The sequence below is a fragment of the Chryseobacterium sp. CP-77 genome (genome assembly GCF_036362765.1).
Classification (GTDB): domain Bacteria; phylum Bacteroidota; class Bacteroidia; order Flavobacteriales; family Weeksellaceae; genus Chryseobacterium; species Chryseobacterium cupriresistens.
In genome coordinates, this window is the sequence record NZ_CP143637.1 from 807,402 (window position 1) to 1,038,087 (window position 230,686).

A 230,686-nucleotide genomic window follows, 5' to 3' on the forward strand; every position below is an offset into this window, starting at 1 on the left:
TGTGAAGTGATATTGAATGGTCCGGCAGTTCCGTTAACAGTGATAACAGCATCATCGGAATTATTTCCTGAGCCTCCTGCTTTGTTATCACGAACAGTAAATCTGAAGTTTAATGTTCTGGCAACTGAAGAAAGTGCTTCTACAGTGATTTCAGAACCTGCGGTAGTGGTAGCACCTGCTAAAACAGAAGCCATTCTTGGGAAATATCTTACCGGTGCAGTAGTAGGAGTCCATGATCTGAAGTTAGGTCCTGAAGCTTTTGTAGCACTTGCAGCGGAACTTGCTCCTGTCTGGGAAGAAGAAGCGTTGTCCATTTGTTCCCAGATATAGGTTAAAGAATCTCCGTCAGCATCTGTCCCTGTTCCTGTCAGTACAAATGGAGTTCCTTTTGGAATCGTATAATCTGATCCTGCATTAGCTGTAGGAATTGCATTTCCTGTATTGGTATTGACAGAGCAGGTTTTAGCCTTAATATTATTAGTGATCTGCTGGATGCTTATTGCATGGAAAAATGCATCAGAATGTGGTTGAATATCCTGGCTGGTAATTCCTGCATAACCCATGATTGTTGATCCTGATCCAGGTTCCATATTGGCACCTGTTCCTTCATTACTCATAGAGAAGGTGTGGTTTCCACCGAACTGGTGTCCCATTTCATGAGCCACATAGTCGATATCAAAATTGTCTCCCGAAGGAATAGCATCTGCCGGAGAGGTATATCCGCTTCCTTTTGATCCGTTTGTACAGATACAGCCGATACAGCCTGCATTTCCTCCGCCTCCTGAAGCTCCGAACAAGTGACCGATGTCATAATTAGCCTCTCCAATTACAGACGTTAAAGTACTTTGTAGCTGGGAATTCCAGTTGCTCATTCCTGAAGCTGCGGAATATGGGTCTGTAGAAGCATTGGTATAGATGACAGCATCATTATTGGCAATCAGAACCATTCTGGCTGCGAAATCTTTTTCAAAAACACCGTTTACACGGGTCATTGTAGTATTCATTGCCGCTAAAGCCTGAGCTTTTGTTCCCCCAAAATAAGTGGTGTATTCACCTGTGCATGACAGTGCCAGTCTGAATGTTCTCAGTTTGGCATCATCGGCGTTAGGTCTTGCAGCAAGAGAAGAATTGGAAACTCCTTTCTGTGCGGCATCTACCACTGTACATTCAAACTTGTTAAGATCATCTTTTTTGTCAGATTTTCTGTATACTACATACGAAGAAAGATCTTTGGTGTAAGGCTCGATGAAAACAGCCGATTTATCACCATAAATTTCCATGGAAGACAGTCCTAGTGGGGAAACACTGAAATAGACTGTGGAATTAGGATCATCCAGACCTTGTCCTACATAGGATTTGATGTCCGGGTATTTTGCTGCCAGCTCAGGGGCAAAATTGGAATTCTCCCTCACTTTAAAATTTTCCATTCTGCCTTCAGAATTTGGAAAAGAGATAATGAGTTCTGATTTTTCGCCTGCAGCCAGTCTTTTGGGAGCTTTTGCCAGAATGTTTTTCAATCCGTTGATATCCAGGTTGTACACCTTTGGATTGCTGATACCGGTTTTGTTTTCAAAAATCTCTGAGGAAGTTTTTTTTGAACCTTCAGACCAAAGACGGTCAGTCTGTGCGAAAGAAATACCTGAAATAAGAAGCATTCCAATCAGCGTTAATTGTTTTTTCATATTAAATATTAAATTTGATTGTGGAATGTCAAATCTAATAAAAAATATATTACGGAAAACAAAATTTTTTAAGGAATATTTGGACTTTGTGTATAATATATTATGCAATACATTGTATATAATTGAAAAAGCTTATTAATAAAAGAAAAGTAAAAGTTGTAAAATGAATTTTAATTTTAAAAAAATAATATATCGGCTTTTTGTTTGTTAATTTATTAAATTGAGACAATATATTTTATTAATAATTCAATGGTTAGTAAATAAATATTAATAAATCACATTTAGTAAATATGACTGTGCCGCTCTGTATTCTCCCTACAAAAAAAAGCTGTCTCAAAATGAAACAGCTTCTATTATATTAATGCAATGTTTAACTACATTTTATCATCAGCAGTAGGTCCGTAAAGTCCAGGGACTTTGTTTCCGGTTGCTCTTAAATAAACAACCAGCTCGCCTCTGTGATGGTACAAATGATTATAAAGAAAAGCTCTTATCACCTGAACCTTTGGCATAGGAGGGAAAAGCACATTTCCGTCCATTTCCATTTTCCACTCGTTGAAATAGGTATTTTCATCAGAGTTTTCAAGAGCTTTCTGTGCGTTGGCAACATTTTCCTCAAATTTTGCAAGGATATTTTCTGTTTTGGAAATGTCTCCTTTGTCATACCTGTACGTTCCCATATCAAAAACGTCCTGATTGAAAGTGGATTCATACCAGTTGTATACTTCAGCAATGTGAGACGCAAGCTGTCCGGTTGTCCAGTTTTTTTCGGACGGTTTCCAATCCAGTGCGCTGTCGGGGATTGCCTGTAAAATTTTTCTGGTGTTTTCTGCTTCATGCAGAAATTCACCTAAAAGTGCCTGTTTAATCATTTGTATTGGTGTTATTTTTAAAATTATTTTGTAATATCTCTTCCAATGACAAGTCTCTGGATTTCAGACGTTCCTTCTCCAATAGTACAAAGTTTGGAATCTCTATAGAACTTTTCAGCAGGGAAATCTTTTGTATAACCATATCCTCCGAAGATCTGAACTGCATTATTTGAGATTCTTACACAAGCTTCAGAAGCATATAGTTTAGCCATAGCTCCTTCTTTTGTCATTTTTTGTTTTGCATTCTTAAGAGTAGATGCTCTCTGGATAAGAAGTTCAGCAGCATCAATTTCTGTTGCCATATCTGCCAGCATAAAGTTGATTGCCTGGAAATCTGCAATAGGTTTTCCGAACTGATGTCTTTCTTTTGCATATTTCAAAGCAGCTTTATAAGCTCCTCTTGCAGTACCCAGGCTTAATGCAGCAATAGAAATTCTACCGCCATCCAACACTTTCATAGCCTGCTTGAAACCTTCTCCAACTTCGCCTAAACGGTGAGAATCCGGTACACGTACGTTATCAAAAATTAATTCTGCTGTTTCAGAAGCACGCATCCCTAATTTATTTTCTTTTTTTCCGGAAGTAAAACCAGGCATTCCTTTTTCCAAAACAAAGGCTGTAGAATTATTTTTGGCTCCTTTTTCGCCTGTTCTCGTCATTACTACGGCAATATCACCTGAAATAGCGTGGGTGATAAAGTTTTTAGCTCCGTTGATGATCCACTCATCACCATCTTTTACAGCAGTCGTAGACATCCCTCCTGAATCTGAACCTGTGTTGTGCTCAGTCAGTCCCCAAGCTCCGATTACTTTTCCGGAAGCCAGCTGAGGAAGCCATTTGTGTCTTTGTTCTTCATTTCCAAATTCATAAATATGGTTGGTGCAAAGTGAGTTGTGTGCTGCTACAGAAAGACCAATAGAAGGGTCAACCTGAGAAATTTCGTCCAGAATAGTAACATACTCATGATAACCTAATCCGGAACCTCCATATTGTTCAGGAACTACAATTCCCATAAACCCCATCTCACCCAATTGGTGGAATAAGTCTTTTGGAAATGTTTGGCTTTCATCCCATTCCATAATATTCGGTCTGATGTTTTTTTCTGCAAATTCTCTAGCCGTCTCCGCTATCATTTTGATGTTGTCAATAGTCTCAGTATTCATATAATAATAGTTAGTTCCCAAAGATAACCAAATTGATGGAATGCTAAAGAAAAATTATTTTCCCGGTATTATTAACGGTCAATGCGTCTAGTTTTCAATTTTTTATATTTTGAGAATTAATACTTTCTTAATAAAATATTCAGGCTTATTCGTTTTTTATTTCACTATTTTAGTTTCCCAATTTTTAAGGCATGAAAAAAATTCTACTTCCGATCCTTTTAATTTCTTCTTATAGTGCTGCGCAGGCACCTGCCGGGTATTATGATGGAACAGCCGGACTGACGGGATATGCCCTGAAATCAAAGATCCACGATATTATTTCGGAAAAAATGATCAACTGGCATTATAACGATCTTAAAGTATTATATGCCCAGACTGACCTGGATAAATATTATGATCATGATGCTTCCAATACTCAATACCTGCTGGATATCTATTCTGAAATTCCGTCTGGGCCGGATTCTTATGAATATACTACAGATCAATTGGTAGCAGGTGTTGGTGCGGAAGGTTTGGGGTACAACCGGGAACATATGATGCCGCAAAGTACATTCAGTACAAGCTCATCTATCAGTGATTATCCTATGTATTCGGATCTGAATTTTATAATTCCTGTTGATGGATGGATCAACCAGCGAAGAAGCAATTATCCGTATGGAACAGGAAATAGTACCAACCACTATATTTTTTCCAACACGTCAAGGATATCCAATGCAGCGATTCCGAATTATCCCTATACCGGAAGGGTTTATGAGCCTGTTAATGAATTTAAAGGGGATATTGCAAGATCATTGTTGTACTTTGCAGTACGCTATGAAGGAAAGTTAGGTTCGTTCAATACAGCTTATACGACATCTGCCAATCTTACTCCTGCTACAGACCAATGTCCGTTGGACGGAACGGAAGAAAGAGCAGTTGATCTGGCCTATATTGCCATGCTGAAACAGTGGAATACGGCAGATCCTGTTTCACAAAGAGAAATTGACCGAAATAATGCCGTTTATGCCATACAAAAAAACAGAAATCCATTTATTGATCATCCTGAGTGGATTGATATGATCTGGTCCGAAACACCTGATACCATTGCTCCTGCGGCTCCCGGATCACTGGTTTCAACCCAGCAGAATGCTTATTTTGTGAATCTGAGCTGGACGGCTTCTCCTGATACGGATATTTTAGGATACAGGATTTATATGAATGGATCCGCAACGCCTGTTGCCACTACAAAAGGGACTTCCATCAGCATCGATCATCTGAGCCCGTCAACAACCTATACTTTTACGGTGAAAGCTTTTGATAAAGCATACCTGGAATCTCCATTCAGTAATACGGTAACAGCCTCAACAATTGCTTCGGATTCCTATGCCTCGGATCTTATCATTACCAAATATATATCCGGAACAAATACGGAATCTGTGAAAAATAATGCACTGGAAATCGTCAATAAAACAGGACATGAGGTTAATTTAAATAATTACAGAATTAATATTCAGTTTAAAAATAATATATCAGGAGATTTCTATAATGGTGACACATACGAATTGGAAGGCAAGGTAGGAAACAATGAAACTTTTGTTATCCTGAATCCGAAAGGCACCTTATCATGTTATACTCCCGGCGAGGCAAGATTTGCTACGGCTTCTGATCCTCTGATGTTTGCGGGAGGAAATTATGTGGAACTTGCATATAATAAAACAGTTACAGTGGATGCTATCGGGGTAAAATACACGACCAATAATAACGGGAACGTATCTTTATACAGAAAGAACACCATTAATCAGCCCAATAATACTTTTACTATCAGTGAATGGGATTCTTATCCGTCCAATTACTGTCAGAACCTGGGTGGCACATTGTCTACAGCGGAATTGATTACTGTTAATAATGAATTTACCATCTATCCAAACCCGGTTGATGATCATCTTTATGTGAAGGAAGAAATGGAAAGGGTAAAAACAGCTCAGATTATAGATCTTTCCGGGAAAGTGATTTATACGGAGAAAGATCCGTTTAGAAATAAGAAAAGTATTCCGATGATGGGAATTCCTACAGGAATATATTTCTTAAAGCTTGATGAGAAAGCGCATCAGTTTATTAAAAAGTAAATAACATCAGATTTAAATACTATCAGCTAAACCTAACAGGTTTTAAAAACCTGTTAGGTTTATTTTTATATGGTGTAGAAATAATTCAGGAGATTGCTTCGTTTTACTCGCAAGACTGTCCTAGCCCTGATAGCAGCGGTTACCCCGCAGTAGAAGTGGGAGAGTTGTAGGGTTAAGGAGTTGGAATACGAAGGCGCGAGGAGTATGAGCGGATAGCAGGAACAGCTTCTTATTATAAAAAAAGTATAAAAAAAGTAGAGTTAAAGTCGACACCATAATAAAAGATTGAACATTTTTTTGCTGTTTTGCTATTCAGTAGTTTTATATAACACCTTAAAAACCTTATGTTTACTATATCATTGATATAAGTTGATTCACTAATAATCAATATCTATAAGTGTTTCTGCTTATATTTTTTATATATAAGTAATTATGCTTATATTTGCAGTATGATAGCGGTCATTACCGGTGATATTATAAATTCACAGCATGCGGACACTGAAGTTTGGATTACCAGGCTTAAACATCTTCTCGAAAAATGGGGAAGCGCTCCTCACACATGGGAAATCTACAGAGGAGATGAGTTCCAGTTCAAATGCAGAATTGATGACGTTTTCTGGCGTTTTCTAGCCATAAAATCTCTTATTAAAAGTGTTGAAAATTTAGATGTAAGGATGGCCATAGGTATTGGTGAGGAAAGTTTTTCTTCTGAGAAAATCACTGAATCCAACGGTACTGCCTATGTCAATTCCGGGAGACTGCTTAATGACCTTAAAAGTGACGGGCATACTGTTGCCATCAAAACCTCCAGCGACCCCGTAGACAGAGATCTTAATATTCTGTTGAAATGGTCGTCCAAGGATTTTGATAACTGGACAATGGCTACGGCAGAGATCATTCATGAGATGATTATGAATCAGGATATTACTCAGGAAGATCTTGCTAAGAGATTTGCTATTTCACAGTCTTCGGTAAGCCAGAGACTGAAACGAGCCAACTATGAGCTTATCGTAGAAACCAATCAGTATTTCAGAAAGAAAATCTCAGAATTATAGGCATGATCTTCATCAAACTCATATTGGCACATTTACTCGGAGATTTTATACTTCAGCCAAATTCATGGGTTGCAGATAAGGAGAACCATAAACTGAAAAGTAAGTTTTTATACCTTCATATTCTGATTCACACTATTTTAAGCCTTGTTTTCCTGTGGGATCTTCAGCTTTGGTGGGTCGCTGTATTGGTGGGTATTACTCACTTTATCATTGATGCTTCCAAACTTATATTTCAAAATGTAAAAACTAAGAAAAGATGGTTTTTCATTGATCAGCTGCTGCATGTTTCAGTGATTGCCGGAGTTTCTTTTTATTTCGGGGAATTCAGTTTGGGCTTCGTACAAAATCAGGAATTTTTGAAGGTAATTATGGCGGCGCTGTTCCTGACAACACCTGCTTCTATTTTTATCAAAATCTTATTGTCATCCTGGACACCTGCTCCGGATGGCCCCAACACTATTCAAACCGAATCTTTATCAAGTGCCGGAAAATATATCGGAATTTTAGAACGTCTGCTGGTTTTCACTTTTATCATGGTGAATCATTGGGAAGGCGTAGGTTTCATGGTAGCTGCCAAATCTGTTTTCAGGTTCAGCGACCTTGCACAGGCAAAACAGAGAAAGCTCACAGAGTATGTATTGATAGGTACACTGCTGAGTTTTGGGCTGGCTGTCTTAACAGGAATAATAATAAAATAAATCAATAAATCTAACTACAATTTAGAAAGTAAAATTATGAGTCAAAAGAAAGAAATGTTGTACGAGGGGAAAGCAAAACAGGTATTTGCAACCGATAATCCTGATGAAGTAGTAGTACGTTTCAAAGACGATGCTACAGCATTTAACGCTCAAAAAAGAGGTCAGGTAGACCTTAAAGGGGAAATGAACAACGCAATCACAACCCTTATTTTTGAATACTTAAATGAGAAAGGGATTAAAACTCATTTCATCAAAAAATTAGACGAAAGAGAGCAGCTGGTAAGAAAGGTTTCTATCATTCCTTTGGAAATGGTAGTAAGAAACTACTCTGCAGGAAGTATGGCACAAAGATTAGGAGTAGAAGAAGGAATTAAATCTCCGGTAACGATCTTCGATATCTGCTATAAAAAAGATGAGTTGGGAGATCCGCTTATCAATGATCACCATGCCGTTTTCTTAGGAGCAGCTACTTATGAAGAGCTTGACGAAATGTATGAGTTATCTTCAGATATCAATGATATCCTTATCGATTTGTTTGACAAAATCAATATCATTCTGGTAGATTTCAAAATCGAACTAGGGAAAACTTCAGACGGCGAAATCATTTTGGCAGACGAAATTTCTCCGGATACCTGCAGACTTTGGGATAAAGATACCATGAAGAAATTAGACAAAGACAGATTCAGAAGAGACCTGGGAGAAGTTACTGAGGCTTATGTTGAAATCTACAACCGTCTTAAAAATCTTTTACAGAAATAAGATTTAATTTATTTAAAGATTAAACCATTTAAAAATTAAACAGGCTGTAATCTTTTTAATCATTAAATTTTTTAATCTTTTAATTTAGAAAAAATAGAAATGAAAAGTTTAGACATTCATAAAAGTGAATATTTAAAACAATTTAAAACCCAGACCTACGGAAGAAATCTTTTCAGAACTCAGGAAGAGGAAAGACTGGATGCTCCTAATGAAGAGTGTGGGATCTTCGGATTGTATTCGGATAATGATCTGGATACTTTCTCTCTTTCTCAGTTCGGGCTTTTTGCTTTGCAGCACAGAGGCCAGGAAGCTTGTGGTATTTCCGTTTTAAAGGAAGGAAGAATCACCAACATGAAAGACGAAGGACTGGTTTTAGATGTTTATAAAGACATTCAGGAACCTGAAACTTTTATGGGAAATTCTGCAATTGGTCATACCCGTTATACCACTGCAGGAGATAAGAAGAAATATAACTTCCAGCCATTTTTCGCCAAAAACGAATATGACCAGATTATACTTTCTATAGCACACAATGGTAACCTTACCAATGCGAAAGAATTAAAGGCTGAATTAGAGGCTGAAGGCGTTGTTTTCAGAGCAACTTCCGATTCTGAAGTGATCCTGAGACTGATCCAGAAAAACCTTGATTTAGGTCTTCGTGGAGCGATTAAAGCAACCATGGAAAAGATTGAAGGAGCTTATTCTGTCGTAGGGATGACAAGAAATAAATTCTTTGCCTTCAGAGACTTCAACGGTATCCGCCCGCTGGTGTTGGGAGCTATCGACGAAAAGTCTTATGTGGTGGCGTCAGAATCTGTTGCATTGGATGCTGTGGGCGCTCAGTATGTACGTAATATTCTTCCTGGTGAGATCATTTATACCAATGAAAACGAACCTGGAAAACTTCATTCTTATATGATGGATGAGGCGAAAGGAAAGCAGAGAATCTGCTCTTTTGAATATATTTATTTTGCAAGACCCGACTCTACGCTTGAAGACATCAACGTTTATGAAATCAGAGAAAAATCCGGAGAGAAAATCTGGGAACAGGCTCCTGTAGAAGCTGATCTGGTAATTGGAGTTCCCGATTCCGGTGTTCCTGCTGCTATCGGTTTCTCAAAAGCTTCAGGAATCCCTTTCCGTCCGGTTTTGATCAAAAACAGATATATCGGAAGAAGTTTCATCGTTCCTACACAGGAAATGAGAGAAAGGGTAGTGAACCTTAAACTAAACCCGATCATCTCTGAGATGAAAGGTAAGAGAGTAGTTATTATTGACGATTCTATTGTTCGTGGAACAACATCTAAAAGACTGGTTAAAATTTTAAAAGATGCAGGAGTAAAGGAAATCCACTTCAGAAGTGTTTCCCCGCCAATTATCGCTCCTTGCTACCTTGGAATTGATACTCCGTCCAAAGATGATCTGATTTCTGCCAATATGACTACAGAAGAACTTAAAAATTATCTGGGAGTAGATTCTTTAGAGTTTTTAAGTATTGATAACCTGAAAGATATTTTAGGATCAGCCAACCACTGCTTCGGATGCTTTACAGAAGAATATCCTGTAGGAAAAGGAGAAGAAGTAGATTTATTCAATTAATCTCTTTATTGAAATAATAAAAAAGAACCGGGTGTACAACCTGGTTCTTTTTGTTTTAGAAATGTAGCAAAAGCTTAATATTCCTGGATTATTCAATATACAATGGAGTTTTAATTTTGTAAGATTAAAACTTCAGGATATGAAAAATGCGCTATTCACGGGTATTTTTATTGTATTTACCCAATTTTACAGTTCACAATCTTTTGACAGGCAGGCACACCGAGGAGGAAAATCCCTGTACCCGGAAAATACGATCCCGGCAATGAAGAATGCCCTTAAAATGAATGTGACAACTCTGGAAATGGATCTGGCCATTACAAAAGATAAAAAAGTAATTCTTTCCCATGATGCTTTTCTTTCTCCTGAATTGGTAACAAAACCAGATGGAACCTATATTCCCAAGGATTCGGGGTTTTATTATAAAATTTATGAAATGCCTTATGCAAAGATCAAAACCTTTGATGTAGGATTAAAAAAACTGGAAAACTATCCTGATCAAAAGAAAATGAAGGCTCAGAAACCTCTTTTTTCAGACGTTATTGATGCTTGTGAGGCCTACGCACGCGAATTGAAAAGGCCGTTACCTTATTATAATATAGAAACCAAAACACGTCCTTTCTCAGACAATATCTTCCATCCCGAACCCAAAGAGTTTGTGGATCTGATGATGAAGATCATTATTGAAAAAAAGATTCAGGACAGAGTGATCATTCAGTCTTTTGATCCAAGAACACTGGAAATTCTTCATAAAGAATATCCTGGAATCATGACTGCTTTACTTGTAGAAAGGGTAGATGATAAAAAGCTGGCCCAGCAGCAGGCTTATTTTAAAAATATTCCGGCAGAAAAATTCAGAATGTATCCTGATCATATGAATGGAGTTGCCGGAGATATGAAGTTCCTGAGTTTCACTCCTACGATTTACAGTCCGGAACACAATCTTGTAACGCCTCAATTAGTACAGGAATGCCACTCATTAGGCATGAAAGTAATCCCATGGACTGTGAATACTAAAGAAAGATTAAAGGAATTAAAAGAAATGGGAATAGATGGGGTGATCAGTGATGATCCGAGAATATTTGACTAGAATTTTTTGATATAAATAGCCGGAAGAAAATCTTCCGGCTATTTTATGCGTGCAAGGTTAATGCACTTCGGTTAAAAAATTGGTTCCTAATTAGAATTTGTAGTTAAGACCTAACTGAAATACTCTGTTGTTGTTTTCAGCAGCAGGTCTGCTTTTATCAATTTTTGTCAAGCTATTTACATATCTTGCGCTGATACCGATGTTGGATGTAATATCATATCCTAAACCAAGACCCAATCCGAAATTGAATTTATTGATCTGATCTTTGTCGATATCTTCAGTATTAGAACTTGTAGTGGTTGTAGTAACACCTCCTGTAGTACTTGCTACACTTGTTTCTCCTTTAGTTTTTCCGTTGATGAAATAACTGAATTCAGGTCCGGCTTCAACGTAAAATTTCTCTGTAGGTCTCATCTGAAGCATTAATGGAACTGAAATATAGTTCATTTTTACTCTACCTTCTTCTTTAGTTTTTACATTCGTAACTCCATTATCAGTTTCTGTAGATGAAATTACATCTTTCGCTCCCATTTGGTTGTATAATACCTCTGGCTGTAAGCTGAAATGTTTTGAAAGTGGAATATTAACGAATGCTCCTGCGTGGAAACCTAATTGTTGTGTGTTGATTCCAAACTTTTGCTCACTGAAATAAGCTGAGTTTCCTCCGGCCTTGATTCCGAATCTAATAGGTTGTACATCTTTTTTTAGTGGTGATGCATTGACTGTTTTCGTTTCCGTCTTTGTTTCTGTCTCCTGAGCGAAAGCTAGTGTACCAGCAGTTAATGCTAATCCTAAAAATAACTTCTTCATAATTTTATTTTTTAATTTTACTATTTGTGTGTCGGATATCTCTCAATCAGACTCCAAGTATTTTGCAAATTGCTTGCCAAAGTCGAAAAACGCCTGTTTAAAGGGCTTTTGAGATGGTTTTTGGAAAGATTATTTTAAACCATTTATCCCTTTTTGATGAATAAATATTTTGTATAATGAATGTTTTGTGAAAATAGTTGAAGGCTCATTACACTTTATTATTGATAATTGAAATAATGAAAAAAATTGAACTGGAATTGGCTTTTCCACGAATTAACAGGACTTCCGGGTACTTTTTAAGAATAAAAATAAAAATACCGGACTTTTTAAAGCCCGGCACCAGTTTTGAAAATAATAAATATCTCTATTTAAAACGGTACGCAACTCCTACCTGAAGTGCATTATTTCTTACTTTATCACCGTCGTTGTATTTGTAAACTTCAGTAAGCCCAGCCGTAAATCTTGCGGTTACGCCAAAGTTTTCAGTGAAATAATATCCGGCACCAATACCTAATCCTACATTGAAAAGATTAAAAAGACTTTTTGAAATGTTCTGTGAAATATGTTCCGTACGCTGTACTGTAACTGAATTTCCGGTAGTCTCAATAGTGGTTAAATCTCCTTTTGTTTTTCCTCCCAGCAGATATCCGAATTCAGGTCCCGCTTCTACATAAAGCTGAGGAAGAATATTGTATTGAACCATTACAGGAAGAGAAAGGTAATTTAGTGTTGTCCTGTAATCATAGTGTTGTGTCTTTCTGTAGTTTCCTGAGCTCGTTCTGTAGTTATAGTCTGATTTTGATCCCAGCTGACTGAAAAGAAGTTCCGGCTGGATGCTGAATTTCTCAGCAACAGGAATATTGGCAAATACTCCTGCGTGAAAACCTGCCTTGATCTTTTCATTGTTATCATATTCATAACCATCTCCTCTGGTAAGTGTAGAACCGTTAAAACCTGCTTTAACACCAAAAGTAACAGGAGAAGATTTTGACTGATGTTTTTCCTGTGCTTTCGCGGAAAGGAAACCTGCAATTGCAATTACTGCAAAGAGTTTTTTCATGATTTAAAGTTTAATTTCTTCTTTGCATCAAAATATCTGCCATAAAATGGTAAAGTGATAAAAGTCATAATAAGCGAAAAAGTCAGGCGTAAACTAATAAACCTGACTTTTTCTATTGAAATCAAAATGTATCTTATTGAACAGAAAATATTTTCCGTATTCTGTTGTGTACTCATATTGTCAGCCTGGCTGAAACAGTTCCCGTTAAAGTTTAATGGTAATAGTTAGATTGTAATTCTGACATTCAATTGAATATCAAATGAATCAAAGCATACTCATTGTGAAACATGAACCGTAAGTTGGAAAAATTCCGGATAGAGTACAATCAGTTATTCTACAGGCAAATTTCTTGCCAAAAATATCAGGATAAATAAAAAAGCCGGATTATTGAATCCGGCTGTGTATTGAATAGAAAGTTTGTTGTTAGAATTTATAAGCTAAACCTACCTGGAATACTCCGTTTTTAGCTTTGTCTTCAGATAGATCCGGTCTGTTTTTGGCAACATCCGTTAAACCAGCTACATATCTTGCCGTAATTCCGATATTGTCTGTGAAATAATATCCTGCTCCAAGACCAATTCCGAAGTCAAAACCTTTGAACAGATCTTTAGCATCTGCTGAATTGGAATCAGCTTTCAGTTTTGAGTTAATCAAAAAGCTGAACTGAGGTCCTGCTTCCAGATATAGGTTAGGCAAGGCATTATACTGAAGCATTAAGGGTACAGAAATATAATCCAGATTTACTTTAAGATCATTAGCTCCTTTAATCTTTGCTCCCATTCCGCTGTATAACACTTCCGGCTGGAAAGAAAAGTCCTGAGCCACGGGAATATTAGCAAATAACCCTCCGTAGAATCCCGCTTTTGAATTGAAATCATTCTCGGTAAGAGTTGAAATATTAAGACCTGCTTTCACACCAAATCTAACTGGAGAAGAAGAAGCAGTAGAAGTTGAAGTCTTCTGAGAGAAAGCAAAAGTACCTGCAACAAGCGCAAGGCCTAAAAAAATCTTTTTCATAAGTTTATTTTTTAATAGTTATTAAGTTTTATTTAACATTTCTTTAAGAAACAAACTACGTGCCAAAATCAATTTATATTCTTAATTTTCTACTTAGTATACATTTTTTAAGAATATTTTTTTATCTGCAGTAAAAAAGCCGGATTAAAATTAATCCGGCCTCGTTGTCATTATAAGAACTTAGTAAACTTTAGAATTTGTAGTTTAATCCTATCTGGAATACGCCATTTTTTACAGATCCCTCTCTGTCATAGCCGTAATGATATTTTGTTTTTACAATATCAGATAAGCCTGCGGTATATCTCACATTCACCCCAATATTTTTGGTAAAATAATAACCTGCTCCCAATCCGATTCCAAAATCGAAAGATTGAGTTCCATTTTTAAGAAGACTTGTAGAAGCACTTTTCTTTAATCTGGCATCAATTAAAAAGTTAAATTGCGGGCCTGCCTCTACATACAGATTAGGAAGTGCCTTATATTGGAACATGACAGGAACAGAAAGATATTCTAAATTAAGCTGGGTATTATCATCTCCTTTTCCTTTTGCTCCCGTAGCGCTATATAAAACTTCCGGCTGCACTGAAAAATCCTTAGCTACAGGAATATTGAAAAATACACCACCATAGAATCCTGCTTTTGACTTCATATCCATATTGGAAAGGGTAGAAATGTTCAGACCTGCTTTCAAACCGAATTTGATTTTAGAAGATGTGGATGGAGTAGTAGCTTCAGTAGATGCAGAAGTGCTCTGAGCAAAAGTGAAAGTACCTGCGGTAATGGCCAGGCCTAGAAAAATCTTTTTCATAGATTAGTTTAATTTTTATGTTGTTTAACGTTCGGAAAGCAACAAACAACATACCGTCAACCTTCATGAATAAAGACTTTATGTGTTTTTAACGAATGAAAAAATCAACTATGTGGGATGTATTTATGGTGAATTATTAACTCCCTATTATTTTAACATAAAAAAAGACCAGATTAAAAAATTAATCTGATCTTTTCTATTGAATATAAAATTTGTTAGTGAATGTAAGCTTATTTGAATCTATAAGCTAAACCTACCTGGAATACATTGTTTTTTACAGCATCACCAGAATTATTCTTGTAAATGTCAGTAAGACCTGCAGTATATCTTGCTGTAATTCCTAAATTAGGAATGAAGTAATACCCTGCACCAATACCGATACCAAAGTTAAAAGTCTGGAAGTCATCTTTGTCAAGAGTGGCAACTTGTGTATTGTTACTGTTGTTTGTTGAACTTTTTAACTTATCTTTAGCGCTTACAAGAAATCCAAATTCAGGACCTGCTTCAAGGAAGAACTCAGGTGTTGCATTATACTGGAACATTACCGGTACAGCAACGTATCCTAAATTTCTTGAATATTCGCTCTTATAATTATTACCAAGTACTGAATATTCTCTTGTTACTTTTGAACCTAAGTCATTATAAAGAACTTCCGGCTGCACACTAAAAGAACTTGCTAATGGGATATTGGCGAAAACTCCTGCATTAAAACCAATTTTTGATTTAGAATCACTTAAATCTGCACCGTTAGAAAGTGAAGAAACGTTCATTCCTCCTTTTACCCCAAATGTTACCGGATTAGAAGATGTGTTTCCTGTCTGTTGAGCGAATGCGAATGTTCCTGCAGTTAACGCTAATCCTAAAATTAACTTTTTCATAACTTTAATTTTTTAATTTTACTCTTTCTTAATTTTAAATTTTACTACTGTTCAGCATTTTCAGTTGAACGCAGAGTATCTTTCAAATTGCTTGCCAAAAATATTTTTTATGATTAAAATCAATAAAAAAACCACTTAGCGTTGAAGTGGCTTTAATTTTATGTATTTGATTATTAATAATTTATATCTTTAAATAAACATTTGTTTAGATATGGTCTAAATTGACAATTTTGTCAAAAGTTATATACCTGAAATGAATTATTTGATAAAAATCACTAGGCATCATTCAGTTTTCTATAAAAAGATAGGGATGCAAGGATATTTTCCTGGCTGCACTGATGATCATAATTGCAGGAACCTATCCCTGAAAGCAGAGAAAAGTTGATTTTACTGTCTGTATTCTTTTTATCATTCAGTAATAATGCAGTAATATCTTCATCTTTAAAATCGCTGATGTCGAGGTAAGGATAGTATCTCTGGACGTTTTCAATGATAATTTTTGAATCTTCTTCAGAGATAAGATTTTCAAGATATGCCAGATGAGCTTCGGCAATCATTCCCATCGCAACGGCTTCCCCGTGAAGGATAGGATTTTCCTGCTGTAAACATAAACTTTCCACAGCATGTCCGATGGTGTGCCCGAAATTAAGCGTTTTTCTGATATTCTGTTCGTGGAAATCCTGATCTACCACATTCTGTTTAATATTCATAGAAGCCTGGATATGAGGAACGACAGTCTCCACTTCCAGTTTACGGATCTGAATCAGCTGATCCCAATGATTTTTATCAGCAATTAATCCATGTTTCAGCATTTCTGCAAATCCGCTTCTCAATTCCTTAAAAGGCAGTGTCTCTAAGAATTTTGGATAAATAAAGATTTGTTCAGGAAAAGCAAAAGTTCCCACCATATTTTTATAGTGCATCAGATCAATCCCGGTTTTTCCTCCTATGGAAGCATCACACATCGATAAAAGGGTAGTAGGGATATTAATGAATTGGATACCTCTTTTATAAGTAGAAGCAACAAATCCTCCCATATCGGTAATTACACCACCACCAAGGTTGATAACCAGAGCTTTTCTGTCTGCCTGCATTTCCGTAAGAATTTCCCACAACTGGTTGGCTGTCTGGATATTTTTCATTTCTTCTCCGGCTTCGATCTCTAAAATTTCAAAGCCAAGATCGGTTTCCATATTTCCCAGAAGAACCGGAAGACAGTATTCATGAGTATTTTCATCTACAAGAATAAAAATTTTACTGAAAGATTTCTGGTGAAGAAACTCGTTGAGCTGTGAAAAATTATCGTTTAATATTGTTATCATCTTTGATTGTATGTAAAGTTAAAAATGTAAACTATAGTGCAAAGTTATGATTCTTAATTTTTAACTCGTAACTAAATTACTATCTTTGCAGAAATTTTTAGAATGAGCAGAGATAATAATAATTCAGACAGACCAAAGAGACCAAGAATTTCAACCAAGAAAAGTTCTGATGATTCTCGTGCTTCCAGATCTGGAAATTCTTCAGGATCAAAACCTTTTAAAAAGCCTTTCTCTAAAGACGGAGGAAAAAAAGGGCCGGAACATAAAGGATCCAACTCAAGATTTGAAAAGAAACCTTTTAAAAGAAATACGGACAGTTTCGAAACTTCCAATGACGATTTTGGTTCAAAATCTGAAAGAAAACCTTATATCACCAACAAAAGTGAGAGCTATGAGAAAAAATCTTTCGGAAAACCTAAGAGAGGCGGAAAAAATTTAGATACAAGAGATAAGTATGAAAGAGGCAGTCTGAAATACGGAAGAAGACCTTCCAGCGGTGATGACAGAAATGATGACAAAACGAGATCTTTTGTTCAGAAAAGGAGATTGAATAAAATTGAAAAAGATGTTAACAAAGACAGCATCCGTCTTAATAAGTATATCGCTAATTCCGGAATCTGCAGCAGAAGAGAAGCTGATGAGCTGATTACTCAGGGATTGGTAGAAGTCAACGGAAAGGTGGTAACTGAAATGGGATACCAGGTACAGAAAACAGACAGAGTTGTTTTTGACGGACAAAGCATTACTCCTGAAAAGCCTGTATATGTACTTTTGAACAAGCCAAAAGGGTATATTTCTACTACCAAAGATGATAAAGCCAGAAAAACTGTAATGGATCTTGTTGCGAATGCTTCTCCATACAGACTTTTCCCGGTTGGAAGACTGGATCGTTCCACAACAGGAGTTATCTTGTTAACCAATGACGGACACATGACGAAAAAATTAACGCATCCGTCTTTTGATGCCAAAAAGATTTATCATGTAACATTGGATAAAAAACTTACCGGTGAAGATTTACGTCTTATTGCAGAAGGTATCCGTCTAGATGAAGGAGTAGCTGTTGTTGATCAGATTTCATATATTGAGGGGAAACCTAAAAATGAAGTCGGAATTGAAATCCACATTGGATGGAACCGTGTTATCAGAAGAATTTTCCAAAGATTAGGATACGAAGTGGAAGCTTTAGACAGAGTAATGTTTGCCGGATTAACGAAGAAGAATATTAAAAGAGGACACTGGAGAATCCTTACAGAACTGGAAGTAAACAACCTTAAAATGCTTTAAACAGCATATTAAATGTAAAGAATAAAAAAGCGCAGAATTATTTTCTGCGCTTTTTTTGTTTGTATATTCCGCCCTGAAATAAGCTGACAATTAATCAATTATAAAAGATCAAGAGTTAAAAGTTGTATTTGATATATTGTAACTGATGATATACTTACTATTCTTTTAAAAACTGAGGAGCTTTTCTTTGTGGGTTGTTCTGTTCAAATGTATAGGCCATATTGATCAGTTTACCTTCTTCCCATTTTCCGGCAAAAAAAGAAATACCAATCGGTAAATTATTTATATAGCCCATTGGTAAGGTAATGCTTGGGTATCCGGCAATTGCTGCAGCACTGGAACTTGAATAGAAATTTTCAAAATTATCACCATTTTTCAAATCCGTTTTCCATGCTTCCGCAGTAGTAGGTGCTATTATCGCATCTAAATTATATTTTTTTATTGTAGAGTCTATTCCTTGCTGGCTGCCTTTTTGGGCAATTGTAACCGCCTTTTTATAATTCTTATCTTTCTTTCCATTACTTTTTGCTGAAATCTCTAAATATTCCTGTCCGAAGTATTGAAGTTCTTCTTTGTTGTTTTTGTTAAAAGCAATTAACTCATCCATATTTTTTATTACTGCATTTTTCCCTAAAGATTTTAAATAATCATTTAAATCATCCTTAAATTCACTGACCATCAATTCAAAGGAGCTTTTTGAAATTTCGGGGGAAATCCAATCTTTTTCTATTTCAACAATTATGGCTCCCTGAGCTTCAAGTATTTTTAATGTTTGTAAAAATAAATCGTCCACTTTTTTATTTGCTCCTTTGGTAATTCCTTTTACATATCCGAGCCTTTTTCCTTTCAATCCTGTTAGAGTAAGGAATTGGGTATAATCTTTATGTAGAAATGGTGTATTACCGATGGTCTTCTTATCATTTTCATCTTCACCTACCATAGTTCCAAGGCTTATGGCAATATCTTTCACCGTTCTTGCCATTGGTCCCGGGGTATCCTGTGAACTGGAAATGGGAATAATTCCTTGTCTGGAAATTAAGCCGACAGTAGGTTTTAAACCAACAATTCCATTGAAGCTGGAAGGGCAAACGATAGATCCATTAGTTTCTGTACCGATTGCTATTATGCCGAGATTGGAGGAAATAGCAACCCCTGAACCAGCACTGGATCCGCAGGTATTTCTATTAAGGATATAAGGGTTTTTGGTAAGTCCACCCAGCCCACTCCAGCCACTTGTGGATTTCTGGCCTCTGAAATTTGCCCATTCACTAAGATTGGTTTTTCCAATGATTACAGCACCTGCATCTCTAAGTTTTTTAACGAGATAACTATCCTGTAGTGGAAAAGAGTTTTTTAAAGCCAGGGAACCTGCCGTATTGGGCATTTTATCATGAGTATCGATATTATCCTTCAATAATACAGGAATTCCAAATAAAGGTTTATTTTTAAATTTTGAATTCAAATGATCCAAAGAGTCAGCAATCTTAATAGCATCCGGATTGGTGGAGATCACAGAATTTAATTGTATTCCATTTTTATCAATATCGTTGATGCGTTTAAAATAAGCTTCAACAACTTCTTTGACCGTCACTTTATTGCTTCTATACAAATTTTGGATCTTTTCAATATCATATTCCAGATATTTGAATTGCGAATCTGTTATATCCTGAGCCTTGGTAAGAACACCAAAAAAGACTACAGCAGATAGAATTATTTTTTTCATCATAAATGTTTTTTCAAATATAAAGAAATATCCCGAATTCGTGCAATCATTGTATCTGAAGCTGTTGAAAGCCAGAGTGCTGATTATAGAAAAAGCGCAGAATTATTTTCTGCGCTTTTTTTGTTTTTTATCGTTGTAAGTTCTATTTATTATCCCAGAACAGTTACTCCTTTCTCAATCATTTCATAGATGGCATCTCTGGCATTGTCTGGTTTTACATTCACGGCACGTGTTCCATTGAAATGTAGACAAGTTACATATCCATTAGCTACCGCATCCTGTGCAGTAAACTTAACACAATAATCTAACGCCAGGCCTACAATTTCTACCAATTGGATGTCGTGATATTTTAAGAAATCATCCAGACCGGTTTTCATAAAGTGATTGTTATCCTGGAAACCGCTGTAGCTGTCAATTTCAATATTTTTACCTTTTTGTACAATATGGGTTACTTTATCTCTGTTCAGATCTTTATGGAATTCTGCTCCGAAAGTCCCCTGAATACAATGATCCGGCCACATAAATTGCGGAACTCCATTGAGAATAATGCTTTCTCCTACCTTTCTTCCATTGCTGCTTGCAAAGCTTTTATGACCTGCAGGATGCCAGTCTTGTGTAAGAACCACCTGATCATATTCATTTTCCTCCATCAAGAGATTGATGTATGGAATAATTTCACTGGCTCCAGGGACAGCAAGTGCTCCGCCTTCACAAAAGTCATTCTGTACATCGACTATTATTAACGCTTTTTTCATATATTGATTTCTCGAATTTTTGATAAATTTACAAAACTAATCTTCAAAAATTTGTCCAAACCCTAATTATCGGACAAATCGGCAATATAAATTTTTCAATGCTTATCAACGAAGAACTTAACACATAAAATAATTGAGTTTTGTCTGCAACGTATGCTGTTTTGAGGGCTGAACCAAATATCAATAGCGTATCTTTGCGGGAAATAAGTATTTTATGTCATTTGAATCGTTAGGATTATCACACAATATTATTCGTTCTGTCAAAAAATTAGGGTATTTAAAACCGTTTCCAATCCAGGAGCAGGCTGTTCCTGTCATTTTGCAGGGAAAAGATCTGATGGGAATTGCGCAGACGGGTTCCGGGAAAACGGCGTGTTTTGTGATGCCGATTTTAGAAAAATTACAGAATGCGGAAGTAAAAAAAGATCGTAATGTTCAGGTTCTGATATTGGTTCCTACCCGTGAACTGGCTATTCAGATCGATGAAGTTTTCAGAGCATTCACTGATAATCTAAAGAGAGAAGTCCGTACAATGGCTGTGTACGGAGGTGTTTCTATCAATCCACAGATGAAGGGAATGTTTGGTGTGGAAGTTTTGATTGCCACACCGGGACGTCTGTTAGACTTGATTGATCATAATGCATTGAGTATTTCAGGAATTAAGCATTTGGTGATTGACGAAGCTGATAAAATGTTTCAGCTCGGCTTTGGCGAAGAAATGAATAAACTTTTTGCCATGATGCCCGTGGCGAAACAGACTACTTTATTTTCAGCAACCCTGAATGATAAAGTTTCAGAAATGAAAGAACGTCTTTCCATCAATCCTGTGATTATCGAAATTAAAAAAGAAGAGGTTGAAATTGACAATATCGAACAGCTGGCTTACCATGTTGCTCCGGAAAATAAAGGACCCTTTTTACGATATTTAATTAAAGAAAAGAAAGTTGAAAAAGCACTTGTTTTTGTTTCATCTACAAGGTCTGCTGATAATCTGGTAGAGAAACTTAAAAAGAATAAAATAAAAGCAGTGGCCATTCACAGCCAGAAGTCTCAGGGAGCGAGAAGAAACAACCTGGAAGAATTTAAGGTAAACGGAGCCCAGATTTTGGTGGCTACAGACTTAATTGGACGAGGAATTCATATTGAATCTCTGCCATGTGTTATCAATTATGAATTGCCGCGTTCGCCGCTGGATTATATTCACCGTATCGGAAGAACGGGACGTGCCAACGAAAAGGGAACCGCAATCAGTATTCTGACGGATGATGAATTGCAGCATTTCCGGGTGATTCAAAAGAAAATGGGTAGAAAAGTAACCCTGCAAAGAACAGAAGGTATTGATTTACACGGATATTAATCATTGATCATCAATAAAAAGGGCTTCAGTTGATACAATTGAAGCCCTTTTTATTGAAAAACAGGTACCACAAAGACCATTATCAGTATAATTAATGCTTTATTCACTTTATATTCTTGAATTTTTGATAAATTCGCACAAGCTGATATTCGTAAATTATCCTGATAAATAATGATAGTGCAAATCGGCAATCATAAAAATTAAAACCTGAGTAATGAGTGATTTAGAGAAAAAAAAGTTCCCCATAGGACCGTTTGAAGTGCCAGAAAACATCTGTGATATTACATTGGATACTTATATAAAAGTCATTAAAGACTTTCCCGGCCGGCTAAAGAATCTCATCGAACATTTTACAGACGATCAACTGGATACACCTTACAGAGAAGGAGGCTGGACGGTAAGACAGCTTGTAAACCACCTTTCAGACAGCCATATAAACAGTTTTATCCGTTTTAAACTGGCCCTTACAGAAGATAATCCTACCATAAAACCGTATGATGAAGCCAAATGGGCAGAGCTGCAGGACAGTTTTCATATGCCCGTAAAACCGGCAATGAGAATGCTGAAAGGAACACATCAAAGATGGGTTATTCTTCTTAAAAGCCTTACCAATAAACAGTTTGAAAGGACTTTCCATCATCCCGAGCATAATAAGAATTATAATTTAAGAGAGAGCCTTGCTTTGTACGTGTGGCATTGTAATCACCATTTTGCTCATATTGAAAACCTGAAGAAAGAAAAAGGTTGGTAAGGAAATGCCTGGATAATCCTGTATATTACGAAGAAATTGTAAATAGAATTTCCTTGTTATCTGAAAACTCTATCGGAAGATGGGGTAAAATGAACGTGTGTCAAATGCTAAAGCACTGTGATCTGGTTCTTCAGGTTGCTTTAAAAAATGTTGAACTTCCCCGCATCAATGTCTTTTTTGGGGCAATAGGGATTTTTACTAAAATAGAAATGTACGTTTTCAATAATGGAATTCCGAGAAACATGCCTACTTTTCAAAAACTAATCGTTAATTTTGAATGTGATTTTGATGAATCAAAAGCCAATCTGCTGAAAACGCTGAAAGAATTCCGGGAAGCCTGTGAAAAGAGCAATTTGCCGGATCACCACAGACTATTCGGAAACATGACTGAAAAAGACTGGACATTTTTAGAATTCAAACATCTTGATCACCATCTAAAACAATTTAATGTATGAGTTTTTTTGATAAAATATTCGGTGGGAAAAGTGAAAACCCTGAGCAAAAAACATTCTGGAAAAAGATAGAATCTGAAGAAGATCTTACAAAAGCTATAGAAGACTCCTTTCAGAATAAAATAGCGATATTCAAACATTCTACAAGCTGTTTTATCAGCAGAACTGTTCTGAAAAATTTTGAAAAAGAAGTGGAGAATTCAGAGCAACCGGTACATGTATATTATCTGGATTTATTGGCTCACAGACCTGTTTCCAACAAAATAGCAGCAGATTTTGAGATCAGGCATGAAAGCCCGCAACTGATTGTCATAGAAAACGGAAAACCTGTTAACAGTGCTTCACACCAGGATATTTCTTTAAGCCAGATTGTATCATGAAGAATATAAATAATTATTTAGCCAAAGTTTTAAATGTTCCGCTTCAGAATGTGAATACATGCAGCCTGCACTATGAAGTAAAGAAAATTCCTAAAAACCAGTTCCTTCTGCAGTATGGCGAAATATGCCGTCATATATTCTTCGTAGAAAAAGGACTTTTAAAAATGTATTCCATTGATAAAAACGGTAAAGAACATATTATCCAGTTTGCTCCGGAGAGCTGGCTGATTTCTGACCGAAGCAGTCTTTATTTCAATGAAAAGTCTATTTATTATATAGAAGCCGTGGAGGATTCTGAAGTTTTGTTTCTCCATCCTGACTTCTTCAACAAACTGGTAGAACAATTTCCGAACAGCATCGAAAGAAGTGATTTTCTCCTTCAGAAACACATCAGAAGTCTTCAGAACAGGATCAACTCTTTACTGGGAGAGACTGCAGAAGAAAGGTATATGAAATTCATCAAAATGTATCCGGATTTACTGTTGAGAGTTCCGCAATGGATGATTGCATCTTATCTGGGAATTACTCCTGAGAGTCTGAGCCGCGTTAGAAAAGAACTGGCAAGAAAAAATTTCATCCCGGATAATAAATAAAAAAAGCTGGAAGATGGGAGAGGGAAGCTTGAAGGTTCTGGTCAACACAAAAGAACTTTAAACACCCTTATTACTAAGAATTGAGATAAGCTATTCTTAAGACTATAATGCCTTCCATCTTCCAGCCTCTATCTTCCTTACCTCAAATCAATCTTTTTGGCAAGCTGTCCAACCTGTCTGAGTTTGGTCTGTGTATTTTCCGACCATGGAAGTCCTATGCAGAGTCTCATACAATTTTCAAACTGCTGCTGAAAAGTAAACATTCTTCCGGGAGCGATACTTATGTTCTGTTTGATGGCCAGATCATATAATTCTGTTGTACGGATATTTTTATCAAATTCTATCCATAAAGACAAGCCTCCCTGTGGACGGCTGGTTTTCGTACCTTCCGGAAAAGATTCTGCAATGGTCTGAACATAATTCTGATAATTGATCTGTAATGTTCTGCGCAGCTGCTGAAGATGCTTTTCATATTTTCCGGATTTCAGGAAATTAGCCACCGCTTCATTCACAATGGAAATAGAAGAGGTAGAGTGCAGAAGCTTCAGCTTCATGATTTTGTCTTTATATTTCCCGGGAGCAATCCAACCTACACGGTAACCGGGAGCCAGAGTTTTTGAAATAGAGCTACAATACAGGACATTTCCGTCTTTATCAAAAGATTTACAGCATTTCGGACGGCTGGAACCAAAATAAAGGTCTCCATACACATCATCTTCTATCAACGGAATATTATTTTCAGAAAGTATTTTTACAATTTCTTTTTTATTTTCATCAGGCATACAGCTTCCCAACGGTGAATTAAAATTGGGAATCAACAAGCACAGATCTATTTTGGGAATTAATTTTTTTAAAGCCTCAATTTCTATTCCGGTAGTAGGATGGGTAGGAAGCTCCAGTACCTTTAATCCCAATCCGTTGGCCAGCTGAAGAATTCCGGGATAGCAGGGACTTTCGATCGCAACGGTATCTCCTGGTTTTCCTAAGGCCATCAAGCAGAAAGAAAGGGCATTCATTCCGCCATTGGTGGTAATGAGATCATTTTCGCTAAGATTGCCTCCCCATTGTAAGGAACGTACTGCAATCATTCTTCTTAATTTCAGATTTCCCTGAAGTTCCTCGTATTCGGTACCACCGTCTTTTAATTCTCTGATGGCATTCACAATTTCTTTTTTTAGTTTAGCCTGAGGCAAAAGATCTCCGGAGGGAATTCCGATAGAGAAGAAGGTAAGATCCTTTTTGCCCATATTTTCATATACTTTACTGATCAGCTCATCCGGTTCATCATTATTGGCGATTAATGACGGACGGCTTACTTCCGGCAAAGGGAGCTTTGCGGAGAGCAGCTGGCTTACAAAATAACCGGACTGCGGTTTGGATTCTACCAAAGACTGGGATTCCAGTTCCAGAAACACACGCTTGGCTGTATTCATGCTTACCTGATGCTCCTGGCATAGCATTCTCACCGAAGGAAGCTTGTCTCCGGCCTTTAGAATACCATTTCTGATCTGTCCTGCAATGCCGTCTGCAATTTCTGTATATAAAAATTCTTTACTCATATTGTTAAACTGTGCTCATGCAAATATACAAAACTGATACTGTGTTTATCGAATTATCCTTTCTAATTTTGAACATCAATTAAAAAGCTTGAATACAATGTTGACAAAACAACTATCAAAAGATGAAAATATAAATGGCTGGATCAATGGCTTTATAGGAGTTGTATTATTTAGTGGAGGATTGCCGGCCACTAAGTTAGCCGTAATGGAAATGAGCCCCATTTTTGTAACAATTGTTCGTGCAGCTGTTGCAGGAATTCTTGCGCTTATCGTATTATGGCTGGGTAAAGAAAAACGGCCTGTTAAAAAAGATTTAATTCCATTATTGTTGGTTTCCCTGGGCTGTGTGGTAGGTTTTCCGCTTCTTTCTGCATTGGCACTTCAATATCTTACTTCAGCCCATTCTATTGTTTTTCTGGGAATGCTGCCTTTGGCAACGGCTGTATTTGGAGTGATGCGTGGTGGCGAAAAGCCCCATCCTGTATTTTGGTTTTTCTCTATTACAGGAAGTCTTTTGGTGATTGGCTATGCTGTCTCGCAAGGAATATCAGCATCACCCGTTGGCGATATTCTGATGCTGCTTGCCGTTATTTTATGCGGAATGGGGTATGCTGAAGGCGCGAAGCTATCTAAAACATTAGGCGGATGGCAGGTAATTTCCTGGGCTTTGGTATTGGCACTGCCTGTTATGATTCCTTTATTTTTTATTTATTTTCCTGATGATATTGAAAATGTTAGTTTTCAAGGGTGGTTTGGAATGGCTTATATTTCGCTTTTCAGCATGTTTATTGGATTTATATTCTGGTATAAAGGATTGGCACAAGGCGGAATTGCTACTGTTGGACAGCTGCAGCTGCTTCAGCCTTTCTTTGGCTTGGCACTCGCTGCCTGGCTTCTTCATGAGCAGGTGAGTTTGGGAATGCTGGGGGTGACCGTGGGCGTCATCTTATGTGTTGCAGGAACTAAAAAATTTGCGAAATAATTAAATATAAAGCATTATGACTTAAGTCATAAGAAGACAACTTCATAATAGTCTACCTTTGATTCATCACCACAAAATAGAGCATTATGAAGTTTATTATGTCAAGCCTACTTATAGGACTTATGGTCCTGAGCTGTAAAAAAGAATCCAAAACAGAAACCAATGTTACAACAGATACTGTCATAGCTGATACCATCAGGACGGATTCTGTTTCCTCTGTAAACCCAATCCCTTCCGATACAATACAAAGTGATACGGTTTCCTCAAAAAAACTTACAGATACGACAGGAACCTATAAAAATAAAAATCCAAAGAAATAGCATTTTTTTCTGTTATTACTTTGAAAAACCCGTTTTCATTAAGTGAAAATGGGTTTTATTGTTTTTGTATTTCTACAATTTTATGAATTTAAGTTCTAAATATGTGGTATCAAAAAATCAATTTAATTGTATTTTTAGTGATAATACTTAACTAATAAATAAAATAATTAATTAAAATTATCAATATTTTTAACTTTTTTTAACTTTCAAAACAATCATTAAGGTGCGCTTTTTGCACTCATTAACTATCGATTACCAATATATTTTTACTAAGATTAAGAAGAGGAGAAGAAGAAAACAACACCAAAAAACAACTATTATGGTTATCGACGAAAACATTTTGATTTCAGCGGGAGCAGAAACGAGACACTATAGCCCTTCAGAAGTGATATTCTGCGAGGGGGATATACCCAATTATTATTATCAGATTATTAACGGAGAAGTAAAACTCAATAATTATAATGAAGAAGGAAAAGAATTTATTCAGAATATTTTATCCGACGGAGAGAGCTGTGGAGAATCTATTCTTTTTATAGAGAAACCTTATCCTATGAATGCCGAAGCGATTACAGAATGTACGATTTTAAGACTTCATAAAACCATTTTTTTCAATCTGCTGAACCAAAACCCCGCATTATACATGGAGGTCAGCAGTTTTCTCTCCGAACGTCTTTACTATAAATTCATCATGATGCAGAATCTTTCATCGCAAAATCCTTCGATACGACTCAGAGGGCTGATGGATTATCTGAAAAGTTTCCAGAAAGATGCACGTCCTTATTCATTTCTGATTCCCTTAACGAGACAACAGATGGCAAGTCTTACAGGTTTGTGTGTAGAAACCGCAATAAGGACCATCAAACATATGGAAAGGGATAAGATCCTAAGAATTGAAAATCGTAAAATTTTATATTAACATTCATTTGACATAGAAATTTTGTGATTTTTTTCATTTAAATCTTTATAAAGATATGAAAATGATAAACTGCATGAATATTGATGAAAGTCTGTTGTACTGTCTAAAAATGGTTCCACATTGGAATTGGCAGGACAACAGATTATCAATCTTACGGACATGCATATTCCGGACTCCGGAAAAGATGAAAAAATCTGGCAAAATTATCATAAAAGACTGAAAAAATTTGTATTAATCCACATTAACATGATCCAGGTCATAAAAAAGTGAATTATTCTGACGTACATTTGAAATATAAATTTTCAATCCAATTCCTAAACCTTAGTAAAAAAGGAACGTAAAAAGCATTTGCTTTTATTATCATTTTAAAATTACCGACATCCAACTGTTGCCGTCTAATACTAGTCACGGGCTGCAATACACATCACTAAATATTAATAAAAAAATTCAGTTATGAACACTAGAAATTCAAGAAACCGCAGTTCAAGAGGACAGTCACATTCATCAGAAAACCTTGAAGAAGTATACCAGTTAGGATATGATCATGGTTTCAACGATGCAACCAGAGATGAAGATTATGACGATGATTTTTCAGAATATGAAAATTATTTTGATGATGAAAATGACGATTACGATGATGATTACGATGAAGATGATTATGATGAATACGACGATGATTATGATGATGAAGACGATGATTATGATGACGAAGAGGACGATGACGATGATGATCAGAGAGGCCGTAGAGGAGGAAGAGGTGGTTCCAGAGGTGGAAACGGTAACCAGCAGAGAGACAGCCAGGGAAGATTTACTTCCGGTAGAGGCGGTTCTCGTGGAGGAAACTCCGGTGGTGGTTCCCGCGGACGTTCAAGTTCTGGTTCCGGCTCCAGATCAGGAGGCAGAGGCAGGTCATCATCAGGAGATGGTACTTCAAGAAGAGGTTTTGCTTCCATGAGTAAAGCTGAGCGTACAAGAATAGCCAGAATGGGAGGCCAGGCTTCTCATGGAGGAGGCAGATCTTCAGGCTCAGGTTCCAATTCAGGAAGAGGAGGTTCATCCAGATCAGGAAACAACAGTAACAGCTCAGGAAGAGGAGGCTCGAACTCCAACTCAAATTCAGGAAGTTCAAGAAGAGGATTTGCTGCAATGAGTAAATCTGAGCGTACAAGAATAGCCAGAATGGGAGGCCAGGCTTCCCACGGAGGCGGAAGATCTTCAGGTCGTTCCGGATTCGGAGGCAGACGTAATTCATAATTCTTTTTCCAGGATTGCCTCTTTAGCCATATATAAAGAGGTAATCCTTTAATAACAAACACCATTCACACCATGCCCAATAAGATATTAGAAACCAATACGGCAGTTTCTGCCACCAAAAAAGGTACGGCAGACAAGGCAACTGTCAACGAGGATGAAATGAAAAATTCACCCCTTCACAAGTTCTTTGTAAGTGCCCTGAAGGACATTTATTTTGCTGAAAATGCTATTCTGGATGCATTGGAAAAAATGCAGGAAGCAGCTACTGCTGAAGAATTGAAAGATGCTTTTGAAGACCATCACCTTCAGACCCAAAAACATGTTAAGCGTTTGGAAAAAGTTTTCAAACTCATTGATGAAAAGCCTGAAAAGAAAGAATGTAAGGCGATTAAAGGAATTATTGAAGAAGGCGAAGAAGTTATCAAAGCTACAGAAGACGGCACCGCAACAAGAGATGTAGCCCTTATTATTGCAGCACAGAAAGTAGAACATTATGAAATTGCCACTTATGGCGGACTGGCCCAGCTTGCCATAACTATGGGACATGATAAGGCTGCTGATCTGCTTGAAAGAACACTTCAGGAAGAAGAAGACACCGATTCTTATCTTACAGATATTGCAGAAACATCCATCAACTTTGATGCAGAACAGGAAGACTAAACTATGTAATAAGCCATGTAGCTTGTTCTATATGGCTTATTTTAATCATGAAATCAAAATATATGGACTGTCAGAAAATAATAAAAACACTGAAACACAAAGATTTTATAAAAATATCACATACAGGAAAGTGTTTTGAAGATGGAGCAGCCATCTATGCAAAAGAGATCAAAGAAAATATTTTCCTTTTATTTATTATTCTGAAAGATATTGATATAGAAAATATCCAGGCACTAATTGCTCACTTCGACTGCTTCGGCAGTATCGGATTAAAAGAACCCGAACAGATCATGTTTCATTTATCCATAAAAGATAAAAATGACCTTCATTATTTTGAAAAATACCTGGAAGCTTCTAATAACTAATACCATTCTTACCTATGACATTTGAAAACGACACTTTACAACATTCCGGCCTGAATGACAAAAATAATGCAATAGAGAATGAGTCTTTATTTCCGTCTATTATGAATTCTTACGGAGTTACGGCTTTTCTGATTAAGTCTTTAGAAAAGATTAAAAATAATGCTACCTGTGAAGTTCTGAAAGGAGTGATAGACAATTATATGGAAGAATATATCCTCAATATCCGTGAGTTTCATTCTAATAACACAACGAAAACCACAGATCTGGATGCTGAAATACGATATGAGTCTCCTGCCTTCACTTTATATGCCAAAACAGCTTATTATAAAGTTCTGAAGGAGGAAGAATATATCAACAGGCTTCTTGAAATTCTGGGAAATAAGACAGATTAATTGCAGCGCCCCATTATTGAACTGCTTTTGAAAGAAAATACACCAACTACAAAAAGATTATGAATATGAACACCAACGAACACAACAAAAAAGCAGAACAGCTGGATGTACACAGTACTTCCAATGAAAATGAAAAACTGACCACCAATCAGGGTTTAAAGATCAATAACAATCAGGATTCTTTAAAAGCCGGAGAACGTGGCCCCTCATTGCTGGAAGACTTTATTCTGCGTGAAAAAATCACCCATTTTGATCATGAGAGAATTCCTGAAAGGGTAGTTCACGCCAGAGGCTCCGGTGCACACGGCGTTTTTAAGCTTACTAAAAGCCTTGCAGAATACACTAAAGCGAAGTTTTTAACAGAACTGGGAAAAGAAACACCTGTTTTTGTACGGTTTTCAACTGTCGCAGGGAGTAAAGGAAGTACCGATCTTGCGAGAGATGTCCGTGGTTTTGCCGTAAAATTTTATACGGAAGAAGGAAATTATGACCTGGTTGCCAATAATATGCCGGTATTCTTTATCCAGGATGCTATCAAGTTTCCTGATCTTGTACACGCTGTAAAACCGGAGCCGGATAATGAAATTCCACAGGCTGCATCCGCCCATGATACATTCTGGGATTTTATTTCACTGATGCCCGAAAGTATGCACATGATCATGTGGCTGATGAGCGACAGAGCGATTCCGCGAAGCCTGAGAATGATGGAAGGCTTTGGTGTACACTCTTTTAAATTTATCAACGAGGCAGGAAAAGTACATTTTGTAAAATTCCATTTTAAACCCAGATTAGGCGTTCATTCCGTAGCCTGGAACGAAGCTCAGATGATTTCCGGAGTAGATTCTGATTTCCATAAGCGGGATCTTTGGGAAGCCATAGAAAACGGGGATTATCCTGAATGGGATTTCGGGGTGCAACTTATTCCTGAAGAGGATGAGCACAAATTTGATTTCGATCTGCTAGACCCTACGAAAATAGTTCCTGAAGAAGAAGTTCCTGTACAGCTCTTCGGAACGTTAACACTTAACAGAAATCCTGATAATTTCTTTGCAGAAACCGAGCAGATTGCATTCCATCCGGGACATATCATTCCAGGAATAGATTTCACCAATGATCCGCTGCTGCAGGGAAGATTATTTTCATATACCGATACTCAGCTTTCAAGACTGGGATCTCCCAATTTCCATGAAATACCGATCAACAGATCTATCAACACGGTTCATAACAACCAAAGAGATGGTCATATGAGGCAGCAGATCGTTAAAGGAAAAAGCAGCTATGAACCGAATTCTATAGGCGGCGGATGTCCTTTCCAGGCGATGATGTCTGAAGGCGGCTTTACCTCCCAGCAGGAAAGGGTTTCCGGAGTGAAGATCAGAGAAAGAAGTAAAAGTTTTGTGGATCATTATTCACAGGCAAAATTATTCTATAACAGCCAGTCTGCACCGGAGAAAACACACCTTCAGAATGCATTGATCTTTGAATTATCAAAAGTAACCCATCCTGAGATCAGGGAAAGACTGGTAGGACAGCTTGCCTATATTGATACAGATCTTGCCTGGAAGGTAGCAGAAAAATTAGGAGTGGAAGTTAAAAAACTGGAATGGCCCAATCAAAGTCTGCCGGCGGACAGTAATATGATAGAACTTCAAAGCGAAGAAAGAGAACCTCATACAAAGATATCCGATGCTTTAAGTATGAAGAATACGGTAAAAAATACAATTAAGAGCCGTAAAATTGGCTTTATTCTGGCTAACGGTGCTGATGGTGGAGCTGTTAATGATCTTAAAGCAAAGCTTGAAGCAGAAGGTGCCAGAGTTGAACTGATTGCAACAAGTGTTGCTCCCGTGAAACTGAATGACGGTTCAGAACTGACTCCCAAACATTCTCTTAGCAGTACGGCAAGTGTCTGTTTTGATGCCCTTGCGATCTGCCCGGGAGAAGATTCCGTAAAAGAGCTGATGATTGCTGAAAACAAACATCTGGTTCTGCATTTCATCAATGAAGCTTATAAACACTGTAAAGCAATTTACTTTGGAAAAGATACGGAGGTGCTTTACCACAATTCCAATGTAGCCGCTAAACAACATGAGGATCCCGGAATCATTACATGGGAAGACGGAGATCCGGCAGATAAATTCATCCAGGCAATTGCCCAACACAGAGTCTGGGATCTTGAAAAGGAGAGAAACGCGTAATCATAAAACACCCTTCACACCAACACCAATCACTTTAAATATTTACATTATGAAAGCAGCCGTTTTTCATTCACCAGGTAACATTACCTGTGATACCGTAGAAGATCCCAGAATTCTGGATGAAAATGATATTATACTGAGAGTAACCTCCACAGCGATTTGTGGCAGTGATCTCCATATGTATTCAGGAGGAATTCCGCAGGCCAGGCCTATGGTAATGGGACACGAATTTATGGGTATAGTAGAAGAGACCGGGAAAAACATCAGTCACCTGAAAGCAGGCGACAGGGTAGTAGTTCCTTTTCCCATTGCTTGTGGAAGCTGTTTCTTCTGTCAGCATGATCTTCCCACTGCATGTGAACATAGTAATCCCGATTATTACGGTCCGGAAGGAGGTATTTTCAAAGAAAAAGGCGGTGCCCTTTTCGGATATACCGACCTGTATGGAGGATATGACGGTGGCCAGGCCCAATATGTAAGAGTTCCCTATGCGAATTTTGGGCCCAGAAAAGTTCCGGAAAGCCTTAGTGATGAACAGGTTTTATTTCTTACTGATATTTTCCCAACAGGCTACACAGGAGTGATGTGGGGAGAGCTTAAAGGAGGAGAAACTGTTGCTGTTTTTGGAGCAGGCCCCGTAGGGACAATGGCCACAAAAAGTGCTGTTCTTCATAACGCCAGGAAAGTTATTGTAATTGATACCCTTCAATACAGATTAGACAGAATCAAAATGCTTACAGGATGCGAAACCATTTTGTGGGAAGATGCTGAAAGCACTATTGAACAGATCAGGGATATGACAGACGGGCGGGGTGCAGATCTTTGTATTGAGGCCGTAGGATTTGAACCGGAAAGAAGCTTTATCGACCGGGCCAAAGCTGTTTTAAACTTTGAAAAAGGTTCTATCAAAGTGCTGGAAGCATGCATGAGCGCGGTACGCAGAGGTGGCATTGTTTCTGTTCTGGGAGTTTATCCCGTTAATTATGACAATTTCAGACTTGGACAAATTTTTGACAAGGGAATTACACTTAAAGCAGGACAGTGCAATGTTCATCCTATTATAGACAAGCTCATGGATTATGTGGTGACCGGAAAAATCACCCTTGATGATGTTATTACCCATCGTTTATCTCTTGATGAAGTAAGCAAAGGATACGAAATTTTTGATAAAAAAGAAGACGGATGTGTAAAGGTCGTTCTTGACCCCTGGAAGCTCGCAGGCTTTTAATTAAAATAAACGATAAACCAATTACTCAAAATTTAATAGTATGGATTTTCAAAAAAATCTTCTCGAATATATAAGTCAGTCACTGATGACCACGGATGAAACCATTTCAATTGCAGAAAGTGTTACTTCAGGGTGTTTGCAGCTGGCTTTTTCACAGATGCCAAATGCTACCATGTTCTACAAAGGAGGAATGACAGCCTATTCTTTGTCAGAAAAAGTAAAATTACTGAAAGTTAACAGGCAGGAGGCCGAAGAATGTGATTGCGTTTCAGAAAATATTGCAGAGACGATGGCTTTAAATGTAGCAAGGCTTTACGAGTCCGACTGGTCTATTGCCACCACCGGTTACTGTACACCAATCCGTAATTCCGGGTATAAAATTTTTGCCTATTTCTCATTTTCTTACAAAGGTGAGATCATCCTGACTAAAAAACTGGAATTACATCCTAAAACTCAAGCCCTGAATGCCCAGCTATATTACACCGAATTTATTTTGGGATGTTTTAAAAGTGAACTCAACAGGCTTTTAATCTTAAAATAAATCTATGGAACGCAAAAATCAATATGCACTCATTACAGGTGCCACCAGCGGTATAGGCTACGAACTGGCAAAACTGTTTGCAAAAGAAGGTTATGACCTTGTTATTGTGGCCAGAGATCATGAAGAGCTGAAAAGAAAAGCCGATGAATTCAAAAATTACGGAGTGAATGTGATCAGCATCTCCAAAAATTTATTCTTGCAGGAAGAAGTTTATTCTCTTTATTCCGAATTAAAAATGAATGGAATAAGCCCTGAAATACTGGTGAATGATGCCGGGCAGGGAGTGTACGGGAAATTTCAGGATACGGATATCCACAGGGAAGTAGACATTGTTCAGTTAAATATCATTTCAGTCATCATATTGACCAAACTGTTTTTAAAGGACCGGCTGCCCGAGGGGTCAGGAAAGATTTTAAATCTGGCATCTGTAGCCAGCAAAGCTCCCGGCCCGTGGCATTCGGTATATCACGGTACTAAAGCATTTGTATTATCATGGTCTGAGGCCATCCGTGAAGAGCTGAAAGATTCCGGAATTACAGTGACGGCTCTTTTACCGGGACCTACCGATACCGATTTCTTTAATAAAGCGGATATGAACAGAAGCAAAATACTTGAAGACCCAGATAACCTGGCATCTCCGGAAGAAGTGGCTGCTGATGGTTATCATGCTCTGATGAATGGTGATGATAAAATAATATCCGGTCTAAAAAATAAACTTTCTGTAGCAATGGCGAATATAGCCAGTGACAGTATGGCGGCTCATAGAATGGCAGAAATGCAGAAACCTTCAACAGAAGAATAAAAAGACTTATGATAGGAAAATTAGACAATAAAACAGTTTTGATTACCGGTGCAGACAGCGGAATAGGAAAGGCTGTAGCCCTTCTTTTTGCTCTGGAAGGTGCAGATATTGCCATTATTTATCATTCCAGTGACAACGATGCAGGAAGAACAAAAGCGGAAATTGAGAATCTGAATAGAAAATGTATCATTTTCAAAGGAGATATCAATGATTATGATTTTTGTGAAGAAACGGTAAAAGAAGTGATCTCGGTATTCGGAAAAATTGATATTCTCATTAATAATGCCGGAATTCAGTTTCCTGCGGAAAGTATTGAGCAGCTTGAAGAGAAAAACATCAGGCAAACCTTTGATTCCAATATTGTCGGAATGATTTTGTTAACAAAAGTAGTATTTCCCTATTTAAAAGAGGGAAGCTGCGTTATCAATACCACTTCCGTTTCCGCGTATCAGGGACATCCTGAACTTCTTGATTATTCTGCAACAAAAGGCGCTATTGTTTCCTTCACCCGTTCTCTTGCACTGCAGGCAAAACCCAAAGGAATCAGGATTAATGCCGTTGCCCCGGGACCTGTGGCTACACCGCTTACCGAAGAAACTTTTGATGAAAAGAAAGAAAATCCCAATAAACCTCCTTTGGAGAGAAATGCGACTCCTGAAGAAATCGCTTTCAGTTTCCTGTTTCTGGCAGGTGATGACGCGTCACAGATTACGGGCCAGGTACTGCACCCCAATGGAGGACTGATAGTAAACGGATAAAGTATATAAAAGTATAAACATCAAAATATTTAAATATGAAAACTACAGCACTTATTTTAGGCGTTATCAGCCTTTTTGCTTTTACTTCCTGCCGATGTAATATTGATGAAGACGAAAACAAGAAAAGGGATCAGAAAAGCAGTTCATCCAATACCGATAAATCCGGTCTACCCGAAAGTGATACCCTGAGTATCAGATAAATTAACAATAAAAAATTCTGATGATGTACAGAGACGGTGCAAGAAAAAGTATTTGGCAGGAAGAGATCAGAAAATTTTCTACAGAAACGGATCTCAGCTCATTATTTGATGTTGCCATTGTAGGAGGTGGAATTACAGGAGTTTCAACAGCGCTGAAACTTCAGGAATCCGGAAAGAAATGTGTTATCCTCGAAGCAGCCAATATAGGATTTGGAACTACCGGCGGTACAACGGCCCATTTAAACGATTTTTTTGATACAACCTTTAATCAGGCCATCCGTGATTTTGGACTGGATAATGCCCAATTGTATGCACAATCCGGAACTGATGCCATCGGTATTATTGAAGGTAATATTGAGAAATATCAGATCAGCTGTGATTTCACAAGAAAGTCCGCATACCTTTTTGCCCTGGATGAAAAACAGGAAGAACAGTTAAAAGATATTGTAGAAGGAGCAGCCAAGGTAGGTCATGAAATGAGTTATGTGAATGAAATTCCTTTTCCCATCCCATTCAGAGAAGCGGTGCTTATTCCAGGGCAGGGGCATTTTCATCCTGTAAAATATAGTAAAGCGCTCTGCGAAGCTTTTATAAAACTGGGCGGCTCTATCGTAGAAAACTGCCATTGTGAAGAACATGATGAACAAAATGATTTTGTTGTTTTGAAAACTTCAAAAGGGGAAATAAAGGCCGCAAATGTAGTCTATGCTACCCATATTCCGCCTGGAGTTAATCTTCTTCATTTTACAAATGCTCCCTACAGAAGCTATGCCATGGCTTTTACCATGAAAAATGACAAATATCCGTGGGAGCTGGGTTATGATCTTTGTGAGCCCTATCACTATTACCGTATTCAGAATATTGAAGGCGAAAATCTATTGATTGCAGGAGGAGAAGATCACAAAACAGGGCATGCTGATGATACCGGAGAATGTTTTTCAAGACTTGAAAATTATGTCAGAAAATATTTTGAGGTAGAAACAGTCTATTACAGCTGGTCCAGCCAATATTACGAGCCAGTGGACGGATTTCCCTATATAGGAAAACTTCCCGGAAGCAAAGAAAGAATTTTTGTGGCTACAGGCTTCAGAGGAAACGGAATGATTTTCGGAACACTTTCGTCACAGATCCTGCATGACCTTATCCTCACAGGAAAAAGTAAATATGGCGACCTGTTTAATCCTTCCAGAATCAAACCTGTTGCAGGATTTTCGGATTTTGTGAAAGAAACGGCAACGGTAGCTTTTGATTTTGTAAAAGATAAAATTTTAACCGAGAAAATTGAGTCTTTTTCAGAAGTCGGTGAAGGGGAAGCAAAAGTGATCAGATATGAATCAGAATCTTATGCCCTTTACAAAGAAAATGACGGCACTTTACATCTGCTCAGAAGTACCTGTCCACACGCAGGATGTGAAGTCCGGTGGAACAGTGCGGAGCTGAGCTGGGATTGCCCATGTCACGGTTCACGGTTTAATGTCAACGGAAAAATCCTTACCGGACCCACCACAAAGAACCTCCAGAAGGTATTCCCTTATCAAAAACGTGATTCATAAACTCCAAACTTTAAACCTTAAACTTTAAATATTGAATTCTAACCTTTAAACTCAGAACTATGTCACGCACCAGTTTCCTGTATCGCAACAGCTTAAGTATTGTTCTGATTACTCTGATGATTATTTTTCTTGCAGGACAATTTTTTATGGGCTGGAAAACAGAAAATAAAGAACTCATTGAAAACGGCCAGCCTGTTTTAAAGATCGGTGAATACATCCATAGCGGTCACTTTATACAGGCTACTTTTGAAAACTGGGAAAGCGAATTTCTCCAGATGATGCTGTATGTTTTATTAACGATTTCTCTGAGGCAAAAAGGCTCCAGTGAATCAAAATCTATGACAGAAGAGGAAGATGTTGACAAAGAACCTGTACCACACCCCAAAGCGCCGTGGCCTGTGAAAAAAGGCGGAATATGGCTGAAACTCTATAAACATTCATTATCAATTGCCTTTGCTCTCCTTTTTCTGGCGAGTTTCATTTTGCATTTCTATGGTAGTCTTAAGGATTTTAATGATGAACAAATGATGAAAGATAAACCTGCAGTAACGACCATTCAATACATTTCAGAATCGCGGTTCTGGTTTGAGTCTTTTCAAAACTGGCAGAGTGAATTCCTGGCGGTTGCTTCCCTGGTTCTTCTTTCTATATGGCTTCGTGAGAAAGGCTCTCCGGAATCAAAACCCGTTGATATGCCTCATGATGAAACGCCTTGATTTTTATTCACTTTCGGCTTTGTCTGCATAATGGCAAAATATGACGATGTAAAAGCTGACAAACTCTGATAGCCCACTTTATAGGCTACTTCACTCAACGTGTACTGTCTGGTATCTATCAGTTCAATACTTTTTAAAATCCTTGTCAGCTGAAGGTATTTCTGTATCGTAATTCCCGTTTCATTTTTAAAAATTCTCTGGAGACTCCTCACAGACATTTGTGCTTTTTCTGCAAGAGCATCCATGTCCGGATTATATTTAAAATTGGAATTAATTTCATTGCATACAGGAATCAGTCTTGAATCCGTAGGAACAGGAATCTGCAGACTGCTGCTTTCTTTGCAGAAATTGGGAAGACTTTTTAAAATAGCTTTGAAAAACAGATCCTGTTCTTCATTTTCATCCAATAACTGGTTCCATTTTGAGGCATATAAAAGCATTTCCTTTAAAACAGCAGGAACAGCAAATACCTGAACATGCCGGTAAAATTCATCTTCAAAAACAGATCTGAACAGGAATACCATCAGATTTACTGTTTGTGCCTCAGAAGTAATTTTATGGGCTTTTTCCGAAGGAATCCAGATGACATGATGCTGGGGGACAAGATAAATTTTCTGGTCGATATGGAAGTACTGGTAGCCTTCTTCCACAAAAGTGAGCTGAGCCCGGCTGTGCTTGTGCTCATAATCATCATGTTTCCAGTTTTTTTCACACCATACATAAGCTTCCTTGTTGATAGAATCTACAAAGTGGCTTTCCGTTTTTTCAATCAGTCCGCATTTCATTTTGTCGTTTTGAATGTATATTTTGGCAAATTTAATAAAAACGACAATAGTAATTTTGTACTGTCACTGTCATGGTTACAGGATTTAACAAATAAAAAACCTATATCTTATTCAGAATGAAAAAACTATGTCTTTTTTTTATCTTAATTTTATTATCAAATACCACCCACATCATGGCACAAAATAAAGCTAACATACTGGTTCTTATTCATTCGGACAATGGCGGAACCTACGAACTGGCTAAAGAACTCGCCAAAGGAATTGAAAGTGAAAATAACGCAGTTTCCCATATAAAGCTTGTCAAAGCATCACAAAATCCACACCTGAAAAATCTTCCGGTTGCAACACCAGATGAGCTGACCCATTATGATGGAATCGCTTTTGGTTCACCGGTTTATTTCGGAAATATCAGCACAGGAATGAGTGAATTTTTATCCGGAACTGTTCAGCTCTGGACCAATCATGCTCTGGAAGGAATTCCGGCCACTGTTTTTATGTCAGCAGGAAGCGGAGCAGGAAAGGAGCTTGCTCTTCAGGCTTTCTGGAACAGCCTTGCCGTCCACGGAATGGTTCTTGTGTCTAATGGAATACGTGGAACAGAAGAACTGAACAAAGCCATTCCGCAAGGAAATACTGTTTTGGGAATTACCAGCATGGCTTCTTTAAAAGATGTGGAAAGACCTACGAAAGGAGAGCGGAATATGGCTGAAATTCAGGGAAGAAATTTTGCAAAAATAGCATTGGCATTAAAAGATACGCACTCTAAAAAAACGCTGGCTGTTACGGAAAGTCATCAGAATTTCAGTGAAATATTAAAACAGAAAAACATTATTCTTCCACAGGTTCCAAAGCCGGCGGGAAATTATCAGCCGTTCGTCCGTTCCGGAAATCTTGTATTTATCAATCAGGTTGCTTTAAAAGACGGTAAAATTTTCAATCCGGGTAAATTAGGTGTTGAAGTAAATGAGCAGCAGGTAAAAGATGCTGTAAAAGTAACCATGCTGAATGTGATTTCAGTGTTAAATGAAGCTGTGGGAGGAGATTTGAGCAGAGTAAAACAATGCGTGCAGCTTACGGGAATTTTCAATACAAAAGATGATTATACAAAACATGCTGATCTGATGAATGTGGCTTCTGATCTGGCTGTTGAAATCTTCGGGGAAAAAGGAAAACATGCCAGAGCTACCTTGGGAGCTTCTTCCATTCCTGTGGGCTCTTCCGTAGAGATTCAGGCGGTTTTTGAAGTGGAATAGTTTTCCAGTCTAAACAACAAAGTCACGCATCTTTGTAAATCTGTGGGAGAAATATTTATTTTACCACAAAGTTTAAAACACTTAGGTTGACTTAAGTAACAGATAAGCTGCTGAGAAGTTCACATAAGTCAAAAAAATCTTTGCTTTTGTGATTGCACAACAACCGTGTAAATCCGTGAAATTAAAAACCGGAGATAACCTCTGCGATAACAGGGATACTTTGCTCCAGCTGCTCTTCAGAAAGTGCTCCGTAACTTAACCGGAATCCGTTTACCTGGCTTTTACTGTATTGTTTAGGATGAATAATCTTAATATTTTTTTCCAGTAAAAGCTTTGTTACAGCATCCCAATCCAGTCTTGTTTTGGGAACAATCCAAAAGGCAAGGCCTCCTTCAGGCAAAGTAAAATCGGCAATATTTTTCATGTATTTTGTCAACAGTTCAAAGACAAAATCTCTTTTGTTTTTATAATGAACAGTGGCCTTTCTGATGTGCTTTTTTATGGCTCCTTCTTTAATCAGCTGGAGAACTGCCTGTTCCATGATAACATCTCCATGTACATCAATAATTTTTCTCAGATCACCAATTCTTTTTAATAGTTCCTGATTTTTAGTGGCCAGATAACCGATCCTTAGAGCCGGAGCTACCACCTTGCTTAAAGTTCCGATGTACACATAATTGTGCAGTTCGGGAAAGCTTGAAATCGGGAGAATTGGGCGGTATCCGAAGTGAAACTCATTATCATAATCATCTTCAATAATGGTTATATTGTATTGGTTGGACAGCTCAATTAATTGTAATCGTCTTGCCAGACTCAAAGTAACTGTAGTAGGGTATTGTCTGTGAGGAGTAATATACAGGGCTTTAATATTCTGATGTTGCTTTAAAAGCTTTTCAACAGTCTCCATATGGATTCCTTCCTGATCTACAGGGACCGACAAAAGCTTTGCTCCTGCATACTCAAATGCCTGCCATGCAGGCTGATACCCCGGATCTTCCACAATAACAATGTCTCCGGGATTTAAAAGTGTCTGAGCGGTCAGGAACATTCCCATCTGGCTGCCCCTTGTAATGGAAATTTCATTTTCATCAATATGCATTCCACGCTGATGGTTGAGCATCTGGGAGATCATTTTTCTGAATTCTGTGTCACCGTGTTCATTTCCATATCCCATCATCTGCCACTTGGCTTTGATGCCGAAAATTTGTCTGTAGGCTCTGGCCAGTTCTGTCACAGGAGCAATTTTACTGTCGGGATGTCCATCATCGAAATTGATTACAATTCCACTAGACATTACCTGCTGATGATGTGGGTAATGTAATGCCTCTGCATTCTTTTCATGCAAAGCTGGAAGTCTTTCCGATACGAAAATCCCTTTCCTTTCTCTGGAAATTACCCACTCTTCATTGATCAGTACCTGATAGGCTTCTACAACAGTATTCCTGTTAATTTTCAAGGTCTGGGCAAGATTCCTGCTTCCCGGAAGTGCATCTCCGGTTTTTAACCTTCCTGAACGTATATCAGAGATGATCGTATCCGCAATCTGTAGATAAACTGCTTTTTCAAGCTTTTTATCAATTTCTAATTCTAATTTCCAAGGGCGCAACATCTGGACTATCTATTTATATAAAAACTGAATCATTTAAACAGTCCAAAGATAGAATAATTTTGTCATGCAATAAAGCACAAAACCCTAATAATTTAAAATCATGGACAAGAAACAATTCAGTTCTAAAGACTTCCACGAAACCTTTGCAAGACCAAAGTATGTAAAACCGAGTCATTTGATTCATAAAAATGTAGAAAATGCAGGAGAACACAATCAGTTTTCAACAGAAAGAAAACACCCGGTTTTTTTTGTGGATCTTCCGAGTAAAAATGTAAGCATGACGATTGGCGGGCTTATCCCCGGACAACAAACCAACAGACACCGCCACACTTATGAAACCGTTTTATTTGTCATTGAAGGGAAAGGATGGACAGAAGTAGAAGATGAAAGAGTATATTGGGAAGCAGGAGATGCGGTATATATTCCTTCATGGGCATGGCATAAACACCAGAATCTCAGCGATACGGAACCTGCCAAATATATTGCCTGCGAAAATGCGCCTCAGCTGCAGAACTTAGGGGTTGCCTTAAGAGAGGAAGAAGGCAGAGATCTTTAGTACCAGAGCTTTAAGCCATTAAGAATTTTGTATGTTAATTATTGATACCGGATATGATTTTTCCTTTCAAAGCAAATTAAGCTTAATACTTTCTTAATGGTTTAAAATTATTTTCAAATTTTAAATCAGTAAACATGACAAATGTTCCATTCAAAGGGATAATTGCTTATCCCATAACACCTTTTGACCAAAATGAAAAAGTAGATATTCCTCTTTTTAAACACCTGGTAGAAAGACTGATCACTTCTGGAAGCCACGGCATTGCTCCATTGGGAAGCACAGGGGTAATGCCTTATTTATCTGACGAAGAAAAAGAAGAAGTTACGGAAGCTACTTTACAGCAGGTAAAAGGCAGAGTTCCAACGCTTGTAGGTGTATCCAACCTTACCACGGAGAAAACCATTCATCATGCTCAGTTCGCAGAAAAAGCAGGAGCCGATGCGGTGATGATCATTCCTATGAGCTACTGGAAACTTACCGATGACGAAATTGTAACGCATTATGATGCGGTAGCACGCAAAATATCGATTCCGATTATGGCATACAATAATCCGGCAACAAGTGGAGTAGATATGTCTCCGGCTTTGCTGAAAAGGCTGCTTGAAATTCCCAACGTAACGATGATTAAAGAAAGTACAGGAGATGTTCAGAGAATGCATTACCTGAGAAGAGAACTGGGAGAAGACGTTGCATTCTACAACGGATCCAATCCTTTGGCTCTGGCGGCATTTTCCGCGGGAGCAAGGGGTTGGTGTACGGCAGCTCCTAATCTTATTCCTGAACTGAATATCAGCCTTTATAATGCGGTGGAAGAAGGTGATCTTGAAAAAGCAAAAATGATTTTCTATCAGCAGTTTGACCTTTTAAAATTTATTGTAAACAAAGGATTGCCGAGAGCAGTGAAATCAGGGCTGAATATTCTGGGTGAAAATGGCGGAAATCTGAGAAGCCCTCTGAAACCGCTTCACGAAAAAGAAACCGAAGAATTAAAAAATATTATGAAAACCCTTATCAATCCAGTATAAACGTATGAAAAAATCCATTTTTTACCACGCAGGATGCCCTGTATGCATCAGTGCTGAGCATGATATCGTTAACCTTATAGGTTTGGAAAATGTAGAAATTGTCCATTTGGGTAATGACAAAAGCAAAATTGAAGAGGCTGAAAAAGCGGGTGTAAAATCTGTACCAGCTTTAGTAACTCCCAACGGGAATGTGCTTCACATTAATTTTGGAACGTCTATAGAGGCTGTGAAAAATTAGAATATCATTAATATTGTATAAACGGCTCAAACTTTTGAGCCGTTTTTAGTATTGAAAAACGCAAGGGCGCAGAGCAAATATATGCGTCGTGTTATAAGGCGCGAGGATTTTATCTCCGATAAAATTGAATGCTGCTGATTTTATCTCTCGCAGATTATACAGATTACGCAGATAATTACACAGAAATATGCTTAATTTGCAGCATCTGCGAGAGAATTATTTTTATTCAGAACTTTTTAAATCGTTGCATTTCCTTCTACACCATCCGAATTATCAGTTTTATTTCCTGTGATTGCGGCCGCAACAAAACTAAACAGGCTTACCAGTTTTCCTGCTTTGGTATCCCAGTAATAGGTTTCTTTAGGTTCCACACGGATAATCGTAACATTGGGATCATCTTTACCATCAAACCAGGCTTTAGCCATTGGAGACCATTTATCTTCTATGGTTGCTTTGTCCTTATAAACAGAAGCTTCTCCATACACCGAAAGATACTGGGAGTCGCTGTTGTTCATAAAAAACAACTGTACTCTGCGGTCTTCTTTGATTTCAAAATTCTTATTGCTGGTTCCACTGCTGATAAACCACAAATTTCCGCTGTCGTCTGTTTCCTGCAGGGTCATGGGTCTTGAATTGATGGGAGTGGTTTCCAGTTCTGTACAGAACATACATATTCTCGCACTTTCCGAGAGTTCTTTGATCTTTTTGATCGCTTCAAGGTGGGTAAGGTTTTCTGTTGACATATTCTTATATTTTAGTGATTGGTAAGTGGTATGAGATTCAAATACCTGACCAAAAGAGGATAAAGTGTGGTATCTTACATAAATTTCTTTTCGTTTTTGGAATCACAACGAAGCAGGATAAGTGTAAATTCCACATAAAGTTCAAGAATATTATCAATTTTTATCTCTCGCAGATCACTCAGATTTTGCAGATGATTCTGTAGATTTCTGGGTAATTGACAAAATACGCGAGAGAATTATATATTTGATTTTACATATCCTAAATTCCGATATTGTCTTTTTCTGCCCATAAGTTTTACGTAAATTTGATGGATGCAGATTTCGCCCCCCAAACACTTAGCTCCTTATATCAGACATTATATCTTTTTGGAAAATTCCAAAGAGGATATAAAAAGTTTAAGGCTCTTTACGGATGGAAGTTCCGGATTGATACTATCCGGAGACATGAATCTGTATTCCGGTATTTCTGAGGACCGAATGCCATATTCCTTTTTCTATGGTATATTAAACGGTTACAGGGATTTCTTTTCAAAAGGTAAATTTTCTCTTATGGCCATAGTATTTCAACCTTATTTTTTGAATATTCTTTTGAAAACTTCTGCCAAAGAAATTCGCAATCAGATAATTTCCGTGGAAGATGTTTTGAAAAATAAGCTGGAAGTGTTTCAGGAGAAATTGTTTAATAAAGAGAATCCTTTAGCCATAATCAATGATCTGAATATCTTTTTTACCCGTTTTCTATCTGAACGAATGAGTACAGATTATCATTTAATAACAGCTACACAACAATATCTTCTTCACAATAAAGGTTTTGTATCCTCCAAAGATTTGCAGCATTTCACCGGATATTCTGAGCGTCATTTAGAACGGAAATTTAAATATCATATGGGAATTTCTCCAAAAAACTACGGAAATATCATCCGTCTTCATTACTTTTTAAGCCTTCTGAATAATGGGATTGATGATAACAATATGACCACACTTTCGTACCAAGCTGGATATTCAGATCAGTCTCATCTTATCAGGGAATTTAAAAATAATATCGGGCTTACTCCTAAACAATATTTACATACAGAAAATAAAATGGCGGTTAATTTTATTGAACTGTAAACCGGTATGTCGGTTTTGTACAATTTTTAAGAAGCGACACAGCCTAGTTTTGCTTAAAAAAAGTATGAATATCAAAATTTCGACGGCACAATTTGAAAACAAAAGCGGTGATAAAGTTTATAACCTATCCGTTATAGAAAAACTAGCTGGTGAGGCAGCATCCAAAGGTTCTCATGTAATTGCCTTCCATGAATGCTCCATTACAGGCTATACTTTTGCCCGAAAGCTTTCCAGAGAACAGCTTCTTGATATTGCAGAGCTTATTCCGGATGGTGAGAGTCTTAAAAGACTACAGGAGATTGCTAATCAATATAATATCACCATACTGGCCGGATTGTTTGAGAAAGATGAACATGATAACCTCTTCAAGGCTTATGTTTGTGTTGATAAAAATGGACTGAAGGCGAAATACCGAAAACTGCATCCTTTTATCAATCCGCATCTCACACCAGGCAATGGGTATTGTGTTTTTGATATTATGGGCTGGAAATGTGGAATTCTTATTTGTTATGATAACAATATTACTGAAAATGTGAGAGCTACAAGACTTTTGGGTGCAGAAATTATTTTTATGCCCCATGTTACGATGTGTACGCCTTCCACAAGGCCGGGAGCAGGTTTTGTAGATCCTCAGCTTTGGGAAAACAGGGTAGCAGATCCAACCTCTTTACGTCTGGAATTTAATGGAATGAAGGGCCGGGACTGGCTGATGAAGTGGCTTCCGTCCAGAGCGTATGACAACGGAGCGTATATTGTTTTTTCAAACCCAGTTGGTATGGATGATGATCAGCTTAAAAACGGGTGTTCCATGATTATAGATCCTTTTGGAGATGTGATTGCAGAATGTCACTCATGGGAAGACAGTTTTGAATCAGCAGTTATTACTCCTGAAAAACTTACTCAGGCAGGAGGATATCGCTATATTAAAGCCAGAAGACCTGAATTATACAGGGATATCATTGGGCAGGAACATTCATCAGAACAAAAAGTAGTTTGGCTTACTGATAAAACTCTTTAAAAAATTGAATCTCTTCTGTCAATTATGTGCGGAAGAGATTCATTGCTTATGGATGAATCGTTTTCTGGAGATCGGTCCAGGCACCTCCATTGTAGATATGTTTAAAGCCTCTTTCTTTCAGGATATTCTCTGCTTTTACACTTCTGAGTCCGTGAGAACACACTGTGATGTATGTTTTTTTCGGGTCCAATTCTACATATCGTTCTCTGATGGTTCCTAAAGAAATATTCACAGAACCTTGTATATGCCCTGTTTCATATTCCTTTTCCGTTCTTACATCCAAAATTACAGCTCCTTTTTTGAGGAGTTCCGTCAAGCCATTATCTAAAGTCTGGAATCGGTAAATTCTGTAGACTATATACAAAATAAGAGCTATTCCACAGAATATAAAAAGACTTTTCATAGCTTACTCAGAATTTTTTTGTCAATATAAAAAGTACCAAACGGAATAAAGCAGGCCAAAATAACTTTCCATGTTATTTCTTTAAATTTCCAGTTCTGCTCTACGCCCACGCTCAGTGTATTGAACAGGAAGAGTAGGAATAACGTCCCGTGAACAGGACCAATAAGTCTTACCCATAAAGGATTGTCCATCCAGTATTTTATAGGGACTGCAATAAATACAAGTGTCAGCAAGGAAATTCCTTCCAAAATAGCCAGAATCCTAAGCCTGCCAATCTTTGTTTTAAATAAATCTATCATAATTATCTGAAATAAGGTCTGTTTGCAAAAGGAGAAAATGGCCAGGGGATGGCAATGAAAATAATAGCCAATGCTATAGAAAACCAGATCCCCATCGTTTTAAATTTTTCTTTATCCGAAAGTTTTCTTTTAGCCAGCGCTGAGCCAATTGTGATAATGACAATCGCTGTAATCATCAGTACGATATGGATTAACCCGAAAAACAGATGTTCAAATGAATCTTTAGCTTCATTAAAATGTTTCCAGAAGTATTGGATCACAGGGCTTTTGAGATAAAAGATTATGCCTATAATCAGCTGGATATGAGCAATTGTAGCCGTCCAGTGTCTCACAGAATTGTCGGATGCTGTAAACTTCCGGTCTGAGAAATATCCTTTAAAAGCCCGGAAAATTGCGTAGACTAAACTTATTAAAACCAGCCAACGGGTTTGGGAATGTAAAAAAGTCAGGGTTTGATACATGGGTTATTTTTTGAACAGAGCAAAGGTAAAACAAAAACATACTAAGTAGTATGTTTTTTAATAAAAAAATTACTGAAGGCTTTTAAAATAAGACTTAAGCCCCTTTAAATAAGTGAGATATACTTCTTTTGAGTTGTCAAGTTTGCCCAGATTTCTTACTCCCCAATACCCTGAAATCACAAAAACACTCACTTCTTTTGCACTTACTTCTTTTTTGATTAATCCGGCATTTTTACCTCTTTCAATACTTTCAGCAAGCGCCACTTCCCATTCTTTTGACAGTTCGTGAAGAGCCTGAGTAAAGGCGTTATGCCATGGAGCCATTTGCTGCACAAAATTGGAAGTAGGGCAGCCGTATTCCACTTTTAAAAAATCATTTTCCATCAAAAGATGGTGCATGATATCATAAATGCTTTTTAAAGGATCCGGATTGTTGTGAAGAGTGTTAATGAAAGTTTTTCTGAAGTTGGGTTTCATCAGATCGGTGATAATTGCCAGCCCCATTTCATCTTTGGTTTTAAAATGATAATAGAACGCACCTTTCGTCACCTGAGTCGTTGCAATAATTTCATCAATGCTTGTAGTCTGAAAACCTTTCACATAGATCAATTCGAACGCTTTCTGGAGAATAGTAAGACGGGTTGCTTCTGATTTCTTCATTAAAACTGCTGATTATTGTTGCAAAGAAACAAATTTTACAGGGAAAATAAAACTATCATTATTCTGATACTTTGATAGAATTTAAATAATTTTTATAATACAAATATTCATCGGAAATTTGCCTTGTCAATATCTACAAAATTATAAGACAATGAATTTTCAAAAAGAAATACAGATCAATACTGAAGCACAGACAGCCAAAAGAGGTCTTCCTGCTGCTTTATGGGCATTAACAATAAGTGCATTCGCAATAGGAACAACGGAATTTGTTATTGTAGGACTTCTTCCCACAGTAGCTTCAGACCTTGGAATTACCATTCCTTCAGCAGGGCTTCTGGTAAGTCTTTATGCGATAGGAGTAGCTATCGGAGCACCGATCTTAACAGCACTTACAGGGAAAATGCCGCGTAAGATGCTGCTGGTATCGATCATGCTGCTATTCGTTATTGGAAACGGGCTGGCTTCAATTGCGCCCAGCTTTATAACATTAGTGCTGGCCAGAATACTTACAGGATTGGCCCATGGGGTTTATTTTTCTATAGGTTCTACCATTGCAGCTTCACTGGTTCCTGAAGAGAAAAGAGCTACCGCAATTTCCATTATGTTTGCCGGACTTACACTCGCTATAGTAACGGGAGTTCCGCTGGGAACATTCATAGGACAGCATTTCGGCTGGAGAGCAACTTTCATCGGGGTTTCAATCCTTGGAATTATCGGATTGGTTGCCAGCTTGTTACTGGTGCCTAAAAATCTTAAAAATGGAAAAACAGCTTCTTTAAAAAGCCAGTTTAAGGTACTGGGCAACAAGCGTTTGATATTTGCTTTTTTAATGACCGCAATGGGATATGGAGGTACGTTTGTGGTATTTACGTATCTGTCACCTATTTTACAGAAAATTACAGGATTTCAGGAATCTACAGTCACTTTTATTCTTTTGATTTATGGAATTGCCATTGCCCTGGGAAACCTGATTGGAGGAAAAGTAGCCAATAAAAATCCTCTGAATGCCCTTTTATGGATGTTTGCTGCACAGGGATTGGTATTGCTGGCGTTTTATTTCACGGTAAGCAGTCCTGTTTTAAGCATCATAACCCTTTTTCTGTTAGGAGCTTTATCGTTTGCTTCGGTTCCCGGACTTCAGCTGTTGGTAGTCCAGATTGCAGAAAAAGAACTGCCCGGAACTGAAGACGTTGCTTCGGGGATTAATATTGCTGCTTTTAATATTGGTATTGCCATCGGATCTTATGCAGGAGGAATGATTGTGACATCCTCTTTAGGACTGGCAAGTACACCATGGATAGGAGCTTTGTTCCTGTTGGTTACGGTTTTAATAACCATCTACAGTATCCGTTTAAGCAAGAAAAATATATAGTTTTTTACCCATGTCAAGGTTTGAAACCTTGACATGGGTAACTTTTGTAAGTAGAAATATCATCAAATCTCATAAATATCTGCATCCGTAAACACAAAAAATGTACTTTTCTTAGGCAGATTTTTAGTGTCCAGTCCTGTAAATTCACTGAATGCAGGCAGTAATAACTGATTGCTGCTTAAAGCAAAACAGGGAAGCCTGATATTCTTTACCGCAGAATTCAGTACAATTCCCGGATGGATATGTCCGGTGATCTGAAATCCGGATCTGGATGCATCAAAATCATGAATGAACGTAAAATCATTTATTTCCAGCCATTCAGCTTTATGATTAAAACATAACTTTTTTTCCAGTGTTTTTGAAATCCGGTCATGATTTCCTTCAATAAGATAAAACTCAATATCAGGATATTGATTTTTCCATATACAGAATTCATCCACATCAGAATTGTCTCCGGCATGAAGTAAATCTCCAACCACTACAAACTTTTCCGGCTGAAAATATTCAATCAAAGCGGATAATCTTTCCAGATCACTTTTCATAATATGATTGGCCAGTGCAATGCCGTTTTTTCGGAAATGAGCGGTTTTCCCGATGTGAAGATCAGAAAGTATCAATGCCTTTTCTTTTTGCCAGAATGCAGCCCGCTGATTGGTCAGAATGAAAGTTTCATTTTGAATGGAAATATTTTTAGTTGCTATAAACACTTGATAGATTGAAAAATTGAAGGTTTAAAGGTAAGCTATTTAAACCGGATCAGCTAACTTTCCGGCTGACGTGAAATTTTTCATCAAAAATATAAGTCAGAGGAAAACCCGTAGCAATCTCTCTTTCTAAAATCTCTTCGGGAGAAAGATGCTCCAGATACATAATTAAGGCACGAAGGCTATTTCCGTGGGCCACAATTAATACATTTTTGCCTTGTTTCAATAACGGCTGTATCTCTCGTTCAAAATAAGGGATCACTCTGTTATAAGTGTCTTTAAGACTTTCTCCGCCGGGAGGAACTACATCGTAAGACCTGCGCCAGATGTGAACCTGTTCGGCTCCATATTTCAGCGCGGTGTCTGCTTTATTTAATCCTTCAAGGTTTCCATAACAGCGTTCGTTGAGTGCTTTATCTTGAATGACAGGAATATCAGGATTTCCAATGACATCCAAAATGATAGAGAGGGTATGCTGTGCTCTGATGAGTGCAGAAGTAAAAGCAACATCAATTCTTTCTCCTTTCAAGGCAATACCTGCTTTTTTTGCTTCTTCAATACCCGCTTCTGTTATATCGATATCTTTCCAGCCTGTAAATCTGTTTTCAAGATTCCAGAGTGACTGTCCGTGACGGACCAGGAACAATTTTTCCATTTTAAATTTTATTAAACTACTAATAAGGTATATTCTAAGTTACGATGATTATTTAAGCTTATCAAGAAAATTAACATAGAATATTAGGCTAAGAATAGGATTAAAATTGAAGGAAACTTAGTGAGTTCATTTATGAAATATCACTTATATCAGACAGTTTCAACATTCTTTTAATTCTCGCATCCAGACCTTCGCTGGAAAGCGTTTGTCTTAAGCTGTCTACTTTAATCGGAAAACTCAGCGGTGTAAAGGAACGGGAATGTTTTAAAATAATTTCCGATTTTTCAATTCTTTTAAAAGCCTCTACAAGCCTTTGTTCCTGAAGCTGCATATTAAAAACTTCTGTATACGCCTGTTTTATTAAAAAATGATTGGAATCATGGTCTTCCAATACTTTAAAAATTAATCCTGCAGAACTTTGCAGCGATTTGTTGGAGCGTTGCTGCCCTGCATAATTTTGAATGACCATTCCTGAAATAACGGCTATATCACGGAACTTCCTTCGGGCCATTTCCGCAGAATTGATGCTTGCAATGACATCATTCATCAGGTTTTCTCTGGTTAAAATCTGCTGTAGATTATCCTCATTTAAAGGGATTTCCTTATCGCTGAACAGCTCAAATCCATAATCATTCATGGCCATGGAAAAAGAAATAGGAGCGAGCTTTGAGATTCGATAGGCAATCAGAGCGGCCATGACTTCATGCACAAGACGCCCTTCAAAAGGATACATGAACAAATGGTAACCTTCGCGGTTCTTGATCATTTCCACCAGAAATTCATCTTCTTTGGGAATATGGGAACGGGTTTCCTGATTGATCAGTAAAGGATGCAGAAACTTCAGTTCTTTTTCAGAAGCTTTCGGACTTAATGCATGGGAGAGTTTTTCTCTTAAAAAATGACCCAGATTGGAACTTAGCGGCAGCCTTCCGCCAAGATAACTTGGGACTAAAGCTTTTCCTTTAGCGGCTCTTACGTAGACTGTCATATCTTTAATCATGGCGACCTCGAGCGTTCTTCCGGCCAGAATAAATTTTTCTTCTTTTTTAAGTTTTGAAATAAAATATTCCTCAATCATTCCAATATAGCCTCCGGATATGAATTTCACTTTCAGCATGGCATCACTTACAATCACGCCCATATTCATCCGGTGAAGCATTGCAATTTTCCTTGAAGTGACTTTATACAGACCGTCTTCCATAATGACGATCTTGTGGAATTCTTCATAGTTTTTTAATACAGTGCCGCCAATGGTCAGGAATTCGAGAATGCTTTTCCATTCTTCATCCAGCATTTCCTGAAAAGCATACACTTTTTTGATTCTTCCATAGAGTTCATCAGGATAAAAGCCATCTCCAACAGCAAGTGTCATAAGAAACTGAACCAAAACATCGAAACACAGGACCTGGGGTTCCCGTGGCTCAACAACTTTCTGTTTTACGGCTTCTTTTAACGCTGAAACTTCGATCAGTTCTAAAGAATGGGTCGGAACGCAATAGATTTTTGAGGTTTCAAAAGGGGAGTGGCCGCTGCGTCCTGCTCTTTGAAGGAAACGGGCAACTCCTTTGGCAGATCCAACCTGAATAACGGTGTCTACAGGCTTAAAATCAATACCCAGATCGAGGGATGATGTGGAGACAACAGCTTTTAACTTTCCTGAACTTAAGTTTTCCTCAATCCAAATTCTTAAATGAGCATCAATAGAGCTGTGATGAATGGCAATCTGTCCCGCAAAATCCGGATGTGCATCCAACAATAACTGATACCACATTTCACTCTGGCTTCTGGTATTCGTAAAAACAATGGTAGATTTTGAATCCAGAATAATGGGAACCACTTTATCGGCGAGCTTATTGCCAAGGTGTCCTGCCCATGGCAATATTTCAATTTCATTGGGGAAAACCGGGATAATATCTATCTTTTTATGCTCTCTGGCGGTTATTTTTGTTTTTTTAATATCATAGGGAATAAGCACATTCATGGCTTCATCCAGATTTCCGATCGTTGCCGTAATTCCCCAGATCTTCATTTTTGGGGTATATTTTCTAAGCTGTGAAATACCGAGTTCTACCATCACACCACGTTTTGAACCTAATAGCTCATGCCATTCATCCACAGCTACACATTTCATATCGGTGAAAAAACGCTCATTATTTTTCTGAGCGAGAAGCAAATGAAGACTTTCAGGGGTTACCACAAGAATTTCCGGCATTTTCTTCACCTGCTGCTGTCTTACTTTGGGATCGGTATCTCCGTTTCTTACACCTACCGTCCAATCGAGTCCGATTTCATCAATAGCTTCCTGCATCGCTTTTGCAATATCTTTGGAAAGAGAACGAAGAGGTGTTATCCAGATCATTTTCAATCCTTTTTTATATTGTTCAGGTTGATTGAGAAAATCTGAAACCAAGGCTAAAAACACGGAAAAAGTCTTCCCAAAGCCTGTGGGAGCTACCACCATTCCGCTGTATCCGTTTCCAAATTTTTTCCAGGTTTCAAGCTGAAATTTAAAAGGGGCAATACCTTTATCGGTCATCCATTGCTGGATAATCTTTAATCCGTTGCTATGTTCAAAAGCTGCCAATTCTATTTTTATTTAAATTTTTAACGCAAAAGGGCGCCAAGTTTTTATTTGATATTGTTTAATTTTCGATCGCAAGGGCGTTTCACTCAGCAAAACAATATCTTACTATAGCTGAACGGAGTGACTTTGCGAAAAAGAATATTAGAAATAATTTTAAAAACTTTTGCGTTCATTGCATTAAAATATTACTGTATTAATTTTTTAATCTCTTGCAAATCATCAATCTCGTCTACCGTTTTGTCTTTCCGCCATCTTACAATTCTGGGAAATCGGAGGGCGACACCGCTTTTATGACGGTTGCTGAATCCTATACCTTCAAAAGCAATTTCAAAGACCAGCTCTGCTTTTACGGTTCTTACAGGACCAAATTTTTCAATGGCATTTTTAGTTACAAACCGGCTCACTTCCATGATTTCCTTGTCTGTTAATCCGGAATAGGCTTTAGCAATAGTTACCAATGTATCACCGTTTTTCACGGCAAAAGTATAATCGGTGTAGTAAGCACTCCGCCTGCCGCTTCCTTTCTGAGCATAAATCAGGACCGCATCAATGGTTAGCGGATTGATTTTCCACTTCCACCAGTCGCCTTTTTTCCGCCCGGAATGATAGGGAGAATTTTTTTGTTTCAGCATCAGTCCTTCACTGTTTATTTCCCTTGAATTTTCACGAAGAGCATCCAGTTCTTCCCATTTCTCAAAATCCAGACTTTTTGAAATACTGATATTTTCGGGATTTTCATTCAATAATAATTCTTCAAGAAGAGCTCTTCTTGCGGAGATCGGTTTTTCTCTCAGGTCATTATTTTCAAGTTCCAATAAATCATAGACAAAAACTTCAATCGGAATTTCTGAGAGCATTTTCTTTGTTAAAGTTTTTCTGTTTAATCTTTTCTGTAATTCATTAAAATTTAAAACCTTACCCTCTTTAACCGCAAGTATTTCTCCATCCAGTACAAAGTTACCTTTCATGGATTTTACCACTTCTGTGATTTCAGGAAATTGATCTGTAACAAGTTCTTCACCTCTGGACCAGATGAACACTTCGTCATTTCTCCTGATGATTTGTCCGCGGATTCCGTCCCATTTATATTCTACCAGCCATTCGTCGGGACTTCCCAATTCTTCAGCCGGTTTTTCCAGAGGATAGGCAAGGCAGAAAGGATAGGGCTTTGAATTGTCAGGATTCACATTTTCCGCATCAATAAGTTCTCTGAAGGAAACTTCATCCGGCAGCCATTTTCCCATTAAGCTGTGCATCAGGGCACTCGGTTCCTGGCCGGAAAATCTTGTCAGCGCATTGATCAATGTTTTATCTGAGACTCCAATCCTGAAACTTCCGCCAATTAATTTATTGAAAATCAGACGTTCGGTATAATCCAGGCCATTCCAAGACTGCAGTACAAAGTCTTTTTTTTCTTCATCTGTCTTCCCTTTTAAACTTACGATATCATCCATCCATTCTGATAAAGTACGTTCTATTTTTTCCTGCGGAGGCGGAAGTAGTAAGGATAATGTTTCTCCCAGATCGCCAACAGAAGAGTAAGATTCCTGAAACAGCCAGTAAGGAAGCCGGGTAATTTCCAGTGCCCAATCTTTCATATAATTGGTATTGACATTTCTTTTGGGCCTTTTCCCGGTAAATAAGGCGATAAACCATACTTTGTCTTCATCAGGAGCACGTTCCAGATAATCGATGATGGCATCAATTTTAGCATTGGTCTTATTGGTGGTTTCCAAAGCGTTGATAAGTTCTGCAAAATGTCTCATGATTCCGGGGTTTCAAGGGTTTCTTTTTCAGATTCTTCTTCGTCTTCACCAAATAATGTTTCCACCACATCAGACTTGATTCCGATTTCGTTCAGATATTTTGAAAAAACTTCGGTTTGTCCGTGCGTTACGTGTACAAGCTCTGCTTCTGTTTCTCTCACAGTCTGTAACAATCCTTTCCAGTCTGCATGATCACTCATCGCAAATCCTGCGTCTGCACTGCGCCATCTTCTGGCACCGCGAACCTGCATCCAGCCGGAGCATATTGCAGTAGCCGGATCCGGAATCTTTTTAATTACGTTGCTGTCTAGTAAAGCAGGGGGAACAATCACAATTTCGTGTTCCACTTCTTTCGGACGTTCCCTGAAATCTGCAATGGTATATTCAGGAAGATCAATTCCCACTGCTTCAAAGGCTTCATTGAGTTTTCCGATGGAATAGTGAACGTAGATCTTTCCCAGTTCTTCCACGGCTTTCATAATACGCTGGGCTTTCCCAAGAGAATATCCAATGAAAACAGAGGTTTTGCTATTTTCTTTATTCTTCAGTACCCAATTCTGAAGTTTGTTATTTAAATCCGGAACTTCCAGCCAGTTGTAGATGGGAAGCCCAAAAGTACTTTCTGTAACAAATTCATTACATTTTACCAGCTCAAAAGGAGTGCTCAATCCATCATTCTGAACTTTATAATCTCCTGAAATTACGGTTACATATCCTTTATATTCAAGCCTTATCTGCGCAGAACCAATGATATGCCCTGCAGGATGAAGCGAAAGTTTTACTCCGTTAATGGTAATAACTTCTCCATATTCCACGCCCTGGCATTCGATATCAGGCCCTATTCTTTGGTACAAAATAGGTTTTGTAAAATGATGACAAAGGTATTTTTTCATTCCCCAGCGGGCATGATCGGCGTGGCCATGGGTAATAACCGCCATATCCACGGGCCTCCAGGGATCAATATAAAATTTCCCCTGCGGGCAGTAGATTCCTTTTTTGGTAAATGTGATTAATTTCAATGGTGTGACTGGTTTTACAAGAATACGCTTCAAAAACTTAACCAATTTTAATAATGTGGTATTTTTTATTAATTAAAAACTGATTGTTTTACGGAAGACATCAAAAAAAGCTGTCTCCATTTGAAACAGCTCATTATTTTATTTTTCATTCAGGATATTGTTTACATAATCAATCCATTGATAATCGGGGATGGTCTGATCAATGAAATAGTCAGGCTGAATGCCTTTTCCATCAATGGCCATATCGGGAATACGGAAACTTTTGGAGAGCGAATATCCCAGTTTAAATTCGTTACAGGGTGAATTTACAAAATACATATTGGAGATATCCAGCACTCCGGCTGTAGTCGTTCCAAAGAGTTTTACCTTTTTACTTTGTCTGGCAGCGAGTAAAAATTCTTCTGCAGTACTGCCGTTTCCATTATTGATGATAATTCCTACATTTTTAGGATAAGGATAAATTTTATCCATCTTATTGATTCCTACAGTACTTCCATCGTCCTGTAAACTTACATACTTACCCAGGTTCTGACTGAGTTTATCATAAGCTTTTTTCATATATTCTCGTTCGTCTTCCGGTATTCCGTATTTCTGGTAATTTTCATAAAGATCCAACATTCTCTGATTATTCAGTTTTGTAGAATAAAACTGCGTTCTGACACTTCTTACAGGATTGGTATAGAGATAGGGAATAATTTTAGCAAAACTGTTATCACTGCCGCCTCCGTTATATCTGATATCAATAATAAGATTTTCCGTACTTTCAATTTTAGATTTGTTGGCTGTAATTACGCTGTCTATATCTTTTTTCAAAGCGCCGTTGAAGGAAGGAATCCTCAAAAACAATGTCGTTTTGTTAAGTGGTTTCAGAAAAGGTTTCTGAGCCTTTATTGCTTCATAATATGTGATTTTTCCGAGCCTCATAAAATTGATCTTGCAGAGTTTATGAACAAAAACTATATGTTCAATGTTTCCGTAGATGCTTTTGCAAGGCTTACGGGACGCAGTCTTTCCGGATTTAAAAGAGATTTCAGTAAAATATTTAAAATGGCACCCAAACAGTGGCTGAAAGAAAAAAGACTGAAGGAAGCCTATTATTTGATTAAAACTCAAGATAAAAAGCCTTCAGATATTTATCTTGATCTGGGCTTCGAGAATTTATCCCATTTTTATTCTTCTTTTAAAAAGAAATTCGGAATAACAACTACGGAGGTTTAAGCATTGCTGGTTTGCCGCAAATGCAAAGACACAGGAAATAATCTCCTATGTTTGTATAAGTTATAATTTTCCTTATCTCAATTATTATCTTAGCAATAAAGTGAATAAGGATGAGAGTTGAATAAAAATCCAATAGTTCAAAGAAACATATTCGGCGCAAGAAATCACCTCATCCTTTTTTATCTTTTAGAGTCAGAACAGAATGTAAGGAATTAAAAACAACTTTTAATATCCAGAATATCCAATTAGGAGAAAAGACGAAGGAAGATTCCTCACTTAAACAGAATAAAATATGAGAGTATTAAAACAAGTGGCAGGTATAGATGTAGCTCAACAAGAATTAGTAGTTACTTTAGGTTTTCTATATGAAGATCAGACTATAAAATTTATAGCTTATAAGGTATTTACAAATACAGATACAGGAATCCAATTATTGATTAATTGGGTTGAAAAACAAATTGTTGAAGGGCTGGAAATTCACTATATTATGGAAGCCACAGGGATTTATCATCAAAAATTTGCTTATTATCTGGCTGACAATAACAAAAATGTCTATATCGTTTTGCCTAATAAAATAAGCAGTTATATAAGAACTCTTGATATTAAAACGATAACTGATAAGAGTTGTTCTCAGGCTATTACTCAGTTCGGTCTTGAAAGAAAATTAAGTGTCTGGAAAAAGCCTGATCAGACTTATAATGAGCTGCAACAGCTGACCAGAGAGCGAGATCAAATTGTTCAGGAGCGGAGTGTAATAAAAAATCAACTCCATGCGGAAACTGTTCAAGCTCGTCCTCATTTAAAAAGTATAGAAAGAATGCAAGCTCGCCTGAATTTACTCAACGCTCAAGAAAAAGAAATAAAGAAAGATATCGATACTATTATCAATACTAATGCTGTAGTAAAACAATCGATAGAACGACTTACAACGATACCTGGAGTTGGTGTTTTAACTGCCGCTACTGTTTTGGGAGAGACCAATGGTTTTGAACTGATTAGAAATAAGTCTCAATTATCAAGTTATGCGGGTTTAGACGTTAGGGAAAAGCAATCTGGAACATCAGTAAAAGGTAAATCACGAATATCCAAAAAAGGAAATAGAAGCTTAAGAAAATGTTTGTTTTTACCTGCTCTAACAATTGTGAAGTGGGATGATAATTTTAAAGAAATTTACATAAGGCTGACCTCAAAACATGGAATAAAAATGAAGGCTCTAGTAGCGATCCAAAGAAAAATATTAGAATTGATCTATATTCTTTTTAAAAATGAAACGGTCTATGACAGTAAGTATAAATCAAAAAATAGCGTGAAAACTGAGATAGTATAGCACGCTACAGAGTCTAGCTCTGGGCCGACTTAAGAAACAAATTTACAAAAAAATAAATTTTATTTGCAGGTTAACACAGAATCTTGTGTCTTTGTATTTTCCTTTATGTAACGAATAAAACATTCAATAAATATTTGATTACAAATACTACATGGGAACCGGATTATTTTTCAAAATCATAAAAATTGATTCCTGTTTCTTCATTTTTAATTTTTACAACTCTCGTTTCCAAAGGGTAAAAAATAAATTCTCCGGCACCCTGAATTTTTGCCTCCAGAAGGTGTCCGGCCAAAGCTGTGTAATCTTCTCTTCCCAGCGTAATGTGAAGGTGCAAGGTTTGTTTTCCTTCTATTTCAGAAACATTTCCGGAAATATTGGTAACTTCCATCTGTTCTTTGAAGGTCCTGTCCACATATTTTTTGGTGGCCGGATTAAAGAACCGGAGAGTAGCTTCACTCACAGCTCCTATTCCTGTTACTTCTCCCGCCCGGATATTCTGATTCTGAATAAAGTCGGTTAAAGCTTCTACAATATTGGAATGATTTTCAATACTAACGATGTAAATATGATCCACTTTCCTTGCAGACCAATGGTTTCCTTTATAATTCATGATTTCCATGTTATTGTATTGTTTTCAAATAATTGATGATTCCTATAACGTCATCCTGACCGAAGCCTTTATCATGCGCATTCTGATAGGTTTGAACCAGAGCTTCAGACAGAGGATAATCGGCACCTGCATTTTTGGCAAGAAGGATATCTTTCAGCATCAGGTCAAGGGCAAATGCCGGGGTGTACTGATTGGCAGTCAGCAAAGGTGTTTTTACTTTGGTTGCCCCGCTTCCGCTGGCACTTTCGTTGATTATTTCCAGCATGTCTGATCTTTCAATCCCCAGCTTTCCGGCCAATAAAACTGTTTCTGCAAGCCCCTGATAAATGGCAGACAGAAAATAATTGACAGATAATTTTCCCGCAATACCTTTTCCGTTTTCACCTAAATGTTTAACAGATTTTCCCATTTTCAAAAGGTAGGGCATGGCCCGCTGAAGGTCTTTTTCTTCACCTCCTGCCATAATGATCAGAGTTCCTTCCTTGGCTGGCTGGGTGCTTCCTGCTACAGGCGCATCGATAAAGGAGGCCTCTTTTATTTTCAGCGCAGCAGATGTTGCCGCAGACGCTTCGGGTGAGATCGTACTCATATCTACAAAGAGCTTCCCCTGAATATTTAGTGGAAGAATTTCTTCGTATACTGCTTTTACAGCAGTGTCGTTGGTTAGCATTGTGAATACAATATCACTGTTTTGTACAAGATCTTTAATCTGGGTGCAGACTATAGATTTTTCCTCAAAATCTTTGGCTTTTTCAGAAGATCTGTTATACACTGAAAGCGGCAATCCTGCTTTTTCGATATTCTTTGCCATAGGATGCCCCATATTTCCTAATCCGATGAATCCGATTTTTTCCATAGTATGTTTTCTATTTTTTATTGAGTAAGTCTTAATATCCTGATTGAAGGAGAATCCTCTGAAAGAAGATCAATGAAGTATATAAATACGTTTGTTTTGCAGCAAAATACCGACCAAACAGCCATTTGCCCAATTAAGTTTTAATTATATTTTTATCCATAAGCTTTTAAAACCGGATAAACTTTCAGAAATTTGCAGCAAATAAGAAGTAATGAAGATCGTAGATATAGACAACTGGAACAGAAAAGAACATTTTGAATTCTTTTCTAATATGGCAAGCCCTTATTTTGGATTTACAACGGAGGTGGACTGCACCAAAGCTTACGATACCGCCAAAGAAAAAGGGTATTCATTTTTTGCCTATTATTTTCACAAATCTATGGTGGCCGTTAATAGAGTAGATGAGCTGAAACTCAGAATTATTGATGGACAGGTGATACAGTTTGACACCGTCCATGCCGGCAGTACAATCGGAAGACCGGATGGAACTTTTGGATTTTCATTCACTCCTTTCTCAGAAGATTTTGAAACTTTCAATGCGGCACTGCAGGAGGAAATAAAAGGAGTACATGAAACCACAGGACTAAGATTAAGCAACGGAAGGCTGGGAAAAGACCACATCAGACATACTACTATTCCATGGAATTCATTCAGTGCCATATTGCATCCTACAGATTTTAATACAGCAGAATCAGTTCCAAAAATTGCTTTTGGAAGATTCAATATCCGTGGAGGCAGAAAATATCTGCCGGTTTCTGTTGAAGCACATCATGGTTTGGCAGACGGTATTCATATAGCAAGATACCTGGAAGAGTTTCAGAAAGAACTGGATCAATGATCATGGTCTCTACTATCTCTAGATTGAGTAAATGCTTTAATTCCTTACATTTTAAGCTACCAAAGATATTTTCACTCAGTATAATCCATTAAGACTCTTTCTTTAAATAAAATAATATTACGCTATTGATTACCATATTATTTAATATTTCTGTACACATTAAATATAACAGATAGTATCAGAGCTGTCATGCTGAGCTTGTCGAAGCATCTACCAATGTAATTATCAGAAGTTCAAGTGTCTTTTATAAAAAAAAAGATACTAACAGTCCTATTGTTAAGATTTCTCATCTCTCATTGTGGGAAACCGTAAAAAATATTTTCAAATCTTCAATACATTTGAATCGTTATATTACTTATATTAGAAAATTGATTTACGGTCAAAAAACTAATAAACCAATAACTTAATTGTATTAAAATGAGCAATTTTGAAAATCCAGAGCTACAGATTCTTACTTCCAAAGCAAGAGCTGATAAAGCAATCAATTCCCTGAAAGGGCTTTTATTAGGAATTCTTTCTGATGATATCATCGATGTTAAGGAGACGGATGAGCTTAGGTTATGGGCTAAAGAGCATTATGATCTTATTAACAGAAACCCGTTCCGTGAATTTATGCTTTTGATTGAAAATACAGCATCCAATAAAATTCCAGCTAAAGAAGCCGTTGAAGATCTGTATTGGCTGTGTCAGAAATATGAACATGATAGTATTTATTACAATGGAATTACTTCAGATTTACAGCTTTTACAGGGGATTTTCCATGGTATCCTGGCAGATGGTGTTTTAAATAATGATGAAGTTTTTAAACTTCATGAATGGTTGTCAGATAATGAACATCTGAATTCACATTACCCTTATGATGAAATCAGAAGTCTTGTTTTATCAATTGTTGCCGACAAAAAAATAGAAGAAGAAGAAAGAGCAGTATTAACTGCTTTTATCAAACAGTTTGTTGAGTTAAAAAATACAGATATTGCTGAAAAAGTAGAAAAAGATACGGAAGGTGTTTCTATCTCTGGTATCTGTGCTGTAGATCCTGAAATTATTTTTGAAAATAAAACCTTCTGTATCACTGGAATTCTCAGCAGAGGTAACAGAAGTGAATTACAAGAGGCAATTACAAATAAAGGAGGTATTTCCGTGAATAGTATTTCTAAAAAAACAGATTATCTGATTATTGGAGATACCAACAATGCCTGTTGGAGCTATTCCTGCTATGGAAGAAAAGTAGAAAAAGCCTTAGACCTCAGAAAGTCTGGTCATACCATTATTTTGGTTCATGAATTTGATATTTTTGATGCTATTTGAAAAGAAGATTCTTCAGAAGAGGCAATAATGATAACTAAAGAATATGCTATGCCGAACAATAAAGTTTCATTCAATACCGATCCTTCTATTATCGATGTATCCGGAAATTGTGACAGTCCAATCGATTTTGGAGATGAAGATTTTATATCCGGGAATACTTCTGATATCCGGAGTTCGTCCTATGATCCGGATTTTTGGAAAATAGGTACCAAATACAGTCGAAAACTCAATCTTAATGAGAATCAAACTGTAATGCTCAATACCATGTCTTTATCCAATAATGTGTTCAACGAGATTGAATTTTGCAGAGTACAAATTATAAAGCAGTTCTTAAGATCAATAGACTACCTTTATTCCAACTGTATTCCAGTCAATAAATCATATGCAACTGTCATTGATGAATTGTCGGAAATCATCGTCTGTCTACATTATAATTATAAAAAAGACAGCCTGAATTATAGTTATACTTACAATTCTGTACAGACAGAAATTCTCAACCACATTTTAAAATTATGTGAAAATAATGTCCGTGAAGTCTATGGTATCAAAAGGAAAATCAACACTGATTTCAATTATACCGATCAGGATATTCTTTATCAATACAATAAAAAAATTGTTTCGAAGCTTGAAACTTTTCTGATTGAAAACCAGTATCTGATTCTGGATGCTGATTTCAGAACCAATATTATTCTTAATGAAAATAATACCAACCGATGGAAGACAAAATTTGAATTAATCCGGAATGATTATTCCAACCCACTGGCCTTTGAAAGAGAGGTTTTCAGACTGGCAGATGTAAATATCAAAAACCCATCTGTGGACGCAATATTTTTTGAATCTTCAAAATTTGTGGCAGAGCATGATAAAAATTGTGCATTAAGGCTTTATATTCATTACTTAGAAAAGGATCTTAATTCACCTAAGTTCGATAAAAGAGAATTTCCAAAAAACATTCAGAAAAATCTGTTTTCTACCAAAGAACTGTTTTCTGATTTTGAAAAAATCATGAATGATTTTATTGGTGACAGAAATCTGGAAATTGCTCTTAAGAAAATCAATCAGTTTTATCTACCTAAAAGAAAGAGAATTACAATTGACGCTGAAGCCATTAAAAATATTCAGGCACAACATTCTGAAACTGCTGAAATATTAGGACAGATTCTGAGTGATGACAGTGAAGAAGAATTGATTTCCATACAGCAGGAAGAAGTTGGTAAGAAAAAAGAATTGACAACCAATGTTATTCCAATGATATCAGAAATTCAGGTTTCCAAATATAATGAAGAACTTAATTTAACAGATATTCAAAAGGATATTCTCGATTTATTTGAAAAACATAGTTTCAATATTCTACAGGAGGATCTCCGGGATTTTATTAAAACAAAAGGGCTCTTTATGGACTCTACAATAGATTCTATTAATGAGCGTTGTTTTGAACTCCTTGATGATATTCTGATTGAGGAAGAAGAGGAATATTTAATTATTAACACAAATTATTACAAAAAACTTTTAAACAATGATTGACAATATTAAACCTAAAGAAGCTACTTCCATTATCAATTCTCTGATAAGCGGTGTAGTTCCTAAAATAGGAGTACAACATATTACAGTAGGGAGATCTGAAGAAATCAATGCTTTTATTAGTGCCTTAGAAGATGTCAAAAACGGGCTCAGCCTTGTGAAATTCTGGATTGGTGATTTCGGAAGCGGAAAATCTTTTATGCTTCACCTTCTGAATACCGTGGCTTTAAAGCAGAAATTTGTTGTAGCCAATGCTGATTTTACCCCTGATAACAGGCTTTATTCCAATGATGGGAAAAGTGTGATCCTTTACTCTGCCATTATGGATAATATTGCCATCCAAACGAAGCCGGAAGGAGGTGCTCTGCAAACTTTACTTGAAAAATGGATTGAGCAGGTGATTACAAAAGCAGCGGAGGAAAACCATATCTCTCTGATGGAGATCCGAAATGATCAGTATCAACTACTGATTCAGAATTCTATCATGAAAACGGTAAATGAAATTACAGAAGTAGGCGGTTTTGATTTCGGTTCTGCTATTGTTAAATACTATGAAGGCTATATTAAAGGAGATGAATTATTGCGTAGAAATGCTCTGAAATGGTTGAAAGGAGAGTATAGCACAAAAACAGAAGCAAGACAGGATTTAGGAATCAGAGAAATCATCAACGATTCCAATTATTATGACATGCTTAAAAACTTTTGTAAACTTTTTGTAAGTATGGGTTATAGTGGTTTTATGATTAATCTCGATGAAGCCATCAACCTTTATAAAATTTCTACTATGACTGCCCGTGAGAAAAACTACGAGAAAATTTTATCAATTTACAATGATTGTTTTCAAGGGAAAGTAGCCAATCTTTTTATCAATTTTGCGGGGACAAAAGATTTTTTGGAAAATGAGAGGAGAGGATTATTCAGTTATCAGGCTCTTAAGTCAAGGCTTGACGCTAATAAATTTGAAACTTCTGAATTTCGTGATTTTGCGCAGCCAGTGATCAAACTCATGCCATTGAATCATAATGAAATATTTGTTCTTCTAAAAAAGCTGAAATTGATATTCGATTTCAATTATAAAACAGAACTCAATATAACAGATGAAGAAATTTCTTCTTTTATGGAGGAAATTTTCAATAAACCGGGGGCTGCAGAATTCCTGACACCAAGAGAAGTGATCAGAGACTTTTTGAATATGCTTAATATCATCAGACAAAACCCGGAAGTGGACAAAAAAAGACTTTTCGGAGAAATTGAAATCACAGACGAAAGACCGAATGATCTTATTCTGTTAGACAGTATTGAAGAATTATGACGGCGTTTAATCTGCTTTCAGAGCCTATCAGGAAATATATCCGGGATAAAAAGTGGGAGGGTTTAAGACCTATTCAAGAGGCGTCTATTCAAAGAATTATTTCTACAGATAATAATTATATTTTAATATCAAGAACAGCTTCAGGGAAAACTGAGGCTGCTTTTCTGCCTATCCTTTCTAAAGTAAATTTTAAAGAACAGGGAGTAAAAGTCCTTTATATATCACCACTGATTGCTTTGATCAACGACCAATTCCTCAGGGTAGAAAAGCTTTGTGAATATCTGGATGTTCCTGTCACAAAATGGCATGGTGAAGCTTCTAAAGGAGTTAAAGACAGGCTTCTGAAAAATCCGGAAGGTATTGTTCTCATCACTCCGGAATCTCTGGAAGCGATGTTTGTAAATAAACCTTATAATATACGCCATTTATTTTCTGCCCTGGAGTATGTGGTTATTGACGAAATTCATTCTTTTCTAGGTTCAGACAGAGGAACTCATTTGCAATCTTTATTGAGTCGACTTCAAAGAATAAATGGTAAAAAGTTCAGTGTTGTAGGACTTTCTGCAACTGTAAGTGATCTGAATCAGTATAGTGAGCTGAAAGAATTTCTTGGAGACAGTGATCATACCAAAATTATCAGGGATACGACTCCAAAACCAATCAATGCAGTATTTAAATACTTTCCAGGCTCTGTTGAAGAATTGCCTTTACCATTATTAAAAGACCTTTATATACGAACCAGAGAAAGTAAAGTTTTAATATTTCCCAATGCCCGTGGAAGAGTAGAAGAAGTAGCTGTAAAGCTGAAACAAATTTCAGAAAAAGTAGGAGGACACAAAAATTATTTTTCACACCATTCCTCTGTAGATAAAGAAGTCCGTGAATATGTTGAGTTTTTTGCTAAAAATTCAACTTTGCAGAATTTCTGTATTTCCTGTACTTCAACATTAGAGCTGGGAATTGATATTGGAAATGTAGATGAAGTGGTACAAATTGATGCTACACATAGCATTGCTTCACTCATTCAGCGTGTAGGCAGAAGTGGTAGAAGGGAAGGAAAAGCCAGCAATTTATTCCTGTATGCGACGGAAGCATGGAGCCTGTTACAGTCTCTGGCATGTTGGATGCTCTATCAGGAACATTACATAGAACCTGTTTATATTAACAAAAAGCCTTATGATGTTATGGTTCATCAGCTTTTATCTATTGTTAAAAGCTCTTCCGGAATTTCTTTGCCTCAACTTGTGGAAGAAATTGTAGGAAACCCTACATTTTCGGAGATCAGTCTGAAAGAAACAGAAGAAATCATATGTCATCTTACCTCTATTGATTTTTTTGAAAAACTGGGAAATGAACTGATCATTGGTATCAATGGAGAAGAGGTTGTAAATACAAAAGATTTCTACAGTCTTTTTAATACTCCTGTGTTTTTTAAAGTATCCAGTAATGGAGTGAAAATTGGAGAATTACCCTTATCTCCACAAATCAAAGAGAACGAAAACATTTACCTTTCTGCTAAAATATGGAGTATAAAAGCTATTGATTATCAGACAAAAAAAATAGAGGTAATCCCTGCCCGAGATGGTAAGAAACCTAAATTTTTCGGAGATGCAGCGGATACAGCGCACCAGATCAGAGAAAAAATGTTTGAAATACTTATTTCCAATGAACAATATGAATTTTTGGATGATGTGGCTCGGCAAATAATTATTCTTTTACGAAGTGAGTTTTCTTTTTTTACCATCAATGATTTCAAAAAGGAAAGGCCTTTGCTGGAGCATAACGAAAAGCTTACTTTTTTTTCTTTTACAAGTTCGAGGATTAACCGTACTATAGAATTGATATTGGATAGCCTCAATATAGAAAATACGCTGGATCCTCAAAAGAGTGCTTTTGAAATAGAAAACTATACCACAGAAGAACTAAAAACAGTTTTCACTAATTCTGTTATAGGACAAAATATTGATGAAATACTAACAGGTTTAATAGAAAGCAAAACCGAAGTTATTGATTTTTCTAAATGGGGAAAATATCTTCCTATGTCTTATCAGGTGAAATTATTAAAAGAAAAATATTTCGATTTTGAAGGCTGTAGGATTTATCTTCAGGACTTGAAAATGATAAAGAATAAAAAGCAATAATAAAAAAGCCGGACTTAAAACCGGCTTTTGTTTTAATAATAAATCTTCCCGCGTTCTATTTTCAAGATCTGATTCTTTTCCATCTGTTTTATGGTCCGTATAACAGTTTCCACACGTAATCCGGTCAATGAAGCAAGCTGCTGCCGGGTAAGAGGAATCTGGAAAGAATAAGGCTTTTTATCATCATGATAACTTTTCAGATAATCCATCAGTAGTTTTAGCCTGGAAACCGGATTTTGAAAAGAAAGGTTATAGAGCATGATATATTTATAGTACATTCTTTCTGCAAGGCACTGATAGATATTTAATGAAATTTCGGGATTATCCCGGATCAGCTTCAGAAAGTTCTGTCTCGGCATGATGAAAATACTGGAATCTTCCATTGCAATGGCATTCATCGGGTAGGGCCGGTCTACAAAAAGTAAGGATTCTCCAAAGCTATGGCCGTCTGATAATATATTCTGGATAAACTCTTTCCCGTCTTCCATATAATTATTAAGCTTAACTTTTCCTTTTTCAATCTGGAAATAATACATTGGCGAATCTTCTTCCCGGAAAATAATATCTTCTGCTTTATAGTTTTTAATTTTGGCTCCAAATGAGATGAGCAAATTTTCAGTGATCATAGTTCTTATTTATTTTCAGCTAAAATTTTAAATACTCTTTAAGAGACTTTTAATGTTTTAAAATTTATAATAATAAAGGAACTGTGATTTTCTTTATTTCCCATGCAATGTGGTACCATTCATGTACCACATATAGTCACTTTTTTCTGAGTAATTCTTTTGTTTTAATATTGATCCAGATCATAAAAAGTAACTTGGATAATCCATTACATTTACAACCCACTAAAAAGTAACAGTGCAAACAATGGGAAACAGGCTGATAAAAGCTGGTAGGAAATTTTTATTAAAAAAATAACGTGGTATCTATGTGGTACACGCTTTTAATAAAATTTTAATCATTTTTTCTTTCTTTGCCAATGTAAAATTGATATAAAATTCACATGTGGAATTTTTTAACATGATTATTCAATAAATATAACCTATACGCTATGAAACATTACATTATATTAATTAAAAACATCAGAATTTTGAATACATAAAAATCAACCTGCTCCCAATAGTAAATCAGCAAAATACAGATAGAAAAGAGAAAAAAGACTTTGTACTGATATGCGCAAAAGATGCCGTATCTGAAATAAGTAGAGATGAGAAAGTATTATGAAAAATAAAAAACCTGAACCGAACATAGAGGATTTGAATCAAAAGATTCTTGTACAAGACGAAATTATGGCTCTTGCTAAAGCAAATTCTCCCCGACTGCTGAATAAATTCAGACTCGTCTATCCCGATTTTTTTAAGAAGTTATCTGCTATACAGCCTGCACTAAAAAATTCTGAATTGATCTTTTGCATTTACCTTAAGCTCAATATGACCACAAAGGAAATTGCAACCTGCATTTTTGTAACCCCAAAAGCGATACAAAACAGGAAAAACAGAATCAGGAAAAAACTGAATATTCCTTCGGAATTTGATATCTATAAATGGTTTAATGAAATTTAAACCATTTTTTGTTTAAACTTCTACAATAGTTTTATCCAAATCGTGATACAAAAGAATTTTCCAACGGTTTTCTCTTGCTTCTTTTTCCCACTTCAGCCGTAATTCCATCGCCTTTCTACCATCAAAATCACTTTTGTACGCTAAATGATATTTTAAATAAGAAGCCTGCGGGAGGTCATCAGCACCATAGAAAACAGTTTCATCATTTTCTCTGATCCAGAAGACCTGCATAAACGGTGTGTGCCCGCCTGCAACTTCATAGGAAATTTCATCTGTGATCTCTCCCTTATCATCATTCATCCACGTGATATTCGGAAGCTGAATCAGTTTTTCCAGGATCTCAAAATCAAAAGAAGGATTGCCTTTATTTTCCATTGCAAAATCCAGTTCACGTTTCTGTATGTAAATCCGGGCGTTTGGAAAAGCAGCTTCAAAACCATTTTCCGTAAGCTTCACAGCTCCTTCAATGTGATCCTTATGAAGATGAGACAGCAATAACCTGGTAACTTGTTCAGGACGGATGTTTTCCTTTTCAAGAATCTCTGAAACCACAGTTGTTCCGGTACTGTTTTTCCATCCAATTCCGGCATCCAGGAGGATATAGTCATTTTCAGTGATGATAAGGAACGGTTGAACCGACATTTTGATTCCTCCAATCTTATCAAAATTTTCTTCTGTTAAAAGCGTAAAATCCTTGGTTTTGCTTGCCGAAAAATTGCCTTCTTTAAGTGGAATGATTTTCATGCTGCAAATTTCCTTATTATTTCCAAGATTCAAAAAGTTTTTCGTCAATATATATTATCCATAAAAACAATCAGGCAGGCAGAATACTGAAATCATTCTACTTATCTCAGAATCACATAGCATTCATAAAAATGTAAAAGAAAAGAGAATATTATTTCCTTTTTTAATGATTATCTTTGATCTCTTAAAAATCTGACAGTATACATCTTTATCTGCTTTCAGACTGCTTTCAATTCAAATAAAAATTTTATACGTAATGCAGGAGAATTCTTCCAAAGGTATTTCCCGGACTGTTATCTGGCTTATGGCCGTTATTTCCGGACTCGTGGTGGCCAACAATTATTATAATCAGCCTTTACTGGCCCTTATTTCAGAGGAACTACAGGTTTCTGAGAGTGCAGCAGGTAAAATTTCTGTACTGACTCAGATCGGTTATGCGTTAGGACTCTTGCTGATTGTTCCGTTGGGAGACAAATTTTTCCGCAAAAAATTAATTTTAATTGATTTGTTTCTTGTTTTCGGATCACTTTTATGGATGACTTTTGCTACTCAATTATGGATGCTGTATGCAGCCAGCTTACTCATCGGGACAACTTCAGTTATTCCACAATTATTTGTCCCTATTGCAGCGGAGCTTTCTTCAGATAAAGAAAAATCCTCCAACATCGGGTTGGTAATGTCCGGGTTATTGCTCGGGATTCTTCTTTCCCGCTTTGTGGGAGGAATTGTAGGAGAAGTCTGGGGCTGGAGAGCCATGTTTGGAATTGCGGCAGGACTGATGATCATTGTCTGGTTAGCTGTCTATAAAATGCTTCCGGAAATGTCGCCCAATTTTAAAGGGAGCTATAAAGAGCTGATGCAGTCTGTAGCTCATCTTGCAAGAACACAGCCTGTTCTTCAGCTGGCATCATTCCGTGGGGCAATGGCATTCGGTTCTATGTGTGCTTTGTTTACCACATTGGTTTTTCATATGGAAAAGCCACCTTTTAATGCAGGTTCTTCTGTAGTGGGAAGCTTTGGATTAGCCGGGGCTGTAGGAGCTTTAGCTGCTGCTAAGGTGGGAAAACTTCAAAAGTATCTGGATATTAACAGAATTATCTTGTATTCTTTACTGATTGTCATCGGAAGCTGGGGCTTTACCTACTTTGCAGGTGAAACCTATTGGGGACTGATTGTAGGAGTAATTCTTGTAGATCTGGGAGTACAGTCAAGCCATATTATGAACCAGACCAATTATTTTTTGATTAAATCCAATGCTGTTAACAGACTGAATACCGTGTATATGGTATCTTATTTCATTGGAGGATCACTGGGAACATGGCTGGCTTCTATTGCCTGGCAAAAGGCTCAGTGGACCGGCGTATGTCTTGTAGGAACTGTATTCGGAGTACTGGCTTTGATTGCCCATATTTTGTTTTCAAAAAAAGTAAATAAAGCAAACGCAGAGATGTAAATTTTACTATTTCTGATTCGTTTAAGAAGCGGGATTTTATCTTTGATAAAATCCCGCTTCTTCTATTTTCACGCTTATTCAATTTGCGGATCTGCAGAACGCAGCAAGGTTCTTTCCACCTGTCAGAATTAAATTGTAATAGTTTTTGTTACATTAAGTAAAATATCCTATCTTTGTACTCTTAATTTGATGTAAAATTAAATACAATGAAAATAGAAATCTGGTCGGACGTTATGTGTCCGTTTTGCTATATCGGAAAAAATAATTTTGAACAGGCTTTGAATAAGCTTCCTTTTAAAGATGAAGTAGAAGTGGAGTGGAAGAGCTTTCAGCTGGACCCAACTTTAGATCCGAAAGAAACTCAGGATACCATTCAATATTTCAGAGAGAAAAAAGGAATTGCCGAAGCTCAGGCTGCTCAAATGCTGGGACAGGTTACCCAAATGGGAAAAGGAGCCGGAATTGATTTCAACTTCGGAAAAACATTGATCACCAATACATTTAGTGCTCATAAATTACTTCATCTGGCTAAAAAACACAACAAATCCAATGAAATGGAAGAGGCATTATTTATCGCTCATTTTATTGACGGCAAAAATGTTGGAGATACTGAAGTTTTGACAGCTCTTGCTGAAAGCTTAGGGATTGACAGAGAAGAAGCACTGCAGGCTATTACGACAGATCAACTGGATTATGAAGTGAATCAGGATATTCAGGAGGCAAGAAACAATGGCATTTCCGGGGTTCCTTTCTTTGTTCTGAACGGTAAATATGCTGTTTCCGGAGCTCAGCCTGCAGAAGTATTTGAAAATGCACTCCGGCAGACTTATAAAGAGACGGTGAGCCCGTTTAAGGATCTTTCCGGTGAGAACGGAGCTTCCTGTGATGCAGACGGATGCAGTATTTAAGATATCAGAACCCCAAAATAGTTTTATTTTGTGGTTTTTAATTGAATAGAGTCTTGTATCTTTGTAATACAGTAATAAAAGCTGTATAAATCTGATTTCTCAATGATAAAAATTAACAACAACACCCATTACTCAATTGATGATACCCTTTTTGTTTTTGCATTAGATTCCGAAGCAGGAACTGTTTTCGACGATAAAAACAAATTGATTACCGGTATCGGAAAAGTAAATGCGGCGATTGAATTAACCAAAGAAATTCACACAAGAAAACCTAAGCTGATCGTGAATTTAGGTTCTGCCGGAAGTAAGGGATTTCACAAAGGAGAAGTGGTATGCTGCACAAAATTCATCCAGCGGGATATGGATGTAAGAGGGCTTGGTTTTAAATTATATGAAACTCCATTATCAGGAGTACCACCTGTACTGGAATATGGTCTTAAAATGGATACTTTGAAAGAAGGAATCTGTGGTAGCGGTGATAGTTTTGAAATGAACCACTCCGAAACAGATTACAATATTGTAGACATGGAAGCCTATCCGCTGGCATTGATTGCCCAACAGGAAAACATTCCGTTTTTATGCCTGAAATATATTTCTGACGATGCAGGAAGTGACGCAGCAGATGATTGGAGCGTACAGGTACATCTGGCTTCCGAAGCCTTTAAAAAAATACTGTTTTTATAAACAATATAATCCTGAACAAAGTTTCAGGATTTTGTTTTCTATTTGTATTTTTACTTTCAACTCATCACTCATATGAAAGTTACTTTTTATAAACCGATGCATCCTGTTTTGAAAGATTATATTGAAGGATATTATTTTATAGAAAAAGATGACCATCAGAAACCTGTAAAATATCTTACATTTCCGGACAATTACTTTATTGTATCAGCATGTCAGGATGTTGCTGTTACACAGGATAAAGGATGGGTAGAAATTACCAGATCTTCTTCTGAAAATATCGTGGTTGATTTTGTATTCAGATGTTCTGTTCCTACTGAAATTTTTTATCGGCAATCGGTTAATGAAGTTACCGTTTACTTTAAACCCTTAGGTATTTATCATTTTTTTAATGCTGATAAAAGCGAAGATCTGGAACAGGAAATCCTTCTTTCAGACTTTACAGACATTATGGGCACTGTTTTAAAAGAGTCTGACAGGAGAATACAAATTGAAATACTGGAAAATTATTGTCTTTCCAAGTTCCGGCAAAGGAATTTACCTATGGCTTATACAATATTGAATGATTTTGAAACAGAATTGAGTATTGAAGAAATTGCTGCAAAAAATAAAATCACAAGACAGTATGTCAACAAGATCTCTCAGCGATACTTGGCTAAACCTGCTTCAGAATTCAGAAAAATACAGCGGTTTCGTAATGTCTTGATTTCAAATAAAAAATCCAGAAATCTTACAGAACTTTCCTACGAACATCTGTTTTATGATCAATCCCATCTTATTAAAGATTTTAAAGAACTCACCAGAATAAGCCCCGGGAAATTCTTTGAGAATGTAGATACTGATCAGAATAATGTTTGGTTATTCATCTGAGTTTCCATTTTTACAATTCATACAGAACTCATTAAAATACATTTGTTGAAATATTAAATCCTTATTTCAATGAAAAAATTATATGTTGGAATTTCCCTTTTCACTTTCTTATTTTCGAGTGCCCAAAAAAATGATATTTCAGTAGTGCTTGCTGATATTACAGAAAAAGTAAAAAGTCATTATATTGATAAAGAAACTTATAAAAAAGTGGATTCTTTATTTCAAAATGAACTGAAAAAAGGAACTTTTAAAGACCTCAATAAAAAAGATTTTGCAAATCTTCTCACTCAGAAGTTAAGAACAACTATTAAAGACGAACATTTTTTTGTAAAATATCTCGAAAACTATACGCCTGAAAAACAGATGAGTGAAAAAGAGAAAGAGAAATTGAACAATGAACACAATAGTCTTGAAAATTTCGGATTTGAAACAGTTCAGCGACTTTCTGGGAATATTGGGTACATCAATTATAAAGGTTTTGCCTCTCCTGAAGCCAGTGAAAAAACATTAGCAGCGGCCATGGACTTTGTTGCCAATACCCATTCTCTGATTATTGATCTCAGAGAAAACGGTGGTGGAGAAAACGGGATGCTTCTTTTGTTTTTAAGCTATTTTTTTGATCAGAAAAAAGATCTTTATACCACGTATTTCAGACATAATCAGAAAACGGTTGTAGACAGTACTCAACCCAAAGTTCTCGGACAGAAATATCTTCATAAAAAGATCTATATTCTTACCAGTAAAAAAACTTTTTCGGCCGGAGAAGCTGTAGCCTATTTTTTGCAGCAATATAAACTTGCCGAAGTAATTGGTGAAAAAACAGGGGGTGCCGCCAATCCTGTGGATCATTTTATGGTTCAAAATCAATATTTACTGCTTGTTCCGGCAGGAAAAATAACAGCTTTAACCACTCAAAAGAACTGGGAACATATAGGAGTGATCCCCGATCAGGAAGTGAAAAGCGAAGATGCTTTAAAGACGGCTCACATTAAAATTTTAAAAAATATAATAACATCAGAAACAAAAACAGAACTAACCTTACCTGAAATAAAAAATCTTATTTATAAATTAGAACAATAAATACCTAATTATGTCATCAATTATTATCAATACATCCAGCGAAAAAGACCTCGAAACACTTCAGAATATTGGTATACAAACCTTCACTGAAACTTTTGCAGAAAATAATACGGAAGAGGCTATGAAAAAGTATCTGGAAGAAAGCTTTAATACGGAAAAAATAAAGTCAGAGTTGAATAATCCTGATTCATTTTTCTATATTGCCTGGGAAGAAGACAATCCGGTTGGTTACCTGAAAGTCAATGCCGGAAAGGCACAGACCGAACTTCAGGATGATACCGCCCTTGAAATTGAAAGAATCTATGTAAAGAAAAGCCATCACGGTAAAAAAGTAGGCCAGCTTCTTTACAACCAGGCTTTGGAAACGGCTGAGCAACTTAAGAAATCTTATTTGTGGCTTGGGGTTTGGGAAGAAAACCTGAGAGCTTTACAATTTTACAGAAAAAACGGATTTGTTGAGTTTGATAAGCATATTTTCAGACTGGGAGAAGAGGAACAGACGGATCTGATGATGAAAAAAATACTGGATTAAACCTTTTTAACCACAGATGACGCAGATTTTCATATAATACAATCCTTTATACTTTCCAAATACCAGAATGAAGCATTCAGAATTTGTAAAACATATTAATCAGTATTATCCTTTATCTGAGGAAACGATTAAAGATTTACTGGATATCTGTACAGAAGAATATTACCGCAAAAATGATCTTCTGCTGGAATCCGGTTCTATGGCGAGATATTATTACTTTCTAAAGTCGGGAATAATAGGATATTACACAGTAGATGAACAGGGAAATAATATATATAAAATTTTCTTTGAAGAAAACAGCTTCGTAGCTTCTACAGCAGCCATTATTAAAAACGAACCCAGCGATTTCAATATTATTGCACTGGAAGACTGCTCAGTAATACAATACCCCGCAAAAGCTTACCGTGAGCTGCTGGAAAAACACCATGATCTGGCTCTTTTTCACCTGTATTATCTGGAAAAAAACTGGGTGGTGAAAAAAGAACCTTTGGAAGTCTCTCTGAAGTATGAAACAGCAAAAAAAAGATACTTGCAATTGCTTGACAAAGAATCTCTTTATAACAGATTGAAACAGCATCATATCGCTTCTTATCTGGGCATAACACCTACACAGCTTAGCCGGATCAAAAAGGAAATTAATGGAGATAAGTACTGATTACATTACCATCCATTTTTAATAATCAGCCTTAAAATGATTTATTTCATGTTTCCGGGATATATTCTGTTATTATGTTAACTTTACATTATATCACAAATAAGAGATATAATTAAAATATTAACCAAATATGAAGTTACACCACACGTATTTCTATCATCCTGATTTTGTAGAAAATAATACAGCTGTTATTGAATACTTTGAAAACCAGGAAATTTCAATGCAAAAAATCCAGAATGCCTTAGGCAGGGCAGAACGTTTTATTGTTCCACAGGATTCCTATGAAACTACACTTTCTATGGGAATTGAAGCAGCAAAAGGAGTTTTTAATAAAAGTAATATTTCTATCCTCGATATAGATATTATTATTTTTGTGAGCAGCTCTCCTGAACATCATATTCCCTGTGATGCCATCCAGATCCATCATGCATTAGAGGGAAAACCGGATACCTTATGTTATGATATTAATGCCAACTGTATTGGAGCATTTATAGCGCTGGATCAGGTATCAAAATATTTAAAAGGAACGCGGTCCGGAACAAAAGCTTTGGTAGTTTGTGCCGAAAAATTTTCGGGGATATTAGATCCTGATAATCCTACGACAGCTTTTGGTTTTTCAGATTCTGCTTTTGCCTTCATCGTAGAAAATGATGGAGACGACACGTCAGGGTTAATAGATGTATTATATCATACAGACAGCAGCTTTTGTAATACCGTACTTTATCCGCCTAAAGGAAGTTCGGATCATCATCATGGCGATCTGGCAACCTGGGATCGTATTTTCGACGGAATGGGAAGTGTCAATTTTGCACTGGAAAATATCCCTCTGTTCTTAAAGCGCAATCAGATAAGTCTGGAGCAGATTGATTTGTTTTTATTTTCACAGTTTTCTATCAAGAATATCAATACGATCCGTGATTACTTTCAGTTACCGGAGGGAAAAATTCCTTTTTACTCTAAAGAGCTTGGGTATACCGGAGCATCCAGTCCATTTTTAGCTTTAGACCAATATCAAAAAGAAGTAAAATCATTGAAAAAAGGAGATTATATTCTTATCTGGACACTGGGAACAGGCTATCAGGCAGGATTAATGCTTTGGAAATATTAATCATTGACTGATCTAATTTTATTAAAAGAATTAACAAAAGCTTCAACATAGGTTGAGGCTTTTCTTTTTTTTATGCCGCAATTTTGCTCTGTCAAAGATGCATTGGTACACAATATGTTTAAAGAAATATGATACCAGTGATTATGATTAATTAAAAATTTTTCAGCATGAAGAAGCTTATCAACATTGTATTTGTACTGACTGTATTTGTACTGACTGCATTTGTACAGTTATCAGCACAAAAAATTATTCATCAGGAAATTTTCAGTCCGAAAATGAATAAAAAAATCAAAACAGTGATCATCACTCCCAATTTACAGCCTAATACCAGGTATCCGTCTGTCTATATTCTTCACGGCTTCAGCGGTAATCCGAACAGGATTATCAAACAGGATATTCCTGATCTGGTTAAAAAAGCTCAGCAATTTAAAACCATCTATGTCCTTCCGGATGGAAACTACAGTTCATGGTATGTAGACAGCCCGATTGTTAAGGATTCACAGTATCAGACCTTTATTGGAAAAGAGCTGGTAGAATTTATTGATAAAAACTATCCTGTGAAAGCTGAGAAAAAATTCCGCGGAATTCTGGGATGGAGTATGGGAGGCTATGGAGCAACCAACATCGGGGTTACGTACAACAAGACATTTGGAATCGTGGGAAGTTCATGTGGAGCACTGGATTTCAACTTGTTCGGAGAAGGATATCAGAAATATATGGTGAATAAAGTTTTAGGACCACTAGAATCCATCAATCCCAGTTTCCTTACCGACAGCAAAATAAAACTGATGGCCGGAGCAGATCAGCAATATATTTTCGACTGTGGTACAGAAGACACTCAAATGATTACTATGAACCGGAATTTTCATAAAAAGCTGACTGAAATGAAGATCCAGCATCTCTACACAGAATCTTTAGGCGGGCACGTTCCGGAATACTGGAGCAGATCATTGTCGGAGCAATTGTCTTTATTTGACAGGTTTTTTAAACAATGAACCCTTTTTTAAGTTTCGGCTAAAGCCATTTTGAATTTATATTTAATTATTAAACGGGCTTTAGCCCGTTCCTATTGAATATTGATTAGTTTTTATATCAATAGAAGCGGGCTAAAGCCCGCTTGTTTTTTATTGTTAGTGTAATATTGGCTTTAGCCGAAACTTAATACCCCTATATCCTTGTCAAGGTTTAAAACCTTGACAAGGATTAACCAGAAAAAATCCTTTTTGAGCCATGCCCAAAAAGGATTTACTATTGATTGAATGTTCAAAAATGCCAACTAACCAGGCATTCTATTAAAAGTGTTGAAAGTTTTTGCCCAAATGTTCCTCTATCACAAAGAACGGATCTTCCGTAAGGGTGTGCGCTCTCATATCAATAAGACTTACTTTGCTCATCATACGAAGCATAATCCTTCTTTCACATGGCTGTTCTACACCGTCAATATTTCTTATTCCCGCACGGAAAGCCGATCTTCCATGGGCACATAAGTGATTATTTACCAGAATAACATCTCCTGCCTGAGGCGTGAATCCTGAATAAATCAAATGTCTGGCTTCTTCCCAGAAGTCATGCAGTGTATTCTGCGCTTCATCAGACTGTCTGATGCTGGAATTGAAAAGCTGTTCAGCAGCATCGAATCTCATGAAAGGAAGGCTGTAATTGCCATACAATACAGAATCCAGGGTTTCTTCTTCACTGTTTCCCGTTTCCAGATTGGCATCTTTCGGAATTTTATAAATAGGATCAAAAAGTGCTCTGTACTTTTCCCCAATAGACTCATGAGAACGGATGGAATATAACGTTGAAGGGACCTGCTCTTCATTTCTCACATACATAAAGCTTAAAAAATCAGCCTGATGTTTCAGAAAAGCGTCTTCCGTATGGACGTATAAATCTGTAGAAGATCCTGATCCGGTTTGCGTTTCCTTCATTTTTTCATCAGGAATGATGGCATGGATCAGTCCGCCGCCTTTACGCTGCGAATAATATTGTACCGGTTTTGATGGAAGTGCGCCATGGATAAGGGCACATGCAAAGCCATATAAATTAAATTTTGAATAATCGGCTGCCTGCCAGTTGGGAGGAGTAGAACCTATATTCTCCTGATCGATATCCATGAGTCCGGTAAAGATCAGTGCACCATATTGATTTTTTGAAAAGTCACTCGCAAAATCAGCCGCTATATTTAAAATTCTCTCTGGTAAAAAATAAGACGCCAGCTGATGGACATGTTTTATAAAATCACGGTTTTCATAAGTGTCATACTTTTTCTGAAGATGCAAAGCTGCATCTTTTATCATTCTTCTTTCCTGAGAGGTGACTTCTATGACCGTAGGAAGCAGTTTTACAGCTGTTAAACAGTCTTTATCTAAAATTTCTGTAGAATTCATTAAAAAAAATTTGGTGTTAAGTAATAATTTTTATCTTTGTTTTTAATTATTCTAAATAACAATAGTCGAGTCAAATTTAGTAATAATTACGTAATCACCAAATAAAATATAATAAAAAATGCAAAATTTAAAAACCTGACTATCAGATATATATAACCATATATCGAAAAAACCACAACAACTCACAGATTTAAAAAATCACATTACAAAACTTTTATGAACAACAATTTAATATCCCTAGAAGCGTTCGCAAGCACCACTTCACCTCACATTTCGGGGAATTTTGGGAATATTTTTCATCCTGACAATTATGATCACTATCGTAATGCTGTCAATAGTACTTTAGACCTGGTTCAGGAATTTCTTCACAGGAACAACAAGCCTTTCAGTGGTATCGAAGCCAAAACAATGAAAGGAATGGTACAACAGATTGATCTTAATCAAAAACTATCCAATTATAATGAGCTGCTGGCTGAAGTAGATGATATTTATGTAAAGCATGCCACCGCTTTTCACTTACCACAATATGTAGCTCACCTTAACTGTCCTGTAGTAATTCCGGCACTGGCAGGTGAAATCCTTGTAAGCGCCATCAATTCTTCGCAGGATACTTATGATCAGAGTGCGGGAGGAACCTTTATGGAAAGAAAACTGATCGACTGGACTGCCGGTCAAATTGGATATAATACGAATGAAAGCGATGGTGTTTTCACCGCAGGAGGCTCACAGAGTAATTTGATGGGATTGGTCATGATGCGTGACTGTTTTTCTCAGAAAAGATATAACCACAATATTAAAATGGATGGTCTGCCAGTGGAAGCAAGCCGTTTCAGGATATTTGTTTCCGATAAATCTCACTTCAGCAATCTGAAAAATGCGTCCATTATGGGACTGGGTGAGAAAAGTATTGTTAAAGTTCCGACCGATGAACGTTTCCGTATGGATATTTCTCTTTTAAAAAAATACATTAAGAGGGAAGAGCAACTGGGAAATATTCCTATCGGTATTGTGGCTACCGCTGGAACCACAGACTTTGGAAATATCGATCCATTGGATGATATCGCCAATATTGCAGAACACTATAACATCTGGATGCATGTAGATGCCGCTTACGGTTGTGCTTTATTATTAAGCGAGAAATACCGTGACCTGATCAATGGTATTGAAAGAGCAGATTCTGTAACGATTGATTACCACAAGTCATTCTTCCAGCCGATCAGCAGCAGTGCTTTCATTGTTAAAAATAAAAAAGAACTGTTGATCCTTAAACACCACGCCGATTATCTGAATCCGAAGGAAATGGACGAGGAGGAAATTCCGGCACAGATCAATAAATCCATTACCCAGAGTACAAGAAGATTTGATGCGTTAAAACTTTGGTTTACTATAAGAATGATGGGTAAAGAACAGTTGGCAGAATATACAGATACTGTTATTGATCTTACCAAAGATGCAGCTACAATGATTACGGAAGATGCAGATTTTGAACTTCTTTCAGATTCCGACCTAAGTGTTCTTGTTTTCAGATATGTAAATCCGGAAATCAGTGATCTTAATGCCTTGAATCAATACATCAAGATGAAACTGTTCTACAGCGGAGAAATCCTTGTAGCCAGTACAAAAGTGGATGGCAACTTCTATCTGAAGTTTACTTTCCTGAATCCGATTACGACTACAGAAGACATTCATCAAATTCTCACCACAATCAAAAACCATGGAAAAGACTTTAATTCAGGAAAATAGAACAGGAGAAAAAGCCCGGGAAATTACTTTCAGAATTCTGTTGAACGGAATGCTGAGAGAACTGGGAAACGGAAAATTCTACCAGGGTGTTCCGAAATATGATCTTCTAACGGCAAAAGCTCTTCAGAACAGTGATTATTCATTATTTATGAGATTTGAAATGAAGAAAAGCGGACTGTTTTTATTTGCTCCGGTTTCCTATCGTTCAGAAACTCTTTTTCATGAATACGGACCTGTTTTATGGGCGGTAGATCATCAAAATCAAAAAGTTTTTGAAGTGAATGATCAAAAGCTTACTGAACTGGTTTACAAAGAACTTTCTGAGACTACCAACGAAACGGGTTTCAGAAACTTTGTGGAAAGAATTCAAAGCAGCTTAAGAAATCTGGAACAGACAACAGAAGCGTGTCTTCAGGATGATCAGTTGTTGACCTATTCTTTCCTTGAATCTGAGCAAATGCTTCCTGCAGGCCACAATCTGCATCCTTTCACCAAATCAAGAATGGGATTCTCTGAGGAAGAACAGCTTTTATACGGCCCAGAATTCGGAAAAGGATTTCAGTTGGATTATTTCCTGATCCATAAAGACTGCATCACTGAAAAATCTCTTCCGGGAATTTCAGCAAAAGAAATCTTCGAAAAATGGATTTCACTGCCAGAAAGCTACGATTTTGAAAACATCAATGACTTTTACATCGTTCCATGCCATCCATGGGAGGCACAATATCTTTTATCAACAGCAGAATACCCTGAAATGCTGGGTTCCGGGAAAATTATTCACATCGGACCATTGGGAGAAGATTTTTATGCAACATCTTCCATAAGAACGGTATACAATCCGGATTTCAGCTGGATGTTGAAATTCTCTCTGCATGTTTTAATGACAGGCTCTGTGAGAACAAACAGCTTAAAAGATCTCAACAGAGGTTATGCTTCCGCAATCTGGTGGCAGCATCAAAAAGCCTCATTTGAAAATGACTTTCCGAATTTTAAACTATTGCTGGAACCTTCCACGTTAAGCGTTCATTATGAAGGGACGAATATGGACAGCCTGAATATTCTGCTCCGTGAAAATCCTTTTTCCAATGAAGATAAAGTGATTCTATTGGCAAGGCTTTGTCAGGATGAATCTACAGATGGTTTCAATTTTACAGCGCATTTCTTTAAGAATGTTGCGAATCAATTGGGTGTAGATGCAGAAAAAGCAGCTATCATCTGGTTTGAAAAGTATGTAAACCTGTTGCTTTCTCCTTTAAACAGATTGTACAATCAATTAGGGATGGCTCCGGAAGTTCATCAGCAGAATCTGCTTGTACAATTGGATACTCAATTGCTTCCTCAATCTATTTATGTGAGAGACGGACAAGGTTATTTAATCAAAGAAAGCTTTAAAGGAAAATATGAATCTCTGATCAAAGATTATCCTGAAGTGGAAGACCTTTTCATCAGGGATGAGCGTCTTCTGGATATTATTTCTCACCATCTTCTGGTAAGTAACCTGAGCGCACTGATTGCTTCAATAGGTAAAACAGGTCTGGTTAAAGAAAGAAGACTAATCCATATTCTGTACAGGGAATTTGAAAATCTTCATGAAACTGAACCTTCCTCATTAACGGATTATGCTTTGAATCAAAGATATTGGGCTGTAAAATCAAACCTTCAGTCGGCGGTTGCTGATGTAGACGGAGGGGTGAATGCTTCTTCAATTTCTTATGCTAAAGTTCCGAACCTTCTTCACAAACATTTCTTCTCGGATCAGCTGATCAATCCGCAGGGAACAGAGGTTTTCTTTAAAAGATACTTTCAGAAAGAAGACGTGACGATGAGTATGCGTCCTATAGATCTTGAAAACGACCTTGAAATGCTTCACGAATGGTTCAACCGTGAACATGCCGTAAAAATCTGGCAGATGAACTGGCCCATTGATGAGCTGGAAACGTATTACAGACTTATGCTTCCAAGTGATGAAGCCCACAGCTATATCATCGCAGGAAACGATGAACCTTCATGCAATATAGAGGTGTATTGGGCCTGCAGAGATATTGTAGGCGATTACTACGAAGTATTGCCTACCGATTACGGAACGCACCAGTTCATTGCACCTACAGATCCTAAAAAGAAATTTGTATCTCCATCCACGCAGTCTATGGTTGACTATGTTTTTGCACAGCCACAGGTAGGAAAAATGGTAGGAGAAGGATCTGTAGACTCTCTTGCGTCTATGATGAATAAAGCTCATGTAGGCTTCAAAGTAGATAAAGTAATAGAAATGCCTCATAAAAAAGCCAACCTGAACTTCTGTTACAGAGAATGGTACTGGGAAAAATTCCCACAAAATAAAGAGGTACAAATCACCACAAACATCACAAAAAATGACTAACGAAGCCGTATACAATGTAATAGGCATAGGGATTGGCCCTTTTAATCTGGGACTTGCCGCATTATCTAATCCGATTTCAGAACTTAAAACCCTTTTCCTGGACCAGAGAGATGGTTTCGACTGGCATCCGGGACTGATGATTGACCATGTAACCCTGCAGACTCCATTTTTATGTGACTGCGTATCCATGGCCGATCCAACAAATCCCTTGAGCCTTTTGAACTATCTGAAAGAAACCGGAAGACTGTATAAATTCTTTATCAGAGAAGATTTTTTCATTCCGAGAAAAGAATATAACCGTTACTGCCAATGGGTCATCGAACAGCTTCCGCAATGCCGTTTTTCTACTCAGGTAGTGGATATTACGTATGAAGACGGTTTATATCATGTAACTACGATTCACACCAAAACCAAAGAAACTACGGTTTTCAAAACGGAAAGACTGATTTTAGGAACAGGAACACAGCCTCATATTCCTTCTTTCATTCCGAAAGATGATTCCCGTGTTATTCATACAAGCTCTTATCTGTACAGAAAAGAAGAACTATTATCTCAGGGTAAAAAAATAGCAATTATCGGTTCTGGCCAGAGTTCAGCAGAAGTTTTTTATGATCTTCTTCAAAACAGAAATGAAGGGACACAACTGGGATGGTATTCCCGTCCGGACAGATTTTTCCCTATGGAATATTCTAAACTGACACTGGAGCTTACTTCACCTGATTATGTAGACTATTTCTACAACAGAAGTGAATCTGCAAGGAAAACCATTTTAAGCAAACAGCAAGCTCAGTTTAAAGGAATCAATTACGATCTGATCAACGATATCTATGATTTTATTTATGATCTGAATATCGACAATGCGGATCCTAATCTTAAAATTATTCCTAACAGCCAGTTGAACAGAGTAGACAACAGCAATCCGGATTTCATCAATCTTGAGTTTACCCAGCTGGAACAGGAAGTACCTTATGACCAGGAAGCAGATTATCTGATTCTTGGAACGGGATACCGCTATCACGAGCCTGCATTCTTACAAAATATTCAGGATAGAATCAAGAGAGATTCCAGCGGATTGTTTGATGTCAACAGAAACTATTCAATAGACCACAACGGAGGCGAAATCTACGTGCTTCACGCTGAAGTTCACACCCACAGCTATATTTCTACGGATCTTGGAATGGCTGCGTACCGTAATTCCTATATCATCAATGATATTCTGGGAAGAGAGCATTATAAAATTGAAAAGAAAATTGCTTTCCAGGATTTCGATGTAGAAAAATATGCTGATTTACCAACTGCCAAAATTTAATCAAAAAATGAACACCAACTTAAAAAATACAATAAGCCAGGAAAACTGGAATCAGGCTAACAGAAACCTAATGGCCAAAACCATCGCAGAACTGATGCACGAAGAGCTTCTGAAACCTGTGGTAACCTTTGAAGATCAGGACGGATATACAGTTTTTAAGCTCGAAACAGGATTTGAAAATATTTCATACAGCTTCCGCGGACAGGAAAGAATGATGGATTACTGGCATATTGATAAAGACAGCATTACAAAAACAGAAAACGGTGAAGATTTGTCTTCTGTAGATGTAGCCGCTTTCTTCCTGGAAATGCAGACTGTATTCGATCTGGATCCTTATACGATTGCAAGATACACGGAAGAGTTACTGCATACTTTGTATTGTGATGCTTTAATCTTATCAAGAGGAGTAATGTCTTCAAAAGAACTTGCGGATGCGGATTATCAAACTGTAGAGCACAATATGACGGGACATCCATGGGTAATTGTGAACAAAAGTCGATTAGGTTTTTCTCCAAGAGATCTTAAAACATTTGCCCCTGAAGCCAATGAAAATTTAAAAGTAATCTGGCTGGCTTCTCATAAAAGCAGATCATCATTCCAGGCTTTGGAACACATTAACAGAGATGAGTTTTACCGTTCTGAAATAGGAGAGGATTTATATAATGATTTTCAGCAGCAGTTGTTAGACAAAAGAAAAGTTGTTGAAGACTATCATTTTATTCCTGTACATCCATGGCAGTGGGAGCATAAGCTTCAGATTCATTTTGCGGGCGATATTGCTTCAGGACTTTTAATTCAATTAGGAGAGGGTAGCGATACCTACAGCCCACAGCAGAGTATCCGTACTTTATTCAATGTAGATCATCCTGAAAAAAGATACCTGAAAACCGCTGTTTCTATTCTGAGCACAGGAAATATCAGAGGATTATCACCTAAGCAGATGAAAATTGCTCCGGCCATTACAGATTGGGTAAAAGGCTTAATTAAAGATGATGCTTATCTGGAGAACAAAGAAACTATTTTCTTAGGAGAAGAAGCTGCAATCACCTATCTGCATCCACAATATGGAGCTATCGCCAGCGTACCATACCAGTATAATGAATTTCTTGGAGCTTTATGGAGAGAAAGTGCTGAAAACTATCTGAAAGAAGATGAGCAAATGGTAACCATGGCTTCTTTACTCTATGTAGACGAAAGTGGAGTTCCATTGGTTCAGGCATTTGCAGAAAAAGCAGGAGTGAGCATTAAAGAATGGATTGAAAGCTATCTTGACGCTTATCTTACCCCATTATTACACATTTATTACACGCATTCATTATGTGTAACGCCGCATGGAGAAAACATTATGGTGGTTCTGAAGAACGGAGTTCCGAAGAGAATCGTCATCAAAGACTTTGTGGATGATATTGTACTTACCACAGAAGCCAGAGAAAAACTTCCTGCACACCTTGCGGACGGTTTGATCCAGTCTTCCAACAAAGAAAATATTCCGCTATTTATTTTACTTGGAGTTTTTGATGCCTTCTTCAGATATCTGTCGAATGCTTTGCATACGTATTCCAATTTTAATGAAGAAACATTCTGGGAACTCGTTCACAACTGTGTAGAAAATTATAAAGCAGAGAATACCCACCTTCAGGAACGATACGAAAAGTATGACCTGTACGTGCCGGCATTCAAAAGATTCTATATCAACAGTCTGCGTCTGAAAAATAACGGTTACAGTGAAAACAAGGCATTTGCCATCCCGAGAAAAGACGGAGCACTGCCTAATCCACTGTATCAGATTGCCAATAAAAATTCAGTAGCAGCAGTATGAGGAAATTCCTGCATATACTAAAAGAAGGAGCGGTTTTTACGTATGGAGCCATAGCCGGAAAGAAAGTTGAACTGACTTCCGGAAGTATCAACCGTTCCATCTTTAGTCTTGCCATTCCCATGGTGATGGAACTTGTCATGGAATCTGTTTTTGTAAGCGTCAATCTGTTGATTATCGCAAAATTAGGTGACAAGGTTCTTGGGCTTGTGGGAATTACAGATAACTACATCAACTTTGCTTATGCTATTGCCGTAGGTTTGGGAATTGCAGCAGCAACCCTTACCGCCAGAAGAGCGGGCGAAAAAGATAAAGAAGGAATGAGCAGAACAGCCCAATATATCATCTTGCTGGCTCTGTTTTTTGCAGTGCTTATTGGTGGGGTTTCCTGCTTTTTTGCATCAGAAATTGTTGATTTTCTGGGAATCAATGCCAGTACGGTAACAGAAGGCGTTTCTTTCTCGAGACTGGTCTTCCTGAGTATCGGGCTGGTGATTCTCCGTCTTTCTGTGAATGGACTTTTCAGAGGGGCTGGTGATGCCGATATTGCTATGAAATCACTTTGGATCTGCCATATTTCCAATATCATTTTTGCATTGATCCTTGTTTTCGGATTAGGATTTATACCTGCTTTTGGATTGATGGGATTGGCATATGCTACAGTTTTATCAAGGCTTTTAGGCGTCTTATACCAGGCTTTTGTGTTTGCCACAGGAAAAACCAGCATCAGTATCAGAGTTCCTTTACAGCTTGATATTCCATTGCTGCAGAAGATTCTGAAACTCGCCTTTGGAGGATTGGTTCAGTATATCATCCCAACATCCAGCTGGCTGATTATGGTGAAGATCATCTCCACTTTCGGAACTACAGCACTTGCAGGATATATTATTGCCCAGCGTATTGCTTCGGTGGCAACAATGCCTGCCTGGGGAATAGGAAACGCAGCAGGAGTGCTTACAGGACAGAATCTGGGTGCCGGAGAGCCGGAACGTGCGGAAAAAACAGTATGGAGAGCCGGAACGATCAACATGACATATCTGGTACTTGTAGCCCTATTCTGGCAGATTGCAGCGGAATATGTGGTGAAATTTTTCACTACAGAACCGGAAGTTGCAAGATATGCAGTTCAATACATCCATGTGGTATCTATGGCATATCTGCTGTTAGGATTCACAATGGTAATCAGCCGTGCTCTGAATGCGGCCGGAAACATTCTGCAGGTTACCCTGCTGTACCTCGTGATGTTTTATGTGATTCAGCTTCCGCTGGCTTATCTCTTAGGAGTAAGATTTCAGTGGGAACTGAGAGGAATATTTACCGCAATCGTTTCTTCGGAAATAGTTTTGGCTGTGCTATTCCTCATGATTTTTAAAAATGGAAAATGGAAAACTATAAAAATTTAAAATGAACACTACAGAAGAATTTTATGAAATTATCGCCTCTGCCATCGCCATAAAGAAAGAATTGGTAGATGAAAAACTAACCTATCAGGAAATCCCGGAATGGGATTCTATGTCTCACCTTCTGATCGTAGAAGCGCTTGAACAGTTTTATCAGATCAAGTTTGATTTTAACGATATTCTGGAGATGGGAACCGTCGGAAAGATTCGCGAAAAAATGAAAAAATACGATGTATTCGTAGAAAACTAAGCATATGAAAATTTTAGAAAATGTAATTGCCAATAAGAACTTGGGGTTTACAGATGCTTCCACCGGTACAACAATACCGGTGGGAACACTGTACCGGTCTTTAGGTTTAAACCCCGTAGAAAAAGGACTGCTCTTTTTATACAATGACAATCAGTTGTCAAGTATTGAAGTGCTGCTCAATTTTTACGGAACAGCACACACCATTGCGGTACTGGGACAGAAACTGCATGAGGAATTCAAAGAACGTATTGAGGCAGAATACCGTCCGAAATACATCTTTGATCCGCAAAGAGAAGCCATTGAAGGATATACTCTTAAAGTATTCTCAGACAACATCAGTATCTTCGCAAAGGATGATTATAAGAGTGAAGTTACGATTCACCCTGACATCAAAATCCTTTTGAGCACTTCAGGGACAACAGGTGTTCCAAAACTGGTTAAATTATCTGATGAAAGCCTTTATCAGAATGCGTTGAGCATTCTTCAGTACATGCCGGTTCAGGGAACGGATGTAGTTCCTTTAAATGTTCCCATCAATTTTGTATACGGATTCTCTATTTTCACCACCAACTGTATGCGTGCCGGAAGAATCGTGTGTACGGATAAAGACATTATGCAGAAAGCATTCTGGGACGAAATGGAGGAGTATGGCTACAGTACTTTGGGTGGCGTTCCTTTTCTTTATGAAAACCTGAACAGAATAGGCTTTTTCAGAAAAGATTCTCCAAGTCTCAGATATTTTACCCACACCGGAGGCGTGATTAACGCGGAATTGAGAAAAACTATTTTCTCTTATTGTCATGAATTTAAAAAAGAATTCTTTGCACAATACGGACAAACGGAAGCAGGAGGAAGAATGGCTTATCTTACCACAGAAGGATTGCTGGAAGAAGAAACATCAATCGGAAATGTGGTAGAAAGAGGAAGCTTCAAAATTGATCCTGAAACGGACGAATTGCTGTTTTCTCATGTCAGTATTTTCGGAGGCTATGCCCATAAACTGGAAGATCTTGCTACGTATGAGCAGCCTTCCGTACTGCATACCGGAGATACCGCCAGAAAAGGTGAAAACGGAATTTATTATATCACAGGTAGAATAAAGCGTATCATGAAGCTTTTCGGAATACGTCTTAATCTCGATGAGGTAGAATTTATCCTTAAAAATGAAATGCAGGGCAATACTTTCGTTTGTCTGAATGCCAATGATAAAAAAATCGTGGTATTGTATGACAATCCGGAAATAGATCCTCAGATCATCACCGAAACCATTAAAAATAAACTGCGTATTAATCCCCAATATGTACGCACAGAACGTATAGAATCATTCCCATTATCACAAAACGGTAAAATAAACTATCCCCTGTTACAAAACTTACAGCATGAAAACATCTAAAACCCTTATATTACTTCTTGGTCTTGCTTTATCTTCCAACTCGCTTTCTGCACAGCAGGGCGACAGAGTTCATGGCAAAATCATGCTGTCTGAAAAAGCACCGGTAAAAAATGCTATTTTAAGGCTTGTCAACACGTCTTATCAGGCAAAAACCAATAATTTAGGAGAATATTACTTTGAAAATGTGCCACCTGGAGAATATACGCTTCAGGTGGTTTTAAATGACATCGAACTGATGAGAGAACCCATCCACATTCAGAAAGATGTCTATGAAATCCCTGCGATCTACGCTCCTTTACACAACAATGTGATTGAAGGAATTACCGTATATGCAGTGAGCAGAAATAAATTTTTGGATAAAGACAGTACTTCAGTGGCTAAAATGCCTCTGAAAGTTCTTGAAAATCCACAGGCTTACACAAGTATCAACCAGCAGATCATGAAGGAACAGCTTACTTACGATATTTCGGAAGTATTGAAAAACGTTCCTGGTATGGTAAAAATGCAGGGTAGCCCGGGAAGAGGTTCCGGAGACGGAAGTTTCTACTACAGCCTTAGAGGTTTTCCTACCAAAGTATCGATGGTAGACGGAGTGCCTGCAACCACTAACGGAGAAATAGATCCTGCCGATCTTGAGCGTCTTGAAGTCATCAAAGGTCCTTCAGGAACGTTGTACGGAGGTGCGGTAACTTCTTTTGGAGGTTTGATTAACGCAGTAACCAAAAAACCGAAAGATTATTTCGGAGGAGAAGCTTCTTATCTGATGGGAAGCTACAACCTGAACCGTGTTACCGCAGATGTTTACGGACCGATTACAGAATCCAGAAATATGTTATTCCGTTTGAATGCGGCGTATCAGTATCAGAATGGTTTCAGGGATTCTGAATTCAGAAAATCATTCTTTGTAGCCCCTACAGTCAGCTATCAGGTTAATGAAAGACTTAAATTTAACTTAGGAGCTCAGATTTATAATTATGAAGGAACCAATACTCCGATTATTTTTCTGACCAGAACAAGACCCTATGTTGCTCATACACCAGATGAACTTGGATTCGACTGGAAAAGATCTTACTCCAACAATGATATGACTTTAAAAGCTCCGTCTATCAATGTAAAAGCAGAGGCTAATTACAAAATTTCGGATCAATGGACTTCGCAAACGTTGCTTTCAAGAAACTTCAGAAAAACGGAAGGATTATATCAATATCAGTTTATCAGAGGGACAACCAGTGATGCTTTGCTGGAACGTAACGTACAGTGGCAGAACTCGGAAGCTTCTTCTACAAGTGTTCAGCAGAACTTCAACGGAGAATTTAATATCGGAAAAATTAAAAATAAAGTGTTGATCGGATTAGATTATCTGAATCAATCGATCAACAATAATCATTCTCCGATTGTAGTGTATGATTACATTGATGGGACAAATCCTGCGGGGCCGGTAGTGGCACCTGTAACCGGAGTTTATGGTAATATATCCAGAGATCTGGCACTTCAGAAAATTCAGACTGCAACTCAGGCTGCTATTGTGGCAGGTAAAACGCCTTTGGTAAGAAATAGCAATTCATCCAATCTTTACGGAGCTTATATTTCAAACGTAACCTATATTACAGACCGTTTGATTACGCTTTTAAGCTTGCGTATGGATCATTACGAAAGTAAAGGACAGCTTAATCTGAATGATAACAAACGTACAGGTGATTTCAGTCAGACCGCATGGTCTCCAAAAGTAGGAATTGTATATCAGATCGTTAAAGATCAGCTATCTGCTTATAGTAATTATATGAATGGCTTCAGCTATACAGCTCCTGTTACCCAGCAGTTACCCGACTATAGCGGAGATATGAAACCACAGATGGCCAATCAGTGGGAAGTAGGAATCAAGGGAAATCTTTGGAGAAATAAAGTGAATTTCACAGTTGGATACTACGATATCCTTGTTGATAATATCCAGAGAGGAACCGGAGTGATCCGTGACGGAAAAGAATACAATATTGTTGTTCAGGATGGAAAGCAAAGAAGTAAAGGGATTGAAATCGAAACCATCATGAATCCTGTTCAGGGATTAAACATTATGGCCGGATATAGCTATAATCACAGCAGATATGAAAAAGCTGATCCTGCTGTAGATGGGCGCCGTCCGGAATCTGCAGGTCCTGCCAATGTATTCAATTCATGGATCAGTTATATTCTTCCGATCAAAGGACTTCAGGGACTGGGAGTAGGTTTCGGAGTAAACCGTGTGGGAAAACAGATTACCGGAAATAAAACCGTTACCGGACAGTTTGCATTTCCTGCCTATACTTTAGTGAATGCTTCCATTTCCCTTGAAAAAGAAAGATACAGATTAGGATTTAAAATGAATAACCTGGGCAATGCACAATATTTTGCAGGGCAGGGAGTGGTAGTCGCTCAGATGCCTCGTAATTTTGTTGCTGAGGTAAGCTTTAAATTTTAAGAATGAAGCTGAAGTTTAGAAAAATTGCCTATCAGTTACATCTATGGCTCGGACTAACGTCCGGGCTTATAGTTGTTATTATGGCTGCTACAGGATGTATCCTGGCTTTTGAAGAAGAATTAAAACATATTGTTCACCCCAACCGATATTACGTTGAAAACATCGGAAGAAACAAACTTTCATTGGCTGAACTTACGGAAAAAGCAGAAAAAGCACTTCCGGAAGGTTTAAAAGTCAAAAGGGTAGTCATGCCTTCCGGTCCCTCACGAACCTATGTATTCCGTACCTTAAAAATGGATAACGAAGCATGGACGTATTGGGGAACTTATCTTTATTATTATCGAATTTATGTAGATCCTTACACCGGAAAAGTACAGGAAGTAGAAGATGCCAAAAAAGATTTCTTTGAAATTGTCCTAGATCTTCACAGAAGACTTCTGCTGGGTGAAAAAATCGGAAAAACAATTACCGGTTATTCCACATTGATATTTGCTATTATACTTTTATCAGGACTTGTTATATGGTATCCCCGAAAAATGAGTAAAGCCATGCTGAAAGGAATGTTTTTCATTAAAACATCTGCCAATTGGAAAAGAATCAACTATGATGCTCATAATGTCTTAGGATTTTATGCCATCATTCCTTTACTTTTAATCTCTTATTCTGCATTGATGTGGAGCTTTGAAGATGTAGATCAATGGGTAAAGAACACACTAAACGGAAACATTCCAACAGAAAAGAAAGTCAAAAGTACAATTCCTTCCGAAGAATTTTCAAACCGTAAAAATATTCTCAATCTCATCGGAAATACCATGGAAAGAGGGTTGAAAGACAAAAAATCAGCACTTGTTAATTTTCCAAGATCGGAAGAAGGAACCTATTATGCTGAGCTGACTTATGACGGAAGACAATACAGAAATGAACATTTTAATTTTGATCAATATTCAGGAGAAGTTTTAAAATCTCAATCATATAAAAACAAAAATACCGGATATGGAACCGCATTAAGAGAAAGAAATTATGATCTTCACACCGGAAGTATCCTGGGACTGACCACCAGAATTATTTATTTTCTGGCAGCCATTATCGCATTATCACTCCCGATTACCGGTTTTATTATCTATTTGAATAAAAAAAAGAAGAAACCAAAACATAAGAAAAACAAAGTAATTTTTCCTTCTCATCATTAATAAAAGCCTCTGGAAAGGGGCTTTACTCTTTTTAAAACCACAAAAGTCACAAAAGCTTTTATTTTAAAAATACATTGGTTCACTTAATTAAGTTGAAAACGAAGATGTAGAAAAGTTCATATAAAATAAAAATCAAAGATTTTCTAAAAACTCATGTGTACTTATTAAACGTAAAGCAGGCTCTTAAAAATTGTAAGTGATCAAGACTTTTGTGCCTTTTTGTGGTTAAAAAACAATTATGTAGAATGCTATACAATTTCTATTTATAAATATTCTCAATCAATTTTATCAGAGATAAAATCCTCGCGCCTTAAAAACAAACTATTATAATCTTACTTGCGCCTTTGCGTTCAAAAAATTAAATAATCTCTTTTTTTGGAAAATCGCAAAGGTGCAAGTTTTTTAATATTCATGCATTTTTAAGACGCAAGAAAATCAAAAATTTTTAGCAAGAGAAACCGTAATTTATTCACTCAGTGTGATATTTCATCACCCAAGCAATCCCTTCACATTCTTCGAAAAAACTTCAATTCCTTTATTCATCTCTTCAAAATTAAGATCACCAAATCCCAGACGCATAGCCGTAAGCCCTTTATTCTGATATAGCAAGGTCTTTGGAATGAAAAGATTGTCTTTTGCACAGTTCCTGCTCAGCTGCATCAGATTCAGTGGAATATTCCATTCCAGCCATATGGCAAGCCCTCCGGAAGGTCTTTGAAAAGTAATAAAATCCCCAAGATTCTCTTCCAGCAATCCGGAAAAATAATCACGTCTTTCCTGGTAGACTTTTAAAGATTTTTTCAGATAACGGTTGATTTCTCCTTCTGCAATCATTTCTCCAAGTGCTCTTTCCATCAGAATATCGCCCTGGCGGTCAATAATTCCCAGATATTTACGCATTTCTGTCATCAGATTCTCCGGAGCAACAATAAATCCTGTCCTGAATCCCGGAGCTAAAGACTTCCCGAAAGAGCCGATATAGATCACCATTCCGTTGGTATCCGCACTGGCTAAAGGAAGAATCGGGCTTTTATCATAATGAAATTCATAATCATAATCGTCCTCCAGGATAATAAATCCGTATTCATTAGCCAATTCCAATAACTCAAATCTTCTTTGAGCACTCAAAGCAACAGTAGTAGGATAGTGGTGATGCGGAGTAAGGTAAAGCATCCGTATTTTCTGCTTTTTACAGGCTTCTCTTACGCTTTCCACCATAATTCCTTCCTCATCAATGGGAATGGAAACAATGTCAACCCCAGCTTTCATAAAGATCATATTGACGGAGAAATAGCTCAAAGATCCTACCAATACGGTGTCACCAGCCGAGAGAAGAATTTCGGAAACAATATAAATACTCATTTCCGTACTTCGGGTGATGAGCAGATTATTCTTGGAAATAGGAAGTCCGCGGGAAAGATTCAGGTATTGAGATAAATGTTCTTTAAAAAATTCACTCCCGTCATGATTATAATGGCCAAAAGCTTTCTGGCTGGATTTACGTTTCAAAATAGAACTGTAAAACCGGGAATGCTGTCCGATTTGGGTTAAACGGATATCCGGTACTCCATCATTAAAGACATATTCACAGTCTGAGTGTTCAAATGGATTATCGAGAATATTGGATGTTTTGAATGAGAAACCGGTCGAAATTGGATAGTTTTGAAGACTATTTTGCTCAAAATCGTTCAATTTAACAGGTTTTTCCTGATCTTTTCCGATCACAAATGTTCCTTTGTTGGGCAAACTCTCCGTCCAGCCTTGGGCAGAGAGCTCATCGTACACCGCAACCGCTGTATTTCTGTGGATCTCCAGCATTTCACTGAACGTTCTTGTCCCCGGCAGCTTCGTTCCAAAGGGAAGAAATCCTCTCTGAATCGCGTTGATCAGCTGATTGGCAATTTGCAGATAGATAGAAGTCTCTGATTTTCTATCAATTTTTATAAAACTTTCGTAGGGAATCTTAACCGGACTATCCATAATATCAAAACTGGCACCATACAACCATCCGGCAATATACTACTTTTGACATCAAAATAAAAATCTATGGAATTTCAACATCTGTTAAAAAGAATTGTACAGGAAGGAAGTACCCACGCCAAATGGCTGAACACGCTTTCTTTTATGGAAAATGCCGGTGCAAGAAAAATATCAAAATGTGAACATCCAACCCTGGTTTCTCAGATCCAGCTGAAACATGCTGCTGAGGAACACCGTCATGCTTATTATTTAAAAAAACAAATTGGTAAAATAAATCCAGAGCTTTGCAAAACCTATGAAAGCACAGAACTTCTGGCACCTATCGCCACAAGCCAGTATCTTCACTCATTAGATATTAAAGCCTGCCGTTATCTTCAGAAAGCTTTCAATCTTGACAAAACAGATATTAAATATGCCGCTTATCTTTTCGTAACCTATGCTATTGAAGTTCGGGCAGATGAGCTTTATCCCGTATATCAGCAGGCACTTACCGAAGCTTCTTCTAAAATTATGGTAAAATCTATTATTTTGGAAGAAGAAGGTCATTTGGAAGAAATGATTCATCAGCTCAATGAGTTTTCATCTGACTGGAAGCATCATGCTGACCATATTCTAACGATAGAAAAAGAACTGCATGAAGAATGGATCAATGCGATTACCCAGGAAGTAGCTCAGCTGAATTATGCTTAGCAATGTCTCTCATTTTCAGGAATCTCTTGACAAAAGAAAAGAGGAGGAAACGTTAAGATGTTTAAAACTTCAATCAGATGGAATTGATTTTTATTCCAATGATTATCTGGGGTTTGCAAAAAGTAAAAACCTTCAGCAATTACTGTTGCAAAAGATTACAGATCATCCTCAACTACTTTCCGGAAGTACAGGTTCAAGATTGATTAGCGGGAACAGTGATATGGCGGTTTCCGTGGAAAATTATATTGCGCAGAAACATCATTTTGAGTCCGCATTACTTTTTCCATCCGGATATAATGCAAATCTGGCTTTGTTTTCTACGCTTCCCAACCGTCATGATACTGTGATGGTGGACGAACAGATCCATCGTTCAGTACATGATGGCTGCAAACTATCCAATGCAAAAAAACTGAAATTCAAACACAATGATATCGAAGATCTTGAAAATATTTTAAAAAGACAGAAAGGACATTGTTATATCGCGATAGAAAGTCTTTACTCCATGGAAGGAGATTTTGCTCCTATTCAGGACATCGCTGTGCTTGCCAGTCAATACAAAGCCTCTCTGATTGTAGATGAAGCCCATGCATTTGGGGTTTTTGGCTATGGATTGATTGAAAAATACCAGTTGCATAATCAGGTTTCAGCAGCAGTTATAACTTACGGAAAAGCTCTTGGAAGCCACGGAGCAGCAATTCTCTGTAATGAAACGGTGAAATCTTATCTGGTCAATTTTGCAAGTCCGTTCATCTATACCACATCAGCACAGGATTTTCAGTGGATGAGTATCAAAACAGGATATGAATTTTTAGATCAAAATCATGAACCGGCTGAAAAACTTCAGAATAACATCAAAGTTTTCCGAAGCAAAAAACTACAGTCTCCATCGGCGGAAACAAGTCCGGTTCAGGCTATTGTGATCCCCGACAATCAAAGACTGAAAGAATTACAGGATATGTTATCTGAAGAAGGATTTTTGACCTATGCTATATACAGTCCCACAGTAAAAGAAGGAAGCGAAAGATTAAGAATCTGCCTCCATAGCTTCAATACGGAGGAAGAAATTGTAAAACTGACAGGAATTATTAAAGAATTTATTTAAAACAAAAAATAAACTTTTAACACCGGATCACGAATCCCGAACCCCGCATCACGAAAAGCATGAAATTATTTATAACAGGAATAGGAACCGAAATAGGAAAAACAGTCTGCTCAGCCGTCTTGGTTCAGCATTTTAAAACAGAATACTGGAAACCCATACAATCCGGAGATCTGCACTATACAGACAGTCATAAAATTGAAGCATGGACTGATACAAATGTCTGTCATCCGGAAACTTACCGTTTACAGCTGGCAGCATCACCCCATCAGTCTGCAAAAGAAGAAAATATCACCATCAATCTGAATGATTTTCAACTCCCAAAAACAGCAAATCCACTCATTGTAGAAGGAGCCGGAGGCCTTATGGTACCGATTTCAGACACAACATTTATGATCGATCTGATTGAGGAGTTAAACATTCCGGCAGCACTGGTTGTAAGAAACTACCTGGGCTGTATCAACCATAGCCTGCTTTCAATCTTAGCCTTACGACAGAGAGAAATTCAGCTGGAATATTTAATTCTTAACGGAGATTTTCCCGAAGATACAGAAAGAGTGATCTGCAGTTTTATTGAAAAAGAAACAAAATTGATAAAGATTCCCGAAATCAAAAATACGGATAGGGAATCTATACAACATGCTGCAAAACAATTAGTAATAACAAAATTATGATAATGGATACAACAACATTGAGAAACAACTGGACTAAAGAAGAGATCGAGGAAATTTATCACCTTCCCCTGATGGAACTGATCTATAAAGCAGCCACCGTACACCGCGAATGGCATGATCCTTCCGAAGTGCAGATATCTACTTTATTATCCATCAAAACAGGTGGATGTCCTGAAGACTGCTCTTATTGTGGACAGGCAGCCCGTTATCACACGGATATTAAAGTACAGGCTTTATTACCTACAGAAACCGTAATTGCTCATGCTCAGAAAGCAAAAGATTCAGGGTCTTCAAGATTCTGTATGGCAGCAGCATGGCGTGAAGTTCGTAATAACCGCGACTTTGACAGGGTAATTGATATGGTAAAGGGAGTAAACGAACTTGGCCTTGAAGTTTGCTGTACACTGGGTATGCTTACCGAAGAACAGGCGATCAGACTTCAGGAAGCCGGATTATATGCTTACAATCACAATCTGGATACTTCTGAACAGTATTATGAAGAGATCATCTCTACAAGAACTTTTGACAACAGAATCAATACGATCAACAATGTAAGAAAAGCAGGAATCACAGTATGTTCCGGAGGAATTATAGGGCTTGGAGAGACCCACAGAGACAGAATTTCAATGCTTCTGACACTGGCAACAATGCCAAAGCATCCTGAATCCGTTCCAATTAATGCATTAGCAAGGGTAGCGGGAACTCCGTTAGCAGATAATGAAAAAGTTGATACCTGGGAAATGGTCAGAATGATTGCGACTGCAAGAATCGTAATGCCTTCTTCTATAGTAAGATTGAGTGCAGGTCGTATAGAAATGTCTGAAACAGAACAGGCATGGTGCTTTATGGCAGGAGCCAATTCCATTTTCACGGGAGAAAGAGAAACTTTACTGGTAACGCCTAATCCTGGAGTTTCTGAAGATATGCAGATGCTTCAGACATTAGGATTGAAACCTATGATGAAAAAAGAAACATGCTGTTAGATAATTATGAATTATAAATGATGAGTGATGAGCTGGATTATGAGTATTATAATTTTTATCGCAACATTGGTATCTGATTTCATCAATACTAATATTAGTTTTTAACGCTAAGGTTCGCAGAGTAATTCTGAAAATATTTCGCTCGCAAAGGCATTCTATTCAGCAAGGCAGAATGTTTCTAATTGCTGAGTGAAACGCCTTTGCGAACTCAGAACAACAGTATGCAAAGTGAAAAACCTAGCGACCATAGCGCTAAAACTTAAACAATTTATCACTGATTATTACTTTTTATCTCAAAATATGAATACAATAACAAAAGAAATCAGCCTGCAGGAGAGAGATAAAGCGGTAAACTGGCACCCTTATACCCAGATGAAAACAGCTGACGATGCCATTCCTATTGTAAAAGGAAAAGGAATTTACCTGTATGATACCGAAGGAAAAAAATATCTGGATGTTGTTTCATCATGGTGGGTAACATTGCACGGCCATTCTCATCCTTATATTGCTCAACGTATTTTTGAACAGTTGAATACACTGGAACAGGTGATTTTCGCCGGATTTACCCATGAACCTGCCGTACAGCTTTCAGAAAATTTACTGAAACTTCTTCCGGCTGGCCAGGAAAAGGTCTTTTATTCGGATAATGGCTCTACCGCAGTAGAAGTTGCTTTGAAAATGTGTATTCAATATGCATACAATAAAGAGAAAAAGAAGACGAAGATTTTAGCTTTTAAAAATGCGTATCACGGAGATACCTTCGGAGCCATGTCTGTAAGCGGAAAAAGCTTTTGGACAAAACCTTTTGAAAGCATGCTGTTTGAAGTTGTTTTTATAGATACGCCCAATGCTGAAAATCTGGAAAGCCTGCAGAAACAGATTAAAGAATTAGCTGATGAAGTGGCTTGTTTTATCTATGAGCCATTAGTTCAGGGTGCTGCCGGAATGCTGATGTATAAAGCTGAAGACCTTAGCCAGCTGATGAAATTCTGTAGAGAAGAAGGCGTTCTCATGATCCAGGATGAAGTTTTTACAGGGTTTGGAAGAACAGGTAAACTTTTCGCAGCAGATTATCTTACGGAAAAGCCGGATATTATGTGTTTTTCAAAAGGATTGACAGGAGGAACCATGCCTATGGGAATTACGACCTGCTCCAATGAAATCTATGATGCTTTCCTTTCTGAAGACCGCTATAAAACCTTATTTCACGGGCATTCGTTTACAGCTAATCCTTTAGCCTGTACAGCGGCTCTTGCCAGTATGGAATTACTATTGACAAATGAAACTCAAATGAATATCAACCGCATCACTCATCAACATTCAGAGTTTGTGAAAGCACTTGCTTTGCATCCTCATGTAGAAAAGGTTCGTCAGATCGGAACTATTTTAGCGTTCGATTTCAAAACCGGAAATGATACTTCTTATTTCAATGAAATAGGGAAGAAGCTTTACAATGAATTCTTACAGAGAGGGATTATCATGAGGCCGTTGGGAAATGTAATCTATCTGGTTCCGCCATATTGCATTACATCAGAAGAATTGGATTTTGTTTATCAGAATATTACGGAGGTGCTGGATCAGTTTAGAGAATAAACGATCCGTTCCGGTAATAATTATTTTTAATTTTTTTAATATACCTTATAGATTTTCACAACCTATAAGGTTTTGATGTTGAATGTAAGCACCTGTATTTTTTAAATTTCCTGTTCTGCTTTCTTCAAAATAGCAATCAATTCTTTTAATTCATCTTTATTGAATTCCAGCAAGTTCTGATTAAAATGATTGCCCGGAATTTTTATATAATTCACCCACGAAGAAAATTTTTCACGGTAAACACTTCCGAATTCAATATTAATCATCGTTACAAACTTATATTTGGTTTCCTGGCCAGCCTTTTCGTTTTCTTTCTGTTCTACCGTCTGAAGAGCCTGGATCAGTTTTCCCAATTCATTTTTATCAATGGTGAGTGTCTTTTTGTAGATTTCATCAAAAGTTTCATATTCATACATGATTCCCAATAGAGTATCCGAAGAATTTTCTGAAACATCTTTCGTTACAATTTTTTGAATATTCAAATTTTTAAACTTACCTAAATTGATGATTTTCTTTTCAATTAATGTCCCTTTTCTTGAATTGACAGTTAGTCCGCGGGATGTTGTGTTAGATCTTTGAATCGTTGGCGGAGGCACTATCTGTGCAGTTACCCATGTGCCTATTGCGCAGGAGATCAAAATAATGATTCTTTTCATTTGTAAAAAGTTATTAGTTTTATATGCTATTTAAATTAAAATACACGGTAATTTTTAACAATATATAAAATATTAAATAAATGTTTTATCCCTGTTCATTTCCCCATGAATGCAATTCCAAAAGAATAGGGCCCAGCTTCCGGCCTTTTTCAGTCAGTTTATAATACACTTCCGGTGGGAAATTGTAAACTTCAATCCTTTCAATAATATGATCTTCTTCCAACTGTTTCAATTGCTCTGACAGTACTTTCTTGGAAACACGGGGCATAGTACGCCAAAGTTCCGCAAAGCGGACCCGGTCATCTTCAAAAAGGTTGTGCAGAATCAATGGTTTCCATTTCCCTGAAAGAATATCCAGGCTTCGTCTTAATCCACAGTTTTTAAATTCCTCAAAATTCATAAGTCAATTGAATATATATGGTTAACTTTTTGGTAACCTTCGATTGTTTTGCTGTTATTAGGTAATACATTTGTTAAACAAAAATACCCAAAATGAAATTACAATTATGGCGCAATGCAACATTAGTACTGAATATTGATGGAATTTCTATCCTGATAGATCCGATGCTCGGTGACAAAGGTTTCAGGGGAAAAATGCCCATGACAGACAGTGAATTACTCAATCCTCTCGTAGACCTGCCTTTTGAGAAAGAAGAATTAAATAAAAAGTTAGAAAGAGTAGACGCCGTTGCCGTAACCCACCTTCATCCTGATCATTGGGATGATGCTGCCATTGAACTCCTCGACAAGAATATTCCGCTCATCTGTTCCGATGTTATTTCAGGACAGATTGCAGAACAAGGCTTCACCAATATCATTGTTCTGAAGGATCATCTTCAATGGAATACTATTGAAATATCTAAAACCAAAGGCCGGCACGGAACCGGGGAAATCGGAGAAAAAATGGGAATCGTGAATGGTTTTGTCTTTAAAAAAGACCATAAATCCGTATATATCGCAGGAGACACAATCTGGTATGATGAAATTGCTGCAGAAATTGAAAAACATCAGCCACAGCACATCATTGTAGCGGGTGGAGCGGCCACTTTTTCCGTAGGAGATCCTATTATTATGACCAGTGAAGATATCATAAAAGTATGTGAATCTGCTCCGGAAGCCACTGTTTGGGTAACGCATCTGGAGGCCCTGAGCCACTGTAGGGAAGACAGAAAATTTATTCAGAAAAAGATCCTTGAAAACGGATTAGCGGAAAGATGTTTTATACTTGATGACGGTGAAGAGGTAAGCCTGAAATATCTATGAAATAAATAGCAGGGGTTCTGGCTTATTTTTTGAATATTCCCTGATAAATAATGTGTATGCTGTCAGTTTTTCTCTTAAATCTTGATTGGAAAGAATTATTATTAGGGCATGAAGAGTGGTCTTTTCTTTTAGAGATCATTCTTCGTACCATGATTATGTTTCTGGCTATTATTATCGGGCTTAGAATTTTGGGAAAAAGAGGGGTAAAACAGCTCTCAATCTTTGAATTGGTAGTCATTATCGGCCTGGGATCAGCAGCAGGAGATCCTATGTTTAATAAGGATGTCGGAATTATTTCTTCCCTTATTGTTTTTATTGTTATCATTCTCCTGTATTCTATTGTGACCCATTTTATCGGAAAAAGTAAAAAATTTGAAAATCTGGTGGAAGGAAAGTCCATCTGCCTGATAGAAAATGGTGAATTCTCCATTAAAAACTTTCAAAAAGAAAATCTCGGAAGTGACGAATTCTTTGCAGAACTCAGGTTAAAAGGAGTTTCTCAGCTTGGCCAGATTGAAATGGCCATAGAAGAAATATCAGGAGAGATCAGCGTATTCTTTTTTGAAAATGAATCTGTAAGATACGGGCTTCCTATTATGCCAGACTCATTAAATAATCCGTTACAATATATTCATGAAGACAAACATTATTCTTGTATATTCTGTGGATACACAGAGCATAAAAAAGCAGGTAATGCCGGAAGCTGCCCAAGATGCCAAAAAGAAGAATGGGTAGCGTCCAGCAATAAAAGAAGGGTGACCTGACCTTTAACTTTCCTAATCCTCAACATATTTATTTCTTGCCGCCTTCATTCCAAAATACAGCATCAGCAGTACGGCACAGCTTAACAGATAGAATGAACTGTTCCAGGAAATATCCCAATCATGCAGTTTTCCAAACAACGGAGGCCCGAATGCAGCAATCAGATAACCTACAGACTGTGCCATTCCTGATATTTTAACCGCATTGCTGCTGTTTTTCGTTCTCGTGGAAAAAAACAGGATCGACAGGCTGAAAGACAATCCATTAGATATTCCGATAATCACAGCATTCACATAAATCCACTGAGATTTCAGAAAAACAAACATCATTGTACTGCTGAACATCAGGGTACAGATGAAAAGGATCATAAGTCTCTGATCTTTCATTTTACTGGCAATAATCGGACAGCAGAATGTCACAGGAATCATCGTAATCTGAATGACAAAAAATACCCAGCCCGAACTTTCTCCCTGCATATGAAAGTCAGCAAGAAAGGAAGGAAGCCATGCTACCAGGCAATAATAAAATAAAGACTGCAATCCCATAAAAATACTGATATTCCATGCCTGGGCAGATTTGAACATATTAAAATCTGAAGTACTAAGCGCCGTTTTAGATGGAGCCGGATTTCTTTTATTACATATGAATTCCAATGATAAAACAAGAAAAGCCAATGCGGCAATCACCAGCCATATTCCCAGAGAGCCTTTCCATCCAAAACCTGTCAGTTCTCCTATTTTCACGCTGAATCCGGAAGCTAAAGCTGCTGTAAGATTCATAGATACCGCAAAAATTCCTGTCATAAGACCAATCTGCTTTGGAAAATTATTTTTAACGTATCCGGGAGTAACCACATTTCCAATGCATATTCCCAAACCAATGAAGATAGAACCCAAAAACAAAAGCCATAGAGATCCGGTGATTCGCAAAAATAATCCGAAGCTTAAAATAATCAGGGAATACATCAGAAGCTTACTGATTCCAAACTTATTAGAAAACCTGCTCACCAGTACAGAACAGGCAGCGAACATAAACAGTGGAATAGAAGTGAGCAGGCTCACCTGAAAATTATCCAGTTGTAAAGCATCTCTTACTTCTCCGAGAACAGGAGCCACCGCAACAATCGGCGAGCGGAGATTGCTGGAAATCAAGATAACAACCAGAACATTAATGATTAATAAAACATACGAAGCATTCTTCTTTACTTCACTCTTCATCATAATAAAAACTTTTGTACAAAATTAACATAGTAAATTTGTTTAATTTTGCCAAAGTTTTAACCTGAAACGACATGAACGCTAATGACAGTATAAAAATAGATGACCTCAAAAAACCATATTTTGTATGGTTTGAAGAAAACTGGATTCACGATAACGTACTTCATCACCATCAGAAAGGCCAGCTTGTATATGTAGAGAGCGGTTTTCAGTATATTACCATTGAAGAAAAAATCTATCTCCTTCCCCAGAATCATGCAGTATGGATACCTCCCAATGCTGTCCATAAAACCAATTCCCATTCTGAAAAAATCAAACTGATGATCATGTTTGCGGACATCAGGACCGAAGAAGCTTTTTATCATAAAGTGAACGTATTCTCTGTTCCGCCTGTTTTGAAGGAAATGATAAAATATGCAGAGAAATGGTCCAAGCTGATGACTTCGGATCATCATGAGAACCTGTTCCTGAAAGCAATGTTCAACGAACTTCCACGGTTTGTAGAACATTCTCTGACTTTTCATATCAGCCTTCCGAAAGATAAGCGTCTTGATAAAGTTATAGAACATCTGCATAATCATTATCGTCATGAAATCAACATGGAAAAGCTGAGTGATACAGTTCTTCTGTCTTTCCGTACACTGGAACGTATTTTCAAAAAGGAAACAGGTCTTACCCTAAGCAAGTATCAGCAAATGCTTCGTATCATCAAAAGTCTGGAACATTTGAGCTCCGGAAATCTTACGATTTCAGAGACAGCTTATGAAGTAGGATATAAAAGTGTTCAGGCTTATACCAGAAGTTTTCAGTCTGTGATGAAGTTCAGGCCAACTGATTTTATGAGAAACATTCAATAGGTTTTTAACCTGTAGAATGTCAGTTTGAATATATTAAAAAAGGGAATTATTAACATTACAAAACTTCTTGACTTCCTTTAAATAAAAGCAGTGATCTGGCTCAAAAAAGAAAATATTTCACATTTTGATCATTTTTCCACTTCAACAGTCAATATTCAATTATGATATTGTTAAAAATAAAAAGGTCTCCACGAATGGAGACCTTAAAAAAACACAAATGATGAAAAAAAATTATTTCGATTCACAAATATAAACAAAAATCATGTTATGTAAAACATCATAAGCTTATTTTTTTTAAAAATTATTGATTTGATATAAAAATAATTATTTCCTAAATCTTCTTCGTTTTCTTTGAGATTCCGAAATTGACAACATAAAAATCTATGCTAATAAATATAATTCGCCATCTGAGGAATTGTACACACGATTTTTAACCAAAATAAAGAAATGTCAAAAAGTGAATTATTATCAAAATTTGGTCTTATCCCGGTTGGTATTCAAACAATCGTTTAACTATTTATATGATCCTGCGCATAAATTCTATAAGTTTTTTATACTACTTTGCTTAAAAATCTAATATGATTCCAAAAATACTTAAGGGTGTTCCTGCACAAAAATCAGGAGGCTTTCATGACACGGAAAGCAGAAAAGTATTTGACCAGGCTCTGATTCCGGAAAAATTTGAAATATTAAAAAAAAGATTTTTTTCAGTTAATCAATGGGAAAGTTACAGCGGGAAAGCGTTTGCCGCATTTAAATTGCATAATTTTAATGGTGATCCTGTCGACCGCGAACCTCTGATAGGAGATTTTATCCGGATTGATATTCCTGGCCCGGGAGAAGCAGAGGCAAAAGGGTATGATTGGGTAAAAATAACAGATATCTGTTTCTATGAGGATAGCTTTTCCGAGAGCCTGTCTATCACATGCGAACCTTCAGTAAATCCTCAAAATAAGAAAAGCCGTCACATTGCTCATTTTTATAGTTCTGCAGCCAGCTCAACCTTCATGATATCCAGAAGTACCGATCATCTGCAAGCAGCGGTATACGGCCGAAATGAAAGACCTAACCGAAACGCTAAGTTTCTGGATGTCATCAGAAATCTTGTGATTGCTATTGGCGGAATGATGGGAATTGCAAAAATACAGTGGAAGCAGCTTACTGATAGTTTTCTGGATTTTGATTAAATAGCTGTACCTTTTTTGACTTAGATCAAAGTTTTGTATTGACTGTTCGGAGACCTTTGCACCGAATATTTTAAAACAAAATTTATGAGTACAACATTAGAAAAGGGACCAACTATTACTTTCTATCAGGCTACTGTTCCTATTATCATTTCAGTATTTGGAGTTTATCTTACCATAGGAATTGCTTTGGGAGTAGTTCCCGGATTTGTTCAGAACACTTTAGGTTTTGACAGCATTATTGTAGGTCTTGTCATCGGACTGCAATCATTGTCTACACTTTTAACCCGAGCCTATTCCGGAAAAATTACAGATACCGGAGGTGCCAAGAAAAGTAAAATGTCGGGGGTAGTATTAGCCGTTGCAGCGGGGATTGTTTATGTGATGGCTGTATTATTTCAGGCGCATCCTTTCCTGGCCCTTTCCTTCCTTTTAATAGCAAGAATTATTCATGGGATTGGCGAAAGCTTCCTGGTTACCGGTGCATTAACCTGGGGAATAGGCCTAGCAGGTCATTCCAGCTCAGGCAAAGTAATGACGTGGAATGGTATCGCGATGTATGCAGGAATTGCAATCGGAGCTCCGCTAAGCATCTGGTTAAGTAAAGAATACCATATTCTGCCTGCTTTTCTTCTTATTGCCTTACTTCCGCTGGTAAGCTGGCTTTCTACAGCAAAACTTCCTTCTATTCCCGTGGATAAAGATCATGTAAGAACACCTTTCTACAAAGTAATTGGTGCCATTTCCGGTCAGGGACTGAGCCTTGCTTTTTCCTCAATGGCTTTTGGATGTATTGCTTCTTTTATTGCCTTGTTTTTCTCCCAAAAAAACTGGGGTGATGCTTCACTGCCCTTTATGGTTTTTGGAGCATCTTATGTGCTGACCAGAATTTTCTTTGCTTCTTTTCCGGATAAATACGGTGGTTTTACAATAGCCTTAATCTCTCTGATTATCGAAGTGGCCGGACAAATGCTGATCTGGACCTCTACATCCAAAACATTGGCCATTATCGGATGTGGATTAACGGGGGGAGGATTTTCATTGGTTTTTCCGGCTTTGGGAGTTCTTGCCATTCAAAAAGTAAAGCCGCAGATGAGAGGAACAGCATTAGGAGCCTATGTAGCATTTGTTGACCTTTCATTAGGTCTCGCGGGGCCCATTGCAGGATTAATTGCAGGCTGGTTTGATTATCAGACCGTTTATCTCTTCGGAGGCATCAGCTGTATAGTGTCTTTCATTATTTTACTGTTTAATAAAAAATAAAAAATGGAAAATTCTATAATAATTCACGCAGAAAAAACGAAAAAAATCCGTTCTGCATTTATCGTTAAAAACAAACAATATCTTACACCACATCTTATCCGTGTGATATTTGATATTGATGATAGCCAGGCTGAATTGCTGTCTCATGTACGCTCTGGTTCTAATAATAAAATTTTTGTCCCGGCTGAAAAGGGAAGTACGCCACTTATCAGAACCTACACCAACAGGAAGATTGATCTGGAAAACCGGGAATTAAGCATTGATTTTGTCGCCCATGGTGACAACGGACCAGCTTCTGCATGGGCATTGAAGGCCAATCCAGGGGATGTATTGGAAGTAGGGATGAAAGAAAGTAGCAGACCTTTAATTCCTGATGCAGATTTTTACCTGATTGTGGGAGATGCAACTGCACTGCCTGTTATTTGCGCCATCACAGAACAGTTTCCTTCCTATGTAAGAGCAAAAATAATATTGGAAGTGGCAGATAAAGAGGATGAGCTTATGCTTTGTTCTGCAGCAGATATTTCGGTTGAATGGCTGCACAATCCTCATCCCGAAAAGGGAAGCAGGCTTGCCGAAGCGGTGAAATGTGTTCAGTTTCCATCAGGTGTATTGAAAGAATATGTTTACATCGCTGCAGAATATACCACGGTACATGAGCTTCGCACCTATTTTAAAACAAACCTGGAATGGGACACCCAAGCCCTATATGCCTGTTCCTATTGGAGAGCAGGGCAACCGGAAGGAAAAACTTCTGAAAGCACTTAAGAAGCATGAACAGCAATAAGTTTTTAACATATTTATTGCTACATTTGCGGTGACTGATTTAAATAAATGGAAGACGTATTAGTTTCATATATTAAAAGCAAAATATCAATAACAGATGAAGAATTGAAAGTTATTCTTTCCTATTTCAAACCTGTCAAATTAAAAAAGAACGAGCTTCTCGTCACCAATGTTCATTCTCCCAAAAAAACATTCTTTGTTGTAAAAGGCTGTTTACGGATATTTTACATTAATAAGCTAGGACAGGATTCTACAAGATATTTTGCTTTTGAAAATCAGTTCGCTACAGCGCTTCATACCTTTATTACTTCGGAACCTTCTGATGAACTTCTTCAGGCAGTAGAAGATTCAGAGGTCTATTATATTACCCATCAGGATTTTTATCATTTATTGGACATTATCCCTCAATGGGAAAAATTTTACAGAATTTATATTGAAATCGCCTGTATTGCCAACACTAAAAGGCTGATGTCTTTTATGGTGCAGGATGCTCTTGAAAAATACAGACAGTTACTGGAAGAAAATCCGATTATTGTACGCCGGCTTTCCAACAAACTGGTGGCTTCCTATCTGAATATCTCACAGGAGACACTGAGCAGACTGAAGTCAAGGCTATGATTTTTGTTTGATCAATCGAACATTATGATGAAGACCTTTTATTTATTTAAACCATTTTTAAACTAGATAAAATTCTCAAAAAATTAATACTACAGCCTTCTCAGGAAAAATTTAAGCCTTATATTTGTACTCATGTTAAAATGGTTTTCCATATTATGTTCAATGATGTATGTGCTGGCTACCACCAATGCGGGGGAAGTACTGAAAGTACCTATGTTTGTGGAACATTTCATGGAATACCACGGAAGTCTTTCAGAATTTGTAATGGAGCATTATGATAATCATAAACAGGATTCTGACTGGGATACGGATCAGAAACTACCGTTTATCAATCCACCTATTGTATTGACAGTACATGCCCAGCTTCCGGAACTTTCATTTGAAATAAAAAAGCCTAAAGAAATTACTGTTTCAATGAAAAGCAGTATCTACAAGGAAAAAGATTTTTCCAACCAATACCTTTCTCAGATTTTCCAGCCACCACGGCTTTCTTAATTGACTTCACATTGAAAATTAATGCTTTATGTTCTTACTTAAAGCAGTGAATTCTTGTTACATATCAATTAGTCCGTAATGCATTGTATTAATGCTTAACCCTTGACCTGAGAAGTTACAAACGTTTATTTTGATGCTTTAAGTTTTGGGAGAATTTCAGCTTTTATAAAGCATTTTGGATTACCATTAATCGTTTTTTCCATGTTAAATAAAATTATTGAGTTTTCTGTAAAGAATAAACTCATCATTGCTCTGTTTACAGTGGCTCTCATCCTCTTTGGAGTCTATGAAACCACTAAACTTCCCATTGATGCCCAGCCGGACATCACCAATAATCAGGTTCAGATTATTACGACTGCTCCTTCTTATGGTGCAGCAGATATAGAACGCCTTGTTACGTTTCCTATCGAACAGGCTACCAGCAATATCAGCGGAATCACAGAATTGAGAAGCTTTTCACGTTTCGGGCTGTCATTGGTGACGGTAGTTTTTGATGATAAGACTGACGTGTATTGGGCCCGACAGCAGGTTCAGGAGCGTTTACAGCTTGTTCAGGACAATATCCCTGCCGGAATCGGTAAGCCTGAATTAGGTCCTATTTCAACCGGATTGGGAGAGATTTTCCAGTATGTGGTAAGGGCCAAAAAAGGATACGAAAATGTATATGATGAAACCGAACTGAGAACTATTCAGGACTGGGTGGTCAGAAGACAGCTTCTCGGAACCAAAGGTGTTGCGGATGTCAGCAGTTTCGGAGGAAAACTGAAGCAGTATGAGATTGCCATCAATCCTAATCAGCTACAGGCATTTAATATCAATATCAATGATGTTTTTGCGGCTCTCGAAAAAAACAATCAGAATACCGGAGGAGCTTATATTGAAAAGAAAGAAACCGTTTTGTTTATCCGCAGCGAAGGGCTGCTGGGAAGTACAGAAGATATTGGAAATATTCAGGTGGCGGAAACCAAAGAAGGTATTCCGGTACATATCAAAGATGTAGCGTCTGTCAAGATCGGTTATGCAACAAGGTATGGCGCCATGACCTATAACGATACCGGAGAAGTATCAGGAGCAATTGTCCTGATGCTGAAAGGAGAAAATGCCAATGTCGTGATCGGAAATATCAAGCAAAGACTGCAGAAAATCCAGGAATCATTACCGGAAGGAGTCGTGATCGAACCTTTTCTTGACCGTGCTAAAATGGTGAACAATACGATCAGCACTGTAAAAACAAACCTGATGGAAGGGGCTTTGATTGTGGTTTTTATTCTGGTTTTATTTCTGGGGAATTTCAGAGCAGGATTACTGGTAGCATCAGTTATTCCTTTGGCCATGCTTTTTGCCATTATTATGATGAATATTTTCGGGGTTGGAGGAAATCTGATGAGTCTCGGCGCGCTGGATTTCGGTCTTATTGTAGACGGTGCTGTTATTATTGTGGAAGCCGTACTGCATCAGCTTGCGCATAAGAAGTATTTTGGAAAAGATAATATGCTCAGCAAAAAGGAAATGGATGATCAGGTTTCCAGCTCTGCTACTAAAATGGTTAACAGTGCGGTTTTCGGACAGATCATTATCTTAATCGTATATCTTCCGATTTTTACGCTTCAGGGAATTGAGGGCAAAATGTTCAAGCCTATGGCTCAGACTGTTGCCTTTGCCCTGATCGGAGCATTTATTCTTTCCCTTACTTATATCCCGATGATGAGCTCTCTGGTATTAAGCAGAAAGAAAAAAGAAAAAGAGACTATTTCAGACCGTGTGATGGGCAAGGTGGAAACCGGGCATCAGAGACTTCTGATGAAAGCGCTTAAATTCAGAAAAACCATAATCATTGGTGTGTTACTCCTGTTTACTGGTGCTGTTGTTACCCTTTCCAGAATGGGTGGAGAATTTATTCCATCTTTGGAGGAAGGCGACTTTGCTGTTGAAATGAGGATTCTTCAGGGAAGTAATATTAATGAAACCAAAAAAGCGACCACTCAGGCAGCGAATATCCTTTTAACACAGTTTCCTGAAGTACAAAAAGTGGTCATGAAAATTGGAAGTGCAGAAATTCCCACGGAACCGATGGCAATGGATTCCGGAGATATGATCATTGTTTTAAAGCCTAAAAAGGAATGGACCTCTGCAACAACATTTTCTGAGCTTTCTGACAAAATGAGCAAAGCATTAAGCGTTATTCCGGGACTGACAACCAGTTTTCAGTTTCCTGTACAGATGCGTTTTAATGAGCTGATGACGGGAGCAAGACAGGATGTGGTCTGCAAGATTTATGGTGAAGACCTGGACAGCCTTGCCAGCTATGCAAAAAAGATGGGAAGCATCATCAACACTGTAAAAGGTGCCCAGGACCTTTATATTGAACCGGTAGTAGGTGCTCCGCAGGTTGTGATTGATTATAACCGTTCGGAGCTGTCCCGGTATAATATTTCGGTGGCAGAAATCAACAGGGTGATCAATATGGCTTTTGCAGGGCAGACCGCAGGTGCTTTGTATGAAGGCGAGAAAAAGTTTGATATCGTTGTCCGCATGGATAATGAACATAAAAAAGATATTACCAGCATCCGGAACCTTTTGGTTCCTACTGCTTCAGGGGTGCAGATTCCCTTGTCACAATTGGCGAAAGTAGAACTTAAAAACAGTCCGAACCAGATTCAGAGAGAAGATACCAAAAGAAGGATTATTGTAGGTTTTAATGTAAGAGGAAGGGATGTTCAGAGTATTGTGGAAGAACTTCAGCAAAAAGCAGATAAGGGCCTGAAACTATCACCGGGATATACCATTTCTTATGGAGGTGCTTTTGAAAACTTAAATGAAGCCAAGGCCAGATTGGGAATTGCTGTTCCTATTTCGTTGGTGATGATTTTCCTGCTACTATTCTTTGCTTTCGGTTCAGTAAAACACAGTTTGTTAATCTATACTGCGATTCCCTTATCTGCGATAGGAGGTGTGTACTTTCTGGCGTTGAGAGGAATGCCTTTCAGCATCAGCGCCGGGGTAGGATTCATTGCTTTATTTGGAGTTGCCGTACTTAATGGAATTGTTTTAATATCAGAATTTAACCGATTGAAAAAGAACGGAATAAACAACACCAGCAGAATTGTACTCATGGGTACAAAAATCAGGCTTCGTCCGGTCTTAATGACTGCATTTGTGGCTTCTCTGGGATTCCTTCCTATGGCCATCAGCAGCGGTGCGGGGGCTGAAGTACAGAGACCTTTGGCAACGGTGGTGATCGGAGGATTGATGCTTGCCACCCTTTTAACCTTGTTTGTCCTTCCAATTTTATACGTCCTGTTTGAACATATTAATAAAGATAAAATGAAATTCTCAAAAAAACTCAACTATAAAAAATTGTCTGTTTTCCTGTTGTTAATATCCTTTGGAACTTATCAGGCTCAGGAAAATATTACCTATGATCAGGCTTTGGAAAAAGCATACCAGCAGAATGGTACTCTTAAAAATTCAAAATTAGTCTCAGATTATCAGGAAAAACTGAAAGCCAGTTATCTGGATATTCCCCAGACGGAAATTACCGGAGGATTTGGGCAAATTCAGGGTGAGGAAACGGATAATTCATTCGGAATCTCTCAAAGATTCAGTTTTCCAACGGTGTATTCAAAAAGAAAACAGATGCTGTATGCCGAATGGTGTGCCAGTGTCATCAGTCAGAATCTTACCAAAACACAGCTTACCAAGGAAGTAACAGACGTTTTCTACAGGATACTGGTGCTTCAGGAAAAGAAAAAAGTGCTTGAATACATCAGCCAGCTTTACAATAATTTTGCAGACAAAGCCGGATTAAGATTAAAAAAAGGAGAAGCCAATATTCTGGAAGAATCTACCGCCGAAATCCAGAAAGAACAGATCAAAGTACAGTTGAATACGTTAGAAAACGACCTGAATATTGCAAAACTTCAGCTTCAGTTATTACTTCAGTCAGAGGTTCCGTACCAACCAGTTGCCGATCATCCCACTATGGATATCGGACTTCAGATTTCAGAAGAAATGGTAAAACAGCATCCTGAGCTTCAATATCTGCAGCAGCAGATTAAAGTAGGTGAGGCCGAAGTACAGCTTGAGAAAAGCAGATTGCTTCCGGATCTTCTTATAGGATACACCAATCAGAGTATGAAAAACATCAATAACAACCGTTTCAATTCAGTTCAGGTGGGCGTAGGAATTCCACTGTTTACCAAAGGACAGAGAGCTTTGGCAAAGGCAGCACAGGCAAAAATTGCCATCTCTGAAAATCAGTATCAGAGAAAAGAAATTGAGCTTAAAAACAGATTGAAACAACAGTTGGCTAATTATATAAACCAACAGCAGATTATTGAAAATTATCAACAAAAACAGCTTCCGAAGTCCGAAACCATTCTAAAAACGGCTCAGAAACAGATGGAAGTGGGGGAAATAGATTATCTGGACTGGGTAATCCTGGTGAATCAGGCCGTAAAAACCAAAGCAGATTATATTGATCAGCTGGAAAAGCTTAATCAAACGGGAGCCGAACTTCAATTCCTAATTTCAAAATAATACATCATGCATTTCAAGAATATACCACTATACAGCCTTGCTTTCATCCTTACTTTATCTTCATGTTCCGGTAAAAAAGACGAAGAAAAAACGGTTTACGAAAACACCAAATTTTCCAAGAATGACAAAAATTCTGTTCACCTTACAGAAAAACAGATTCAGTCTGTAGGGTTAACAACAACCAGTATTCAGAACAGGAATATGGAAAAACTGGTGAAATTAAACGGAAAGGCAGAAATTGCACCATCTCATATCAGTCTGGTTTCCAGTATTATGGGTGGACATATCAAATCGATCAATGTCATTAATGGAAGTCATTTCAGCAAAGGACAAGTGCTTGCAGTAGTAGAAGACCCCCAGTTTATACAATTACAGCAGGATTATCTGGTGACCAAAGCTCAGCTCGAAGCGGCAAGATTGAATTTCAACCGTCAGAAAGATTTGAATACAAGCAAAGCCAGCAGTGACAAAACCCTGCAGACTGCTCAGGCAGATTATTCCACTTTGAACGCCACTTTAAAAGGGTTGGAAGAAAAACTGAGGATCATCGGAATCAATGCCAAAGGCCTGAGTACCGGAAATATCAGAAGTAAAATCAACATTTATGCTCCTTTTACAGGTTTTGTAAGCAAAATTCTGGTGAATAACGGGCAATATATTAACCCTGCAGATACTTTATTTGAGCTGATCAATCCGGCAGGGTTACTTTTAGAGTTGAAGGTTTTTGAAAATGATGTAAATGATGTAAAAGTGGGGCAGGAAATTTTGGTGTACAACAATCAGAATCCTGATGTGAAATCCAATGCAAAAATTGTCAGCGTAGTTCCCAGTATCGAAAACGGTGGTTCTGCAACCGCCATTGCCAGATTATCTTCTGTGAATACTGAATTGGTAAAAGGAATGTACGTAAATGCTGAAGTCAAGATCAGCGGCCGTTACACCCAGGGACTTCCCAACGAAGCGATAGTTTCTTTTGAAAACAAAAATTATGTTTTTGAAGACCTTGGACAATCCAATTACAAAATGATTCCAGTGGTCACCGGAATTTCTGACGATCAGTTTACGGAGATTGTAAAAGCAGATGCTTTAAAGGATAAGAAAATTGTGCAGAAAGGGGCTTACAGTCTTCTGATGATGCTTAAAAACAAAGCAGAATAATTAAAATGAAACCACAAAAGACACAAAAGCTTTTATTTTGAAACACTTTAGCCCACTTAACTAAGCTGAAAATAATGATGTAGAAAATTTCACATAAGCGAAAATCAAAGATTTTCAAAAACTTAGGTGTACTTAGTGTTTAAGCAAGGTTCTTATGAAAAGAAGTTAAATATCAAAAACTTTTGTGACTTTTGCGGTTAGAATAAAACAGACAAGAAGAAAAGATCAGTTATTCAGCTGATCTTTTTTATTTCAAACAATTAAAAAAAATGACATTTGACATGTTTTCAATAATTAAAATACTATTTAACGCATAATTCATTTTAAAATAATATTTTTAAGAAGTGAATAGTTGTAAAGGATTTTTAGATGAACAATAAAAAACTTTATCAAAACTTTATGACACAAAAACCTTTGCACAATTTCCATATTCCGGTAATGGGACTGGCTTACACCATAGACAGCCCGATTCGTGTTGCCCAATATGGAATTTCTTCCGTCATCTCTATTATTGATGATGAAATCCTGGAAAAAATGAAGAACTTTTACAACAAAAAGTTCAATCTTGACTATTTCGGGATCTCAACAAAAACAGAAGATTACAGAGCAAAAAGAGTTACCGCTTACCTGGATATGGTAGATGATATCGTGAATGAAAAATTTGAATCTTTCAAACAGGAAATCAGCAAAAACAAGGAAGCTTTGAAGGATTTCATGGCCATGCTTCCGAATACATCAGACCTCAAAAACAGCCTTCAAAATCTTATCAATCAAAAAGATAACTGGAGTTCCAATATTAAAAACTTCATTGAATCGAATTTAAAACCGGGAAGTATTGATGTCAATATCATGACGAAAGTAGATAAAGACAACTATCAGAATAATGAACAGCTTCCTGTGATGTATAACGATGCCCATGCCTCACTGCGCGGATTTGCCAAAAGTAAGCTATCATCATCAATGGTTCTTTCTGCAGGGATGAATCCCCGTTTGTACAGCTATATGGAGGAGTTTGAAGATTTTTTCCCGGACGAAAACGGAAACATCAAAAAGAAAATTATCCTTAAAGTAAGCGATTTCCGTTCGGCTATGATTCAGGGGAACTTTCTGGCCAAAAAAGGATTATGGGTTTCTGAATACAGAATAGAATCCGGATTGAATTGCGGAGGCCATGCATTTGCTACTGAAGGAATGCTTCTCGGGCCTATCATGGAAGAATTCAAGCAGAAAAAAAACGATCTGATACAATCTGCTCACGCCTTAATGACAGCTGCTTTGGAACAAAAAGGAAAGCATGCAGTTTCCGAACCTTTAGAAATGAAAATTACCGTTCAGGGTGGAGTAGGAACTGCTGAAGAACACGGGTTTTTACTGGCAAATTATAATGTAGACAGCGTAGGATGGGGTTCTCCGTTTTTGCTGGTACCCGAAGCAACATCGGTAGATGCAGAAACCAGAAATTTACTTTTACAATCAAAAGAACAGGATTTCTACCTGAGTAATATTTCGCCTTTAGGAGTGCCCTTCAATACAGTAAAAGGAACATCCAATGAACGGTTAAAGTTTGAAAAAGAAGCAAAAGGTAAATATGGAAGCTCGTGTCCCAAAAAACTTCTGGCATTAAGCAAAGAATTTTCACCGGAAGGAACCTGTACCGCTTCCAGAAAATACCAGGATATCAAACTCAAAGAATTGTACGACAATAAGGAAACCCTTACAGAAAAGGAATTTAATAAAAGAAAATACGAAATTACGGATAAAGCGTGTCTGTGTGTAGGACTTGTGAATGCTGCATACATGGAGCAGAATCTTGAAATCAAAGGGGAAAAGCAAGGCGTTGTCATATGTCCGGGACCTAATATTGCCTTTTTTGATAAGGAAGTTTCTCTTTCGGAAATGGTAAAACATATCTACGGAAACACCAATATTCTTTCCAACAACCAGCGTCCGAATATGTTTATTAATGAATTGAAAATGTATGTGGATTATCTGAGAAAGGAAATCAGCGAATCCACTGCACAGATTACCCATTCGCAGACAAAAAAATGGAATGCTTTCAGGAAAAATGTTCTTGAGGGTATCGAATATTATCATGAGCTTTTTAAAGCATCACCATTCTTCAGCAACGGTTTGTCAACCATTCATCATCAGTTACAGGAATACAAACTTCAGCTTATCGCTATTGACATTCCTCAGGTTGAAAAATAACCGTATTTTTAATTGATAGATAATAAAAACAGCTTTTACATGGCTGTTTTTATTTTTTTGACCTATTTTTATTGGAAAAGTGCACAGGCGCAAGAATTTCGGCTTCATTCAATGTAAGATTTTCAGAAAGTGATATGTTAAGAGATTCTACAGATTTTTTGCAAAAAACATAAAAATAAGCAGTATTCAATTTTATCGAAGATAAAATCCTTTTGCCTTAAAAGCAGTTCGTTTTTAATTTATTTGTGCCTTGGTCTACCCTAATAATTTTAAAAGCAAAGGAACATAATTTCAACTGATAAAGAAGGGAGCGAAGAATGATCAATAAAATTGATCTTCTCTAAGCGTATGCATATGCAGAAAGCTTATTCAACGACAAAGTCGCTCCTTTTGCTTCCTTAAAAATAATTATATTTTCTTATCAACTTTGCGTTTAACAGTATAGAGTATATCTCTTTTTGTTAGAAAGATGCAAGGACGCAAGGTTTTATTACCATATATATTTTTAAGAAGCAGGAACATTTCGACTTCATTCAATGAAAGATTTTCAGAAAGTGATATGTTAAAAGATTTTACATTTTTTTTGCGAAAGGCATAAAATAAGCAGCATTCAATTTTATCGGAGATAAAATTTTTGCGTCTTTAAAACAGTTAGCTTTTAATTTATTTGCGCCTTTGCGATTTTCCAACACATTCAAGTAATCAAAAAAACTGAGGAAACATCAGCATTCCCATTTATAATAACTATGGCCGGAATGGTCATTTTAAATATTTTCCAGGCTTAATATTCCCTACCTTAGAGATCACTTAGTAAAATTATTTTTATGGAAAAAAGAAAAATCAAAAACACCGATTTAACGATTGCACCCATCAACTTCGGAGGAAATGTTTTTGGATGGACGCTGGACGAGAAACAGTCTTTTGATATACTGGACCGCTTCACAGAAGCCGGATTCAATTTTATAGACACTGCAGATACCTATTCATGGTGGGTGAACGGTAAAGGCGGACAGTCTGAAGAGATCATCGGAAAATGGATGAAAAGCAGAGCGAACCGCAATGATATCGTTCTGGCAACCAAAGTAGGTTCAGAAACGAAAGAACATGGCTATGATATCAGCAAAAAACATATCCTTAAATCTATAGATGAGTCTCTGCAAAGACTTCAGACGGATCATATTGATCTTTATTATACGCATTTTGATGACAATACGACTCCCGTAGAAGAAACCCTTTCGGCTTATGATGAGATCATTAAAGCTGGAAAAGTACGTTATATTGCAGCTTCCAACTTATCACCGGAACGTTTGAAAGCATCATTTGAGGCAGCTGAAAAGAATAATCTTCCTAAATATGTTGCTCTACAGCCACATTACAATCTCATGGAAAGAGAAGGTTTTGAACAAAATTATGCTCCTCTGGCAGAACAGTTTGACCTAAGTGTTTTTCCTTATTGGTCTTTGGCGGCAGGTTTCTTAACCGGTAAATACCGTGATGAAGCAGATCTGGCAAAAAGTGCAAGAGGTGAGGGCGTAAGAAAATATTTAAATCCTAAAGGACTGGAAGTATTAAAAGCGCTGGATCAGGTAAGTGCAAAGCATAATACTACACAAGGAACGGTTTCTTTAGCATGGTTATTATCCAATCCTTTAATTACAGCACCTATTGTAAGTGCTACCAGTGCCTCACAGCTTGAAACGGTATTCAATGCACCAAAACTTGTTCTGGATCAGGAAGATATTGAGCTGCTGAATAACGCAAGCAACTAATTTCTTCAACTTTCATTACAGATTAAAAATTAAATCCGTTCATTCCTGAACGGATTTTTTATGAGTAGACGATGATAACCACCCCGTCAAAAATTCTTTGAATTTTTGCCATCCCTCCGGAGGAGAGGGAATTGAGGTCTTCGGTTGTTATATTCTGTTATTACTATTAATCGGAATATTCTTTCAGAAGCTGTCTGTAGCTCATTAATATGGAAGATTTTGAGATAAAACCGATGAACTCATTATTCTCACTTACTACAGGTAAATTCCATACTCCCGTATCATCAAAGGTCTGGAGAATATCCAGGGGTTTATTTTCGCGGTGAAGAACAGCTGGTGGAGCTTTCATGATCTGGGCAACCGTCTGTGAAGTTTCCATTTCTTTGTTAAAAAGGTAAGGCCTTATATCATCTAACGTAAGAACTCCTCTCAGTTTTCTGTTTTCATCTACAACAGCGAAAATATTTTTATTACCATTCTTTACCATTTCAAACAATTCTGTAACAGAAGCATTTTCATTAATGGTCTGAGAATATTTGTCAATAAAATCTTCAGTTCTTAAGGCAAAGAGAAGGTTTTTATCATGCTTATTTGTGAAAATTTTTCCTTCATCTGCCAATGATTTCAGTTCAGGAGAAATCGGGGAGAACCATTTGGCAATGAGATAAGATATAATGGATACAATCATGAGAGGAATAAACAAATCATATCCGAAGCTGGATTCAGCGATCAGGAAAATTGCAGTAAGAGGAGCATACAAAACACCGCTCATTGCTCCTGCCATTCCTACCAAAACGAGATTGGTTACCGGAACATCTGTAAACCCTAAATGCTGGCATACCAAGGCAAACAGATAACCCAGAGTTCCACCGGCAAAAAGCGAAGGGGCAAAGTTACCGCCGTTTCCGCCGCTAAAGATCGTAAATGAAGTAGCAAATGCCTTTAAAAGCAATACCAGTACAAGAAATATGATAATAGTCCAGTCTCCGATCTCAAAATACCTGAAAAAACTGTTTTCAATAATGGAGTAGGTGTTTCCATTCGTAAAAGCTTTTACCGTTTCATAACCTTCCCCAAACAACGGTGGAAAAAGAACGCATAACAGGGAAAGTACGGCGCCTCCAAACATGGCTTTACGCATTCTCGAAAGCTGCAGTCCTTTTATAAAATGTTCTACTTTTTGAGAAATAATCACAAAATAACGGGCATACAAGCCCGTAACAATCCCTAAAATAAGATAGTACGGAACATTTTTATAGTTGAAGGGATCCCTGGTATAAAACCTGAAAAGAACATCTTCCTGAAGTAAAATTCTTGATAAAAGACTTCCGCAAACCGCAGCTACAACCAACGGAATGAAATCGGTGAAAACCACTCCGGTTAATAGAATTTCAAAGGCAAACATAATCCCTGCAATCGGGGCATTAAATGCTGAAGCGATCCCGGCAGTTGCTCCGGCAGCCAGTAACAACGTACGTTCTTTATAACTTAACCTGTAGGTTTGTGCATAGTTGGAACCGATAGCAGCTCCGGTAACGGCAATAGGGCTTTCCAATCCGGCAGAACCTCCCAATCCTACGGTAACAGCACTTTGTATCACCTGGGAATACATTTTAACAGAGGCCACAATACTGGAATTCTGTGCAATTTCGTATAAAATAGCCCCGATTCCTTTACGATCCTGACCTTTAAACAAGGTAAGAACAATCATCGTTGTCAGAACGATTCCTAAGAAAGGAAAAACAATATAGAATAAAATCTGATATTCAAAATGAACCTTATTGGTAATGAAATAATGGATATTGTGCACGAGTGTTTTCAGGATAACTCCCGCCAGACCCGCCGTGCAGCCTACCAGAATTCCGGAAAGAACAAGAAACTGATTTCTGCTCAGTCTGTTGTTCAGCCAATGCAGGATAAGCTCATAACTGCGTGCTTTTTCCAGCCCGTATTTCTGGAAATCTCTTTTAAATTTAAGGAAACTGAGGTATTTTTTTTTGTTGTGAATTTTCACCGCCGAAATATTTTACACTATCATCAGATTGATAAAGTTTTGTAAATTTATGAAATATATCACAAAAAATATAGTAAAGAGCCTTTTTCAAACTATAGCGATGACTGTTTATTTCTATTAATCTTACCTTATTTCTTTCGTTTTTCCTGAAAAGATGAGCCCAACAGCCAATGCTCCAATGATTCCTGCGCCTGCCAACATCAATGGTTTTGTAGAAACAGATAATAGTGTTTTCCCATCAATTCCCATATTTCCTGAGGAAGATTGGCGGACATTTCCACCTGTATTTTCTGCCTTATTGGCTTTCTTCATTATCATTCTCATTCCTGCAGAAGATACATAACGGATGATTCCCGGAAACATTTCATATAAATTTTTAAAAACAACAGCTGACCAGTCCGGATAAGAGGCTTCAGTTGGATTTTTAGCTGTTTTTACAATTGAAGCTGCCAGTTTACGAGGATCAAACGATGGAGGAGGCGTACTGAGCTTTATTCCCGAATAATTGGCTGCATGTTCTATTCCTGATGATTTCTGAAAACCGGGATAAAGCGCACAAATATGGATATCAGGAAAGTCTGAAACTTCACCCTGCAGGCTTTCTACCATTCCGCGAACGCCAAATTTCGAGGCCGTATAGGCTGTTCCATAAGGTGCAGGCATCCATCCGCCAATAGAGATATTATTTAGTAAGACTCCTTTTTTCTGCTTTTTAAAAACAGGAAGCACTGCATGTGCCGAATGCATATACCCCAAAAGGTTGGTTTTCACAATCTGATCGCTGATATCTACCGGAATTTCTTCAAACTTTCCAAATGCAAGCACTCCGGCATTATTGACCCAGTAATCAATTTTCCCGCTGAATTCCAAAGCTTCTCTGACAAGGTTCTGAACATCTTCTGCAACAGAAGTATCGGTGGGGACAGCAATCACTGTAGCACCCAGTTTTCTGCATAATTCTGCAGTTTCTGCCAGGGCTTCTTCTCCTCTTGCTGCCAATACCAGATCAGCTCCCTGTTCGGCAAAAGCTTCTGCCGTAGCCTTACCAACTCCGCTAGAAGCACCGGTGATGACGACTGTTTCTCCAAAAAACGGAGGTCTTCTTTGATTTTTCATAATATGATGGATTTAAGTGTTCTTATTTTTTTATCATGATCCGTTTCCTGTATTTCTTTTCGGAAAGAGAATAAGCCGGATGGATGGATTATTGGTGATGAATAGCCGGAACCAGTCCATGGCCAGCTGAAGTTTATTTTTAAACCCTACCAAAGGAATGATGTGGATGAAAAGCCAGGTAAGCCAGGCTATAAAACCGTTAAAGGAATTTTTCGGAAGATCTACTACCGCATTGTATTTTGATATGATGGCCATACTTCCTTTATCATTGTACCGGAATTGTTCCAGGACTTTTCCGTCTTCTATCCTTTTAAAATTGGAAGCGAGATTTTTAGCCTGCTGAATGGCAACCTGAGCCAGCTGAGGATGTCCTTTTGGATATTTTTCTTCTGTCAGCATCAGACATATGTCTCCCAATGCATAAATATTGGTAGTTCCGGTTACTTTATTATAGTCATCCACCAATATTCGTCTGCCTTTTCCGATGGTTTCGTCCGGTAATCCGGGGATTTCTTTTCCAATGACTCCGGAAGTCCAGATCAGGGTTTCTGTTTCAATAGAATTTCCGTCGCTCAGAATGACTTTACAGTCTTTATAATCTTTTACAGATACATTCAAAAGGATTTTCACGCCTAATTCTTTCAGTTTCTCATAGGCCGTTTTCTGGGCCAGCTGGCTCATAGGCGAAAGTAAAGTAGGTAAAGCATCAATAAGGTAAAGATTGGAAAGTCCCAGTTTGATTTCCGGATATTCTTTCTGGGCAATATATTTTCCCATTTCCGCAAGCATTCCTGCCAGTTCTACTCCTGTAGGTCCGCCTCCGGCAATCACGATATTCTGAAGTTTTTCGGCTTCCTTAATATCTTTATTTCTAGCGGCTTCTTCCAGAGTCAGCAGAATATGATTCCTCAGATAGAGGGCTTCTTCTATATTTTTCATCGGAAGCGAACATCTCTTTACATTTTCCATTCCGAAAAAATTGGACTCTGTGCCCAATGCCAGCACCAGATAATCATAACTGAGATTTCCCGTATCAGTTTCTATGGTCTTATTTTCAGGATTTACCCTGACCAGGCTTCCCATGTGAAATTTCACATTTTTATTGTTTGAAAACAATTTTCTGAAAGGATAACTGATATTGGAAGCTTCTATAAACGAAGTAGCTACCTGATAGATAAGTGGCGGGAAAAAATGATAATTGTTTTTATCGACCAGCGTTATTCTGAACCTTTTATCATTCTTAAGAGACTTGATAAGGTTAATACCCGCAAATCCTCCTCCTACGATTAGAATGTGCTTTTTCATAGTATGTGATTATTTCAAATGGTGTACTGAAATTCATTCAATAACAAGACCAAAGGAGCTACGAAATAAATATTTAACATAATATTCAAAATACTGAAATACCTATTGTTCCGGCAGCTGGTACGGATTTCAGTGTTTCATTACAATTTTCTTTTTAACATTTCTATGGAGGGCAGCATGATGTTTGTACTGTAAAAATCATCCAACACTTTAAATATTCAACATATGAAATCAGACATTTTAACAGAAAAGCACCGACTGGGAATAGGGGGTGTAGCAATAGGAACAGCTTTTGAAAATATTACAGATGAACAGGCTCAGGAAATTCTACAGACAGCCTGGGAAACCGGAATCCGGTATTATGATACGTCTCCATGGTACGGATTAACCAAAAGTGAAAGAAGATTTGGACATTTTCTTAAAGATAAAGACAGGGGTGATTTTATTTTATCAACCAAAGTAGGAAGACTTTTTCAACAGGTCCCGGAATCTGAAGTTCCTCCAACGATGTGGAAAAAACCACTTAACTACGACTTCTTCCATGATTATACCGCCGACGCCGTAGAAAAATCTATTGAAGACAGCCTGGAAAGAACCGGATTGAGTCATATTGATATTGTTTATATTCATGATTTGTCTGAAGATCAGGTAGGAGACCGTTATCCTTATTTTCTGAAACAGGCAAGAAACGGAGCTTTTAAAATTCTTTCTGAACTTCGCAGCCAGGGAGTGATAAAAGCATGGGGAATGGGTGTTAATAAAATAGAACCTATTTTAGACTGTATTGAATCTGCTGATCCGGATATCTGTCTTTCGGCCACGCAATATTCCATTCTGGAACATGAAGATGCTGTGGACCGTCTTCTACCTGCAGTCAAAAAAGCAGGGGTAAAACTGGTTTCGGGAGCTGGGTACAATTCAGGCTATATAGCAGGAAGAGAACGCTATAATTATAAAGATGTGATTCCGAAAGGAATGCATGAAAAGCGAGCCAGGATGACTTCCATTGCCGAAAAATACAATATAAGCCTTATTGATGCCGCGCTGCATTTTGTACTGGCCGCTGACGAATTCGCTTCCATTATTCCCGGTGCCAGCCAGCCTGAGCAGGTGAAAGATAATATGAATGCCTTGCAAACCAACGTTCCTGCCGAATTCTGGAAAGAATTGAAAAATGAGGGACTGATTTATGAAAAGGCGCAGGTTCCTGGGTAAATAAAGGTAACCATTATCGTTAATTAACTCAAAGGCCCGATTCTATCCTGAATCGGGCTTTTCTTTATACCACCTTTGCTTTACGGATTATTTTTGCCAATAAGCCTGGAAAAAATCGTTTCAGGTAAACAGCCATCACTTCTTTACCGCCTATCGCTTGTTGTCTTTTCTGTTTTTCAATGGCATAAAGCATTTTTTTTGCGAAGATATCTACAGCCATGCCATTCTTCGTAGCATCATCCATCGTGCCTTGCGTCGAACCATCTCCGGTGACTGCATTAATAGAAATATCAGTCTGTATAAAACCCGGGCAGATCATCGTAATCTTAATATTCTGGCTGAATAATTCTGCCCGCAATGCATCAAAAAAACCGTGTAAAGCATGTTTTGCACCTGCGTATCCGCTTCTCATAGGAGCTCCAAAAATTCCCATAAGACTGGATACAACAGCAATCTGTCCTCCTTTATTTTCAATCATATAAGGTACAACTGCTTTAGTAAGTGCTACAGTTCCGATATAGTCAGTATCGATCAGCTGTTTGTCCACTTCAATATCTGTTTCCATGGCTAAAGACCGTTGTGACAGTCCGGCATTATTAATCAGAATATCAATCTTTCCGAACTTCTCAGCTGCCTTCACTGCAATGGCTGGCATTTCTTTATAATTTTTAAGATCTAAAGGAATGACCACATACCGATCTGTACTCAAACCGGCATTTTCAGCCACGGAATGAAGCTGGCCTTCTTTTCTGGAAGAAAGAATAATTTTGGCATTACTCTTTCTGGTAAGCTCTTTCACTAAAGCTTCTCCAATTCCTGATGATGCACCTGTGATCCAAATGACTTTATGATCAAAATAGCTACTCATAATTAATACTTTTATTCAATTTTAAAGTCCGGCAATATATTGTCCGGCTTTCATTCCTGAAAAGATGCAGCCACCTAAAAATGTTCCTTCCAGAGCTCTGTAACCGTGCATTCCGCCGCCTCCAAAGCCTGCAGCTTCTCCGGCAGCATACAATCCTTCAATGATCCTGTCGTCTTCTCTCAGCACCTGACCATTCAGATTGGTTTTTATTCCGCCCAAAGTTTTGCGGGTTAAAATATTAAGACGTACCGCAATCAAAGGCCCGTTTTCAGGATTTAAGATCTTATGCGGAGCAGCAACTCTTCCCAATTTATCCCCTAAATAATTCCTTGTATTTCTGATGTAATTAACCTGAGTGTCTTTTGAAAACTTATTGTTTAATTCCCGGTCTCTCGCTTCAATCTGTGATTTTATCTTTTCATATTTAAGGAGATTATTTCCTGCCAGTTCATTCATTCTTTTAACCAGATCTTCCAGGTTGTCTGATACAATAAAGTCTTTTCCGTGCTCTTTAAAAGCCTCTACCGGTCCCGGAGCTTTTTTACCAAAAATCCTTTTCAAAAAAAGAGCATAATCTTTATTGGTGATATCCGGATTCTGTTCCGAACCTGAAAGAGCAAATTCTTTTTTAATAATTTTCTGGGTAAGAATAAACCAGGAATAAGAAAATCCGGTTTCCTGGATATACTGTAAAGTCCCCAATGTATCAAAACCGGGAAGAAAAGGAGCGGGGAGACGTTTTCCTTTCGCATCAAACCATAATGATGAAGGCCCGGGCAATATGCGGATTCCGTGATTAGGCCAGATAGGATTCCAGTTTTGCAACCCTTCCGTATAGTGCCACATCCTGTCCGGATTGATGATATGAGCTCCAGCATGTTCTGCAATGCCTATCATTTTTCCATCCACATAAGCAGGAACACCACAGACCATATTTTCAGGTGCTTTTCCCAATCTTTCCGGCCAGTTTTTTCTTACCAGGTCATGATTGGCACCAATTCCTCCTGAAGCGATGATGATATTAGGAGCTGTATATTCAAATGCAGAGATGATATTCCTGTTCGTTGCAGCACCTCTTTCCTGGTTATCATTTTCCAGAATATCTCCTTTAAGGCCTATCATTTTGCCGTTTTCCTCTATCAATTCAGTTACCCGATGTCTGAATTTCATCTGAAGCAGTCCTTTTTCCTGAGCTTTGTAAGCTTTTTCTACAAAGGGTTTTACCACGCCTGTGCCTGTTCCCCAACTCACATGAAAACGGGGTACGGAATTTCCATGGCCCGTTGCCGAACCATCGCCACGCTCTGCCCAGCCCACCATAAACATCAGCCTGATTCCCAGTTTGGAAATGTAATCATACTTTTCACCGGCAGCAAATTTCAGATAAGCTTCAGCCCACTGGCGGGGCCAGTAATCTTCCGGACGGTCAAAACCAGCGGTACCTTTCCAGTCCTGCAGTGCCAGCTCATAAGAATCTTTGATTCCCATTCTTCTTTGCTGGGGAGAATTAATCAGAAATAATCCTCCAAAGGACCAGAATGCCTGTCCACCGATATTCTGCTCTGTTTCCTGATCCAGAAGCAATACTTTTTTTCCGGCATTGGTAATTTCCATCGCCGCGGTAAGCCCTGCCAGTCCGGTTCCGATAATAATTGCATCGGGCTGGAATTTTTCTTCCATTGTTAAAAGTATTTGTTATAGATAAATGTATAAAATTATTCGGAATCGGATTTAAAATTAAAAATTTAAATAAGCCTGCTTTGAGTAATCAGCCCTGAACTCTGAACTTTTCAACTTATCTTTGTGAAAAATAGAAGTATGAAGTATTTGTTTATCATTGCCTGCCTGGTTTGTTCCATATTCAGTCAGGCACAGCAAAAACAGGATCCATGGAAAGACAGCCAGCTGATGGATCCGGCGTTATTGGCTTCCAGAATTGAAAATCAAAAAACAAAGGATCTGGTCATCATTTCAGTAGGTCCTGAAGCTATTGTGAAAGGTTCTGTAGACATCGGACCGACTCATGAACCTGAAAATCTGGAAAAACTGAGAAATTATCTTAAAGATATTCCTAAGAACAGAGAAATTGTGATCTATTGCGGTTGCTGTCCTTTTGTAAAATGTCCTAATATCCGTCCTGCATTTGCATTGTTAATGGAATTGGGCTTCAAAAATGCAAAACTTTTAAATCTTCCGAAAAACATCAAAACAGATTGGCTGGATAAAAATTATCCTACAAATGATTAATATGAAAAACTCTTTAACAATATTATTTTTCATACTGTTTTCAGGGTATATTTCTGCCCAGAGCACCATAGAAGTAGGGAAGAAAGCTCCTGAAATAACAATGACCAAGGCAGATGGAACTTCATTTTCTCTTTCAGCATTAAAAGGGAAACTGGTTCTGATCGACTTCTGGGCAACGTGGTGCGCACCCTGCGTAGAAGAACAACCTCAACTGAAAACAATGTATGATAGCTATTCCGGGCAGGTTAAAAAAAATCAGTTTGAAATAGTGGGCGTTTCTTTAGACAAGAATAAGGAAAGCTGGCAGAAAGCAATCGACAGGTTTCAGATCAACTGGATACAGATCAGCGATTTAAAATTCTGGAAAAGCCCTGTAGCAAAACTGTATGAAGTAGATGAGCTTCCCTTTAATGTTATTATTGACGGACAGGGAACGATTATAGCTAAAAACCTTCATGGCCAGGAACTTGAAAATTTTATTAAGAAAAATTTGATACAGAATTAAAACAAGTTATTTTTCCGGTGATAATATAAAAGAGTGGTAAGTTATTGTACCACTCTTTTTAGTTGAAAAAGATAGAAGCATTTGTGTCTTAGAATCGTTTTTATAACCAGGTAAAATATCTTATGAAGACCGATTACTGATTATGGGGAAATTCATTATTATGTCTTATCTGAATGTAAATATACTAAATTGTATTTATTAAATCACTTTATATTGAAATATTAAAAAGATTTAATATTGCATAAATAGATCTCAATAATAAAAAATTGCCATTTGCGTTGAAATTAAAACTTTTATACCTTTTACAAAGTTGTTGATATACAAAATGATAAGTGTATGTTTTCGCATACTAATTTTGTTTTATGAAAAAGAGTTTTTACCTTCGTTTGGCACTTTCAGTGATATTACTGATGCATAGTGTGATTTCTATTTTCAGTGGGGATGTGAATGATTTCGGACATGCGTATCTGGACAGATTGGGTTTCAGCCCTGCAGGAATTTATATAGCATGGGCCATAAAACTGACTCATCTTTTATCAGTGCCTTTACTCTGGATTGATCAATGTATCAAGCCTGTAGCTGTCTTTAATATTCTCATTTTTATTTCCGGAATTTATTATGTTCACTGGCAAAATGGTTGGTTTGTAGTAGGAGGCGGAACCAATGGAATTGAATTCAATGTCCTGCTGATCTTCTGCTTTTTCAATCTCATGTATCCTGAAGTTTCTTTATATTTTATGAATAAAAATAAGAGTTAAGCTATTCAGGAATCTTTGCAAGTAAGATGATTCAGAAGAAACAGTTTGTAGATTTTTGGCTTCATTTGATAGACTTATATGTTTATATTTGGGTTAACAAATCGTACTTTGTACTTTTAAATCATCATAAGCTTGAAATCAGACAGTCAATCTAAATGGCGGATTCATTTGCTTTTTTGGATCTTGTATTATACGCTGGAAGTTTACCTTGACTTTTACTGGTCCAGGTATCAGTTTCCTGATTTCAAATGGCAGATAAGGCTCCAGAATGCCCTTATGCTGGAACTCTGTTATTTTCTGGTTAAAATTCCGTTAGCCTATGTATTGCTGTATATATACGATAGGGTTGATCTTAAATTAGTCATTAAATATATTCTCTATATTTTCACGGTAACAGCTGCTGTTTTTGGTCACCGGTTTGTAACGCATTTTATCATATATCCAGATATCTATGGTGTTATTGAAACACTGGACGGCAAGCAGGTTTCCGGATTTATCAATGGTTATGTGGCTTTCAATTCTTTTATGGATCTAATTTTTATGGCAGGTCTTATTTTCGGGGTTGAAATTACCCGGCAGAAGAATATACTCAAAGAACAGATATCTCAATTAAAGTCAGAAAAACTGGATCAGGAACTTACCATGCTGAAAGCACAGATCAATCCCCATTTTCTTTTCAATACCCTCAATAATATCTACGGAATGGCTCTTAAAAAAGCAGACGAAACTCCCGATGTTATTCTGCAGCTTTCCAAAGTAATGCGGTATAATATTTATGAAGCTGCAGAAAAAAACATTTCTATAGCCAAGGATATTGAAAATATTAAAGATTTTATACAGATTCAGAAGATCCGATACCATCAGCTGACTGTGAATTTTGCTGAAGATATTGATAATCCTTCACAGGAAATTTCCCCCCTGATATTGATACAGTTTGTAGAAAATGCTTTTAAACATGGCGTTTCCGAAAGCCTGGGAGAAGCATTTATTACCGTTGATATTCATTTAAAGAACGGAAAGCTTACTTACCTTGTAGAAAATTCCAGGCAGGAAAAATTTCATAAAAATTCCACAAAAATAGGCCTGAAAAATATCCGGAGACAACTTGAACTTCTTTATCCAAAACATACGCTTTCCGTGGAAGATAAGAGCAGCCGCTATACTATAACTTTAACCATTGATTTTCATGACACCATCAGCTCCTAAAAAATACAATTGCATTATCGTAGAAGACGAACCTATTGCAGCAGAAATTCTAGAAAATTTTATATTACGGGATCAGGAACTGAATCTGGTAGGAAAATGTGCAGATGCAGTATATGCCAGCAGTCTTTTAAGTATTCATGATGTAGATTTAATGTTTCTTGATCTTCATCTTCCGGTTGTAAAGGGCTTTGATTTCCTAAGGAAAGTAAAAAATCCTCCTTTTGTCATTGTTACAACAGCTTATCATCAATATGCAGTAGAAGGCTATGAGCTTGATATCACGGATTATCTGATGAAACCCATTCCATATGACCGCTTTCTGACTGCTATTGATAAATTCAAGCATTTAATGGAAGCAGAAGATGCATTACTCGAAGTTTCTGAACGCGATTTTATATTCCTGAACAGTGGTAAAAAGAAGGTTAAAATTATTCTCCAGGATATTATTTACATCGAAAGTTTAAGAGAATACATTAATATTCATACAAAAACGGAGACTCTCACTTTTAAAATGCCCATCAGCAAAATAGAAGAAACGTTGAACCCCAAAATGTTTACCCGCATCCATAAGTCCTATATTATTTCCCGGTCAAAAATAGAGGTAAAATCTGCCAATATTATTCAGGTGAATGGAAAAAAGCTGCCTGTGGGGAGAACTTATAAACCATTGATAGAGCTTTAGTCTTACTATTTTAATTTAATATCCTTATTATTTTATTTTTCATCCATTATTAAACCTGTATTTGCAATACAGACTTTTATCAAAAAGAAGTTGATAGATTGGAATTGCCCATTTATAGCTATTTTTTTCCGGTTCATATTCATTTGTACATCTTTGAAACTGTAAATAATAAATATTTGAATTATGAAAGTAATCGGAATTTCGAAACTGAGGAGCAGATTCTTTTTAATGTTGGCTTTAGGAAGTATTTTCTTCAGCTGTAAAAACAGTGACGATGATGATCCGGCTCCCGACTCACATGGCATTGAAGTAGCAACAGGAGTATTCAAGGGTACCATGAAAATCCAGGGACAAGATTATTACAATGCAATAGTTAATGTTTCAAAGACAGGTGATTCCTATGTTAAAGTACAGCCTAAATCAGGTGAAGCGTATTCAGCAGCAACCTCTAAAACCTTCAATGTTACCAATTCTGCCGGAGTAAGTGTTTCGGGCAATGACAGCCAGGGTAGTTTTAACTACATGATTTCATCAAAATCACTTCAGATCAGCACTCAGAAAGCATCCGAAAATGAGGTAGCTTTTTATTTTGAAGGCGAAAAGCAATAATACAATAAAATGTGGTTGGTTTATTATTCGAATGTTGAATAATGTTTTGGCTTATGACTCATGATAGTCTTAAGCCAATTTTTTAAAATAATTTAAGGCCAACGATTCCTACGACAATCAGTAATGCTGATAATAATCTTAAAATACTGGCAGAATCCTGAAAAAAGAGTACTCCCACCAATAGCGTTCCTACAGCACCAATTCCCGTCCATACTGCATAAGCAGTTCCGATAGGAATGCTTTTTTGAGCAAACCAGAGAAATCCACCGCTAACAGACATGCATAGAATTGAAAAAATAATCCAGCTCCACTTATTATTTTCCGGCTGTTGAGAAAGTTTAAGCCCTAAGGGCCATCCGATTTCAAAAATTCCTGCGATAATTAATGCAATCCAGTTCATACTATTTGTTTTAATGATATTTTGAATGAAAATCTATTAAAGAAAATTCATTGCTATTACAGCACAAAGCTACCATTATCCATTTATAATCAACACTATAAACTTTGTGATCCGACAAAAAACAGAGATAGAATGTACTTTAGAGAAGATGAAACGTTTTGCATTTTCAATAGAATAGTATCATATGAAAGTGCATAATTCTACTTATTGGGCTTGCTCACATATTTATTTCCTTTCACAAAAAAGCGCCAGGGTAAAAGCGCATCCTCCTGTGCATAGGCGACACCTATCCGGGGACCTGCAATGATTTCAGCCGGAGGATACGAAATACCATGATCTTCAATCCAGATTTCATGACCGGAAAGATCTTTTCGGTTTAATGAACGGTCGATGCCCAAGGCTTTGGCCGCTGATCCCGGACCTGCAGAAATGGCTGGTTTTGAAGCAGGCATATTCCTCCTCAATTCCATAATTTCTTTACCGATCAAAGGTTCAATAGCCCTTACCAGAACGGCATGAGGCTCGTCTTCTACTGAAGTTACTACGTTGAAAAGGTGATGGATTCCGTAGCAAAGATACACATAAGAAACTCCGCCATGGCTGTAGAGCGTCTCAGTACGGTCTGTCCGTCTGCCGCCATAGGCATGCGAAGCTTTATCTTTCACGCCAAAATAAGCTTCTGTTTCTACAATGATTCCTGCTGTTCTTTCACCATTGAGCTCTGTAAAAAGTACTTTTCCCAAAAGATCCCGGGCCAGAAAAAGAACGTCCTGATTGGAATAGTAGGAGAGAGGTAGTTTCATGAATGATGTTGGAAATTATTCATTCAAATGTAATGATAATCCTGTAAAAACAGAAGAATACTAAAGTGAAATTAAAAAGGTACCACAAAAAGTCAGATTTCATAAAACAGTGACTAATTTGGCACATCCATTGTTGTTTTCCAGGTACATCATTTCACACCACTATAAAAAATTATAGGTTTTGACACTTATTTTCCCTGGAGTAATCCGGGGAATTTTTTATTGGTCCAAGTGTGTTGAAACAAAAAAGTCCCACATCCATGTGAGACTTTCAATTTTATTTTGCTCCCGGAGGGCAGTGTTCTTTCAGGTATTTTGTAAACATGGTAGCCAGATGCAGTGATGTTCCTTCTCCTTCATTAATAGAATGGGTACGGTTAGGATAAGACATCAGCTGAAACTGTTTGTTATATTTTACCAGTTCATTAATATATACTTCCGTATTCTGGTAGTGTACATTATCATCTCCCGTTCCGTGAACCAGCAGAAGATTTCCTTTTAAGTTTTTTGCATAGGCCAACGGAGAACCCTTGACAAAATCTTCTCTGTTTTCCTGTGGGAGACCCATATAGCGTTCCTGGTAGATATTATCATAGAATAACTGATTGGCAACGGGTGCAATGGCAATTCCTGTCTGGTAAATATCAGGATATTGTCCTAAAAGGTTCAGGGTAGAAGAACCTCCGCCGCTCCAGCCCCACACGGCAACTCTTGAAGTATCGATATAAGGCCATTTTGCGAATAAGGCTTTAGCTCCCATTGCCTGATCACGGATATTGAGCTGCCCAATTTTCCGGTAAATAGATTTTCTCCATTCCCGTCCTTTTGGAGAAGGAGTTCCGCGGTTTTCAAGGGACACATATAAATAGCCGTCTTCTGCCATATCGCCTGTATATAAATAATTCCAGCCTGTGTAGAAATTATCGGTAACGGTTTGAGATCCCGGTTCTCCATACACTGTAAAAACAACAGGATATTTTTTATTGGGATCAAAATTTTTAGGTTTTACTACCCAGCCGTCCATTGTAACGCCATCCTGTGTTGTAATCTGGAAGAATTCTGCTTTAGATCTTGCCGGGTCGGCTTTTGCAGATCTTTTGGCAGCAACCAGTTCTTTATGATCGGGAAGCGATATCACAGATCCAATGGAAATGGCATTCACACTGTTATTGGTAAACATAGCGATTTTTCCATTAGGTGAAATCGTATATTGGTTAGAACCTTTAAAAGCTTCAGGCGTTACTTTTTGAGCTTTTCCGCCTTTCATACTTACTTTATACAGATATTTCTGAGTGGCGTTATCTGGAGAAGCCAAAAAGTAGATCAGTTTATTGGGAACATCAAAAAATTCAGGTTTGATAACATCGAAAGCATCTTTTGTGATCAATGTTTCTTTACCGCTCATATCTATTTTATAAATATGTCTCCATCCGTCTTTTTCAGACAGCCACAAAAATTCTTTCCCATTTTCAATCCAGTCCCAGCCGCTTGGATCATTATCATTCCATCGGGATTTTATATCAATCCATGCTGCATCTGTTTCTGTATGAATGGTCTTGCTGCTTCCGGAATCCGCATCAGCAACAATAATTTTACTTTGATTCTGTTTTCTGTTCAGCTGCTGAAGAATGACCGATCTGGAATCCAGCACCCATTCCATTCTGGGAATATAGTTTTGTACTTCATCACCTGCTATATCAGCCTTTTTTGTCGATTGGGAAGCCAGATCATAAAACCAGATGCTGCATCCTGAAGGATTTTCTCCAACTTTCGGATATTCTACAGGAACGGTAAACGAATACAGACTGTCCGTATTATTGATCATCAGGAAATTCCTGGTACTTCGGGCATCCATTTTCCAGTAGGCAATTTTCCTGCCGTCCGGAGACCATCTGAAACCATCCTGCGTTCCGAATTCTTCTTCATATGCCCAGTCAAAAGTACCATTGATCATTCTGTCGGTACCATCATTCGTAATTTTACTGATCTGATTATTTGAAAGATCCTCAATATAGATATTATGCTTAGAAACATAGGCTACTTTTTTTCCGTCAGGTGAATATTTTGCAAACATTAACGATGAAGCCGGCAAACCTTTTCCAAGCTGGAGCAGTTTTTTGGTGTTTTTGTCGAAAATCCAGTAATCTCCACGGGTATTATCCCTCCATACTTTTTTGGTATCGGCAAATAGCAACAGGCTTTTTCCATCAGGAGATACCTGAAAACTCTGTACCTGCAGAGCATTGGAACTTCCGGCAGGAATCAGTTCACTACTGTTTAAGAGCGTCTGATCTTTTCCGGGATGCAATAGATCAACAATTTCAACCCCTTTTTTAGTAAATGAATAATAAGCGTTGCCATCGGGAGTCCATTGTGTCTTCTGTGCCGCCAATGGTGACAAACACAGAAAATACAATGCAATAGCTGTTAGTTTTTTTATGTTCTTCATAAATATAATTTGGATTAAGCCAGATGTTCAGCTCTGTAATTTTCAATGTCCTCAACAGTTTTGATCAATCCGTTACCTAAAAGTCTGTAACTGTCATCCGTAATCAGGAAATCATCTTCCACACGGATTCCACCGAAATTCCGGTATTCATTTACTTTATCATAATTAATAAAGTCTGCGTTTTTATTTTCGGCCTGCCACATGTCTATCAATTCCGGAATCATATAAATACCAGGCTCAACTGTCACTACAAAACCGGACTCCAAAGCTTTTCCTAAACGTAAAGATTTCAGTCCGAATGTTTTGGTATCTTTTGGTTCTTCTTCAGTATAGCCAATATATTGTTCTCCAAGGTCTTCCATATCATGTACGTCAAGTCCCATCATGTGTCCCAGTCCACACTGAAAAAACAACGTATGAGCATGGTTTTTTACAGCATCTTCGGGATTTCCCTTCATCAGTCCAAGATCGACAAGTCCTTCTACCAGATGTTGTGCTGCTTTCAGGTGGATATCTTTAAACCGTACTCCCGGTTTTAAAAGCTTCTGGGCCTGATTAAAAGCATTCAGAACCACTTCATACATTTCCTTTTGCTTCGTTGTAAATGTTTTGCCTACAGGAAAGGTTCTGGTAAGATCACCTGCATATCCCATTGAAGTTTCTGCTCCGGAATCGTTCAGGAAAAGGTCTCCCTCTTTCATGGTATTAAGACGGTAATGATTATGCAGAATACCTCCGTTGATCGTCACAATGGGAGGATAAGACATCTGGCATTCTTGGTTGGCGGCGAGATATTGGATCGCATTGGCAATTTCATATTCTTTCATTCCGGGTTTCGCAAGACGCATGGCCAGCAAATGCATTTCATTGGATACATTTACAGCCTGTTCGATCTGTACAATTTCCTGAGCTTCTTTAACAGAACGTTGTTTGACAATCGCTTTGATCATTTCCGCAGAAGGCTGCAAATCCTTAATTTCAATTCCAAGAAGATCTCCCAGCAAAATTTTATTGGAAGACTGATAGGGAGGAAGGTAGTGCACTTTTCTACCGGAAGCCTGGGCTTTTACAATATATTGGGCAAGTTCTGCGTAAGGTAACGTTTCCTGAACACCGGATTTCAGGCTTTTTTCCTTAAGGGTTTCCTGCCTTCCCATCCATACAATTTCATCTATACTTAGCTCATCACCGAAAATGATGGTTTTATTTTCATCAATATCGATAATAGCTGCAATGCGGGGTTCCTGAATCCCGAAATAATATAAATAGGTACTGTCCTGGCGGAAATAATAAGGATTGTGCTCAAAGTTTACAGGATTCTCTATATTTCCCAGAAATAATAAGATTCCATTGGATACATTTTTCTGTAATATTGCTCTTCTGTCTTGATAAGTTTGTGCTGAAAACATATTATGAATAGTTTTTATTTTAAAACTTTAAAGTTACGATTTTGTAGTATTTATAGTACTTTATTCATTAAAAATAAGAATATGTAAAATTTGGATTTTAATATGATATTTAATGTTCATATTTTGCTTACCTTCAGCAATATTTTAACCTTGCTAATCTAATAACCCGGTAAAGCATTCATAGTATGATGAAGAGTCTCCAGTTTTCTGTTCCTGCCGATACCAACAAAAGTATACGTATTCAGGAAGATATAATGCCTAATTTCTATCCTTATTTCCACCGCCACACCGAAACCCAGATCATGTGGATCCTTAAAGGACATGGAACACTGGCCATAGAACAGAAGCTCTTTAATTTTGAGGCGGGTGATATTTTCTATCTCGGAGCAAATCAATCCCATGTTTTCAGAGGTAATTTTGAAAAAAATGAAAAACAGAAGGTTCATTCCATCTCTATTTTTTTTGATCCTCATAAAAAGATCGCTGCATTTTTCGACTTACCGGAATTTGAGGAACTTAAAAACTTTATCAGTCATTCAGATGTAGGTTTCCAGGTGGCTTCAAGGCTGACAAAAAGTATCGGAGAAAATATTGCGGCTTTACAAAAAACAAAAGGTGTAGATCAGATCATAGATTTTATAAGAATTTTAAACCATCTTATGCAAAACAGGCATTTGCATATTCCCTTATCTCCGGAAAAGAAACTGCCTGATCATATTTCAGATACAGACAAAAGAATTATTGATGCCCAGACTTTTATCAAGAAAAATTTCACCCAACATAAGCTTACCCTTGATCTGATTGCCAAAGAAGCCTGTATGACGCCTCAGGCTTTTTGCCGTTCTTTTAAAAAACGTACCCGCATCACTTATATTGAATATCTTAATGAGCTTCGGGTACAGCGGGCCTGCAGACTATTGACTGCCAGCAATATGTACAGTATTTCTTCTGTTGCCTTCAACAGTGGGTTCAATAGCCTTACCAATTTTAACCGGGTCTTCAAATCCATCATGAAATATTCTCCTAAAGAATACCTGAAACATTACAAAGAGGCTACCATACAGCAATAAAAAACAACATGTTAAAATACGGTTAGAATACATTAAAATATTAACATTTACCGTTTTAAAATTCACCTAGTTTTGAATAAATATTATTTGATATGAGTACAAAACTAAACTGGGAAGGTATTTTTCCTGCTGTATTAACGCCTTTTACAAAAGAGGGTGAGATAGACTTTGAAATGTTTGCTGTCAATACAGAAGCCCAGATTAAAGCAGGAGTTCATGGAATTATCCTTGCAGGAACATTAGGGGAAGCCAGTGCGTTGGAAACGGAAGAAAAATTTGAACTGCTGAAATACGCAAAAAAAATAACACAGGGCAGAATTCCTGTCATTCTTAATCTTTCTGAAAATACCACCAAAAATGCTGTCAACTTCGCTAAGAAAGCAAAAGAATTGGGTGCAGACGGCCTGATGCTTCTTCCTCCAATGCGTTACAAAGCTGATAACCGTGAAGTGGTTGAGTATTTCAAGGCAGTGGCTTCCGCTACGGATCTTCCGATCCTTATCTATAATAATCCTGTAGATTACGGAATTTATGTCACCCTTGACATGTTTGAGGAGCTTATTGAATATCCAGCCATTCAGGCTGTCAAAGAATCAACAAGAGATCTGGCGAATGTAACCAGAATGATTAACCGTTTTGGGAAAAGAATCAAAATTCTTGGAGGTGTAGATACGATTTGCCTGGAAACCCTGATGCTTGGAGCTGACGGCCTTGTGGCAGGTCTTGTAGATGCCTTTCCTAATGAAACCATGGCCATGTACAACTATGTTAAAACAGGCGAATACGACAAAGCGGTTGCCATCTACAGATGGTTTATGCCATTGCTTGAACTTGACATTCACCCTAAACTTATCCAGTATATCAAGCTTGCTGCATCAGCAGAAGGGATAAGCAATCCTTATGTGAGAGCTCCACGTCTTGAACTTCATGGAGAGGAAGCTCAAAGAATTCAAAAAATTATTGAAGAAGGAAGAGCGAATCGTCCCGTATTATTAATTCCAGAAATACAGCTATGATGGAAGAAACATCAACTCAAAATATAGACAAAAGAGTGCAGATGGCGGTTGAAGCCTTCCGGTTTCTGAAAAACACCACCATCAATGATCGGGCTGAATTTATGAATGCTGTAGCGGATCAGCTTGAAGCCTTGGGAGAAGAACTTTTAACAGTTACTCATACCGAAACGGCATTGCCATTAGCCAGACTTACCGGAGAAAAGGCAAGAACAGCAGGACAATGGAGAAGCTACGCAAAAGCTGTTGCTGACGGAATCTATACAGAAGCCCGAATTGATCTTGCCCAGCCTGAAAAACAAAAAGGAGATCTTAGGAAATACAATGTAGGCATCGGACCTGTTGTTATTTTCGGAGCCAGTAATTTTCCTTTTGCATTTTCTACTGCAGGAGGCGATACTGCCAGTGCAATCGGGGCAGGCTGTCCTGTTATTATAAAAGCGCATCCGGCACATCCACAGACTTCACAGATAATGGCGGATGCGATAAGCGCTGTTGTTAAAGCTTTCGGATGGCCTGAAGGAATTTTCAGCCATATTACCGGATCATCTTATGAGATTGGTACCTATCTGACTCAGCATCCGGACATCCGGGCTATTGCGTTTACGGGTTCATTTAATGGCGGAAAAGCATTGTTTGATATTGCCAGCCGTCGTGAAAATCCTATTCCTGTATTTGCAGAAATGGGAAGTATCAATCCGGTATTTGCCTTTCAAAACCTGCTTGAAACCAAAGCTGAAGCATTGGCAAAGGAATATATCGGTTCTTTAACGCTGGGTGTAGGACAATTTTGTACCAATCCGGGAGTGTTTATAGCATTGAAAGGAGAGTCGTTTAACCGTTTCATCAATACATTAAAAGAAGAAATTCAAAAAGTGGCTCCCGCTAAAATGCTTCACAAAGGAATATTAGATAATTTCGAAAAAAACAAAAGCATTGCATTAAAACAGCCTGATGTTGAAATCATTGCATCAGCAGAAACAGAAAATTCTTCTGGCAACGCAACCGTGATAAAAACCAGTGCCGGAAATTTCGTGAATAATCCGGTATTAAGTGAAGAAGTCTTTGGCCCATTTGGTATTGTTGTGGAGTGTGAAACAGATGAAGAACTCATTGAAATTGCCCAACAGCTAAAAGGGCAATTAACCATCACCATCGCAGCGACCCGTGAAGATGTTCGCGATAACAGTACATTGATTACTATTTTGAAAGATAAATGCGGAAGATTATTATTCAATGGAATGCCTACAGGAGTAGAAGTGGTCTATGGCATGCAGCATGGAGGTCCGTTTCCTTCTACTACCGATTCCCGTTTTACCTCCGTTGGGCCGGATGCTGTGAAACGATTTGTCCGTCCGATTTGCTTTCAGAACTGGCCGGATGAATTCTTACCGGATGAGTTGAAGAATGCAAATCCATTGCAGATCAGCAGAATGGTGGATGGAACAGTGAATTCAGGATCATTAAAATTACAGACCACATGAACAGAACATTTTTTTGTATAGATTCTCACACCTGTGGATGCCCTGTACGTCTTGTGGCAGGAGGTGCCCCTGTTTTAAAAGGAAATTCCATGATGGAGCGCCGGCTGCACTTTATGGAAGAATACGACTGGATCAGAAAGGGATTAATGTTTGAGCCCCGTGGCCATGACATGATGAGCGGAAGTATGCTGTATCCTCCTGTAGATGAAAATAACGATATCGGAGTTTTATATATTGAAACCAGCGGATGTCTTCCCATGTGCGGACACGGTACCATCGGAACGGTTACCATTGCCATTGAGGAAGGACTTGTCGTACCTACAATTCCGGGAAAATTACGTCTTGAAACACCTGCAGGACTTATCCTCATCGATTATGTACAGGAAGGGAAAAATGTAAAGTCTGTAAAGCTGACGAATGTAAAGTCTTTCCTGTATGCTGAAAACCTGGAAGTGGAATGTCCGGATCTGGGATTAATAAGAGCCGATGTTGCTTATGGCGGAAATTTTTATGCGATTATAGATCCTCAGGAAAATTTCAGGGATATTTCTGATTTTACGGCCAGCCAGCTCATTCATTATGGAAAAATTATCAGAAAATTACTCAATGAAAAATATGAATTCATTCATCCTGAAATTGAACACATTAAAGGATTAAGCCATATTCAGTGGACGGGAAGACCCACAGATCCTGAAGCCAGTGGAAGAAATGCAGTATTGGTGGGTGAAAATGCTTTAGACCGTTCGCCGTGCGGTACGGGAACTTCGGCAAGAATGGCCCAATGGTATGCTAAGGGAAAACTGAAGAAAGGGGAAGAATTCATTCATGAAAGCTATATCGGTTCCCGGTTTATCGGGAGAATTGAAGAAACCACAACTATTGATGGAAAAGCAGCCATTATTCCGTCAGTAGAAGGATGGGCAAGAATTACCGGATACAATCATATAATTATTGATGATGAAGATCCTTATTGGCAGGGTTTTCAGGTAATGTAACAGGCATATGGCACAGAATAAAGGAAAAGCACTCATCATAGGTGCAGGAATAGCAGGATTAAGCTCAGCGTATTATCTTTTGCAAAAAGGATGGCAGGTGGAAATTCTGGAGCAGAATGACCTCACCAACAACTGCTCTTATGGCAATGCAGGCATGATTGTACCCAGTCATTTTACCCCATTGGCAGCACCGGGAGTTGTAGCACAGGGAATACGCTGGATGTTCGACAGTAAAAGTCCGTTTTATGTAAAACCTTCACTCAATTCGAGACTTATATCCTGGGGATTGAAATTTTTAAAACATTCCAACCAGAAACATGTTGACTATTCTGCAGCAGCCATCAGGGATCTTAACCTGGCAAGCAGCAGGCTTTATAATGAGATCGCGCAAAAAGATGAATTTGATTTTGAGCTGAATCAGAATGGTATTTTAATGCTCTATAAAACTGAGAAAGTTGCGGAAGAAGAAACAGAGCTTGCCCACAAGGCAATCAGTATGGGTTTACCCGTTGATATTCTGGGTAAAAAAGAAATTCAGGAACTTGAACCCAATGTTCAACTGGATGTTATCGGAGGAATCAATTATAAATGCGATGGCCACATGAATCCCATGAAGCTGATGAAACAAATGATTTCTTATCTTAAAAATAATGATGTCATTTTTCATACCCATCATCGGGTAACAGACTTTGAAACTTCCGGCAGCAAGATTAAAACGGTCATAGCAAATGGTAAAGAATTTACTGCAGACCAATTTATCATGACGGGAGGTTCATTCTTGCCTGAACTTGCTCAGAAAGCAGGTCTTAAAATCCATTTAATGCCCGGAAAAGGATATTCGTTGATGCACCAACCGGAAAATCCACTCAATAGGTTGGAGCATGCCGCTTTATTACTCGAAGCCAGAGTTGCAGTAACTCCAATGAACGGACAGATCCGTTTTGGCGGAACGATGGAACTGGCTTCCCATCAGGATACAATTAATATGAAAAGGGTAGAAGGAATCATCCGGTCTATTCCCAACTATTTACCCGACTTCAAGGTTGAAACCCCAAAAGAATCTGAAATCTGGTTCGGATACAGGCCTTGTGCCCCGGATGGACTTCCGTATTTAGGACAGTCTTCCCAATTGAAGAACCTGATTATCGCAGGCGGAGGCGGTATGATGGGACTAAGCTTGGGACCCATTTTTGGAAAAACAGTTTCAGAACTTGCCAATGACCAAAAACCAACGGTTGATATAAAGATATTCAACCCTGAGAGATTTAGTTAAAAAACATCACATAACACACCAAGTTAAACCCAAAACAATTTGATCATTTAAATAATTTATTAACCACCAAATCCAAAAATTTATGAAAAAATTTAAATTACTATTACTTGTTTCCTTATTTCCAGCAATAGGTTTTGCTCAGGAAAACAGACCTCGTGAGTGTAAAGCAGATGAAATGATGAAAAAACATTTTGAACTGCATCCTGAATCTAAGGCTGAATATGAAAACTTTGAGAAATACACCAAAGAGTTCATAAAAAAAATGGGATCGAACAAAAATTCATTGAATAATAGTAGGATCAGCAATCCAACTTACATCATCCCTGTGGTTTTTCATGTGTATGGAGAATCTCAGAGCAATGTAAAAGTAAATTACCAAAAAGTAGTTGACTTACTGGAACAGATCAACTTAAATTTCAATGGAATCAACACTGATTCAAATACTGTAGATCCTGACTTTCAATCTATCAGAGGAGCATTAAGCATTGAATTTCGATTAGCTAAAATTGATCCAACCGGAAAAGCAACAAGCGGAGTGGTATTTCACCCCTTCAAAGGCGGATATGGCAACGGAGGCGGATATGATGCACAAATTGGAACGGATGCCTGGGATAATACAAAGTATATGAATGTGTATATCCAAAATGACCTGTATGCTAATAAAGATTTATATCAGTCAGGAGTTGCCTGGTATCCGGATTCATACATGACTTCAGTAAATACAGCCAGAGTTGTTTATAACGGACGTTATATATTTAATGCTGCAGGAACAGTAGCTTCAAACGAGTTTTCTGATACATTCACTCACGAATTCGGGCATTGGCTAAATCTTCAGCACACGTTCAATGTTCTGTGTTCAACTACAAACCCTGGTAATGATGGGGATGGAGTTGCTGACACCCCTGTAGAAAATGCATCTTCCGGATTGGGATGTAACGCTGGTAACAATTGTCTTGGACAAAAAGTAAACGTTGAAAACTATATGGGATACAACGGCTCTTCCGGCTGTTATAAAATGTTTACCAACGGACAGGTTAACAGAATGCTGGCAGCATTAAACCATCCTTCGCGAATAAATTTATGGCAGCCTGCCAACTTAGCCGCAACCGGAGTTGCCAATACGCCACCTAGGCTAACCCTTAGCAACAGTACATTTACAGAGAATTTAAACAATAATGGAGCCGTGTCATTAGATGGAACAGTAGCATCTGCCCCTGCATCAAAGATTACGCTAAACGGAGCAACATTTGCCCTGCCAAATGGAACAACTCTTACTTCAGGAACTCATTTCACGTCTTCATTGCCAGCAGGATTAACTGCAAGTATAGTAGTTACAAGCCCTACTACAGCTACACTTACCATCAATGGTGCTGCAACCAGTCATTCTAAAAGCCAGGTCCTGAATTCATCAATTACATTCCTGAATCCGGCTATAGCAGGAGGAACAACTTCACTAGGATCAACAACAGCTTTGGCATTAACTTTTTCTTATAAAGATCCTTACAAAATAGTTACAGGAACTCCTCTGGAAAGTTATGCCAACCCAACACCAACAACAGTAACCACCAACTCAGGGGCAACTTGGAAATATTTTATCATTAACCCGGAGCTTAGTGATGATGCTGGATATGGCGCCTGGTACTATGGAGCCAATCAATTAAAATTGGAAACTTATTGGAAAGGATTAGTGTGCCAAACAGGAACAAGAAATATTAGTTTAATTCCAGCCTGCACCACTATAACGAATGCAAATAATATAGGGTATCCAACTTGGACTCCCGGACAACTGGATGTGTATACTCCTACCTATACTACCTGGTCTGGTAAAACCGCTTATGTTGGTTTTAGAAACCAATTCGAAGGCTACGATATTAACGGCTATTTCAAAGTGAGCGTTGGGGCCAATGGTTCAAATTATTCTGTCACTGAGTTTGCATATAATACACAACCAAATGGCAGTATTACAACACCTTGTGCATTATCATTTTCCACTGCAGACGTTGATACAACCAACTCAGAAACTTCCATCTATCCAAATCCGGTTTCTGATGTATTGAATATTAAAACAAAAGGGGAAATTAAATCAATTTCTGTTTATGATATGTTTGGAAGAAAAATGAATGCAAAAGTTATTGGTGATAAGGTTGAGGTTAAACACTTCCTGAGCGGAACTTATTTAATTGATATTGAAACTTCTTTAGGGAAATCTTCCCAAAAATTCATTAAAAAATAGTTTCGTATTCATATACAGTTGATTGGGCTTCATTGTAAGCCCAATTTTTTTATCCTGTTTATGAGCAGTTCTTCATTTATTTATGTAATTTTATTCTTTGATAACAATATTCCATGCATTATAAAAACGACAGGATCATTATCCGTGAATTTACCCCTGAAGAATTTTCATTATTTTCCACTCTTTTTGAAAATGAAAATGTAACCCGATATCTGCCCTATAAAACCCCGGAAGAATATAAGGAAATGTTTGACAAAGCATTGGCAGATTATAAAGAGGGACCATTCAGCAGATGGGGAATTTTCCATCCCCAGAACAATGATTTTGTAGGAATGTGCCTTGCCAGAACCTTTCTTGACAATCCTGATCAGATGGAAATAGGCTATACTTTAGATGAAAAATACTGGGGTAAAGGTCTCGGAACCGAAGTCTGTAAAGCACTTGTTGACCACTGTTTATCAATAAATCATCAGAAAGATATCGTAGCAGTAACGGATCTTGATAATATCGGGTCCCAAAAAGTACTTTTGAAAAGCGGCTTTAAAAGAGTTGAAAATCTTGCACGAGAAGATAGGGAACTGGCGTATTTTGTTTTACAGAAAGAGTAAACTTGTGGCTCATATTACAAACGGAGGACTTAGAATTCCCATCTTGTGGAGGGATGGCGAAAATTCAAAGAATTTTTGACGGGGTGGTTAGCTTTTCCCACAGATTTCACGGATTTACACAGATGTTTGTGTATTATAAAAATCTTCGATTTTTAAACTTAAGTGAACTTGTCAGCAGTTTATCTGTACTTAAAATCAACTTAAGTGTTTTTATCTTTTGTGGCTTTTGACTTTGTCGAATCTTCGATTTGTAGTTAAAATACAAAGTTTTCAGCCATAAAAACATTTCATTTATCAGATAATTTATCATAACTTGCAGGAATTATGATGTCGAAACGTTGCAAATATGCGCTTAAAGCAATGGTCAGATTAGCAAGGAATTATAACCAGGGCTTTCTGCCAACTTCCGTTATTGCACAAGACGAGAACATTCCCAAAAAATTTCTGGAACAAATCCTTCTTGAACTTAAAAGAGCAAAACTTGTCAACAGCAAGCAGGGTAAAGTAGGAGGGTATTACCTTTTAAAATCACCTGATGAGGTCTCATTAGCAGACATTTACCGTATTTTCGACGGCCCTATTGCGCTAACACCATGCGTTTCTTTAAATTTTTACGAAGCATGTGATGATTGTGTGGATGAAGCGGTATGCTATCTTAGGAAAGAATTAATGATCGTTCGTGAAAAGACCAGAAAAAGCATGATGGAAGCTACCTTAACCAAGTTCATCAATAAAGAATAAAATTTTTTTTATTTAAATTCTACTATTTTGATAGGAGTTATAGAATTTTATATATATTTGCAAGACTTAAATCTCAATTCAAAATGGAAAACAGTCTGAAAAATGAATTCGAAAATCTTGTAAAAGAGGCTGATGAAGCTTCTTTTCAAACCAATGCACTGCAAATACTGACTGAAAGATTCCCGGGTAAAGTGATCTTTTCAACCAGTTTCAGTTACGAGGATCAGGTTATCACTCATCTGATTAAAGATTTAAATATTGAAATATTCACTCTGGATACGGGAAGACTTTTTGAACAAACCTATGAAACCTGGACCTCTACGAAGGCATTTTTTAAAAAGAACATCAAAGCCTATTATCCGGATACGGACGAGCTCAGAGAATTTGTCACAGAAAACGGCCCTGATTCATTCTATCAATCTGTAGAAAAAAGGAAAGCATGCTGTACCATCCGAAAGGTTCATCCTTTAAGAAAAGCGTTGGAAGGCTATGAAGTCTGGATCACAGGTCTGAGATCCGAACATTCTCCCAACAGACAGAATATGCCTCAGCTGGAGTGGGATCCTGATAATAAAATCATCAAATTTCATCCCATCCTTCACTGGACGACAGAACAGGTGACAACGTATGTAAAAGATCATCATTTACCTTACAATCACCTTCATAAAAAAGGATTTGTGAGCATAGGATGTGAGCCCTGTACCAGAGCGATCAAGGAAGGAGAAGATTTCAGAGCAGGCCGTTGGTGGTGGGAAGATGCCAACAAAAAAGAATGCGGTCTGCATATTCATCAATAAAAAAAAGAAAAACATGTCAATACATCATTTAAATTATTTAGATCAGTTAGAAGCCGAATCTATTTATATATTAAGAGAAGTCGCAGGCCAGTTTGAACGTCCGGCGTTGTTATTCAGTGGAGGAAAAGACAGCATTGTACTGGCTCATCTTGCAAGAAAAGCATTCTTCCACGGAAAAATTCCGTTTACATTTGTTCATGTAGATACAGGCCACAACTTTCCGGAAGTATTGGATTTCCGTGATCAGCTGGTAGAACAGCTAGATGTCAATCTGGTAGTGAGGAAAGTGGAGGACACGATAAAAAGTAAAAAATTAACCGAGGCTAAAGGGAAATTCCCTAGCAGAAACTGGCTTCAAACCTACACACTTCTTGATACCATTGAAGAATTTGAATTCGATGCTTGCATCGGAGGAGCCAGAAGAGATGAAGAAAAAGCAAGAGCAAAAGAAAGAATCTTCTCCGTTCGTGATGAATTCGGGCAGTGGGATCCTAAGCTTCAGCGTCCTGAGCTGTGGAATATCTTCAACGGAAGAATCCACAAAGGAGAAAATGTAAGAGTTTTCCCAATCAGCAACTGGACAGAGCTTGACATCTGGAATTATATCCGAAGAGAGAAAATTGCACTGCCTTCCATCTATTTCTCGCATGAAAGAGAAGTCATCGATTTCAACGGACAGTGGCTGGCCAATTCTTCCCATGTTGTACTGGAACCGGAAGATATTATTACCACCAGAAAAATACGTTACCGTACCGTAGGAGATATGACATGCACCGCTGCCGTAGAATCTAACGCCATTACCATAGATGCCGTTATTGAGGAAATTGTTGCCACAAGAATCTCAGAGCGTGGCGAAACCAGAATTGATGACAGGGTAACAGAAGCCGCTATGGAGGACAGAAAAAAAGGAGGCTATTTTTAATCAATGATAAAAGATAATTGATCAATGATTACACAAAGTATTTCATCAATTATCATTCATAATTTATCACTTATCATTTATAATTAACATCGGATGGATATATTAAGATTTATAACAGCAGGAAGCGTGGATGACGGTAAAAGTACCCTTATCGGCAGACTGCTTTACGATAGCAAAAGCATTTTACAGGACCAGTTGGAAGTCCTTGAAAAACATTCTAAAAACAAAAATGAAGACGGGGTAGATCTCGCGCTTTTAACAGATGGTCTCCGTGCAGAAAGAGAGCAGGGAATCACCATTGATGTTGCCTACCGTTATTTTTCAACGGCAAAAAGGAAATTTATCATCGCCGATGCTCCCGGGCATGTACAATATACCCGCAACATGATCACCGGAGCATCCAACTCAGATCTGATGGTTATTCTGATTGATGCAAGAAAAGGAGTGATTGAACAAACCAGAAGACATTCTATCATCGCTTCTTTATTACAATTAAAAAAAGTAGCTGTAGCCATCAATAAAATGGATATGGTGGATTATTCCGAAGAAGTCTTTGAAAACATAAAATCAGAATATGCAAAAATTGCTGAAAATCTTGGACTGAATGACGTAAGTTATTTTCCCATCTCAGCATTAAAAGGAGATAATATTGTTTCAAAATCTTCCAGAACAGAGTGGTATGAAGGAACTTCTTTACTGGAATATCTTGAAGAAGTAACAATCAATGAAGAAAAAAATAACGGAAGCCGTTTTCAGGTTCAGTATGTGATTCGTCCTCAAACTGAAGAACTGCATGATTACAGAGGATATGCCGGACAAATATTAAGCGGAAAGTTCACCAAAGGAGATAAAATTCACATTCTTCCGGCGGACCTGACCACTGAAATCACTAAAATTGAGATCAATGGCATTGAAAAAGAAGAAGCCTTTGAAGGCCAGCCAGCCGTTATTCATTTGGCTCATGATGTAGATATCAGCAGAGGAGATATTTTTGCTACGGAAGAACATGTTCCCACTGTTGAAAAAGATCTTGAAATCCTTTTATGCTGGCTTGATCAGAAACCGCTGCAGCAAGGAAACAAATACCTTTTGCAGCAGAACAGCAGACTGATAAAAGCAGTAGTAAAAGAGGTAGATTACAAGATCAATGTCAATACCCTTATCAGAGAACAGGCCGATGGAGAGATCAAACTGAATGAAATTGTGAAAGTTACCCTGCGAACGGCACAGCCTTTGGTCTATGACAGCTTTACCAATAATAAAACAACGGGCTCTGCCATTCTGGTGGATGAAACGTCCAATTCAACGGTAGCAGCCTGTATAATTCAATAGAAAAATGGCAATTTCCGATCAATTAACAGAGAGAATTCATCAGACTAAGCAAAATAATATTCATGGATTCTTTGATAAAATAAAGACAAAAAAATGGGTGAAGGATTTGTACGAAACACTTTTCCTTCCTCAGGATGACAATACTGAAGATCAGCTGAAAAGAAATTTTGAAGCGCTCCAGGAAACACTTTCAGACCTTATCAATACGGTAACAGGAGATAAAATTATTACCGAAAAACAGGTTGATCGTTTTTTTGAAGCTTTACCACAACTCTATGATCAGCTGGTACTGGATGCAAAATCCATTCTGGAATTTGATCCTGCCGCTGACTCACTGGAAGAAGTATACCTGGCATATCCCGGCTTTTTTGCCACGTATGTTTATCGTATCTCGCATCAGCTCTGGAGTCAGGAGGTAAAGATTTTACCCCGTGTGATTTCAGAATATGCCCACAGTAAAACGGGAATTGATATTCATCCGGGAGCCACCATCGGAAAGTCTTTTTTCATTGATCACGGAACAGGAATTGTGATCGGAGAAACAACGGTTATCGGAAATAATGTCAAAATCTATCAGGGAGTAACCCTCGGAGCCTTGAATGTTTCCAAAGAAAAAGCCCATCAGAAAAGACATCCCAATATTGAAGATGATGTGATTATCTACTCGGGAGCTACTATTCTGGGAGGCGAAACTACCATAGGCAGAGAAAGTATTATCGGAGGAAATGTCTGGGTTACACAGGATGTTCCTGCCAATTCTCTGGTGTACCACAAAAGTGAAATAAAAATAAAGGATAATTCTTCATTACCGGAATCATTAACCTTTGTGATCTAAAAAAACAAAAATAAAAAGTACATTGATATGAAATTTCAGAATGCATTAGAAACGATTGGGAATACACCCGTCGTGAAAATCAACAAACTCTTCGGTTCAGATCACGAAGTCTGGATCAAACTTGAAAAAAACAATCCGGGGGGAAGCATTAAAGACAGAATCGGACTGGCGATGATTGAAGATGCAGAAGCCAAAGGATTATTACATAAAGACAGCGTTATCATAGAGCCTACCAGTGGAAATACGGGAATAGGACTCGCTCTGGCTGCTGCCGTAAAAGGGTATAAGCTAATCCTTGTTATGCCTGAAAGCATGAGTATAGAACGCCGTAAAATCATGGAAGCCTACGGAGCAGAATTCGTGCTTACTCCAAGAGAAAAAGGAATGAAAGGGGCTATTGAAAAAGCTAATGAACTTGCTGAAGAAACACCCAATTCATGGATTCCAAGACAGTTTGACAATCCTGCCAATGTAAAAGTACATGTAGAAACCACAGCACAGGAAATCTTAAAAGACTTTCCTGAGGGACTTGATTATATCATTACCGGAGTAGGAACCGGAGGACATATCACCGGAATCGCAAAAGTGGTTAAAGATAAATTTCCTAACGTAAAAGTAATTGCTGTAGAACCGGAATTATCTCCTGTATTAAGTGGAGGAAACCCGGCACCACACCCATTACAGGGATTAGGAGCCGGCTTTGTACCTTCCATTCTGGATATTACCCTATTAGACGGAGTGATTACAGTAGGCAAAGAAGAAGCTTATGAATATGCCCTTAACGCAGCTAAAAAAGAAGGTCTTTTTGTCGGAGTTTCAACAGGAGCCGCTTTAGCAGCCATCGCCAAACATTTACCGGAAATACCACCTAACGCTAAAATCCTGACGATTAATTACGATACCGGAGAGAGATATCTGTCGGTAGAAGGACTTTTCTAATTCCTTAATTAACAACTACTTCAATGAAAACAAATATAAAATCACCAAAGGTCTTCCTTATCGGTGCAGGGCCCGGCAACCCTGAACTGATCACTGTAAAAGCGGTAAAAGCAATCGCAGAAGCTGACGTTGTTTTATGCGACCGCCTTGTAAGTCCTGAAATTCTGGAAACCTACGTTAATGAAAACACAGAAATCATTTATGTAGGCAAAGAATGCAGCAAAAATGCTTCCACCCCTCAATCTCATATCAATACTTTGATGGTGGAATATGCCCGTCAGAATAAAACGATTGTAAGATTGAAAGGAGGGGATGTTTCCATATTCTCGAATATTCTTGATGAATTACAGGCTTTAAAAGAAAATCATATTCCTTACGAAATCATTCCGGGAATTACAGCGGCTTTAGGAGCAGCAGCCTTTGCAGGGATGCCTTTAACGGCAAGAGGTTATTCTACATCTGTACGTTTTCTGACGTATTATAAATCGGAAATCGTGACGGAAGAGTATTGGCAAGAGCTTGCCTTAACCAATGATACCCTTGTTTTCTACATGTCTAAAGGAAATCTTACTCCTCTTGTGGAAAAGCTGAAAGCACTTCAGATTTCAGGTGATAAAAAAATTGCAGTCATTGAACAGGCTACAACGCCTTTCCAAAAGGTATACACGTCATCATTTGATGATTTTAACGAAAAATTCGGAGATAAAACCTTTGCATCTCCTTCTTTAGTTGTGGTTGGCAAAATTGTCAATCTGCATGAAGAATTTTCATGGTTGGAAAATGCCGAGCAGGAAGGTCTTTATTTTAAATCAGTAGAAAACGGAACTCTAATCCCCACAACTCAAAATTTCTTTGAATATGCTGTCTGAATCTAAATTAAATGTATTAAAACAAATCTCCGGAGACCTCTCCAGAGACGAAGCCATCTGGGCAAGCGGATATCTTGCGGGTATTGCCGGAGGGTCCTCAATTACCGCCGTTCTGCCACCACTGGAAACGAATACCACTACACAGAATGCTGTAAAGAAAATAACGCTGGCTTACGGCACAGAAACCGGAAACAGTAAGAAACTGGCTACCGCACTGGCCGGTATAGTGAAGAAAAAGGGACTTCAGGTAAAGCTGGCTGACCTTTCCCAATACAAGCCTAAAGATCTTACAAAAGAGGAATTCTTCTTTATTGTCATCAGCACTCAGGGAGAAGGTGAACCGCCTGCTCTTGCTAAAAAATTCTACGATTATATTCATGAAAATGAAATTGATCTCAGCGGACTTAAATACGGAGTTCTGGCATTGGGAGACAGCAGTTATCCTCTGTTCTGCCAAACCGGAGAAGATGTGGATTCACGTTTTGAAATATTAGGTGCCCACCGTATTATTCCATTAAAGAAATGTGACATTGATTACGAACAGGAAGCTTCTCATTGGATAGAACATGTATTTGAAACAGTGCATAAAAGTGCTGGTCAGAGTACAAAAAATGCTTCAGCTCCAAAGGTTTCTACCGGAAGAAAGAAATATCAGGGAAAAGTTTCAGCCATCATCAACCTTAACGATATTACCTCAGAAAAAGAAACCTATCATATTGAAATTGAAACTGAAGAAGCGCTTAGTTACCGCCCCGGTGCAGCTTTGGGAGTGATCCCTTTCAATTCAAAAGAGGTTGTAGATGAGATTATTACACTCACAGGAATTAATCCTAAAAAACAGGTTGAAACAGCAAAAGTTACAGACACTGTGGAAGAACTCCTGCACAAGCATCTTAACATCAGCTATTTACTTAAATCTGTGGTGGCTCAATATGCAAAAATAACAGGACATTCCATTCCGGAAGTTAGATTAAGCCTTCTTGATCTGCTTAGGATTTACCCTGTAAAAAATGCAGATGAATTTGAAGAAATCATACAGATATTAACCGCTCAGGCGCCGCGTCTGTATTCCATTTCCTCCTCTGTGGAAGCGCATGGTGATACGGAAATTCATATTACGGTTGCTAAATCTGAGTTCTTTATTGACCATCAGAAACATAATGGGTTATGCAGTGGTTTTCTGAGTGAATTCAAAGAAGGGGAAGCGTTGGAATTTTATATTCAGGAAGCAGGACATTTCAAATTGCCGGAAGCGGATAAAGATATCATCATGATTGGTCCGGGAACAGGGATTGCGCCTTTCAGGTCATTCCTTTGGGAACGTGATGCCACAGGAGCAGGAGGAAAAAACTGGCTGTTTTTCGGGGACAGGAACTTTGTATCCGATTTCCTTTACCAGGCAGAGCTGCAGGATTTTCTCAAAACAGGCAGTCTGACGCATTTAGATCTCGCTTTTTCAAGAGATACAGCTGAAAAAGTATATGTTCAGCACAGGTTGGAACAAAAAGCCCAGGAAGTATTTTACTGGCTGGAAGGCGGAGCATCGGTGTATGTATGCGGTGCTAAAGAACCCATGGCCCGTGATGTAGAACAAACGCTTCTCACCATTATACAGAATGAAGGAAAACGCAGCAAAGAAGATGCTGTAACCTACCTGGAAGAAATGGAACTGAGCGGCAGATATGCTAAAGATGTGTATTAAAAAGAAGTACCCGTAAAAATTAAAGGAAACAATTATGAACAACAATAAAGAGAACCTTTCACCGGTAGAAAAAATTAAAACCGGCAGTAACGGACTCAGAGGAACTTTAAAGGAAAGTCTTGCATATAACTTCACCGGAGCCATCAGAGAAGATGACCAGACTGTGATCAAATTTCACGGAATGTACCAGCAGGACGACAGAGACAGAAGGGAAGAGCGTGTCTCCAAAAAACTGGAGTGGCTGTATTCTTATATGATCAGATTAAGACTTCCCGGCGGTTTTTTAACTCCGGAACAATGGGTTGGATTGAATGAAACCGCTGAAGATCATTCCACAGGAACCATTAAAGTAACGACAAGACAAACCATTCAGCTGCATGGTATTTTAAAATCTCATTTAAGACCTACCATCCAGAGCTTCAATCTGCAGCATCTGGATTCTATTGCGGCCTGTGGAGATGTCAACAGAAACGTAACCTGTACAGCCAATCCTTCGGAATCGCCTTTACAGCAGGAAGCTTATGAACTGGCCGGAAAAATCAGTGAAATGTGTCTTCCGAAAACCAAAGCTTATTATGATATCTGGATTGATGATGAACTTCTGGTAGACCGTAAAGCAGAGGAAGATCCATTGTATCAGGACAGATATCTTCCAAGAAAACTGAAAATAGGAATTGCCGTTCCACCCAATAACGATGTGGATGTATTCATCAATGATATTGCCTTAATTGCGATTATCGAAAATAATAAAATCGTAGGATATAATATTGCTGCCGGAGGAGGATTAGGCGCCACTCACGGAAATGAAGCCACGTATGCCCGTCTTGCTTCTATCCTTGGATTTGTGGATACCGAAGAAAAAGTATTGAAAGCCGTCTACGAAATTATCACGGTACAAAGAGACTTTGGAAACAGGAGCGACCGGAAATTATCAAGATTAAAATACACCATTGATAAATTAGGTATCGATCAGTACAGAGCTGAAGTAGAAAAGAGAGCAGGCTTCAGTTTTGAGCCGGCCCGTGAATTTAAGTTTACACAAAGAAAAGACCGCTACGGCTGGATACAGAATCATGAAGGAAAGTGGTTTTACACCGTATTTGTAGAGCATGGAAGAATCCTTGATATTGAAGGATATCCTTTAAAATCAGGACTGTTAAAAATTGCACAGACAGGGAAAGCCAATTTCCGTTTTACCTGCAACCAGAACCTTATTCTTGCTGATATTGATGAAAAGGATAAAGCTGAAATTGAAGCTGTTTTAAAAGAGTACAGAATTTCAGAACATACCGACGGAGCAAGTGCTTTACGTAAAAACTCTGTTGCGTGTGTTGCTCTGAACACTTGTTCACTGGCTCTGGCAGAAGCACAGCGTTATCTGCCTTCCCTGGTTACCAAAATAGAACCTATTCTTGAAAAATATGGCTTGCTGGAAGAAGATATTACCATCCGTATGACCGGCTGTCCTAACGGCTGCGGAAGATCTCCGAATGCCGAAATCGGATTTGTGGGAACAGCTTATGGGAAATACAATCTTCATATTGGTGGAGACCGCTTAGGAATGCGACTGAATACAAAATTTAAAGAAAATATTGGTGAAGAAGAAATTCTGACCACCCTGGATGAACTTTTCGGGATTTATGTACAGAAAAGACTTGCAGAGGAAACATTTGGTGATTTTTCATACCGTTACTTACCTACCTTAAATTAATTATATGGCTGATTTTCATTATGATCTGAAAAAAAACAAAAAAGCTCAACCTCTTCATTTAAGCGGACGAATGTGTATGTGTTGTTGATTCTTAAATAACAATACAAACAAAGCTGTTTGAAGTTTTTCGATTCAAAACCGCAAAAGTCACAAAAGTTTTAAACCCTTAAGCTTTTTAAGAGCCAAACTTTGTGCATAATAAGTACACCTCAGTTTTGTAAAAATCTTTGATTTTCATCTAATGTGAACTTTTCTACAGTGTCATTTTAAACTTACATAATTGAACTAAAGTATTTAAAATGAAAACTTTTGTGCCTTTTGTGGTAAAAATAATCAATGTAAAAATTCAGGCAGCTTCATTCTCAACCTAAAAAATGAAGAAAAAATGAAAAACAAAAAGCAGGGAAATTTTCTACCAAAAGCAGGTATTATTGCATTTACATTTCTATTTTTTAACCTGGCAGAAGCTCAGCAGCAACTTATAGAGCTTAGTGGAAGCATCAAAAACACAGGAACAAGCAAAGGTCTTGACTCCGTAAAAGTACAGATCGAAAATACACAGGATGCCGCATTAACGGATCAGGCAGGTAATTTTAAAATCAGAACAAGGGTTACCATTCCCTTCAGGGTGGTGATTCGGAAAGATGGCTTTACCAGTCAGACAGTTGAAATACTTTCACCTTCCAACAAAATAACGGTAGGTCTTAATCCTCAGAATACCATTATTGATGATGTTGTAATTTCAGCCTCCAGAGTACCTGAAAAAATATTAAGATCTCCGATCGCCATTGAAAAAATTGATATTAAAACCATCAGGGAAAGTCCGGCAGCTTCATTCTATGAAACACTGGAAAATGTAAAAGGGCTTCAGCTTTTAACATCAAGCCTTACGTTGAAAATCCCTAATTCAAGAGGTTTCAATTCACCCAATAATTTCCGTTTTATGCAGCTGGTAGATGGCGTAGATGTACAATCGGCAACGTTGGGAGTACCGTTGGGAAATGCGATAGGACCTACAGAACTGGATATCCAATCTATGGAAGTGACTCCGGGAGCAGCTTCAGCGTTGTATGGAATGAATGCAATTAATGGGCTAGCCAGTTTACAGACCAAAGATCCGTTTACCTCTGAGGGGATAAGTGTTTATTTCCGTGGCGGAGTAAATCATGTAGACAATGTGAACCATAAAATAAGTTCTCTGGGAGAAAGTGCTATCCGTTTTGCAAAAGTGATCAATAAAAACTTTGCAGTGAAAGTCAATGCCTCTTATTTCAGTGGAACCGACTGGATTTCCAATAATCTGACCGATCAGAATCCGGGATCATTAGTTACAGCCAATCCTAATTTTGCTTTGGCCAACAATCCGGCAGAAGATCTTTGGAATAAGTATGGAGATGAAAGAAACAACCGTGTTGCCGTAAAAGTAGATTACAACGGAAAACCAACCACATTCAACGTCTCGAGAACCGGATATCTGGAAAAAGATCTGGTAAGTCCTGATGTGAAGAACATTAAGTTCGATGCTGGATTATATTACCGTTTCGGAGATCAGTGGAGAACATCTTATGTGTATCGTTATGGTTTGCTGGACGGAACTTTCCAGAGAGGAAATAAAATCCGTCTGCAGAATGCTACGGTTCAGAATCATAAAGTAGAACTGACAGGAAGAGAATTAACCTTCAGAGCTTATATATCGATAGAAAATACAGGAGATTCCTATAATCTCAAACCTTTGGCAGATAATCTTGATCTGACGAATCTTTCCAATACCAACTGGAAAAATAGATTCCAGACTGCACTGCAGAACAGCCTGAATGCCGGAATCAATCTTAACGAAGCATTTATTCTCGCCCGTCAGGAAGCTGATAAAAACAGGGCTGTACCGGGAACTGCAGCCTTTGAACAGTTAAAAAATACCATTATTGGAATTAATAACTGGGATTCGGCCAATGCAGGAGTAGCAGGAGCTCCGGCAACAGGCGGGGCAAAACTGGAACAGAAATCCCGCTTTTATCAGGGAGAACTGACCTATGATTTCAGCAGGTTTGTGAAGATATTCAGCCTTCTGGCTGGTATAGATTACCGCCTGTATAGCATTACTCCGGATGGAAACAATTTTGTCGATTTCAATCGTCCCGTGAATGAAAGAAACATTCCTTTAGCCAATGGTACTTTCGGGAAAGATGTTATCTATCAGAAATATGGGGCTTTTGCACAGATTACCAGGCTTTTCTTTAATGATAAATTAAAAATCAATGCCGCTTTACGGATCGACAGAAACCCGGAATTTGAAGCTAAACTAAATCCAAGAATAAGTGTAGTGTATTCCCCTGTAAAACAGCATAATTTCCGGGCCTCTTTTCAAAACGGCTATCGTTTTCCATCTTTATTTGAAGCCCTTTCATTCGTGAATAACGGAAATGTAAGAAGAGTAGGAGGCCTGTCCAAAGTAAATGACGGATTAGGTTATCTGGAAAACTCTTATACGCTGGCTTCCATCGATAAATTCACCTCAGCAGTAAATGCAGATGTAGATGCCGGGAAAACCCAGGCTCAGGCAGCCCAGGATAATAAGCAGCTTTTAGCGGTAGCCAATCTGCAGAAGTTACAGCCGGAAAAGATCAATTCATTTGAAGTAGGGTATAAGTCTACTTTTTTCAATAATAAACTGGTGCTGGACTGGGATTTTTATTACAATATCTACGAAGGATTCCTTGGTCAGGTAGAGGTGGCTGTTCCTAAAAACAGCCAGGTAGGAAGCAGTGCAGCCGTACTTGCAATGCTCGACAGAAGCAAACAGGATCGTTATAGAGTTTATACGAACAGCAACAGTACCTACAAAAGCTACGGAACCTCTTTAGGAATTCGTTATAATATTACAGGAAATTATAATGTAAATACGAATGTTTCTTATAATGATCTGGCTTCCAATAATAACTCAGACCTATTTATCACCGCTTTCAATACCCCGAAATGGATGGTGAATGTAAGTGTTGGAAACAGAGAAATTGTTAAAAACATAGGGTTTACCATTGTCGCAAGATGGCAGAGCAGCTTTATGTGGGAAAGTCCTTTAGCCTCAGGCCAAATTCCTGCTTATTACACCATTGATGCACAGGCTACATGGAAACTGCCTGAAATTCATGCCCATATTAAAATCGGAGCTACCAATCTGCTGAACCGCCGTTACTTCCAGTATGCAGCAGGCCCTGAAATCGGAGGACTGTATTATCTCGCTTTTACGTATGACTTAAAACTGTAATCAGGATGAGCAATTCTTTATATCCCATCTTTTTAAAACTTGAAAACCTGTCGCTGCTGATCATTGGCGGCGGCAAGGTTGCCCTTGAAAAACTTGAATCTGTTCTGGGCAATTCACCGGAAACATCTATCAAACTGGTAGCCAAAGAAATTATTCCTGAGGTCAGAATTTTACAAAATCAGTTTTCCAATATAACTATTCATGAAAGAGCATATCATGACCACGATTTTAACGATACTGATCTGGCCATTATTGCAGTAAATGATATTAATCTTGCCGGGGAAATCAGAGAAAAAGCCCAGAAAAAAAATGTATTGGTCAATATTGCCGACAAGCCTGATCTTTGTGATTTTTATTTAGGTTCCATTGTTAAAAAGGGAAGTCTTAAAATAGCTATTTCCACCAATGGAAAATCTCCGACTATCGCTAAAAGATTAAGAGAAACCTTCACAGAGGTTATCCCGGATGAAATGGATCATGTACTGGACAATATGCAGCATATCCGTAATCAACTGACAGGCGATTTTAATTATAAAGTAAAAGAACTTAATAAGATTACAACAGAATATCTGTCCGAAGGAAAAGTTGCTGCAAAACCGGATATGGAAATTCAAAAGCTGATCAGTATCACCAAAACAGCCCAGAGAAAAGCCAATATTTATCTGGCCATCATTGGTGTTTTACTTCTTTTCGGCTTATTTGGCCTTGTCGTATATCAGTTCAGTTTATCTGATGATATTCAGCATTTTCTGAACAAAGATGGCCATATTTTTTACTGGATGCTGTTTGCGGGCTTTATGGCAGAAATTGTCGCCGGATCAATGGGAATGGGCTACGGAGTGATATGTACTACCATCCTTTTACTGCTGAATGTTCCGCCTCCCGTTGTAAGTGCCAGCATTCACTCTGCTGAATCGTTTACCACAGCAGCCGGGAGTTTCAGTCATTATAAATTGGGAAATGTGAATAAAAAAATGGTCTGGGTGCTGTTTCCATTGGCTATTGTAGGTTCTGTTATCGGTGCTCTAACGCTGTCTCATTATGGTGAACATTATGCTCACATCGTAAAACCAATTATTGCCTGCTACACGCTCTATCTTGGAATTAATATCTTAAACAATGCATTCAAAGATAAAAAATCAGGACAAGTTAAAAACAAACGAAGAACCAATCTTAGAGTTTTGGGACTTGTAGGTGGTTTTATTGATTCCTTTGCAGGAGGTGGCTGGGGACCATTGGTTACCGGAACATTAATTAAAGAGGGAAGAATTCCCCGCTATGTAGTGGGAAGTTCCACTGTTGCCAAGTTTTTACTAACCATTACCAGTGCCATTACCTTTATTTTTACCATAGGTATCCACCACTGGAATATTGTTCTGGGACTTTTATTGGGTGGTGTCTTTACCGCTCCGTTTTCTGCGATGCTTACGGCAAAACTTCCAACAAAGAAAATGTTTGTGGTGGTAGGAATGGTGGTTATTGCCATGAGCCTTATTACGATAACAAAATCAATCTTCTCATAAGAACAAGTATACATCAGAAAGTATTAAACGCAAAGATTTTAATGTTTACTTTATTTTGAGGCATCAGGGGGAAAATTAATGATGCACCTTATGGGCAATACCATTACTCATTTTTAGTAAAAATCTGAACCATTAAAACTTTGCGTTTTTTATAAGCACTTTTTATTTTACAGATTGTTTTTCTTTTTTAATTTGTTCAATTCCCTGTCTGTAGGTAGTTACATTAAATTCCGGGAATCTTTAAGGCGAGCTTTAACTATAAAAACAGAGTAACTGAATCTAAGGAAGTTGTAACATAATCTCTGAACAATGTAAAAAAGCAGAAAATAATTAGGCTGAGAAAATAAAAATACAGCATTGAATCATTCTTAACCACAAAAGGCACAAAAGTTTTAAATACTTCAATTTTTTCAGAGCCAAACATTGTGCGTAATGAGTACACCAAAGTTTTGTGAAAATCAAAGATTTTCATCTTATGTGAACTTTACTGCGATATCATTTTACCTAAATAAACTTAAGTGTATTAAAATGAAACCTTTTGTGACTTTTGTGGTTGGATAAAGAGTAAAAAAAATTATAATAATCAGGTAATTCTTTACTTTTTTCAGCCTTACTGTTTTTATTTTCGGTCCAATGCCAGGTAATTATCCTCAATTCTGCTGATCAGAATGTAGAACAAACCTGCATAAATCATCTGAATGCCCATTGCTTCCCAGTTTTCAACAGTACTGCTTCCAAAAAGCAACAGAATAATGAGAGAAGCTCCGGCCATCGCCGCAATACGGGTTTTAAAACCAATGATCAGCAGAAGGCCGATTATAAATTCGAGAAAGGGGAGAGTGACACTAAAAAGATGGACCAATGGCTGCGGAAGCCAGCTTGTTTCAAAACCCTTCATCATTCCTGATGCAAAGTCCTGCAATTTCACGAGACGAACCAATCCGTGTCCCAAAAAGTTGATTCCCATCGACACACGAAGGAAAAAATAGGCTGTTTTTGTGTTATTCATAAAGGTATTTTTTTTAGGATGGAAGCTGGAAGCCGGATGCCGGAAGATATAAATCTGTTGGGATTCACTTTTATTGTGTTCATCATTATTCAATTATTCTGTAATTGTTTTTACAGACTTCGATAACTTCCTTCCTCCAGCTTCCCGCTTCCTTACTTATTAAACTTTTCTTCGCTGTTGTCAACCGGAGTATCGGGATCGTTCATCACCATTTTAGCAATATCATCTTTTCTCATAAAAACGACTCCCTGTTTTTGTTGTGTATATTGAATAAATTCCTCCATGGCATGTACCATTGCAGGAGTTCCACCTATTCTGTCATGAAAACTGATACTCATCATTCTCCTTTTGGAAGCTCCTTCTTCATACAAACGGTCAAATTCAAATTTCAGCTGGGCCAAAAACTGCTCCGGGCTCCAGTGTTTCCCTTCAATATTGACAATATCATTGTTACGAAGCGTATAAGGAACGACCACAAAGTTTTTTCCTTTTACTTTAGTTATAAAAGGTTCATCATGGCTCAGGTCATCGATATGATACAGAAAACCCAGTTCCTGCAATACTTTAAGTGTATTCGGGCTTCTTCTCAGCCAGTTGGCATTATAACCAACAGCTTTCTGTCCTGTAATCTTTTCTACAACATCCACACCTTTCTTTACGAAATTCAGTTCGTCAGCATAATTTTTATTCCACTGGTTATCCCAGGTAAAACCATGAGCGGCAATTTCATGACCTCCGTTTGCAATAGCTTTGGCGACTTCAGGATACTTTTCAGCAGCACTTCCTACGACATGAGAGGTAACTTTAATGTCGTATTTTTTCCATAAATCCAGCATACGGTAAATTCCTTCATTTCCTCCGTAGCGGTACCAGCTTTCTGCGGGAAGGTCCGGCTGTCCCTTGGGAAGAGGAGTTCCACTGAAAGGACTTTCAGCGCCTTCCGGTTGTCCACCCGTTTCAAACTGCATGGAAACGGAAATAACCAATTGAGCACCATTGGGCCAGTATTTTTTTGTTTGGGTCTGTCTTTCATGCTGCTGCTTTTTTTCTGTTGTACCCCTTTCATGATCAGAAAAGGACATCAGAACAATTGCTGAGGCAAGCAGCAATACTGATTGTTTTATATATTTCATTTTGAATGTATTGATAAGGCAAAATTCATCAATAATCCATTGGCATATATTGTAAAAATTAATGGTAAATTTGTAAAAATCCATTCTTCTATGAAACGAATCGTTAATTTCAACTCTTTCAATGTTTTCAGTATTGAAAAGGAAAACTGGGATGTTGAGTATCACAATCATAATTTTTATGAACTGATCATTATAGAAAGCGGAAAAGGATTTCATCACCTCAACAGCATTACTTTCCCGTATAAAAAGGGGGATGTATTTCTGCTCAGACCAAGTGACGGTCATGAATTTTCAATTAAAAACAAAACGAAATTCATTTATATAAAATTCACAGAACAGTATATCTGGGAAAACTTACTGCCCAACAAAAAGAATGAACTTAAAAAGGCTGTACAGCTCCTGATGGAAGATCATTCCTTCGTTTATGAATCAGCGATTAAGAGTAAAACAGACAGGGAGCATCTTTTACAGCTTGCCCGGATTCTTCTGTATGAATTCAGCCATAAAAACACCTATAACAAAGAGATAACTACTGATCTGTTTTCGGGTATCATGACTATTCTGATCCGGAATACGATGCAAAATGCTAATGCCAAAAACCGGCTCACTCAAAATCTAAACAGAATTGAAAAGATCCTGTATTATATCAATGTCAATGCTCTGGATGCTGATAAAATGAAAATTGATAACCTGGCTGAAGAATTTATGCTTTCTCCCAATTACATCAGCATTTATATTAAAAAACAGACAGGTTTCTCGATACAACAGCACATCATACAGCATAAGCTGAAGACTGCTGAAAAGCTTTTACTGCAAAGCCATTATAATATCAGTGAAATTGCCGACAGGCTGGGTTTCAATGATGCCAGCCATTTTAATAAAATATTCAAAACGTACAAACAAATGTCACCCTCTCAGTTTAAAAAGAAAGGTTGATCTTATTGATCATCTGATTATATATTTTTCATATCTTTAATAATCAAATCTTTAAACCCATGAAAACGAGTTCCGGGATTCTGCTCTTTAAAAAAGAAAAAGACAGTCTGTATTACTTTCTGGTTCATCCCGGTGGTCCTTTCTGGAGAAATAAAGATTCTGGCGCATGGTCTATCCCCAAAGGAGAGATTCTTCCCGATGAAGATCCCTTGGAGAGGGCATTAATGGAATTTAAAGAAGAAACAGGTACAACAGCAGAAGGCCAATTCATAGAATTATCACCCATCAGACAAAAAGGAGGAAAAACAGTTTATGCATGGGCCCTGGAAGGAGATATTGATACTTCAGACCTTTACAGCAATAGTTTTCCATTAGAATGGCCGCCCAAATCCGGCAAAATAATTGAAGTTCCCGAAGTGGACCAATGGGAATGGTTTGCTTCAGAAGAAGCTCAAAAACGGATCAATCCGGCACAGAAAGATTTCATCACAGAACTTGAAAGTATATTAAAAAATCACTAACACCTAACAACAAAAACCATGAAAAAATTAAACAGAAAAACATTAAAAAACATGATCGGAGCCATTGGAATAGAACTGAATCTTCCTCTTCCTGTAGGCGTTTGCCTTGGCAATCTGCTTTCTCTTTGCCCTCCTCACTCTCATTGCCGTGCAGATGAAAGGTGCTATCCTGATGCTGCCGGCCCCTGCATCAACGGGCTTTGTCCATCAGGCTACCACTGCCATTCGGGAGAATGTGTCAGATAAAATAAGAAAACAAAAAAACCTTTATCAGTGCTGATAAAGGTTTTTTATATGGTACAACTATAATTTATCGTTTTATCCCAATCGCTTTTAATGCACTGGATGTTAAAAAGATATCATCAAACACCGTCAGTGATTCCACATCATTGAAGCCTGTAGGAATCAGGTCATTTTTATTAAAAGACAATTCAATAGAAGGGTCGTATGAAGCAATGATTCTCACTTTTGAATATCCATTATAATCTACCTTAAAGCCTTCAAACATACAGTTCTGCTCGGCCTTCTGATACTCTGCATATTCTTCGAAACCTACAATATCCGTTCTTCTTCCATCGTTATGGTCAAGAGATTTCCATGCGGTATAATTTTTCGGTTCTTTCAGAATATTCCCTTTACGGTCTACAGGGACAAACATTCCAAGAGTCAAACGCTTCTTTAAGAAATTGGCATAATTATTCATCAGATTCAAAATCTGAAGATCGGCATATCCTTCGTGTGAATAATATTCCAGCACGAAAGTTGTCATCGGAATCAGCTTAAGAGAAGCATCAGTGGGCATAATGAGTTTTTACTTTTTTGGCCGATAAAAATAGTATTTTTATTTACTTTACCCAATGGGAACAGATGAATAGGATGGAATTTATACCCATTCTGAATAACAATAACTTTGGCATAAACCCTGATTTTTCATTATTTTTGAAGGAATAACCACAGAAACCATTATGAACCATCTGCAAAAAACAGGATCGTTTTTGTGGATACCCATTACAATATGTTGAATAAGATACTATTGGCAGCCGGCATTTTTCAGTGCTGCTTTTATAATACCATGGCACAAAGCCCTGGCCAACGCCCTGTTTATACGTCAGAATGGGGACATCTCTTTCGTGAAAGTGGAAAAAATAAAGATCTTTTAGGAATATTTTCTACCGAAGCACCTGTTTATGTTCTGGATTCTACCCAAACACAATACAAAGTACAGGTAAGCAACGGTGATATTGGTTTTATAGACCGTCAGCCGTTACAAAAAAGCATGCGTGGGAAAAAGTCTGCCGGCGAACCCGCTCAGTATTTTTATAGAGGAACAGAAGGACATCAATGTCCGCATTTTTATGTGCAGGTATCTGAGCTGCGTGTACGAAAAGCGCCTACCACAGAAAGTAAAGCCATACGCAGGGCTGCTTTAAACGAACTTGTCTGTATAGATTATGTTCCTTTATATGAGGATGGCTGGATTTATATCGGGGATCACTTTCATGACAATCCGGAATATATTCAAATGAAATATCTGGGAACCGGACTTACTTACGACAGGATTCTGAAAGATTATCTTGCAGTTAAAGGTAAAAACAAGGAAAAAGAACTGGCTCAGGTGGGAAGATTACGTGAAATTGCATGGCAGGAAGATAAAAACCTTAAACAAGCATTACAGTACTGGAAAGAATCCAATACCGGCATAGAAAATCCAAAAGTAGATATCGATTTTGAACTTCTTCTGGCAGATCAACTGGCAAAAAAACCAGAAACTGAAGCTTATGAAAAAAAGCTGAAAGCCTTAAACATGCATTTTGTGTGGAAAGAAACCCAGCTTTTTGACGGCAAAATCACTGATACGCAGATGAAACAGCTGGAGATGCAGAAGGTAAAAGACATTCCCAATACCCCTGAATGCGGATGGGAACCTCAATATTTTTACAGAACCTCTGATATGATGGTTGCTTTTGAAGAATATAAAGGAAAAGTTTCCGGAAGCATTTACAAAATGTCCTTCAACAATGGCGAAGCTGTGATTCTGGGAAATGAACGTATGGATTCTAATTATAACGAAAAGGACTTTGTCAACCATTTTGGAAATTTACTCTCAACACGCTGGATTTCTTCTCCGCACGAATATCACATTCAGAATGGAGATGCCGGGCTCTTTATTTTTACTTTTAAAGAGGGGAAGCTTTTCAGCTATGAATGCATGTATTATTGTTAAAAGTTTTTAAATTATTATTATCATAGAGGCGGGCTAATCCCTGATTTATATATCAATAGAGGCGGGCTTTAGCACGCTTATTTTATAAAGTATCCTTCCATTGGCTTTAGCCGAAACTTAAAATATTTTCTAACATAAGTGATTAAATTTTAAAGCTGTATCTTTACGTCACCAAACAAAATATTACAATATGTCATTTATAACACCGGAAGGAGCCAGGAAGGCTCAGCTATCCCTATCTGAAAGAGCACCCGTTGCTCATGCTATTCTCTCTGGGAAAGAGAACATTTCGAAATACAACAGTGGAGTATGTCATGATGTGGTTGCTTATGCATTATATATGCGTGGTGCCAGCATAAGTCCTACTCAGCTTGCAGAATCGGCAGGACAAAAATGGTTAACCTTATTCAATTATCCGGCGGGAGAAAAGTGGGATGGATATACCCCTATTCCTGCAGGAAAAGCCATTGGTTTTTACAGGCTTATCGACAAAACATTCTTTCATTCGGCTATTACTACGGGAAATGGTAATGAAATCCGTTCTGTTAACGGTTTTTCATTAGGATCAGCATGGAATGTACCTGTAGATATGAAATGGGTACTGGGTAAAAAGAATTCTGATGGAACCTTCAATTATGATGGTACCAAGATAGAAGTCTATATTTCTTCTTTATAACAGAATTTATATTTCAATACAATAAAAGGCAGATCAGCATATTCGCTTTTCTGCCTTTTTACTTTTTAAGCATCGGCACATTTCGGGCATATCCCGCTGATGATAAAATTATATTCCTGTGCGATAAAATGTTCCGGCAGACTGATTTCCGGAATAGCGTTTTCAATACACGTCACTGAATGACATTCCTTACAGTTAAAATGAACATGATTATGAAAATGCTGTTCATGGGTACATTTTCCACTGCACTTTGCAAAATTCACTACACCATCAATATTGACGATCTTGTGTATTGCACCTTCGTTTTCAAGCCTTTCCAGAACCCTATAGATGGTTACTCTGTTGCACAGATCTCCCAGTTTCTTCTGAATATCAGAATGGGTAAGGGCAACATCCGAACTATTAATAAGGTTTAAAATTTCCGTTTTGGCGTGAGTATTTCTGACCTGTTTCATATTTTAATGCAACAAAGTTGCGTTATTTAAATTTTTATCTCTACTTTTGCAACAAAGTTACGATAAGAAAATTAATCCATACTATTATGAAATCAAAAATTCTTGATGCTGTAGGAATCTCCGCTGCTGTTTTATGCCTGATTCATTGTATTGTCTTTCCACTGCTATTAATTGTTCCATTGGGAATTTCCCATAATCCTTATATTGACCTTGCTTTCCTTTTTATTGGAGCCGTTGTAGTATTGAGAATAACAAAGAAAATGGAAAAACGGTGGCTGAAGTTTCTGTTCTGGATATCATTAAGCCTTATTTTCATGTCTATATTGACAGATTTTCTGTTTGAAGTTCATCTTCCTCTGATCTATATCGGAGCTGTCGGTTTGATTACAGGCCATATCATCAATTTTAAAAATCATAAACATTAAAACATGACTAAGAAACTTCCTGTAACGGTACTCAGCGGATTTCTGGGAGCGGGTAAAACGACACTACTGAATCATATTCTTCACAATAAACAAGGATTAAAAGTAGCAGTCATCGTGAATGATATGAGCGAAATTAATATTGATGCACGCCTTGTTGAAAATCAAAACACGCTTTCAAGAACTGAAGAAAAACTTGTTGAAATGAGTAACGGATGCATCTGCTGTACACTTCGTGAAGATCTTATGGTAGAAGTGGAACGTCTTGCCCGGGAAAACCGTTTTGATTACCTCCTTATTGAAAGTACGGGAATCAGTGAACCGATTCCTGTAGCCCAGACCTTTACTTATATTGATGAAGAGAGCGGAATAGATCTTTCCCGTTTCAGCTATGTAGATACAATGGTAACGGTGGTAGATTGTTTCAATTTTATGAAAGATTTTGGATCTAATGAACTACTGATGGACCGCGATCTTACTGATATGGAAGGCGACTACAGAACGATTGTTAATCTTCTGACTGATCAGATTGAATTTGCCAACGTGATTATTTTAAACAAAACAGATCTTATCAATATTGAGACACTGGGCTTTTTAAAAGCAGCAATCAGGAAGTTAAATCCGGAGGCGACCCTTTTACAATCAGAGTTTGGAAAAATTGATCCTCAAAAGATTTTGAATACGCAGCTTTTTGACTTCGAAAAAGCACAGTCATCCGCTGGCTGGCAAAAAGAATTACAGGCTGATCATCACACTCCGGAAACTGAAGAATATGGAATAAGTTCACTTATTTTCAGAGATAAAAAGCCCTTCCATCCCATAAGACTCTGGAAATATCTGAATCATCATTATCCGGAAGGAACCATCAGAGCAAAAGGCCTGTTCTGGCTGGCTTCAAGACCTGATGATGCATTGAATTTTTCTCAGGCAGGAGGTTCTTTCAGACTTGAAAAAGCAGGAGTCTGGTGGTGCAGCATGCCGATGAGCCACAGGGTTCAGTATTCATCATTTTCAGACAATCAGAATTTTATAGAAAGCAGATGGGATAAAAACTGGGGCGACAGGATCAACGAACTGGTGTTTATCGGCCAGAATCTGGACAAAGATCAGATGCTGGCAGCTCTTCAGCAATGTCTTATTAATGAAAAAGAAAAGGAACAATTCGATAAGAAACTAAGTTTTGAGGATCCGTTCCCAAAGAATATTTAAAATTAACTTTTAATTAATGCAACAAAGTTACGATAAAGAATTAAATATGATAACTTTCGGCATTATTTCAAAAACAATATGGACAGAAGAAAATTTCTAAAAGGATCTGCAATACTTTCAGGATTATTAACCTTATCGCCATCTGATCTCTGGAGCTTCGGGAAGAATACCGAACTGCACAGGAAAGGAAAAGCTAAGAATATTATTTTTATGATCAGTGACGGGATGAGCCTTGGAACGCTTTCAATGGCAGATCTGTATTCACGGAATATTTTAGGAAAAGGAAGTAACTGGCTTAATCTGTATCATGATAAAAAGGTAACCCGTGCTTTGATGGATACCGCTTCAGCAAGTTCTGTTGTAACAGATTCTGCTGCCGCAAGTTCAGCCTTTGGAGGTGGAATCAGAGTGAAAAACGGAGTTTTAAACATCGGAGCTAACGGAGAGAAACATCTTCCGATATGGCAGCAATATAAAAAAGCAGGAAAAAAAGCAGGCTGCGTGACTACGGTAACCATTACTCATGCTACTCCTGCCGGATTCTGTGTAAATTCTTCGAAAAGAAATGCTGAACCCCAAATTGCTGAAATGTACGCCGAACTTGAACTCGATGTGCTGTTAGGTGGTGGAGACGAATTTTTTAATCCCTCCAAAAGAGAAGACAAAAAAGACCTCTATTCTGTTTACAGCAAAAAAGGATACAGAATTCTGAAAACACAAAATGACCTGAAAGAAATCAAAGAAGGAGAGAAGCTGCTAGGTATTTTCAATACAGGAGCATTGCCTTACAGCATCGACAGAACTCATCTTCCGGAATATAAAAATACACCCTCTCTTGCTGAAATGGCCAATACTGCTATCCGTCAGATGAAAGATCATCCAGAAGGTTTTGTCCTTCAGATCGAGGCCGGAAAAGTAGACTGGTCTGCCCATGCCAATGATGTAGCGGCACTCATCCATGATCAGCTGGCATTTGATGAAGCGGTGAAAGCAGTCATGGATTTTGCCGAAAAAGACGGAAATACTTTAGTCATCATCACTACAGACCATGGAAATGCTAATCCGGGAACTATTTACGGAGCAGAGGCTACTACACATTTTAACAGCATTTCAGAATACAAATACACCAATGAATACATTCTGAACAAGATTAACAAAGATAATTCGGTAAAAGATATTAAAGACTGGATTTATGAAGGCAACAAGATTACTCTGAACGACGATGAAGCCAGGCATATGCTAAGTTTCTACAACGGTCTTGAAAAAGAGGAAGCAGGACTTTATAATTACAAAAAACTGCCTTTTAAACTGTATTCAGAAATTCAGAAAAGCAGGAATTCTGTGGGCTGGATCAGCATGGATCATTCCGGAGATTACGTGGAAGTAGCGGCTTATGGCCCCGGAAACGAGCTTTTACAGCCGTTTATTAAAAATACAGACCTTCACGATCTGATGCTGAAGGCCTGTCTGGTATAGACATTCATATTTTTTCATATTTAATTATTTGGGAGATACGAGGCGGATTGATTGTGTCCGCCTTGTTTTGTATCAACAGGGGTTTAGATTTCCCCCATTACAAACATATTTTCCATAGTCGGAACGCTGCTTCCGCCTTCTTTTTCAAGCGTAATAGCAAAAGCCTGAGCTTCCGGTATACTGGCCAAAGCAATTCTGCTGTCTTTATCTTCGGTGTACATCCCTGCATTGACCGGTTTTCCATCTTCTATGGCCCAAAGCTGATACTGCATACCTTCAGGGGCTTTAGGAAGTTTTTCTGCATTCAGATACACTTCTTTTGTTTTTTTATCCCAGAAAACCATGGCTTTGGCGTCTGTATGCTTTTCTACGCCCTTCAGCATCACCATCTGCATATCGGGATTAGAAATCATATCCATCTTTCGATTCATTTTTTCCATAGCCTGATCCTTCTGCTTTTTATCAGCTATCATTAAAGCTATTTCTTTTTGGCTGGCAGATTGCGTATTCATCCAGAATACATTTCCGCCAACACTTACGAGGAACAATACAGAAGCTGCTATGGCATATGTTTTCCAGGGTGTATTTTTCCTGAAATCATTTCTCTCTATAGCACTTTCCGTTTCTCTTTTTACTTCAGGAATATCTGGTGAAAGAGCAGGAGTTATTTCTTCAACCACCTGTTGCTGCTGAATTTTGTTCCAGATCTTAGATTTCAAATCACTTGGAGGTGTTACAGTCTGAGCTGTAGCAAGATGTTCCAAAGTTTTCTGTGCTTCTTCAAAAGCTTCTTTTACTTCAGCATTATTCTTCATCACACACTCCAAAATCCCTGCTTCCTCGGGAGAAGCATGGCCAAGAATATAAGATTCTATAATTCCGGATGATATGTATTCTTTAGTGTTCAATTTATTGATAATCTTTTAGCAAATCCTTTAATTTCATCAGCGCATTCCGCATTTTCGTTTTTACCGTTCCCAGCGGTATCTTCAGTTTTTCTGATATTTCATGTTGAGTATATCCCTGGTAATAAGCAAGGTCGATGAGCTCCTGTTTATCTGTTTCCAGACCTTCCAGCACGTTATTAAATCCAATATAATCGGAAGAATGGTTAGTCGTTGAAAGCTCGGCAGTATTATATACGAAATCCGGAAGTGGTTGGTTTTTAAGCTCATTCTGGAAAGCTTTTGATTTTAAATAATCAATGGCTGTATTCCTGGCAATATTGATGATCCAGGTATAAAACCTCCCTTTGGAAGCATCATACTGATGGATAGAGTTCCATATTTTAACAAAAACATCCTGAATCACTTCTTCAGTATATTCCTTAGACTGAACGATCCGAAGAATAATTCCATACAACGCACCGGAATAGTGGTCATACAGATAATGAAAACCGTTTTCGTTTTTTTCTTTTAATAAAACGATAAGCTCCTCTTCAGAATAGGTTGTTTTAATAATATTTATTTTTCTGTTCAAATGTAATAAAATAAAAGACATAATCAACAAAATCCAATACATCATTTATTTCGTACATGTTTTCCTGAAAATTATTGAAAAATATTCAATACGAAAATTATATTTCAAGAGTTGATTTTATTTTCCAGTAAAAATAATATACTGAAAATCATATAGTTACAGTTTATTTTATTTTTTTTCAATCTAAAACAAAACCGGCCTCGTAAATGATTTTAGAAACACATTCAATATAATTAACTAAAAATCAACGTAATGAACACACAGTCAAGAATCACAGTTTTAGCAATGGTAGTTTTATCATTTGCTTTCAGTGGGAAGGTAACTGCACAAACGATGAAAGAAAAAACAGTAATGGTAGGGGGAGCTCCCATGTATCCTTCTAAGAACATTATTGAAAATGCGGTCAACTCAAAGGATCATAAAACCCTTGTAGCTGCCGTAAAAGCTGCCGGTCTGGTAGAAACATTACAGGGTGCAGGACCTTTTACCGTATTGGCACCTACAGATGCAGCCTTTGCCAAACTTCCGAAAGGTACCGTAGAAAACCTTGTAAAACCTGAAAATAAAGCGATGCTTACTTCTATTTTAACCTATCATGTTCTTCCGGGAAGGTATAGCGCTAAAGAAATATGGGCCGCTGTAAAAGCAGGAAACGGAAAAAGCATGATGAAAACTGTACAGGGTGAAGATCTTACATTCTGGACAAAAGGTAAAAATCTTTACATAAAAGACGCAAAAGGAAACAGCGCCAAAGTAACGATTGCTGATGTAAACCAGTCTAATGGAGTGATTCATGTAATCGATACAGTATTGATGCCATAACAAATTCTAAGTTTCAGACAGCATATTCCAATGTGCTGTTTTTATCTCCTATTTATCCAACACTAAAAATAAATACTATGAAAAAAACAATTCAGGTTTCTAATCAGGGTGCAACCCTTGATACCAGCAGAAGAAGCTTTTTAAAACTAAGTGGAGTAGGATTGGCTATTGCAGGCCTTACCATCATCGGATGTAATGATGATGATGACTTCCAGATTATAGAAGAATCAAAGTATGATCTTGGAACCGGAGATGTAGGGGTATTAAATTATGCCTATGCTTTGGAACAGCTTGAAGCAGATTTTTATACAAAGGTGGTCAACAATTTTTATACAGGAATTTCCAGTATTGAAAAAGAGATTTTTACAGACCTCTATCATCACGAAGTGATTCACAGGGATTTTTTTAAAGTTGCTATTAGTGGTGCTACAGATCATGTGCTTCCTAAGCTTGAATTCCAGTATCCGAATGTAAATTTTAATGATAGAAATTCAGTACTGGCTACAGCAAAGGCATTGGAAGACACCGGTGTTGCAGCGTACAATGGAGCAGGAAAATACATTTCCAATCCCGCTTATCTCGTGATTGCCGGTAAGATAGTTTCTGTGGAAGCCAGACATGCTTCTGCCATCAGAAATTTAATCAATCCCGGATCTGCAGATTTTTCAGGAGATGATGTGATCGATGCCAACGGACTTGATCTTGCCAAAGAGCCCAAAGATATCGTAATGGCTGCCGGAGCTTTTATCAAAACACCATTTACCTGGAAAGAAAGAGGAATCAACTAAACATCACCCTAAAAACTCACATTATGAATATTCTTAGATTACTGGATAAGCTTTCTGATGATAAATTTTTCACGAGGGAAGCATCAAGATTAGATACGATTACTGATATTTCATTATTTGGAAAAAAAGCAGCGACAGCAGCTGTACCCCTTGGTTTGGGTGCTATGATGGCCACCCCTGCCAAAGCAGAAACTACCAAAACAGCATTAACAGGTACTGCTTTAAAAAGTACCCTTACAGATGCTTTACAACTGGCGCTGGTACTGGAATATCTTGAAAATGAATATTACAGCATAGGATTGTCAACCCCGGGACTGATTCCCAATGGAGACAGAACCGTCTTTATGCAGATTTCAAAGCATGAATCCGCTCATGTAAGTTTTCTGAAAAGTACACTGACTTCTTTAGGAACAACTCCCGGAAATAAACCTATTTTTGATTTTACAGCCGGCGGAAACTTTATGCCTTTTACAGATTATAACCAGTTTCTTATCCTTGCGCAGGCTTTTGAAGATACCGGAGTGAGGGCTTACAAAGGGCAGGCAGGAAATGTGATGTCCAACAAAGTGGTTCTGCAGGCAGCGTTACAGATTCACTCCGTTGAAGCCAGACATGCCTCACAGGTAAGAAGAATGAGGGCGAACAAAGGATGGATTGAGCTTGCCAACGGAGGAAGTATGCCTTCCGCCACCAATCCTGTTTATGCAGGAGAAGAAAATACCAACCAGGCAGGTTATAATACCGGAACTTTATTTGGTGCTGCAGCAGGTTCTGCAGCGTACGACGAAATTTTAAGCGGCAGCGATGCACAGGCCATTGCTTCCCTGTTCATAGTATAGTTGTGATTTGGATGATGATAAGTGGTGAGTCCATTTCCGTATTTTTCAGGGAATGGACTTTTTTATCAATCGTCAGGCCTTAAGAAAACACATAATCAATATCTTATATTCATCCGGATCTACCCACTAAGCATCATATTTCCTATATGGTGCATTTTGTTTCATAATTCTTATTACTTCCATATAACTTCAGAATTCCTAGAAGATAATCAAAAATTAACACACATATAGGTTTATTAACATATTTACTGTAATAGAATACAAAATTATTTCGTAATTTGGTTTACTTATTAAAATAATAATTTAATGCGCTTAAAAATATTTAAAATATAAACTTTAAGGCCTTGATTATCATTTTTTAATAATCAAAAAAGAAAAGTCTCTAATTGTTGATATAACATATGAAGAAGTATCCAATTCCTGCGAATGAAGAAAGCCGAATGAAGAAACTGGAGTATTTTGGTCTTTTAAACCTTGAAAAAGATCCCCAGTTAGATATTTTTGCAGAAACCGCATGTCTGGTGACAGACTGCCCGGCAGCACTTATAGCCATGATGGAAAGCGAAACCCAGACCATCCAAAGCTGTGTGGGGCTTGCCCTTGATTTTGTAGACAGGAAGAATACTGTATGCCAATATTCTATCGCAAGTGGAGATATAGTAGTGATCAATGATACTTTACTGGATGAAAGATCTTCTGATAACCCGCTCATTCTGGCAGGAGGAATCCGGTTTTATGCAGGAGTACCTCTTATTGATGATGAAGGATTTGTATTGGGAACCATCTGCGTTATCGACTATAAGCCTAAAACCATTACGGATGATCAGATTTCAACCCTGAAAAAAATAGGAGAAGCAGTCACAAAAGTTCTCATGGGAAAAAGGAAAAATATCCAGGCTGAGTATTTTCAGCAGACTTTTACCATTTCCAATAATCTGATCTGTGTTCTGGATAAGGATTTTGTGCTGAAAGATGTGAACCCGACTTTTGAGAAGGTGTTTCAATTAGATAAAGCAGAGGTTATCAATAAGAATTTCATAGATCTGATAGGGAATCACAATTCTCAGCTGCAAATGCTTTCCAAAAATCTTCCCGATACCGACGAAGAAGTTACATTTACAACTTCAACAAAGATAGATGATACTCAAACCATCATAATTGAATGGTATTTAAAGCTCAATCAAAACCACTCGGAGATTTTTTGTTTCGGAATCAATATCACCCATCGTATCGAAGAAAAGAATAAACTGGAAAGCTCTGAACGCCGCTTCAGAAGCTTCTTTGAAAACGCCATAGGATTGATGAGTATGCATGATATGGAAGGTAATATCATTGCTGTCAATGAAAAAGGAAGAGAAACCCTGCAATATTCTTCTGAAGAAGTAGAAAAATTGAATTTGAGAGACCTTGTTCCCAAAAAAAACTGGTATCTTCTTGAGCAATATCTCGAAAGAATCAATAAAAACCAGGAAGATTTCGGAACCATGATCCTGAAAACAAAAGGAGGTGAAGAAATGATCTGGATGTACCACAATCTTGTGGAAATCAACAAAGAAGGGAATCCTTATGTGGTAAGTACTGCCCTGAATGTTACGGAAAGAATAAGTTTGGAAAAAGATCTTGTTCATACCAAAAAGATGCTGGAACAAACAAGTGCCGTTGCCCAGGTGGGAGGATGGGAAGTCAACCTGAAAAACAATACCGTTTTCTGGTCACAGTCTACCAGAGAAATCCATAAGATAGACCGGGACTTCCAGCCTGATTTTGAAAATGCACTGGGTTTTTACAGTGAAAAAAGCCGCGAAAAGCTGGAATTTTTATTCGAAAAGGCTGTAAAAGAAGGCGTTCCCTACGATGAAGAATTACAGCTTATACAAAATGACGGCGTGATGATCTGGGTAAGGGTAAAAGGGATCCCGGAATTTGAGGATGGAGTATGCACCAGAGTCTACGGAATCATTCAGAATATTGATACCTTCAAAAATATCTACCTTGAGCTGGCCAGGAAAGAGGCTATGCTGCAATCTTTTGTAAAATATGTACCTGCTACGGTAGCCATGTTTGATAAAGATCTCAATTATGTTTCTGTAAGCAGAAGCTGGAAAGATGAGTTTCAGATGAATGACATCAGGCTTATTGGTGAAAATATGTTCAAGATATCGCCCAATGTACCGGATGAAAGGTTAAAAATATATCAGGATGCCCTGGCCGGGAAAGCCTATAAAAATGAAGACATGGCTATAGAAATTCCTGGTAAAGAAATCATTCAGCATTACAGTGTAGAGGTGACACCATGGTATCTTTCCAATAATGTTATAGGAGGAATTATTGTTTCTGCCCAGAATATTACAGCTTCAGTAAGAATCAACAGAGAACTGAAAAACGCCAAGAAAATGGCAGATATTGCCAGCAATGCAAAAACTGAATTCCTAGCCAACATGAGCCATGAAATCCGGACTCCTCTGAACGGGGTAATCGGTTTTTCCGACCTTCTTTTAAAAACTCCATTGAACGAGATACAGACTCAATATCTCCATTATATTAATGAATCAGGAGAAAATCTGTTGAATATCATCAATGACATTCTTGATTTTTCTAAGGTAGAATCCGGGAAAATGGATCTTATTGTGGAAAAAGCCAATATTTACGATATGGTAAGTCAGGTAATCAATGTTATCCTTTACCAGTCGCAGAAAAAAAATATAGAGCTACTGCTGAATATAGAACCGGGACTTCCTGAAACAATCTGGCTGGATGAATCGAGGCTGAAACAGATTTTAATCAACCTTCTCGGAAATGCCGTAAAATTTACAGAACAGGGAGAAATAGAACTTAAAGTAGAAAAACTAAATCTGGACAGCAAAAATATCAAACTCAGATTTTCCGTAAGAGACACCGGAATTGGTATTCCTAAGGAAAAACAGCAGCATATTTTCGATGCCTTTACCCAGGAAAACAGCTCGATCAGCAAACGCTATGGAGGAACAGGTCTCGGATTGACTATTTCCAATAATATCCTGAAATATATGGGCAGCAGCTTATCATTGGTAAGTAAACTTCATAAAGGTTCTGTCTTCTATTTTGATATAGAGGTTCCTTATGAAATATCTGATCGTCATGAGGTTGAAGAACTACCAATCAATAAAGTTCTTATCGTAGATGACAATGAAGCCAACAGAATTATTATTCAGCACATGCTGGCTTATAAAAATATAGATTCAAAGCTGGCCGCCAATGGAATGGAGGCCCTTCAGATATTACTTGCCGGAGAACGCTTTGATGTGATCCTGATGGATTACCATATGCCTGTCATTTCCGGGCTGGAAACCATAGAAAAAATTAAAGACCTGTTTGATCAACAGAAAGAATCGTCTCCTTTGATTATCCTTCATACCTCATCTGAAGAACATGATGTTATTAATTATTTCCGTCAGGAAAACGATTCATACTTCCTGTTAAAACCTATCAAATCAGAAGAACTCTATAAAACATTAAGCCGGGCCGTGAAAACTACGGAAAAAGAGGTCACCAGCATTTCAAAGAAGGAAACAGAGGCATCCTTTCTGATGCAGTCGCCACAGGTTTTACTCGTGGATGATAACCCGGTTAACATGGTTCTCAACCATAAAATGATAGGTTCATTGATTCCTGATGCGGAGCTTACAGAAGCTACAGATGGGCTTCAGGCATGGCAGCTCTGTCAGGGGAAAAAATTCAATATCATTTTAATGGATGTTCAGATGCCGGTAATGGATGGTATTGAAGCTACAAAACAAATCCGTTTGCTTCCGGAATATTCCGATATCCCGATTATTGGTGTCACTGCCGGTAATGTGTTGGGAGAGAAGGAAAAGTGTCTGGATTCCGGGATGAATGACTTCCTTCCTAAACCTTTAAGACAAAATGATCTGCTGGAAATACTGAAAAAATACATTCCTGGTGAAAATAATGTTCCAGATCAGAATAATGTTCCGGACGAGAATACCACAAATACAGAAAATGATCTCGATATAAACCTTCTGAACGAACAGATAGGTGATGATGATGAAGATTTTAGAAAAATATTCCTGGATCTTGTCATGCAACAACTCATTCAGGCTGAAGAAGATATTAAAAAACACGCAGCTGAAAAAGACAGTACCAATCTGAAACTGATCCTTCACAAGCTTAAAGGAACAGCCGGAACAGCGGGGTTGGTAACACTTACAAAAAATACGGCCAGCTGGGAGAGTAAAGCGGAACCCGACATGGATTTTATCTCCATGGAAAAAGAAATGATCCGGGAAATAACAAAAGGATTACAATTAATTAAAAATTTAATACAATAAAAAACCAAAATTATGCTGATTCTAATCGCCGAAGACGACGAACTGATTCTAAAAACGATTGAACATAAATTAGTAAAAGAAGGGCACGAAGTGATCCTGACCCGCAACGGGAAAGACGCTATTGAAACCCTTAAAACCAGGGAAGTAGATCTGGCCATCACAGATATTATGATGCCTTTTGCTTCCGGAATTGAAATACTTTCTGCCATTAAAACCATGGGCAAGCAGATACCGGTAATCATGCTTTCCAGCATGGGGCAGGAGGAAGTAGTACTGAATGCCTTCGATTTGGGTGCAGCCGATTTTATTGTAAAACCATTCAGTCCCAATGAATTGATACTAAGAATAAAAAGATTTTCTTCAAAATAAACGACAACCATGTTTCTCACCACTTCTGTGCATTTTCTCTTTCTTGTTTTTCTGGGAATGCTATCTTTAGTACTTTTACTGATCATCGTTGTACTGATCTACAGCTTTTATCAGTACAGAGAATCTATTCGGGTTTTCAGATGGTCTGAAATGATCAATAAAAAGATCTCAGAAGTAATTGTATATGGTGAAGAAGAATTGGCTGCAGACACTAACTTTTCAACAGCATCTGGTAATCCTTCATTCAGAAATCTGTTTCTTCAGAAACTGGCAGAATCCGAGAAAAAATTTTCCGGAGCAGCACAGAATAAACTTAAAGATTTATTTCATGAATATGGCCTTCAGAAAGAAGCATTGAAAAAACTCAATCAAAAGAAGGAACATATCATTGCTGGAGGAATACAGGAACTTACCGCCATGCACGTACAGGAAGCGTTGCCAAAAATTTCTACATTTTTAACCCATCCTTCAGCTCAGGTGTATCAGGAAGCACAATATGCAATGGTTAACTTTAAGGGTTTTGAAGGTCTTCATTTCCTGAACAGCATTTCAACCAAAATATCAGAATGGCAGCAGCTTCGTCTGCTTATTTCCGTAACACATATTCCGGAGAATTCCCGAGACAGCATTAAAAGCTGGATGGAAAGTTCTAATGAATCCGTAGTTATTTTTACCCTTAAACTCTTAAGAAAATTTCAGATATTATCTCTCTATCCAACAGTAACTGATTTGTTGAATCATCCATCTGCTGATGTACGGGTTCAGGCAGTGCAAACTTTATTATCGCTGGAAAATTCTTCAACAATCGCTGATCTTATAGAAATCTATCCACATCAGCCAGCTGAAGTACAGAAAGAGATTCTCAAAGTCATGAAAAAGTCAAAAGACCAGTACAGTACGGATTTCCTGAAAGATCAGTTATTGGAAAATCCGGATTCAGGGATAAAAGTATATGCAGCAGAAGCTTTATGTGCATTGGAGAAACAGGAATTCCTGAAAGAGATATCCCAAAAGGAAACCTCTTCTGAAGAACTCATTCAAATTATTAAATACGCATTACAGGAAAAAGCATGTTAGAATTCTCACACATCATCTATGAAGTTGTTATCTGGCTGTTTCTGATTTACGGAACAGCAGTAGCCCTTATCTATGGCTGGATAGGAATTTATGCGCTTGGCGCTGTATTACGTTATAAAAAAGAAAATACATTTACAGACTACAGTATTATTGCGGCCAATCCCAATGCTCCGGTGTTCAGCGTTATTGCTCCGGCATATAATGAAGGAATGACCATTGTAGAAAATGTACGTTCACTGTTATCCCTTTACTATCATAATCTGGAAATTATCATTGTAAATGACGGAAGTAAGGATGATTCCATTCAAAAGCTGATTGAGGCTTACGAACTTGAGTCTGTAGCTTATTTTATTCAGGGAAAAATTGAAACCAATGCAGTAAGAGGAGTTTATAAAAGTAAAAATCCGGCCTTCAAAAAACTGATTGTTGTTGATAAAGAAAACGGAGGAAAAGCAGATGCCTTAAATGTTGGAGTCAATATTTCTTCCGGAGACTATCTGGTCTGTATTGATGTTGACTGTATTCTCGAGCAGGATTCGATTTTAAAACTCGCAAAACCAATGCTGGAGCAGACTGATAAAAAGTTTATTGCCTGCGGTGGAGTGATTCGTCTGGCCAACAATTGTGTCATTGAAAACGGAAAAGTAGTAAGTGTCAATATGCCGAAAACCCTACTGGGAAGAACACAGGCATTGGAATATATCCGGGCTTTTGTACTGGGACGTATGGCATGGTCCAGAGCATCAGGACTGATCCTGATCTCCGGGGCTTTTGGAGTCTTTGACCGGAAAATTGTACTGGCCTGCGGCGGCTATGATAAAAACACAGTGGGAGAGGACATGGAGCTGGTGGTAAGAATGAGAAAGTACATGGAGGAAAAAAACGAGCCTTATGAAGTACTTACCATTCCGGATCCGCTATGCTGGACAGAAGTTCCGGAATCCAAAGATATTCTCAGAAAACAACGAAACCGATGGATGCGCGGCACCATGGAAACTCTGTGGAAACACAGAAAACTCATGTTCAATCCGAAGTATAAAAAATTAGGGATGATCAGTCTTCCTTACTGGTTCTTCTTTGAATTCCTGGGTCCGCTCATCGAATTTTCAGGATATATTATCTTTATCATCTTTTTATTGCTGGGAATTATCAACTGGCCCTTCTTTCTGATCTTGTTTGCCCTCGTCATCTCAATGGGATTCCTGTATTCCATCTATGCGATATTGGTGGATCTTGTCAGCCATCAGGTTTATACCAAAAGGAAAGACTTCCTTAGACTGATTTTTACCGCTTTTTCCGAACCTTTTTATTTCCATCCTATTGTGGTAAAAGCAGGGGTTAACGGATTTATAGATTATTTTAAAAAATCTCATGGCTGGGGCGAAATGACAAGACAGGGCTTCAATCAAAGTACCCAGCATTTACCGCTGAAAGAAAGGATATATGCTATTCTTCAGGCAGGACTTAAAAAATGGGGAATGCTGGCGTTGGCTTTCTTTGCTTTATTTTTATTAGGAGTCGCCGCAGAATCACTGTGGTACAAATATACTTTTCCAAAATTTGAAACGTCAGCCATTATTGGTCATCTTTTCTTGGAAAACATTTTATTTGCGCTTCAGCTGACATTCTGTATCGGAATTATATATCTGATTATTAATTTTGTCAAAGAAGGCTGGGCAAGAATTCTGGGAATAATCACCCTGCTTATTGTAGCAGTTACTCAATATATTTTGTTCCTGTATTTTTCTGAAACCCGCAATGTTTTGGGTGCCGACCTTTTATACTACAGCAAAGAAGAGATGAAGCAGATTTTGCAGGCAAGCGGAATGCTGAACTTCAAAAACTTTGCATTGCTGGGAATTTTAATCATTGGGTCCTTGATTCCTTTGTGGATTGCAGGAAAAGCAGCTTTAAAATCAATCTATCCGGGAATGATACTATTGATTTTCGGGTTAGCAGCATTCTTTATTCCTTCCAATGTAGTGGGAGCAAGGATTTTGAGTTCCGAAAGTGAGTTTAATCAAAATGCGGCAAAAAGTAAATGGGCTTATTTTTTTAAATCCAATGAAGATAATTTTATCAGTGACCATCCGGAACTCACTGAATTGCTGAGCGACAATGAAGATTTTACTGCCAATGCAGAAATGATTGATAAAAATTTTCCGTTCTGGAGAAAAGAAAACACACCGGACTTTTTAGGTTCTTACTTTAATCGATCTGAGAAAGTTCCCAATCTTGTTTTTCTTGTGATGGAAGGTTTCGGACATGCGTATACTTCCCCAAAAGGATATATCGGAAACTTTACTCCTTATCTTGATTCTTTATCCCATAAAGGATTGTATTGGGAAAACAGTTTAAGCTCAGCAGGAAGAACATTCGGAGCATTACCATCATTAACGGGATCTCTTCCCTTTGGTAAGAACGGCTTCCTTGAAATAGAACAAACACCGGAGAATTTCAATCTCTATAACATCCTTAAAGCAAACGGTTTTGAAACCGGATTTTATTACGGAGGTCATGCATCATTTGACCGCTACCGTGAGTTTCTGGAGTACAGCGGAGTAGATCATATTATAGACCAGGCTTCCTTCAGCAGCCCTTACCGTAAGCTTCCTGCGAGCAACGGAGAGAGCTGGGGATATGAAGACCAGGCTGTTTTAAGTAAAATGCTGCAGCAGCAAAAACCCCAGAATCAGCCTTATTTCAATATGATTCTTACACTTTCAACACATAATCCTTTTTTAATCAATAATAAAGACTATTATGAAAAGCTGTACAATCAACGACTTAACTCCGGAATTTTAACTCCTGAACAGAAAAAATGGGCATCTGCCCACAAAAATCAGCTCATTTCGGTATTGAATGCTGATGATGCTATGAAAAATTTCTTTGAAAATTACAGCAAACGGCCGGACTTCAAAAACACTATTTTTGTCATTACGGGAGATCACAGTATGCCTGAAATAACCTTAGAATCTAAAATTGACAGATTCCATGTTCCTTTATTAATCTATTCTCCGTTATTAAAAGAATCAAAGCGATTCTATAAAACGGTAAGTCATTTTGATATTGCGCCTTCCATTCTGGCATACTACAGAAATAATTATCAAATCAATACCCCTTCTACAGTTACATGGGTTGGAAGAGGTTTTTCCGCAGATTCTGAAATCAGCAAGGCCGGAATCCCTATGATGCAGAGTAAAAACCAGCTTATCGATTTTGTATCTGAAAAATATTATATCCATGACGGGCAGCTTTTCACCCTAAAAGATATGGAGGAAGATGCTTCCAATAATGCTGCGGCCATGAACAGGATCAACGCCAGGTTTAATCAGTATAAAAGCATGAATACCCGGTTTTATTCCACAAAGAAACTGATGCCGGATTCGGTAATGATTAATTTTAAGAAAAAAACAAGGCCAAAGTTTTAAAACTTTCGGGTATAGCCTAAAGTAATATCAAACTGATTTCCTTTCTCACCCGGACGGAATTCCTGGTTATAATACATGGTTCCTACAGAAAAAAGATTGACAGAGCGGTAAGAGAAATTATACTCAGCACCTATTTTAAAAGTTTTAAGCTTAAAGGTTTCATTTTCCAGAAGGTTATTTCGGTATTCTTCCGGGCTTATCCCGGTTCCGATCTGAAAGGCAACATAATCCTGAGCGCCTTTTGTGTAATATCTCACCGTTCCGGTATAAGAATGTGAAATATTTTTACTGCCAGGTGTAATATAAGTACGAAGGTTGAACCAGAAATTTTTATAATATTTTCCTACAGCCGCAGTATACATCCAGATACTGTTGCTGAAATGAAGCTGACGGTAACCCAGCTCTGCCTCAAAACTATGAGGAAGATTGGCATTCAGGGAAACTCCGGTACGGTATTTCGGAAACAGACCTACATCATCAGAATATCCTCCGCCAACATATAAATAGAACATTTTGGAAAGTCTCGGATAGGCTTCCAACTCAATCTGTGTACCACCTTGGGCAAATTTGTTCGCATAGTTTCCACGAAGGATCACGGAACCAATAGGTGTAATTCTTTTATAACTTACCCCCACAATGTGCCAGTCGTCATCAAACTGTTTGTCAAAATGGGAATAGTTGTAAATAATTCCAACAGCATTTTTAGAAGACAGATCCTTGATTCTTACTGCAAGAGCCCTTGCTTCTGTATTTTTGGGATTAATAGATAATAGAGTGGTTACCGCTTTGTCAGCTTCTTCATAATGATCCATTCCAAAATATACTTTTGCCTTCAGCAGCAGTAATGCCTCAGATTTTGAATGATAGGAAAGTCCTTTATCTATAATTTCGATAGCCTTTGTATTCTGATCATTCCAGTATTCCAGTGAAGCATACGCCAGGAAATAATCTTCATCCTGAACCTCTCTTTTTCCAAGATCTTCAAACACAGCTCTTGCCGCTTCAATATCTTTATTCCAGGTATATAATCTTCCTAAGAAAACAGAAATATCGGTATAATTGGGAGCTTTTGCCAGCGCCTCTTTTGCCAGGGCAATAGATGTAGTATAATCTTTTTGTTCAAAAGCGGTAGTGCGGGCTTTAACAAACAGTTCATCAGCAGTAAGATTCTGCTGGCCATACATTGTAATGGGAAAAAGTAATGCTAATAAAAAGGTCGGATATCTTTTCATCGAAGTTTATTATTAATGAGCTACATCTTTATCACAAATATATTGAACTTTTATCTCTCTACCCAGAGATTATTCATCAAAACTTATCTTTTTAAGATTATTATTCCGCAAAATATCAAATAATAGATATTTATGATGGAATAATTATTGTCGTAATTGAAAAGAATTGATTTTCTAAAAACCTTCATCATGAAAATAGCAACGTATAACGTGAACGGAATCAATGGCCGGCTGCCTGTTTTGCTGAAATGGCTCAAGGAAGCTTCACCGGATATTGTCTGTCTTCAGGAATTAAAAGCTCCTCAGGAACGTTTTCCTTTACAGGATATCAATAACGCAGGATATGAAGCGATCTGGAACGGCCAGAAAAGCTGGAACGGAGTAGCCATACTGGCCAAAAATAAAGAAATAACTGAAGTACAAAGATCTTTGCCTGGTGATGCAGAAGATGTTCAAAGCCGGTATATAGAAGCTATTATTGATCAAATGGTCATCTGCTGCCTGTATCTTCCCAATGGAAATCCTTATCCGGGGCCTAAATTTGATTATAAATTATCGTGGCTCAAACGTTTTAAAAGACGAACCAATCAGCTTATCAAAATGGAACTTCCCGCCATCCTTATCGGTGATTTCAACATTATTCCGGAACCTGTCGACGTTTATAAACCTGAGCACTGGGAAAATGATGCCTTATACAGAACAGAAGTGAGAAAAGCATTTAAAGAACTCCAGAAAAAAGGCTGGCTGGATTCTCTGCGAAGTCTTTATCCTGATGAGAAAATCTATACATTCTGGGATTATTTATACAAAGCCTACGACCGCAATGCAGGAATGAGGCTGGATCATATTTTATTAAGTCCTTATCTTCAGCCGAGATTATCATCCGGTGGAGTAGACAGCCATGTGCGGGGTTGGGAAAAAAGCAGCGATCACGCTCCGGTGTGGATTGAACTTTCGGATCATCCTTGATAACTGAAGTCCCTATATAAAAAACTCCCGGTATAAAACCAGGAGTCTTTATATGATATCTATTTAAATATTAAGATTGCTTGCGGCGGCGGCCTGAAACCTTTTTGTCAAGATCCCTGATATCCTGTCTCAGTTCACGGAACATCTCTTTAAAGTTGTAGCTTTCATAATCACCCGGCTCAAAATCTTCCGGGAAAATTCCTGAAGCATACTGCCAGATTTCCACTACTTCTTCAAAAGGAATATCATAAGGCTCGTAAAATGAATTATCAGCACTTACGCAAATTGCATTTTCCTTTCTTTCTTTAAAACGCTTGTAGGTAATTCCGTCATTTAAAGTAACAAAAACATAGGTTTTGCCTGGTTTCAGTTCATTAATTCCTTCTACATATTTTCCTACAATATAAGATCCGCTTCTGAAAGGAGGCATAGAATCACCATCCGCAGGAAAAGCCCTGTATTTACCATTGGTAAGAAAAGGAAGAGCAATACGCTGAAGACTTTCAATGTATTCTATATCGCTATAGCCTTCCAGATACCCCATTGATGCCTTCTGAGGAATAATTTCTATGGTATCGTTTCCATGAGTATCCACTGCTACCGGAAGAACGATTCTGTTATCAGGAAGCTTTAGCATTTCATCTATCGGATGCTTTTCAATATCTACAGAAAGCATAAGATCAATACTCACATGGAAATATTTTGAAATTTTTACCAGCAGCTCGATAGGAGGCTCCGAAATTCCGTTTTCATATTTTGAATACCGAACTCTTGAAATCATTAGTTCATCGGCTACATTTTGCTGGGAGAGCTTTCTCCTGGCTCTTAAAAAGCGTATATTATTTGAAAAAACTGACATTGATATAAGTATGTCAGCAAAAATACAAAATTTGATTCCTTTATCAATCAACCCAAGTGGGTTTTACCCGATAAGAGTACAAATTTCATCGATGTTTTTTAATTTTTATCTAAAATGAGGAAATCAAGGTATTTCAGCTTATCCATTTTACCTGTTACAGCTCTTTGTAAACGGTTTTTCCCACATTGAAAAATAAATATCAATAATTAAGATTTAATGCAAAAATAATAACTCCAAACTCCATAAATTGAGTTATGCTTTTTAACTTTTAGAAAATCAATCACATATAAGTGAAAATATTATCCTCATTAATTTATATTTATATTAATGAATTATTAAATAATATAAACATATAATTAATTTATTTAAAATAATTTGCAATTCTATTATTATTATTCATATATTCGTGATGTAATAATCATATAAAATTATAGTTATGAAAAACTTAAAAAAATTGGACAGAAACGAATTAAAAGCTATTTCAGGTAACGGATTACTAGATCCAATCGGCGGACTTCTAGGTGGACTAGGAGGAGTAGTTGGTGGAGTAGTAGGCGGTGTAGGTACTATCGTTGGTGGCGTAGTTACTGGCGTAGGATCTACAGTAGGTGGAGTAGTTGGCGGTGTAAGCACTGTTGTAACTAACGCTTTATGCCAGACACAATGTGTTGTTAATGGTGTAATCCACATCAAATTACTTGAGTGCGGATCAACTTGCTAGTCAGAAAGCATTACATGTAAAAATTATGAGGCTGTCTAATAAGACAGCCTCTTTTGTATTCTTAAAAATTAAATTTTCCTGCATTACATTATTCCATAAGGGTAATTTGAACTAGATCTTAAAGAAACCTTTCTATTTATAACTTTTAAGATTTAAGCTTGGGGAAGCATGGTATACTCAAGATGTACCCATTCAGGCCGGACCTTATATTTTTCGAAATTTACCCGGATTAATCATCGAGATGGCAGATTCTACCGGCTCTTATAAGTTTAACCTTTATTCTATAAAGAAAAAATCTGATACATTAGATTTTGAGAATATATACAAAGGAGCCCTCACTGTTCCGCAAAAGCAGTTACAGAAAGTATCTTTAGATTATTATAATGATCCATTAAGAGAAATGAAATCAAGCAATGTGCAAGCAAAATTTATAGATGAAAGAGGAAAAGAGGTGAAGCCAAATTTCAGAGAAATGACCAAAACAATCCAGTCCCGTCTGAAGAAGTACAATAATCCGATAGAGCTGTCGGATGCTATAAAATATCCGAACTAATGTAGATTGAGATTAAACATATTCATAATATTAATGTAATAGTTTCAGCCGCTCTTTCCAGAGCGGCTTTTTTTTATGTATGTCTCGTCCTGAAAAAGGTTGACTAAAAAACCATAAAATTAGTCATCCTTATGAATCTAAAAAAAACATCGTCCCCTGTCCAAGAATACAGTGAGGCATTCAAACGACAAGTTGTCTCTGAATATGAACGGGGATTATATACAAAATCCCAATTGCAAACTCGATACAATATTCGGGGTAATTCATGCATTTCTAGTTGGTTAATAAAATATGGTAACTTTACTTATGAAAAACAATTAAGTAAAGGCAGACCTATGAAAGATCCACAGAAACAAAAGATTAAAGAGCTTGAAGCTGCTTTATCCAAAAAGGAAGAAGAGCTCAAAGTGTTTAAGAAATTTATAGAAATCGCAGAGCGTGAGTTGAAGATTGAAATTGTAAAAAAGTCTGGTTCCAATCAATCCAGGAAATAAGGCCGTATACAAATCTTTCACTGGAAGATATCTGCCGATTGTTTGGATACAGTAAACAAGCTTATTATAAAAGGAAGAAACAGCCTGATTCTATCAATAATCAAAAAAGGATTATAGAACTGGTATTATCAATTCGTAAAAAGATGCCTAAAATAGGGACTCGAAAACTTTATGTATTACTTAAAAATGATTTTTCAAAAGAGGATCTTCATATAGGAAGAGATCGGCTGTTTCAACTTTTAAGATCGAATTATCTTTTAATTCCCAGAAGACACAGTTATTTTAAAACAACCAATTCCAGACATTGGATGAAGAAATACCCGAATATTATTAAAGAAAAGGAGTTGAAATGTTCAGAAAAAGTTTGGGTTGCAGATATTACCTATCTGAAGACCAAAGAGAAAAATTATTATCTTCATTTGATTACCGATGCCTATTCAAAGAAAATTGTAGGATATGAACTAAGTGATAATTTACAGACTGCCTCCACATTGAAAGCATTAAAACAAGCCCTAAAGAACAGGGTGTATAAACATTCTTTAATTCATCATTCAGACAGAGGATTGCAGTATTGTAGTAAAGAATATACTGAAACGTTAAGGAAAAATGATATTCTTATCAGTATGACCGAGAACTCGGATCCTTATGAGAATGCTGTAGCAGAGAGGGTAAACGGCATTCTGAAATATGAGTTTGGATTGATTGATACTTTTGAAAACTTTAAGAATCTCTCACAGCAGCTTGACCAATCAATTTATTATTATAATAATTTAAGACCTCATTTTTCCCTAAATTATAACATCCCCAGCCAAGTGCATATGAAAAATAACGTGAAATTAAAAACATACAAAAAACAAAATCAGAATAGGAAAATTCCTACTCTGATTTAAGTATATTTGAAATATTAAACTAGTCAACCTTTTTCAGGACTAGTCAGTACTACAAGAAAATCTGAGAGTAGTAAAAAATAACTGGCAGAGAACTATTTTTCAATTATTTAGATTTAAACATGAAATTTCGGAGATAATCAATAAAGCAACAAAGTTGCATTAATAAATTTAATTTTCTAGCTTTGCCGGATCATTAAAGTATATGCACATGAAAAGGACCTTTTATTTTTTGGCAGGCAGCTCACTTATTTATTCGTCATCACTTCTGAAAGCGCAGAAAATTATCCCCGAAAAAAGAACGGTAAAGGACATAGAGTCTATTCAGGTACAGGGAAAAACAAATTATAACGCTGCCAATATTTCAAGGAAAAAACTGGATTTCATTCAATCCAATACCCTGGGAGAAACATTGAGTAAAATTCCAGGAATTCAAAATTCGGGATATGGACCGAATTCCGGCGCTCCCGTTATCAGAAGCTTAAGCGGAAACCGGGTAAAAATACTGGAAAACGGAATGGCCGTGAATGACCTTTCGGGAATAAGCCCGGATTTTAATACGGATATCGAAATGAACAGTGTTCAGAATATCACTGTTTACAAAAATTCTGCATCGGTTTTGTATGGTGGAAAAGCTATTGGAGGAGCTGTAGATATTGAAACAGATTATATTGCCAGACAGCTTCCTGAAAAAAAGATAAATTTCAAAGGACTCCTTGAAGGAGGCAGTAACAGTGGTCAGAAACAGGCTTTTTCAGCCAGAGGAATTATTGCTAAAAACTGGGTCTGGACTGTTGGAGCATCCAATCAGAAACAGGAAATAGTCAGAATTCCGGGAAAATCAAAAGACGACAGATGTTATGATCCTGAGCTTGTAGGTTTCAACAGTATTTTACAGTCACTTTGCCAGATCAATGTAGATTCCAGACGTGTCCTGAACAAGAGCCTTTTTCCTTATATCAGCCAGTTTGCCAAAGATCATATGATAGAGTATGAGCTTTCGGAAGATGATCTGTATACATTCAGTTCCACGTATTACAATCCTGCTGACGGTAAATATTATCCCAACCCGAAGAACGATCTGTACATTCCTGGCCAGGATGCAGTGAAAGACCGGTACAAAAGTGAAGTAAACGGAATCAAAGATTATGTGGAAACAAGAGACGGCGAGATTCCCAACAGTCATTCAGAAAGCAATTCATTTTATGTAGGCACCAGTTATATAGGAAAATCATTGTATGCAGGAGGCGCGTATCAGAATTCTTATTCCTATTTTGGGGTTCCCGGGTATGCAATACCTAAAATACCCCAACATAGCCATGGAAAACCACAACCCAAAATAGAATATAGTCCCATTAATATCAGAAGCTTATCTCACAAAGCGATGTTTGAATCCGGTTACAAGTTTACCCGTTTTCCGATTTCAAGCATCAAACTGAACTATATGGGAGTATTTTCAAAAAACGCAGAACTTCTGGACCGTTACCGTGCCAATCAGTTTGCTGTGAACCAACATAACGGACGGCTGGAAATCACCCAGCAGAAATTACAATTTCTTACCGGAACCACAGGCCTTGAAATACAATACAGAGATATGGAAGGAACTGGAGGCCAGAGATACTTACCCAATAATATAAGCCGGGAAATCGGAATCTTTACCATGCAGCACCTTGATTTTAATTTTCTTCAACTGGATCTTGGGTACAGAAACGATCATGTACAACGCAGGGCAGAAGCAGATAGTAAGTATGTCAGAAGCCGCGGACTTTCCGGAGGAAAACACAGTGACAGAGATTTCACTCTTCACCAATTTCATAGTTCCGCACAATGGACTCTCTTTAAAAAAGGGTATCTGAAAGTACAGTACAACCATTCAGAAAGAGCTCCGGAAGTGAATGAGCTTTATTCAGGAAACAATCATTTTGCGATCCTGACAGAAGAAAATGGTGATGACAAGCTGGATAAGGAAACAGCCAATACCGTTGAAATCGGGACTGGAGTTAATCTGAAGAACCTCCGGATATCTGCCAGCTGGTATCATACCTCTTATAAAAACTATATTTATCTTGCCCACACCGGTATTTCCAGAGAAGTTTTTCTGGTAAAAGAATGGCGTTCCGATGATACGGAAATCAATGGAATTGAAGCGGAAGCTGCTTATAAAGCAGATCTCGGAAAAGCAGGAAAGTGGGAGATAGGCGGATATTATGATCTGGTAAGAAATATAAGCGTTGCCGACAGCTCCATAAGAAAATGGAGTGATGGTGATTATATGCCCAATATGCCAACAAGCCGTTTCGGATTCTCTCTGGAAGGAACTCTGCACAACTTCAGCGTGAATATCAGCTTAGACCATTACTTACAGCAAAAATATTTAGGTAAAAATATTAATCCTGAACTTCCAATGCCCGCATTTTCACTGTTGAATGCCCGTTTTTCTTATAAGGACAGCAGTCTGGGTTTAGGTAATCTGGAATATTATATCATAGGAAATAACCTACTGAATGCTGAGGCAAGACTTCAGAACTCTCAGTTAAAATTTCTCAGTCCGCTTCCCGGAATTACTATTTCCGCCGGTGTGAAAATCACCATATAAAATCAATCTGTTTTCTGCAGTTATTATTACTTAATAGCTGCAGATTTTTTTTAGGTTATCCATGTAAAACCACCTTTTAGAATACAGACTATTTCTGGTAGTTTTTACGCTGTTTTTTATACAAAAATTAATCAAAAAAAAAGAAAAAAAAGAGGGAAAAACTTTTAATACGACGAGTTTTGTCGCTGTGCGCCAGTACCTTTGTATCAGAGATAAGATAAAGAATCCCGGGAAATTAATTGTCTTACCCAAACCAATTTTAACCTTAAAACAACTTTTTTAAATTATGTGTAAAAAACAACTAATAATCATTTTTCTCCTTTTATTTTGCATTTCCTATGCGCAGAATGAATTTACTACCATCTGGAAACCCAATGCAAACGGCATTATTGATCATTCAATAAGATTCGGCGGCACAGGAACCGATTACACTATTTACTGGCACGAAGTAGGATATCCTGAGCATAACGGGATGTTTGATAATGTAAACTCTAGCAGCAGTGAGCCTTTACTTATATATTTTGGGCCATCATTCCATCCAGATCCTCTGCAGGCCACTTATGAATTAAAAGTATTCAGCGGTAACGGATTATTTTACGGGTTCAGGGCCAATACCGACATCATTCCTCCGGGTGGAAATCAGGAACTCATAGAACTCAGCCAGTGGGGAAATACGACATGGCTTCAGCAATTCGACAGAGCATTCGCCAACTGTCCCAATCTTAACGTAACGGCTGCAGATACTCCTGATTTGACACAGATAACCAGTTTATCACAAATGTTCCTAAACTGTTCATCTTTGACAGGCCATACTTCATTTTCTTACTGGAATCCATTCCGTATTACGGACATGAGCGGTATGTTCAGCGGAGCAACGCGGTTTAATCAGAATATCGGAAACTGGGATACGTCAAAAGTAACGAATTTCAGCAGCATGTTTTCTTCTGCATCTTCCTTTAATCAGGATATTTCTGGCTGGAATACGATGTCCGGAACTGATTTCTCCTCCATGTTTGCAGATGCCACAGCTTTCAATCAGCCATTAAATTCGTGGAATACAGAAAATGCGACTAATTTCCGCTATACATTCTATAATACGGCAGCATTTAATCAGCCACTTGATAACTGGAATACAGGTAAAGTGACAGATTTTGAGCATATGTTTGAAAATGCAGTATCATTCAATCAGCCCATCGGAAACTGGGATGTAAGTAAGGCTGATTATTTCGCCGGATTAAATATGTTTGCAGATGCTTCCCATTTTGACCAGGATATTTCTTCGTGGAATATCAAGCTGCAGAACTTCAACTGGAATACAATCTATTTCGGATTTAAAAATGCCGGCTTATCTTGTACGAATTACAGCAATTTTCTCATCGCTCTGAATAATAATCCTACCTGGGCAAACTCCACAATAACGTCCGGAACTATAGATGCAACAGGATTGGTTTATTCTACACCGCAAACGATGCTGGCCAGAGCGCAGCTGATCAACAAAGGTTTTAATATTATCGGAGATTCCTATATTTCAGGTTGTTATCTGTCAACAAGAGAAGCTTCCCCAAAAACAAAAACTTCCGCTTATCCTAATCCAACGACAGGAGTGATCAACGTGGAATCCTCAGTAGACGAAAATGTGTATTTATATGATAATAACGGTAACCTCATTAAAAATATATTGTTCAGAAAAGGGAAAAATACCATCGATCTGACTGAATATCCTTCAGGAGACTATATCTTTAAAGGTGATACTTTTTTCCATAAAATCACCAAGCAATAGTAGAACAGCCTAAAGGTCAGCTATTTACACCCTGCTCCAAAATCTGCGGATTTTGGAGCTTTATGGTTTTCCTCATTTTATATATAAATAACTGTGTTATATTTGTGTACACTGGAATAATCAACTGCAAACTAAAAATTCAATTCCAATATACAAAATAACAATTATGAAAAAAACAATTACTCTTTTTACTATTCTCTTATCGATAGTAAATATTCAGGCTCAGGAAAATATTGATTTATTGACCTACGAAAACACACAGGATATTAATTTCTTCAACACTATTAAAAACGGTGCTCAGGTTAAGGAATATATAACAACGAGTAAAAATAGTGTGAAGGTAGGTGATACTTTAATATTAGGATCTCCAACCTCTGAAGAGCTGAATACAAGGACTTATTCAGGAAGTTACGGAAACAAAGCAAGAGGGGGGATTTCACAATCCAGAAGTACTTCCAAAAAGACTTATGACTTTGTACAAATGGGAAGACCGGCTGGATTTGGAAGTATTATGTCTGCTATGGGTGGAGAAGCACAAAATATGGCAGATATCAGCTTAAAAAATACTAAAGTGATTGTCAGAGAAATAAAAACTTATCATAGAGGCAGCAAAAATAAGCCTTTGTACGTAGTTATGGTTTTGGGAGAAATAAATGACCGAGCTTTTGGAATCAATAAATATTTAAGCGTGATGGATACGGAGCTAGGGATTGAATCTGGTGAAATTCTTTTAAAAAATAGAAAAATGACCAGAGAAGAAGCGATTGCAAAATTAAAAGAAGCAAAAGAACTCGTGGAAATTGATATGATGAGCAAGGAGAAGTTTGAAGAATTGAAAAGAGAACTTGCTCCGATTATTAACAATAATAAATAAGAATTACACTTGTATTGATAGTATGGTCAGCAACTTTCCGGATATTTTAACGAACAAAAAGGATAATGAAAAGAAGCCAGAATTTCGAAATGTACTGTTTAATTTAAACAAAAACATTATCAGCAATGACAATGTGGAACATCTGATGACTATTTACAACTCAGCAAAACAATTAGATATTCGAAATAAAATATTGAAATTGCTTTATGACTTTACTTATCCGTTACTGAAGGATTTTTTCCTGAATGCCTATAAGAAAGAACGTTATTTGGATATGAAAATATATGCCTTACGCGGACTTTCAAATTTTATTGAGGAAAAGGAAATCACTCAGCTTTTAAAAAAATTTAACCAATCATTGGCTAAAAGACAGCAAACGACACCTTATAACTTTCAGGAGTACGAACTTTTAAAAGGAGGAAATGCTTTGCCGTACTTGGTTGAAAAATATGGTTATCCTTGTTTTAAAGAAACATTAGAACAAGTAAACAGACAATACGAGGCTATGCCTTATGCTTTTAAAGGACATTATACAATTGATGACAACGGGGACATCAAAATGCTGAAAAGCGCGGGAGAATCTACGGCAATTATGGACAGATTCTGGGAAGAGGAGAGAAGCAAGCTAAAATAGCTCATTTAAATTTTACCAAGTTGTATTAAAAAATTCAATAAAAAAAATGACAGAAAATTATATTCAATATGCGGAAGGCTATCAGAAAGATAATATTGACGAATCGGATATAGTAAAAGCTATATCAGACATTCAATTAATGGATGAAGAACATGGAGCATTTTGGGTTTCTGTTATAACCGATGACGAAAAGGTGATTGAAGTAAATAAAGACTTGTCACTTTCTGTAATTTTTGAAGAACAAGAAGTGAAATACCAAGCTAAAGACTGGAACGAAGTAACAGAATTCTTTAAGCTAATATTGGTTAAAAAATTCGATGTAATATCTGAGAGAGTAAAAAACTTAGGATGATTTTTTTGTGATTTCTTAACAATTCCATCATCAAAATAAATTTTATATTCGTAGCATAAATGGCTTTGTAAAAATTATATCAATTAAATTGAGTCTGAAAACAAAACGTAACCATCTAAAATCTAAGAATTAAATACAGAAAAAATGAGAAACACTCTTTATGCTTTGTTGTTATTATTTTTATTCACAGGCGCTAATGCTCAGGAATACTCAAAATTAATCATTGAAGCCGATCAATTATATAGGGCAAAAGATTATAAAATGTCTACGGATGTATATGGTAAAGCTTTTAAAATCGAAAGAGAAAATCCAAGTCACTTATATAATGGCGCATGCTCATCTTCCTTGGCAGGAAATACAAAACAAGCATTCAAATGGCTGAACCTATCCATAGAAAAAGGCTGGACCAATCTGAAGCACTTAAAATCTGATTCTGATTTGGATAATCTACATTCAAAAAAAGAATGGGGGAAAACAATTGAAAAGTTAGAAAAGAAAATAGCGGTCATAGAAGCCCATTATGACAAACCATTGCAGGCTGAATTACTGGCAATTCTTGAGGAAGACCAAAAATATAGAATGCAAATGGATGAAACGCAAAAAAAATTCGGTCCGCAATCTAAGGAAATGAATGACCTTTGGAAAAAAACAATGCAGAAAGACTCTCTTAACCTGTTAAAAGTAAAAAAAATATTAGATGAAAAAGGCTGGGTGGGTAAAGACAAAGTAGGCGCACAGGCCAATAGTGCCTTATTTCTTGTGATTCAGCATTCAGATCTGGAAACGCAGAAAAAATATCTACCCATGATGAAAGAAGCTGTCACAAAAGGAAATGCCAGTGCAGGTTCTTTAGCGTTGTTAATTGACAGAATAGAAATCCGGGAAGGCAGAAAACAAATATACGGAAGCCAGATAGGAATCAATCAAAGTAATAATACTTACTATGTTTTACCTTTACTAGATCCTGATAATGTAGATAAAAGAAGAACAGAAGTTGGCTTGGGTCCAATCTCTGACTACGTTAAAAACTGGAATTTAGCTTGGGACGTTGAAAAGTATAAAAAAGATTTACCTGAATTAGAAAAATTAAATAAGAAGAATTAAATCAATAGAAAACTTCTGATCACAGCAGTTTACAAGATGGCGGATTAAGGGTGTTAAAATTCTTTAATCCGCCATTTCTCATTAGCACAACTTTGAATAGAGTTCTGTATTACCTGAAAAACCCGATATTAAGATCAGGAGAGCAAAGTAATGAAACCTAAGATGTTCTGTGAATCTTTGAAACCAGAATAATATACAATTTAACATAATATAAATTATAGGATTTTTATAATAGAAGTGAAATAGACCATTTATTGTCTGAGAATCCGTTATTCTCAAACTTTTCCTACCCAATAGCTTTTAACGAATTCTCGGAACTCTATTTCTGTTGTAAACCTATCCGGAAAATCTCCGGCTTATCGTCATCCAATTCTTTAAAATTTTGGTAAGGATAAAACAAAACGAAAAATTTTATTTCAGAGCTTTTTACAACTTCTCCTAAATCTTTTTTCTTTATAAGCCGTACAGCTCTTCATAATATTCTGAATTTTCTCTAAGCGATGTAAAACTCATTTATTGAAAAAATATGAACCCTGTGTCAATTCATGGTCAGAAAAATATAGTTTTTAAATTCAAATAATTTCGCTTGCCATTGACCGGTTGGAAATCCTTAATTTCTACTAAAGGGAAAATTTTCCTAGCTCAATTGTTGAAAAAAATTTGTTGTGGAGAGTAACCCTTGTCAAGGTTCAAAACCTTGACAAGGGTCTTTAAAGGGTCTTCGATCATTAATTATAACTTAACTCCTTTTATATTATGTTAAATTACCCAACAGGAAATTTAGAAGGAAAACCATCTCCTGAAATATAGTTTCCATCATGTTCATCTACCCCTTAAAAATACGAAAACTTGCCACATGACAGTTTTTATTCTGTAAAAACAAAATACCTTTATCCTAACCAAAATATCACCGATATGAAACCTAAAATGATCTGGGCCAATCTGGCCGTAACCGACCTTGAACGCACACAGAAATTCTATACTGAACTGGGTTTCAGGCCCAATAATCCACATACATCCAATGAACTGGTAAGTTTTTTTATGGCTGGAAATGAATTCATTATTCACTTTTTCTTACAAACTGTTATTGAAAACAACCTGAAAAGTATGAAGTTTGGAGATCCCCACTACTCCAACGAAATCATATTTACCCTTTCTGCAGAAAATAAAACTCAGGTAGACAATTGGGCTGAAGAAGTTAAAAAAGCTGGCGGAACCATAGTGTCAGAGCCTGAGACTTTTGGAGACAATTACTACGGTTTTGTATTTGCAGATCCGGATGGACATAAGTTTAATGTATTTTTTATGTAACCCTTTACAAAAAACAAATAATCAGGCTGAAATACAATTTGCCCATATATCTCCTCTGTTTTCAGTCAGATAGCATAGTTACTGACTTGATAAACACGGCTTATTTGGGCACCTGTATCGCTTTTTGTATAATTGACTAATATTTAACACTTTGTATGATTTAAAGGTTTAAGTTTTATTTTAAACTTCTGAACTAAAGTGGTTAAAAATGATAGGTTTTATGACTTTATGGTTTTTGTACAGCTTACATACGTTTACTATAAAAACAAAACCGGACACTTAAATAATTTTAAATGTCCGGTTTTTATTCTAAGTGTATGTACTACCCGTTCAATCCCAAACTATTATACAGCTGCACCTGCCATATTCCCAGTACTTCTTTAAGCATCACAAAAGTAAATGCTGCGTTATAGCTGTTAGGAAACCAGGTAATTTCCGTATCTATAAAATCTGAAGCTTGCGGAACGGGATTTACCCCAAATGTCTGAAACAAAGCCACAGACCTTTTCATATGAAACCCGGAAGTCACCAGATAGACATCAGAAGGAGCCATCTGTTTAAGGATCTTGCTGGAATATTTTGCATTTTCATAGGTATTCATGCTTTTGTCTTCTTTGATGATATCAGCATCCGAAACCCCCATGTTTTTAAAATTTTCGCTGAAGAGTTCTGCTTCACTTGTATGTCCTCTCCCCTTTCCTGAAATGACTATTTTACAAGGCAGATTATTTTTCCTGTATTCATGATACAGCTGATAGGCGGTCACCAGTCTGGAATAAGACAAAGTATGCAGCTTTTCTGTTTGGTTAAAATCTACAACGCCGCCACCCAATACAACGATAACAGGATTCTGAGAAGCCCCGTTTTTATTCGCAATAGTATTCACATAACTTTTCTGCAGATATTCTGCGGTGAACTTTCCGAGAAAACCGTTCCCTATAAAAATGATCATTAAAACGGCAACAATGCCAATTCCTATCCGTAGATTTTTACGCTTGTTTTTTCTTCTTAAAAGTGCAATGATAACCACTGCGAGAAATACTAAGAAATAAGGCTCTGTAAAAAGCTGGATCGTACGAAACAAAAGGTCTAATAAAAACTTCATCTTCAAATAATATTATTTAATACCTGCAAACATTAAAAGCCCAAAGATAAAGCAATTTTCTGAGTATAACTTTTTACAGCAGCAAACCATCCAATATAATCAGGATGATTTCGTCTTATTTTTCTTTTGATTTTTTCCATTTATTTTATACATTTGCATACAACACACTTTTTAGTGTGTTAAATAAAATACCTACCCCAGTGAAAAAGCAGAAAAGTATCACCGTTTTGATGACCGTACTCCATATATTTTTGGAAAGGCATTTTTGTAAAGGAAAAAACAAAAATTCTTCCTCACGTATAAAAAAACGATTTCTACTTTAAAAAACTGAAAGCCAACCTGATCTGTTTTTAAATCAAAAACAAGAGATCTCACTGATAATTTCCGGACTGTATTTATTACAAAACCTTAACAGATTTACTGTTAAAATTAATGTTGCCTCAATGCAATATGGCCTTTAAAAAAAGTACATTTGCTGAAAACTATAATACAACATCTGTGAAATGTCAACAGTCCTCAAAACATTTGTAGCTTATCTTAAAAGGCCCCCTCTTTATCCTGAACTGGGCAGAAAAATTATCAAAAACACATTCAACAGAAGAAGTCCGTCCAAAGGAAAAGCCAGAGCAAATTTCTGGGCTGCATCCATAGCCGTTTCTCAGGAAGAGGTGATCTCCAGACTTTTCTCCCGCAATGCTGATCATTTTGGATCTGCTTATGCCGATATCCTGCAAAAAGCCAGTGTAAAAGAAAGAGAATGCCCTGTCAAAATGGGTGAACATGGTGCATTGGAGCTTATTTATTATGCATGTGAATTCACCAAAGCACAAAACGTTCTTGAAACCGGAGTAGCTTATGGATGGTCTTCACTGGCGATATTGCTTTCGCTTCAAAAAAGAAACGGCACACTCTATAGTTCAGATATGCCTTTTCTTGCTCAGAATGGAGATCAGTATGCAGGATATGTTGTTCCTGATCATCTTAAAAAATACTGGAAGTTATTCCGTTTTGCCGATAGAGAATCTCTGCCTAAAATTTTCAAACAGGCTACCTCATTTGATGTTTTTCACTATGATTCCGATAAAAGTTACCACGGAAGAATGTGGGCGTATCATCAGATCTATAAAAAACTGAGACCTGGCGGAGTGTTTATCAGTGATGATATCGGAGACAATTCCGCGTATCAGGATTTTTGCAACCGAATGAATATCAGCACTTGTGTTGTAGAATATAATGGAAAATATATCGGGATTTTTGTAAAAGAATATATTCCACTCATCAGAGCTAAATAACGCAATTGATGAGATAAAACTATACTTAATTTAAAAACCATTAAGAAAGCGGTAAGCTGTTAAGAATATGAAGAGAGCACAAAGACATTCATGAAGCCTTACCGCTCTATTTAAAAAGCACTAGTGACCGAAACGAATCTTAATCCTTTTAACCTCTTCCTACAATCTTAATGGTTCAAAATAAAAAAACTTTAATTTTAAAAATTTAAGCCTCCTGATGGTTTAAAACTAATATTTTCACTCATAGCTCACTTCCCTTTCCAAAATAATCTGGTTTCTGCTTACGGTTACCAATATCTTATCTCCTGCCTGAAAGCCACATTGCTGTACCCACTTTCCTGTAATTCTTATTTCGGGAAAGTACACGATTCTGCCATACGCCCTTGAAAACGATTTGAGGAAAACCGTAAGGTTACGATTGTGCAGTTCATTATATTTGCTGCTGTTCATTCTTCTTTTTCTTTTCATCTTTGTTATTTTTCAACAAATGAAGGGATAATAAGAAGGATAAACCATCTGGATAAAGGATATTTTATTCAGAAAGACGGATATTTTAGAATAGTATTTATTTTAAAACAGAGCATTATTTTTTTGTTCTAAAGCTTTATATTTGTTATTATGAGTTACACAGATATGCAAAATAAAAAAATACATCAGGGTAGAAATATAAAGCGTTTCCGCGAAATGCTGGGCATCAAACAGGAAGCTCTGGCTTTTGAGCTGGGCGACGACTGGAACCAAAAGAAAATTTCCCTTCTGGAACAAAAAGAAACCGTAGAATCCGATATTCTGGCACAGGTAGCCCAGATTTTGAAAGTTCCCGCGGAAGCGATTGAGAATTTTGATGAGGAACAGGCGGTGAATATTATAGCCAATACTTTTCATGAAGGTTCAGTTGCTAACAACTCTGGCTATTTTAATTGTACCTTCAATCCCCTAGATAAAATGGTGGAGCTTTATGAGCGTATGCTGGAGCAGCAGCGGGAAATGATTGAGAAATTGGAAAGATTGATTGAGAAAAGAATATAACTAAACATACTTTATAAAAATAAATAATGATTAATTTATAATCTCTATATAGACTTAAACCAAATATTAAATGGCTACCAAAAAAAAAACGACACAACCAGAAAAAATATCTACACAACTAATTGTTGGTAAAGATTATTTTAAAGAAAAGATAAATGAGCGTATACAAGCTGGAACTGAAATTTATAATAGACAGATCCAGACTCAGCAACAATTAGAAGAAGCCAAAAATGATTATTACAATTGGAATGATTATAACTCAGAGCTTTTGAAGCAGTCATTTAATAATGAACTTAATGAATATAAAAAAAGATATGATGATGTAAATAATTTCTTCGGAATTTTGATAGGTGGTAACGATCAAAGAAATGAATTGAAAGATTTTAGGGAAAAATTAAATAATAAACTTACAAATCTTAAACAAATTGTTGCTAAAATTGATTTAATGAAATCTGAAGTTCCTGACCAAATTACAACTGGTATTACAAAAACAGATAGCAAAGAAATAAATAACGATATCTTTATTGTACATGGACATAATAATGAAGTAAAAATAAATGTTGCTAGAACATTAGAAAAACTGGGATTAAATCCGATAATTCTTCATGAACAACCAAATTCAGGTAAAACTATCATTGAAAAGTTTGAGGAACTATCAAATGTTGGTTTTGCAATTATCCTTTTGACAGATGATGACTTAGGAAAAGCAAAAAAAGATGAAAACTTAAACCTGAGAGCTAGACAAAATGTTATTTTAGAAATGGGATATTTTATCGGAAAATTAGGTAGGAACAGAGTATGTCCTCTCTATGCAAAAGGAGTAGAATTACCTAGCGATTTATACGGAATACTCTACACTGAGATTGATAATGTAGAAAATTGGAAAATACAAATTGCCAAGGAATTAAAGGCTGCAGGATACGAAATTGATGTTAATAAAATCATTTAATGCCAAGAAAAGACCAACTATTTATTAGCTGGTCTTTTTTAATAAGTCTTTTACATGACTATAATAATTCTTATGCAAAAATATTTCAAAAAAACTTGCGTAGCTAAATAACTACACATATATTTGTAGTCAAATAACTACACGATGAATTTAAGAAGAGATGTATTTCAGGCGATAGCGGATCCTACGAGACGGTCTATATTGATGTTGGTGGCGGCACAGTCGATGACGGCGGGAGCTATCGCTTCCAATTTTGATACGGCAAGGCCTACCGTTTCAAAGCATCTCCAGATCCTTACAGAATGCGAACTGCTGAGATCTGAACAAAACGGCAGAGAAATTATCTATCACCTTAATCCCAATAAAATGAAAGAAATAGCCGATTTTATAGAACCTTTCCGCAAAATGTGGGATGAGAAATTCAATAAGCTGGAAAGTGTGATGAAAGCGTATCAGAATAGAGAGGTGTGATGCGAGGTGCGAGATACGTGTTTCGGGATATTGGAATTTCGTAGTATAAGTTTCGAGATGGGATTGGATAAATGAATGGCAATTTAAAGTCAAAATACCTCGAATTTCTTACCTCGAACCTCGCAAACACAAAACCCCGAACCCCGAACCCCGAACCCCGAAACCCGAAACCCGAAACGCGTAACCCGCATCAAACTCTCCCACTCTAACACTCTCAAACCCTCAAACTTAAACACCAAACTCAACATATGGAACTTAAAACAAAAATCCACGCAGAAGACGGCAAACAGGAAATCTTCATCATCAGAGAATTTGACCTTCCTGTAGAACTGCTTTTCAAGGCATATATAGAACCTGAACTTTTCGAGCAATGGATGGGAACGAAAGTAACCAAATTCGAAAACAAACCGCACGGAAGTTATCGCTTTGAAACTTTAAATCCTCAGGGTGATGTGGTTTTCAGTGCCAACGGAACCATTCATGACATCGTTCAGAATGAGGAAATTATAAGAACTTTCCAGATGGAAAACACGCCTTTTCCGGTTCAGATCGAGTTTTTAACATTTGAAAAATTAACCGATACCACCAGCAAAATTACCATCCAAACCATTTATAAATCTGTAGACTTCAGAAACCAGCACCTGAAAATGCCATTTGCACAGGGCATTAATATGGCGCATAACCGTTTGCAGGAATTGTTGGGTGGAAGGTAGCAGATTATAGATAATAGACGAAGAGATGATAGACAATGGGCAACAAGGTTTAAATTGTGGGCATCAATGTCAATAGTGAATTTTGCTTTGCAAGTGAATCGTCAATGATCAGTGAAGGATAACAACTTTAAACATCAAACTTTAAATTTTAAACCTTAAACCATTACTCTCCCACTCTAATACTCTCTAACCCAAAAACCCAGAACTATGAATCCAAAAGTCAATTTTTTCTTCGAAAATGCCGGACAATGGCAGGAAGAATTTGAGAAATTAAGAACGATTGCTCTTAGTACAGAACTTACAGAAGATTTAAAATGGGGCTGTCCCTGTTATACTTATGAAGGGAAAAATATTTTCCTGATCCACGGTTTTAAGGAATATTGTGCGCTTCTCTTTTTTAAAGGAGCTTTAATGAAAGACCCGGACCATATCCTGATTCAGCAGTCTAAAAATGTACAGGCGGCCAGACAGATCCGCTTTACAGAGGTAGCGCAAATCAATGATCTGGAAGATGTTCTTCGTGCTTATATGTTTGAAGCCGTTGAAATTGAAGAATCGGGCGCAAAAGTGGAAATGAAGAAGACAAAAGAGTTTGAAATGGCTGAAGAGTTTCAGGAGAAGCTGGATCAAAATCCTGCATTACAGGAAGCTTTCAAAGCATTAACTCCCGGAAGACAAAGAGCTTATCTGCTCCACTTTTCTTCTGCCAAACAGTCTAAAACCCGTGAAGCGCGCATTGAAAAATGCATTCCACAAATCATGGACGGAATAGGATTAAACGACTAATTATATAAAAAAACAATCATGAACACACCACAACCTTCACAAAAAAGAACAAAAATAATCTATTGGATATTTACCCTATGGATGGCTCTGGGCATGGTTTCAACAGCTATTGTCCAACTGATGAAAAACAAAGATGAACTGGCCAATTTTACCCATCTCGGCTACCCTTCTTATCTGATGATGATCATTGGAGTATGTAAAATTCTTGGCGTTATTGCCATATTAATCCCTAAACGACTAATACTGAAAGAATGGGCTTACGCAGGATTTTTCTTTGTGATGTCAGGCGCTGTTATTTCCCACCTTATCGTTGGCGATACAGCCGGCAGAACTTTTCCGGCAGTATTGTTATGGGTACTGGTTATTATTTCCTGGTATTTTAGACCTGCAGAAAGAAAAATTACTATCGTTGATTAATCGTTTTAAAATTGAAATAAATAAATTTTATCGAAGATAAAATCTTTGCGTCTTAAACACTCCTCAATAACAAAACTTGCGCCTTTGCTATTTCCAACAACACAACACAACACAACACAACACAACACAACACAACACAACACAACAAAATTTGACATGAAAAATAAACTAACCCCGGAACAAACCAACGAGCTTTTAAAAACATTAAAAACCCGTTTCGAAAAGAATATGAACCGCCATAAAGACCTGAAATGGGAAAAAATCCAGCAAAAACTGGAAGCCCATCCCGAAAAAATCCGGTCTTTATATGAAATGGAAACCACAGAAGGCGAACCCGACGTGGTAGATTATAATAAAAAAACAGATGAATATTCTTTCGTTGACTGCTCTCCCGAAAGCCCAAAACGCCGAAGCTTATGTTATGATTATCAAGCCTGGGACGCCAGGAAGGCCAACAAACCGGAAAGCAATGTCATCGACACCGCTAAGGAAATGGGAATTGAACTTTTGACAGAAGAACAATACCGTCATCTTCAGGAATTGGGAAAATTTGATCAAAAGACTTCAAGCTGGATCAAAACACCACCACAGATCCGTGAACTTGGAGGTGCTGTTTTCTGCGACAGACGCTACAATTCCGTATTTACGTATCACAACGGTGCAGATTCTTATTATGCAGCAAGAGGTTTCAGAGGAATATTAAAAGTATAAAGGAGATAATCAAATGGGATCTCTCAGCCAGGGAGATTCCACACTCCAGAATATAATTTTTACGCCAAGATAGTTTTCGGCATATTCTGTAAATTCTTCTTTGGTGAAAGGCTTTCTAGTTTTCAGATTTGTATACGTCAAGGTCGGCTCCTGAACGGCCATTGCTACCAGAGAAAGTTTTCCTTTGTACTGATTAAAAAAGGGATAAGAATTTTTCATTTGGGCTTTCTTATCCGGAACAATATCAGGTCCGCCCAGTCCGATATTATTCTGGTAAGCAAAATCGAAAAGTCTGGACATGTATTGATGGTCATTTTCCCATTCACAGGGAAAGAAATTAACATACTGCAAAACATAGGATTCACGGAAAGCACTTTTCGCAAATTTAAGATTTTCCAGTTCAGCCTGAAAATAACGGTCACAGCTGAAACCTGTTTTATCTTTCTTCATATCAGTGCTTCCGGCTACTCAGCAAAGGTCCGTAAAGAATTTGCATTAAAGCAATTAGCCGAACTTCTGGGTGAGAAAGCATTGGAACCAATCAGCTACTATGACAAAGTTTGGACGGATGAATATATTTCAGGAGGTCCTCAGATGATCAGCAGACCTCATCAAAACAACGGGCATCCGCTTTTACAGTTTGGATACCTTCCAACACGGAAACATCTGCGGAGTTTCAGGTTATATGGAAGGAGCCGTTATTTCTGCAAAAAACATTGTTTCAACGTTGAAAAAATTTTGTTTATAAATTTTCTAAATTTTAATATTAATAGATTATAATTGATTTCTATTAAATAAGCGAGGTTGCCTGTATACAGACAACCTCGTTTACTTTAATAAGTATGTAAAATAATACTTAAATATCTGGCTTTAATTAATGAGTTCAGTAATTAATCAATAGTAACAGAATCAAATCCGGAAACTTGTAATTCATTAGGTATAGGAATGTAGGACCAACAAATTATATCCATTTTAAAACCTTCCACAGCTTGCCATTTCTGAAGCTCAAAGTCATAATAACCCAGATCAAAATTATCTAAATCTTTATCGTACAATAAAACAGTTCTGGAAAATTGCTCTCCTTCTACCTGGGTAGGAAATTGATCCACTGGATTAACTTTTAATTCTGCATTCATAATTATAGTTGTTCAAATAGTAAATCTAAAAGATTTGAAAAAAATTGATAAACCTAGGTTTTACATTTTATTCTTAAATACCTTTTTCCATTTAGTGATCGTATTACGACTGAGCTTAAAATAAGATGCTACTTGCGTATTATTAAGCTCATTAATTTTTTGAAACAATAGTATCTCTAAAATAGCTTTTTCATCATAAGATCTAAGTTTTTGATTAAAACCATCCGACTCATCACTGAAAAGTAAATAATTCAATTTAATCACATCTAATGCAGATAAAACTTTCTTTTGCAGGTATACTTCACATATAACTTTTTTTTCTGGATATTTTAGTTCAATAAGATCTTTGTAGATTCTATTATAATTGGGATATCTGTTCATTTCTGATATTTTTTTATCCATTTATACAAAGTTGTCTTAGGTATACAATATTCCTCAATAATTTGAGACTTTGTTTTGCTACCAGATGCAATCAGTTCTAAAATAAAATAAATGACTTCCTTTGAATAAATACTTTTTCTAAAAACTGGCAACTCTGTTTTATTCTTTGAAATCTGTGATCTTTTAGATGGTGAATACAAAATCAAATGTTGCGAATATATACGAAAAAAGTCATAGTCAGTTAATTTGGAAATCCTAAGTAATAAATCAGTGTCAATACTAGTCGACCTATATATTTGTTTTAAATCGGCTTCCATAATATTCAAAAAACTGCAGATACGGGATACTTCTATCCCGTTCTCTGCAATTTTCTGTTCTATCATTGGTCCAATCTGGATGGTTTTGAAATTCATAACAAAAATTAAATAGGCACATATGTAATAAAAAGTGTTGAGTCTGAAGCTGTCTTATACTGTTGATTTCCACTACGGAGACATCTCGATTCTATGGAAATATTACATCCTGTGGTAGTTACATTACCTGTTTTGACCGTTACTGGGCTTGCTGCTTCAGTTACATACACTATGCTCACCCGTATATAATTGATCTTTTGCTTTTAACTGATTACCGGTAAGTCTTGGGGCTATTAAACCATCTGCCTTTTTTATATCAGTTTCAAAACCATGAATATCGAGGCTTGCTTTGGGCTTTGAGATGTTGATCCCAATCTGAGAATACAGAAGCGTTCCATACAGAACCGCTCCTGTTTGAAATAATGTTTTTATCATTTATAGAGGTTATTGTGTTTTTTAATTTAAGAGTAGGAAGAAATAATTCTTGCCCCTGCAAATATTTTTATCAAGGCACAGATAATTGTTGTAATGAGAAATTTCTGGATTCCACTAATGAATTAGGATGAGCAATCTGGACACTTGTTGTAGGCTGATTACCTGCCCCATAATTCATAGTTAAGTAAATACGATCCCCTGCATTCAAATGCACAATGCAATTTACATTTATTGGAGTATTGGCAACCTGGGCAATTTCATTCATAATATTATTTCTGTTTCCACCTATAATGTTTGTCAGTGATGTCCCATTTTTTGTAATATTAAGGTTAATACCTGTCCATACATATATACCCGAAGGAGCTCCTCCACTAGAAAAATAGGCAGCGCCCTCTATTTTGTAAACACCGGATTCAATTATCTGCCAATAATCACCAGCATCATTCCAAGAGGCAGATCCCCCTTGGTTCACAATAAGGTTTCCAGAAGTAAACGGAATAATTTGAGGAATACTATTGTTAAAATTAGTAAGTGCTGTTCCCGTATAAGTAACAATATCTGTAGCCCCAAGTGCCGCAATTGTAGAAGTTGTTTTATCGATGAAAGTAGATAGCTCCCATGTTGTTCCTGACGTAGTACCTTTACTGATAAGCATTGCATAGCCGCCAGGATTCAATTTAAAGCTCGCCACTCCGGTACCACTTTGGTTATCTATCAGTTCCGAGCCGCTGGCAGCTACCGTCAGCTGCGCTGTACCTGTATTTTTAATATAATACACCCTGCCAAGTATATTTCCCTGTGCAGGAGCTGCAGCTGTTGCGATCGGCAATGTAAATGTTCCAGCCGTACTGCCACTGAATGCCATGTAAAAATCATTGATTCCTAAAGTAGCAGAAGTAGAGAAAACTTTATAAGTCCCTGCTAAAGAACCATTAATAGTTAAAGTACTACCTGGAATTGTAGTATTTATTCCAACTTGCGCATATAATATTGCGTTAAAAAGGAATAGGCTAAAGTAAATAAAAGTCTTTTTCATTTCGTTATTTTTTTAGAAAATTTTACATACCAAAATGTAAGTTACTATCTTACATTCAGGAATTCGCTAAGAAATCACTGTCTCTAATAACAGAGGGAAATTGACAGGAATATCCAAATTTTGCGATGTGCTAGATGTGTTTTCAGAATCTTTTAATTTTTGAACTTAAGTTTAATGTCTCAAAATAGACTGGATTTTGTTTCTTTCATTATTTCTTTGTTTTTTGATTAATAAAATTTAAATTGAATTCCTGAAGCAGCTCATTGTGGTTGACTGTGGAACAAATGTATTTAGTAAAAATCAAAAAATTCATACTGCATTTATACTTCAAAACACAAATAACTGATTATCAAATTAGTTGGTAAAAAAATGAACTGAAGTCAGAAATCATTAATCCATTTATAGAGATCAATATCCCTGGAAAGGTTCAATTTCTTTCTGAGTCTATATTTTTTTGATTCAGCTGTTCTAACTGATATGTGATCATAATCTGCAATCTGTTTATTGGAAAAGTTCAGTTTAAGAAATGCACATAACTTCATATCATTTAAGTTCAGATCTGGATACTTCAAGATGAGGGCGTCATATAAATTTGGAAATGAATCTCTAAACTTAAGCATAAAAGACGGATCTGACTGCTTAGCCAGCGCGATCAATTCTTCATACGTGTATGATGATCTTTTTAAAGAACTTTCTGATTTATTTACTTCCTCTATCATCAAAGAATCCTTACTCTTTTTCCATTGTCTTGAAAATTTGAAAATAAAGTATCTGATGACCACCACCAAAACCAAACCCAAGATGATATATAAAAAAATAAGATTCTCTTCCTTTCCTTGTTCTGCCTGTTCATTATCTTTACTGTTAATAAGCAAATTCACTGCAGCATTATCTTCTTCCTGCAAGCGGTCATTAAGCACTGAATATTTTTTTAAATATTCATTCTCTAGTTTGGAAAGCTTTAAACCATTATAGGCTTCAGCAATTAATTTGTAAGATTCAAGAGTTCCGTTATCCAGGTGGGCTTCTGATGTAATATTTACTGAACTGATTAAATATTCTAGAGCTTTATTATAATCCTTCTTTTTAATGCTCAACTTTCCAAGAGCCCTAATTACATTAGCTTTACCTTCCATAGGAATCTGTTTGGTAATCAGCAGTTCATTTGCTTTATTAATATAAAATTCTGCAGAATCAATGTTTTTTCGCTTAAAATGCCTTTCAGCAATTGTAATATATAACATTGGCATAGGTAATTTCATACATTTCCGCTCATTACGATAGACAGAATCCATAATTCCCAGATATTCAAAACTGTTTCTTTTCCAGTCATAAATGCTGTAAAGCCTATATTCTTTTTCTTTTTTATCTTTAATCTTGTGAGCTATCACAAAAGCATCATCAAAATATTTGATTGCCTGCTCGTGTAATCCCAGAGAATTATAGTTGGTACCATAAACAAAATACAGATATGACTTAAGTCCATAATCATCCTCATCCCCTAATTCCTTCTCTGCTTTTTCAAGCATCTGAAGACTCTCTTTGTTTTTTTTCATCACATTGAGTACAGTGGCAATATTCAGATAACCTCTTATTTCACCTTTTTTATAATGCAATTTTTGACATTCTTTCCGCAATTTAGTTTCTAATTGTACGATTTTATACAATTCACCACGCATAAGGAGTTTACTAACCGATTGGGTTTGTATACTGTCAATTTTAGCTATGGTGATTTGACATTGGAAATAACTGATTAGAAAAAATGACAGAACAAAAAAAATGTTTCGCAAATGAGTCATAGATATTAGAAGATAGGTTAAAATAAGTTGTAAGTAAATAGCTAGTAAATATAGTTTGAATGTCGTTTTTTTTCAGCTATTAATGGTTAAATATTTTTTATTCAGAGTTTCATGTTTTAAACTATTTTTGAAATAAATTATTGCCCTAAAAAGCATTTGGAAATATAAACAAATGTTTTTTTGATAGTTGTTTGCTATTGTCATCATAAAGAAGAATAGTACACTTAAAGTTTTGGTGAATAAAAAACAAAGTGTACTATAGCAACTAAAATTCACCTTTTTTCATATGACTTTCTAAACAGTAATTGATAAGTGTTACACAATTAATATATTTATTTTTATAGGATTTCACTTATAGTGCAGTATAAATAATATGCATAAATGCATCGTTATGATTATAGCTAGGTGCGCCAATACCTGCTTTACTCTCACAATAAATAACATCTCCTGCATTAAGCAACTTTACATACGTTCCAGATAGTATATAAATATTTCCTGCCTGAGGAGCCCCGCCGAAAGTCCAAGTACCATTACCTGCATGGATATAAAGTCCATAATTTGGTGGACTAGAAGCATTTTCCAGTCTTACTCCAGCTACAATATGATATATTCCTGTTTTGGCTACTGTATAGCTGCTATTAGCAGAGTTCCAAGTACCTGCGCCTGCAGAATTAATATTGACCGTCCCAAATATAACTCTGTTAGCAACACCATTTCCAGGCAGAGTTGCACTACTGGCAAATTGCTCAGCATTAAAAACATTATTTGGAGTTTTTAAGGTGTTAATAAAGTCATTACTGGTAATCTGTGAAATAACTCCAGTTCCGTCAGAAAGCAACATATTAGAACTTCCAAGCGTAGTTTGTGTCGGTAACGAGCGAAACCTAGCATTGCCATTTACATCCAATGTGTTGGTTGGAGCATTGGTTCCTATACCAAGCTTTCCAAACTCATCTAATGACATTTTAGGGCCGCTCGCATTTCCGCTAGTGTAGAAATCCATTTGCGAACCCAAAGTCGTTGGAGAATCTGCTTTTGATACCGCAATAGCTCCTAATGTCCAACTGCCAGTATTAACATAACCATTAAAATTAAGAAATCCTGCAAGTTGCCCAACCGGAATATTAGTGTTGCCATTATATCTAGTCAAACTAATACTTGCTGCATTAGTACCTGTGGAATTGATCATAACGTTAGTTTGAGCGGATTCAAACTTTCCATTTCCTCTTACATCAAGCTTCTCAGTCGGTGCTGAAATACCTACTCCAACTCTATTATTGGCGGCATCTACTGAAAAAGTATTTCCGGCTACAGAGAATGCATTAGGCTGAGTTGCAGTAAATGCCAAAGTATTGGCTCCCTGTGTTACGATTCTGTTACTGCTAAGTGTACCATCTGCAGTATAAATATTGACAGGAGTTGCACCTACAGTTCCTCCATCAGTAGATCTCCATCCTCCATTGCTGTAGACAAATTCCAGAGCTTTTGAATTTGGGATTGTAACCCCATTAAGTGTGGCACCAAAACCACCTGACGTGTTGTTAAAAATAACAAGTCTCTGTCCAGCATTGGGTGCTGTTGGGGCTGAAATTGAAACAGTTGCTGTAGCAGACCCTGTAAGTTTCACCTGACTTATATTAGCCGGAACGGCAGCCGTATTGCCAGCAACATTTACTGCTGTTTCACGATTGGTGATGGCTCCATTAACATCAAGTGTGGTACCTGGTGTTGTCGTATTAATTCCTACATTGCCAGTTTGTGCAAATAAAGATAGACTTACTAATGACAAACCAATTGAAAATAAATTTTTTGTGTTCATTTTTGAATATGTTTTTGTTAAGGGATAATTTAAATATCTGTCTATATCAAGCATTCAGTTCTTGTTTAAATGGCTTTGTACTTATTCCAACTTGGGCTAAATACAATCCGTAAAAAAGAATTATCAGAAGAAGGTAATTTCTTACCTTTCTAATGGGTTCAATTTTTTTTAAAATAGTCGGGAGTTATGATTTAGATGTGTAATAAAATTATAAGAATTTCTTTCATCAATCCTTACTGCATTTATACTGCAAATCATAAACAACTGATTTTCAAAACCATTTACCACTAATATGGCTCGATTTGATTTTAATAATTAAATTTAAACTTGGGTCCTAAGGGATTCACTGAAAGCAGAACTTCCTATTCAGCCAGAAAAACAAAATGTTGCTTTCAATGATTTGAGAAATATACAATACTGATGATTGGTCTGAAAATGAGTAATTTGACCTGTAAATCAGCATCATAATAATAGCAGTATAAAAGCAGTAATATTTTTTTGTTCTAATTGGATAAATTTGTTCTGGAAATTAAAAAGGCAGCTATTATATTCAACCGTACAGATTCAGTAGAATTTAGCCATTTCCAAAAGATAGTAACAACCGGCCCAATTTTACACCTACTCTAGTATTGATCCTTCAGAGAACTGAAATGTAATAATTTATCCAGCAAAAAGTTGTCCCTGGCGATGATACAAAAATTATAAATCATAACTTCGGAAACGGAACCGTTACTATAAATGACTTGTACTTCATTCCTTTCACTGACTTGGATCTATTGATTATTTAGAACATATCCTCATCAATTTTAGTTCAACAAAGCAAAACCCTTTATACGACAGAACTTGACGTATTAAAAAGTTATCCACCAAAAGTAATAAAATAAAGAAACCTCTTGGGACATTAGGAGGTTGAATACATCTCATCCGATATTGAAGTAATCGAACACTTAAATATATACCTCTAAAAATGAGAGTCAACTACAGATTTATTAGTTCATAAATAATCCACAATATTCACAACTGACTAGTCCTGAAAAAAGTTGAACTTTTTGAACTTTCCATAACTCAATGTTTCTATAGTTAAAATTAAATTTAATTGAGTTACGAGACAGCATGAAACATAACGCAAAACATTGAATTACATTTACTTTTTTAAAAAAAACCTAAAAAAAATGGTAATGATTTGGTAACCTGCTTTTTCATTTAGAACTTCTTTAAGTAGCTTTTCATTGCACCATTCCAATTTTACTATTCTCCTAAAATCCTTTATTCATGTGAGATTTCACCCGTTTTTACATTTTCTGAGAGTTCAGGACTTTTAATATATGAATACTATTATTATTTTAGCAGAATAGAAATTTGATTTTTAACAATGAAGGATATGAAAAAATTAATCTTACTGGGTGCTGTATCAGCTTTTTTAATCAACTGTAATAAGAAAACTGAAGCTCCGGCTCCCAAAGTGGAAGCAGATACCATTGCTGTGGAAGAACCGGTAATTGATACCCTTGGGCCAAAATCGTTCTGTTATATCGGGGTTACAGGAAAAGACAGTGTTTTTGCTTCTATTGATGACAATTTAGGAACAATCACCGGAAAATTATCTTATAAAAACAGTGAAAAAGACAGTTCAAAGGGAGATGTAACGGGTTTCAAATCGGGAGACACCCTGAAACTAACCTATGAATTCAGCTCTGAAGGGAAAAAGAGCAAAAGAGATATTTATTTCCTGCAGAAAGATAATATTTTAACGGAAGGTATTGGTGATCATAAGGAAGAAGACGGACAAACCAAATATGCTGACGAGAAAAAAATCAGCTATAAAGACGGACAGAAGCTAAGCCCTGCAGACTGTAAAGTCGTCAATGAAGCTTTGAAAAAATAATTCATTATAAAATAAAAAAAGGCTGTCTCGAAAGTCCGCTAGTGGATTTTTGAGACAGCCTTTTCATTTTATGCTAGTTCTGTTCAATCATTTCAATAAAACGGTTCACAGCGTCATCTCCTGTACTCCACGAAGTAATAAGACGAATGGCGGAAAAATTTTCATCTACTTTTTTCCAGACATAGAATTCAAATTTTTCAGATAATACCTCTATAAGCTGGTTACTGAGAACAGGAAAAATCTGGTTGGTATAAGTGTCTGAAAGAAATTCAGTTCCTCTTTTTTGCAAAGCTTTCTTAATCTTCATGGCCTGCTGATTGGCATGTTGTGCCAGCTCAAAATACAGGTTATCCTTCATCAGCTCTGAAAACTGGATTCCCAACAGTCTTCCTTTTGCCAGTAACGCTCCTTTTTGTTTGATATTAAAAGCAAAATCTTCCTGTAGTGCAGGATTATTAATCACAATTGCCTCTCCTATCAAAGCTCCGTTTTTCGTTCCTCCAAGATAAAAAACATCGGTAAGAGCAGCTACTTTTTCCAGGGTAAGATCACTGATCTCTGCTGTCAGCCCATGTCCAAGTCTTGCTCCATCCATAAACAGGTATAATTTATTTTCCTTACAAAATGCGGAAAGCTCTTCCAGTTCTTTTGCCTGATAGATTGTTCCCAGCTCTGTAGAATTGGAAATATAAACCAGTTTAGGCATCACCTGATGCGGTACATTCCTGTGTCCCTCTAAAATTGGAACAATATCTGATGGTTTTATTTTACCGTCTGCCGTTTCGATGCTCAGTACTTTATGTCCTGTGGCTTCGATAGCTCCTGTCTCGTTATTCAGGATATGGCCTGAAGAGGCAGAAATAACACATTGATAAGGTTTTAAAATAGCAGAAATAACAATTAAATTGGCCTGTGTTCCTCCGGAAACAAAATAAATATCCGAATGCTGATTATTGATTTTTTCCTTAATCAAAGCTTTGGCCTTCAGTGAAAATTCATCTTCGCCATAGCCGGCCTGCTGAACAAGGTTATGCTGTAAAAGTGCCTGTAAGATAGTAGGGTGACAACCCTCAGAATAGTCGTTTTTGAATGAAAATTTCATAGAGTAAAAGTAAAAAAAGTTAAAATAACAAGAGCGAACTTTTCATTTTATTTTGTTAGATTTGTAGTGAAAATCATCTAACATTTTGAGAACAACCCTAACAGAAGAGAATTACCTGAAAGCCTTGTTTCATTTAGTTGACAATGAAGGAAAGGTTACGATTAATGAACTCAGCAAATTTTTGAATGTAAAAATGCCGAGTGTCAATAACATGATGAAGAAATTTGCCGAGAAAAAATGGGTGGTCTATGAGACCTACAAACCCTTGATCGTTACAGAAAGCGGAAGACGTGAAGCTGCGCTGGTGGTTCGTAAACACAGGCTTACCGAAATGTTTCTGGTTAAAAAGATGAATTTCGGCTGGGAAAACGTTCATGAGATTGCAGAACAGCTTGAGCATGTACATTCTCAAATCTTTTTTGATAAAATGGATGAAATTCTGGATCATCCTAAATTCGATCCTCATGGTGAACCTATTCCTGATAAAGATGGTAATATTATCGCCCAGGATCTGCAAAAATTAAGCATTTGTGAGCCAGGAGAAACGGTAACTTTTGCTTCTGTTACCCTTTCCGACGATGCTTTCCTTACGTATCTGAACGACAGGAAATTGCTGCTCAATACCAAAGTGAAAATTGTAAAAATAGAAAGTTTTGATAAATCAATGACGATAGAAATTGAGGGTAAAACAGAAATTTTAAGCAAAAAGGCTACTGAGAAAATACTCGTTAAGAAATAAACCATTACAACTGAAAAAATAAACCTCACAGGTTTTTGAAACCTGTGTGGTTTGATATTCATACCAATCTGTATTTACCCTATTCCTCAAACTGTTAAAAAAGGGTTAAACTCTATTTCTACAAATCCCGGAGATTTATTTTTAGTTAGGTTTGCAAAACAATCTACAGACTTTGTCATTTCTGACAAGTACAAACATTAATTATTACTCAAAAAAATTATGAAAAAAAGCATTCCGTTTTTTATTATTTCGATGTTGCTAAGCCCATTGGCAAACGCTCAGGATAGTCAGGTAAGAGATTTTGTCATTGAGCCTCAGATTCAGCCCAATTTTTATATTTACAAAACTTTCGGAGTATTCGGAGGAAAAGAATATTCTACCAATGCGGTATATCTGGTGACCAAAAAAGGAGTTGTTTTATTTGATGTTCCATGGCAGAAAACCCAGTATCAAAGTTTGTTGGATACCATTCAAAAAAGACATAACCTTCCAGTTATTGCCGTATTTGCCACCCATTCGCATGAAGACAGAGCCGGAGATTTAAGCTTTTATAATAAGAAAGGGATCAAAACCTACGCTACAGCGAAAACCAATGAGCTTTTGAAGAAAGAGGGAAAAGCTACCTCTACCGAACTTATCAAAACAGGAAAACCTTACCGTATCGGTGGGGAAGAATTTGTAGTAGACTTTCTTGGGGAAGGGCATACAGCCGACAATGTAGTGGTATGGTTCCCTAAATATAAAATACTGGACGGAGGTTGTCTTGTAAAAAGCAAAGCAGCCGTTGATCTTGGCTACACCGGAGAAGCCAATGTTGCAGAATGGCCGAAAACCATGACAAAACTTAAAAACAAATATTCACAGGCAACTTTGATTATTCCCGGACACGATGAATGGAAAGGAGGCGGACACGTAGAACATACGCTTGATCTTCTGAACAAAAAATAATTAGAAGCGCCCTGGCGAATGCCAGGGCGCTTCTAATTTAAAACCATCATGTTAATGGTTACTGTTTTTTTAAAAGCTGTGAAACCCTTTCAATTTCTTCCATTGTATTGAAATAATGGGGAGATAACCGAATCGCATGATCTACATTTTTAGAGGTAAAATCTATTAAGGCATCCTGTCTGCGGTTTTCCTTAAAAAATACATTATTATCACTCAAAGCCTTATGAATTTTTTCAACCTTTCCATCTGCCTGGCAGAAAGTAACAATACTGCTTAATCTATTTCCCTGATCCAACACTCTGAAACCGTAGTTCTGCAGATTGATTCTTAAAGTATCTGCCAACTTGCGGTTGTAGCTTTCAATCTGATCCATTCCAATCGCATTGGCATAGCGTAAAGCTTCTGCAAATCCAGCCAAAGCAGCATAAGGTCTTTCAAAAAGTTCAAATCTTTTAGCAGTATCGTTGAGCTGAAAATCATCAAATGATGTCCATTGAGCCCCAAAACTATCTAAAAACAGAGGATACATTTTCTGGTTTAATACTTTATCTGAAACGTATAAAAATCCAGTTCCTCTGGGCCCTCGCATAAATTTCCTTCCGGTTGCCGTCAGAAAATCACAATGGATTCTTTCTACATCCACCACAATCTGTCCTACAGACTGACAGGCATCCACAAGATAGAGAACATCATACTGTTTACATAACTTCCCCACTCCTTCCACATTCTGAATTAAACCGGAATTGGTCGGAATATGAGTGACAGCAATTAATTTCGGATTATGTTTTTTAATTAATCTTTCAAAGTCTTCCAGATCCAATTCATGATCAGGAAGATTGGCCACTCTGATGATTTCAATACGGTATCTTTTCTGCAAAGAAATAAAAGCAATCTGATTGGAGATATAATCATCATTGGTGGTAATGATACAGTCACCTTCTTTAAAATCAATACTGGATAAAGCTTTTGCATATCCATCTGTAGAACTGCTTACAAATGCTATGTTGGAAGGTTTTGCATTAATCAGTTCTGCGGTTTCATCATAAAACTGATTGATGAGACCTGTGTTTTTAGTTGCGGCTGTATAGCCTCCAAACTCCTGTTCTTCATATAAAAACTTAATGGTAGTGTCCACAACAGATTTAGGCATTAATGATGCGCCTGCACTGTTTAAAAATATCTTATCCGAACATCCCGGAGTATCCTGTCTTATAACCTCTAAATTCATTTTATCAATCCTTACAACAAATTTACTTTTAATTTTTCCTAAATACGACCATAAAAAATCCCGAATTTTCATCCGGGACTTTATTTTTAATTAATGATTTTAATCTAAAACACTCCAACCTCTTTTTGGGTTCGTGTTCGTGGATACTTCCTGCTCATTAACGATAATATTTTCTTTTCTCTGACCGATATAATCAAGCTCGCTCAGTTTAGAGAAAATAATTTCAAGGCTTCTCAACATCTGTTGAATATAAAGCAATGGTTCACCACAATTATGGTGGTCATAATTCGTTTCTGCTACAATAGAAAGCTGGTTCAATAAGGTATGAGGGGCAATTTCACTCCATTCCAAACTGTAGTTCAGCATTTCCTCCAGTTCTGCCGGAACAAGAAGCTGGGTTGAATTGTATAAATGAAGCGCCAGTCTTGCAAAAGACTCAATTAAAAATACAGGCGGCTGCCATGGTGTAATATTTCTGAACTGGAAATACATATCACCAAAAGTATTGATCATGGTAGTACACAAGAACTTAACGTTTTGTGCTAAAGCTGTATTCTGATTCTTGTGAGAAGCTTTCTGGATAATTTTAAAAGCATACTGCTGAAGGTTTCCGATAGATTTTGCATAGCTGCTGTAATAATCTATCAAAGCCGGATGACTCTGCACAGAAGTACAAGGCGGAATAAAGTTGGAATCTACCTGTGCAATATTTCCTTTTAAATCTACCTTACCGATAATAAGATAATTTCCTCCTGAGTAACTGCTGTTCAAGGATGTTACAGGAAGCAGTTCAATATGATGATTAGGCTGTGCACTTGGATGGCGTGGCGGAATTTCTTCAGGATCAATATCGCCGAAAGGTACTTTATCAAAAGGATTTACAGAGATCAAAATATAATATTCCCCGTCTGCCTGCTCTTCATTCATTGATTTCGCCAAAGACTTCACACTGATTCTTCTGTCCGTAAGTTCAATACGGTATCCAGCCATAGTAACAGCGCTGCAACGCTTGATTACAAGCTGTACATCATTGGTTGCCGTATTGTGAACATCAAAAATGGTACGGTCTGTAAATTCATTGGAAATAGGCAGAAGCCCGTAGTTATATGTAGTAATTCCAAGGGAATTGGAATCTCTGATGGTATCGATTAAGAAATTATCCTGATCATTAAGGTGTCTCTGGGAAACTTTCATCCCATCCACCCAATTGATGGCAAAATGTTTAATAGGCTGTATCATGTTTAATACTTTTTAATTTTTTGTGTTATGATTTTCTTGTGACTCCCTCCTCTTCATGCTGAATAACTCTCTTACAAATCACCACTTCATTTTCAGAAATGTTGTTTGTCGTAATGTCGTGGTCGAAATCTATATATTTTCTAAAACTGAAAAACGATTTTTTGGTGTAAAAGATCCAGTAGTAAGGCTCATTTCCTTCGTCTGAAAGATGAATAATGGAACCCGGATTTTTGTGGTTGTAATCATCTACTACCCTGTAGAACCAGTCTCCGAAAGTAACTCCGGTAGGAAGTGTTTTGGCTTTAATTCTGAAACGGTTGGTATCTTCCAATTTTTTGCTCAGTTCAACATTCAGGACCATTAATCTGTCAAAATCGGCACCTTCAAAATCAGGCAGTTTCTGCTCCGGAGAATATCTCCACGTTTTATAAATATCAAAAGGAATGCTGATAAACTGAATATAGCAGTAATAAAAAACCATCGGAACCACAAAGATCACCATACTTGTCGCTGCCATTACAGCATATCCTGTACCTTTACTCATCAGGTTGAAGAGCAGTGTAAAAAGATATCCGCCCAAAGCGATACATGTCAGAGAAAGGATAGATTCAAACAGAATACTCATTGCCAGAGAATCGATGTGCTTTTTGAAATATTTATGCAGCAGATTCACATGAATAATCCCAAAAATAAGATAGATCACCTGTGCAATAAGATACCAGTACGGATTAAAAAGGTTTCCTGCAAACCCAAAAACACCCGGAATAGCCAGACATAAGCTGCAGAGCAGTACGTATATAATAATTACTTTAATTTTTATCGCAGGTTTATTTCTCCTGATTACACCGAGTATAACCATCATAATAATAGCGATTAAAGGCATTAAGATATACCTTAGAAAAATACCTTTTACTGAAGAAATTTCCATTTGTTTCTTTTCGAATTTATACTTTGTTGGTAGTTGTAAATATAATAAAATAATTTAGAGGAATGTAGAGTATCCAAGGCGGCTGGCATTTCTTTCATCGTCCTCAAGACTGAATGAATATTCCTTCTTTTCCGTGACAAAATTCTCCTCTACATCCACTGTTACAGGAAGAAAATAATCATACAGAGCATGAAGCACATTTCTGAACGGACTTCCCGGAATATACTTCTTCATATCCCCATAAGGAATAGGACCAATATTCACCACCCAGTTTCGCTGCCCGTCCATATGAGGTCCGCTTGGAATATAGGTGACGCCCAATCTTGAATTTCCCAGCAGCATGGAATCATCGTTTTTCTCAATTCCGTCAATAATATTAGGTGAAAAACTTACTTTTACCGGTACCTGCAGAAAAGCAGTCATACATCTTTCAAACCATCTTTTGTCTCCTCTGATCTGATGGAAAAACGGTAAAATATGCATGAAAATATAAGCACTCTGCTTGTCCAGCATTTTTATCAGAGGCCAAAGCTCACTCACTGTTTCCAGCAAAGAATCTGTATTGCTTGTAATATCAAATTCTGACTCTTTAAGCAAAGCACTTATTTCTGTAAAAAATACTTCCAGCTCAAAAGGCCGGAAAAACTTACGGGCATCATCTTCTACCCTTTTCTGCTTCCGGATTTCTCTTACTACAGTATCTACATTTTTTCTGGAAGCTCCGAGAGACGGCGGATGGAATAAACCTTCCGGAAGATAGTCATAAATGCCTTCCCTGTAAGTCTCTATAGTAAAAACTTCCTCATCAAATCCTAAATAACTGCTTGAAATACTTTTAATATCTTTCAGGTAAGCACGGTCGTTTACGCCCACACGCTCAATGAAGATATTGCTTACTGCACGATGGTATTTCAAGAGGTTTACAGCCACAGCTTCAGCCTTAAAGTCTGTCTGCAGCTTATTGTAATGCATATCTACAATATTATTCTCATACATAGTGTTTCCTCTGATTATGACTTGTAAAGATAATATATCTCATAAGTTTGAAAAAATATTTTTACAACAATTTTATCCTAAAAATAATAATTTATTGACATTAATAGGAATAATTTTCTACAAATTCCGTGAAAATACGGTAAACAGCCTATTTATTTGCTTTTTTAAATTTAAAATTAACTATTCAGAATCAATCGATTAAAGGGTTTTCATTTATCGTTTAAAGTTCAAGGTTTAAAATTTAAAGTTTAAGGTTGTGATTCAGATTTTACATTGTAATCCTTATTGTTCTCTCCTGTTACCTTTATTACCGGAAAAATTCAAGCCGTCAAACCTACTGTAATTGCTTCTTTTATTTAAATTAAATTTTATTAACATCATCATATGGAATAAATTCAGGATAAAGCATGCTCATTCCGAAAGCGGGCCGTATCTTTGCAGACTGAAAATTGTTATTTAAAATGAAAAGTATTTATTCTAAAATTCTGATTTTAGCATTCATGGCCTCTTCACTTTATTCTTATGCGTGGGGATTGACGGGACACAGAGTGATTGCAGACATTGCACAAAACCACCTTTCCCGCAAAGCAAGAAGAGAGATTAAAAAGATCATGGGAAAAGAACGTCTCGCTTACTGGGCAAACTGGCCGGATTTTATCAAATCTGATACAACAGGCGCATGGAAGCAGGCTTCATCATGGCATTATGTAAACATTGATCCGATGACTGATTTTAAAGCTTTCGAACAAAACTTAAAAGCACAGGCGGGACCAAGCCTTTATACTCAGGTAAATACCCTTTCCAGCCAGATCAAAGATAAAAACACTTCTGAAAAAGACAGAAAAATTGCTTTGATCTTTCTTATTCACATTATGGGAGATCTTGCTCAGCCTCTACACGTAGGAAGAGCTGAAGATTTAGGTGGAAACAAAATCAATGTTACCTATTTCGGGGAAAAAACAAATTTACACTCTGTTTGGGATGGAAAATTAGTAGATTCTCAAAAATACAGCTACACTGAATATTCTAAACTTCTGGATATCAAATCTAAAGAAGAAGTAGCACAGATTCAGTCCGGAACCCTGGAAGACTGGTTGTATGATTCTCATAAAATCGCCAACAAAATCTATGCACAGACTCCAAACGATTCTAAATTAGCTTACGACTACCAGTACAAGTTTAATGAAACGATGGAAAGACAGCTTCTATACGGTGGATTGAGACTGGCAAAAGTATTGAATGAGCTTTTCTAAGTAGATTTCGAGTTGCGGGTTTTTAATCCAATATAATTTAAAATATAACTCTTAAATATAAAAACGGGACTTTGGTTTCGTTTTTTTTTGTTTAAGGTTTAAGGAAATTATGAAATTTGTAAATGAATTTACCTCTTTTAGAATTTATATTTATTTTTTAAACTATAAACCAAAATACACAACAATTTAGTTATCAGTTATTTAATCTATTATTAAAAAATCATTAATACATTTTATAGTATACTTTGCACAAAAATATTAAATCCTGTGTAACCTTTTTACCTTTTCATACGTATATATTATAGTAACTCTTTTTTGAGGAAAAAATAAATGAGACAATTAAAAATCACTAAGCAGGTTACCAACAGGGAAACTGCTTCATTAGACAAGTATTTGCAGGAAATTGGTAAAGTGGAACTGATTACTGCGGACGAGGAAGTAGAATTGGCACAAAGAATACGTGCAGGCGACAGAGCCGCACTTGAGAAATTAATCAAAGCCAACCTTCGTTTCGTAGTATCTGTATCTAAGCAATACCAAAATCAGGGTCTTTCTTTACCCGATTTGATCAATGAAGGTAACTTAGGATTAATGAAAGCGGCAAAAAGGTACGATGAAACTAGAGGTTTCAAATTTATCTCTTATGCAGTATGGTGGATCCGTCAATCAATTTTACAGGCATTGGCTGAACAGTCAAGAATTGTAAGATTACCATTGAACAAGATTGGATCTATCAACAAAATCAATAAAGCATACGCTCACCTTGAACAGGAAAATGAAAGACCACCTTCTCCGGAAGAATTGGCTGAAGTTCTTGACATGAGCGAGGAAGATATCAAAGAATCTATGAAAAACTCCGGAAGACACCTGTCTATGGATGCGCCTTTGGTAGAAGGTGAAGATTCTAATCTTTATGATGTATTACGTTCAGGAGAATCTCCAAGCCCTGATAAAGATCTGATGCTGGAATCTCTGCAAATTGAGATTGAAAGAGCATTGAATACTTTGACGCCAAGAGAGGCTGATTTAGTAAGATTGTACTTCGGACTGAACGGAAAACACCCAATGACTTTAGAGGAAATTGGTGAAACTTTCGATCTTACAAGAGAGAGAGTTCGTCAGATCAAAGAAAAAGCAATTAAGAGACTAAAACACAATACCAGAAGCAAGATCCTTAAATCTTACCTGGGTAAATAATTTTAGCGTAAAAATTTTATAGGCGGAGTCTGGTTTCAGGCTCCGTTTTTTTTGGATGTAACATTTTTCAAAGTTTGTTCAACTAATTAAAATCATATCTTTTAATCCCTTGTGGTAGCATTGAAATGATTAATTTTAGTTGCTTTGGATATGATGATGATTTTCAACTAAAACAAAACATACTATGAAAAAAATACTCTTCGCTTCTATTCTGGCTTTATCTCTACTTTCCTGCAGTGAAAGTAAATCACAAAATGATATTGTAGAAAAAGCCGCTGAGAATACAGAATCCAGTATTCCTATAAAACGACTAAGCAAAACCCAGGATATATTTAATGGCATCTATGATGAAAAAATCAAAAATGATAAGGAAATTAAGAAAGTAGATGAAAAAATATCTTTAATGCAAGAAGATGCTCATAAAATGCAAGGTATATATAGTAGCCTCATTTCTAATTCAGAAGATTATTATTTGATTGCAAAAAATGAAGCAAAATCTATTAACGATTCGGTTCTACGAAAGGAAATGATTAAGCTCATCGAAGAAAGTTCAGATAAGTATTATCAAAAGGTTCAAAAAATAAAAGATCTTAAGCATAAAATTAATCGTAACAAGCAAAGTATTTATAGCTTATACGCTGCCTTCAAAATCAGAAAAACCCTTCCCGAAATTGAAAAATACCAGAATGCCCATCCTCTGAAAACAGATAGTCTCAATCAATTTATCAACAAGCAGAATAAGCTGCTGCAAGAGCTGAAAAATTTAAAATAGAAACCATTACACCTCATGAAATATACTACCCAATGGCTTACCGATAAAAGCCGCGTGAAAGAACTTGTAGACTTTTTTATTACCCATAAAACAGATGCTTATATTTCTCATGGCGAAATGATGTCCGGCAGAGCGATAGACTCTCACCACTGGAATCCTGATCTTGAACTGATCCTGACAGAACAGCTGATCACCGATTTTAATTCCGATGGCAGTTCCAAACTGAATATTCTGGTTGCAGAAAATGAAAACGGAGAAATTGTCGGTATGATGGTTTTCAACGTCATCAACAGTCCATTTAAAAAATATGCCATTCTGGAGGACATGCTCCTGGATCAATCTGTGAGAGGGCAATCCCTTGGAAGCAAACTGCTGGAGAAAGCTATTCAAGAATCTAAAAACTGGAATATCAGTTTTATTTTACTGGAAAGTGGAGTCAATAATCATGGCGCTCACAACTTTTTCAGTAAGTACGGTTTCAAAAAAGTGTCGGAGAGTTATATTTTAAGTGTATAAATTAAAATCCAGGTTCTAACTTATGAACACCATTTCAATTATCGGAGCCGGAATAGGAGGACTTACCCTCGGAAATGTACTGAAACAGCATCAGTATGATTTTACGATCTATGAATCTGCGCCTGAAATAAAGCCTGTAGGAGCAGGAATTATGATGGCCGTCAATGCAATGCAGATATTCGATAAATTAGGTTTAAAAGAAAAAATTGAAAAAGCAGGTAATAAAATTCACAGGATTGTTATTACTGATGAATCTTTAAAGACTATTTCCAAAACGGAGATTAACAAACTGGAAGCCCTGTACAATTCCTGTAACGTTGCGATTCACCGGGCAGAGCTTCAGAAAATTCTGGCAGAAAATTTAAACCCAAATTCTATACAGCTCAACCATCCATTACAAAAAATAAAGAAAGAAGAAAACTATATTCTGAATTTTGAAAATGGAACCGAGATTGAAAGTCAGATTGTTTTCGGTGCTGATGGCATAAAGTCTTCTGTCAGAAATCAGATCATGAAAACCGGCATAATAAGGGATTCAGGGCAGAAATGCTGGCGCGGCCTGGTAGATTTTGATCTGCCGGAGAAACATCATCAGGAAGCTGTTGAGCTATGGGGAAAAGGAAAACGTTTCGGTTTTGTAAAAATTTCTGATAAAAAGGTCTACTGGTATGCCTGTATCAATGAGAAAAGTTTCGGAAGATATTTGCAGATTGAAGACATTTTCTATGATTTTGATCCGTTGGTGTTAAAAATCATTGGAGCCACCAGGCATGAGAACATCATCTGTAACCCAATTTCCGACCTCGCTCCTATTCCTCAGTGGTATTCTGAAAACCTCTGTCTGATTGGTGATGCAGCCCATGCCACAACACCCAATATGGGACAAGGCGCCTGCCAGGCCATTGAAGATGCCTACATCATTGGAAAATTGCTGGAAGATCATCAGGATTTCAATGCTATTTTCAAAAAGTTTCAAAGTACCAGAAGGAAAAAGGTAGATTATATCGTCAGTACAAGCCGTACCATCGGAAAGGTTTCTCAATGGGAAAATGGAAATTCACTCCGGAATTTTCTGATGGGTTTAATTCCGGAAAGTATAAATCAGAAAATGGCAAAAAGAATTATAGAACTGGAAATGTAGGCCATTATTGTAAGAATCAATAAAAATTAAAAATTATTAACAATTTATTAATAACAACTAAAACTTAAAAACATGAAAAAAATCTTTTATGTATTGCTCCTGCTCATAGGAGTACATACAGCACGAGCACAGGAAGTCCCGGTACTGGACAGAGCTTTATTCTTTGGTAACCCGGAAATTGCCGGAGGACAGCTGAGTCCCGATGGGAAATGGATTTCCTTTACAAAAGAATATGAAGGGATTATGAATATCTGGGTAAAAAAAATTGATGAACCTTTTGAAAAAGCACGTCCTTTAACAAACAGCAAACGCCCGTTGAATGGATATTTCTGGACAGAAGACGGAAAATATATTCTGTATGTAAAAGATAATAACGGGGATGAAAACATGAATATTTTTGCAGTAGATCCTATGGCAAAAGTAACAAAAGGAGTTCCGGAATCAAGGAATATTACACCGCTTAAAGACGTAACAGCAAGCATCTACATGGCAAGCAGAAAAGATCCCGATTTGCTGATGATTGGACTGAATAACCGCGATAAAGCATGGCATGATCTGTATTCGGTGAAAATTTCTACAGGAGAACTGAAAAAGATTTACGAAAATAAAGACCGTATCACCAGCTATGAATTTGACTGGGATGAAAAATTGAGAGTTCTTTCCAAAACGGATGATAAAGGAACAACACAGTTTTTTTATAAAGAAGGTGATAAACTGACTCCTATTTACGAAACACTGGTTACAGAAAGTGCTTATATATCAAACTGGAACGAAGACAATTCTAAGTTTTATCTGGTAACCAATAAAGGAGATCTTGATAAATCTGCACTATTCCTGATGGATCCGAAAACAAAACAGATTACAAAAATAGAAAGTGATCCTAAAGATAAAGTAGATTTCGGAGGACTGTTCCTGGACAGAAATACAAGAAAAATGATCTACACTTCTTATACCGGAGATAAAACAGAATATTACTGGAAAGATAAAGCCTGGGAAGCTAACTACAAATTCCTGCAAAGTAAATTCCCTGGAAGAGAGGTTGGTTTTGCAAGTTCTACCAATGATTATTCTAAGTTCCTGGTTTCTGTAGGAGGAGATAAATATGCTTCAGAAGCCTATTTCTTCGATGCAAAAACAAAACAGCTGATATTCCAGTATACCCCAAGAACAGAACTGAAAAAAGTTGAAAAATACCTGGCTGCCATGACTCCTATCAGCTATAAAAGCAGTGACGGACTTGAAATTCCGGCTTACCTGACTCTACCTGTAGGTTCTTCTGGAAAGAATGTTCCTGTTGTGGTTTTAGTACACGGAGGCCCGAAAGGTCCGAGAGATTATTGGGGATATAACTCAACCGTACAGTTTTTAGCCAACAGAGGATATGCTGTACTTCAGCCTAACTTCAGAGCAAGTGGCGGTTATGGTAAAAAGTTCCAGAATGGCGGAGATCTTCAGTGGGGAAAACTGATGCAGGATGACATTACCTGGGGCGTAAAATATCTGATCGATCAGGGAATTGCAGATAAAAACAAAGTGGTGATCATGGGAGGGAGCTATGGAGGCTATGCAACGCTGGCCGGGCTGGCTTTCACTCCGGATGTATATGCTGCGGGAGTAGATATCGTAGGACCAAGTAACCTATTTACCTTGCTGGATTCTGTTCCTGCTTACTGGGAATCTGCCCGTGCATTCCTTTATGGGATGGTAGGTGATCCAAAAACGGAGGAAGGAAAAAAGCGCATGCATGATGCAAGCCCACTATTCAGTGTAGATAAAATCAATAAACCATTATTGATTGTTCAGGGAGCTAATGATCCAAGAGTAAAGCAGGCTGAAGCAGATCAGATTGTCATCGCTCTTCGTGATAAAGGTAAAAAGGTAAACTACATTCTTGCTGATGATGAAGGCCACGGATTCCGTAAACCTGTAAACAGCATGGCGATGTATGCTGAAACCGAAAAATTCCTTGCAGAAGTAATCGGAGGAAGATATCAGAAAGAAATGCCTGAAAATGTGGCAAAGCGTCTGAAGGAAATGACGGTTGATATTTCAAAAGTTACTTATACGCCAGCAAAGACTGAAAAAGCCGTCGGAGCTTCTAAATAAAAGCATCTTATATATTACATAAAGCCATCTCGTGAAAATGAGGTGGTTTTTGTTTTTAGCTAAATTATTAACATTTTTCTTATAAAAAATTATACTCATCAATTACATAAAACCAACACATTACATTTGAATATTAATAATAAAATTACTATTATGAATGTAAAAGAAAAAGAAAAAATTGAAAAGCTAGTTAAAAAGCAATTAGCTCAATTTATTACTCTTAAAAGACTTACTAAAAAGAATAATAGATTGGTGAATCCAGTAAGTTTCCTAAGGAAAGTAACTTTAGCAAAGGAGTTTGTAGCTAAATGTCAATATCAAAATTGTGATTTGGGAGATGGCAAAATTTATTTTGACAAAGAGGTTTCCAAAGCCTGTAAAGTAATTATTGATTATTACTTATAGATAAATGTAAAAGTGATAGCTAAGAAGATATAAGGACCCATTGCAGAAGAGATTTAAACGCAAAGGCTTCACTTTGAATAGCAAAATTTTAAGGGGGCAAAGCCGGAATCAATTTCATTGATTCTTTCTAAGCGAATGTATTATTTAAAGCTTCATCAGCGACAAAGTCGCAACTCTTTGCCCTCTAAAATTAAGCATACCAATTATCTATTCTTTGCGTTTACATACAGTTTGCCAATAACTAACATCTATTTGAACTGCAGGAGCTTCTGAATAAAGTTTCTGTATCCATAAACAAAGCCATTCGATTCAGAATGGCTTTTATTTTTTTTAATTCTTATTGGCTTTATTATGTTCAGCCTTCATCAGCTCTATCCAGCGAATCATTTCTTTTATCTGACTTTCAGAAAGCACAGCTTTCGGATGTAGATAAGTATAAGACGTAAGCGGCATTTTTTTCTGCTGTACCTGATTAGCAACAGATTCTAATTTATTGGCCTGCTTACGTTGGCTGTAGCTCCCCCACTCATTAAAATTCAATTCTTCTTTTCCGTTTTTTATATGCTTTTCAATATAATATCCTAAAGGCTGTATATAAGAATAGAACGGATAATGCGTAGAATTGCTGTGACAGTCATAACAAGATTGCCTCAAAACAAACTGTACATTATCAGGAACTTTATAAACCTTTGAAATATCTGTTGAAGGAACCTGCCCGTAATCAATATTACGGGCAGGCTGAATGATCTGAATAAGTAAAAAAATGAGAACAAACCCTAAAAATATGCTTTTAATGTGTCGGTTCATTTCTTTTTACATTTTAAAATACTTTTTTTACAGAGCCACAGTTAATCATTTTCTGTCCCTCATATGGATTGACAATCTCCTCTGATTCGCTGATCCAGGTTCCACCTTTTCCGTTATTGTACATTGGACAGAAATCCTGGTATAATTTTAAACCGCCTGTTCCCTGTTCTTTTATTAAATCGGTGATATCATTACTCAGGGAAAGCAGATGTTCTCTCTGATGAGCTATATCATCAGGTTTTTCGCCTATATGTTCTGCGTTCTCTGCTGCACTTTCTATAATATCACGCAACTCAGAATTGTTTTTTGCATCGGTTGTACTGATGTCTATTTTCTTTAAGATGGAAAACAGGTTTTTAGCCGCATCGGAAGCTTTTTTAGAATCATCCTGAGCCAGGGCATTTTTAAGGGGAAGGTAACCTTTGATAACTTGCTGAATCGGAAAAGGTGAAAGCTCCTCTGCTTCTTTTTTATTTTCCAGATTTTCTTTTAGCTCCTGACTTGAAGTTTCGCCAGCATCAGTTCTTTCTATTGTTTTAATCTCCGGTTCAGCGGCTTTGCTTTCAGGTATTTTATGATCGGGTTTATTACAAGAATATAATGTAGCTCCCACAAACAATACGGTTATTATATTTTTCATTGTTTCTTAAATAATAGGGTTAAAAAAATTAATATGTTAAAGTGACACCTGCGCCCCAGCCCAGTTCGTTATCATAATTTCCTGAAAGAGACAGCCATTTTTGAACGATATATCTCAATCCGGTTGAAAACTCGCC

Annotated in this window: 214 protein-coding genes (2 of these 214 only partly in view); 146 read left to right on the forward strand and 68 right to left on the reverse strand. The window is 37.3% G+C overall.

Annotated features, from left to right (window positions below):
• The 3 genes from V0410_RS03500 to V0410_RS03510 form a co-directional block, all read right to left on the reverse strand.
• Window positions 1-1,682: the 5' portion of a reprolysin-like metallopeptidase gene (locus V0410_RS03500; RefSeq protein ID WP_330746332.1), read on the reverse strand. The gene continues 1,249 nt to the left of window position 1, outside the view; 1,682 of the gene's 2,931 nt are visible here — the first part of the coding sequence; it begins with the start codon at window positions 1,680-1,682; its stop codon lies beyond the left edge, outside the window.
• 374 nt (window positions 1,683-2,056) lie between these two features.
• Complete coding sequence (locus V0410_RS03505; protein ID WP_330746333.1) at window positions 2,057-2,554, reverse strand: DinB family protein; 498 nt, start codon at window positions 2,552-2,554, stop codon at window positions 2,057-2,059.
• A gap of 23 nt (window positions 2,555-2,577) precedes the next feature.
• Complete coding sequence (locus V0410_RS03510; RefSeq protein ID WP_110008837.1) at window positions 2,578-3,717, reverse strand: acyl-CoA dehydrogenase family protein; 1,140 nt, start codon at window positions 3,715-3,717, stop codon at window positions 2,578-2,580.
• A gap of 191 nt (window positions 3,718-3,908) precedes the next feature.
• Here V0410_RS03510 and V0410_RS03515 point away from each other — a divergent pair, with 191 nt between their 5' ends.
• The 6 genes from V0410_RS03515 (at window position 3,909) to V0410_RS03540 (ending at window position 11,020) form a co-directional block, all read left to right on the forward strand.
• Window positions 3,909-5,822, forward strand: coding sequence for an endonuclease (locus V0410_RS03515; RefSeq protein WP_330746334.1), 1,914 nt, complete (start codon window positions 3,909-3,911; stop codon window positions 5,820-5,822).
• Window positions 5,823-6,271: 449 nt separating this feature from the next.
• On the forward strand, window positions 6,272-6,877 hold the full coding sequence (locus V0410_RS03520) for a SatD family protein (RefSeq protein ID WP_110008839.1): 606 nt from the start codon (window positions 6,272-6,274) through the stop codon (window positions 6,875-6,877).
• A gap of 2 nt (window positions 6,878-6,879) precedes the next feature.
• Complete coding sequence (locus tag V0410_RS03525) at window positions 6,880-7,575, forward strand: DUF3307 domain-containing protein (RefSeq protein ID WP_330746335.1); 696 nt, start codon at window positions 6,880-6,882, stop codon at window positions 7,573-7,575.
• Window positions 7,576-7,611: 36 nt separating this feature from the next.
• The gene (purC, locus tag V0410_RS03530) at window positions 7,612-8,334 is read left to right on the forward strand and encodes a phosphoribosylaminoimidazolesuccinocarboxamide synthase (protein WP_110008841.1); all 723 of its coding nucleotides are present in this window, start codon (window positions 7,612-7,614) and stop codon (window positions 8,332-8,334) included.
• Window positions 8,335-8,433: 99 nt separating this feature from the next.
• Window positions 8,434-9,933, forward strand: coding sequence for an amidophosphoribosyltransferase (purF, locus tag V0410_RS03535; RefSeq protein ID WP_227942257.1), 1,500 nt, complete (start codon window positions 8,434-8,436; stop codon window positions 9,931-9,933).
• Between the two features lie 139 nt (window positions 9,934-10,072).
• Window positions 10,073-11,020 (forward strand): glycerophosphodiester phosphodiesterase family protein, encoded by a 948-nt coding sequence (locus V0410_RS03540; RefSeq protein ID WP_330746336.1) that lies wholly within the window; start codon window positions 10,073-10,075, stop codon window positions 11,018-11,020.
• A gap of 90 nt (window positions 11,021-11,110) precedes the next feature.
• On the opposite strand, the gene V0410_RS03545 is transcribed toward V0410_RS03540, so the two are convergent.
• From V0410_RS03545 to aroB, 6 genes are all read right to left on the reverse strand, one after another.
• On the reverse strand, window positions 11,111-11,830 hold the full coding sequence (locus V0410_RS03545) for a porin family protein (protein ID WP_114820090.1): 720 nt from the start codon (window positions 11,828-11,830) through the stop codon (window positions 11,111-11,113).
• A 364-nt stretch (window positions 11,831-12,194) separates the two neighbouring features.
• Window positions 12,195-12,890, reverse strand: coding sequence for a porin family protein (locus V0410_RS03550; protein ID WP_330746337.1), 696 nt, complete (start codon window positions 12,888-12,890; stop codon window positions 12,195-12,197).
• A gap of 423 nt (window positions 12,891-13,313) precedes the next feature.
• Window positions 13,314-13,907, reverse strand: a complete 594-nt coding sequence (locus tag V0410_RS03555) for a porin family protein (RefSeq protein WP_137904082.1) — start codon at window positions 13,905-13,907, stop codon at window positions 13,314-13,316.
• A 190-nt stretch (window positions 13,908-14,097) separates the two neighbouring features.
• A complete protein-coding gene (locus V0410_RS03560; RefSeq protein WP_330746338.1) occupies window positions 14,098-14,715 on the reverse strand; it encodes a porin family protein in 618 nt (205 codons plus the stop codon).
• Between the two features lie 230 nt (window positions 14,716-14,945).
• Window positions 14,946-15,593 (reverse strand): porin family protein, encoded by a 648-nt coding sequence (locus tag V0410_RS03565; RefSeq protein WP_202840194.1) that lies wholly within the window; start codon window positions 15,591-15,593, stop codon window positions 14,946-14,948.
• A 275-nt stretch (window positions 15,594-15,868) separates the two neighbouring features.
• Complete coding sequence (gene aroB / locus V0410_RS03570; RefSeq protein ID WP_330746339.1) at window positions 15,869-16,915, reverse strand: 3-dehydroquinate synthase; 1,047 nt, start codon at window positions 16,913-16,915, stop codon at window positions 15,869-15,871.
• A gap of 102 nt (window positions 16,916-17,017) precedes the next feature.
• Here aroB and V0410_RS03575 point away from each other — a divergent pair, with 102 nt between their 5' ends.
• Window positions 17,018-18,199, forward strand: coding sequence for a pseudouridine synthase (locus V0410_RS03575; RefSeq protein WP_442879175.1), 1,182 nt, complete (start codon window positions 17,018-17,020; stop codon window positions 18,197-18,199).
• Window positions 18,200-18,356: 157 nt separating this feature from the next.
• Here the strand turns inward: V0410_RS03575 and V0410_RS03580 are convergent, their stop codons facing one another.
• Both V0410_RS03580 and pncA read right to left on the reverse strand, forming a co-directional pair.
• Window positions 18,357-19,925 (reverse strand): amidase, encoded by a 1,569-nt coding sequence (locus V0410_RS03580; protein ID WP_330746340.1) that lies wholly within the window; start codon window positions 19,923-19,925, stop codon window positions 18,357-18,359.
• A gap of 146 nt (window positions 19,926-20,071) precedes the next feature.
• The gene (gene pncA, locus V0410_RS03585) at window positions 20,072-20,677 is read right to left on the reverse strand and encodes a bifunctional nicotinamidase/pyrazinamidase (RefSeq protein ID WP_110008849.1); all 606 of its coding nucleotides are present in this window, start codon (window positions 20,675-20,677) and stop codon (window positions 20,072-20,074) included.
• A 214-nt stretch (window positions 20,678-20,891) separates the two neighbouring features.
• On the opposite strand from pncA, the gene V0410_RS03590 reads away from it, so the two are divergent.
• The 5 genes from V0410_RS03590 (at window position 20,892) to V0410_RS03610 (ending at window position 24,210) form a co-directional block, all read left to right on the forward strand.
• A complete protein-coding gene (locus V0410_RS03590) occupies window positions 20,892-22,034 on the forward strand; it encodes a DEAD/DEAH box helicase (RefSeq protein WP_330746341.1) in 1,143 nt (380 codons plus the stop codon).
• Between the two features lie 214 nt (window positions 22,035-22,248).
• Window positions 22,249-22,785: a YfiT family bacillithiol transferase gene (locus tag V0410_RS03595; RefSeq protein WP_330746342.1), complete on the forward strand. Its 537-nt coding sequence runs from the start codon at window positions 22,249-22,251 to the stop codon at window positions 22,783-22,785.
• Between the two features lie 89 nt (window positions 22,786-22,874).
• Window positions 22,875-23,240 (forward strand): DUF1569 domain-containing protein, encoded by a 366-nt coding sequence (locus tag V0410_RS03600; protein ID WP_330747653.1) that lies wholly within the window; start codon window positions 22,875-22,877, stop codon window positions 23,238-23,240.
• Entirely contained in the window at window positions 23,237-23,617 is a 381-nt protein-coding gene (gene ytxJ / locus V0410_RS03605; RefSeq protein ID WP_110008852.1) for a bacillithiol system redox-active protein YtxJ, read from the forward strand. Before V0410_RS03600 ends, ytxJ begins: the two co-directional genes overlap by 4 nt.
• Window positions 23,614-24,210: a Crp/Fnr family transcriptional regulator gene (locus tag V0410_RS03610; RefSeq protein WP_110008853.1), complete on the forward strand. Its 597-nt coding sequence runs from the start codon at window positions 23,614-23,616 to the stop codon at window positions 24,208-24,210. Before ytxJ ends, V0410_RS03610 begins: the two co-directional genes overlap by 4 nt.
• A gap of 137 nt (window positions 24,211-24,347) precedes the next feature.
• Here the strand turns inward: V0410_RS03610 and V0410_RS03615 are convergent, their stop codons facing one another.
• A complete protein-coding gene (locus V0410_RS03615; protein WP_330746343.1) occupies window positions 24,348-25,769 on the reverse strand; it encodes an aminotransferase-like domain-containing protein in 1,422 nt (473 codons plus the stop codon).
• A gap of 97 nt (window positions 25,770-25,866) precedes the next feature.
• On the opposite strand from V0410_RS03615, the gene V0410_RS03620 reads away from it, so the two are divergent.
• From V0410_RS03620 to V0410_RS03690, 15 genes are all read left to right on the forward strand, one after another.
• The gene (locus tag V0410_RS03620) at window positions 25,867-26,751 is read left to right on the forward strand and encodes a DMT family transporter (protein ID WP_110008855.1); all 885 of its coding nucleotides are present in this window, start codon (window positions 25,867-25,869) and stop codon (window positions 26,749-26,751) included.
• Between the two features lie 98 nt (window positions 26,752-26,849).
• On the forward strand, window positions 26,850-27,071 hold the full coding sequence (locus V0410_RS03625; protein WP_330746344.1) for a hypothetical protein: 222 nt from the start codon (window positions 26,850-26,852) through the stop codon (window positions 27,069-27,071).
• Between the two features lie 319 nt (window positions 27,072-27,390).
• Window positions 27,391-27,987 (forward strand): Crp/Fnr family transcriptional regulator, encoded by a 597-nt coding sequence (locus tag V0410_RS03630; protein WP_330746345.1) that lies wholly within the window; start codon window positions 27,391-27,393, stop codon window positions 27,985-27,987.
• A gap of 453 nt (window positions 27,988-28,440) precedes the next feature.
• A complete protein-coding gene (locus V0410_RS03635; RefSeq protein WP_330746346.1) occupies window positions 28,441-29,241 on the forward strand; it encodes a KGG domain-containing protein in 801 nt (266 codons plus the stop codon).
• Window positions 29,242-29,313: 72 nt separating this feature from the next.
• Window positions 29,314-29,901, forward strand: coding sequence for a ferritin-like domain-containing protein (locus tag V0410_RS03640; RefSeq protein WP_110008858.1), 588 nt, complete (start codon window positions 29,314-29,316; stop codon window positions 29,899-29,901).
• 62 nt (window positions 29,902-29,963) lie between these two features.
• Entirely contained in the window at window positions 29,964-30,266 is a 303-nt protein-coding gene (locus tag V0410_RS03645; protein ID WP_330746347.1) for a hypothetical protein, read from the forward strand.
• Between the two features lie 14 nt (window positions 30,267-30,280).
• Complete coding sequence (locus V0410_RS03650; protein WP_330746348.1) at window positions 30,281-30,658, forward strand: hypothetical protein; 378 nt, start codon at window positions 30,281-30,283, stop codon at window positions 30,656-30,658.
• A gap of 59 nt (window positions 30,659-30,717) precedes the next feature.
• Window positions 30,718-32,856 carry a catalase gene (locus V0410_RS03655; protein WP_330746349.1) on the forward strand — a complete coding sequence of 713 codons (2,139 nt, stop codon included), beginning with the start codon at window positions 30,718-30,720 and terminating at the stop codon, window positions 32,854-32,856.
• A 49-nt stretch (window positions 32,857-32,905) separates the two neighbouring features.
• Window positions 32,906-34,084 carry a zinc-dependent alcohol dehydrogenase gene (locus tag V0410_RS03660; RefSeq protein ID WP_330746350.1) on the forward strand — a complete coding sequence of 393 codons (1,179 nt, stop codon included), beginning with the start codon at window positions 32,906-32,908 and terminating at the stop codon, window positions 34,082-34,084.
• A gap of 40 nt (window positions 34,085-34,124) precedes the next feature.
• The gene (locus V0410_RS03665) at window positions 34,125-34,625 is read left to right on the forward strand and encodes a CinA family protein (RefSeq protein WP_330746351.1); all 501 of its coding nucleotides are present in this window, start codon (window positions 34,125-34,127) and stop codon (window positions 34,623-34,625) included.
• Between the two features lie 4 nt (window positions 34,626-34,629).
• The gene (locus tag V0410_RS03670; protein ID WP_330746352.1) at window positions 34,630-35,427 is read left to right on the forward strand and encodes an SDR family NAD(P)-dependent oxidoreductase; all 798 of its coding nucleotides are present in this window, start codon (window positions 34,630-34,632) and stop codon (window positions 35,425-35,427) included.
• Window positions 35,428-35,435: 8 nt separating this feature from the next.
• Window positions 35,436-36,185 (forward strand): SDR family oxidoreductase, encoded by a 750-nt coding sequence (locus V0410_RS03675; protein WP_330746353.1) that lies wholly within the window; start codon window positions 35,436-35,438, stop codon window positions 36,183-36,185.
• Between the two features lie 35 nt (window positions 36,186-36,220).
• Window positions 36,221-36,385: a hypothetical protein gene (locus V0410_RS03680; protein ID WP_157885741.1), complete on the forward strand. Its 165-nt coding sequence runs from the start codon at window positions 36,221-36,223 to the stop codon at window positions 36,383-36,385.
• Between the two features lie 20 nt (window positions 36,386-36,405).
• Entirely contained in the window at window positions 36,406-37,938 is a 1,533-nt protein-coding gene (locus tag V0410_RS03685; protein ID WP_330746354.1) for an FAD-dependent oxidoreductase, read from the forward strand.
• A 59-nt stretch (window positions 37,939-37,997) separates the two neighbouring features.
• A complete protein-coding gene (locus V0410_RS03690; RefSeq protein WP_330746355.1) occupies window positions 37,998-38,654 on the forward strand; it encodes a DUF6766 family protein in 657 nt (218 codons plus the stop codon).
• Here V0410_RS03690 and V0410_RS03695 read toward each other — a convergent pair.
• The gene (locus V0410_RS03695; protein ID WP_227942064.1) at window positions 38,636-39,439 is read right to left on the reverse strand and encodes an AraC family transcriptional regulator; all 804 of its coding nucleotides are present in this window, start codon (window positions 39,437-39,439) and stop codon (window positions 38,636-38,638) included. The genes V0410_RS03690 and V0410_RS03695 overlap by 19 nt on opposite strands.
• A 116-nt stretch (window positions 39,440-39,555) precedes the next feature.
• Between V0410_RS03695 and V0410_RS03700 the strand changes: the two genes are divergently transcribed.
• Entirely contained in the window at window positions 39,556-40,692 is a 1,137-nt protein-coding gene (locus tag V0410_RS03700) for an Atu1372/SO_1960 family protein (RefSeq protein ID WP_330746356.1), read from the forward strand.
• A 181-nt stretch (window positions 40,693-40,873) separates the two neighbouring features.
• On the opposite strand, the gene pdxR is transcribed toward V0410_RS03700, so the two are convergent.
• Window positions 40,874-42,301 carry a MocR-like pyridoxine biosynthesis transcription factor PdxR gene (gene pdxR / locus V0410_RS03705; protein WP_330746357.1) on the reverse strand — a complete coding sequence of 476 codons (1,428 nt, stop codon included), beginning with the start codon at window positions 42,299-42,301 and terminating at the stop codon, window positions 40,874-40,876.
• Between the two features lie 100 nt (window positions 42,302-42,401).
• Here pdxR and V0410_RS03710 point away from each other — a divergent pair, with 100 nt between their 5' ends.
• The 3 genes from V0410_RS03710 (at window position 42,402) to V0410_RS03720 (ending at window position 44,120) form a co-directional block, all read left to right on the forward strand.
• The gene (locus tag V0410_RS03710) at window positions 42,402-42,857 is read left to right on the forward strand and encodes a cupin domain-containing protein (protein ID WP_330746358.1); all 456 of its coding nucleotides are present in this window, start codon (window positions 42,402-42,404) and stop codon (window positions 42,855-42,857) included.
• Window positions 42,858-42,991: 134 nt separating this feature from the next.
• Entirely contained in the window at window positions 42,992-43,882 is an 891-nt protein-coding gene (locus V0410_RS03715) for a dihydrodipicolinate synthase family protein (RefSeq protein WP_330746359.1), read from the forward strand.
• 4 nt (window positions 43,883-43,886) lie between these two features.
• The gene (locus tag V0410_RS03720) at window positions 43,887-44,120 is read left to right on the forward strand and encodes a thioredoxin family protein (protein WP_330746360.1); all 234 of its coding nucleotides are present in this window, start codon (window positions 43,887-43,889) and stop codon (window positions 44,118-44,120) included.
• A gap of 236 nt (window positions 44,121-44,356) precedes the next feature.
• Here the strand turns inward: V0410_RS03720 and V0410_RS03725 are convergent, their stop codons facing one another.
• On the reverse strand, window positions 44,357-44,863 hold the full coding sequence (locus V0410_RS03725) for a pyridoxamine 5'-phosphate oxidase family protein (RefSeq protein WP_330746361.1): 507 nt from the start codon (window positions 44,861-44,863) through the stop codon (window positions 44,357-44,359).
• Between the two features lie 312 nt (window positions 44,864-45,175).
• On the opposite strand from V0410_RS03725, the gene V0410_RS03730 reads away from it, so the two are divergent.
• Window positions 45,176-45,973, forward strand: coding sequence for an AraC family transcriptional regulator (locus V0410_RS03730; RefSeq protein ID WP_330746362.1), 798 nt, complete (start codon window positions 45,176-45,178; stop codon window positions 45,971-45,973).
• A 64-nt stretch (window positions 45,974-46,037) separates the two neighbouring features.
• Entirely contained in the window at window positions 46,038-46,991 is a 954-nt protein-coding gene (locus V0410_RS03735; protein WP_330746363.1) for a nitrilase family protein, read from the forward strand.
• A gap of 46 nt (window positions 46,992-47,037) precedes the next feature.
• Here the strand turns inward: V0410_RS03735 and V0410_RS03740 are convergent, their stop codons facing one another.
• From V0410_RS03740 to V0410_RS03755, 4 genes are all read right to left on the reverse strand, one after another.
• Entirely contained in the window at window positions 47,038-47,394 is a 357-nt protein-coding gene (locus V0410_RS03740) for a rhodanese-like domain-containing protein (protein WP_330746364.1), read from the reverse strand.
• A complete protein-coding gene (locus V0410_RS03745) occupies window positions 47,391-47,693 on the reverse strand; it encodes a DUF3817 domain-containing protein (protein ID WP_330746365.1) in 303 nt (100 codons plus the stop codon). Before V0410_RS03745 ends, V0410_RS03740 begins: the two co-directional genes overlap by 4 nt.
• Before the next feature lie 2 nt (window positions 47,694-47,695).
• Window positions 47,696-48,154 carry a hypothetical protein gene (locus tag V0410_RS03750; RefSeq protein ID WP_330746366.1) on the reverse strand — a complete coding sequence of 153 codons (459 nt, stop codon included), beginning with the start codon at window positions 48,152-48,154 and terminating at the stop codon, window positions 47,696-47,698.
• 69 nt (window positions 48,155-48,223) lie between these two features.
• Complete coding sequence (locus V0410_RS03755; protein WP_330746367.1) at window positions 48,224-48,814, reverse strand: TetR/AcrR family transcriptional regulator; 591 nt, start codon at window positions 48,812-48,814, stop codon at window positions 48,224-48,226.
• Window positions 48,815-48,965: 151 nt separating this feature from the next.
• On the opposite strand from V0410_RS03755, the gene V0410_RS03760 reads away from it, so the two are divergent.
• A complete protein-coding gene (locus tag V0410_RS03760) occupies window positions 48,966-50,186 on the forward strand; it encodes an MFS transporter (protein WP_330746368.1) in 1,221 nt (406 codons plus the stop codon).
• A 62-nt stretch (window positions 50,187-50,248) separates the two neighbouring features.
• On the opposite strand, the gene pdeM is transcribed toward V0410_RS03760, so the two are convergent.
• The 6 genes from pdeM to V0410_RS03790 all read right to left on the reverse strand — a co-directional run bounded on the left by pdeM (window position 50,249) and on the right by V0410_RS03790 (window position 57,838).
• Complete coding sequence (gene pdeM, locus V0410_RS03765; RefSeq protein ID WP_330746369.1) at window positions 50,249-50,893, reverse strand: ligase-associated DNA damage response endonuclease PdeM; 645 nt, start codon at window positions 50,891-50,893, stop codon at window positions 50,249-50,251.
• A gap of 49 nt (window positions 50,894-50,942) precedes the next feature.
• On the reverse strand, window positions 50,943-51,545 hold the full coding sequence (locus V0410_RS03770) for a 2,3-bisphosphoglycerate-dependent phosphoglycerate mutase (RefSeq protein ID WP_330746370.1): 603 nt from the start codon (window positions 51,543-51,545) through the stop codon (window positions 50,943-50,945).
• Between the two features lie 130 nt (window positions 51,546-51,675).
• Window positions 51,676-54,081: a ligase-associated DNA damage response DEXH box helicase gene (locus V0410_RS03775; protein ID WP_442879198.1), complete on the reverse strand. Its 2,406-nt coding sequence runs from the start codon at window positions 54,079-54,081 to the stop codon at window positions 51,676-51,678.
• A gap of 233 nt (window positions 54,082-54,314) precedes the next feature.
• Window positions 54,315-55,895 carry an ATP-dependent DNA ligase gene (locus V0410_RS03780; protein ID WP_330746372.1) on the reverse strand — a complete coding sequence of 527 codons (1,581 nt, stop codon included), beginning with the start codon at window positions 55,893-55,895 and terminating at the stop codon, window positions 54,315-54,317.
• Complete coding sequence (locus tag V0410_RS03785; RefSeq protein WP_330747655.1) at window positions 55,892-56,914, reverse strand: ligase-associated DNA damage response exonuclease; 1,023 nt, start codon at window positions 56,912-56,914, stop codon at window positions 55,892-55,894. Before V0410_RS03785 ends, V0410_RS03780 begins: the two co-directional genes overlap by 4 nt.
• 138 nt (window positions 56,915-57,052) lie before the next feature.
• Window positions 57,053-57,838: a S41 family peptidase gene (locus V0410_RS03790; RefSeq protein WP_330746373.1), complete on the reverse strand. Its 786-nt coding sequence runs from the start codon at window positions 57,836-57,838 to the stop codon at window positions 57,053-57,055.
• A 21-nt stretch (window positions 57,839-57,859) separates the two neighbouring features.
• On the opposite strand from V0410_RS03790, the gene V0410_RS03795 reads away from it, so the two are divergent.
• Window positions 57,860-58,132 carry a helix-turn-helix domain-containing protein gene (locus tag V0410_RS03795; protein ID WP_330746374.1) on the forward strand — a complete coding sequence of 91 codons (273 nt, stop codon included), beginning with the start codon at window positions 57,860-57,862 and terminating at the stop codon, window positions 58,130-58,132.
• A gap of 292 nt (window positions 58,133-58,424) precedes the next feature.
• Window positions 58,425-59,459: an IS110 family transposase gene (locus tag V0410_RS03800; RefSeq protein ID WP_330742961.1), complete on the forward strand. Its 1,035-nt coding sequence runs from the start codon at window positions 58,425-58,427 to the stop codon at window positions 59,457-59,459.
• 163 nt (window positions 59,460-59,622) lie between these two features.
• Here V0410_RS03800 and V0410_RS03805 read toward each other — a convergent pair whose 3' ends face one another.
• Complete coding sequence (locus V0410_RS03805; protein WP_330746375.1) at window positions 59,623-60,069, reverse strand: PPC domain-containing DNA-binding protein; 447 nt, start codon at window positions 60,067-60,069, stop codon at window positions 59,623-59,625.
• A gap of 10 nt (window positions 60,070-60,079) precedes the next feature.
• Window positions 60,080-60,925, reverse strand: a complete 846-nt coding sequence (locus V0410_RS03810; protein ID WP_330746376.1) for an NAD(P)-dependent oxidoreductase — start codon at window positions 60,923-60,925, stop codon at window positions 60,080-60,082.
• Window positions 60,926-61,136: 211 nt separating this feature from the next.
• Here V0410_RS03810 and V0410_RS03815 point away from each other — a divergent pair, with 211 nt between their 5' ends.
• From V0410_RS03815 to V0410_RS03835, 5 genes are all read left to right on the forward strand, one after another.
• Window positions 61,137-61,763 (forward strand): chloramphenicol acetyltransferase, encoded by a 627-nt coding sequence (locus V0410_RS03815; RefSeq protein ID WP_330746377.1) that lies wholly within the window; start codon window positions 61,137-61,139, stop codon window positions 61,761-61,763.
• A 417-nt stretch (window positions 61,764-62,180) separates the two neighbouring features.
• Complete coding sequence (locus V0410_RS03820; RefSeq protein ID WP_330746378.1) at window positions 62,181-63,071, forward strand: BRCT domain-containing protein; 891 nt, start codon at window positions 62,181-62,183, stop codon at window positions 63,069-63,071.
• A 27-nt stretch (window positions 63,072-63,098) separates the two neighbouring features.
• Complete coding sequence (locus tag V0410_RS03825) at window positions 63,099-64,595, forward strand: tellurite resistance TerB C-terminal domain-containing protein (protein ID WP_330746379.1); 1,497 nt, start codon at window positions 63,099-63,101, stop codon at window positions 64,593-64,595.
• Window positions 64,588-65,904, forward strand: coding sequence for an ATP-binding protein (locus V0410_RS03830; protein WP_330746380.1), 1,317 nt, complete (start codon window positions 64,588-64,590; stop codon window positions 65,902-65,904). Before V0410_RS03825 ends, V0410_RS03830 begins: the two co-directional genes overlap by 8 nt.
• Window positions 65,901-68,045 (forward strand): DEAD/DEAH box helicase, encoded by a 2,145-nt coding sequence (locus tag V0410_RS03835; protein ID WP_330746381.1) that lies wholly within the window; start codon window positions 65,901-65,903, stop codon window positions 68,043-68,045. The genes V0410_RS03830 and V0410_RS03835 overlap by 4 nt, the downstream gene beginning before the upstream one ends.
• 32 nt (window positions 68,046-68,077) lie before the next feature.
• On the opposite strand, the gene V0410_RS03840 is transcribed toward V0410_RS03835, so the two are convergent.
• Window positions 68,078-68,671 (reverse strand): Crp/Fnr family transcriptional regulator, encoded by a 594-nt coding sequence (locus V0410_RS03840; protein WP_330746382.1) that lies wholly within the window; start codon window positions 68,669-68,671, stop codon window positions 68,078-68,080.
• 597 nt (window positions 68,672-69,268) lie between these two features.
• Between V0410_RS03840 and V0410_RS03845 the strand changes: the two genes are divergently transcribed.
• Complete coding sequence (locus V0410_RS03845; protein ID WP_110008888.1) at window positions 69,269-69,610, forward strand: helix-turn-helix transcriptional regulator; 342 nt, start codon at window positions 69,269-69,271, stop codon at window positions 69,608-69,610.
• Window positions 69,611-69,622: 12 nt separating this feature from the next.
• Here the strand turns inward: V0410_RS03845 and V0410_RS03850 are convergent, their stop codons facing one another.
• Complete coding sequence (locus tag V0410_RS03850) at window positions 69,623-70,354, reverse strand: MBL fold metallo-hydrolase (RefSeq protein ID WP_330746383.1); 732 nt, start codon at window positions 70,352-70,354, stop codon at window positions 69,623-69,625.
• A gap of 256 nt (window positions 70,355-70,610) precedes the next feature.
• On the opposite strand from V0410_RS03850, the gene V0410_RS03855 reads away from it, so the two are divergent.
• From V0410_RS03855 to V0410_RS03895, 9 genes are all read left to right on the forward strand, one after another.
• Window positions 70,611-71,807: an MFS transporter gene (locus V0410_RS03855; protein ID WP_330746384.1), complete on the forward strand. Its 1,197-nt coding sequence runs from the start codon at window positions 70,611-70,613 to the stop codon at window positions 71,805-71,807.
• Between the two features lie 206 nt (window positions 71,808-72,013).
• Entirely contained in the window at window positions 72,014-72,715 is a 702-nt protein-coding gene (locus V0410_RS03860) for a DsbA family oxidoreductase (RefSeq protein ID WP_330746385.1), read from the forward strand.
• 102 nt (window positions 72,716-72,817) lie between these two features.
• Window positions 72,818-73,399 carry a 5'-methylthioadenosine/S-adenosylhomocysteine nucleosidase family protein gene (locus V0410_RS03865; protein WP_330746386.1) on the forward strand — a complete coding sequence of 194 codons (582 nt, stop codon included), beginning with the start codon at window positions 72,818-72,820 and terminating at the stop codon, window positions 73,397-73,399.
• A gap of 72 nt (window positions 73,400-73,471) precedes the next feature.
• Window positions 73,472-74,266 carry a helix-turn-helix domain-containing protein gene (locus V0410_RS03870; protein WP_330746387.1) on the forward strand — a complete coding sequence of 265 codons (795 nt, stop codon included), beginning with the start codon at window positions 73,472-73,474 and terminating at the stop codon, window positions 74,264-74,266.
• A gap of 69 nt (window positions 74,267-74,335) precedes the next feature.
• Entirely contained in the window at window positions 74,336-75,346 is a 1,011-nt protein-coding gene (locus V0410_RS03875; protein ID WP_330746388.1) for a S41 family peptidase, read from the forward strand.
• Between the two features lie 10 nt (window positions 75,347-75,356).
• Window positions 75,357-75,878, forward strand: a complete 522-nt coding sequence (locus tag V0410_RS03880; RefSeq protein WP_330746389.1) for a GNAT family N-acetyltransferase — start codon at window positions 75,357-75,359, stop codon at window positions 75,876-75,878.
• 67 nt (window positions 75,879-75,945) lie between these two features.
• Window positions 75,946-76,533, forward strand: a complete 588-nt coding sequence (locus V0410_RS03885) for a Crp/Fnr family transcriptional regulator (RefSeq protein WP_330746390.1) — start codon at window positions 75,946-75,948, stop codon at window positions 76,531-76,533.
• A 130-nt stretch (window positions 76,534-76,663) separates the two neighbouring features.
• Complete coding sequence (locus V0410_RS03890; protein ID WP_330746391.1) at window positions 76,664-77,641, forward strand: 3-oxoacyl-ACP synthase III family protein; 978 nt, start codon at window positions 76,664-76,666, stop codon at window positions 77,639-77,641.
• A gap of 167 nt (window positions 77,642-77,808) precedes the next feature.
• Window positions 77,809-78,636, forward strand: coding sequence for an alpha/beta hydrolase (locus V0410_RS03895; protein WP_330746392.1), 828 nt, complete (start codon window positions 77,809-77,811; stop codon window positions 78,634-78,636).
• A gap of 297 nt (window positions 78,637-78,933) precedes the next feature.
• On the opposite strand, the gene V0410_RS03900 is transcribed toward V0410_RS03895, so the two are convergent.
• Window positions 78,934-80,031 carry a TauD/TfdA family dioxygenase gene (locus V0410_RS03900; RefSeq protein ID WP_330746393.1) on the reverse strand — a complete coding sequence of 366 codons (1,098 nt, stop codon included), beginning with the start codon at window positions 80,029-80,031 and terminating at the stop codon, window positions 78,934-78,936.
• A gap of 216 nt (window positions 80,032-80,247) precedes the next feature.
• On the opposite strand from V0410_RS03900, the gene V0410_RS03905 reads away from it, so the two are divergent.
• Genes V0410_RS03905 through V0410_RS03945 form a run of 9 tightly spaced genes read left to right on the forward strand, consistent with a single transcriptional unit; the run spans window position 80,248 to window position 93,967 of the window.
• Window positions 80,248-81,774 (forward strand): pyridoxal phosphate-dependent decarboxylase family protein, encoded by a 1,527-nt coding sequence (locus V0410_RS03905; protein ID WP_330746394.1) that lies wholly within the window; start codon window positions 80,248-80,250, stop codon window positions 81,772-81,774.
• Complete coding sequence (locus V0410_RS03910) at window positions 81,746-84,154, forward strand: GNAT family N-acetyltransferase (protein WP_330746395.1); 2,409 nt, start codon at window positions 81,746-81,748, stop codon at window positions 84,152-84,154. Before V0410_RS03905 ends, V0410_RS03910 begins: the two co-directional genes overlap by 29 nt.
• Window positions 84,147-85,463, forward strand: a complete 1,317-nt coding sequence (locus V0410_RS03915) for a lysine N(6)-hydroxylase/L-ornithine N(5)-oxygenase family protein (RefSeq protein ID WP_330746396.1) — start codon at window positions 84,147-84,149, stop codon at window positions 85,461-85,463. Before V0410_RS03910 ends, V0410_RS03915 begins: the two co-directional genes overlap by 8 nt.
• 7 nt (window positions 85,464-85,470) lie before the next feature.
• Window positions 85,471-87,282 (forward strand): IucA/IucC family protein, encoded by a 1,812-nt coding sequence (locus tag V0410_RS03920; protein ID WP_330746397.1) that lies wholly within the window; start codon window positions 85,471-85,473, stop codon window positions 87,280-87,282.
• On the forward strand, window positions 87,279-88,682 hold the full coding sequence (locus V0410_RS03925) for an MATE family efflux transporter (protein WP_330746398.1): 1,404 nt from the start codon (window positions 87,279-87,281) through the stop codon (window positions 88,680-88,682). Before V0410_RS03920 ends, V0410_RS03925 begins: the two co-directional genes overlap by 4 nt.
• A gap of 1 nt (window position 88,683) precedes the next feature.
• Window positions 88,684-88,929, forward strand: a complete 246-nt coding sequence (locus tag V0410_RS03930; RefSeq protein WP_002979498.1) for an acyl carrier protein — start codon at window positions 88,684-88,686, stop codon at window positions 88,927-88,929.
• Between the two features lie 4 nt (window positions 88,930-88,933).
• Window positions 88,934-90,322, forward strand: a complete 1,389-nt coding sequence (locus V0410_RS03935; protein WP_330746399.1) for an AMP-binding protein — start codon at window positions 88,934-88,936, stop codon at window positions 90,320-90,322.
• Window positions 90,309-92,777, forward strand: a complete 2,469-nt coding sequence (locus V0410_RS03940; RefSeq protein ID WP_330746400.1) for a TonB-dependent receptor — start codon at window positions 90,309-90,311, stop codon at window positions 92,775-92,777. Before V0410_RS03935 ends, V0410_RS03940 begins: the two co-directional genes overlap by 14 nt.
• Before the next feature lie 2 nt (window positions 92,778-92,779).
• The gene (locus tag V0410_RS03945) at window positions 92,780-93,967 is read left to right on the forward strand and encodes a PepSY-associated TM helix domain-containing protein (protein WP_330746401.1); all 1,188 of its coding nucleotides are present in this window, start codon (window positions 92,780-92,782) and stop codon (window positions 93,965-93,967) included.
• Between the two features lie 489 nt (window positions 93,968-94,456).
• Here the strand turns inward: V0410_RS03945 and V0410_RS03950 are convergent, their stop codons facing one another.
• A complete protein-coding gene (locus tag V0410_RS03950) occupies window positions 94,457-95,947 on the reverse strand; it encodes an aminotransferase-like domain-containing protein (protein WP_330746402.1) in 1,491 nt (496 codons plus the stop codon).
• A 66-nt stretch (window positions 95,948-96,013) separates the two neighbouring features.
• Here V0410_RS03950 and V0410_RS03955 point away from each other — a divergent pair, with 66 nt between their 5' ends.
• The 5 genes from V0410_RS03955 to bioA all read left to right on the forward strand — a co-directional run bounded on the left by V0410_RS03955 (window position 96,014) and on the right by bioA (window position 100,986).
• Entirely contained in the window at window positions 96,014-96,637 is a 624-nt protein-coding gene (locus tag V0410_RS03955; RefSeq protein ID WP_330746403.1) for a hypothetical protein, read from the forward strand.
• On the forward strand, window positions 96,630-97,739 hold the full coding sequence (locus tag V0410_RS03960; protein ID WP_330746404.1) for an aminotransferase class I/II-fold pyridoxal phosphate-dependent enzyme: 1,110 nt from the start codon (window positions 96,630-96,632) through the stop codon (window positions 97,737-97,739). The genes V0410_RS03955 and V0410_RS03960 overlap by 8 nt, the downstream gene beginning before the upstream one ends.
• Before the next feature lie 59 nt (window positions 97,740-97,798).
• Window positions 97,799-98,410 carry a dethiobiotin synthase gene (bioD, locus tag V0410_RS03965; RefSeq protein WP_330746405.1) on the forward strand — a complete coding sequence of 204 codons (612 nt, stop codon included), beginning with the start codon at window positions 97,799-97,801 and terminating at the stop codon, window positions 98,408-98,410.
• A gap of 2 nt (window positions 98,411-98,412) precedes the next feature.
• Window positions 98,413-99,393, forward strand: coding sequence for a biotin synthase BioB (gene bioB / locus V0410_RS03970; RefSeq protein ID WP_330746406.1), 981 nt, complete (start codon window positions 98,413-98,415; stop codon window positions 99,391-99,393).
• A gap of 300 nt (window positions 99,394-99,693) precedes the next feature.
• On the forward strand, window positions 99,694-100,986 hold the full coding sequence (gene bioA, locus V0410_RS03975; RefSeq protein WP_330746407.1) for an adenosylmethionine--8-amino-7-oxononanoate transaminase: 1,293 nt from the start codon (window positions 99,694-99,696) through the stop codon (window positions 100,984-100,986).
• A 101-nt stretch (window positions 100,987-101,087) separates the two neighbouring features.
• On the opposite strand, the gene V0410_RS03980 is transcribed toward bioA, so the two are convergent.
• Together V0410_RS03980 and V0410_RS03985 are read right to left on the reverse strand one after the other, a co-directional pair.
• Window positions 101,088-101,642: a hypothetical protein gene (locus V0410_RS03980; RefSeq protein WP_330746408.1), complete on the reverse strand. Its 555-nt coding sequence runs from the start codon at window positions 101,640-101,642 to the stop codon at window positions 101,088-101,090.
• A gap of 85 nt (window positions 101,643-101,727) precedes the next feature.
• Entirely contained in the window at window positions 101,728-102,042 is a 315-nt protein-coding gene (locus tag V0410_RS03985; RefSeq protein WP_330746409.1) for a winged helix-turn-helix transcriptional regulator, read from the reverse strand.
• A 92-nt stretch (window positions 102,043-102,134) separates the two neighbouring features.
• Between V0410_RS03985 and V0410_RS03990 the strand changes: the two genes are divergently transcribed.
• Together V0410_RS03990 and V0410_RS03995 are read left to right on the forward strand one after the other, a co-directional pair.
• Window positions 102,135-102,905, forward strand: coding sequence for an MBL fold metallo-hydrolase (locus V0410_RS03990; RefSeq protein WP_330746410.1), 771 nt, complete (start codon window positions 102,135-102,137; stop codon window positions 102,903-102,905).
• Window positions 102,906-102,961: 56 nt separating this feature from the next.
• Window positions 102,962-103,669: a DUF421 domain-containing protein gene (locus V0410_RS03995; protein ID WP_227942116.1), complete on the forward strand. Its 708-nt coding sequence runs from the start codon at window positions 102,962-102,964 to the stop codon at window positions 103,667-103,669.
• A gap of 12 nt (window positions 103,670-103,681) precedes the next feature.
• On the opposite strand, the gene V0410_RS04000 is transcribed toward V0410_RS03995, so the two are convergent.
• Complete coding sequence (locus tag V0410_RS04000) at window positions 103,682-104,887, reverse strand: CynX/NimT family MFS transporter (RefSeq protein ID WP_330746411.1); 1,206 nt, start codon at window positions 104,885-104,887, stop codon at window positions 103,682-103,684.
• A 71-nt stretch (window positions 104,888-104,958) separates the two neighbouring features.
• On the opposite strand from V0410_RS04000, the gene V0410_RS04005 reads away from it, so the two are divergent.
• The 10 genes from V0410_RS04005 to V0410_RS04050 all read left to right on the forward strand — a co-directional run bounded on the left by V0410_RS04005 (window position 104,959) and on the right by V0410_RS04050 (window position 119,761).
• Window positions 104,959-105,741, forward strand: a complete 783-nt coding sequence (locus tag V0410_RS04005) for an AraC family transcriptional regulator (RefSeq protein WP_330746412.1) — start codon at window positions 104,959-104,961, stop codon at window positions 105,739-105,741.
• Between the two features lie 578 nt (window positions 105,742-106,319).
• Window positions 106,320-106,928: a hypothetical protein gene (locus tag V0410_RS04010; protein WP_330746413.1), complete on the forward strand. Its 609-nt coding sequence runs from the start codon at window positions 106,320-106,322 to the stop codon at window positions 106,926-106,928.
• An 84-nt stretch (window positions 106,929-107,012) separates the two neighbouring features.
• Window positions 107,013-108,188: an MFS transporter gene (locus tag V0410_RS04015; protein ID WP_330746414.1), complete on the forward strand. Its 1,176-nt coding sequence runs from the start codon at window positions 107,013-107,015 to the stop codon at window positions 108,186-108,188.
• Between the two features lie 3 nt (window positions 108,189-108,191).
• Window positions 108,192-108,956, forward strand: coding sequence for a siderophore-interacting protein (locus tag V0410_RS04020; RefSeq protein WP_330746415.1), 765 nt, complete (start codon window positions 108,192-108,194; stop codon window positions 108,954-108,956).
• A 66-nt stretch (window positions 108,957-109,022) separates the two neighbouring features.
• A complete protein-coding gene (locus tag V0410_RS04025; protein ID WP_330746416.1) occupies window positions 109,023-109,592 on the forward strand; it encodes a Crp/Fnr family transcriptional regulator in 570 nt (189 codons plus the stop codon).
• A 132-nt stretch (window positions 109,593-109,724) separates the two neighbouring features.
• Window positions 109,725-110,087: a hypothetical protein gene (locus V0410_RS04030; protein ID WP_330746417.1), complete on the forward strand. Its 363-nt coding sequence runs from the start codon at window positions 109,725-109,727 to the stop codon at window positions 110,085-110,087.
• A 201-nt stretch (window positions 110,088-110,288) separates the two neighbouring features.
• A complete protein-coding gene (locus V0410_RS04035; protein WP_330746418.1) occupies window positions 110,289-114,626 on the forward strand; it encodes a CusA/CzcA family heavy metal efflux RND transporter in 4,338 nt (1,445 codons plus the stop codon).
• 6 nt (window positions 114,627-114,632) lie between these two features.
• Window positions 114,633-115,784 (forward strand): efflux RND transporter periplasmic adaptor subunit, encoded by a 1,152-nt coding sequence (locus tag V0410_RS04040; RefSeq protein ID WP_330746419.1) that lies wholly within the window; start codon window positions 114,633-114,635, stop codon window positions 115,782-115,784.
• A gap of 399 nt (window positions 115,785-116,183) precedes the next feature.
• Window positions 116,184-117,992, forward strand: a complete 1,809-nt coding sequence (locus V0410_RS04045) for a hypothetical protein (protein ID WP_330747657.1) — start codon at window positions 116,184-116,186, stop codon at window positions 117,990-117,992.
• Between the two features lie 824 nt (window positions 117,993-118,816).
• Entirely contained in the window at window positions 118,817-119,761 is a 945-nt protein-coding gene (locus V0410_RS04050; protein WP_330746421.1) for an aldo/keto reductase, read from the forward strand.
• A gap of 166 nt (window positions 119,762-119,927) precedes the next feature.
• Here V0410_RS04050 and V0410_RS04055 read toward each other — a convergent pair whose 3' ends face one another.
• The 3 genes from V0410_RS04055 to V0410_RS04065 all read right to left on the reverse strand — a co-directional run bounded on the left by V0410_RS04055 (window position 119,928) and on the right by V0410_RS04065 (window position 124,196).
• Window positions 119,928-121,775: a chloride channel protein gene (locus V0410_RS04055; protein WP_330746422.1), complete on the reverse strand. Its 1,848-nt coding sequence runs from the start codon at window positions 121,773-121,775 to the stop codon at window positions 119,928-119,930.
• 123 nt (window positions 121,776-121,898) lie between these two features.
• Entirely contained in the window at window positions 121,899-122,891 is a 993-nt protein-coding gene (locus V0410_RS04060; protein WP_330746423.1) for an SDR family oxidoreductase, read from the reverse strand.
• Window positions 122,892-122,924: 33 nt separating this feature from the next.
• Window positions 122,925-124,196 carry an NAD(P)/FAD-dependent oxidoreductase gene (locus V0410_RS04065; RefSeq protein WP_330746424.1) on the reverse strand — a complete coding sequence of 424 codons (1,272 nt, stop codon included), beginning with the start codon at window positions 124,194-124,196 and terminating at the stop codon, window positions 122,925-122,927.
• Between the two features lie 225 nt (window positions 124,197-124,421).
• Between V0410_RS04065 and V0410_RS04070 the strand changes: the two genes are divergently transcribed.
• Entirely contained in the window at window positions 124,422-125,411 is a 990-nt protein-coding gene (locus V0410_RS04070) for an aldo/keto reductase (protein ID WP_330746425.1), read from the forward strand.
• Window positions 125,412-125,475: 64 nt separating this feature from the next.
• On the opposite strand, the gene V0410_RS04075 is transcribed toward V0410_RS04070, so the two are convergent.
• Window positions 125,476-126,279, reverse strand: coding sequence for an SDR family oxidoreductase (locus V0410_RS04075; RefSeq protein WP_330746426.1), 804 nt, complete (start codon window positions 126,277-126,279; stop codon window positions 125,476-125,478).
• A 21-nt stretch (window positions 126,280-126,300) separates the two neighbouring features.
• Window positions 126,301-127,959, reverse strand: coding sequence for an FAD-binding dehydrogenase (locus tag V0410_RS04080; RefSeq protein ID WP_330746427.1), 1,659 nt, complete (start codon window positions 127,957-127,959; stop codon window positions 126,301-126,303).
• A gap of 138 nt (window positions 127,960-128,097) precedes the next feature.
• On the opposite strand from V0410_RS04080, the gene V0410_RS04085 reads away from it, so the two are divergent.
• The 6 genes from V0410_RS04085 to V0410_RS04110 all read left to right on the forward strand — a co-directional run bounded on the left by V0410_RS04085 (window position 128,098) and on the right by V0410_RS04110 (window position 132,286).
• The gene (locus V0410_RS04085; RefSeq protein ID WP_216444578.1) at window positions 128,098-128,526 is read left to right on the forward strand and encodes a rhodanese-like domain-containing protein; all 429 of its coding nucleotides are present in this window, start codon (window positions 128,098-128,100) and stop codon (window positions 128,524-128,526) included.
• A gap of 1 nt (window position 128,527) precedes the next feature.
• Window positions 128,528-129,031: a TlpA family protein disulfide reductase gene (locus tag V0410_RS04090; protein ID WP_330746429.1), complete on the forward strand. Its 504-nt coding sequence runs from the start codon at window positions 128,528-128,530 to the stop codon at window positions 129,029-129,031.
• A gap of 362 nt (window positions 129,032-129,393) precedes the next feature.
• The gene (locus tag V0410_RS04095; protein ID WP_330746430.1) at window positions 129,394-129,789 is read left to right on the forward strand and encodes a DoxX family protein; all 396 of its coding nucleotides are present in this window, start codon (window positions 129,394-129,396) and stop codon (window positions 129,787-129,789) included.
• Window positions 129,790-129,957: 168 nt separating this feature from the next.
• Window positions 129,958-130,995, forward strand: a complete 1,038-nt coding sequence (locus V0410_RS04100; RefSeq protein WP_330746431.1) for a sensor histidine kinase — start codon at window positions 129,958-129,960, stop codon at window positions 130,993-130,995.
• Window positions 130,976-131,677: a LytR/AlgR family response regulator transcription factor gene (locus tag V0410_RS04105; protein ID WP_330746432.1), complete on the forward strand. Its 702-nt coding sequence runs from the start codon at window positions 130,976-130,978 to the stop codon at window positions 131,675-131,677. The genes V0410_RS04100 and V0410_RS04105 overlap by 20 nt, the downstream gene beginning before the upstream one ends.
• A gap of 183 nt (window positions 131,678-131,860) precedes the next feature.
• Complete coding sequence (locus V0410_RS04110; RefSeq protein ID WP_330746433.1) at window positions 131,861-132,286, forward strand: hypothetical protein; 426 nt, start codon at window positions 131,861-131,863, stop codon at window positions 132,284-132,286.
• An 82-nt stretch (window positions 132,287-132,368) separates the two neighbouring features.
• On the opposite strand, the gene V0410_RS04115 is transcribed toward V0410_RS04110, so the two are convergent.
• The 4 genes from V0410_RS04115 to V0410_RS04130 form a co-directional block, all read right to left on the reverse strand.
• Entirely contained in the window at window positions 132,369-132,686 is a 318-nt protein-coding gene (locus V0410_RS04115; RefSeq protein ID WP_110011253.1) for a DMT family transporter, read from the reverse strand.
• Between the two features lie 200 nt (window positions 132,687-132,886).
• Complete coding sequence (locus V0410_RS04120; RefSeq protein WP_330746434.1) at window positions 132,887-133,489, reverse strand: DNA-3-methyladenine glycosylase; 603 nt, start codon at window positions 133,487-133,489, stop codon at window positions 132,887-132,889.
• Window positions 133,490-133,766: 277 nt separating this feature from the next.
• Entirely contained in the window at window positions 133,767-135,938 is a 2,172-nt protein-coding gene (locus V0410_RS04125; protein ID WP_330746435.1) for a S9 family peptidase, read from the reverse strand.
• 14 nt (window positions 135,939-135,952) lie between these two features.
• Window positions 135,953-137,347, reverse strand: a complete 1,395-nt coding sequence (locus tag V0410_RS04130; protein ID WP_330746436.1) for an aminopeptidase P family protein — start codon at window positions 137,345-137,347, stop codon at window positions 135,953-135,955.
• Window positions 137,348-137,532: 185 nt separating this feature from the next.
• Between V0410_RS04130 and V0410_RS04135 the strand changes: the two genes are divergently transcribed.
• The 18 genes from V0410_RS04135 to V0410_RS04220 all read left to right on the forward strand — a co-directional run bounded on the left by V0410_RS04135 (window position 137,533) and on the right by V0410_RS04220 (window position 160,656).
• Window positions 137,533-138,417: a helix-turn-helix domain-containing protein gene (locus tag V0410_RS04135; protein ID WP_330746437.1), complete on the forward strand. Its 885-nt coding sequence runs from the start codon at window positions 137,533-137,535 to the stop codon at window positions 138,415-138,417.
• 92 nt (window positions 138,418-138,509) lie between these two features.
• Window positions 138,510-139,433 (forward strand): dihydrodipicolinate synthase family protein, encoded by a 924-nt coding sequence (locus tag V0410_RS04140; protein WP_330746438.1) that lies wholly within the window; start codon window positions 138,510-138,512, stop codon window positions 139,431-139,433.
• Entirely contained in the window at window positions 139,430-140,914 is a 1,485-nt protein-coding gene (locus V0410_RS04145; protein WP_330746439.1) for an aldehyde dehydrogenase (NADP(+)), read from the forward strand. Before V0410_RS04140 ends, V0410_RS04145 begins: the two co-directional genes overlap by 4 nt.
• Window positions 140,911-141,909 (forward strand): 4-hydroxyproline epimerase, encoded by a 999-nt coding sequence (locus tag V0410_RS04150; RefSeq protein ID WP_330746440.1) that lies wholly within the window; start codon window positions 140,911-140,913, stop codon window positions 141,907-141,909. Before V0410_RS04145 ends, V0410_RS04150 begins: the two co-directional genes overlap by 4 nt.
• Window positions 141,910-141,916: 7 nt before the next feature.
• Entirely contained in the window at window positions 141,917-143,182 is a 1,266-nt protein-coding gene (locus V0410_RS04155) for an NAD(P)/FAD-dependent oxidoreductase (protein ID WP_330746441.1), read from the forward strand.
• Window positions 143,183-143,264: 82 nt separating this feature from the next.
• Window positions 143,265-145,415 (forward strand): zinc-dependent metalloprotease, encoded by a 2,151-nt coding sequence (locus V0410_RS04160; RefSeq protein ID WP_330746442.1) that lies wholly within the window; start codon window positions 143,265-143,267, stop codon window positions 145,413-145,415.
• Between the two features lie 113 nt (window positions 145,416-145,528).
• Complete coding sequence (locus V0410_RS04165) at window positions 145,529-146,023, forward strand: GNAT family N-acetyltransferase (protein WP_330746443.1); 495 nt, start codon at window positions 145,529-145,531, stop codon at window positions 146,021-146,023.
• Window positions 146,024-146,347: 324 nt separating this feature from the next.
• Window positions 146,348-146,764, forward strand: a complete 417-nt coding sequence (locus tag V0410_RS04170; RefSeq protein WP_062669451.1) for an RrF2 family transcriptional regulator — start codon at window positions 146,348-146,350, stop codon at window positions 146,762-146,764.
• An 83-nt stretch (window positions 146,765-146,847) separates the two neighbouring features.
• A complete protein-coding gene (locus V0410_RS04175; RefSeq protein WP_330746445.1) occupies window positions 146,848-147,561 on the forward strand; it encodes a phosphoadenylyl-sulfate reductase in 714 nt (237 codons plus the stop codon).
• Window positions 147,562-147,574: 13 nt separating this feature from the next.
• Window positions 147,575-148,483 (forward strand): sulfate adenylyltransferase subunit CysD, encoded by a 909-nt coding sequence (gene cysD / locus V0410_RS04180; RefSeq protein WP_330746446.1) that lies wholly within the window; start codon window positions 147,575-147,577, stop codon window positions 148,481-148,483.
• Window positions 148,484-148,576: 93 nt separating this feature from the next.
• Complete coding sequence (locus V0410_RS04185; RefSeq protein WP_330746447.1) at window positions 148,577-149,815, forward strand: sulfate adenylyltransferase subunit 1; 1,239 nt, start codon at window positions 148,577-148,579, stop codon at window positions 149,813-149,815.
• 4 nt (window positions 149,816-149,819) lie between these two features.
• On the forward strand, window positions 149,820-150,650 hold the full coding sequence (gene epsC, locus V0410_RS04190; RefSeq protein ID WP_330746448.1) for a serine O-acetyltransferase EpsC: 831 nt from the start codon (window positions 149,820-149,822) through the stop codon (window positions 150,648-150,650).
• Between the two features lie 27 nt (window positions 150,651-150,677).
• Window positions 150,678-151,589 carry a cysteine synthase A gene (cysK, locus tag V0410_RS04195; RefSeq protein WP_330746449.1) on the forward strand — a complete coding sequence of 304 codons (912 nt, stop codon included), beginning with the start codon at window positions 150,678-150,680 and terminating at the stop codon, window positions 151,587-151,589.
• A 23-nt stretch (window positions 151,590-151,612) separates the two neighbouring features.
• A complete protein-coding gene (gene cobA, locus V0410_RS04200; RefSeq protein ID WP_330746450.1) occupies window positions 151,613-152,458 on the forward strand; it encodes a uroporphyrinogen-III C-methyltransferase in 846 nt (281 codons plus the stop codon).
• Window positions 152,448-154,160: a diflavin oxidoreductase gene (locus tag V0410_RS04205; RefSeq protein ID WP_330746451.1), complete on the forward strand. Its 1,713-nt coding sequence runs from the start codon at window positions 152,448-152,450 to the stop codon at window positions 154,158-154,160. Before cobA ends, V0410_RS04205 begins: the two co-directional genes overlap by 11 nt.
• Before the next feature lie 34 nt (window positions 154,161-154,194).
• The gene (locus V0410_RS04210) at window positions 154,195-155,871 is read left to right on the forward strand and encodes an NADPH-dependent assimilatory sulfite reductase hemoprotein subunit (RefSeq protein ID WP_330746452.1); all 1,677 of its coding nucleotides are present in this window, start codon (window positions 154,195-154,197) and stop codon (window positions 155,869-155,871) included.
• Between the two features lie 385 nt (window positions 155,872-156,256).
• Entirely contained in the window at window positions 156,257-159,133 is a 2,877-nt protein-coding gene (locus V0410_RS04215; protein ID WP_330746453.1) for a TonB-dependent receptor, read from the forward strand.
• Window positions 159,134-159,138: 5 nt separating this feature from the next.
• Entirely contained in the window at window positions 159,139-160,656 is a 1,518-nt protein-coding gene (locus V0410_RS04220; protein ID WP_330746454.1) for a TSUP family transporter, read from the forward strand.
• A 619-nt stretch (window positions 160,657-161,275) separates the two neighbouring features.
• Here V0410_RS04220 and V0410_RS04225 read toward each other — a convergent pair.
• Together V0410_RS04225 and V0410_RS04230 are read right to left on the reverse strand one after the other, a co-directional pair.
• Complete coding sequence (locus tag V0410_RS04225; RefSeq protein WP_330746455.1) at window positions 161,276-161,665, reverse strand: DoxX family protein; 390 nt, start codon at window positions 161,663-161,665, stop codon at window positions 161,276-161,278.
• 152 nt (window positions 161,666-161,817) lie between these two features.
• Window positions 161,818-162,798 carry a polysaccharide deacetylase family protein gene (locus V0410_RS04230; RefSeq protein WP_330746456.1) on the reverse strand — a complete coding sequence of 327 codons (981 nt, stop codon included), beginning with the start codon at window positions 162,796-162,798 and terminating at the stop codon, window positions 161,818-161,820.
• Window positions 162,799-162,888: 90 nt separating this feature from the next.
• Between V0410_RS04230 and V0410_RS04235 the strand changes: the two genes are divergently transcribed.
• Genes V0410_RS04235 through V0410_RS04245 form a run of 3 tightly spaced genes read left to right on the forward strand, consistent with a single transcriptional unit; the run spans window position 162,889 to window position 164,501 of the window.
• The gene (locus V0410_RS04235; RefSeq protein WP_330746457.1) at window positions 162,889-163,734 is read left to right on the forward strand and encodes an AraC family transcriptional regulator; all 846 of its coding nucleotides are present in this window, start codon (window positions 162,889-162,891) and stop codon (window positions 163,732-163,734) included.
• Between the two features lie 59 nt (window positions 163,735-163,793).
• Window positions 163,794-164,255 carry an NUDIX hydrolase gene (locus V0410_RS04240; RefSeq protein WP_330746458.1) on the forward strand — a complete coding sequence of 154 codons (462 nt, stop codon included), beginning with the start codon at window positions 163,794-163,796 and terminating at the stop codon, window positions 164,253-164,255.
• 18 nt (window positions 164,256-164,273) lie between these two features.
• Window positions 164,274-164,501 carry a hypothetical protein gene (locus V0410_RS04245; protein WP_062669420.1) on the forward strand — a complete coding sequence of 76 codons (228 nt, stop codon included), beginning with the start codon at window positions 164,274-164,276 and terminating at the stop codon, window positions 164,499-164,501.
• A gap of 64 nt (window positions 164,502-164,565) precedes the next feature.
• Here V0410_RS04245 and V0410_RS04250 read toward each other — a convergent pair whose 3' ends face one another.
• Window positions 164,566-165,057 carry a hypothetical protein gene (locus V0410_RS04250; protein ID WP_062669418.1) on the reverse strand — a complete coding sequence of 164 codons (492 nt, stop codon included), beginning with the start codon at window positions 165,055-165,057 and terminating at the stop codon, window positions 164,566-164,568.
• A gap of 270 nt (window positions 165,058-165,327) precedes the next feature.
• Between V0410_RS04250 and V0410_RS04255 the strand changes: the two genes are divergently transcribed.
• The gene (locus tag V0410_RS04255) at window positions 165,328-166,479 is read left to right on the forward strand and encodes a hypothetical protein (RefSeq protein ID WP_330746459.1); all 1,152 of its coding nucleotides are present in this window, start codon (window positions 165,328-165,330) and stop codon (window positions 166,477-166,479) included.
• A 190-nt stretch (window positions 166,480-166,669) separates the two neighbouring features.
• Window positions 166,670-167,155, forward strand: coding sequence for a hypothetical protein (locus tag V0410_RS04260; RefSeq protein ID WP_330746460.1), 486 nt, complete (start codon window positions 166,670-166,672; stop codon window positions 167,153-167,155).
• 65 nt (window positions 167,156-167,220) lie between these two features.
• Here V0410_RS04260 and V0410_RS04265 read toward each other — a convergent pair whose 3' ends face one another.
• A complete protein-coding gene (locus V0410_RS04265) occupies window positions 167,221-167,610 on the reverse strand; it encodes a Fur family transcriptional regulator (protein WP_110011593.1) in 390 nt (129 codons plus the stop codon).
• An 86-nt stretch (window positions 167,611-167,696) separates the two neighbouring features.
• Between V0410_RS04265 and V0410_RS04270 the strand changes: the two genes are divergently transcribed.
• The 3 genes from V0410_RS04270 to V0410_RS04280 all read left to right on the forward strand — a co-directional run bounded on the left by V0410_RS04270 (window position 167,697) and on the right by V0410_RS04280 (window position 170,717).
• Complete coding sequence (locus V0410_RS04270) at window positions 167,697-168,035, forward strand: MerC domain-containing protein (RefSeq protein ID WP_330746461.1); 339 nt, start codon at window positions 167,697-167,699, stop codon at window positions 168,033-168,035.
• A gap of 3 nt (window positions 168,036-168,038) precedes the next feature.
• Window positions 168,039-169,241, forward strand: a complete 1,203-nt coding sequence (locus V0410_RS04275; RefSeq protein ID WP_330746462.1) for a GTP-binding protein — start codon at window positions 168,039-168,041, stop codon at window positions 169,239-169,241.
• Between the two features lie 78 nt (window positions 169,242-169,319).
• A complete protein-coding gene (locus V0410_RS04280; RefSeq protein ID WP_330746463.1) occupies window positions 169,320-170,717 on the forward strand; it encodes an alkaline phosphatase in 1,398 nt (465 codons plus the stop codon).
• 83 nt (window positions 170,718-170,800) lie between these two features.
• Here the strand turns inward: V0410_RS04280 and V0410_RS04285 are convergent, their stop codons facing one another.
• Window positions 170,801-171,625: an anti-sigma factor gene (locus V0410_RS04285; RefSeq protein WP_330746464.1), complete on the reverse strand. Its 825-nt coding sequence runs from the start codon at window positions 171,623-171,625 to the stop codon at window positions 170,801-170,803.
• 1 nt (window position 171,626) lies between these two features.
• A complete protein-coding gene (locus V0410_RS04290; RefSeq protein WP_330746465.1) occupies window positions 171,627-172,196 on the reverse strand; it encodes an RNA polymerase sigma factor in 570 nt (189 codons plus the stop codon).
• 252 nt (window positions 172,197-172,448) lie between these two features.
• Between V0410_RS04290 and V0410_RS04295 the strand changes: the two genes are divergently transcribed.
• From V0410_RS04295 to V0410_RS04325, 7 genes are all read left to right on the forward strand, one after another.
• A complete protein-coding gene (locus V0410_RS04295) occupies window positions 172,449-173,018 on the forward strand; it encodes a fasciclin domain-containing protein (RefSeq protein ID WP_330746466.1) in 570 nt (189 codons plus the stop codon).
• 77 nt (window positions 173,019-173,095) lie between these two features.
• Window positions 173,096-173,806, forward strand: coding sequence for a ferritin-like domain-containing protein (locus V0410_RS04300; protein ID WP_110011587.1), 711 nt, complete (start codon window positions 173,096-173,098; stop codon window positions 173,804-173,806).
• Between the two features lie 23 nt (window positions 173,807-173,829).
• Entirely contained in the window at window positions 173,830-174,645 is an 816-nt protein-coding gene (locus V0410_RS04305) for a ferritin-like domain-containing protein (protein WP_330746467.1), read from the forward strand.
• A 401-nt stretch (window positions 174,646-175,046) separates the two neighbouring features.
• A complete protein-coding gene (locus V0410_RS04310) occupies window positions 175,047-178,973 on the forward strand; it encodes a response regulator (protein ID WP_330746468.1) in 3,927 nt (1,308 codons plus the stop codon).
• Between the two features lie 12 nt (window positions 178,974-178,985).
• Window positions 178,986-179,342: a response regulator transcription factor gene (locus V0410_RS04315; RefSeq protein WP_330746469.1), complete on the forward strand. Its 357-nt coding sequence runs from the start codon at window positions 178,986-178,988 to the stop codon at window positions 179,340-179,342.
• Between the two features lie 9 nt (window positions 179,343-179,351).
• The gene (locus V0410_RS04320; RefSeq protein ID WP_330746470.1) at window positions 179,352-180,419 is read left to right on the forward strand and encodes a HEAT repeat domain-containing protein; all 1,068 of its coding nucleotides are present in this window, start codon (window positions 179,352-179,354) and stop codon (window positions 180,417-180,419) included.
• Window positions 180,413-183,850 (forward strand): sulfatase-like hydrolase/transferase, encoded by a 3,438-nt coding sequence (locus V0410_RS04325; protein WP_330746471.1) that lies wholly within the window; start codon window positions 180,413-180,415, stop codon window positions 183,848-183,850. Before V0410_RS04320 ends, V0410_RS04325 begins: the two co-directional genes overlap by 7 nt.
• On the opposite strand, the gene V0410_RS04330 is transcribed toward V0410_RS04325, so the two are convergent.
• Complete coding sequence (locus tag V0410_RS04330) at window positions 183,847-185,082, reverse strand: YaiO family outer membrane beta-barrel protein (protein WP_330746472.1); 1,236 nt, start codon at window positions 185,080-185,082, stop codon at window positions 183,847-183,849. The genes V0410_RS04325 and V0410_RS04330 overlap by 4 nt on opposite strands.
• A 189-nt stretch (window positions 185,083-185,271) precedes the next feature.
• On the opposite strand from V0410_RS04330, the gene xth reads away from it, so the two are divergent.
• A complete protein-coding gene (xth, locus tag V0410_RS04335) occupies window positions 185,272-186,051 on the forward strand; it encodes an exodeoxyribonuclease III (protein WP_330746473.1) in 780 nt (259 codons plus the stop codon).
• 70 nt (window positions 186,052-186,121) lie between these two features.
• On the opposite strand, the gene V0410_RS04340 is transcribed toward xth, so the two are convergent.
• Window positions 186,122-186,910, reverse strand: coding sequence for an XRE family transcriptional regulator (locus V0410_RS04340; protein WP_110011579.1), 789 nt, complete (start codon window positions 186,908-186,910; stop codon window positions 186,122-186,124).
• 436 nt (window positions 186,911-187,346) lie between these two features.
• Between V0410_RS04340 and V0410_RS04345 the strand changes: the two genes are divergently transcribed.
• The 10 genes from V0410_RS04345 (at window position 187,347) to V0410_RS04390 (ending at window position 198,216) form a co-directional block, all read left to right on the forward strand.
• A complete protein-coding gene (locus V0410_RS04345; protein WP_002979306.1) occupies window positions 187,347-187,631 on the forward strand; it encodes a bacteriocin-like protein in 285 nt (94 codons plus the stop codon).
• Between the two features lie 190 nt (window positions 187,632-187,821).
• Window positions 187,822-188,184, forward strand: a complete 363-nt coding sequence (locus tag V0410_RS04350; RefSeq protein ID WP_442879199.1) for a hypothetical protein — start codon at window positions 187,822-187,824, stop codon at window positions 188,182-188,184.
• A 131-nt stretch (window positions 188,185-188,315) separates the two neighbouring features.
• Window positions 188,316-189,568, forward strand: a protein-coding gene (locus tag V0410_RS04355) for an IS3 family transposase (RefSeq protein WP_330744717.1) whose coding sequence is annotated in 2 segments (ribosomal slippage) — window positions 188,316-188,643 and window positions 188,643-189,568 — 1,254 coding nt in all. Because the reading frame shifts where the segments join, the coding sequence is not laid out codon by codon here.
• 208 nt (window positions 189,569-189,776) lie between these two features.
• Window positions 189,777-192,161, forward strand: coding sequence for a TonB-dependent receptor (locus V0410_RS04360; protein WP_330746474.1), 2,385 nt, complete (start codon window positions 189,777-189,779; stop codon window positions 192,159-192,161).
• Window positions 192,162-192,447: 286 nt separating this feature from the next.
• A complete protein-coding gene (locus V0410_RS04365; RefSeq protein ID WP_330746475.1) occupies window positions 192,448-193,941 on the forward strand; it encodes a BspA family leucine-rich repeat surface protein in 1,494 nt (497 codons plus the stop codon).
• 166 nt (window positions 193,942-194,107) lie between these two features.
• The gene (locus V0410_RS04370) at window positions 194,108-194,815 is read left to right on the forward strand and encodes a hypothetical protein (RefSeq protein ID WP_330746476.1); all 708 of its coding nucleotides are present in this window, start codon (window positions 194,108-194,110) and stop codon (window positions 194,813-194,815) included.
• A gap of 22 nt (window positions 194,816-194,837) precedes the next feature.
• On the forward strand, window positions 194,838-195,449 hold the full coding sequence (locus V0410_RS04375; RefSeq protein ID WP_330746477.1) for a hypothetical protein: 612 nt from the start codon (window positions 194,838-194,840) through the stop codon (window positions 195,447-195,449).
• 46 nt (window positions 195,450-195,495) lie between these two features.
• Entirely contained in the window at window positions 195,496-195,801 is a 306-nt protein-coding gene (locus tag V0410_RS04380; protein WP_330746478.1) for a hypothetical protein, read from the forward strand.
• Between the two features lie 144 nt (window positions 195,802-195,945).
• Window positions 195,946-196,905 (forward strand): DUF6624 domain-containing protein, encoded by a 960-nt coding sequence (locus V0410_RS04385; protein ID WP_330746479.1) that lies wholly within the window; start codon window positions 195,946-195,948, stop codon window positions 196,903-196,905.
• Between the two features lie 849 nt (window positions 196,906-197,754).
• On the forward strand, window positions 197,755-198,216 hold the full coding sequence (locus tag V0410_RS04390; protein WP_330746480.1) for a VOC family protein: 462 nt from the start codon (window positions 197,755-197,757) through the stop codon (window positions 198,214-198,216).
• Window positions 198,217-198,538: 322 nt separating this feature from the next.
• On the opposite strand, the gene V0410_RS04395 is transcribed toward V0410_RS04390, so the two are convergent.
• Window positions 198,539-199,321, reverse strand: coding sequence for a YdcF family protein (locus V0410_RS04395; protein WP_330746481.1), 783 nt, complete (start codon window positions 199,319-199,321; stop codon window positions 198,539-198,541).
• A 503-nt stretch (window positions 199,322-199,824) separates the two neighbouring features.
• Here V0410_RS04395 and V0410_RS04400 point away from each other — a divergent pair.
• Window positions 199,825-200,613, forward strand: a complete 789-nt coding sequence (locus V0410_RS04400; RefSeq protein WP_330746482.1) for an O-methyltransferase — start codon at window positions 199,825-199,827, stop codon at window positions 200,611-200,613.
• A gap of 237 nt (window positions 200,614-200,850) precedes the next feature.
• Here the strand turns inward: V0410_RS04400 and V0410_RS04405 are convergent, their stop codons facing one another.
• A complete protein-coding gene (locus V0410_RS04405) occupies window positions 200,851-201,081 on the reverse strand; it encodes a SymE family type I addiction module toxin (RefSeq protein WP_228406585.1) in 231 nt (76 codons plus the stop codon).
• A 150-nt stretch (window positions 201,082-201,231) separates the two neighbouring features.
• Here V0410_RS04405 and V0410_RS04410 point away from each other — a divergent pair, with 150 nt between their 5' ends.
• The 7 genes from V0410_RS04410 (at window position 201,232) to V0410_RS04440 (ending at window position 205,689) form a co-directional block, all read left to right on the forward strand.
• Window positions 201,232-201,642 (forward strand): helix-turn-helix transcriptional regulator, encoded by a 411-nt coding sequence (locus V0410_RS04410; protein WP_330746483.1) that lies wholly within the window; start codon window positions 201,232-201,234, stop codon window positions 201,640-201,642.
• Window positions 201,643-201,712: 70 nt separating this feature from the next.
• The gene (locus tag V0410_RS04415; RefSeq protein WP_330746484.1) at window positions 201,713-202,591 is read left to right on the forward strand and encodes a nucleotide-binding protein; all 879 of its coding nucleotides are present in this window, start codon (window positions 201,713-201,715) and stop codon (window positions 202,589-202,591) included.
• 144 nt (window positions 202,592-202,735) lie between these two features.
• Window positions 202,736-203,062 carry an ArsR/SmtB family transcription factor gene (locus V0410_RS04420; protein WP_330746485.1) on the forward strand — a complete coding sequence of 109 codons (327 nt, stop codon included), beginning with the start codon at window positions 202,736-202,738 and terminating at the stop codon, window positions 203,060-203,062.
• A gap of 248 nt (window positions 203,063-203,310) precedes the next feature.
• Window positions 203,311-203,775 (forward strand): SRPBCC domain-containing protein, encoded by a 465-nt coding sequence (locus V0410_RS04425; RefSeq protein WP_330746486.1) that lies wholly within the window; start codon window positions 203,311-203,313, stop codon window positions 203,773-203,775.
• Window positions 203,776-203,982: 207 nt separating this feature from the next.
• On the forward strand, window positions 203,983-204,561 hold the full coding sequence (locus V0410_RS04430; RefSeq protein WP_330746487.1) for a YdeI/OmpD-associated family protein: 579 nt from the start codon (window positions 203,983-203,985) through the stop codon (window positions 204,559-204,561).
• A gap of 18 nt (window positions 204,562-204,579) precedes the next feature.
• Window positions 204,580-204,978, forward strand: a complete 399-nt coding sequence (locus tag V0410_RS04435) for a DoxX family protein (protein ID WP_330746488.1) — start codon at window positions 204,580-204,582, stop codon at window positions 204,976-204,978.
• Window positions 204,979-205,134: 156 nt separating this feature from the next.
• A complete protein-coding gene (locus V0410_RS04440; RefSeq protein WP_330746489.1) occupies window positions 205,135-205,689 on the forward strand; it encodes a DUF4256 domain-containing protein in 555 nt (184 codons plus the stop codon).
• 9 nt (window positions 205,690-205,698) lie between these two features.
• Here the strand turns inward: V0410_RS04440 and V0410_RS04445 are convergent, their stop codons facing one another.
• The 7 genes from V0410_RS04445 to V0410_RS04475 form a co-directional block, all read right to left on the reverse strand.
• Window positions 205,699-206,139: a hypothetical protein gene (locus tag V0410_RS04445; RefSeq protein ID WP_330746490.1), complete on the reverse strand. Its 441-nt coding sequence runs from the start codon at window positions 206,137-206,139 to the stop codon at window positions 205,699-205,701.
• Between the two features lie 440 nt (window positions 206,140-206,579).
• Window positions 206,580-206,825: a hypothetical protein gene (locus V0410_RS04450; RefSeq protein WP_330746491.1), complete on the reverse strand. Its 246-nt coding sequence runs from the start codon at window positions 206,823-206,825 to the stop codon at window positions 206,580-206,582.
• A 60-nt stretch (window positions 206,826-206,885) separates the two neighbouring features.
• The gene (locus V0410_RS04455) at window positions 206,886-207,227 is read right to left on the reverse strand and encodes a helix-turn-helix domain-containing protein (RefSeq protein WP_330746492.1); all 342 of its coding nucleotides are present in this window, start codon (window positions 207,225-207,227) and stop codon (window positions 206,886-206,888) included.
• 548 nt (window positions 207,228-207,775) lie between these two features.
• Window positions 207,776-207,994, reverse strand: coding sequence for a hypothetical protein (locus V0410_RS04460; RefSeq protein WP_330746493.1), 219 nt, complete (start codon window positions 207,992-207,994; stop codon window positions 207,776-207,778).
• 70 nt (window positions 207,995-208,064) lie between these two features.
• The gene (locus V0410_RS04465) at window positions 208,065-209,030 is read right to left on the reverse strand and encodes a hypothetical protein (RefSeq protein WP_330746494.1); all 966 of its coding nucleotides are present in this window, start codon (window positions 209,028-209,030) and stop codon (window positions 208,065-208,067) included.
• 380 nt (window positions 209,031-209,410) lie between these two features.
• Window positions 209,411-210,646 (reverse strand): helix-turn-helix transcriptional regulator, encoded by a 1,236-nt coding sequence (locus V0410_RS04470; protein WP_330746495.1) that lies wholly within the window; start codon window positions 210,644-210,646, stop codon window positions 209,411-209,413.
• 535 nt (window positions 210,647-211,181) lie between these two features.
• Window positions 211,182-212,702 (reverse strand): hypothetical protein, encoded by a 1,521-nt coding sequence (locus tag V0410_RS04475; protein ID WP_330746496.1) that lies wholly within the window; start codon window positions 212,700-212,702, stop codon window positions 211,182-211,184.
• 1,327 nt (window positions 212,703-214,029) lie between these two features.
• Between V0410_RS04475 and V0410_RS04480 the strand changes: the two genes are divergently transcribed.
• Window positions 214,030-214,533: a hypothetical protein gene (locus V0410_RS04480; RefSeq protein ID WP_330746497.1), complete on the forward strand. Its 504-nt coding sequence runs from the start codon at window positions 214,030-214,032 to the stop codon at window positions 214,531-214,533.
• Between the two features lie 73 nt (window positions 214,534-214,606).
• Here the strand turns inward: V0410_RS04480 and V0410_RS04485 are convergent, their stop codons facing one another.
• Complete coding sequence (locus V0410_RS04485; RefSeq protein ID WP_330746498.1) at window positions 214,607-215,635, reverse strand: threonine aldolase family protein; 1,029 nt, start codon at window positions 215,633-215,635, stop codon at window positions 214,607-214,609.
• Window positions 215,636-215,720: 85 nt separating this feature from the next.
• On the opposite strand from V0410_RS04485, the gene V0410_RS04490 reads away from it, so the two are divergent.
• Together V0410_RS04490 and blaIND are read left to right on the forward strand one after the other, a co-directional pair.
• Complete coding sequence (locus V0410_RS04490; protein ID WP_330746499.1) at window positions 215,721-216,374, forward strand: metal-dependent transcriptional regulator; 654 nt, start codon at window positions 215,721-215,723, stop codon at window positions 216,372-216,374.
• 219 nt (window positions 216,375-216,593) lie between these two features.
• On the forward strand, window positions 216,594-217,322 hold the full coding sequence (blaIND, locus tag V0410_RS04495; protein WP_330746500.1) for an IND family subclass B1 metallo-beta-lactamase: 729 nt from the start codon (window positions 216,594-216,596) through the stop codon (window positions 217,320-217,322).
• 58 nt (window positions 217,323-217,380) lie between these two features.
• On the opposite strand, the gene V0410_RS04500 is transcribed toward blaIND, so the two are convergent.
• From V0410_RS04500 to V0410_RS04515, 4 genes are all read right to left on the reverse strand, one after another.
• Window positions 217,381-218,550, reverse strand: a complete 1,170-nt coding sequence (locus tag V0410_RS04500) for an aminotransferase class V-fold PLP-dependent enzyme (protein WP_330746501.1) — start codon at window positions 218,548-218,550, stop codon at window positions 217,381-217,383.
• Between the two features lie 99 nt (window positions 218,551-218,649).
• Window positions 218,650-219,789 carry a hypothetical protein gene (locus tag V0410_RS04505; RefSeq protein ID WP_110011563.1) on the reverse strand — a complete coding sequence of 380 codons (1,140 nt, stop codon included), beginning with the start codon at window positions 219,787-219,789 and terminating at the stop codon, window positions 218,650-218,652.
• Window positions 219,790-219,814: 25 nt separating this feature from the next.
• Window positions 219,815-220,717: a TssN family type VI secretion system protein gene (locus V0410_RS04510; protein ID WP_110011562.1), complete on the reverse strand. Its 903-nt coding sequence runs from the start codon at window positions 220,715-220,717 to the stop codon at window positions 219,815-219,817.
• Between the two features lie 54 nt (window positions 220,718-220,771).
• The gene (locus V0410_RS04515; RefSeq protein ID WP_330746502.1) at window positions 220,772-221,713 is read right to left on the reverse strand and encodes a type VI secretion system baseplate subunit TssG; all 942 of its coding nucleotides are present in this window, start codon (window positions 221,711-221,713) and stop codon (window positions 220,772-220,774) included.
• A 461-nt stretch (window positions 221,714-222,174) separates the two neighbouring features.
• Here V0410_RS04515 and V0410_RS04520 point away from each other — a divergent pair, with 461 nt between their 5' ends.
• The 7 genes from V0410_RS04520 (at window position 222,175) to V0410_RS04550 (ending at window position 229,103) form a co-directional block, all read left to right on the forward strand.
• A complete protein-coding gene (locus tag V0410_RS04520) occupies window positions 222,175-222,966 on the forward strand; it encodes a S1/P1 nuclease (protein WP_110011560.1) in 792 nt (263 codons plus the stop codon).
• A 330-nt stretch (window positions 222,967-223,296) separates the two neighbouring features.
• Window positions 223,297-224,163, forward strand: coding sequence for a sigma-70 family RNA polymerase sigma factor (locus V0410_RS04525; protein ID WP_002979276.1), 867 nt, complete (start codon window positions 223,297-223,299; stop codon window positions 224,161-224,163).
• 184 nt (window positions 224,164-224,347) lie between these two features.
• Window positions 224,348-224,935 (forward strand): hypothetical protein, encoded by a 588-nt coding sequence (locus tag V0410_RS04530; protein ID WP_330746504.1) that lies wholly within the window; start codon window positions 224,348-224,350, stop codon window positions 224,933-224,935.
• 15 nt (window positions 224,936-224,950) lie between these two features.
• Window positions 224,951-225,451, forward strand: coding sequence for a GNAT family N-acetyltransferase (locus tag V0410_RS04535; protein WP_330746505.1), 501 nt, complete (start codon window positions 224,951-224,953; stop codon window positions 225,449-225,451).
• 22 nt (window positions 225,452-225,473) lie between these two features.
• A complete protein-coding gene (locus tag V0410_RS04540) occupies window positions 225,474-226,592 on the forward strand; it encodes an FAD-dependent monooxygenase (RefSeq protein ID WP_330746506.1) in 1,119 nt (372 codons plus the stop codon).
• A 72-nt stretch (window positions 226,593-226,664) separates the two neighbouring features.
• Window positions 226,665-228,698 (forward strand): S9 family peptidase, encoded by a 2,034-nt coding sequence (locus V0410_RS04545; protein ID WP_330746507.1) that lies wholly within the window; start codon window positions 226,665-226,667, stop codon window positions 228,696-228,698.
• A 153-nt stretch (window positions 228,699-228,851) separates the two neighbouring features.
• Window positions 228,852-229,103: a hypothetical protein gene (locus tag V0410_RS04550; protein ID WP_330746508.1), complete on the forward strand. Its 252-nt coding sequence runs from the start codon at window positions 228,852-228,854 to the stop codon at window positions 229,101-229,103.
• Between the two features lie 330 nt (window positions 229,104-229,433).
• On the opposite strand, the gene V0410_RS04555 is transcribed toward V0410_RS04550, so the two are convergent.
• The 3 genes in view from V0410_RS04555 to V0410_RS04565 are tightly spaced (at most 28 nt apart) and all read right to left on the reverse strand, a layout consistent with a single transcriptional unit that may run on beyond the window.
• Window positions 229,434-229,910 carry a heme-binding domain-containing protein gene (locus tag V0410_RS04555; protein WP_330746509.1) on the reverse strand — a complete coding sequence of 159 codons (477 nt, stop codon included), beginning with the start codon at window positions 229,908-229,910 and terminating at the stop codon, window positions 229,434-229,436.
• 13 nt (window positions 229,911-229,923) lie between these two features.
• Complete coding sequence (locus V0410_RS04560) at window positions 229,924-230,550, reverse strand: DUF3347 domain-containing protein (RefSeq protein ID WP_330746510.1); 627 nt, start codon at window positions 230,548-230,550, stop codon at window positions 229,924-229,926.
• Between the two features lie 28 nt (window positions 230,551-230,578).
• Window positions 230,579-230,686 carry the 3' end of a multicopper oxidase domain-containing protein gene (locus V0410_RS04565; RefSeq protein WP_330746511.1) on the reverse strand. 2,670 nt of this gene lie beyond the right edge of the window, so the window shows 108 of its 2,778 coding nt (coding positions 2,671-2,778); its start codon lies beyond the right edge, outside the window; it ends in the stop codon at window positions 230,579-230,581.

Excerpts from the sequence above, each read along its gene's own strand:
- V0410_RS03800 (WP_330742961.1), top strand. The coding sequence starts at position 58,425 with ATGAGAGTATTAAAACAAGTGGCAGGTATAGATGTAGCTCAACAAGAA.
- V0410_RS04090 (WP_330746429.1), top strand. The coding sequence starts at position 128,528 with ATGAAAAACTCTTTAACAATATTATTTTTCATACTGTTTTCAGGGTAT.
- V0410_RS04535 (WP_330746505.1), top strand. The coding sequence starts at position 224,951 with ATGAAATATACTACCCAATGGCTTACCGATAAAAGCCGCGTGAAAGAA.
- V0410_RS04230 (WP_330746456.1), bottom strand. The coding sequence starts at position 162,798 with ATGAAATATATAAAACAATCAGTATTGCTGCTTGCCTCAGCAATTGTT.
- V0410_RS03995 (WP_227942116.1), top strand. The coding sequence starts at position 102,962 with ATGCTGTCAGTTTTTCTCTTAAATCTTGATTGGAAAGAATTATTATTA.
- V0410_RS04325 (WP_330746471.1), top strand. The coding sequence starts at position 180,413 with ATGTTAGAATTCTCACACATCATCTATGAAGTTGTTATCTGGCTGTTT.
- V0410_RS04460 (WP_330746493.1), bottom strand. The coding sequence starts at position 207,994 with ATGATAAAAACATTATTTCAAACAGGAGCGGTTCTGTATGGAACGCTT.
- V0410_RS03795 (WP_330746374.1), top strand. The coding sequence starts at position 57,860 with ATGAACAAAAACTATATGTTCAATGTTTCCGTAGATGCTTTTGCAAGG.
- V0410_RS03625 (WP_330746344.1), top strand. The coding sequence starts at position 26,850 with ATGTCAAGCCTACTTATAGGACTTATGGTCCTGAGCTGTAAAAAAGAA.
- V0410_RS03680 (WP_157885741.1), top strand. The coding sequence starts at position 36,221 with ATGAAAACTACAGCACTTATTTTAGGCGTTATCAGCCTTTTTGCTTTT.
- V0410_RS03810 (WP_330746376.1), bottom strand. The coding sequence starts at position 60,925 with ATGGAAAAAATCGGATTCATCGGATTAGGAAATATGGGGCATCCTATG.
- V0410_RS04500 (WP_330746501.1), bottom strand. The coding sequence starts at position 218,550 with ATGAATTTAGAGGTTATAAGACAGGATACTCCGGGATGTTCGGATAAG.
- V0410_RS03610 (WP_110008853.1), top strand. The coding sequence starts at position 23,614 with ATGAAGAATATAAATAATTATTTAGCCAAAGTTTTAAATGTTCCGCTT.
- V0410_RS04330 (WP_330746472.1), bottom strand. The coding sequence starts at position 185,082 with ATGAAAAGATATCCGACCTTTTTATTAGCATTACTTTTTCCCATTACA.
- V0410_RS03575 (WP_442879175.1), top strand. The coding sequence starts at position 17,018 with ATGAGCAGAGATAATAATAATTCAGACAGACCAAAGAGACCAAGAATT.
- V0410_RS03945 (WP_330746401.1), top strand. The coding sequence starts at position 92,780 with ATGAAGCTGAAGTTTAGAAAAATTGCCTATCAGTTACATCTATGGCTC.
- V0410_RS03985 (WP_330746409.1), bottom strand. The coding sequence starts at position 102,042 with ATGAATTTTGAGGAATTTAAAAACTGTGGATTAAGACGAAGCCTGGAT.
- V0410_RS03940 (WP_330746400.1), top strand. The coding sequence starts at position 90,309 with ATGAAAACATCTAAAACCCTTATATTACTTCTTGGTCTTGCTTTATCT.
- V0410_RS04370 (WP_330746476.1), top strand. The coding sequence starts at position 194,108 with ATGAAAAAAACAATTACTCTTTTTACTATTCTCTTATCGATAGTAAAT.
- V0410_RS03620 (WP_110008855.1), top strand. The coding sequence starts at position 25,867 with ATGTTGACAAAACAACTATCAAAAGATGAAAATATAAATGGCTGGATC.
- V0410_RS03980 (WP_330746408.1), bottom strand. The coding sequence starts at position 101,642 with ATGAAAAGAATCATTATTTTGATCTCCTGCGCAATAGGCACATGGGTA.
- V0410_RS04240 (WP_330746458.1), top strand. The coding sequence starts at position 163,794 with ATGAAAACGAGTTCCGGGATTCTGCTCTTTAAAAAAGAAAAAGACAGT.
- V0410_RS04515 (WP_330746502.1), bottom strand. The coding sequence starts at position 221,713 with ATGTATGAGAATAATATTGTAGATATGCATTACAATAAGCTGCAGACA.
- V0410_RS04250 (WP_062669418.1), bottom strand. The coding sequence starts at position 165,057 with ATGCCCACTGATGCTTCTCTTAAGCTGATTCCGATGACAACTTTCGTG.
- V0410_RS04540 (WP_330746506.1), top strand. The coding sequence starts at position 225,474 with ATGAACACCATTTCAATTATCGGAGCCGGAATAGGAGGACTTACCCTC.
- V0410_RS03690 (WP_330746355.1), top strand. The coding sequence starts at position 37,998 with ATGTCACGCACCAGTTTCCTGTATCGCAACAGCTTAAGTATTGTTCTG.
- V0410_RS03675 (WP_330746353.1), top strand. The coding sequence starts at position 35,436 with ATGATAGGAAAATTAGACAATAAAACAGTTTTGATTACCGGTGCAGAC.
- V0410_RS04270 (WP_330746461.1), top strand. The coding sequence starts at position 167,697 with ATGAAATCAAAAATTCTTGATGCTGTAGGAATCTCCGCTGCTGTTTTA.
- aroB (WP_330746339.1), bottom strand. The coding sequence starts at position 16,915 with ATGATAACAATATTAAACGATAATTTTTCACAGCTCAACGAGTTTCTT.
- V0410_RS04525 (WP_002979276.1), top strand. The coding sequence starts at position 223,297 with ATGAGACAATTAAAAATCACTAAGCAGGTTACCAACAGGGAAACTGCT.
- V0410_RS03565 (WP_202840194.1), bottom strand. The coding sequence starts at position 15,593 with ATGAAAAAGTTAATTTTAGGATTAGCGTTAACTGCAGGAACATTCGCA.
- V0410_RS04110 (WP_330746433.1), top strand. The coding sequence starts at position 131,861 with ATGAAAGTAATCGGAATTTCGAAACTGAGGAGCAGATTCTTTTTAATG.
- V0410_RS03780 (WP_330746372.1), bottom strand. The coding sequence starts at position 55,895 with ATGAGACATTTTGCAGAACTTATCAACGCTTTGGAAACCACCAATAAG.
- V0410_RS04315 (WP_330746469.1), top strand. The coding sequence starts at position 178,986 with ATGCTGATTCTAATCGCCGAAGACGACGAACTGATTCTAAAAACGATT.
- V0410_RS03770 (WP_330746370.1), bottom strand. The coding sequence starts at position 51,545 with ATGGAAAAATTGTTCCTGGTCCGTCACGGACAGTCACTCTGGAATCTT.
- ytxJ (WP_110008852.1), top strand. The coding sequence starts at position 23,237 with ATGAGTTTTTTTGATAAAATATTCGGTGGGAAAAGTGAAAACCCTGAG.
- V0410_RS04080 (WP_330746427.1), bottom strand. The coding sequence starts at position 127,959 with ATGGAAGAAAAATTCCAGCCCGATGCAATTATTATCGGAACCGGACTG.
- V0410_RS04510 (WP_110011562.1), bottom strand. The coding sequence starts at position 220,717 with ATGGAAATTTCTTCAGTAAAAGGTATTTTTCTAAGGTATATCTTAATG.
- purC (WP_110008841.1), top strand. The coding sequence starts at position 7,612 with ATGAGTCAAAAGAAAGAAATGTTGTACGAGGGGAAAGCAAAACAGGTA.
- V0410_RS04405 (WP_228406585.1), bottom strand. The coding sequence starts at position 201,081 with ATGAAAAGAAAAAGAAGAATGAACAGCAGCAAATATAATGAACTGCAC.
- V0410_RS03550 (WP_330746337.1), bottom strand. The coding sequence starts at position 12,890 with ATGAAAAAACTCTTTGCAGTAATTGCAATTGCAGGTTTCCTTTCCGCG.
- V0410_RS03730 (WP_330746362.1), top strand. The coding sequence starts at position 45,176 with ATGCAGATTTCGCCCCCCAAACACTTAGCTCCTTATATCAGACATTAT.
- V0410_RS03560 (WP_330746338.1), bottom strand. The coding sequence starts at position 14,715 with ATGAAAAAGATTTTTCTAGGCCTGGCCATTACCGCAGGTACTTTCACT.
- V0410_RS03775 (WP_442879198.1), bottom strand. The coding sequence starts at position 54,081 with ATGACCGATAAAGGTATTGCCCCTTTTAAATTTCAGCTTGAAACCTGG.
- V0410_RS03640 (WP_110008858.1), top strand. The coding sequence starts at position 29,314 with ATGCCCAATAAGATATTAGAAACCAATACGGCAGTTTCTGCCACCAAA.
- V0410_RS04465 (WP_330746494.1), bottom strand. The coding sequence starts at position 209,030 with ATGAAAAAGACTTTTATTTACTTTAGCCTATTCCTTTTTAACGCAATA.
- V0410_RS03590 (WP_330746341.1), top strand. The coding sequence starts at position 20,892 with ATGTCATTTGAATCGTTAGGATTATCACACAATATTATTCGTTCTGTC.
- V0410_RS03960 (WP_330746404.1), top strand. The coding sequence starts at position 96,630 with ATGCTTAGCAATGTCTCTCATTTTCAGGAATCTCTTGACAAAAGAAAA.
- pdxR (WP_330746357.1), bottom strand. The coding sequence starts at position 42,301 with ATGTTGCGCCCTTGGAAATTAGAATTAGAAATTGATAAAAAGCTTGAA.
- V0410_RS04505 (WP_110011563.1), bottom strand. The coding sequence starts at position 219,789 with ATGATACAGCCTATTAAACATTTTGCCATCAATTGGGTGGATGGGATG.
- V0410_RS03870 (WP_330746387.1), top strand. The coding sequence starts at position 73,472 with ATGAAAGTTACTTTTTATAAACCGATGCATCCTGTTTTGAAAGATTAT.
- V0410_RS03660 (WP_330746350.1), top strand. The coding sequence starts at position 32,906 with ATGAAAGCAGCCGTTTTTCATTCACCAGGTAACATTACCTGTGATACC.
- V0410_RS04095 (WP_330746430.1), top strand. The coding sequence starts at position 129,394 with ATGAAAAAGAGTTTTTACCTTCGTTTGGCACTTTCAGTGATATTACTG.
- V0410_RS04035 (WP_330746418.1), top strand. The coding sequence starts at position 110,289 with ATGTTAAATAAAATTATTGAGTTTTCTGTAAAGAATAAACTCATCATT.
- V0410_RS03865 (WP_330746386.1), top strand. The coding sequence starts at position 72,818 with ATGATAAAAATTAACAACAACACCCATTACTCAATTGATGATACCCTT.
- V0410_RS04085 (WP_216444578.1), top strand. The coding sequence starts at position 128,098 with ATGAAGTATTTGTTTATCATTGCCTGCCTGGTTTGTTCCATATTCAGT.
- V0410_RS04015 (WP_330746414.1), top strand. The coding sequence starts at position 107,013 with ATGAGTACAACATTAGAAAAGGGACCAACTATTACTTTCTATCAGGCT.
- V0410_RS04165 (WP_330746443.1), top strand. The coding sequence starts at position 145,529 with ATGCATTATAAAAACGACAGGATCATTATCCGTGAATTTACCCCTGAA.
- V0410_RS03825 (WP_330746379.1), top strand. The coding sequence starts at position 63,099 with ATGATAACTAAAGAATATGCTATGCCGAACAATAAAGTTTCATTCAAT.
- V0410_RS04210 (WP_330746452.1), top strand. The coding sequence starts at position 154,195 with ATGAACAACAATAAAGAGAACCTTTCACCGGTAGAAAAAATTAAAACC.
- V0410_RS03880 (WP_330746389.1), top strand. The coding sequence starts at position 75,357 with ATGTCATCAATTATTATCAATACATCCAGCGAAAAAGACCTCGAAACA.
- cobA (WP_330746450.1), top strand. The coding sequence starts at position 151,613 with ATGAAAACAAATATAAAATCACCAAAGGTCTTCCTTATCGGTGCAGGG.
- V0410_RS04050 (WP_330746421.1), top strand. The coding sequence starts at position 118,817 with ATGGAAAAAAGAAAAATCAAAAACACCGATTTAACGATTGCACCCATC.
- V0410_RS04375 (WP_330746477.1), top strand. The coding sequence starts at position 194,838 with ATGGTCAGCAACTTTCCGGATATTTTAACGAACAAAAAGGATAATGAA.
- epsC (WP_330746448.1), top strand. The coding sequence starts at position 149,820 with ATGGCAATTTCCGATCAATTAACAGAGAGAATTCATCAGACTAAGCAA.
- V0410_RS04115 (WP_110011253.1), bottom strand. The coding sequence starts at position 132,686 with ATGAACTGGATTGCATTAATTATCGCAGGAATTTTTGAAATCGGATGG.
- V0410_RS03835 (WP_330746381.1), top strand. The coding sequence starts at position 65,901 with ATGACGGCGTTTAATCTGCTTTCAGAGCCTATCAGGAAATATATCCGG.
- V0410_RS04065 (WP_330746424.1), bottom strand. The coding sequence starts at position 124,196 with ATGAAAAAGCACATTCTAATCGTAGGAGGAGGATTTGCGGGTATTAAC.
- V0410_RS04105 (WP_330746432.1), top strand. The coding sequence starts at position 130,976 with ATGACACCATCAGCTCCTAAAAAATACAATTGCATTATCGTAGAAGAC.
- V0410_RS03930 (WP_002979498.1), top strand. The coding sequence starts at position 88,684 with ATGAACACTACAGAAGAATTTTATGAAATTATCGCCTCTGCCATCGCC.
- V0410_RS04045 (WP_330747657.1), top strand. The coding sequence starts at position 116,184 with ATGACACAAAAACCTTTGCACAATTTCCATATTCCGGTAATGGGACTG.
- V0410_RS04020 (WP_330746415.1), top strand. The coding sequence starts at position 108,192 with ATGGAAAATTCTATAATAATTCACGCAGAAAAAACGAAAAAAATCCGT.
- V0410_RS03840 (WP_330746382.1), bottom strand. The coding sequence starts at position 68,671 with ATGATCACTGAAAATTTGCTCATCTCATTTGGAGCCAAAATTAAAAAC.
- V0410_RS03885 (WP_330746390.1), top strand. The coding sequence starts at position 75,946 with ATGAAGCATTCAGAATTTGTAAAACATATTAATCAGTATTATCCTTTA.
- V0410_RS04255 (WP_330746459.1), top strand. The coding sequence starts at position 165,328 with ATGGCACAAAGCCCTGGCCAACGCCCTGTTTATACGTCAGAATGGGGA.
- V0410_RS03645 (WP_330746347.1), top strand. The coding sequence starts at position 29,964 with ATGGACTGTCAGAAAATAATAAAAACACTGAAACACAAAGATTTTATA.
- V0410_RS03820 (WP_330746378.1), top strand. The coding sequence starts at position 62,181 with ATGAGCAATTTTGAAAATCCAGAGCTACAGATTCTTACTTCCAAAGCA.
- V0410_RS03850 (WP_330746383.1), bottom strand. The coding sequence starts at position 70,354 with ATGAAAATCATTCCACTTAAAGAAGGCAATTTTTCGGCAAGCAAAACC.
- V0410_RS03890 (WP_330746391.1), top strand. The coding sequence starts at position 76,664 with ATGAAGTTACACCACACGTATTTCTATCATCCTGATTTTGTAGAAAAT.
- V0410_RS03830 (WP_330746380.1), top strand. The coding sequence starts at position 64,588 with ATGATTGACAATATTAAACCTAAAGAAGCTACTTCCATTATCAATTCT.
- V0410_RS04245 (WP_062669420.1), top strand. The coding sequence starts at position 164,274 with ATGAAAAAATTAAACAGAAAAACATTAAAAAACATGATCGGAGCCATT.
- V0410_RS03755 (WP_330746367.1), bottom strand. The coding sequence starts at position 48,814 with ATGAAGAAATCAGAAGCAACCCGTCTTACTATTCTCCAGAAAGCGTTC.
- bioD (WP_330746405.1), top strand. The coding sequence starts at position 97,799 with ATGAAATTATTTATAACAGGAATAGGAACCGAAATAGGAAAAACAGTC.
- V0410_RS04430 (WP_330746487.1), top strand. The coding sequence starts at position 203,983 with ATGAATCCAAAAGTCAATTTTTTCTTCGAAAATGCCGGACAATGGCAG.
- V0410_RS04155 (WP_330746441.1), top strand. The coding sequence starts at position 141,917 with ATGGCACAGAATAAAGGAAAAGCACTCATCATAGGTGCAGGAATAGCA.
- V0410_RS03525 (WP_330746335.1), top strand. The coding sequence starts at position 6,880 with ATGATCTTCATCAAACTCATATTGGCACATTTACTCGGAGATTTTATA.
- V0410_RS04425 (WP_330746486.1), top strand. The coding sequence starts at position 203,311 with ATGGAACTTAAAACAAAAATCCACGCAGAAGACGGCAAACAGGAAATC.
- V0410_RS04485 (WP_330746498.1), bottom strand. The coding sequence starts at position 215,635 with ATGAAATTTTCATTCAAAAACGACTATTCTGAGGGTTGTCACCCTACT.
- xth (WP_330746473.1), top strand. The coding sequence starts at position 185,272 with ATGAAAATAGCAACGTATAACGTGAACGGAATCAATGGCCGGCTGCCT.
- V0410_RS04265 (WP_110011593.1), bottom strand. The coding sequence starts at position 167,610 with ATGAAACAGGTCAGAAATACTCACGCCAAAACGGAAATTTTAAACCTT.
- blaIND (WP_330746500.1), top strand. The coding sequence starts at position 216,594 with ATGAAAAAAAGCATTCCGTTTTTTATTATTTCGATGTTGCTAAGCCCA.
- V0410_RS03745 (WP_330746365.1), bottom strand. The coding sequence starts at position 47,693 with ATGATAGATTTATTTAAAACAAAGATTGGCAGGCTTAGGATTCTGGCT.
- V0410_RS03635 (WP_330746346.1), top strand. The coding sequence starts at position 28,441 with ATGAACACTAGAAATTCAAGAAACCGCAGTTCAAGAGGACAGTCACAT.
- V0410_RS03760 (WP_330746368.1), top strand. The coding sequence starts at position 48,966 with ATGAATTTTCAAAAAGAAATACAGATCAATACTGAAGCACAGACAGCC.
- V0410_RS04060 (WP_330746423.1), bottom strand. The coding sequence starts at position 122,891 with ATGAAAAATCAAAGAAGACCTCCGTTTTTTGGAGAAACAGTCGTCATC.
- V0410_RS03710 (WP_330746358.1), top strand. The coding sequence starts at position 42,402 with ATGGACAAGAAACAATTCAGTTCTAAAGACTTCCACGAAACCTTTGCA.
- V0410_RS04365 (WP_330746475.1), top strand. The coding sequence starts at position 192,448 with ATGTGTAAAAAACAACTAATAATCATTTTTCTCCTTTTATTTTGCATT.
- V0410_RS04070 (WP_330746425.1), top strand. The coding sequence starts at position 124,422 with ATGAAATCAGACATTTTAACAGAAAAGCACCGACTGGGAATAGGGGGT.
- V0410_RS03685 (WP_330746354.1), top strand. The coding sequence starts at position 36,406 with ATGATGTACAGAGACGGTGCAAGAAAAAGTATTTGGCAGGAAGAGATC.
- V0410_RS04150 (WP_330746440.1), top strand. The coding sequence starts at position 140,911 with ATGAACAGAACATTTTTTTGTATAGATTCTCACACCTGTGGATGCCCT.
- V0410_RS03540 (WP_330746336.1), top strand. The coding sequence starts at position 10,073 with ATGAAAAATGCGCTATTCACGGGTATTTTTATTGTATTTACCCAATTT.
- V0410_RS03860 (WP_330746385.1), top strand. The coding sequence starts at position 72,014 with ATGAAAATAGAAATCTGGTCGGACGTTATGTGTCCGTTTTGCTATATC.
- V0410_RS04140 (WP_330746438.1), top strand. The coding sequence starts at position 138,510 with ATGAGTACAAAACTAAACTGGGAAGGTATTTTTCCTGCTGTATTAACG.
- V0410_RS03845 (WP_110008888.1), top strand. The coding sequence starts at position 69,269 with ATGAAAAATAAAAAACCTGAACCGAACATAGAGGATTTGAATCAAAAG.
- V0410_RS03740 (WP_330746364.1), bottom strand. The coding sequence starts at position 47,394 with ATGAAAAGTCTTTTTATATTCTGTGGAATAGCTCTTATTTTGTATATA.
- V0410_RS03600 (WP_330747653.1), top strand. The coding sequence starts at position 22,875 with ATGAACGTGTGTCAAATGCTAAAGCACTGTGATCTGGTTCTTCAGGTT.
- V0410_RS04560 (WP_330746510.1), bottom strand. The coding sequence starts at position 230,550 with ATGAAAAATATAATAACCGTATTGTTTGTGGGAGCTACATTATATTCT.
- V0410_RS03655 (WP_330746349.1), top strand. The coding sequence starts at position 30,718 with ATGAATATGAACACCAACGAACACAACAAAAAAGCAGAACAGCTGGAT.
- V0410_RS04175 (WP_330746445.1), top strand. The coding sequence starts at position 146,848 with ATGGAAAACAGTCTGAAAAATGAATTCGAAAATCTTGTAAAAGAGGCT.
- V0410_RS04305 (WP_330746467.1), top strand. The coding sequence starts at position 173,830 with ATGAATATTCTTAGATTACTGGATAAGCTTTCTGATGATAAATTTTTC.
- V0410_RS03695 (WP_227942064.1), bottom strand. The coding sequence starts at position 39,439 with ATGAAATGCGGACTGATTGAAAAAACGGAAAGCCACTTTGTAGATTCT.
- V0410_RS03895 (WP_330746392.1), top strand. The coding sequence starts at position 77,809 with ATGAAGAAGCTTATCAACATTGTATTTGTACTGACTGTATTTGTACTG.
- V0410_RS04400 (WP_330746482.1), top strand. The coding sequence starts at position 199,825 with ATGTCAACAGTCCTCAAAACATTTGTAGCTTATCTTAAAAGGCCCCCT.
- bioA (WP_330746407.1), top strand. The coding sequence starts at position 99,694 with ATGAATACAATAACAAAAGAAATCAGCCTGCAGGAGAGAGATAAAGCG.
- V0410_RS04135 (WP_330746437.1), top strand. The coding sequence starts at position 137,533 with ATGATGAAGAGTCTCCAGTTTTCTGTTCCTGCCGATACCAACAAAAGT.
- V0410_RS04130 (WP_330746436.1), bottom strand. The coding sequence starts at position 137,347 with ATGTTTTCAGCACAAACTTATCAAGACAGAAGAGCAATATTACAGAAA.
- V0410_RS04275 (WP_330746462.1), top strand. The coding sequence starts at position 168,039 with ATGACTAAGAAACTTCCTGTAACGGTACTCAGCGGATTTCTGGGAGCG.
- V0410_RS03545 (WP_114820090.1), bottom strand. The coding sequence starts at position 11,830 with ATGAAGAAGTTATTTTTAGGATTAGCATTAACTGCTGGTACACTAGCT.
- V0410_RS03925 (WP_330746398.1), top strand. The coding sequence starts at position 87,279 with ATGAGGAAATTCCTGCATATACTAAAAGAAGGAGCGGTTTTTACGTAT.
- V0410_RS04395 (WP_330746481.1), bottom strand. The coding sequence starts at position 199,321 with ATGAAGTTTTTATTAGACCTTTTGTTTCGTACGATCCAGCTTTTTACA.
- V0410_RS03700 (WP_330746356.1), top strand. The coding sequence starts at position 39,556 with ATGAAAAAACTATGTCTTTTTTTTATCTTAATTTTATTATCAAATACC.
- V0410_RS03630 (WP_330746345.1), top strand. The coding sequence starts at position 27,391 with ATGGTTATCGACGAAAACATTTTGATTTCAGCGGGAGCAGAAACGAGA.
- V0410_RS03990 (WP_330746410.1), top strand. The coding sequence starts at position 102,135 with ATGAAATTACAATTATGGCGCAATGCAACATTAGTACTGAATATTGAT.
- V0410_RS03855 (WP_330746384.1), top strand. The coding sequence starts at position 70,611 with ATGCAGGAGAATTCTTCCAAAGGTATTTCCCGGACTGTTATCTGGCTT.
- V0410_RS03815 (WP_330746377.1), top strand. The coding sequence starts at position 61,137 with ATGAAGATCGTAGATATAGACAACTGGAACAGAAAAGAACATTTTGAA.
- V0410_RS03805 (WP_330746375.1), bottom strand. The coding sequence starts at position 60,069 with ATGAATTATAAAGGAAACCATTGGTCTGCAAGGAAAGTGGATCATATT.
- V0410_RS03595 (WP_330746342.1), top strand. The coding sequence starts at position 22,249 with ATGAGTGATTTAGAGAAAAAAAAGTTCCCCATAGGACCGTTTGAAGTG.
- V0410_RS04415 (WP_330746484.1), top strand. The coding sequence starts at position 201,713 with ATGGCTACCAAAAAAAAAACGACACAACCAGAAAAAATATCTACACAA.
- V0410_RS03900 (WP_330746393.1), bottom strand. The coding sequence starts at position 80,031 with ATGAATTCTACAGAAATTTTAGATAAAGACTGTTTAACAGCTGTAAAA.
- V0410_RS04220 (WP_330746454.1), top strand. The coding sequence starts at position 159,139 with ATGAGCAATTCTTTATATCCCATCTTTTTAAAACTTGAAAACCTGTCG.
- V0410_RS04345 (WP_002979306.1), top strand. The coding sequence starts at position 187,347 with ATGAAAAACTTAAAAAAATTGGACAGAAACGAATTAAAAGCTATTTCA.
- V0410_RS04300 (WP_110011587.1), top strand. The coding sequence starts at position 173,096 with ATGAAAAAAACAATTCAGGTTTCTAATCAGGGTGCAACCCTTGATACC.
- V0410_RS03665 (WP_330746351.1), top strand. The coding sequence starts at position 34,125 with ATGGATTTTCAAAAAAATCTTCTCGAATATATAAGTCAGTCACTGATG.
- V0410_RS04340 (WP_110011579.1), bottom strand. The coding sequence starts at position 186,910 with ATGTCAGTTTTTTCAAATAATATACGCTTTTTAAGAGCCAGGAGAAAG.
- V0410_RS04455 (WP_330746492.1), bottom strand. The coding sequence starts at position 207,227 with ATGGATAAAAAAATATCAGAAATGAACAGATATCCCAATTATAATAGA.
- V0410_RS04320 (WP_330746470.1), top strand. The coding sequence starts at position 179,352 with ATGTTTCTCACCACTTCTGTGCATTTTCTCTTTCTTGTTTTTCTGGGA.
- V0410_RS04225 (WP_330746455.1), bottom strand. The coding sequence starts at position 161,665 with ATGAATAACACAAAAACAGCCTATTTTTTCCTTCGTGTGTCGATGGGA.
- V0410_RS04555 (WP_330746509.1), bottom strand. The coding sequence starts at position 229,910 with ATGAACCGACACATTAAAAGCATATTTTTAGGGTTTGTTCTCATTTTT.
- V0410_RS04480 (WP_330746497.1), top strand. The coding sequence starts at position 214,030 with ATGAAAAAATTAATCTTACTGGGTGCTGTATCAGCTTTTTTAATCAAC.
- V0410_RS04185 (WP_330746447.1), top strand. The coding sequence starts at position 148,577 with ATGGATATATTAAGATTTATAACAGCAGGAAGCGTGGATGACGGTAAA.
- V0410_RS04025 (WP_330746416.1), top strand. The coding sequence starts at position 109,023 with ATGGAAGACGTATTAGTTTCATATATTAAAAGCAAAATATCAATAACA.
- V0410_RS04310 (WP_330746468.1), top strand. The coding sequence starts at position 175,047 with ATGAAGAAGTATCCAATTCCTGCGAATGAAGAAAGCCGAATGAAGAAA.
- V0410_RS03555 (WP_137904082.1), bottom strand. The coding sequence starts at position 13,907 with ATGAAAAAGATTTTTTTAGGCCTTGCGCTTGTTGCAGGTACTTTTGCT.
- V0410_RS04440 (WP_330746489.1), top strand. The coding sequence starts at position 205,135 with ATGAAAAATAAACTAACCCCGGAACAAACCAACGAGCTTTTAAAAACA.
- V0410_RS04530 (WP_330746504.1), top strand. The coding sequence starts at position 224,348 with ATGAAAAAAATACTCTTCGCTTCTATTCTGGCTTTATCTCTACTTTCC.
- purF (WP_227942257.1), top strand. The coding sequence starts at position 8,434 with ATGAAAAGTTTAGACATTCATAAAAGTGAATATTTAAAACAATTTAAA.
- V0410_RS04520 (WP_110011560.1), top strand. The coding sequence starts at position 222,175 with ATGAAAAGTATTTATTCTAAAATTCTGATTTTAGCATTCATGGCCTCT.
- V0410_RS04030 (WP_330746417.1), top strand. The coding sequence starts at position 109,725 with ATGTTAAAATGGTTTTCCATATTATGTTCAATGATGTATGTGCTGGCT.
- V0410_RS04295 (WP_330746466.1), top strand. The coding sequence starts at position 172,449 with ATGAACACACAGTCAAGAATCACAGTTTTAGCAATGGTAGTTTTATCA.
- V0410_RS03720 (WP_330746360.1), top strand. The coding sequence starts at position 43,887 with ATGAAAAAATCCATTTTTTACCACGCAGGATGCCCTGTATGCATCAGT.
- V0410_RS04235 (WP_330746457.1), top strand. The coding sequence starts at position 162,889 with ATGAAACGAATCGTTAATTTCAACTCTTTCAATGTTTTCAGTATTGAA.
- cysD (WP_330746446.1), top strand. The coding sequence starts at position 147,575 with ATGTCAATACATCATTTAAATTATTTAGATCAGTTAGAAGCCGAATCT.
- V0410_RS03510 (WP_110008837.1), bottom strand. The coding sequence starts at position 3,717 with ATGAATACTGAGACTATTGACAACATCAAAATGATAGCGGAGACGGCT.
- V0410_RS03515 (WP_330746334.1), top strand. The coding sequence starts at position 3,909 with ATGAAAAAAATTCTACTTCCGATCCTTTTAATTTCTTCTTATAGTGCT.
- V0410_RS03790 (WP_330746373.1), bottom strand. The coding sequence starts at position 57,838 with ATGAGGCTCGGAAAAATCACATATTATGAAGCAATAAAGGCTCAGAAA.
- V0410_RS03650 (WP_330746348.1), top strand. The coding sequence starts at position 30,281 with ATGACATTTGAAAACGACACTTTACAACATTCCGGCCTGAATGACAAA.
- V0410_RS03875 (WP_330746388.1), top strand. The coding sequence starts at position 74,336 with ATGAAAAAATTATATGTTGGAATTTCCCTTTTCACTTTCTTATTTTCG.
- V0410_RS03615 (WP_330746343.1), bottom strand. The coding sequence starts at position 25,769 with ATGAGTAAAGAATTTTTATATACAGAAATTGCAGACGGCATTGCAGGA.
- cysK (WP_330746449.1), top strand. The coding sequence starts at position 150,678 with ATGAAATTTCAGAATGCATTAGAAACGATTGGGAATACACCCGTCGTG.
- V0410_RS04410 (WP_330746483.1), top strand. The coding sequence starts at position 201,232 with ATGAGTTACACAGATATGCAAAATAAAAAAATACATCAGGGTAGAAAT.
- V0410_RS03950 (WP_330746402.1), bottom strand. The coding sequence starts at position 95,947 with ATGGATAGTCCGGTTAAGATTCCCTACGAAAGTTTTATAAAAATTGAT.
- V0410_RS04435 (WP_330746488.1), top strand. The coding sequence starts at position 204,580 with ATGAACACACCACAACCTTCACAAAAAAGAACAAAAATAATCTATTGG.
- bioB (WP_330746406.1), top strand. The coding sequence starts at position 98,413 with ATGGATACAACAACATTGAGAAACAACTGGACTAAAGAAGAGATCGAG.
- V0410_RS04380 (WP_330746478.1), top strand. The coding sequence starts at position 195,496 with ATGACAGAAAATTATATTCAATATGCGGAAGGCTATCAGAAAGATAAT.
- V0410_RS03725 (WP_330746361.1), bottom strand. The coding sequence starts at position 44,863 with ATGTCAACAGAAAACCTTACCCACCTTGAAGCGATCAAAAAGATCAAA.
- V0410_RS04420 (WP_330746485.1), top strand. The coding sequence starts at position 202,736 with ATGAATTTAAGAAGAGATGTATTTCAGGCGATAGCGGATCCTACGAGA.
- V0410_RS04120 (WP_330746434.1), bottom strand. The coding sequence starts at position 133,489 with ATGAAACTACCTCTCTCCTACTATTCCAATCAGGACGTTCTTTTTCTG.
- V0410_RS04385 (WP_330746479.1), top strand. The coding sequence starts at position 195,946 with ATGAGAAACACTCTTTATGCTTTGTTGTTATTATTTTTATTCACAGGC.
- V0410_RS04005 (WP_330746412.1), top strand. The coding sequence starts at position 104,959 with ATGAACGCTAATGACAGTATAAAAATAGATGACCTCAAAAAACCATAT.
- V0410_RS03580 (WP_330746340.1), bottom strand. The coding sequence starts at position 19,925 with ATGATGAAAAAAATAATTCTATCTGCTGTAGTCTTTTTTGGTGTTCTT.
- V0410_RS03715 (WP_330746359.1), top strand. The coding sequence starts at position 42,992 with ATGACAAATGTTCCATTCAAAGGGATAATTGCTTATCCCATAACACCT.
- V0410_RS03905 (WP_330746394.1), top strand. The coding sequence starts at position 80,248 with ATGAACAACAATTTAATATCCCTAGAAGCGTTCGCAAGCACCACTTCA.
- V0410_RS04215 (WP_330746453.1), top strand. The coding sequence starts at position 156,257 with ATGAAAAACAAAAAGCAGGGAAATTTTCTACCAAAAGCAGGTATTATT.
- pncA (WP_110008849.1), bottom strand. The coding sequence starts at position 20,677 with ATGAAAAAAGCGTTAATAATAGTCGATGTACAGAATGACTTTTGTGAA.
- V0410_RS04360 (WP_330746474.1), top strand. The coding sequence starts at position 189,777 with ATGAAAAGGACCTTTTATTTTTTGGCAGGCAGCTCACTTATTTATTCG.
- V0410_RS03505 (WP_330746333.1), bottom strand. The coding sequence starts at position 2,554 with ATGATTAAACAGGCACTTTTAGGTGAATTTCTGCATGAAGCAGAAAAC.
- V0410_RS04010 (WP_330746413.1), top strand. The coding sequence starts at position 106,320 with ATGATTCCAAAAATACTTAAGGGTGTTCCTGCACAAAAATCAGGAGGC.
- V0410_RS04160 (WP_330746442.1), top strand. The coding sequence starts at position 143,265 with ATGAAAAAATTTAAATTACTATTACTTGTTTCCTTATTTCCAGCAATA.
- V0410_RS03735 (WP_330746363.1), top strand. The coding sequence starts at position 46,038 with ATGAATATCAAAATTTCGACGGCACAATTTGAAAACAAAAGCGGTGAT.
- V0410_RS03935 (WP_330746399.1), top strand. The coding sequence starts at position 88,934 with ATGAAAATTTTAGAAAATGTAATTGCCAATAAGAACTTGGGGTTTACA.
- V0410_RS03915 (WP_330746396.1), top strand. The coding sequence starts at position 84,147 with ATGACTAACGAAGCCGTATACAATGTAATAGGCATAGGGATTGGCCCT.
- V0410_RS04040 (WP_330746419.1), top strand. The coding sequence starts at position 114,633 with ATGCATTTCAAGAATATACCACTATACAGCCTTGCTTTCATCCTTACT.
- V0410_RS04075 (WP_330746426.1), bottom strand. The coding sequence starts at position 126,279 with ATGAGTAGCTATTTTGATCATAAAGTCATTTGGATCACAGGTGCATCA.
- V0410_RS03670 (WP_330746352.1), top strand. The coding sequence starts at position 34,630 with ATGGAACGCAAAAATCAATATGCACTCATTACAGGTGCCACCAGCGGT.
- V0410_RS03520 (WP_110008839.1), top strand. The coding sequence starts at position 6,272 with ATGATAGCGGTCATTACCGGTGATATTATAAATTCACAGCATGCGGAC.
- V0410_RS04450 (WP_330746491.1), bottom strand. The coding sequence starts at position 206,825 with ATGAATGCAGAATTAAAAGTTAATCCAGTGGATCAATTTCCTACCCAG.
- V0410_RS04550 (WP_330746508.1), top strand. The coding sequence starts at position 228,852 with ATGAATGTAAAAGAAAAAGAAAAAATTGAAAAGCTAGTTAAAAAGCAA.
- V0410_RS04475 (WP_330746496.1), bottom strand. The coding sequence starts at position 212,702 with ATGCTTGATATAGACAGATATTTAAATTATCCCTTAACAAAAACATAT.
- V0410_RS04545 (WP_330746507.1), top strand. The coding sequence starts at position 226,665 with ATGAAAAAAATCTTTTATGTATTGCTCCTGCTCATAGGAGTACATACA.
- V0410_RS03750 (WP_330746366.1), bottom strand. The coding sequence starts at position 48,154 with ATGTATCAAACCCTGACTTTTTTACATTCCCAAACCCGTTGGCTGGTT.
- V0410_RS04145 (WP_330746439.1), top strand. The coding sequence starts at position 139,430 with ATGATGGAAGAAACATCAACTCAAAATATAGACAAAAGAGTGCAGATG.
- V0410_RS03955 (WP_330746403.1), top strand. The coding sequence starts at position 96,014 with ATGGAATTTCAACATCTGTTAAAAAGAATTGTACAGGAAGGAAGTACC.
- V0410_RS03910 (WP_330746395.1), top strand. The coding sequence starts at position 81,746 with ATGGAAAAGACTTTAATTCAGGAAAATAGAACAGGAGAAAAAGCCCGG.
- V0410_RS04000 (WP_330746411.1), bottom strand. The coding sequence starts at position 104,887 with ATGATGAAGAGTGAAGTAAAGAAGAATGCTTCGTATGTTTTATTAATC.
- V0410_RS04280 (WP_330746463.1), top strand. The coding sequence starts at position 169,320 with ATGGACAGAAGAAAATTTCTAAAAGGATCTGCAATACTTTCAGGATTA.
- V0410_RS03920 (WP_330746397.1), top strand. The coding sequence starts at position 85,471 with ATGAACACCAACTTAAAAAATACAATAAGCCAGGAAAACTGGAATCAG.
- V0410_RS04125 (WP_330746435.1), bottom strand. The coding sequence starts at position 135,938 with ATGAAGAACATAAAAAAACTAACAGCTATTGCATTGTATTTTCTGTGT.
- V0410_RS04205 (WP_330746451.1), top strand. The coding sequence starts at position 152,448 with ATGCTGTCTGAATCTAAATTAAATGTATTAAAACAAATCTCCGGAGAC.
- V0410_RS04170 (WP_062669451.1), top strand. The coding sequence starts at position 146,348 with ATGATGTCGAAACGTTGCAAATATGCGCTTAAAGCAATGGTCAGATTA.
- V0410_RS04445 (WP_330746490.1), bottom strand. The coding sequence starts at position 206,139 with ATGAAGAAAGATAAAACAGGTTTCAGCTGTGACCGTTATTTTCAGGCT.
- V0410_RS04260 (WP_330746460.1), top strand. The coding sequence starts at position 166,670 with ATGTCATTTATAACACCGGAAGGAGCCAGGAAGGCTCAGCTATCCCTA.